The 197,830-nt window shown below is 34.7% G+C and carries 176 protein-coding genes, 1 tRNA gene, 1 other RNA gene and 1 riboswitch; of the genes, 89 read left to right on the top strand and 89 right to left on the bottom strand.

All coding sequences use genetic code 11. The annotated features are described in order from the left end of the window. Positions 1 to 524 (top strand): group II intron maturase-specific domain-containing protein (locus EZJ43_RS17365; RefSeq protein WP_317126400.1); only part of this gene is annotated, 524 nt, incomplete at its 5' end. A gap of 84 nt (positions 525 to 608) precedes the next feature. Here EZJ43_RS17365 and EZJ43_RS12385 read toward each other — a convergent pair. The 3 genes from EZJ43_RS12385 to EZJ43_RS12375 form a co-directional block, all read right to left on the bottom strand. Further along, positions 609 to 2,165 (bottom strand): rhomboid family intramembrane serine protease, encoded by a 1,557-nt coding sequence (locus EZJ43_RS12385; RefSeq protein ID WP_133263031.1) that lies wholly within the window; start codon positions 2,163 to 2,165, stop codon positions 609 to 611. Between the two features lie 407 nt (positions 2,166 to 2,572). Beyond that, on the bottom strand, positions 2,573 to 4,483 hold the full coding sequence (locus EZJ43_RS12380) for a DUF294 nucleotidyltransferase-like domain-containing protein (protein ID WP_133263030.1): 1,911 nt from the start codon (positions 4,481 to 4,483) through the stop codon (positions 2,573 to 2,575). Next, on the bottom strand, positions 4,468 to 5,169 hold the full coding sequence (locus tag EZJ43_RS12375; RefSeq protein WP_133263029.1) for a 3'-5' exonuclease: 702 nt from the start codon (positions 5,167 to 5,169) through the stop codon (positions 4,468 to 4,470). The genes EZJ43_RS12380 and EZJ43_RS12375 overlap by 16 nt, the downstream gene beginning before the upstream one ends. A 161-nt stretch (positions 5,170 to 5,330) precedes the next feature. On the opposite strand from EZJ43_RS12375, the gene EZJ43_RS12370 reads away from it, so the two are divergent. The 3 genes from EZJ43_RS12370 to EZJ43_RS12360 all read left to right on the top strand — a co-directional run bounded on the left by EZJ43_RS12370 (position 5,331) and on the right by EZJ43_RS12360 (position 8,476). Next, entirely contained in the window at positions 5,331 to 6,701 is a 1,371-nt protein-coding gene (locus EZJ43_RS12370) for a M16 family metallopeptidase (RefSeq protein WP_133263028.1), read from the top strand. A 9-nt stretch (positions 6,702 to 6,710) separates the two neighbouring features. Beyond that, positions 6,711 to 7,997 carry a M16 family metallopeptidase gene (locus EZJ43_RS12365; RefSeq protein ID WP_165953159.1) on the top strand — a complete coding sequence of 429 codons (1,287 nt, stop codon included), beginning with the start codon at positions 6,711 to 6,713 and terminating at the stop codon, positions 7,995 to 7,997. Positions 7,998 to 8,083: 86 nt separating this feature from the next. Then, entirely contained in the window at positions 8,084 to 8,476 is a 393-nt protein-coding gene (locus tag EZJ43_RS12360; protein WP_133263026.1) for a response regulator transcription factor, read from the top strand. Positions 8,477 to 8,543: 67 nt separating this feature from the next. Here the strand turns inward: EZJ43_RS12360 and cysM are convergent, their stop codons facing one another. Further along, positions 8,544 to 9,416, bottom strand: a complete 873-nt coding sequence (gene cysM / locus EZJ43_RS12355; RefSeq protein ID WP_133263025.1) for a cysteine synthase CysM — start codon at positions 9,414 to 9,416, stop codon at positions 8,544 to 8,546. A 3-nt stretch (positions 9,417 to 9,419) separates the two neighbouring features. Further along, on the bottom strand, positions 9,420 to 10,232 hold the full coding sequence (locus tag EZJ43_RS12350; protein WP_133263024.1) for a serine O-acetyltransferase: 813 nt from the start codon (positions 10,230 to 10,232) through the stop codon (positions 9,420 to 9,422). Positions 10,233 to 10,609: 377 nt separating this feature from the next. Here EZJ43_RS12350 and EZJ43_RS12345 point away from each other — a divergent pair, with 377 nt between their 5' ends. From EZJ43_RS12345 to EZJ43_RS12335, 3 genes are all read left to right on the top strand, one after another. After that, positions 10,610 to 11,029, top strand: coding sequence for a MarR family winged helix-turn-helix transcriptional regulator (locus EZJ43_RS12345; RefSeq protein WP_133263023.1), 420 nt, complete (start codon positions 10,610 to 10,612; stop codon positions 11,027 to 11,029). Between the two features lie 54 nt (positions 11,030 to 11,083). Then, the gene (locus tag EZJ43_RS12340; RefSeq protein ID WP_133263022.1) at positions 11,084 to 11,506 is read left to right on the top strand and encodes an organic hydroperoxide resistance protein; all 423 of its coding nucleotides are present in this window, start codon (positions 11,084 to 11,086) and stop codon (positions 11,504 to 11,506) included. Positions 11,507 to 12,003: 497 nt separating this feature from the next. Further along, entirely contained in the window at positions 12,004 to 15,648 is a 3,645-nt protein-coding gene (locus EZJ43_RS12335) for an Eco57I restriction-modification methylase domain-containing protein (RefSeq protein WP_133263021.1), read from the top strand. Positions 15,649 to 15,716: 68 nt separating this feature from the next. Here the strand turns inward: EZJ43_RS12335 and EZJ43_RS12330 are convergent. From EZJ43_RS12330 to EZJ43_RS12310, 5 genes are all read right to left on the bottom strand, one after another. After that, positions 15,717 to 15,806: transfer RNA gene (locus EZJ43_RS12330), tRNA-Ser, on the bottom strand. 94 nt (positions 15,807 to 15,900) lie between these two features. Next, a complete protein-coding gene (locus tag EZJ43_RS12325; RefSeq protein ID WP_133263020.1) occupies positions 15,901 to 16,878 on the bottom strand; it encodes a YihY/virulence factor BrkB family protein in 978 nt (325 codons plus the stop codon). Between the two features lie 2 nt (positions 16,879 to 16,880). Continuing rightward, entirely contained in the window at positions 16,881 to 17,291 is a 411-nt protein-coding gene (locus EZJ43_RS12320) for an acyl-CoA thioesterase (protein WP_133263019.1), read from the bottom strand. Further along, on the bottom strand, positions 17,291 to 18,346 hold the full coding sequence (mltG, locus tag EZJ43_RS12315; protein ID WP_133263018.1) for an endolytic transglycosylase MltG: 1,056 nt from the start codon (positions 18,344 to 18,346) through the stop codon (positions 17,291 to 17,293). Before mltG ends, EZJ43_RS12320 begins: the two co-directional genes overlap by 1 nt. A gap of 1 nt (position 18,347) precedes the next feature. Beyond that, positions 18,348 to 19,124 carry a PASTA domain-containing protein gene (locus EZJ43_RS12310; RefSeq protein WP_133263017.1) on the bottom strand — a complete coding sequence of 259 codons (777 nt, stop codon included), beginning with the start codon at positions 19,122 to 19,124 and terminating at the stop codon, positions 18,348 to 18,350. Positions 19,125 to 19,304: 180 nt separating this feature from the next. On the opposite strand from EZJ43_RS12310, the gene EZJ43_RS12305 reads away from it, so the two are divergent. Both EZJ43_RS12305 and EZJ43_RS12300 read left to right on the top strand, forming a co-directional pair. Continuing rightward, positions 19,305 to 20,291, top strand: coding sequence for a D-alanine--D-alanine ligase (locus EZJ43_RS12305; protein ID WP_133263016.1), 987 nt, complete (start codon positions 19,305 to 19,307; stop codon positions 20,289 to 20,291). A 209-nt stretch (positions 20,292 to 20,500) separates the two neighbouring features. Then, positions 20,501 to 20,896 (top strand): DUF983 domain-containing protein, encoded by a 396-nt coding sequence (locus tag EZJ43_RS12300; RefSeq protein ID WP_133263015.1) that lies wholly within the window; start codon positions 20,501 to 20,503, stop codon positions 20,894 to 20,896. A 35-nt stretch (positions 20,897 to 20,931) separates the two neighbouring features. Here the strand turns inward: EZJ43_RS12300 and EZJ43_RS12295 are convergent, their stop codons facing one another. The 3 genes from EZJ43_RS12295 to EZJ43_RS12285 all read right to left on the bottom strand — a co-directional run bounded on the left by EZJ43_RS12295 (position 20,932) and on the right by EZJ43_RS12285 (position 24,262). After that, positions 20,932 to 21,738, bottom strand: a complete 807-nt coding sequence (locus EZJ43_RS12295; protein ID WP_207924623.1) for a nitrilase family protein — start codon at positions 21,736 to 21,738, stop codon at positions 20,932 to 20,934. 18 nt (positions 21,739 to 21,756) lie between these two features. Continuing rightward, positions 21,757 to 22,902 carry a methionine aminotransferase gene (locus EZJ43_RS12290; RefSeq protein WP_133263014.1) on the bottom strand — a complete coding sequence of 382 codons (1,146 nt, stop codon included), beginning with the start codon at positions 22,900 to 22,902 and terminating at the stop codon, positions 21,757 to 21,759. Between the two features lie 139 nt (positions 22,903 to 23,041). Then, a complete protein-coding gene (locus EZJ43_RS12285; protein ID WP_133263013.1) occupies positions 23,042 to 24,262 on the bottom strand; it encodes a multidrug effflux MFS transporter in 1,221 nt (406 codons plus the stop codon). A gap of 234 nt (positions 24,263 to 24,496) precedes the next feature. Between EZJ43_RS12285 and EZJ43_RS12280 the strand changes: the two genes are divergently transcribed. Further along, positions 24,497 to 24,907 carry a Panacea domain-containing protein gene (locus EZJ43_RS12280; RefSeq protein WP_133263012.1) on the top strand — a complete coding sequence of 137 codons (411 nt, stop codon included), beginning with the start codon at positions 24,497 to 24,499 and terminating at the stop codon, positions 24,905 to 24,907. A gap of 415 nt (positions 24,908 to 25,322) precedes the next feature. On the opposite strand, the gene EZJ43_RS12270 is transcribed toward EZJ43_RS12280, so the two are convergent. The 3 genes from EZJ43_RS12270 to EZJ43_RS12260 all read right to left on the bottom strand — a co-directional run bounded on the left by EZJ43_RS12270 (position 25,323) and on the right by EZJ43_RS12260 (position 29,088). After that, positions 25,323 to 26,567, bottom strand: a complete 1,245-nt coding sequence (locus tag EZJ43_RS12270) for a homoserine dehydrogenase (RefSeq protein ID WP_133263011.1) — start codon at positions 26,565 to 26,567, stop codon at positions 25,323 to 25,325. A 66-nt stretch (positions 26,568 to 26,633) separates the two neighbouring features. Next, the gene (locus EZJ43_RS12265; RefSeq protein WP_133263010.1) at positions 26,634 to 27,677 is read right to left on the bottom strand and encodes a homoserine O-acetyltransferase family protein; all 1,044 of its coding nucleotides are present in this window, start codon (positions 27,675 to 27,677) and stop codon (positions 26,634 to 26,636) included. Positions 27,678 to 27,786: 109 nt separating this feature from the next. After that, entirely contained in the window at positions 27,787 to 29,088 is a 1,302-nt protein-coding gene (locus tag EZJ43_RS12260) for an O-acetylhomoserine aminocarboxypropyltransferase/cysteine synthase family protein (protein WP_133263009.1), read from the bottom strand. 250 nt (positions 29,089 to 29,338) lie between these two features. Next, a riboswitch (SAM riboswitch) is annotated at positions 29,339 to 29,449 on the bottom strand. Positions 29,450 to 29,655: 206 nt separating this feature from the next. Between EZJ43_RS12260 and EZJ43_RS12255 the strand changes: the two genes are divergently transcribed. Next, positions 29,656 to 30,663 (top strand): hypothetical protein, encoded by a 1,008-nt coding sequence (locus EZJ43_RS12255; protein WP_133263008.1) that lies wholly within the window; start codon positions 29,656 to 29,658, stop codon positions 30,661 to 30,663. Positions 30,664 to 30,966: 303 nt separating this feature from the next. Here the strand turns inward: EZJ43_RS12255 and EZJ43_RS12250 are convergent, their stop codons facing one another. Beyond that, positions 30,967 to 32,082 carry a trans-sulfuration enzyme family protein gene (locus EZJ43_RS12250; RefSeq protein ID WP_133263007.1) on the bottom strand — a complete coding sequence of 372 codons (1,116 nt, stop codon included), beginning with the start codon at positions 32,080 to 32,082 and terminating at the stop codon, positions 30,967 to 30,969. Positions 32,083 to 32,203: 121 nt separating this feature from the next. Here EZJ43_RS12250 and EZJ43_RS12245 point away from each other — a divergent pair, with 121 nt between their 5' ends. From EZJ43_RS12245 to EZJ43_RS12225, 5 genes are all read left to right on the top strand, one after another. After that, positions 32,204 to 32,695, top strand: coding sequence for a hypothetical protein (locus EZJ43_RS12245; protein WP_243718085.1), 492 nt, complete (start codon positions 32,204 to 32,206; stop codon positions 32,693 to 32,695). 256 nt (positions 32,696 to 32,951) lie between these two features. Then, positions 32,952 to 34,145 (top strand): aminofutalosine synthase MqnE, encoded by a 1,194-nt coding sequence (mqnE, locus tag EZJ43_RS12240; protein WP_133263006.1) that lies wholly within the window; start codon positions 32,952 to 32,954, stop codon positions 34,143 to 34,145. A gap of 91 nt (positions 34,146 to 34,236) precedes the next feature. After that, positions 34,237 to 34,863 carry a histidine phosphatase family protein gene (locus EZJ43_RS12235; RefSeq protein ID WP_133263005.1) on the top strand — a complete coding sequence of 209 codons (627 nt, stop codon included), beginning with the start codon at positions 34,237 to 34,239 and terminating at the stop codon, positions 34,861 to 34,863. Positions 34,864 to 34,944: 81 nt separating this feature from the next. After that, the gene (locus tag EZJ43_RS12230) at positions 34,945 to 35,670 is read left to right on the top strand and encodes a menaquinone biosynthetic enzyme MqnA/MqnD family protein (protein ID WP_133263004.1); all 726 of its coding nucleotides are present in this window, start codon (positions 34,945 to 34,947) and stop codon (positions 35,668 to 35,670) included. A 58-nt stretch (positions 35,671 to 35,728) separates the two neighbouring features. Then, positions 35,729 to 36,508, top strand: a complete 780-nt coding sequence (locus tag EZJ43_RS12225) for a Fic family protein (RefSeq protein WP_133263003.1) — start codon at positions 35,729 to 35,731, stop codon at positions 36,506 to 36,508. A 33-nt stretch (positions 36,509 to 36,541) separates the two neighbouring features. Here the strand turns inward: EZJ43_RS12225 and EZJ43_RS12220 are convergent, their stop codons facing one another. The 4 genes from EZJ43_RS12220 to EZJ43_RS12205 form a co-directional block, all read right to left on the bottom strand. Continuing rightward, the gene (locus EZJ43_RS12220) at positions 36,542 to 38,704 is read right to left on the bottom strand and encodes a S9 family peptidase (protein WP_133263002.1); all 2,163 of its coding nucleotides are present in this window, start codon (positions 38,702 to 38,704) and stop codon (positions 36,542 to 36,544) included. Positions 38,705 to 38,800: 96 nt separating this feature from the next. Next, positions 38,801 to 39,442, bottom strand: coding sequence for a hypothetical protein (locus EZJ43_RS12215; RefSeq protein ID WP_133263001.1), 642 nt, complete (start codon positions 39,440 to 39,442; stop codon positions 38,801 to 38,803). 18 nt (positions 39,443 to 39,460) lie between these two features. Continuing rightward, positions 39,461 to 40,237: an enoyl-CoA hydratase/isomerase family protein gene (locus tag EZJ43_RS12210; protein ID WP_133263000.1), complete on the bottom strand. Its 777-nt coding sequence runs from the start codon at positions 40,235 to 40,237 to the stop codon at positions 39,461 to 39,463. 1 nt (position 40,238) lies between these two features. Next, positions 40,239 to 41,882 carry a ComEC/Rec2 family competence protein gene (locus EZJ43_RS12205; protein ID WP_262708863.1) on the bottom strand — a complete coding sequence of 548 codons (1,644 nt, stop codon included), beginning with the start codon at positions 41,880 to 41,882 and terminating at the stop codon, positions 40,239 to 40,241. A gap of 116 nt (positions 41,883 to 41,998) precedes the next feature. Here EZJ43_RS12205 and EZJ43_RS12200 point away from each other — a divergent pair, with 116 nt between their 5' ends. Continuing rightward, a complete protein-coding gene (locus EZJ43_RS12200; protein WP_133262998.1) occupies positions 41,999 to 42,643 on the top strand; it encodes a phosphoribosyltransferase in 645 nt (214 codons plus the stop codon). 3 nt (positions 42,644 to 42,646) lie between these two features. Next, the gene (locus EZJ43_RS12195) at positions 42,647 to 43,618 is read left to right on the top strand and encodes a DNA-processing protein DprA (protein WP_133262997.1); all 972 of its coding nucleotides are present in this window, start codon (positions 42,647 to 42,649) and stop codon (positions 43,616 to 43,618) included. Here EZJ43_RS12195 and EZJ43_RS12190 read toward each other — a convergent pair. The 3 genes from EZJ43_RS12190 to EZJ43_RS12180 all read right to left on the bottom strand — a co-directional run bounded on the left by EZJ43_RS12190 (position 43,615) and on the right by EZJ43_RS12180 (position 45,528). Further along, entirely contained in the window at positions 43,615 to 44,121 is a 507-nt protein-coding gene (locus EZJ43_RS12190; protein WP_133262996.1) for an HAD family hydrolase, read from the bottom strand. The genes EZJ43_RS12195 and EZJ43_RS12190 overlap by 4 nt on opposite strands. Before the next feature lie 145 nt (positions 44,122 to 44,266). Next, positions 44,267 to 45,067: a PorV/PorQ family protein gene (locus tag EZJ43_RS12185; protein WP_133262995.1), complete on the bottom strand. Its 801-nt coding sequence runs from the start codon at positions 45,065 to 45,067 to the stop codon at positions 44,267 to 44,269. 125 nt (positions 45,068 to 45,192) lie between these two features. Beyond that, positions 45,193 to 45,528, bottom strand: a complete 336-nt coding sequence (locus EZJ43_RS12180) for a MerR family transcriptional regulator (RefSeq protein WP_133262994.1) — start codon at positions 45,526 to 45,528, stop codon at positions 45,193 to 45,195. Between the two features lie 116 nt (positions 45,529 to 45,644). Here EZJ43_RS12180 and alaS point away from each other — a divergent pair, with 116 nt between their 5' ends. From alaS to EZJ43_RS17190, 3 genes are all read left to right on the top strand, one after another. Next, entirely contained in the window at positions 45,645 to 48,368 is a 2,724-nt protein-coding gene (alaS, locus tag EZJ43_RS12175) for an alanine--tRNA ligase (RefSeq protein WP_133262993.1), read from the top strand. A 629-nt stretch (positions 48,369 to 48,997) separates the two neighbouring features. Beyond that, the gene (locus EZJ43_RS12170) at positions 48,998 to 49,414 is read left to right on the top strand and encodes a hypothetical protein (RefSeq protein WP_133262992.1); all 417 of its coding nucleotides are present in this window, start codon (positions 48,998 to 49,000) and stop codon (positions 49,412 to 49,414) included. A 90-nt stretch (positions 49,415 to 49,504) separates the two neighbouring features. Beyond that, on the top strand, positions 49,505 to 49,666 hold the full coding sequence (locus EZJ43_RS17190; protein ID WP_165953158.1) for a hypothetical protein: 162 nt from the start codon (positions 49,505 to 49,507) through the stop codon (positions 49,664 to 49,666). Positions 49,667 to 49,705: 39 nt separating this feature from the next. On the opposite strand, the gene EZJ43_RS12165 is transcribed toward EZJ43_RS17190, so the two are convergent. Further along, positions 49,706 to 50,197: a hypothetical protein gene (locus tag EZJ43_RS12165; RefSeq protein ID WP_133262991.1), complete on the bottom strand. Its 492-nt coding sequence runs from the start codon at positions 50,195 to 50,197 to the stop codon at positions 49,706 to 49,708. Between the two features lie 202 nt (positions 50,198 to 50,399). On the opposite strand from EZJ43_RS12165, the gene gatB reads away from it, so the two are divergent. From gatB to EZJ43_RS12140, 5 genes are all read left to right on the top strand, one after another. Continuing rightward, positions 50,400 to 51,851 carry an Asp-tRNA(Asn)/Glu-tRNA(Gln) amidotransferase subunit GatB gene (gene gatB, locus EZJ43_RS12160; protein ID WP_133262990.1) on the top strand — a complete coding sequence of 484 codons (1,452 nt, stop codon included), beginning with the start codon at positions 50,400 to 50,402 and terminating at the stop codon, positions 51,849 to 51,851. After that, positions 51,851 to 52,963: a TlpA disulfide reductase family protein gene (locus EZJ43_RS12155; protein WP_133262989.1), complete on the top strand. Its 1,113-nt coding sequence runs from the start codon at positions 51,851 to 51,853 to the stop codon at positions 52,961 to 52,963. The genes gatB and EZJ43_RS12155 overlap by 1 nt, the downstream gene beginning before the upstream one ends. 97 nt (positions 52,964 to 53,060) lie before the next feature. Then, on the top strand, positions 53,061 to 53,753 hold the full coding sequence (locus EZJ43_RS12150; RefSeq protein ID WP_133262988.1) for a response regulator transcription factor: 693 nt from the start codon (positions 53,061 to 53,063) through the stop codon (positions 53,751 to 53,753). Between the two features lie 187 nt (positions 53,754 to 53,940). Then, positions 53,941 to 54,663: an RluA family pseudouridine synthase gene (locus EZJ43_RS12145; protein ID WP_133262987.1), complete on the top strand. Its 723-nt coding sequence runs from the start codon at positions 53,941 to 53,943 to the stop codon at positions 54,661 to 54,663. A 24-nt stretch (positions 54,664 to 54,687) separates the two neighbouring features. Beyond that, complete coding sequence (locus tag EZJ43_RS12140) at positions 54,688 to 56,478, top strand: chloride channel protein (protein WP_133262986.1); 1,791 nt, start codon at positions 54,688 to 54,690, stop codon at positions 56,476 to 56,478. A gap of 77 nt (positions 56,479 to 56,555) precedes the next feature. Here EZJ43_RS12140 and EZJ43_RS12135 read toward each other — a convergent pair whose 3' ends face one another. From EZJ43_RS12135 to EZJ43_RS12090, 10 genes are all read right to left on the bottom strand, one after another. Next, entirely contained in the window at positions 56,556 to 57,962 is a 1,407-nt protein-coding gene (locus EZJ43_RS12135) for a sigma-54-dependent transcriptional regulator (RefSeq protein WP_133262985.1), read from the bottom strand. Positions 57,963 to 58,256: 294 nt separating this feature from the next. Beyond that, positions 58,257 to 58,650, bottom strand: an RNA gene (rnpB, locus tag EZJ43_RS12130) — RNase P RNA component class A. Between the two features lie 50 nt (positions 58,651 to 58,700). Then, entirely contained in the window at positions 58,701 to 59,126 is a 426-nt protein-coding gene (locus EZJ43_RS12125; protein ID WP_133262984.1) for a c-type cytochrome, read from the bottom strand. Between the two features lie 118 nt (positions 59,127 to 59,244). Then, on the bottom strand, positions 59,245 to 59,892 hold the full coding sequence (locus tag EZJ43_RS12120; protein WP_133262983.1) for an SCO family protein: 648 nt from the start codon (positions 59,890 to 59,892) through the stop codon (positions 59,245 to 59,247). Positions 59,893 to 60,054: 162 nt separating this feature from the next. After that, the gene (locus tag EZJ43_RS12115) at positions 60,055 to 60,315 is read right to left on the bottom strand and encodes a YHS domain-containing protein (protein ID WP_207924622.1); all 261 of its coding nucleotides are present in this window, start codon (positions 60,313 to 60,315) and stop codon (positions 60,055 to 60,057) included. Positions 60,316 to 60,319: 4 nt separating this feature from the next. Beyond that, positions 60,320 to 60,784, bottom strand: a complete 465-nt coding sequence (locus tag EZJ43_RS12110) for a hypothetical protein (protein ID WP_133262982.1) — start codon at positions 60,782 to 60,784, stop codon at positions 60,320 to 60,322. Positions 60,785 to 60,787: 3 nt separating this feature from the next. Further along, positions 60,788 to 61,765 carry a transporter gene (locus tag EZJ43_RS12105; protein ID WP_133262981.1) on the bottom strand — a complete coding sequence of 326 codons (978 nt, stop codon included), beginning with the start codon at positions 61,763 to 61,765 and terminating at the stop codon, positions 60,788 to 60,790. Next, on the bottom strand, positions 61,728 to 62,765 hold the full coding sequence (locus tag EZJ43_RS12100) for a cytochrome-c peroxidase (RefSeq protein WP_243718084.1): 1,038 nt from the start codon (positions 62,763 to 62,765) through the stop codon (positions 61,728 to 61,730). The genes EZJ43_RS12105 and EZJ43_RS12100 overlap by 38 nt, the downstream gene beginning before the upstream one ends. A 2-nt stretch (positions 62,766 to 62,767) precedes the next feature. After that, positions 62,768 to 63,538: an MbnP family protein gene (locus EZJ43_RS12095; protein ID WP_133262980.1), complete on the bottom strand. Its 771-nt coding sequence runs from the start codon at positions 63,536 to 63,538 to the stop codon at positions 62,768 to 62,770. 153 nt (positions 63,539 to 63,691) lie between these two features. After that, a complete protein-coding gene (locus EZJ43_RS12090) occupies positions 63,692 to 63,976 on the bottom strand; it encodes a hypothetical protein (protein WP_133262979.1) in 285 nt (94 codons plus the stop codon). A gap of 298 nt (positions 63,977 to 64,274) precedes the next feature. Here EZJ43_RS12090 and EZJ43_RS12085 point away from each other — a divergent pair, with 298 nt between their 5' ends. Continuing rightward, positions 64,275 to 64,685 (top strand): hypothetical protein, encoded by a 411-nt coding sequence (locus tag EZJ43_RS12085; RefSeq protein WP_133262978.1) that lies wholly within the window; start codon positions 64,275 to 64,277, stop codon positions 64,683 to 64,685. A gap of 347 nt (positions 64,686 to 65,032) precedes the next feature. Continuing rightward, positions 65,033 to 65,857 carry a hypothetical protein gene (locus EZJ43_RS12080; RefSeq protein WP_133262977.1) on the top strand — a complete coding sequence of 275 codons (825 nt, stop codon included), beginning with the start codon at positions 65,033 to 65,035 and terminating at the stop codon, positions 65,855 to 65,857. Positions 65,858 to 65,946: 89 nt separating this feature from the next. On the opposite strand, the gene EZJ43_RS12075 is transcribed toward EZJ43_RS12080, so the two are convergent. Beyond that, a complete protein-coding gene (locus EZJ43_RS12075; RefSeq protein WP_133262976.1) occupies positions 65,947 to 67,683 on the bottom strand; it encodes a phospho-sugar mutase in 1,737 nt (578 codons plus the stop codon). 265 nt (positions 67,684 to 67,948) lie between these two features. Between EZJ43_RS12075 and EZJ43_RS12070 the strand changes: the two genes are divergently transcribed. Continuing rightward, on the top strand, positions 67,949 to 69,262 hold the full coding sequence (locus EZJ43_RS12070) for an aspartate kinase (protein WP_133262975.1): 1,314 nt from the start codon (positions 67,949 to 67,951) through the stop codon (positions 69,260 to 69,262). Positions 69,263 to 69,661: 399 nt separating this feature from the next. Beyond that, positions 69,662 to 70,831, top strand: coding sequence for a diaminopimelate decarboxylase (gene lysA / locus EZJ43_RS12065; protein WP_133262974.1), 1,170 nt, complete (start codon positions 69,662 to 69,664; stop codon positions 70,829 to 70,831). Between the two features lie 71 nt (positions 70,832 to 70,902). Here lysA and EZJ43_RS12060 read toward each other — a convergent pair whose 3' ends face one another. Genes EZJ43_RS12060 through EZJ43_RS12045 form a run of 4 tightly spaced genes read right to left on the bottom strand, consistent with a single transcriptional unit; the run spans position 70,903 to position 73,617 of the window. Continuing rightward, positions 70,903 to 71,115 carry a hypothetical protein gene (locus tag EZJ43_RS12060; protein WP_133262973.1) on the bottom strand — a complete coding sequence of 71 codons (213 nt, stop codon included), beginning with the start codon at positions 71,113 to 71,115 and terminating at the stop codon, positions 70,903 to 70,905. A gap of 52 nt (positions 71,116 to 71,167) precedes the next feature. Further along, complete coding sequence (locus EZJ43_RS12055) at positions 71,168 to 71,983, bottom strand: hypothetical protein (protein WP_133262972.1); 816 nt, start codon at positions 71,981 to 71,983, stop codon at positions 71,168 to 71,170. A 27-nt stretch (positions 71,984 to 72,010) separates the two neighbouring features. After that, on the bottom strand, positions 72,011 to 72,391 hold the full coding sequence (locus EZJ43_RS12050) for an SRPBCC domain-containing protein (RefSeq protein WP_133262971.1): 381 nt from the start codon (positions 72,389 to 72,391) through the stop codon (positions 72,011 to 72,013). Positions 72,392 to 72,426: 35 nt separating this feature from the next. Beyond that, positions 72,427 to 73,617, bottom strand: a complete 1,191-nt coding sequence (locus EZJ43_RS12045) for an acyl-CoA dehydrogenase family protein (protein WP_133262970.1) — start codon at positions 73,615 to 73,617, stop codon at positions 72,427 to 72,429. Between the two features lie 112 nt (positions 73,618 to 73,729). Here EZJ43_RS12045 and EZJ43_RS12040 point away from each other — a divergent pair, with 112 nt between their 5' ends. Next, on the top strand, positions 73,730 to 74,092 hold the full coding sequence (locus EZJ43_RS12040; protein WP_133262969.1) for a dihydroneopterin aldolase: 363 nt from the start codon (positions 73,730 to 73,732) through the stop codon (positions 74,090 to 74,092). Between the two features lie 172 nt (positions 74,093 to 74,264). Here the strand turns inward: EZJ43_RS12040 and EZJ43_RS12035 are convergent, their stop codons facing one another. Next, positions 74,265 to 74,753, bottom strand: coding sequence for an acyl-CoA thioesterase (locus tag EZJ43_RS12035; protein WP_133262968.1), 489 nt, complete (start codon positions 74,751 to 74,753; stop codon positions 74,265 to 74,267). A gap of 164 nt (positions 74,754 to 74,917) precedes the next feature. On the opposite strand from EZJ43_RS12035, the gene EZJ43_RS12030 reads away from it, so the two are divergent. The 4 genes from EZJ43_RS12030 to EZJ43_RS12015 all read left to right on the top strand — a co-directional run bounded on the left by EZJ43_RS12030 (position 74,918) and on the right by EZJ43_RS12015 (position 80,027). Then, a complete protein-coding gene (locus EZJ43_RS12030) occupies positions 74,918 to 75,244 on the top strand; it encodes an Hsp20/alpha crystallin family protein (protein ID WP_243718083.1) in 327 nt (108 codons plus the stop codon). A gap of 160 nt (positions 75,245 to 75,404) precedes the next feature. Next, positions 75,405 to 76,721, top strand: coding sequence for a nicotinamide mononucleotide adenylyltransferase (locus EZJ43_RS12025; RefSeq protein WP_133262967.1), 1,317 nt, complete (start codon positions 75,405 to 75,407; stop codon positions 76,719 to 76,721). 153 nt (positions 76,722 to 76,874) lie between these two features. Then, positions 76,875 to 79,574, top strand: coding sequence for a DNA ligase D (ligD, locus tag EZJ43_RS12020; protein WP_133263034.1), 2,700 nt, complete (start codon positions 76,875 to 76,877; stop codon positions 79,572 to 79,574). A gap of 132 nt (positions 79,575 to 79,706) precedes the next feature. Next, on the top strand, positions 79,707 to 80,027 hold the full coding sequence (locus EZJ43_RS12015) for a hypothetical protein (RefSeq protein ID WP_133262966.1): 321 nt from the start codon (positions 79,707 to 79,709) through the stop codon (positions 80,025 to 80,027). Positions 80,028 to 80,196: 169 nt separating this feature from the next. Here EZJ43_RS12015 and EZJ43_RS12010 read toward each other — a convergent pair whose 3' ends face one another. Continuing rightward, positions 80,197 to 80,616 carry an acyl-CoA thioesterase gene (locus EZJ43_RS12010; RefSeq protein WP_133262965.1) on the bottom strand — a complete coding sequence of 140 codons (420 nt, stop codon included), beginning with the start codon at positions 80,614 to 80,616 and terminating at the stop codon, positions 80,197 to 80,199. Positions 80,617 to 80,708: 92 nt separating this feature from the next. Here EZJ43_RS12010 and EZJ43_RS12005 point away from each other — a divergent pair, with 92 nt between their 5' ends. From EZJ43_RS12005 to EZJ43_RS11970, 8 genes are all read left to right on the top strand, one after another. Next, positions 80,709 to 80,912, top strand: coding sequence for a hypothetical protein (locus EZJ43_RS12005; protein ID WP_133262964.1), 204 nt, complete (start codon positions 80,709 to 80,711; stop codon positions 80,910 to 80,912). Positions 80,913 to 80,916: 4 nt separating this feature from the next. Further along, positions 80,917 to 81,393, top strand: a complete 477-nt coding sequence (locus EZJ43_RS12000) for a hypothetical protein (protein ID WP_133262963.1) — start codon at positions 80,917 to 80,919, stop codon at positions 81,391 to 81,393. 239 nt (positions 81,394 to 81,632) lie between these two features. After that, positions 81,633 to 81,917 (top strand): 30S ribosomal protein S15, encoded by a 285-nt coding sequence (gene rpsO / locus EZJ43_RS11995; protein WP_133262962.1) that lies wholly within the window; start codon positions 81,633 to 81,635, stop codon positions 81,915 to 81,917. A gap of 117 nt (positions 81,918 to 82,034) precedes the next feature. Beyond that, the gene (pnp, locus tag EZJ43_RS11990; protein ID WP_133262961.1) at positions 82,035 to 84,167 is read left to right on the top strand and encodes a polyribonucleotide nucleotidyltransferase; all 2,133 of its coding nucleotides are present in this window, start codon (positions 82,035 to 82,037) and stop codon (positions 84,165 to 84,167) included. Between the two features lie 239 nt (positions 84,168 to 84,406). Then, positions 84,407 to 85,078 carry a ribulose-phosphate 3-epimerase gene (rpe, locus tag EZJ43_RS11985; RefSeq protein WP_133262960.1) on the top strand — a complete coding sequence of 224 codons (672 nt, stop codon included), beginning with the start codon at positions 84,407 to 84,409 and terminating at the stop codon, positions 85,076 to 85,078. 99 nt (positions 85,079 to 85,177) lie between these two features. After that, a complete protein-coding gene (locus tag EZJ43_RS11980; RefSeq protein WP_133262959.1) occupies positions 85,178 to 87,586 on the top strand; it encodes a TonB-dependent receptor in 2,409 nt (802 codons plus the stop codon). Positions 87,587 to 87,791: 205 nt separating this feature from the next. After that, positions 87,792 to 88,865: a 3-phosphoserine/phosphohydroxythreonine transaminase gene (gene serC / locus EZJ43_RS11975; protein ID WP_133262958.1), complete on the top strand. Its 1,074-nt coding sequence runs from the start codon at positions 87,792 to 87,794 to the stop codon at positions 88,863 to 88,865. Between the two features lie 45 nt (positions 88,866 to 88,910). Next, positions 88,911 to 89,861 carry a D-2-hydroxyacid dehydrogenase gene (locus tag EZJ43_RS11970; RefSeq protein WP_133262957.1) on the top strand — a complete coding sequence of 317 codons (951 nt, stop codon included), beginning with the start codon at positions 88,911 to 88,913 and terminating at the stop codon, positions 89,859 to 89,861. 113 nt (positions 89,862 to 89,974) lie between these two features. On the opposite strand, the gene EZJ43_RS17185 is transcribed toward EZJ43_RS11970, so the two are convergent. The 3 genes from EZJ43_RS17185 to EZJ43_RS11960 form a co-directional block, all read right to left on the bottom strand. Beyond that, entirely contained in the window at positions 89,975 to 90,121 is a 147-nt protein-coding gene (locus EZJ43_RS17185; protein WP_165953157.1) for a hypothetical protein, read from the bottom strand. Next, positions 90,102 to 90,623, bottom strand: coding sequence for a hypothetical protein (locus tag EZJ43_RS11965; protein WP_133262956.1), 522 nt, complete (start codon positions 90,621 to 90,623; stop codon positions 90,102 to 90,104). The genes EZJ43_RS17185 and EZJ43_RS11965 overlap by 20 nt, the downstream gene beginning before the upstream one ends. 159 nt (positions 90,624 to 90,782) lie before the next feature. Beyond that, positions 90,783 to 91,562 carry an SAM hydrolase/SAM-dependent halogenase family protein gene (locus EZJ43_RS11960; protein ID WP_133262955.1) on the bottom strand — a complete coding sequence of 260 codons (780 nt, stop codon included), beginning with the start codon at positions 91,560 to 91,562 and terminating at the stop codon, positions 90,783 to 90,785. A 103-nt stretch (positions 91,563 to 91,665) separates the two neighbouring features. Here EZJ43_RS11960 and EZJ43_RS11955 point away from each other — a divergent pair, with 103 nt between their 5' ends. The 4 genes from EZJ43_RS11955 to EZJ43_RS11940 all read left to right on the top strand — a co-directional run bounded on the left by EZJ43_RS11955 (position 91,666) and on the right by EZJ43_RS11940 (position 95,115). After that, positions 91,666 to 92,625, top strand: coding sequence for a PhoH family protein (locus EZJ43_RS11955; RefSeq protein ID WP_133262954.1), 960 nt, complete (start codon positions 91,666 to 91,668; stop codon positions 92,623 to 92,625). A gap of 151 nt (positions 92,626 to 92,776) precedes the next feature. Then, on the top strand, positions 92,777 to 93,721 hold the full coding sequence (locus EZJ43_RS11950) for a phosphoribosylaminoimidazolesuccinocarboxamide synthase (protein ID WP_133262953.1): 945 nt from the start codon (positions 92,777 to 92,779) through the stop codon (positions 93,719 to 93,721). A 42-nt stretch (positions 93,722 to 93,763) separates the two neighbouring features. Beyond that, positions 93,764 to 94,141 (top strand): STAS domain-containing protein, encoded by a 378-nt coding sequence (locus EZJ43_RS11945; RefSeq protein WP_133262952.1) that lies wholly within the window; start codon positions 93,764 to 93,766, stop codon positions 94,139 to 94,141. A 68-nt stretch (positions 94,142 to 94,209) separates the two neighbouring features. Further along, positions 94,210 to 95,115: a ribonuclease Z gene (locus tag EZJ43_RS11940; RefSeq protein ID WP_133262951.1), complete on the top strand. Its 906-nt coding sequence runs from the start codon at positions 94,210 to 94,212 to the stop codon at positions 95,113 to 95,115. Positions 95,116 to 95,184: 69 nt separating this feature from the next. Here the strand turns inward: EZJ43_RS11940 and EZJ43_RS11935 are convergent, their stop codons facing one another. The 3 genes from EZJ43_RS11935 to EZJ43_RS11925 form a co-directional block, all read right to left on the bottom strand. Next, a complete protein-coding gene (locus EZJ43_RS11935) occupies positions 95,185 to 96,138 on the bottom strand; it encodes an MlaD family protein (protein WP_133262950.1) in 954 nt (317 codons plus the stop codon). A gap of 166 nt (positions 96,139 to 96,304) precedes the next feature. Continuing rightward, positions 96,305 to 97,087 (bottom strand): N-acetylmuramoyl-L-alanine amidase family protein, encoded by a 783-nt coding sequence (locus EZJ43_RS11930; RefSeq protein WP_133262949.1) that lies wholly within the window; start codon positions 97,085 to 97,087, stop codon positions 96,305 to 96,307. Between the two features lie 15 nt (positions 97,088 to 97,102). Further along, positions 97,103 to 98,011: an N-acetylmuramoyl-L-alanine amidase family protein gene (locus tag EZJ43_RS11925; RefSeq protein ID WP_133262948.1), complete on the bottom strand. Its 909-nt coding sequence runs from the start codon at positions 98,009 to 98,011 to the stop codon at positions 97,103 to 97,105. Positions 98,012 to 98,041: 30 nt separating this feature from the next. On the opposite strand from EZJ43_RS11925, the gene EZJ43_RS11920 reads away from it, so the two are divergent. From EZJ43_RS11920 to EZJ43_RS11905, 4 genes are all read left to right on the top strand, one after another. Then, positions 98,042 to 100,687, top strand: coding sequence for a putative LPS assembly protein LptD (locus EZJ43_RS11920; protein WP_133262947.1), 2,646 nt, complete (start codon positions 98,042 to 98,044; stop codon positions 100,685 to 100,687). 3 nt (positions 100,688 to 100,690) lie between these two features. Continuing rightward, positions 100,691 to 101,935, top strand: a complete 1,245-nt coding sequence (locus EZJ43_RS11915; protein WP_133262946.1) for a competence/damage-inducible protein A — start codon at positions 100,691 to 100,693, stop codon at positions 101,933 to 101,935. 55 nt (positions 101,936 to 101,990) lie between these two features. Then, a complete protein-coding gene (locus EZJ43_RS11910; RefSeq protein WP_133262945.1) occupies positions 101,991 to 103,334 on the top strand; it encodes a dihydrolipoamide acetyltransferase family protein in 1,344 nt (447 codons plus the stop codon). Positions 103,335 to 103,450: 116 nt separating this feature from the next. Beyond that, positions 103,451 to 104,065: a hypothetical protein gene (locus EZJ43_RS11905; protein WP_133262944.1), complete on the top strand. Its 615-nt coding sequence runs from the start codon at positions 103,451 to 103,453 to the stop codon at positions 104,063 to 104,065. Between the two features lie 113 nt (positions 104,066 to 104,178). Here EZJ43_RS11905 and pdeM read toward each other — a convergent pair whose 3' ends face one another. The 4 genes from pdeM to EZJ43_RS11885 all read right to left on the bottom strand — a co-directional run bounded on the left by pdeM (position 104,179) and on the right by EZJ43_RS11885 (position 110,170). Beyond that, positions 104,179 to 104,817, bottom strand: coding sequence for a ligase-associated DNA damage response endonuclease PdeM (gene pdeM / locus EZJ43_RS11900; RefSeq protein ID WP_133262943.1), 639 nt, complete (start codon positions 104,815 to 104,817; stop codon positions 104,179 to 104,181). 17 nt (positions 104,818 to 104,834) lie between these two features. Next, complete coding sequence (locus EZJ43_RS11895) at positions 104,835 to 107,315, bottom strand: ligase-associated DNA damage response DEXH box helicase (protein WP_133262942.1); 2,481 nt, start codon at positions 107,313 to 107,315, stop codon at positions 104,835 to 104,837. 216 nt (positions 107,316 to 107,531) lie between these two features. Next, positions 107,532 to 109,121 (bottom strand): ATP-dependent DNA ligase, encoded by a 1,590-nt coding sequence (locus tag EZJ43_RS11890; protein WP_133262941.1) that lies wholly within the window; start codon positions 109,119 to 109,121, stop codon positions 107,532 to 107,534. Then, positions 109,118 to 110,170, bottom strand: coding sequence for a ligase-associated DNA damage response exonuclease (locus EZJ43_RS11885; RefSeq protein WP_133262940.1), 1,053 nt, complete (start codon positions 110,168 to 110,170; stop codon positions 109,118 to 109,120). The genes EZJ43_RS11890 and EZJ43_RS11885 overlap by 4 nt, the downstream gene beginning before the upstream one ends. 154 nt (positions 110,171 to 110,324) lie before the next feature. On the opposite strand from EZJ43_RS11885, the gene EZJ43_RS11880 reads away from it, so the two are divergent. The 6 genes from EZJ43_RS11880 to EZJ43_RS17180 all read left to right on the top strand — a co-directional run bounded on the left by EZJ43_RS11880 (position 110,325) and on the right by EZJ43_RS17180 (position 115,487). Beyond that, a complete protein-coding gene (locus tag EZJ43_RS11880; RefSeq protein WP_133262939.1) occupies positions 110,325 to 110,936 on the top strand; it encodes a SatD family protein in 612 nt (203 codons plus the stop codon). Continuing rightward, positions 110,936 to 111,643, top strand: coding sequence for a DUF3307 domain-containing protein (locus EZJ43_RS11875; protein ID WP_133262938.1), 708 nt, complete (start codon positions 110,936 to 110,938; stop codon positions 111,641 to 111,643). The genes EZJ43_RS11880 and EZJ43_RS11875 overlap by 1 nt, the downstream gene beginning before the upstream one ends. A gap of 108 nt (positions 111,644 to 111,751) precedes the next feature. Beyond that, the gene (gene mutS, locus EZJ43_RS11870; RefSeq protein ID WP_133262937.1) at positions 111,752 to 114,364 is read left to right on the top strand and encodes a DNA mismatch repair protein MutS; all 2,613 of its coding nucleotides are present in this window, start codon (positions 111,752 to 111,754) and stop codon (positions 114,362 to 114,364) included. Between the two features lie 46 nt (positions 114,365 to 114,410). Further along, complete coding sequence (locus EZJ43_RS11865) at positions 114,411 to 114,917, top strand: C40 family peptidase (RefSeq protein ID WP_133262936.1); 507 nt, start codon at positions 114,411 to 114,413, stop codon at positions 114,915 to 114,917. A gap of 21 nt (positions 114,918 to 114,938) precedes the next feature. Continuing rightward, positions 114,939 to 115,268, top strand: a complete 330-nt coding sequence (locus EZJ43_RS11860; protein ID WP_133262935.1) for a redoxin domain-containing protein — start codon at positions 114,939 to 114,941, stop codon at positions 115,266 to 115,268. Positions 115,269 to 115,325: 57 nt separating this feature from the next. After that, positions 115,326 to 115,487 (top strand): hypothetical protein, encoded by a 162-nt coding sequence (locus EZJ43_RS17180; RefSeq protein WP_165953156.1) that lies wholly within the window; start codon positions 115,326 to 115,328, stop codon positions 115,485 to 115,487. Between the two features lie 146 nt (positions 115,488 to 115,633). On the opposite strand, the gene EZJ43_RS11855 is transcribed toward EZJ43_RS17180, so the two are convergent. Continuing rightward, positions 115,634 to 116,281: a YceH family protein gene (locus EZJ43_RS11855; protein WP_133262934.1), complete on the bottom strand. Its 648-nt coding sequence runs from the start codon at positions 116,279 to 116,281 to the stop codon at positions 115,634 to 115,636. 155 nt (positions 116,282 to 116,436) lie between these two features. Between EZJ43_RS11855 and EZJ43_RS11850 the strand changes: the two genes are divergently transcribed. Beyond that, complete coding sequence (locus EZJ43_RS11850) at positions 116,437 to 117,483, top strand: NAD(P)-dependent alcohol dehydrogenase (protein WP_133262933.1); 1,047 nt, start codon at positions 116,437 to 116,439, stop codon at positions 117,481 to 117,483. Between the two features lie 69 nt (positions 117,484 to 117,552). On the opposite strand, the gene EZJ43_RS11845 is transcribed toward EZJ43_RS11850, so the two are convergent. The 3 genes from EZJ43_RS11845 to EZJ43_RS11835 all read right to left on the bottom strand — a co-directional run bounded on the left by EZJ43_RS11845 (position 117,553) and on the right by EZJ43_RS11835 (position 121,042). Beyond that, positions 117,553 to 118,830, bottom strand: a complete 1,278-nt coding sequence (locus tag EZJ43_RS11845) for an OmpA family protein (RefSeq protein WP_133262932.1) — start codon at positions 118,828 to 118,830, stop codon at positions 117,553 to 117,555. A gap of 499 nt (positions 118,831 to 119,329) precedes the next feature. Continuing rightward, positions 119,330 to 119,860 carry an RNA methyltransferase gene (locus EZJ43_RS11840; RefSeq protein ID WP_133262931.1) on the bottom strand — a complete coding sequence of 177 codons (531 nt, stop codon included), beginning with the start codon at positions 119,858 to 119,860 and terminating at the stop codon, positions 119,330 to 119,332. Positions 119,861 to 119,890: 30 nt separating this feature from the next. Then, positions 119,891 to 121,042, bottom strand: coding sequence for a galactokinase (locus EZJ43_RS11835; RefSeq protein ID WP_133262930.1), 1,152 nt, complete (start codon positions 121,040 to 121,042; stop codon positions 119,891 to 119,893). A gap of 75 nt (positions 121,043 to 121,117) precedes the next feature. Between EZJ43_RS11835 and EZJ43_RS11830 the strand changes: the two genes are divergently transcribed. Beyond that, positions 121,118 to 122,167, top strand: a complete 1,050-nt coding sequence (locus tag EZJ43_RS11830; RefSeq protein ID WP_133262929.1) for an aldose epimerase family protein — start codon at positions 121,118 to 121,120, stop codon at positions 122,165 to 122,167. A gap of 10 nt (positions 122,168 to 122,177) precedes the next feature. Here the strand turns inward: EZJ43_RS11830 and coaD are convergent, their stop codons facing one another. From coaD to EZJ43_RS11810, 4 genes are all read right to left on the bottom strand, one after another. Next, the gene (gene coaD / locus EZJ43_RS11825) at positions 122,178 to 122,639 is read right to left on the bottom strand and encodes a pantetheine-phosphate adenylyltransferase (protein ID WP_133262928.1); all 462 of its coding nucleotides are present in this window, start codon (positions 122,637 to 122,639) and stop codon (positions 122,178 to 122,180) included. A gap of 161 nt (positions 122,640 to 122,800) precedes the next feature. Next, the gene (gene araA / locus EZJ43_RS11820; protein WP_133262927.1) at positions 122,801 to 124,291 is read right to left on the bottom strand and encodes an L-arabinose isomerase; all 1,491 of its coding nucleotides are present in this window, start codon (positions 124,289 to 124,291) and stop codon (positions 122,801 to 122,803) included. 827 nt (positions 124,292 to 125,118) lie between these two features. Continuing rightward, the gene (araD, locus tag EZJ43_RS11815; RefSeq protein WP_133262926.1) at positions 125,119 to 125,820 is read right to left on the bottom strand and encodes an L-ribulose-5-phosphate 4-epimerase AraD; all 702 of its coding nucleotides are present in this window, start codon (positions 125,818 to 125,820) and stop codon (positions 125,119 to 125,121) included. Next, positions 125,817 to 127,517 (bottom strand): ribulokinase, encoded by a 1,701-nt coding sequence (locus EZJ43_RS11810; protein ID WP_133262925.1) that lies wholly within the window; start codon positions 127,515 to 127,517, stop codon positions 125,817 to 125,819. Before EZJ43_RS11810 ends, araD begins: the two co-directional genes overlap by 4 nt. A gap of 176 nt (positions 127,518 to 127,693) precedes the next feature. Here EZJ43_RS11810 and EZJ43_RS11805 point away from each other — a divergent pair, with 176 nt between their 5' ends. The 4 genes from EZJ43_RS11805 (at position 127,694) to EZJ43_RS11790 (ending at position 132,198) form a co-directional block, all read left to right on the top strand. Then, positions 127,694 to 128,257, top strand: a complete 564-nt coding sequence (locus EZJ43_RS11805; RefSeq protein WP_133262924.1) for a UbiX family flavin prenyltransferase — start codon at positions 127,694 to 127,696, stop codon at positions 128,255 to 128,257. A 65-nt stretch (positions 128,258 to 128,322) separates the two neighbouring features. After that, the gene (gene mtaB, locus EZJ43_RS11800) at positions 128,323 to 129,642 is read left to right on the top strand and encodes a tRNA (N(6)-L-threonylcarbamoyladenosine(37)-C(2))-methylthiotransferase MtaB (protein ID WP_133262923.1); all 1,320 of its coding nucleotides are present in this window, start codon (positions 128,323 to 128,325) and stop codon (positions 129,640 to 129,642) included. A 208-nt stretch (positions 129,643 to 129,850) separates the two neighbouring features. Then, positions 129,851 to 131,764, top strand: coding sequence for a beta-N-acetylhexosaminidase (locus EZJ43_RS11795; RefSeq protein WP_133262922.1), 1,914 nt, complete (start codon positions 129,851 to 129,853; stop codon positions 131,762 to 131,764). Positions 131,765 to 131,817: 53 nt separating this feature from the next. Then, positions 131,818 to 132,198 (top strand): diacylglycerol kinase family protein, encoded by a 381-nt coding sequence (locus tag EZJ43_RS11790; protein WP_133262921.1) that lies wholly within the window; start codon positions 131,818 to 131,820, stop codon positions 132,196 to 132,198. On the opposite strand, the gene EZJ43_RS11785 is transcribed toward EZJ43_RS11790, so the two are convergent. The 3 genes from EZJ43_RS11785 to EZJ43_RS11775 are packed head-to-tail and all read right to left on the bottom strand — an operon-like array spanning position 132,190 to position 133,860. Continuing rightward, on the bottom strand, positions 132,190 to 132,738 hold the full coding sequence (locus EZJ43_RS11785; RefSeq protein WP_165953155.1) for a DUF922 domain-containing protein: 549 nt from the start codon (positions 132,736 to 132,738) through the stop codon (positions 132,190 to 132,192). The two genes, EZJ43_RS11790 and EZJ43_RS11785, sit on opposite strands and share 9 nt — an antisense overlap. A 38-nt stretch (positions 132,739 to 132,776) precedes the next feature. Further along, a complete protein-coding gene (locus EZJ43_RS11780; RefSeq protein ID WP_133262919.1) occupies positions 132,777 to 133,376 on the bottom strand; it encodes a hypothetical protein in 600 nt (199 codons plus the stop codon). Beyond that, positions 133,363 to 133,860, bottom strand: a complete 498-nt coding sequence (locus EZJ43_RS11775) for an RNA polymerase sigma factor (RefSeq protein ID WP_133262918.1) — start codon at positions 133,858 to 133,860, stop codon at positions 133,363 to 133,365. Before EZJ43_RS11775 ends, EZJ43_RS11780 begins: the two co-directional genes overlap by 14 nt. A gap of 321 nt (positions 133,861 to 134,181) precedes the next feature. Between EZJ43_RS11775 and EZJ43_RS11770 the strand changes: the two genes are divergently transcribed. From EZJ43_RS11770 to rpmA, 4 genes are all read left to right on the top strand, one after another. Continuing rightward, positions 134,182 to 135,603, top strand: a complete 1,422-nt coding sequence (locus EZJ43_RS11770; protein WP_133262917.1) for a dicarboxylate/amino acid:cation symporter — start codon at positions 134,182 to 134,184, stop codon at positions 135,601 to 135,603. Between the two features lie 168 nt (positions 135,604 to 135,771). Further along, positions 135,772 to 136,269, top strand: a complete 498-nt coding sequence (locus tag EZJ43_RS11765) for a hypothetical protein (protein ID WP_133262916.1) — start codon at positions 135,772 to 135,774, stop codon at positions 136,267 to 136,269. A gap of 143 nt (positions 136,270 to 136,412) precedes the next feature. After that, the gene (rplU, locus tag EZJ43_RS11760) at positions 136,413 to 136,724 is read left to right on the top strand and encodes a 50S ribosomal protein L21 (RefSeq protein ID WP_133262915.1); all 312 of its coding nucleotides are present in this window, start codon (positions 136,413 to 136,415) and stop codon (positions 136,722 to 136,724) included. Between the two features lie 51 nt (positions 136,725 to 136,775). Further along, the gene (gene rpmA, locus EZJ43_RS11755; protein WP_133262914.1) at positions 136,776 to 137,204 is read left to right on the top strand and encodes a 50S ribosomal protein L27; all 429 of its coding nucleotides are present in this window, start codon (positions 136,776 to 136,778) and stop codon (positions 137,202 to 137,204) included. A 96-nt stretch (positions 137,205 to 137,300) separates the two neighbouring features. On the opposite strand, the gene EZJ43_RS11750 is transcribed toward rpmA, so the two are convergent. The 9 genes from EZJ43_RS11750 to topA all read right to left on the bottom strand — a co-directional run bounded on the left by EZJ43_RS11750 (position 137,301) and on the right by topA (position 152,466). Next, entirely contained in the window at positions 137,301 to 138,275 is a 975-nt protein-coding gene (locus EZJ43_RS11750) for a polyprenyl synthetase family protein (RefSeq protein ID WP_133262913.1), read from the bottom strand. A gap of 125 nt (positions 138,276 to 138,400) precedes the next feature. Then, positions 138,401 to 140,530: a ribonuclease R gene (rnr, locus tag EZJ43_RS11745; RefSeq protein ID WP_133262912.1), complete on the bottom strand. Its 2,130-nt coding sequence runs from the start codon at positions 140,528 to 140,530 to the stop codon at positions 138,401 to 138,403. Between the two features lie 176 nt (positions 140,531 to 140,706). Beyond that, positions 140,707 to 141,420 (bottom strand): 3'-5' exonuclease, encoded by a 714-nt coding sequence (locus EZJ43_RS11740; protein WP_133262911.1) that lies wholly within the window; start codon positions 141,418 to 141,420, stop codon positions 140,707 to 140,709. Positions 141,421 to 141,869: 449 nt separating this feature from the next. After that, positions 141,870 to 142,769, bottom strand: a complete 900-nt coding sequence (locus tag EZJ43_RS11735; RefSeq protein WP_133262910.1) for a DUF72 domain-containing protein — start codon at positions 142,767 to 142,769, stop codon at positions 141,870 to 141,872. A 154-nt stretch (positions 142,770 to 142,923) separates the two neighbouring features. Beyond that, complete coding sequence (locus EZJ43_RS11730) at positions 142,924 to 143,184, bottom strand: Txe/YoeB family addiction module toxin (protein WP_133262909.1); 261 nt, start codon at positions 143,182 to 143,184, stop codon at positions 142,924 to 142,926. Beyond that, positions 143,175 to 143,390, bottom strand: a complete 216-nt coding sequence (locus tag EZJ43_RS11725; RefSeq protein WP_133262908.1) for a DUF2683 family protein — start codon at positions 143,388 to 143,390, stop codon at positions 143,175 to 143,177. Before EZJ43_RS11725 ends, EZJ43_RS11730 begins: the two co-directional genes overlap by 10 nt. A gap of 40 nt (positions 143,391 to 143,430) precedes the next feature. Then, positions 143,431 to 149,019, bottom strand: a complete 5,589-nt coding sequence (locus EZJ43_RS11720; protein WP_133262907.1) for an alpha-2-macroglobulin family protein — start codon at positions 149,017 to 149,019, stop codon at positions 143,431 to 143,433. A 290-nt stretch (positions 149,020 to 149,309) separates the two neighbouring features. Next, the gene (locus tag EZJ43_RS11715; protein ID WP_133262906.1) at positions 149,310 to 149,714 is read right to left on the bottom strand and encodes a hypothetical protein; all 405 of its coding nucleotides are present in this window, start codon (positions 149,712 to 149,714) and stop codon (positions 149,310 to 149,312) included. 190 nt (positions 149,715 to 149,904) lie between these two features. After that, the gene (gene topA / locus EZJ43_RS11710; RefSeq protein ID WP_133262905.1) at positions 149,905 to 152,466 is read right to left on the bottom strand and encodes a type I DNA topoisomerase; all 2,562 of its coding nucleotides are present in this window, start codon (positions 152,464 to 152,466) and stop codon (positions 149,905 to 149,907) included. 1,251 nt (positions 152,467 to 153,717) lie between these two features. Here topA and EZJ43_RS11705 point away from each other — a divergent pair. After that, on the top strand, positions 153,718 to 154,233 hold the full coding sequence (locus tag EZJ43_RS11705) for a glutathione peroxidase (RefSeq protein ID WP_133262904.1): 516 nt from the start codon (positions 153,718 to 153,720) through the stop codon (positions 154,231 to 154,233). A 62-nt stretch (positions 154,234 to 154,295) separates the two neighbouring features. On the opposite strand, the gene aqpZ is transcribed toward EZJ43_RS11705, so the two are convergent. Together aqpZ and mnmA are read right to left on the bottom strand one after the other, a co-directional pair. After that, positions 154,296 to 155,003: an aquaporin Z gene (gene aqpZ, locus EZJ43_RS11700; RefSeq protein WP_207924621.1), complete on the bottom strand. Its 708-nt coding sequence runs from the start codon at positions 155,001 to 155,003 to the stop codon at positions 154,296 to 154,298. A gap of 209 nt (positions 155,004 to 155,212) precedes the next feature. Further along, complete coding sequence (mnmA, locus tag EZJ43_RS11695) at positions 155,213 to 156,304, bottom strand: tRNA 2-thiouridine(34) synthase MnmA (protein WP_133262903.1); 1,092 nt, start codon at positions 156,302 to 156,304, stop codon at positions 155,213 to 155,215. Positions 156,305 to 156,554: 250 nt separating this feature from the next. On the opposite strand from mnmA, the gene EZJ43_RS11690 reads away from it, so the two are divergent. The 4 genes from EZJ43_RS11690 to EZJ43_RS11675 all read left to right on the top strand — a co-directional run bounded on the left by EZJ43_RS11690 (position 156,555) and on the right by EZJ43_RS11675 (position 159,469). After that, entirely contained in the window at positions 156,555 to 156,914 is a 360-nt protein-coding gene (locus tag EZJ43_RS11690) for a hypothetical protein (RefSeq protein WP_133262902.1), read from the top strand. Continuing rightward, positions 156,901 to 157,668 (top strand): HNH endonuclease, encoded by a 768-nt coding sequence (locus EZJ43_RS11685; protein WP_133262901.1) that lies wholly within the window; start codon positions 156,901 to 156,903, stop codon positions 157,666 to 157,668. Before EZJ43_RS11690 ends, EZJ43_RS11685 begins: the two co-directional genes overlap by 14 nt. Positions 157,669 to 157,822: 154 nt before the next feature. Next, positions 157,823 to 158,017: a hypothetical protein gene (locus EZJ43_RS11680; RefSeq protein WP_133262900.1), complete on the top strand. Its 195-nt coding sequence runs from the start codon at positions 157,823 to 157,825 to the stop codon at positions 158,015 to 158,017. 156 nt (positions 158,018 to 158,173) lie between these two features. Beyond that, positions 158,174 to 159,469: a DEAD/DEAH box helicase gene (locus EZJ43_RS11675; RefSeq protein WP_133262899.1), complete on the top strand. Its 1,296-nt coding sequence runs from the start codon at positions 158,174 to 158,176 to the stop codon at positions 159,467 to 159,469. Between the two features lie 69 nt (positions 159,470 to 159,538). On the opposite strand, the gene xerD is transcribed toward EZJ43_RS11675, so the two are convergent. Beyond that, positions 159,539 to 160,438, bottom strand: a complete 900-nt coding sequence (gene xerD, locus EZJ43_RS11670; protein ID WP_133262898.1) for a site-specific tyrosine recombinase XerD — start codon at positions 160,436 to 160,438, stop codon at positions 159,539 to 159,541. 92 nt (positions 160,439 to 160,530) lie between these two features. Here xerD and aroQ point away from each other — a divergent pair, with 92 nt between their 5' ends. Beyond that, entirely contained in the window at positions 160,531 to 160,950 is a 420-nt protein-coding gene (gene aroQ / locus EZJ43_RS11665) for a type II 3-dehydroquinate dehydratase (protein ID WP_133262897.1), read from the top strand. A 197-nt stretch (positions 160,951 to 161,147) separates the two neighbouring features. Here the strand turns inward: aroQ and EZJ43_RS11660 are convergent, their stop codons facing one another. Continuing rightward, positions 161,148 to 162,167, bottom strand: coding sequence for a glycosyltransferase family 2 protein (locus EZJ43_RS11660; protein WP_133262896.1), 1,020 nt, complete (start codon positions 162,165 to 162,167; stop codon positions 161,148 to 161,150). After that, complete coding sequence (locus tag EZJ43_RS11655) at positions 162,164 to 163,042, bottom strand: lysophospholipid acyltransferase family protein (RefSeq protein ID WP_133262895.1); 879 nt, start codon at positions 163,040 to 163,042, stop codon at positions 162,164 to 162,166. The genes EZJ43_RS11660 and EZJ43_RS11655 overlap by 4 nt, the downstream gene beginning before the upstream one ends. 40 nt (positions 163,043 to 163,082) lie before the next feature. Here EZJ43_RS11655 and EZJ43_RS11650 point away from each other — a divergent pair, with 40 nt between their 5' ends. From EZJ43_RS11650 to bioB, 6 genes are all read left to right on the top strand, one after another. Then, the gene (locus EZJ43_RS11650) at positions 163,083 to 163,694 is read left to right on the top strand and encodes a WbqC family protein (protein ID WP_133262894.1); all 612 of its coding nucleotides are present in this window, start codon (positions 163,083 to 163,085) and stop codon (positions 163,692 to 163,694) included. A gap of 7 nt (positions 163,695 to 163,701) precedes the next feature. Next, a complete protein-coding gene (gene corA / locus EZJ43_RS11645) occupies positions 163,702 to 164,820 on the top strand; it encodes a magnesium/cobalt transporter CorA (RefSeq protein WP_133262893.1) in 1,119 nt (372 codons plus the stop codon). Between the two features lie 1,527 nt (positions 164,821 to 166,347). Continuing rightward, on the top strand, positions 166,348 to 166,809 hold the full coding sequence (tnpA, locus tag EZJ43_RS11640; protein ID WP_133262892.1) for an IS200/IS605 family transposase: 462 nt from the start codon (positions 166,348 to 166,350) through the stop codon (positions 166,807 to 166,809). Positions 166,810 to 168,119: 1,310 nt separating this feature from the next. Further along, a complete protein-coding gene (locus EZJ43_RS11635) occupies positions 168,120 to 168,356 on the top strand; it encodes a 4a-hydroxytetrahydrobiopterin dehydratase (RefSeq protein ID WP_133262891.1) in 237 nt (78 codons plus the stop codon). A 161-nt stretch (positions 168,357 to 168,517) separates the two neighbouring features. Further along, positions 168,518 to 169,867, top strand: a complete 1,350-nt coding sequence (gene mgtE / locus EZJ43_RS11630) for a magnesium transporter (protein WP_133262890.1) — start codon at positions 168,518 to 168,520, stop codon at positions 169,865 to 169,867. A gap of 31 nt (positions 169,868 to 169,898) precedes the next feature. Next, complete coding sequence (gene bioB, locus EZJ43_RS11625; RefSeq protein WP_133262889.1) at positions 169,899 to 170,894, top strand: biotin synthase BioB; 996 nt, start codon at positions 169,899 to 169,901, stop codon at positions 170,892 to 170,894. A gap of 82 nt (positions 170,895 to 170,976) precedes the next feature. Here bioB and EZJ43_RS11620 read toward each other — a convergent pair whose 3' ends face one another. After that, a complete protein-coding gene (locus EZJ43_RS11620) occupies positions 170,977 to 171,387 on the bottom strand; it encodes an organic hydroperoxide resistance protein (RefSeq protein WP_133262888.1) in 411 nt (136 codons plus the stop codon). 334 nt (positions 171,388 to 171,721) lie between these two features. On the opposite strand from EZJ43_RS11620, the gene EZJ43_RS11615 reads away from it, so the two are divergent. From EZJ43_RS11615 to EZJ43_RS11605, 3 genes are read left to right on the top strand one after another with little or no spacing between them, the layout of a single operon-like run. Then, positions 171,722 to 174,136 (top strand): gliding motility-associated C-terminal domain-containing protein, encoded by a 2,415-nt coding sequence (locus tag EZJ43_RS11615; RefSeq protein ID WP_133262887.1) that lies wholly within the window; start codon positions 171,722 to 171,724, stop codon positions 174,134 to 174,136. A gap of 2 nt (positions 174,137 to 174,138) precedes the next feature. Continuing rightward, positions 174,139 to 175,134 (top strand): PorP/SprF family type IX secretion system membrane protein, encoded by a 996-nt coding sequence (locus EZJ43_RS11610; protein ID WP_133262886.1) that lies wholly within the window; start codon positions 174,139 to 174,141, stop codon positions 175,132 to 175,134. A gap of 3 nt (positions 175,135 to 175,137) precedes the next feature. Continuing rightward, positions 175,138 to 175,566 (top strand): hypothetical protein, encoded by a 429-nt coding sequence (locus EZJ43_RS11605; protein ID WP_133262885.1) that lies wholly within the window; start codon positions 175,138 to 175,140, stop codon positions 175,564 to 175,566. A gap of 4 nt (positions 175,567 to 175,570) precedes the next feature. Here EZJ43_RS11605 and EZJ43_RS11600 read toward each other — a convergent pair whose 3' ends face one another. Beyond that, entirely contained in the window at positions 175,571 to 177,730 is a 2,160-nt protein-coding gene (locus tag EZJ43_RS11600) for an FUSC family protein (protein WP_133262884.1), read from the bottom strand. A gap of 150 nt (positions 177,731 to 177,880) precedes the next feature. Here EZJ43_RS11600 and EZJ43_RS11595 point away from each other — a divergent pair, with 150 nt between their 5' ends. Beyond that, entirely contained in the window at positions 177,881 to 178,645 is a 765-nt protein-coding gene (locus EZJ43_RS11595; protein WP_133262883.1) for a hypothetical protein, read from the top strand. Positions 178,646 to 178,657: 12 nt separating this feature from the next. Here EZJ43_RS11595 and EZJ43_RS11590 read toward each other — a convergent pair whose 3' ends face one another. Then, positions 178,658 to 179,869 carry a TCR/Tet family MFS transporter gene (locus EZJ43_RS11590; RefSeq protein WP_133262882.1) on the bottom strand — a complete coding sequence of 404 codons (1,212 nt, stop codon included), beginning with the start codon at positions 179,867 to 179,869 and terminating at the stop codon, positions 178,658 to 178,660. A gap of 316 nt (positions 179,870 to 180,185) precedes the next feature. Here EZJ43_RS11590 and gyrA point away from each other — a divergent pair, with 316 nt between their 5' ends. The 3 genes from gyrA (at position 180,186) to EZJ43_RS11575 (ending at position 185,116) form a co-directional block, all read left to right on the top strand. Then, positions 180,186 to 182,780: a DNA gyrase subunit A gene (gyrA, locus tag EZJ43_RS11585; RefSeq protein ID WP_133262881.1), complete on the top strand. Its 2,595-nt coding sequence runs from the start codon at positions 180,186 to 180,188 to the stop codon at positions 182,778 to 182,780. Positions 182,781 to 182,810: 30 nt separating this feature from the next. Continuing rightward, positions 182,811 to 183,893 carry a tetratricopeptide repeat protein gene (locus EZJ43_RS11580; RefSeq protein WP_133262880.1) on the top strand — a complete coding sequence of 361 codons (1,083 nt, stop codon included), beginning with the start codon at positions 182,811 to 182,813 and terminating at the stop codon, positions 183,891 to 183,893. Positions 183,894 to 183,976: 83 nt separating this feature from the next. Then, the gene (locus EZJ43_RS11575) at positions 183,977 to 185,116 is read left to right on the top strand and encodes a tetratricopeptide repeat protein (protein WP_133262879.1); all 1,140 of its coding nucleotides are present in this window, start codon (positions 183,977 to 183,979) and stop codon (positions 185,114 to 185,116) included. 70 nt (positions 185,117 to 185,186) lie between these two features. On the opposite strand, the gene EZJ43_RS11570 is transcribed toward EZJ43_RS11575, so the two are convergent. From EZJ43_RS11570 to EZJ43_RS11535, 9 genes are all read right to left on the bottom strand, one after another. After that, on the bottom strand, positions 185,187 to 185,411 hold the full coding sequence (locus EZJ43_RS11570; protein ID WP_133262878.1) for a hypothetical protein: 225 nt from the start codon (positions 185,409 to 185,411) through the stop codon (positions 185,187 to 185,189). Positions 185,412 to 185,606: 195 nt separating this feature from the next. Beyond that, a complete protein-coding gene (locus tag EZJ43_RS11565) occupies positions 185,607 to 186,911 on the bottom strand; it encodes an HlyD family secretion protein (protein WP_133262877.1) in 1,305 nt (434 codons plus the stop codon). Beyond that, positions 186,901 to 189,093: a peptidase domain-containing ABC transporter gene (locus EZJ43_RS11560; protein WP_133262876.1), complete on the bottom strand. Its 2,193-nt coding sequence runs from the start codon at positions 189,091 to 189,093 to the stop codon at positions 186,901 to 186,903. Before EZJ43_RS11560 ends, EZJ43_RS11565 begins: the two co-directional genes overlap by 11 nt. Before the next feature lies 1 nt (position 189,094). Next, a complete protein-coding gene (locus tag EZJ43_RS11555; RefSeq protein WP_133262875.1) occupies positions 189,095 to 190,174 on the bottom strand; it encodes a hypothetical protein in 1,080 nt (359 codons plus the stop codon). Continuing rightward, entirely contained in the window at positions 190,171 to 190,332 is a 162-nt protein-coding gene (locus EZJ43_RS17175; protein WP_165953154.1) for a hypothetical protein, read from the bottom strand. Before EZJ43_RS17175 ends, EZJ43_RS11555 begins: the two co-directional genes overlap by 4 nt. Position 190,333: 1 nt before the next feature. Then, positions 190,334 to 191,266: a grasp-with-spasm system ATP-grasp peptide maturase gene (gene gwsG / locus EZJ43_RS11550; protein ID WP_133262874.1), complete on the bottom strand. Its 933-nt coding sequence runs from the start codon at positions 191,264 to 191,266 to the stop codon at positions 190,334 to 190,336. Between the two features lie 118 nt (positions 191,267 to 191,384). Beyond that, on the bottom strand, positions 191,385 to 191,567 hold the full coding sequence (locus EZJ43_RS11545) for a hypothetical protein (protein ID WP_133262873.1): 183 nt from the start codon (positions 191,565 to 191,567) through the stop codon (positions 191,385 to 191,387). 961 nt (positions 191,568 to 192,528) lie between these two features. Continuing rightward, the gene (gene hemF, locus EZJ43_RS11540; protein ID WP_133262872.1) at positions 192,529 to 193,422 is read right to left on the bottom strand and encodes an oxygen-dependent coproporphyrinogen oxidase; all 894 of its coding nucleotides are present in this window, start codon (positions 193,420 to 193,422) and stop codon (positions 192,529 to 192,531) included. Positions 193,423 to 193,509: 87 nt separating this feature from the next. Then, entirely contained in the window at positions 193,510 to 194,739 is a 1,230-nt protein-coding gene (locus EZJ43_RS11535) for an MFS transporter (protein ID WP_133262871.1), read from the bottom strand. A 212-nt stretch (positions 194,740 to 194,951) separates the two neighbouring features. Between EZJ43_RS11535 and EZJ43_RS11530 the strand changes: the two genes are divergently transcribed. From EZJ43_RS11530 to EZJ43_RS11520, 3 genes are all read left to right on the top strand, one after another. Beyond that, positions 194,952 to 195,437: a PaaI family thioesterase gene (locus EZJ43_RS11530; RefSeq protein WP_133262870.1), complete on the top strand. Its 486-nt coding sequence runs from the start codon at positions 194,952 to 194,954 to the stop codon at positions 195,435 to 195,437. A 6-nt stretch (positions 195,438 to 195,443) separates the two neighbouring features. Beyond that, a complete protein-coding gene (locus EZJ43_RS11525) occupies positions 195,444 to 196,067 on the top strand; it encodes an AlbA family DNA-binding domain-containing protein (protein WP_133262869.1) in 624 nt (207 codons plus the stop codon). A gap of 162 nt (positions 196,068 to 196,229) precedes the next feature. Then, the gene (locus EZJ43_RS11520) at positions 196,230 to 197,585 is read left to right on the top strand and encodes an MATE family efflux transporter (protein ID WP_133262868.1); all 1,356 of its coding nucleotides are present in this window, start codon (positions 196,230 to 196,232) and stop codon (positions 197,583 to 197,585) included. Positions 197,586 to 197,830: the final 245 nt, after the last annotated feature.

Raw genomic sequence — 197,830 nt, 5'->3', positions numbered from 1 at the left:
TAGAAAAGATAAAACAACGATTGAGAGACTGTAAATTGGAATTAAACCAAGAGAAGTCGAAAATCGTTTATTGTCGCAATAATCAAAAACGTCAACCCCCCTTCAAAGTAAGGTATCAAAAGTTCGATTTTTTGGGCTACACCTTTAAGCCAAGAATTATCAAAGAGCGAGGGAAAATCAGATTAGGTTTTTCACCCGCCATGAGCCAAAAGAGTAGGAGTAGGATAGCCAAAGAACTAAATAAGATGAATTTTCATCGTTGGGTTCAATTCCCGTTAAGTAAAATTGCGGAACTGTTGAAGCTCAAAATCCGAGGTTGGATAAATTACTATGGCAAATTCCGAATGAGCGAAATGCGCAAACTTTTTCGAGTTCTGCATACACGCTTAACCAAATGGATACGCAATAAATACCGTCGATTTAGGAAGAAACCTTGGTATGTAGGTTATAAATACCTACAAAAATTATCAAAAGACTATCCAAATCTCTTCGAACATTGGCATTACGAAGGCTTCAGACCTTAAAAGACTTGAATTATGAAGAGCCGTATGATGCGAGAGTATCACGTACGGTTCTGTGAGAGGTTTAGGGGTGAAATTCCCCTTTACCTACTCGATTTTCTTTCCATCGTCAAGTTTGTATAAAATTATTCCGATTAATGCTCCGCTCAGAAGTCCACCAATATGTGCTGCATTGTCAATTCCACCTGTCAAGCCCCAAAGTAAATTTATACCAACATAAATACCTATCATAATTAGTATTCCTTTCTTACCACCTTCGGGAAATGCTTTTGTTAAAAGCAGTCCAAGTATTGCACCGTAAAGTCCGAATATTGCACCTGATGCACCAACACTTATTGTGTTAGGATACCACCAAATGCTTGCAAGACTTCCGCAAAGTCCAGATAAAATATATAAGATGAAATACTTTTTCCGTCCGATTAGTGGCTCTACAAAGATTGCCGCAATGACAAGTCCTGAAATGTTTAAAATCAAGTGCATTATACCACCGTGTAAAAACATACTTGTAAATAGTCGCCACCATTCTCCACCAGTTGTTTCAAATCTTCTATTTGCACCCCATTGAAGCAACTCCATCCCATTTGGTGATATTATATGAATACCAGAGAAAACCATTAATAAAAAGACAAGAATATTTAAGTCTAAAATTATTGAAGTTGCAAAATGGTCGCCTTTTGGAACAAGATAGTTTAGCATATCTACAAGGTCATCTTGTTTTGGTTTCTTTCCTGACAAAAATCGCTTGCGTTCGCTATCGCTAAATCCTGGGAATAATAGAGAGAATAGTAAAACACCAAACCCAATTCCAAACGAACCGAAAATCCAAGCCAACTTATTTCCGTTTCTGCTTTCATAAGTTTCTTGAATAGGTTCAAGAACTATAAAACTTTCGTCTGTCTGTTGCTTTGTTCTTGCTTCAATTGCTTTCAAAAAATTTATTCTGTCGTCTGATTTTGGTTTTCGTTCAAAGTGGTCTAAAGAATAAAAGTTATAGTTGTTCATCTTTTGAATACACTCGTCATAAAACTCTTTATACTTTCTGTCCTTTTCCTCGTTGCTGATTTTATTACTGATTTGCTCTTTGTATTTTACACCATACCAATGCTTCGGAATGTCAGTAATGTGTTCTGATGTGTCGGCAATAATTGGTGTTACAAAGAAGATGTCAAAATTTAGATATTGATTATATTTTCCACTTGTCCTAAAGTCAGTGTATGTTCCACCAAAGTATGTAGCAACTGAAAAATTTGTTAGTCTGTAGTAACGGGCTTTCTCAACTTTGTCAATTTCTTTTATGCTTGAAAGGGTTTCAAGTTTTCCTGTTGCAGTTGTTAGGTAAGCTTGTGAAACAAAAAGCATTGCGGTCATAACTCCCCAAGAAATAATTTGAAAGAAAAATCTTGCCTTGTCAGTATCGCCCTTTTTAACTGTTAATACTCGAAAACGCTGTCTAAGCCATAGTGTAATTGGAATCCAAGGAAAGATTAGCGGTAACCATAAAACCCAAATTTCTTCTTTGATGTCAAGCAGAGAAAACTGAATACAAAGCAACCACCTTAAAAATGCAAGTCCGAAAACTGTCCCAAATGTAACAGCTAAAAATGTCGGAAGAATGTGTTTTAGTTTTGAAATATATGTTTCCAATGTCCTGTCGTTGTTGTTTTTTGGGTCGTCCTAAAATGGCATATAACTTGTATATAGGTATGATCTTATCATACTTATACAACCAAATTTGGGTGTATTGGTCTAACAATCATCATACAATATTATTTAAAAATATCAAAAAATCGTTATAAATAATTAGATATTTTTTTTGTATATAGAATGTTTTTGGTTGTTACGCTACATATACATTGCAATAGTAAAAAGCAAAAAAAGCTTTCATTTTTTTGTCGAAATACTTAACTAATTCTAACATAAGCAGTTTATTTAGTTTTTCTAAAGCGAGCGTTCAGTTTGTAATATATTTAAAATTTAAGAAGGTATAATTTTACTGTTTTTTTATTAGTCACAAGCGAGACGCTTGCGCCAGATTTAGTATTACGCTCAACTTAAACAAAACTATTGGTAAATTTAATTTTTATGCCCAACTGAAAATTTTGTATCGTTTTAAAAATCTCAATTAACGTAACTTTTTCTATCTTAGTTAGCGATCCTATTTCAATCAAATTATTTGCTTCTACATGGTTTTTTATAATTAGTTGCGCTTGCCATTTTAATCTTAAAGCCATTAAATAATAGTAAGATTGCATCAGTTCGGTAAATTGCTGTTCGGTAAAAATACCCAAATCTCTAAGCGCTTTTAAGCGCTCGCCAGTATTTTCTTTCTGAAAAATTCTATTCTGCAAAGCATAAACACGAACCAAATCTACAATAGGCGTCATAGCTTTTTTTATGTCGAAAACCTCTTTACTATTTACGGTTTGGGTTTTAATATTTTTGAAATAGGTTAATGGCATTTCATACTGAAGTGCATTTTTTGCTAAATAAGTATAAAATTTTTCTGCTGGTTTTTTAAGTTCATCATCTACAAAGCCTCTCAAGTTATCCATAATACTCAAATCGCCGTAAATAGCTCTACAATCGAAAAAGGCTGCAAATTTTATGGCTGCTTCGGGCAACGATTCCTCGATCCATTTTTTGTAATTATATTTCCAATGTGCTAAAGAGTGTGTCCAATTTGGGTTAGAAGCCATATAATCGCCCAAACAATAAACAAAACCCACCGTATTTAATTTATCAGAAACTTGCGCCGCAAAATCTAAGAAGTAAGTTCTAACCAAGGCCCTGTTCTCGGCTGGCGTATCTTCGTAAATAATGGCGTTATCTTGATCGGTTTTTAAACTCAACTCTTTCCTACCTTCGCTACCCAACACCATAAAAACAAATTTTGCAGGTGGCGGACCCATCTTTTCAATTACTTCTTCTATAATTTTGTTAGAAATAGTATCTGCAATTGCGGTAACAATTTCATTTACAATTTCGGCATTAATGCCTCGATCGAGTAACTGGGCGACAATATTAGGAACTTTTTGCCACTTAGATTTCAAATCGGCAGTGTTCACAGCAGATTTTACCGATTGTATAAACACCAAAGGCGACTGCGCTTGCTCACTCAGCAATCTATTTCTACTTAAAAAACCGACATATTCACCTGCTTCATCTTGTATGAGTAAATACCTCGATTTACGGCTAAACATCATTAGAATGGCTTCGTACGCGTACGCATTGGTAGAAATAAATACAATATCTTCATCCATTACCTTTTTTATTGGTAATTGATTATTAAACTGTTGGGCGATAACTTTATCTCTTAAAGTAATATCAGTTACAAAACCAGTAAATTTATCTTTATCATTTTTAATAAAAATACAACTGGTTTTATGGTTCGCCATTTTAATTGCCACTTCATAAATGGGCGTATCTTCACTAGTAGAAACAACCGCTTTGTAGGCAATATCTTTAATTTTAGAAGAGTAAATTTGATCGAAGTTTAGGTAATTATCTTCGTTTGATGTTGTTTTACTATAAAGATGTGCGTAATCTTCATCGAGCATTTTTTTTCCAAAATCGGCGGTGTAGAAATTAAAAAAGTCTTCAAAATCTTCGCAAAGCTTTTTGAAATCTCGTCTATGCAGAAAGTAAGTTTTTGTTCCCTTTTTAGCAACAACGGTTTCCAAAGGTTTGCGTTTATTAAAAAGAATTTGAATGCCTCCGTAAGCAGTGCCAGGTTCGTATTGGCTAATATTTTCTTCTTGTGATAAGCCGCTTAAAAAAGCTGTTTCCAAACAACCCTCTGCAACAATTTCTATTCCTTTGAGTTTTTGTCCGCCCAATTCATAAATTACGGTATCTCGCTTGTAAACTACACTTTCTAATAGTCGTGCTAAGTGTGCTAATGTTTCTACAGGTAAATATTTAAAGGGGATATTTGACGAAAGTAATTTTAGTTTATCTTCCATAATAATGAAAATAATGATTTAAAAGTTGAGGGGAAGTGCTTAAAATTAGGCGCTTTAACTTGAGGTGTTGTAAAATCAGGCCGAAATTCATTTTTTGCTAAATATTCATCAACCATCGAGTGATTAAGCGTAATCAAATGAAAGAATATTTTCGCGGTATTTATGGTATCATCCAAAGCATTGTGAAAACCTTTAGGCTCCTCATTAAATAATGATTCGTAAAACTGGTTTAACTTTAATTGATTAATGCTTGGATTTTTAACGTACGGGGTGCTGGCCTTCATGGTGCAAAAAAATGATGAATTTTGCAAAACATCTTTTCTTCCGATTCTAAAAAATTCTGCGTTTAGGATATGAAAATCGAACTCAATAAAATGGCCGATAATAAGGGGTTGGAATTTAGAAAGATCTGCTATAAATTTTAAAAGCACATCTTGTTTATCTTCACCGTTAACTTGAAGAAATTCGTGTGTTATTTTATGAATTTCGATTGATGTTTTCGAAATAGAAAAATTGTCATCCTTTAAATAATGATTTTCCCTTTTAACCTCTGTAAAGTTTTCATCATAAACAATCCATGCAATTTGAACAATATGAGGCCAATTTTTATCGTCTGAATAAGGAAGCCTCCAATTTTTAGGGATGCCAGAAGTTTCTGTATCTATAACGAGGAAAAATTTTGGCAAGTTGAGTTTTTTTGGTTAAATCAATTTTAAGTTTTAGAAAATATCTAATATCCAAATGTAGTTATTTTTGATAGCGCATTAAATTGTATTTGAAAGATTTTTTTTGCTTGCATAAACCAAAGTTTTAAAGATATTTGTTTGGAAAATTATAATTGCTCTATATGCGCCTTAAATTTATTTGTACATCCCTTGCCGTTTTATTGTTTCATGTAGCCTTTTCTCAGCAGAAATTGCTAGATAACTTGTATTTTAAAAAGTTGCCCAATGGCTTAGAAGTGCTTGTAGTGGTTGATAATACTGTGCCAATGGTTACCGTAGAAATGGCTTGTAGAAACGGTTCTTTTACCGAGAATGACGAGTATAATGGATTGAGCCACTTGTATGAGCATTTATTTTTTAAGGCCAATAAAGATTATCCTGATTTTGAAAGTTTTAATACGAGGATGAATGAATTGGATATTAACGCAAACGCCACCACCAGAGAGGAAGTTGTAAATTACTTTTTTACAATGCCTGCAGCTAATTTAAAACCTGGCTTAAGTTTAATGAATTCGGCCATAAGGTTTCCAATATTTAAAGCATCGGATATGGCTTTAGAAAACGAAGTTGTAAACGCAGAATTTACAAGGCACGAATCAGGTGCAGTTTTTGCGCTAATAGAAGCCAATGCCCACCACATGTGGGGTTCAAATTACTCCAGAAAAAATGTGATCGGGAACCATGAAGTTATTTTATCGGCAACGCCAGAAAAGATGGACATCATTAAAAATAAATATTACTGGCCAAATAATTCGGTAATTGTGGTAGCAGGTGATGTTAAACCGGATGAGGCTTTTAATTATGTAGAAAAAACCTTTAGCAGTTGGAAACCTTCAGGTTTTGATCCTTTTGAAAAATGGCCGATACCAGAATTTAAACCTTTAGTTAAAAACGATTATTATTTTGTAGAATCTAATAAAAGTCCGGTGCCGTTTATGCTTTTTAGCTGGCACGGACCTGATACCAGAAACGATGTAAAAGCCACTTATGTTGCCGATGTTTTTTCGTTCATTGTAAATCAAAATGGCTCTAAACTAAGCCAAGCATTGGTTAATAGTGGCTTGGCGCAAAAAGTAAGTTTAAATTATTATACCCAAAAATATACCGGGCCAATCAGTTTAATGGTAAACCCTAATCCGAGTAAAATTAAAGCGTGCTACGAAGAGGTAATGAAGCAGATTTCGCTTTTTGCAACAAAAGATTACGTATCGGATTTGCAGATTGAGCGCGCAAAAAGACTTTTATCTGTTAGTCAGGTAGAGAGCAGAGAAGAAACTGCAGATTATGCGCATTTATTGTCTTTTTGGTGGGCATCTGCCTCAGTAGATTATTACATCCATTACGAAGAAAATTTAAACAAAGTTACCCGCCAAGATTTGTTAGATTACGTTAAAAAATACATTCAAAATAAACCCTATACTGCTGGTTTAATGATGGATAAAAGCGGATTTAACACGGTAAAACCGCAAACTTTTTTCAAATCACTTAATTAAATGCGCTACATGAAACGTTATTTATTGCTCATCAATTTTATATTATTATTTGCAACTGCGCAAGCACAAATTAAAGCCATATCTTTTAATGTAAACGGACTTAAAGTTATTTTGAAACCCACGCAAAAAGAAACAGTGAGTATGTGCATGTTTTTTAGGGGCGGGGTGATGAACTACGAGCCAGAACAGGCAGGGATAGAGCATTTAGCTTTAACGGCAGCCGGTGTTTGTGGTACAAAAAACTATACCGTTACCGATTATCAAGAGCTTGCTGATGAATATGGGATTAGAATAAATGGAGGCGCTACAACCGACTTTGGTTTGCTGAGTATGAACTGCATATCGAAATACTTAGATCAGGGTTGGAAATTATTTTCGGATGCTGTTGCTAATCCTATTTTTGATGAAAATGAATTTGCCACAACTAAAGAGAAATTGTTAACGGGTATTTCACACAGTAAATCAGATCCCGAAACAAGGTTGGATCAACTTACCATGGAAACGCTTTTTAAGGGCACGCAGTACGGAGTTAACCCACTTGGCGATATAATTACAGTAAGTGGTTTCACTGCCGATAGTGTAAAAAAGTATTACCACAACCAATTATTAAACAAAAATAGAATGTTTTTGGTGGTTGCGGGGAAAATTACAAAAGAAGAATTAGAAAAAAAGATAGTAGAATCTTTTAAGAATTTGCCCAAGAAGCCTTACACCGCGCCGGTTTATGAGCAAAATGAAATTGTAGGACAAACTGTTTTTTCAGAGCCTCGAAATATTGCAACCAATTATATCAGTGTTGTTTTTAATGCACCAGTAATGAGCAGTGCTGATTATCACTCTTTTGTGTTATTGGTTAATGTGTTGAGCGGAAGTTTGAGTTATGAATTGAGAACAAAGCAGGGTTTATCTTATGATCCCGGTGCAAAAGTAATCGACATACAAAAACCTTACACATCATTATTTGTAAGTTCTACACAGCCTGGAAAAGCATTAAAAGCAATGTTTGGTGTGTTTGATGATGTTGGTAAAGCACATTACAACCAAAAATATTTAGATGCGCTTAAAAAAGATCATCGAGATAAATCCTATCGCAACCAGGAAAGTGCAAATGCTATTGTAGCAAATTTAGGTAAAGCCGAAATTTTAGGCGATTACAAAATGGAAGAGAATATGGTAGAAAATTTTAATAAAGTTACTTTAAAGGATATGAATGATGTTTATACAAAGTACTTTAAAGGTTCTGATTTATTTTATATAGGTGATGAAGATTTGTTAAACAGCATTTTTAAAAAATAAATCCTAAAACATTTAGTCAGTTTTAATGTTTGACTAAAATTGTATAATTTTATTACGTCTATCCATATAATTTTTTAAATTTGAACATGAGAAAAACTAGAATCCATATATTAGAAGATGATCAGGAGATTAGGAATGTTATCGAAATACTTTTAAAAGAAGAAGGTTTTGAATTACAACTTTCATCGTCCTTCTCAGAACTTAAAAAAAATATCCAGAATGCAATGCCCGATCTTTTTTTATTAGATGTAATGTTACCTGATGGTAACGGTGCTGAAATTTGTAAAGATTTAAAAACTGATTTATTTACCAAGCACATTCCAATTATTGTAATGTCGGCACAAAATAATAGCGAACAAAAAGCAATTGATGCTTTTGCTGATGATTATATTAGCAAGCCGTTTGATATTGATGATGTTTTGGAAAGAATTAAGAAACAGATTAATAGGAGTGAAGAGACTAAATCGGCTCAAGCTTAGGTTTTACTAAACGTTAACCAAAAAAGGAGGCAATTGCCTCCTTTTTTGGTTTAACAAATCAATTCTCTTATCCGAATAAATCGCTGCTTAAATATCTGTCGCCACGATCGCAAGCGATAAAAACAATTACACCTTCTTTTAATTCTTCTGCCAGCTTTATTGCAGCTGCACAAGCCCCGCCCGAACTCATTCCGGCAAAAATGCCTTCTTGTTTAGCTAATCTTCTTGCCATTTGCGTTGCTTCGTTTTGCGTAACATCCATCACCCGATCAACACGCTCTGGTTCATAAATTTTAGGTAGGTATTCAATTGGCCAACGGCGAATGCCCGGAATAGAAGCGCCTTCGGTCGGCTGACAGCCTACAATTTGAATGGATTTATTTTTCTCTTTTAAATACCTTGAGCAACCCATTATTGTGCCTGTTGTACCCATAGAACTTACAAAATGGGTAATCTTATTTTGCGTATCATTCCACAATTCGGGTCCAGTTGTTTTATAATGCGCCATGTAGTTATCGCTATTGGCAAATTGGTTTAGTAGGTAATATCCTTCAGTAGCACCTTTTTCTTCCGCATAATCTCTACAAATTTCAATACTATCTAAAAGGGTAACCTTTGCGCCAAACGCTTGCATGGTTAAAGTACGTTCGCGTGTGGAGCTCGATGGCATTACCAGTTCAATATCTAAGTTATACAAACTCGCAATCATGGCTAAAGCAATGCCAGTATTGCCACTGGTTGCTTCCACAAGCTTCGTTCCAGACTTAATTTCGCCACGTTCCATTGCGCTTCTAATCATATTTAAAGCTGCGCGGTCTTTAACACTCCCACCGGGATTATTTCCTTCTAGCTTAGCGAAAATTTTAACATTTGGATTGGGGTTAAGTTTTGTCAACTCCACCATTGGTGTATTTCCTATTAAATCTATTATTCCGGCCATACTTTATTTTGAGCTTCTTATTTCGTTAATAATTTTAATTACTGGTGAGTGGTAAACGGTAGAGAAAGGCGCAATGCTTTCTGTTAACCAAACATTCCCTCCAATTACGCTGTGGTTGCCAATTACAGTTTCGCCACCTAAAATGGTTGCACCCGAATAAATAACCACATGGTCTTCTACCGTTGGGTGACGTTTACTGCCTGCTAAACTTTTGCGCACACTTAAAGCGCCTAAAGTAACGCCTTGGAATATTTTTACGTGCTTACCTAATGTACTTGTTTCGCCAATTACAATGCCCGTACCATGATCGATGTTAAAATATTCGCCTATTATTGCCGATGGATGAATATCGATGCCTGTTTTAGAGTGCGCATACTCTGTTAAAATGCGGGGGATAAGCGCAATATCGAACGAGGAAAGTAAATGGGCAATTCTATAAAAACAGATGGCATAAAAACCCGGATAAGTTCTTACTACTTCAAATTCACTATTTGCGGCAGGATCGCCATCGTAAATGGCTTGTATATCGGTATTTAAAACGCGGTAAAGTTCTGGTAAACCATCAAAAAATAAGTTGGCAACTACCTTAAATTTTTCATTTTCTTCTTCACAAGAGCTCAATATTTTAACCAAATCTTCTTGTAAGGATAAAGCTTGTTTCTTAATGCTTTCTAAATCTTTAAAAGTTTTGGTGCAGTTTTCGGGAAACATTAAATGTATAATCCCCTCCGCCCATTTTGCAATTATTTTGTTTGAAGGAATACTTTGGTTGTATGCGGGTTTTTCTAATAGAAGTTTGTAGAAATCTTCGTTCATTGTTTGATGTACCTTAATTTAAAATTTATAAAACCTGGTACGCAAAGTTAAAATTTTTGAGATAATTTGATGGGGTAAACTACCGCAGGATTATAGTTTTACAAAAGATAGATTTATGGGCTTTTGAGTTTAAAAAATTTATCGTTATTAATCATTTCGCAAAACAGAAAAAGTGCTTAGTGATTATCCTACCTGGGGATTGGAAGCAATTTCTGCAATTTTTTTGATCACATTCTACAAGATGGCTACAATTGTTTAGTTAAAATTGCAAATTACTAGCTGATTATTTTTACATATTTAAGTATTGTGTCATTTTATATTGTGTAAAATTTAATTTAGCAAAATTTAGTTATGTTTGTATCAGTAAATAACAAATCATGGAAGATTTATTAAAATTGGAGAATCAAATTTGTTTTCCTGCGTACGCTTTCTCCAGACAGATTACTAATTTATACAGGCCTTTGCTGGATAAGTTATCCATCACCTATCCGCAATATTTGGTAATGTTGGTTTTGTGGGAAGAAAAGGAGAAGACCGTCAACCAGTTGGGAGAAAGGCTCCGTTTGGATAGTGGAACATTAACGCCTTTACTTAAAAGATTGGCCCAAAAAGGCTTTGTGAACAGAATCAGAAGTAAAGAAGATGAGCGAATAGTTCTTATTTCCTTAACTGAAGAGGGAAGCAATTTGCGAGAACAAGCAAAAGACATTCCTACACAGATTGTGTCATGTTTGGGTGTTTCCATCGAAGAGCTTATTCACCTCAAGACTATATTGAATAAAATTTTAATCAATTGATCAGTGTTTTGTAGAAACTTTATAAATTAAATAGTAAAAATTAAATCTTAAAAAATGAAAGCATTGTACACAGCAGAAGCAACTGCTAAAGGAGGTCGTAACGGCCACGTAAAAACTGACAACGGTATTTTAGAAGTAGAAGTTAGAATGCCAAAAGCATTGGGCGGTGCAAATGATGATTACACCAATCCCGAACAATTATTCGCAGCCGGATATTCGGCCTGTTTTGACAGTGCTTTAAATTTGGTGATCAAGCAAGAAAAACTTGAAACTGGCGAAACTAGTGTGAAGGCAAAAGTAAGTATTGGAAAAAATGATACGGGTGGTTTTGGTTTAGCGGTAGAGCTAGACGTAAATGTTCCAAGCGTAAGCCAAGAAAAGGCTCAGGAATTGGTAGAAAAAGCGCACCATATTTGCCCTTATTCTAATGCAACTCGTGGTAACATAACAGTAGATTTAAAAGTTACAAACCTTTAAATTTAATAAGAGGCTGTCTCATTAGTTGAGGTAGCCTCTTTTTTTATGATTTTGAGTTTTTACATGATCCTCCTCACAAACGCTCCATATTTTAACTAAATCTTCTCGTAACAACAACGCTCAACTCTTTCTTAATCTTTAAATTTTTTGTGCATTTTCCTGGAAAGATTAAATGTATAATGCCCTTACGCCCATTTTGCAATTATTTTGTTTGAAGGAAGGCTTAGTTTTATGCCGGTTTTTCTACTAAGAGTTTATAGAAATCTCCATTTATTTTGTGATGTACCTTAATTTAAAATTGGTAAAACCTGACAAGCAAATTTAGAATTTTTACACAAAGTTGGGCCGTAAACCGTTGTATAATTGGTTTTTTACAAAGACAGAAATTTTAGGATTAAAGATTCTTTTTCATCCTGAATTTTTGTCGAAATTCCTTGTTTTTAATTAATCTTGCTTAATTTGGGAAACTAAAATTTATGTTAGAATAACGCTTTTATATGCCTTTATTTCAAAAATCAGTAGTTACAAAACAATTATTAAGTCAAGATCAATCGAAATTGGCTTTGAAATGGAATATTTTTAAAAATCACTTTCAAAATTCCGCCATTCAAGATAACATTCGTAACAGCAAAGAAGAACAATACCAAGGCGAGTTTTTGATTGATTTATTTGTAAATGTACTGGATTACGTTAAAAATCCGACACCAAACTTTTCGTTAACAACAGAGTATAAGAATGTAAAAGACAGTAAAAAAGCAGATGGTGCGGTACTAATAAATGATAAAGTTAAAGCTGTTATTGAGTTAAAAGGTACTAATACCACCGATTTAGGTAAAATCGAAGTTCAAGCTTTTGGCTATAAAAACAATCAACCAGACTGTGTTTATGTGATAACTTCAAACTTTGAAAAATTGAGGTTTTACATTGATAACGCAACAGAATTTTTGGAATTTAACCTATTTCAATTAACCGAAAAAGAATTTGAATTACTTTACTTATGCCTAGCTCACGATAATATTGCAAACGATGTTCCGAAGAAATTAAAAGAGCAATCGTTAAGTAAAGAAAAAGATATTACAAAAGCGTTATACAGCGATTATTCACAGTTTAAAAGAGAATTACACCAAGATTTAGTCAAACAAAATCCTGTTTTTGATGCGTTAGAATTATTTAAAAAATCGCAAAAGTTATTAGATCGCTTTCTGTTTCTGTTCTTTGCAGAAGACCGCCAATTGTTACCGCCAAACTCGGTTCGCCTAATTTTGAAACAATGGGAAAAATTGAAAGAATTAGATGAATATGTGCCATTGTATATGCGTTTTAAAAAATATTTTGGATATCTAAACACCGGTTTCAAAGGGAAACAACATGATGTATTTGCATATAACGGCGGTTTGTTTAAGCCTGATGAAGTTTTAGATTGCATTAAAATTGATGATGAACTTTTGTATAAACACACTTTGAGGCTTTCGGAATATGATTTTGCGAGTGAAGTTGATGTAAATATTCTCGGCCATATTTTCGAAAATTCGTTAAATGAATTGGATGAAATAAAAGCACAATTAGAAGGTACAGTTATTGAGAAATCGACCACTAAACGTAAAAAGGACGGGGTTTTTTATACACCTAAATACATTACCAAATACATTGTTGATAATACCATTGGCAAACGCTGCACAGATAAAAAATTGGAGTTTAAAATAGTTGAAGAAGATTATTTTACTGATAAAAAAAGAACCAAGGCTATTAAACAATCGTTGCTAGAAAAACTGAACGGTTACCGCAATTGGCTCTTACAAATTACCATCTGCGATCCAGCCTGTGGAAGTGGTGCTTTTTTAAACCAAGCCTTAGATTTTCTAATTGCCGAACATAAATATTTAGATGAATTGCAAGCTAAACTTTTTGGCGATGCCTTGGTATTGAGCGATATTGAAAAAAGTATTTTGGAGAACAATCTTTTTGGTGTCGATTTAAATGAGGAAAGTGTAGAAATTGCTAAACTATCTTTATGGTTACGTACCGCACAACCTAACCGAAAATTAAACGATTTAAACAACAATATTAAATGTGGTAATTCATTAATTGATGATGTTGCAATTGCTGGTGAAAAAGCTTTTAATTGGCAAAAATCGTTTCCTAAAATATTTATAGAGAAAGATAAAAAAGCTTGGCATATCACCACTGCTATCCACGATAGTCGTACATCGCAACGGATGATCGATTATAAGGTGAGAGAGAAACGGGCAATGGGCACCATGCTAAAGCCGAATATTATTCCACTAACCGCCGAAGAAGAAACTATTATCGTAAAAATTGTTTCTGAAATAGTTATTGAGGATAAACTTGCCGTTATGGCGTTTAATGTATGTAGGGATCACATACATTTGGTTTTAGTTTGCGAAGAGGAGGTGCTGACTAAAGTTGTACAAAAAATAAAATCTAAAACTGCTAGAGCCGTAAATATAGATAGGGGTTCTACTGTTATAGTAACAATGGAGCATGCTCCATTGTCGGAGGATGTTCGCTTGTCGGAGCATGCTCCATTGGCTGATGCTAGGGGCGAAAAACAAAATAGTTTATGGACACAAAAATTTGGATGCAAAGAAATTACCGATGATAAACAATTGTGGAATACGGTAGAATATGTAAGAAATAATCGTAGTAAGCATAATTTACCGGCGCTTGATATATTGCAACAACCGAATATTAAAAAGTGCTTTTACCAGGATTATGAGGATGTTTTTAAAACCGAATATAAAGGTGGTTTTGATGTTGTTATAGGGAATCCGCCTTATGTTTTTGCAAGAGACAACTTCAAACAACATGAAAAAGATTTTTTCGTAAGAGAATTTGTTTCCGCAAAATATCAAATAAATACCTATCTTTTATTTATAGAGAAAAGTGTTCATATTTTAAAAGTACAGGGGATTTACGGTTTGATTATCCCAAATTCTTGGTTAATGATGTATTCTGGAGAAGGATTGAGGAAATTTTTGTTAGAAAACAACAAATTAAACCAAATAATAAATTTGGCAGGATATTCGTTCGAAAGTGCGAATGTAGAAACAGTTATTTTATTGGCTGAAAAAGAAAAAATAATTGAAAATTCTGTTGAAATTTTTTTAAATAATGGAGATGAATTTTACTTTTCACATTCTAAACAACAAAAGGAATTTAGCAACAATGAAGGTTTTGAGTTTAAAGTATTTTTAGATAATGATAATGATGAATTGAACTTAAAGATAACTAATAACTCGAAGGAACTAGACAATTTAGTAGAAATTAAAGCGGGTTTGCAAGCGTACGAAACTGATAAAGGAGAACCGAAACAAACCGCTGAAGATGTAAAGAACAGACCTTATGATTATAATTATCAATTTGATGAACACACATTCAAATATTTAGATGGTAAAGATGTTGCAAGATATTATACTAACTGGTCAGGGTCGTATTTACGATATGGGAAACATTTAGCAGCACCAAGAACATTCAACCTTTTTAGCGGAAAAAAAATTATAGTGAGAGAAATTACTGGAAATTTTCCAAAATGTTTGATTGCTACATATTCCGAGGAGATTTATTTATATAACAGAAGCAATATTGCTATAGTTGAAAAGTTAAATTCTAAGATTTCATTGAGATATATTACTGTAATTTTAAATAGTAAATTGCTTTCATACTATTTTTTAAAAAACACTGCAAAATCAGTTAGAAAATTATTTCCAAAAATTATCTTGAATGATTTAAGAAAGTTTCCAATCAAGGATATTTCTTTAGAAACACAACAACCATTCATAGACAAAGCAGACGCAATGCTTTCGCTCAACAAAGATCTACAAGACCAATCACAAAAATTCCAAAGAACGCTACAACGAAAATTTGAGTTATCAATTTTGCCTAAAAAGCTTCAAGATTGGTATTTGTTAACGTATTCAGAATTTATAAAAGAGTTAACCAAACAAAAAATAAAACTTTCACTTTCGCAAGAAGCGGAGTGGGAAGACTATTTTACCACCGAAGCAAAAAAAGTTCTACAGTTAAAAAACGAAATCGATACTACCGATAAAGAAATTGATGCTATGGTTTATAAACTTTACGATTTAACCGCAGAGGAAATAGCGATTGTTGAGAATAGTTGAGGTTTTAGACAATTTTTCACGGTAAACAAAAAATGCCTTCTGACTAAAAAGTCAGAGGGCATTTTGATTGGCGGAGAGTGGGGGATTCGAACCCGCGGACCCTTTAACAAGTCAACAGTTTTCAAGACTGCCGCAATCGACCACTCTGCCAACTCTCCGCGACAAAAGTACGAACTTCGCTTAATTTTGCAAACCCTAAAAGCATTTTTTTTTAGTTATTTAGATAACCACTTAACAATGAGTAAGAAAAATTTACTTTTTCTGTAAATTGCCGTCGATAGGTGCGGTTTTTTTAAATAAATTGAAGGCTGGCTTAACGATTTTCACACTTCGTTTGCTCACATCAACGCTCGCGTTCAGCTCAAACCCTATCAGTAAGATTAAAGAATTTAGATAAAGCCAAATCATTACTACAATTAAAGTACCTATTGAGCCATAAACCTTGTTGTAAGATCCAAAATTGTTTATGTAGAAGGAAAATCCCCAGATGGTTAAAAAAGCCAAAATAGTAGCCAACCAAGAGCCCGCGCTAAAAAGTTTCCATTTTTTAGTGTGAGATGGCCCGTAACGATATAAAATGGAAATAGTTATAAAGTATAAAAATGCCAATAAAGCCCATCGCGTTAGCTGAATGGCATAAACTGCCAAACTTCCTTTAATGTGTAAATAATTAAGCAATATTTCGCCCATGGCCATTGCACTTATGCAAGTAATAATGGATAAACAGATCACCATAGTTAAAACCAGTGCAATTAAACGCTGTTTAAGCCAACTTCTGGTTTCTACAATTAGCGATGATTTATTGAAAGCTTTCATTAAATTTTTAACGCCGTTTGTAGCAAAGAAAAGTGCTGAGATAAACCCGAAAGATAGTAAGCCTGTATTTTGGTTTTTAATAATGTCTTTTAACGTCGCTTCAAAAGCATCAAAAGCATTATCTGGTAAAATAAGAACAATTAAGTTTAGCAATTGATCTTGGAAACCCTTAACCGGTATAAACGGAATTAGGGTAAATAAAAAGATCAATCCGGGGAAAATAGCGAGCAAAAAACTATAAGCTAATGATGATGCTTTGTTAACTAAAGTATCTTTTTGTATCTCTTTTAAAAAAAAAGCAGATATGGTGTACAATGGCAACGGACTGAAACCTGGCAGAATACAGCTTTTTGTCCACTCGATAAACATCGAATAAAATTTTAATTTTAACAATTGCCGATGAAACCACTCCATCCCTAAATAAAATATTGCCTAATGTTGCTCATAAATAATTCTGGCGGTTGGCATGGTCTTTTAGTAGTTTTATTAACGAAAACCAATGTAGTATGGGCAATATTTATGAGTTCATTCAACTCGTTATAAATTTCGTAATCTACCCTTAAACGCACGGTAGGCAATTCTTTTACAATCGATTTAACTGTTAAAACCTGATTGTACAATGCGGGTTTTAAAAATTTAGATTGCATTTCTAAAATAGGCAACATAATGCCCTCTTTCTCCATCGTTTCGTAACTAATGCCCGACGAAGCTTCGAAACATTCTGTGCGTGCTATTTCATAATACAGCGCATAATTGCCATGATGAACAATGCCCATTTGGTCAGTTTCGGCGTAACGCACCCTAACTTTGGTTTCGTGAGAAAACATTATTTAAAAATATTGCGTTTGTTTAAAGCTTCGCGATATTTTTTCGCATTGATAGAATGTTGTTCTTTTGTGGATGCGAAATTATGGTAACCGGAAAAATCATCCTTCGCGCACATATAAATGTAATCGTTTTGCTCACGGTTTAAAACAGCATCAATTGCATTAATACTTGGCATCATTATAGGTCCTGGCGGTAAACCCGCATATTTGTATGTGTTGTATAACGATTGTATCTGGAGCAATTTACCGGTAACGCGTTTAACGGTAAAATCATCGTTGGCAAAAATTACCGTTGGATCTGCCTGCAATAAAATGCCTTTATTCAACCGGTTTAAGTATAATCCGGCTATAATAGGCATTTCTTTATCGTACAAGGCTTCTGCATCAACAATCGAAGCTAAAATATCAACCTGTATTGGCGTAAGGTTTAAGCTTGCAGCCTTTTGTTTGCGTTCTGCATTCCAAAACTTTTCATATTCCTTGTGCATCCTATCCATAAAAACAACTGGTTGTGTATTCCAATTTACTTCGTAAGTATTGGGAATAAACATGGCGTAAATATTATCTTGGTTAAAACCATATTTACTAATCAATTGCAATGAATCAATTGCGGTAATAAAGCTTAAAGAATCAACCTCCAAATTTTGTGCTAAATAGGCCGCAAAATTTTCTTTCTTACGGATGTTATGAATTTTTAGTTTAACTGCCTCTTGGTTGCCACTCTTAATCATGTTAATTAAAACACGGTTGCCATAGCTGGTTTTTAAAGCATACCTGCCGGGTTTTAAGCTAGATGCTAACTTCATTTTTGAAGCTGCAGTTTTAAACGATTCTACATCTTTTAGCAAGTTCTTTTTTTCTAAACTTGCAAATAAATCATTTATACTGCTGCCTGTTTTTATGTACAAATATTTTTCACTGCCCGATACATTGGGCGATAAATAGGTATTGTAGGTTCTATATCCAAAATATCCTATCACTAATAAACCAATTGCAACAACTGCTAAAACAGTTTTTTTGCCACTGCTCATTTTTGTTTTTTCTTGCTCAATCATACTATTGTTGTGGCGTTTTATTAGATAATGTAACGTTAATTCTGGTGCCGATAGAAACTTTCGAAACGGAATCGACTAGCATTGGATCTTGTTTCACAATTACGGCATTTGTACTGTCGGTAATAGCGCCTTCGTACATCACTTGGCCTAAAGTTAGCATCGATCCTTTTAAGCTAAATTTAGCTTCATCAATTGTTAAACCAACCAATTGTGGTATGTCAACTTCGCCACTGCCTCGTCCATCACCTAAAACCAAGTCAATTCTCGATCCCACTGGCAACGATTGGCCCATTGCGATAGGTTGACCACCAAATGATGCCTGCAAAACTACATCTTTAGCTACATCGGGTTTATAAGTGGTATCGCCCACTTTAAGGCGCGAACTTTCTAAAATTGCTTGTGCTTCTCGTAGCGATTTTGTTTCAATATCAGGAAATTTGGTATTGGGTGTTTTCGAAGAATTTATGGTAAGATAAATTGTTCTGTTGTCTTTCACAAAGGTAGTTGCATCAGGGTCTTGATCAATTACTATACCCGGAGGTTTATCCATAATGTAAACCGAATCTACCTCGTACTTTAAGCCCGCATCTTCCAGTTTTTTAACTGCATCGGCAAAATTTAGTCCCTTTACCATGGGTACGTTTAAACCTTCGCCATGTTTGGTGTAATAACGTAAACTAAAAAACGCAATCCCTAGCAAAGCAACTACCGTAATAATAGCACCTAATAAAGTATTTCGAAAGGATGGGGTTTTTATATAATCTATAAATTTAGACATGAATTAATTTTGCTGTGGATTAATTATAAACCCAAATGTAATTATTTTAATGGTTGAATGAATAATTTTGACGCTGGTGTTATGTTAATTGTTTCTATCAAAACTAAATATTAAACAAAGATATTTATATTTTTGGGGATATAATTTACAATCGATCAATTTCTCGTTTAGATTAATAGTATGAAAAAAATAATAGCTTTATTAGCTGGCGGTACAACAGGCGAGTGGGTCGTATCTGTAAGGAGTGCTTTAACAATTGCACAAAATATTGATACAGAATTATACGAAGTATATAAAATTATGATGAACGATTCGGGGTGGTTTTACGAGCCTTCAGATTCGGTTAAGATAGACATTGATAAAAATGATTTTTCTTTAATGATTGAAGGAAGGAAAATAAAATTTGACGGCGTGTTTATCGCAATTCATGGCTCGCCGGGAGAGGATGGCAAGTTGCAAGGGTATTTTGATATGCTGAACATTCCTTACACTGCTTGTAATACTTTAACATCATCTATTACCATGAATAAGCATTATACAAAAGTGATTGTTGATGGAATATTGAATTTACATAACGCAAAATCGGTTCATGTTTTTAAAGGTGGCAGTTACAGCATCGATAAAATTAATACGGATTTGAAATTGCCCTATTTTGTAAAACCAAATAACGGTGGCAGCAGTATTGGCATGAGTAAAGTTAAACATGCTGATGATTTATCGATGGCTTTAGAAAAGGCTTTTAACGAAGATACGCAAGTTTTAATTGAAGAGTTTGTAAATGGAAGGGAGTTTTCTGTCGGTGTTTTTAAAGCCAATGGTAAAATTAAAGTGCTACCTGCCACGGAAGTGATTCCCGCTAACGAATTTTTCGATTTTGATGCAAAATACACGCCCGGTGCTACCGAAGAAATTACCCCAGGAAGAATGAGTGCACCTGAGTTAGAAATGGTGGCGCAAATTGTGACAGATGTTTACGAAAAGCTAGGCTGTAGGGGTGTAGTTAGGGTAGATTATTTTTTAGAACGCGAAACCGGAAAGTTCTTTTTTATAGAAATTAATACCATTCCGGGGCAAACGGCAACTAGTTTTATTCCGCAACAAGTGGCAGCTATGGGCATTACTTTAAAAGAATTTTATACGCAATTGATGAAAGAAACTTTAGGTTAGTTAAGAGGATTTTCATGAGTATAGCTGACAACTATTACGCTTTTTTGACTAAAAGGAGATAACTAATCTATAAAAAAAGATACTTTATGCAAGCATAAACTTAATAATTACACGTTGCTGTAAAATAATAGTCAATCTCAGTTTTAAGTGATTTTTGTCACAATTTATAGTTTAATAAGACTTAATTTTGATTTCAAGAAAAACACAACATGCCCGAGTTATCAAAATTTCAAGCTGTACTTCAATCTAAATGTCCACGTTGCCGCAAAGGCGATATTTTTACAGGTGCAACTTATGGTTTTAAATTGCAAAAAATGAACGATCATTGTGCGCATTGCAACTTAAAATATGAACGTGAACCCGGCTATTTTTATGTAGCCATGTTTGTAAGTTACGGCATGACCTGTGCAGAAATTATTGCTTTGGCTGTTGGTGCACATATTTTCGGTTTACAGCTAACGTTCGAAAATTTGTGGAATTTTGTCGCCGTTATTTTTACAGGGTTGTTATTGCTATCTCCAATAAATTTTAGGTATTCGAGAGTAATTTTATTGCATTGGTTAACACCCGGTTTAGGTTATATACCCGAAAAGGAGAAGGTTTAATCGGTTTATTTACAGTGTATTATTGATTTTTTGATTTAGCTCAGTATTTTAAATTGGTCGGCATCTTTTAAAAAAGGAAATTGTCTTCTATTTAGAATTAGCTCTTCGTAATTGATGCTAAAAGTGTATAAATCTTCATCTTCTGGTTTATAATAAACAGTTTTTCCATAAGGATCAATACACATTGAATGCCCACTATGGTAAATTTGATTGCCATCATGGCCAACTCTATTTACACCGATAACGAAGCATTGGTTTTCGATTGCACGTGCAGGAATTAAAGCGCGCCAATGCGAAGAACGCTTATCAGGCCAACTGGCTACCAACAATAAAATATCATATTCTTGATCAACATTTCTTAGCCAAACCGGAAAACGCAAATCGTAGCAAATGGCCAATCTAATTTTCCAGCCTTTTAGTTCTACAATAAGTTTATCTTTTCCTTGGTCATAATTTTTGTCTTCATCGCCTAAGCCAAAAAGGTGTCTTTTGTCATAATGTTTATACTCGCCGTTTTTATCCATCCAAATTAAACGGTTGTAATATTTATCTCCGTCTTTTATAATTAAGCTGCCGGTCACCACACAATCATACAATCTAGCCATTTTCTCCATCCACTGCATTGTTTTTCCATCCATTTCTTCGGCCAATGCCGCCGCATTCATACTAAAGCCACTGTTAAACATTTCGGGCAGTACAATTAAATCCGTTTTCTCTCTAACGCCCATAGAAAGCCTTAACGTTAAATTTTTGAGATTTTTTTCTATGTTTTCCCAAAAAACATAAGCTTGAAATACTGTAACTTTTAAGTTTTCTATTTTAGTGTATGCGGGAGCTTCCATATATTTTATATCGTGTTTTTAAACTAAATTAATTTTTTGCGCAGCAGCCAAAAGCGTCTCATCTTTTTTAGCGAAACAAAATCTAATTATTTTATAATCTGTACCTTTTTGGTAAAATGATGAAACAGGAATGGTAGCAACACCAAAATCTTTTATCAACCTAATGCAAAAATCCTTATCACTTTCATCGCTAATATCTTGATAACTTGCGCATTGAAAGTAAGAACCATTACAAGGTAATAAATTTAAACGACTATCTTTCAGCAACGATGTGAAGTAATCTCGTTTTTTTTGAAAAAATGAAGCCAAACTTAAATAATGTTCTGGGTTACTCAAATAAGTTGCAATTGCTTGTTGCATCGCGCTATTAACACTAAAAACGTTAAATTGATGGACCTTTCTAAATTCAGTGGTTAATTTTTCTGGAGCCAAACAATAGCCAAGTTTCCATCCCGTAGTGTGTAAAAGCTTCCCAAATGATGCAACAACAAAACTCCTTTCCTTCAATTCAGGATAGCGCATTACACTTTCATGTTTTTGTCCGTCAAATATCAAATGCTCGTAAACTTCATCACTTAAAATAAGAATATCAGTACCTTCTGTAATTTTAATAAGTTCTTCTAAATCAGATTTTTTTAAAATACTTCCTGTTGGGTTTTGGGGCGAGTTGATGATAATCATTCTCGTTTGGGCGCTAAAAAGCTTTTTAACCATATCCCAATCGATTGAATATTCGGGCGGAGCCAGTTCATAAGTTTTAACTAAACCACCTAATAGTTTTATAGTGGGTGCATAACTGTCATACGCGGGTTCAAAAATGATAACTTCATCGCCATGATTAATAATTGCAGTTAATGCAGTAAATATGGCTTGCGTGCCTCCGGCTGTTACCGTTATTTCTGTGTCGGCGTTGTATTTTACTTGATATAGGTTTTCGATTTTTTGCGCAATTGTTTCTTTTAAAAACATGGAACCGGGCATTGGCGCATATTGATTATAGCCATCTTGCATTGCTTTACTAACTAAGTCAGTCAATAACGGATCGCACGGATAATCAGGGAAACCTTGAGATAAATTTATAGCATTATTTTCAGTAGCAAGCTTAGACATTACAGAGAAAATTGTTGTGCCTACGCCGGGTAATTTAGACTGGATGTTTAACATATTGGAAATGAAGTATTGAAAGAAAACAATTTTAAAAGTAAGTTAAAAGATAATTATTGATGAATCTTTTGAGCGACAATTTAATTAAGTATTAAAAATAGCATTGCCTGTTGTATATTTATAAACGGATTACTACACACTAAATTGCTTGTGTATTATAAGCTAGGTTTAATTTTTTAGCAATCATTTTTCTGCCAATAAAAAGGCAAAATAGCGATGTTAATGTTGCAATTGCCATTACCAACGGCATTGGGATGGTCGAATTTTCGACTTTAATACTCACCATTACTGATGCGAAGGCACCAAGCCCCATTTGTAATGCACCCATTAATGCAGAGGCACTGCCGGCATTTTTGCTAAACGGTGCCAATGCTAGCGCCGCTGCATTTGGGTTTATTAAACCCAAACAAGCCAAATATGAAGCGATAAAAATAATTGTAGTATATAAACTTAGCCAATTATTTAAAGCAAAAATTAAAAAAAGTAAACTTACAACACACTGCGCCATTAAAGCCCAAGTAATAATTTTATTGCTGGTAAACCATTTTAAAATAATACTGTTTATTTGACTAGAACCTATAAATGCAACGGAAAGTAGGGCGAAAATCCATCCGTAGCCTGTTTTGCTTACCTCATAAATTTTCATAAAAACAGTGGGCGATGAAGATACATAAGCAAATAAACCCGAAAAAGTTACCGAACTAATTAACGCATACGTTAAAAATTGAGGTTCTTTTAATACCAATAAAAAGTTATTTAAAATGGGTTTCGGTTTTAACGAATAGGATGGATCTGGCTTGTAACTTTCTGGTAACTTGTAAATGGTAGCTAAAAGCATTAATATGGCCATAAAACCCAAAAATACAAATACATATTTCCAGCCGAACGAAGCGATTAAATAACCTCCAGCTGTTGGTGCGAGCATGGGCGATACTGCAATAACCAGCATTAACGAGGCAAACACTTTCGGACTTTCTTCAACAGAAAATAAATCCCTAACCATCGCAATTGAAGCTACTGCAGTTGCACAACTTCCAATGGCTTGTATAAAACGTAAAACAATTAGTTGATCTACATTTGTTACAGCTAAGCAACCAAAAGATGCCATAATGTAAAGTGCGAGTCCAAAATACAAAGGCTTTTTTCGGCCAAATTTATCTAAAAGTGGTCCGTAAAGTAGCTGACCAATAGAAATACCTATAAAAAACGACGACAATGAAAGGGAAACTAAAGCTTCGGTTGTTTTTAAATCGTTGGCAATATCGATAAAACCCGGCAAGTACATATCGATAGAAAAAGGGCCTAATGCAGCTAACGATCCGAGAATGAGAATTAAATAAAAGTGCTGTTTTTTTGGCATTTGTTTTTAAATTTTTTGAAGGCGCAAAGATTGAGAGATTAAATTGCTAAACCTAATTTTTGAGTGGGTAAAAACTTAATAGGACAGCACCAACCGTATCGAGAAAAACCACATAATTTTTAAAAACTATTTTTGAAATCCAGCTAGAACCATTGTGATTCATATTTTAACATTTAATTGTTTTATATTTAAACATTTAAGCCAAACGTTGGTGAAACCGTACTTAATAAACTTTTGTATTTTTCTGATTTTAATTATTATGAACTCTATGAAGAACATTTAACAGGAGCCGAATATAGAAAATTACCTTACGGGCCCGTTCCGCAAAAACTCGACTCGATATTAAATCAGATGATTGAGAATGCTCAAATTCAAAAAATAAAAACTGAATTTAGAGGCTTTTCTCAAAAACGATATTTGCCTTTGGAAAAAGCCGATTTAACAAAGCTTAAGGCTAGTGAGAAAGATGTGATTGATAAGGTTATAGCACAAATGAGCGATTGGTCTGCCAATACAATAAGTGATTATTCGCACAAAGATTTACCTTGGAACGTTACAGAAGATGGCAAAAACATAGGTTATGAATTTGCATTTTACAGGGAGTTACCTTATTCTGTAAGAGTGTATGATGAAGATGACAATTAATGGATTTCGATTCACTTACCGAGTTTAATAGAGATTTAAAATTTTTATTAAAAAAGTATAGGACTTTGGAGGGTGACCTACAGATTTTAACAAAAATTTGAAAAGTTAGACCAAATCAACAGCCTCCATTTATTTTTGTTATTGATAATTTAGGTTTGAAGACTTGTGTTATTAGCGTGAAGAAAATAGCTTGCAAGTCATTAAAAGGTAGAGGTACAAACTCCGGCTTGAGATTAATTTATGCCTACTTTGAACAAGAATCCAAAATTATTTTCATCGAGCTTTACCACAAAAATGATAAGGAGAATGAAGATAGACAACGCATTTTAGACAATTTTAAGTAACTGCAAGAGGCCAGATTGCGCTGGCCTTTTTACAAATAATAAATTAAATAAAAGTTAGCTTTAAATAAATGTTAAAGCGCAACTAATTCTTCAGCATGAATGGTTTTTGCGATTTCTTCTTTGTTAGCAACTTCTTTGCCTGTATAAGCAATAAATACATTTTCATCGATTAACAAATCTCTGTTTTTAATTAAATTTTCTAATTTAACTGTACCAATTACATATTTGAAAGCGTTGGCCGCGAAACGCTCACTAATCGTGTCAAACGCTAAAGTATTGATTAAGCCTTCGTCTGAATACCTCAAGTACACTTCTAACAATATATCTTCTGTATGTTTTACATCATTTTCGGAGTGGTATTTTTTGTATTCATAACGGTAATCGTATCGTAAAGCTGCAATGTCCGAAAGTACTGCAGAACCAGTTGGATGGCCACCGGCGCCCTTTCCAAAAAAGAATTGTTTATCAGCAAAAGCACCTTGAACAGTTACCGCGTTATATTCGTTCTCCACGTTAAATAAGAAGTCATCTTTAGTAACCAACTTTGGTAAAACATAAGCAACAATATCATTTTTGTTCACTTTAAATGCGGTTGGTACCAATTTTATTTTGTAATTTTTTTCACGGGCAAACTTAATATCATGTGCAGATAAATTTTGGATACCAATGTTTAAAATAGAATCTGGATTGATGAATAAACCATAAGCGTGCGTTGTAGCAATGGCCAGTTTATATTTAGGGTCGTAACCTCCAACATCTAAAATCGGATCAGTTTCTGCAAAGCCCAAATCTTGTGCTTCTTTTAAAGCCGATTCATAGCTTTGATCGTTGTTAAATATTTTTGAAAGGATGTAATTTGATGATCCATTAAAAATACCGCTCAAAGCGTGGAAAAGTTCATTGTCGTAATATTCTTCTAAGTTTCTAATAATGGGGATACTACCGCAAACCGCACCTTCATATAGTAAAGAGGTACCATGTTTTTGTTGTAAATCTACCAATTCTTTCAAATGGGTAGCAATCATTTTTTTATTCGCAGAAACTACATTTTTACCTTTTTTAAGCGCATCAGTTACAATTTCGTAAGCTGCCTCCGCATCGTTTATAAGTTCAACAATGGTATTTATTTCTGGATTGTTTAAAATTTCATCGCGATCTGTCGTAAACAGTTCTTGTTGTAAAGTACGCGCTTTACGCGGGTCTTTTATTGCAATTTTTACAATTTCCAAGTTAAGATTTTGACTTTGGAGAATATCCAATAATCCTTGTCCTACAACTCCAAAACCAAATAACCCAATTTTTAAATTTTTGCTCATTTCAATTCTATTTTTATGCCAGTTTGTTTAACTGGGTTTATCATCTTTGCTTTTTTATAGATGATTTTATGCTGTTTTGTTAAATTTTATAATTTTTTTATTGGTTGAATCTTTAATAAAGTTTCCAATTACATGCGTAAGTGCATCTGTTTCAATTAAAAACCCATCGTGGCCATAATCGGATTTTAGTGCACAAAATTGAGCATCCTCAATATGATCTGCTAAAAATTTTTGTTCAGTTAACGGAAATAACACATCATTTTCAATACCAATAACCAACGTATTTGCTTTAATCTCTTTTAAAGCATCAATAATGCTTTTTCTGTTTCTACCCACATTATGGCTGTCCATCGCTTTAGTTAAATAATAGTAACTGTATGCATTAAAGCGGTTAATTAATTTTTCGCCTTGATAATTTTGATAAGACGAAGCCCTGAAATTATCTGTTTTCTCATTAACACTTTCCAGCTGGGTATTGCCGTAAGCGCTATACGTTCGGTAACTTAAAAGTGCGATGCTTCTTGCAGTTTTTAAGCCTTTAGCACCTCCGTTAGGTTTATTTGCAAAAAAAGTTCTGTCGGTTGTAATGGCTAAACGCTGACTTTCGTTAAAGGCAATTCCCCATGGAGAATGTACTGCATTGGTAGCCATAATTACCAAATTCTCAATTTTATTAGGTTCGGCAATACTCCATTCTAAAGCTTGTTGGCCGCCTAAAGATCCACCAATAAGTACTTTAATATGGTTAATTTCTAAATGAGAAGCCAGTATTTGATGTGCGGAAACTAAATCTCTAATGGTAAACTGTGGGAAAGACAAATAATAAGGTAAACCATTTACAGTATTGGTGCTTAATGGGTTTGTAGAGCCGTAATGAGAACCTAAAACATTTGCACAAATAATATAATGATCGTTTGGGTTGAATAGAGAATTCTCGCCAAATAAACCTTTCCACCAATCTAAAACATCAGCGTTAGCAGTTAGAGCATGGCATACCCAAATTACATTGTTTTTTTGCTCGTTTAATGTACCATAAGTATGATAAGCAATTTGCAAATTTTCCAACTGCTCACCATTCTCCAACTGAAATGATTTTGTATGTTGATGCATGAAATTTGAGTTTTCTAGCTGCTTAAACTCGATGTTATTACTTGTGCTTTGCATTTTATTAGTCCAAATCGGATGTTAAAAATTACCTTAAATTATTGTTAACTTAAATCTAAAGTCCAATTATTTTAAACGCTTGCTCAAAATCAGCTTTGATATCATCTATATGCTCAATTCCAACTGAAACTCTTAATCCATTTGGTTTTACACCGGCTGCAAGTTGTTCATCGGCACTTAATTGCTGATGGGTAGTGGCAGAAGGTTGAATAATTAACGTTTTTGCATCACCAAGATTTGCTAGGTGCGAAATCAATTTCAGGTTATCAATCAATTTTGTAGCATGTTCTTTAGTTCCATTTAGCTCGAAAGAGAGCACAGCACCAAAACCATTGCTTAAATATTTTTTCGCCAAGCTATTGTATTTACTGCTTGCCAAACCCGGGTAAGAAACTTCTTTAACTGCAGGATGATTTTCCAACCAAGTTGCCAATTCTAAAGTATTATCAACATGGCGTTGCACACGGAGTGATAACGTTTCTAAACCTTGTAATAATTGGAACGAATTGAATGGTGAAATAGCAGGACCTAAATCTCTCAATCCTTCTACACGGGCACGGATAATGAACTGGATATTGCCAAACGGGCCACCAATACCAAAAACATCATTAAAAACTAAGCCATGGTAACCATCCGAAGGTTGAGAAAATTGTGGAAATTTTCCATTTCCCCAATTGTAGTTTCCACCATCAACAATTACACCACCAATGCTTGTTCCATGTCCGCCAATCCACTTTGTTGCAGATTCTACAACGATATTTGCGCCATGCGCTAAGGGTTTAAACAAGTAACCTGCAGCGCCAAAAGTATTGTCAACTATAAAAGGAATATCATATTTTTTTGCAATGGCTGCTATTTTATCAAAATCAGGAATACTGAATGATGGATTGCCGATTGTTTCTAAATAAATAGCTTTGGTTTTATCCGTAATTTTTCTTTCAAAATCTTCGGGTTCGTCAGGGTTTGCAAAATCAACCTGTATGCCCATTCTTTTAAAAGCAACTTTAAACTGGTTGTAAGTACCACCATAAACATGGGATGAAGATACGATTTGATCTCCAGCCTCTAAAAAGTTATGTAACGCAATAAACTGCGCTGCTTGGCCAGATGCAACAGCTAAAGCAGCAACACCACCTTCTAAAGCAGCAACTCGCTTTTCAAAAACATCCGTAGTTGGGTTCATTAAGCGGGTATAAATATTACCAAACTCCTTTAAAGCAAATAAATTTGCCCCATGCTCGGCACTTTTAAACCCGTATGATGTTGTTTGGTAAATTGGAACGGCTCTAGAACCTGTTGTTGGATCTATTTCTTGTCCGGCGTGTACTTGTAGTGTTTCAAATTTATGTGTTGACATACTGTTAAATTTTAAAATTAATTATGTTGAAAAGATTGGATTTATTATTTTAAGCATCTCTTTTTCAGGCTTTCTCCATAATTGGAGCATTAAAAAAAAGAAGATTTTTTATTAGGCTACTTGCCGAAACACATGCAAAAATTTGCACAATTATTAATGCAAGCACTAGAAATAGAATTGGTTTTCTGTTTCTTTAAATTTACGTTAGGAATATCGCAAAGCGATTGAAGTTTTAACATTTTCATCAGTTAATTTATATTTCCAAAAAAGCACCATGCTTTTTGGTCAGGATTTGGCACCTTCTCATTTGAGGGTTGCCAGTGGGTCATTGAGCCTGTCTCTTACCACTTCTTTATAAATCAATCCGTGAAGATTGACTTTTATTTAGCTTTCGCCAAATAATATTCCAAATGTGAGAATTATTTTTTAATTAACAAAATATAATTCTGAAATTAATTTAATTCGATAGAAATTTAGGTGTTGATTTTAGTTTGAGATGGAAAACAATTGTGTTTAATGCTAAAAATTCTCTCAAAATTGTAAATTTGTAAATCTAAATTATTCATAATGAAAAATACAAAAATCGTTTACTTAGTATTATGCTTGCTTTTTGGAAGTTCAATTTGCGTGCACGCACAATTTCAAGGTTTAAAGGACAAGTTGAAAAGTGTTGGTATTGCACAGGGTGCAAAAGCTTTGGGTGTAGATAAATTATTGAAACAACCTGAAGCCATAACCACTAATTTTACTGATGTAGATAGAAATGGAGCAATGATGCCTGATTTTAAATCTACACTTAAAGCTCAACCAATATATTTATTGCCAAAAAATGCAACTGGTGGTTTTGTGCTTTGCGAAGGTTTATTTGAAATGACAAATAAAAGCTATTGCTTACACGCGGGGACTTTCGCACCTTCGAAGGGGGATGGTTATATGTATGCCCCAACTGCCGGACCTAAAGAAGCGATTGTAGTAGCTATTTTAAAAAATGCAGAAACGCATCCAGAAGTACAGCAACACGATATACAGGTATTATTGTGGACAATAATTGCTAGAACCAAATTTGCAGATTATGCTGGTCAGGTAAAAGTAACAGCAATGAAATTATTAACATTAAAGCAACTTACGCAATTGGAGGGTAGTGCTTTGGGTGTATTGCCTTTCAACGTAATGGAGAAGGCAAAAGATCAACTTCCAAATGGTGTGAAAGCAGTTTTTGAAGCCGAGAACAATATTCGCCAGTTGGTGGCATCGGGTAATTATACTTTTGCTGATATGGAAAAATATGCAATAGTTGCAGGGATGGCGCCAGCTAGAAGTGATGTGCCGAGTGGCATTTGGACAAAACATCCCGATGGATATTATGTGCGTTATTTTCCTTCTGGTTATTCTATTACAAAGGTGCAGGTTTATGTGCCGAAAGAATTACTGGCGAATGGAAATCGTGTTGTTTACGATGCAACAAATGATATTGCTTGCCCCGCTAATACTGGCTCGCAACGTTTGGCGCAAACAAATGAGCCATTAAATCCAAATTATAAATTGAAATTAACTACAATTTGTAATAGTAAGTAGTAAAATTTGAATATCGTTAGGAAGGAAATTTTTTCCTGACTTATTGAACTGAGGATTTTAAATCCTCTGCTTTGGGGTTTGGATTGCAAATACAGACCAACATTGGGATAATGTCGCGATACATTTATTAGCGAGAAAGATTGCTTCGTCGTGCCTCCTCGCAAGGACGCCTAATGGAAATATCGTTGGTCAGGAAATGTTTTCCTGACTTATCGAACTGAGGATTTTAAATTCTCTGCTTGTGGGTGTGGATTGTAAATCAAAATCAGCAACGATTGTAAATCCACACCAATAGTATAGAAACTACGCTAAAGCCTGTTCTAAATCAGCAATAATATCATCTATATGTTCTAGCCCTACAGAAATTCGCAGTAAATTTTTTGGAGTTTTGCTGTCTGGCCCCTCAATAGAATAACGGTGCTCTATTAAACTTTCTACGCCACCTAAACTTGTAGCTTGCGCAAACAGTTTTACCTTGTTTACAACTTTATTTGTTACTTCAGCATCGCCTTTAACCAAAAAAGACATCATTCCTCCAAAATCTTTCATTTGCTTCTTAGCAATTTTATGTTGTGGATGATCTTCTAAACCTGGGAAAAATACAGCTTCAACTCTTGGATGATTGACTAAATATTCAGCAACTTTTTTGGCGTTTTCGCAATGGCCTTTCATTCTATACGCCAGCGTTTTAATACTTCTACAAAGCAAATAACAATCGAATGGAGAAGGAACAGCACCACCAGTTTGTTGTATATTTTTGATTTTTTCCCACAGTTTGTCCTGTTTAGCGGTTACTAAAATTCCACCCAAAACATCACTATGTCCGCCTAAATATTTTGTGCTGCTGTGCAAAACAATATCTGCACCTAATAGAATTGGATTTTGCAGAATTGGCGATGCAAAAGTACTGTCGCATACCAAAGTGATATTTAAAGGTTTAGCAATTTTGCTTATTTCTTCAATATCTGTAACTTTTAAAAGTGGATTTGATGGTGTCTCAATCCAAATCATTTTGGTGTTTGGTTTGATTGATGATTTTATCAGTTCCAAATCCGTTTGGTCAACAAAATCAAATTCCAACGTATCGTTAAAAATAGTGAGCAACTGTTTTTTTATTCCCCAATACATATCATCGGGTGCAATAATATGACTGCCAGGTTTTAATGCCTGAAATAAAACCAACCCGCAAGTATTACCAGAAGATAAGGCTGCTGCATCTTCTCCAAACTCTAATTTTGCAATAGTGTTTTCTAAAGCAGACCGATTTGGGTTGCTAACACGGCTGTACATGTGCCCTCCTGGATACCCGCCATTTTCATCGCGAAAGAAAGTGGTAGATAAATTTATGGGAGGTGTAACATCTCCCGTTGTAGATTTAACTAGATTTGAAGCATGTATAGCAAGGGTTTCGGGTTTCATTTTATTTACAATTAAGGAATATTTACGATGTGCAATTTAATAAATTGTTGTTAATTTATCGTTGCGAAATGTTTTGGCAGGATTTATGTGTTTGTTATGACGAAAATAAAATTATATGAAAATGAAAAGATTATTTATAGCGCTTGCAATAACATGTTCGGCATTTGTAATGTTACAGAGTTGTTCATCAACCAAAAATGCTACAACAGGTATTAATGGTGGTAGAGGAATGGTTTCGGGTACTTGGATATTAAATAACGTTGCTTTAGAGGGTTTACCAGATGCGGCTGTTCAAGGTTTATTTGGAGAAAAATCTTACAAATGTTTTGAAGGCAGTACTTGGAAATTGACAAATAGTGGTAACGGATCTTATGCTTTGCCAGCAACTAGTAGCTGTGGCGCAGTAATGCAGACTATTTTTTGGTCGGCAACACCATCAGAAGAAACTTTTCAGTTTAAAAAGATTTATGAAGGTGATAAAGCTAAAAACGTTACAGAAGGATATCGTTTGGTGTTAACTCAACTTTCTAGAGAAAGTATGGTGTTAAAATCGCCAATTCAATTTGGAGATAAGACAGCTAACATCGTGTTAACTTTCTCGCCTGCGAAATAAATATTAATAGATAGATTTTATAAAAGCACTTCTTTTTAGAGGTGCTTTTTTTTTGCCAATTTAAAAATAGATGTCAATAATTTTACATGCTTTTCTACGATGAAGATTGAGTAGCACTTTTTAAGCTTTGGCAAATGCACGCATTTTTATACATGGTCGATACATCGTTTTCATAAATTTTAACTTAACAGTTTCTTACAACAAAATGATTTTCAAATCGTGTGATTATCGTATTTTTGTATAAAATATAACAAGAATGAATACAACTGAACAAGTTGAAAAAATATTAGCCAATACATCGTTATCGGCTGAATTACATACCATTGCGCATAAAGTATTACATAAAAAACGCATCACTTTTGATGAAGGTGTTTATCTTTACGAAAATGCAGAATTGGCCTATTTGGGCGTTTTAGCTAATCATATACGAGAAGAAAAGCATGGTGATAAAACTTATTTTAATCGAAATTTTCATTTAGAACCAACAAACCTTTGCGTTTACGATTGCAAATTTTGTTCGTATTCTCGCTTAATTAAGCAAAAAGAAGAAGGCTGGGCTTTAACGCTTGACGAAATGCTTAATGTGGTAAAAAAATACGATGGCGAACCTGTAACTGAAGTACACATTGTGGGCGGCGTTTTGCCGCAGTATGATGTTGCATTTTATTCTTCGCTTTTTAGTGAGATCAAAAAACACCGCCCTGAGTTGCACGTTAAAGCTTTAACACCTGTAGAATATCATTATATTTTTAAAAAGGATAAAATCGATTACGCTACCGGCATGCGGTTGATGAAAGAAGCTGGTTTGGAATCTATCCCTGGTGGTGGGGCAGAAATATTCCATCCAGAGGTGAGAGAGAAAATAGCAAAAGATAAATGTACTGGTCAGCAGTGGCTTGATATACATGAAGAATGGCATAAATTGGGTATGCGCAGCAATGCGACTATGTTGTATGGCCACATTGAAGAATTTTGGCACCGCGTAGATCACATGGAAAAACTGCGCAATTTGCAGGATAGGACAGGTGGTTTTCAAACATTTATTCCGCTTAAATTTAGAAACCAGAACAACCAAATGAGCAATGTTCCGGAGGTTTCGGTAATTGAAGATTTAAGAAATTATGCCATTTCTCGTATTTATTTAGATAATTTCGACCATATTAAAGCCTATTGGGCAATGATTAGTAGAGAAACGGCTCAACTTTCGTTAAACTTTGGCGTTGATGATATCGATGGTACTTTGGATGACACTACAAAAATTTATTCTATGGCGGGCGCTGAAGAGCAAAATCCGGCAATGAGTACTAAAGAATTGGTTAATTTAATTAAGCACGTTGGTAGAAAACCAATAGAAAGAGATACACTTTACAATGTTGTAACCGATTATGAAAATGTAGTTTTCGAAGAGGAGAAAAAACCACAATATTATAAATTGCCAGTGGTAAATTAACCCATATATCCTAAAAGGAACTTTAGCATAAGCGCAAAAAAAAAACATATTAAGTATTGAAAATTATAAAACCCCTTTACGGGTTTGGGCCATGAAAAATATATACATCATCCGCCACGGCGAAACAGAATTAAATAAGCAGGGAATAGTACAAGGTAGAGGTGTAGATTCTGATTTGAATGATACAGGCAGGGCACAGGCCGGAGCTTTTTATCAATATTATAAAAATGTACCGTTCGATAAGATTTATACTTCGGAATTAAAACGTACTTGGCAAACTGTAAATAAATTTATTGAGAAAGGCTTGCCTTGGGAAAAACTTTCGGGCTTGGATGAATTGGCTTGGGGTATTTGGGAAGGTAAATCGAACTCCGAAGAATCAAGAGAGGCATTTAGAAACATGTTGCAATCGTGGGAAGATGGTGATTATAAAACTCATTTTGAAGGTGGAGAGAGTGTTGAAATGGTTTATGATCGTTTAAAAAAACCAATGGATTATTTAATGACTAGGCCAGAAGAAAATAATGTTTTGCTTTGTATGCATGGAAGAGCAATGCGTGTATTTTTGTGTTTGTTGATGAATAAGCCACTGAGTGAAATGATTGATTTTCCGCACCAAAATACTGTCTTATATAAAATGGGCTTTGAAGATGGAAAATTTTCGGTGCTGGAATTTAGTAGTGTAGCACATTTGGATGCGCTACTGCTAAATAATTAGTAACTCATAAAATTTGAATAAATTGCAATGCAATTAAGCTTAATTTAACTGATTTCTGCATGTACGATAAAAAGAATTATCTTGAATAAAATAAAAATATCGGCTGTTGCCTACACAAATACCAAAGCATTTATTTACGGTTTAGAACATTCTAAAATCATCAATAAAATAGATTTAAGTTTAGATATTCCTTCAGATTGCGCAGCTAAAGTAATTAAAGGGCAAGTAGATATTGGTTTAATTCCCGTTGCAGCAATACCTTTAGTGCCAAATGCTACCATCGTAGCTAACTATTGTATCGGTAGTGATGGTGCTGTAAATTCTGTTTTTATTTTTAGCAGCGTGCCTGTTAATGAAATTAAAACTTTAAAATTAGATGCGCATTCTAACACATCTAATAACCTAGCTAAGGTTTTGTTAAAGTTTTTTTGGAAAGTAGATGTTCAGTTTACTACAGATTTAAGTGCCGAGACAGATGCAATTGTGCTGATTGGCGATCGTACTTTCGGTAAAAAAAATGAATACAATTATGCTTATGATTTAGGTGAACAATGGAAAAATTTTACAGATTTACCTTTTATTTACGCCGCTTGGGTGGCAAATAAAGAAATTTCTAAAGATTTTATTGAGGAGTTTAACATGGCGTTACAATTTGGGTTAAACCACAGAAAAGAAGTTTTGAAAACTTTAACGCCTACCGAAAATTTTGATTTAACGGATTATTTGTACCACAAACTCCAGTTTGATGTTACGGAAGACGGTAGAAAAGCGATGGATTTATTTTTAAGCTATATTGGGAAGTTGTAGAAATTAGTAGCTTTTTAATAAATCAAATCTTAATTTAGTGTAAAATTTATATTTTGTAATGCTTGATCAACTTAAGATTATACCTGTTGAGTTATTGGATAGTTATTGTGCTAAGGTGGATTATGACTTGAAATTAAAATTCGAGAATTTACATGATGCAGAAATTTCAACAAGTGAATTCAGTTTTTATACTTCCGTTGCTTCGGTTTATTCTAGTAAAATTGAAGGTGAAGATATTGAATTAGATTCTTACATTAAACATAAAAAGTTTGGTATTGATTTTTTACCTGATTATACTAAGAAAATCGACGATTTGTATTCAGCTTATAATTTCGCTAAGTTAAATACACCTAATTCTGATAACCTAAATAATTGCCATAAATTATTAACTCGGCATATTCTTTCTCAATCATTCCAAGGTAAATTACGAAATAGCAACATGTATGTTTCCACTCCAAATGGGCGTATTGAATACGTAGCTATTTCTCCTTTTAAATTATCTGATGAAATACAGAATTTATATGGTGATTTAGAAATATTGCTAAAAGTTGAACTTACCACCCAACAAGCTTTCTTTTTTGCCTCGATGATTCATTTAGTGTTTGTTAAAATACATCCGTTTAACGATGGAAATGGGCGAATGGCAAGATTAATAGAGAAATGGTTTTTAGCACAAAAGCTTGGAGAAAAGGCATGGTTTTTACAGTCTGAAAAAATGTATTACGAAAACCACCAAATATACTATAGAAATTTAAGGGCTCTGGGATTAGAATATGAGGAACTCGATTATAAAAATGCGATGGATTTTTTATTGATGTTGCCAAAGTCTATCGCATAAAAAAAGCAACCCGAAAGTTGCTTTTTTATTTTATTATTTCTCTCCCGGAGGACAATTCTCTCGTAAAAACTTTGTGAAAGTTAAAGCCAAATGTTCTGATGTTCCTTCGCCTTCACTAATAGAATGTGAACGATTTGGATAGCTCATCAATTGAAAAACTTTTTTATTTTTTACCAGCTCGTTAATCAACATTTCTGCATTTTGATAATGTACGTTATCATCGCCAGTGCCGTGAATGTACAATAAATTGCCTTGCAAATTTTTAGCATACGTAATTGGCGAACCTTTCACATACGCCTCGGTAGTTGGGAAAGGTGTGCCCATGTAACGTTCTTGGTAAATATTATCGTACGTTAACTGATTGCCAACTGCAGCAATAGCAATGCCTGTTTTATAAATTTCTGGGTATTGAAACAATAAATTTAAGGTACTAGAACCACCACCGCTCCAACCCCAAACCGCTACACGATTTTTATCCATAAAAGGGTAGGTGGCTAAAAGTTTCTTAGTTGCCATCGCTTGGTCGCGGATATTTAGGATGCCAATATTTTTGTAGATACTTTTCCTCCAGGTTGCTCCTTTAGGAACTGGCGCACCTCGATTATCCATAGAAATATAAATGTATCCATCTTTTGCCAAATTTGGATAAAGTCTGTTTTTACCTGCGCTAAATACGTCACCGGCTGTTTGCGATGCAGGCTCTCCATACACATAAAATAAAACCGGGTATTTTTTATTTGGATTAAAATTATCTGGTTTTTTCATCCATCCATCCATCACCACGCCATCTTCGGTGGTTACTTTAAAAAACTCAACTTTATTTTTAACAATAGGTTGTTTGGCCATTTGGTTAGTTACACTACCATCCATAGTAATAGGATTGCCCGAAACGAAATTCATCCATTCAGAAATTGGCGATACAACTGCACTATTGTATTTATGCAACGCAAAAGCACCAGTGGGCGAAATATCATAATCGTGCGTTCCGGGTAGGATAGAAGGCGTTACCATTTCTAGCTTTCCTTTACCATCTAACTTTGTTTTGTATAAATATTTCTGAGTTGCATTAGTTGGAGATCCTAAAAAGTAGGCATAATTATTTTTCTCATCAATCAATTTTAAATCGATCAAATCATAATCGCCTTTAGTTACTAAAGTTTGTTTTTTGCCATCTACTGCTATCCTATACAAGTGTCTCCAGCCATCTTTATCCGAGGTAATAGTAAATTCCTTATTATCATTTAAAAAAGTCCAATCCTTGTTAACATCAATCCACGAATTGTTTTTTTCGGTGTAAATTTCCTTCGCAATTCCGTTGCTGGCATTGCAAATAAAAATTTTACTTTCATTTTGCTCACGGTTTAGTTGTTGTAAAATAACTTCGTTGGTATTTGGTACCCATTGCATACGCGGAATGTAGTGCTGTATATTATCGCCCGGAACATCTAGCCAATTTGTTTTAGCCGATGCAACATCAACAATGCCAATTTTGCAAGCCGATGGGTCTTGTCCAACTTTTGGATATTCGATTGGGATGGTGAATGAATAAATAGAATCGGTATTATTGATCATTAAAAAGTTTTTAATTTTTCGAGCATCTAATTGCCAATAAGCGATAGATTTACCATCCGGACTCCATCTAAAACCATCTTGAGCATGAAATTCCTCTTCATAAGCCCAATCAAATGTTCCATTTATAATTCTGTCGGTACCATCTATTGTTAACGCCCTTTCGCCTGTTCCATCAATATTTTCTACATATAAATTATGTTTACTTACATAAGCAACTTTACTTCCATCTGGAGATATTTTAGCAAACATTAACGAAGCCGAAGGTTTATTTTTCCCTATTTGAACCAACGTATTTGTTGTTAAATCTGCTAGCCAGTAATCGCCTCTTGTACGGTCGCGCCAAACTTTTTTACTGTTTGTATAAATTAATGCCTTAGTCAAATCATTCGAAAGCTGAAATTTCTCGATATTTAATGGCTGAAAAGATCCGTTAGGTGTAAATAATGCTACTGGGAAAATTACTTTACGTTCGTTTTTTGGTAAAGTAATTAACACAATTTGACCGTGTAACGATTCATAATAAGAATTGCCATCTTTCGCCCAATTTATGTTCTGGGCGTTTACAGATGATGATACAATAAAAAATATCGAAAAGAATATAATGTATAATGCGTTTTTTTTCATGGCGAAATATTGAAAATAAAAAAAGCTTTTTAACTTTTGGCTAATGTAAAAAAAAGCCAGCGGTTAAAAAGCTACAAAATGAATTAGGAGTTAAAATTAGCCACCTTGCATCGCTTTCAATTCATCCATTGTTGTAATATCATATCCATCAGGAACATCTAACGAAATGGCTCCAACTTTATCGGTTGACATAGATTTAAGTGTCATGTTAGATTCTACGCCATTAATGGTAGCAGTATATTTTACAGGCACAGCATCAAGCGTTTTAAAAAATCCTTTACCTTTTAAAGCTGGAATTGTGATGTCTTTAGTTGCCCAAAGTTCATGACTTGCACCTTTATCATCTTTATAAGTGTATTTCTCGGCATTTAACGTTGCAAACATTTGCTTTTCTCCGGTTGCTTTAAAATCAGAAAAAACTGGCATAGCTGCTTCTTGTTTCTCTGTTTCTTCTTTAGAAATTTTTACAGCAAATTGCTTTTGCGCAATAGGAACATCAATTAATAACAAACCAGTTTTTGTTGCAGTATTTGAAATAACATTAATTAAAGCAGGCCCGGCTTGCATTTCTATTCTAGTTAAATCGCCATTAAATTTATTTTTAATTTCAGTTGTAGCACCATTTGCCACCACGTTAAAGGTCATTGTACCTTCGTTAACTGTTTTTTGCGCATGCGCAATAACTGCTGTAGCTACTAAAATTAGTGCTAAAACGCTTGTTTTGATAGATTTGAACATATAATTTATTTTATTTATTTACCAGTTAATTTTTTCTTTGTTTAAAAAAGAAGCGATTCCTTTTTTAAAATCCTCACTTTCTCTTACGCGTGCATTTATTTGAACCGCCGCATCTAAAGTTTTTTCGAACAATGGATTATTGGTTTGCCCAATAAGCTGTTTAGTTACCATTAACGAATTTTCTGAAGATTGATTGCACAAAGTTAAAGCAAATTTTGAAACAGTTTGATGAATATCGGATGAGTTTGTTACAAAGTTGATCAATTTATAAGCTAATGCTGTTTCTGCATTAAATATGTTCCCTGTAAAAAGCAATTCTTTAGCTACGGTTTCATTTACTTTCTTTAATAAAAAGCAAGATACAATGGCAGGTACAAAACCGATTTTTACTTCCGAATATCCAAAATTGCTTTCGGGTGTGGCAAAAATAAAATCGCAAATTGTTGCTAAACCACAGCCACCAGCAATAGCATGCCCTTCTACTTGTGCAATAACTATTTTTGGTAAATAGTAAATAGTGGTATATAATTTCCTTAATAAATTAGAATCTGCAACGTTCTCTTCAAAAGTGTTTTTCTGTAATTGCTGTAAATACGCTAAATCGGCTCCAGCGCTAAAACTAGTTCCATTTGCCTTTAAAATAATAACTTTAATTTCATCATCTTCAGATGCTTGTGTAAATACATTGGTTAAAGCAACAATCAAATCTGGATTTAAAGCATTTCGCTTTTCAGGTCTGTTAATGGTTACGGTTGCAATTCTATCGGCTACATCATATAAAACCAGTTCGTCCATGTTAAGGGTTTAAGTCGATCAAATATGATGGATTTTTCTTTAAAACATGTAAGTTTTTATGATTATTTTCGGCGAATGTTTTAAACAGTTTTATTTTGTAATCCTTATTGGTTGCATCCACAACAATCTCATTATACTTTAACTCGGTGTTTATTTTTGTTAAATCAAATTTCGTGTTTCCAGTAATCCATAATGAACTGAACTTCCCAATAGCATTTAATGTTTTGTAATTGAAGGTTTCATCAACAATTAAAAACGAGTGGTTGTAAAATAGAATCTGATTATCTTTTTTCGTAAAAACTGGTGAAATCGTGTCCTTTTTTAAATTTAAAATTTTAATTTCTTTTATCTGTGCTTGTTCTAAACTGGGTTTTATAAAAAATAAATAAGCATTTTCTTTAGGATTCAAATTTGTTTCGATAATTGCTTTATTGCCACTAATAAATGCGACGGCATAATTTTTTCTGAGTGAATAAAAGATAATTTTTTTCTGTTGAGATAAATTTATTGACTCCTGCACAACCAAAATTTGGTAAATCATGAATAATCCTCCAGCGATAAAAAGCATTTTTTTCTGTCGCCTTTCTAACGCAAAAATGATGAAACCCAATGCTAAGCTCAGTAAAATAAATTGAGGCATAGTTAACCAAATAGATGAAAATGTGGAGGCAGGTAAATTTGAAATCCACCTTAATACATCGTTGGTACAGCTAATAATCCACTCAAATATTGGCGACAAAAATTCAAATATTGGGATTAAGACTGCTATACCTAAATACATCATAAATACTAGCGGTATCATAATAAATAGGTTACCCAATAAAAAGTAAACCGGAAATTGATGGAAATAATATATGCTAAGCGGAAAAGTTACAATTTGAGCGGCCAAAGAAAGTGCAATAAAATTCCAAAGTTTATCCAACCATTTATTTTTTATATAGATAGATTTATAGATAATTGGTTGAAGATATATTAAGCCAAATACGGCAATGTAGGAAAGCTGAAAACCTACGTTCCAAATTAAAAATGGGTTATAAAGCAACTGACAAAAGGCCGAAAACGCTAAAATGTTATAGCCATTTTTATTTTTAGAAAAGGTTGTTGCCACCATAAATATAGTAATCATTATCGCAGCGCGTACAACTGAAGGCGATAATCCGGTAATAAGTGCGTAGCCCCAAACAAGCGTACAAATTATTACGAACTTAAGCAGTTGCAAACTTCGTTTTCGATTTAGAAATACCAAAAGAAAATTTAGCACCAAGTATATGATGCCCACATGAGCGCCAGAAACAGATAATGCATGTATGGTGCCAGTTTTAGAGTAAGCCGTTAAAATTTCTTTACTTAAATCTGCTCTATAACCTAAAATTAAGGTTGATGCAACTGCAAAAGCTTCATCATTTTTAATTAACCTGCGGTATTTGGCAATCTGCTTTTCTCGCAAATTTAGGGCGAGTTTAAGGATAGGATTTCCACCACTTCTATTTGTTTTATAAACGCTTTTTTGGTTGATAAATGCCTGTTCATAAATATTTTGGTTGGCCAACCAATTTTTGAAATTAAATTCCGCCGGGTTGTAAGGCGGTTCTACTTCAGTATAATCGGCGCCTATAATTAATTCATCGCCGTATTTTAAATGAATTGGTTGAGAAATGACTGAATTTACTTTGCAGAACTCATGTTTTTGGAGCGGTTATAATTAGTTGCAGTTGTTTTTAAGAAATATATTTTCTATTTTCATCAAATATTTAAGCTCTTATGACACAACTAAATTACTCTCCATCAATACGAAAATTTCGAATTGAAGAAACTTTAACAGTAAACACAGTAGAATGTAGATGTTTTGCAGTACATGATTATTACCCTACGAATAGGTACAATGACGTCGACGAAAATGTATGGAATGTAAGGCGACTTACATGGGACTTTAAGGACGGAAAAAATACAACGCAAATATCCACGGTAATTTCTGCTGCGTTAATAGAAAAAAACATATCATTTTTTAATACAATTCTGGTTGTAATACCTGCTTCCACACCGGAGAAAACAAATACTCGTTTCAGTAGATTCTGTCAACAAGTTTGTGCTACGACATCTATTGCTAATGGGTTTACTGCAATCACGACAGAGCCACATGAAGCAACAAAAGGAACTTCTGGCGGTAATAAAATTAAGGATTTTACATTTAATAATGCAATTTATAAGGGAAAAGACGTTATTCTATTTGATGATGTTAAAACTAGTGGAACATCATTTAGACAAGTTGCAGGCGAGTTATTACGGACAGGTGCACTGAGCGTTAAAGGTGTATTTTTGTCAAAGACAGTTCCATTTGAGAATAATTTTATTGAACTCGAAGCTCCCGATGCGGATCTAGATGATGAAAATTTTTGGTTATTTTAAAAGATGAATATAGAAAATATTATTAGGCTTACTCAGCTTAGGGGAATGGGGAGAAAAACTTCATTTAAGGTGCTTGAAACATTAACATTCAAACCATCAAAAGAAGAATTAGTGGATTTTATCTTGGATTTTTCAAATGAAAACAAATTTACAAGGTTGCCGATATATTCGAAGGACGACGTGCAGTTAGCTTTTGATAAAGCGGAGCAGATAATGGATAAATCTGAAAAAAACAACGTTAAAATTATTTCTTATTATGACAACAATTACCCTAAAAGTCTCAAAGAAATACCTGACCCGCCGTTGATTTTAAATTTGAAAGGCGATATTTCAATATTAAATGAAATGACAGGCATTGCGATAATCGGAACAAGGCAACCAACTGGGGCTGGGGTTAAGGCAGGAAAATATTTTGCGTCATTGCTTGGTAAAAGAGGATATAATATTGTCAGTGGGCTTGCCATTGGCTGTGATGCATCTGCCCATATTGGATGTCTTGAGGCTAAAGGGAAAACAACTGCGATACTAGCTCATGGATTCCAAACTATTTATCCTAAAGAAAATAAAGAACTAGCTACACAGATAGTTGATGAAGGTGGTGTTTTATTATCAGAATATTTAATAGGTACAGGTGCACTACCAAATTATTTTATAGAGCGAGATCGTTTACAATCTGGTTTGTCTAATGCTACAATAGTTATACAGACAGCAGAAAAGGGCGGGACCATGCATGCTGTTAATGCAACGATAAAAAGCGGGAAAAAGTTAGCAGCGGTTAAATATAATAGCCCAGAGCTTATTAACGATAAAACACAAGGAAATGAAAGTTTAATTAGAGCAGGAAAAGCCTTTAGTTTAACTTCCTTAAATATTGAGGAGTTTTTGGCTTCTGTTCCGTTGATCAATAATGATCATGAAAATCATGAAAAACTACCTACTTCGAATCTTGACGATTATCAATATAAAATCTTTTAACTATAAAATTTCTTTATAATTTCTAATAAATCATTTGGAGTTCGTGCTACATAATGTGGGTTCGCTGCTAGCAAAGATTCTTTGTCAGTGGCGCCCCAAAGGCATGCTACGGTTTTTGCACCAGCTTTGTTTGATGCGATAATGTCGATATCTCTATCTCCTACGGACAGTGTTTTATTCGGCTCTGAATCAAATTTGCTTATAGCTAATAAAATTGGCTCAGGATCGGGCTTTCGTTTTTTAGTATCGTGGTAGCATATGTGAAAATCACAAACAATATTATGATGTTTTGCTACTTTCGTACAGTAAGTACTAGGACTGTTAGTGACAATACAGGTCGGAATCTTTTTTTCTTTTATAAATTCAAATATTTTTGCAAAACCTTCATAATATTTAAAACCAGGAATTAAGCTATACACAGTAGCCCATGAACGGTTCGTTCTATGTTGTTCTGCTGAAGATGAATCAACAAGGGTTTGGTCTAAATCAAATATTATAGCCATATTCTTTAATTTATAATTTATATTAATGATGTTTTTTCTGATTCGATGTCTACTATCTTTTATTTTTAATATTACTAAAATTATTTGAGCTTTTCATTAAAATTAGTAATTCAACAACTATTGGTGTTTGATGTGTGCATGGCTCTCAAAAAAAGACGTCTTCGTAGAACTTTCTGGCATAACCCAAGTTTGCTTCATATATCGTTGCAAAATCCAAAAAGAATTTCTGATAATTTACTCCAAATCCAACGTATTGTTTAAAAGGATTGGCGCTTAAACCACCTCGTAAGCAAAAAAACTCGACGATTTTATAATCTATGCCAACTTTAACATCAATTGATTCTTTCAAAATTTTGCTTATTGTGGTGGCAATTAGTACTTTATCCGATGCTAAGTAACTTGCGCCAATATTTAATGACGTAGGGATTTTAGCTAAAATTTCGGAGGTATCGAAGCTTTGTTGAGATGGATTAGCCACGAACGCACCTAAAATAAGCTGCTTATTTAATTGAAATAATAAACCTACATCAACAGAAAAACCTTTTGAAGAACCATAATTTGATATTTTTAATTGATGGTAATTTAGATTAATTGCCGTAGTAAATTTATCGCCGAACTTTTTAGCATAAGCAAAGCCAACTTTGTTTTCGTTATAGGCCGAAAAGCCATAACGCTGAAAGCTGATTCCTGCAAAATTATTTTTAAAAGGCACAACAAAAGCAAAACTTTGATTACTTACTTCGTTGCTGAACAGGTATTTAGCGTAATTAATTGAAGCGGTAATTTCTTTTATAGATGATATGCCCGAAGGATTTCCTTGGAGTGACCAAACATCGGTTACGGCAGCGCTATTGTTGCCCATAGCCGTTAATCGGGCTCCTAAATTATTTTGAGCAAATAGCGTAGAAGCTGAAAAAAAAATCAACAAAAAACTAAATATTTTCATGAGTCGGGCGTTAACCGGGATGCAAAAAATATAGAGAGATTTTTTTGTGAATTAAATGTAAGAAATAAAATCTGAAAAAGAACAATTCAAATTTTTTATATTTTGGATATTCTATAGTGCTGAACTTAAAGCTCTTCTGCTAATTTCACTAAAAATCCTTTTAGGTTTTCTAATGAATCGATAATTTTTTGACTCTCTTTAACATCACTTTTATTATTCTTGAGGTAATCTTTTGCGCCTTTTAAAGTAAAGCCTTTTTCGTTAACCAAATTAAAAATTATTTTTAAATTCTCTATGTCTTCTGGCGTAAAAAGACGGTTTCCTTTTTTATTTTTTTTTGGTTGAAGAATATCAAATTCCTTTTCGTAAAAACGGATTTGAGAAGCGTTCACTTCAAACATTTCAGTCACTTCGCCCATGGTATAATACATTTTATTAATGTCTCTTTCTTTATAAGGCATAATTTGTGCTTGATTATAAGGGTTTTACAGCGATTATTTAAAGTATTCAAATGTAGTGTGATTTTTCCTTATTAACGCAATAAAGTTATAATTTTGTTGCTCCAATTTAAAACGTAATGACAGCAAAAGAGATAAGACAGGCATTTTTCAATTTTTTCGAATCTAAACAACATCACATTGTTCCGTCCGCGCCAATTGTGGTTAAAAATGACCCGACGTTAATGTTTACCAATGCGGGAATGAATCAGTTTAAAGATTTGTTTTTAGGCGAAGCGACCATTAAATATTCTCGTGTTGCGGATACGCAACGTTGCTTACGCGTTTCGGGCAAACACAACGATTTGGAAGAAGTAGGTATTGATACCTACCACCACACCATGTTCGAAATGCTGGGCAATTGGAGTTTTGGCGATCCTGCCAATCCGGAAAGTGGGTATTTTAAAAAAGAAGCCATTGCTTGGAGTTGGGAATTGCTTACCGAAGTTTACAAAATACCAAAGGATAAAATATATGTTACTTATTTTGAGGGCGACGAAAAGGAAGGTTTAGAAAAAGACCAAGAAGCGTTTGATTTTTGGAAACAGTATGTTGATGAAAGTCATATTTTACCTGGAAATAAAAAAGATAATTTTTGGGAAATGGGCGAAACTGGTCCATGTGGTCCATGTTCTGAAATTCATGTAGATTGTCGTACGGATGAAGAAAAAACTTTGGTTAGTGGCGCAACTCTAGTTAATGCAGATCATCCGCAAGTTATAGAAGTTTGGAACAATGTTTTTATGCAATTTAATCGCCTAAAAGATGGTTCATTAAAAAGTTTACCAGCAAAACACGTAGATACCGGAATGGGTTTTGAGCGTTTAGTGCGTGTTTTACAAGGGAAATCTTCTAATTACGATACAGATATTTTCCAACCGATGATTCAGTTCATTGCTGAAAAATCTGGTATAAAATATGGTGCTGACGAGAAAACGGACATCGCAATGCGCGTTATGGCCGATCATATTCGGGCGATTTCTTTCGTAATTGCCGATGGACAATTGCCTTCAAATAACAAGGCTGGTTATGTTATCCGTAGGATTTTACGTCGTGCAGTACGTTACGCCTATACTTTCTTAAACTTTAAAGAACCATTTTTAAATGAATTGGTGCCAAAATTAGCTGAGCAATTTAAGGATGTTTTTGATGAATTGAGTGCACAGCAGGATTTTGTACAGAAAGTAGTGTTAGAAGAGGAGGTTTCGTTTTTAAAGACTTTGAGGTTAGGAATTAGTAGGTTTAATACTTATATGGATTTGTCAAATGATCAAAGACTTACTATTAATGATGAAGATAATACACTTGAACATTTTGGCATTAAAGACATTTATCAAAAAGAAAGATTTAATAATATCATAAATGGAAACTTTGCGTTCGAGTTATCAGATACTTTCGGATTTCCAATTGATTTGACTGAGCTAATGGCTCGAGAAAAAGGTTGGTCGGTTGATTTGGTGGCTTACGAACAAGCACTTAAAAAGCAAAAAGACGATAGTCGCGCTGCTACTGCAATTGATACGGGGGATTGGGTAATTGTAAATGCCGATGAGCAAAGCGAGTTTGTTGGTTACGATGATTTAGAAATCGAAACTGAAATTATAAAATTTCGCCAAGTAAAAGCCAAAGGAAAAGAACAATATCAAATCGTTTTACGCCAAACGCCTTTTTATGCAGAAAGTGGTGGTCAGGTAGGAGATACGGGAAGATTAGAAGACCATAGTCGCCAGTTTTGGGTTGATATTACCGATACTAAAAAAGAGAACGGTTTAACGGTACATTTTTCAGATACACTTCCTGATAATTTGGAAAGCAAGTTTTGGGCAGTTGTAGATGAAGATAAACGTATTTTAACCGAGGATAATCATTCGGCTACACACTTGTTGCATGCTGCCATGAAGCAGGTTTTGGGTAAACATGTAAACCAAAAAGGATCATTGGTTAATGCCGATTATTTACGTTTCGATTTTTCTCACTTTGCTAAAGTTACGGATGAAGAATTGGCTCAGATTGAAGTAATTGTGAACCAGAAAATTAGGGAAAACATCAAGTTAAAAGAACAAAGAAATGTTCCCTATCAGGATGCAATTGAAAGTGGCGTAACGGCACTGTTTGGTGAAAAATATGGAGATTTTGTTCGGATGATTACTTTTGACGACCATTTCTCGAAAGAACTTTGCGGTGGTACACACGTAAAAGCAACTGGACAAATCGGATCTTTTAAAATAATCGCCGAAAGTGCAGTTGCAGCAGGCGTGCGAAGGGTTGAAGCAATAACAGCCGATAAAGCCGAGCAATATTTCTTGGATCAAAGAAAACAACTCGGGCATTTAAAATCGTTATTAAACGGAAGTAAAGATTTATTAGCTTCTGTTCAAGCTTTGCTTGATGAAAATGCGAAACTGAAAAAAGAAATAGAAAAATCTACTTTAGAACGGGTAGATGTTTTAAAGCACGAAATTGTTCATCATGTTCGTGGCATAAATGGTGTAAACTTAATTGCTAAACACATCGATTTGCAGAGTGCAGATGCAGTTAAAAATCTTGCTTTTTCATTAAAAGATATGGTTGATAATTTGTTTCTTGTTTTTACCACAGAAATTGATGCGAAGCCAGGTATTACGGTAATGTTATCAGAAAGCTTAGTTAAAAATGGGATGAATGCTTCAAATATTGTCCGCGAACTGGGTAAAGAAATTCAAGGTGGTGGCGGTGGTCAGCCGTTTTATGCTACTGCAGGCGGTAAAAACTCAGCAGGTTTAAAGGTTGTATTAGAAAAAGCAGAAGGATTTATTTCACAGTAAATCGTCATCCGATAGCTATCGGATTCGACCGTAGGGGAGAAATCTTTAAAATGATATTTAAAGATCTCTCCATTTTTTTGCATTATTTCTGCACGATCTATTTTCTAAAATAGAACTACTGTCTTGCCAGCTAAACCCGATTAAACGGAAATACTTTTTTGTCATTTCTAAAAGTTACTAACGCTAATAGAACAATCGCTAGTAGAGTTAGTAACTTTATAGCAATAAAGATTGGAGTGAAAGCGGGGACTGGTTTTACCTAAGAGATTCCTTTGGTTGGTGTTATCACCAACCACTAAAGATTGGAGTGAAAGCGGGAACTGGTTTTACTTAAGAGATTCCTTTGGTTGGTGTTATCACCAACCACTAAAATTCTAACATAGATTTTTTTACGACGATCTAATTGCCAAAACCATTATTGAGGGTTGGTGATAACACCAACCACTAAAATTCTAACATAGATTTTTTTACGGCGATCTATTTGCCAAAACCATTATTGAGGGTTGGTGATAACACCAACCACTAAAATTCTAACATAGATTTTTTTACGGCGATCTATTTGCCAAAACCATTATTGAGGGTTGGTGATAACACCAACCAAAAGGGAAATTAATCTATTAACCTCTATTTTGGCATTACCTGAGTTAAGCTATGAACGTATTTTGGAGGACAATATGAGTGTTGGTTTATCACTTGCTGCAGGTATTGGTAATGAAGATGATTTCTCACAATATAAGTTTTTAGCGATACCACATTACAGATTGTATTTTGGAAAACGAAGAGCTGCTGGCTTTTTTATAGAGGGCAATGTAGCAGTTGCTTCTGTTCGAGAACGTGATTTACGTTATGAAGCGACAAATGGAAACTATCAAGTCAGCGACGAGTCTACAGTTAATTTTGGTGTGGGCGCAGCTGTTGGCGCAAAGTTTTTAACTAAGAATGGCTTTACAGGTGAAGTTTTTGGTGGCTTAGGTCGCTTTTTAGGCGACAGTCGTTCTATAGAGGCATACCCTCGAATTGGTATTACTTTAGGAAAAAGATTTTAGTATTAACAAGGCTGATTAATTTTACAATCAGCCTTTGGTGTTATCACCAACCACTAAAATTCTAACATAGATTTTTTTACGACGATCTAATTGCCAAAACCTTTATTGAGGGTTGGTGATAACACCAACCAGAAGGGAAATAGCAATAAAGATTGGAGTGAAAGCGCGAACTGGTTTTACCTAAGAGATTCTGGTATTGCTTTCCCAATAATCAAAAAATTACTGATGATTATGGATTTGAATATAAATTAAAGAGGAGGCTTTTAAAATGCCTCCTCTTTAATTATTCGCTTAATGTCTGCCTCGGTTATGACCTTTATTATTGTGATCATTTCTTTTATAATCATCATGACCCTTATATTTTACCTTTGTAGGCTTATAATAATTTTGTTGCGAATAGCGATCGTGCCCACCACCGTATGATGAACGTACATAATTTACGCGGTTTGCATATTGTACTCTATGCATGTTGTAATTACGATAAGGTGAGTTTCCATAAACTACAATCTTTCTACTATTATTTAAATTGTAACCACGATACTGGCTTGGTAAATTTTTAGATCTTACCCAGCGGTTACCACTTAAATAAACAAATTGCCTTTGAGGAACATAGTAATACGATTGTACCTCGGGCATGTAATAGTAATTAACATTTTGATTGCCAACGGGAACCCATGCAGGTTGACTGCCAATGTTTACATTTAAACTGACTTGAGCGTTAGATTGATTCGAACTTGCGGCCACGATACCTACGATCGCAGCGGTGATTAATAGCTTTTTCATAATAATCTAAATTTAATTTGTGTGTGTACTGATGTAAATTCAAACGCTGTGCCAAAACTTGCATTGTAACAAAAACGAAATTATCATTTTAAGCTGCCTCACAGAAATTAGATTTTATAATTAATGGATGTCAAGCCTTTTTTAAGGTTAGATTAAATATTAACTATATTTGCCAATTAAAAATTAAAAACGTTAAGCTTTAATGCCGTTACAAAATAACAACTTCGAACTTGTTTCAGGACTGGAAATTCACGTACAGTTAAATACAAATACTAAAATATTCTCTGCCGATAGCGCTTCTTTCGGTGCTTTGCCCAATCAAAATATCTCAACCGTATCGTTGGCATTGCCCGGCGCTTTACCAAAGTTAAATAAAGAGGTTGTGGCAAAAGCAATACGCATTGGTTTGGCTTTAAATTGTACTATAAACCAATTAAATCATTTCGATAGAAAAAATTATTTTTATGCCGATTTGCCAAAAGGCTACCAAATTACGCAAGATAATAGACCTATTTGCATAAACGGAAGTATCGAAATCGAATTATCCGATGGTTCGAAAAAAACGATTGGCATCAACCGTATTCATTTAGAAGAAGATGCAGGCAAGAGTATTCACGATCAGGATGAAAAATATTCATTAGTAGATTTGAATAGAGCAGGTGTTCCGTTAATTGAAATTGTAACCGAGCCAGACATTCGCAGTGCTGAAGAAGCATCAGTTTTGCTTAACGAAATTAGAAAGCTGGTTCGCCATTTAAATGTGAGTGATGGTAATATGGAAGAGGGAAGTTTGCGTTGCGATGCAAATATTTCTATACGCAAAATTGGTGCAACCGAATTTGGAACTCGCTGCGAAGTAAAAAACCTAAACTCTATGCGCAACGTACGTAGAGCTATGGATTTTGAATTTGGAAGGCAGGTTGAAGTAATCTCAAACGGGGGATCAATTATTCAAAGTACTTTAAATTTTGATGCCGACGCTGGTACAACATCGCCAATGCGTACTAAAGAAGAAGCGAATGATTATCGTTATTTTGCCGACCCAGATTTAGTGCCGATTGCTATTTCTGATGCATGGTTATCGGAAATAATTTCTGAAATGCCCGAATTACCAAATGTAATTTCTAAAAAGTTAATGGATGAATTTGGTATTAATAAATCAGACGCTGCATTGTTTGCAGAAGACTTAGATTTATTAAATTACTTTAATGAGGCACTTGCACATGTTAATGTAAAGAAGACGCTAATAAATTGGTTAGTTGGTCCAATTCGTGCAATTTTGAACGAAAATGAAATTACAATTTCGAATTATAAAGTTAAACCAGTACAGCTTGCAGTAGCTATTAATTTAGTTGACGATAAAAAGTTGACGCAGCAAATTGCCATACAGCAGTTATTGCCAGCAGTTGAGTTACAAGAAAATGCAAACGTTGCTGATTTAGCAAAGTCGTTAAATTTGTTGATTACCGAAAACACTGATGAATTAAGTGTTTATATTGATGAAGTGTTGAGCAAATATCCACAACAAGTTGATGCATATAAAAAAGGAAAAAAAGGCGTTTTAGGTTTGTTTGTGGGCGATGTAATGAAATTGGCAAAGGGCAAAGCCGATGCTAAAAAATTAAGTGAATTAATATTAGAAAAACTAAAATAATGAGATTAAAAAATTTAAGCCTGATTGCATTGATTGCAATTGCTTTTACAGCTTGTAAATCGAAGGAAGATTTTACCATTGATGGAACTTTTAAAAATCCTGGTACAGAGAAAAAGGTTTTTCTATTTGGCATGCAGAATAGCAACATGATTGCTTTAGATTCTACAAATCTATCTGCAAATGGCGAATTTAAGTTTATCAGGAAAACACCTTCAGTTGATTTTTTTAGGGTAACGATGGGTAACCACGAATTTATGCTGATTGCCGAAAATGGCGATAAAATTAAACTTGAAGCCGATTTAAGCGACAAAAATTTAGCCTATAAAATTTCGGGTGCAAAAGAGGTTGAGAAACTTTCTGAACTTAATACCATCCGCGGTAAATTTTCTCAAGAGGTTGACGGTGTGCAAAAGGCTTTCGAAGCTAAAGTTGCTAAAGCGCCTCAAAACAGAGCCGCAATTTTAGAAGAAATGCGCCCGCAGTATGAAGGTTATGTGAAAACATTGAATGAAAATATTTTGAAATTTGCTACTGATAATAAAGGCACGTTAGCTGGTTTTTACGCTATGAATACCTTAAGTCCGCAACAATTTGAAGGCGAACTTGTAAAATATAGTGAAGAAATTAAAGAGAAATTGAAAGGAAATGCAACTGTAGATTCTTTCGTAAAGCAAATGGCTAAACTTAAAGCCGTACAAGTAGGAGAACCAGCACCGGCATTTACAATCAACACTGCAGATGACAAACCTATCAGTTTATCCGATTTTAAAGGGAAGTATGTACTGTTGGATTTTTGGGCTTCGTGGTGTCAACCATGTAGGTTAGAAAACCCAAATGTGGTTAAGGTTTACAATAAATTTAAAGATAAAAACTTCACCATTTTAGGTATTTCTTTAGATAAGGATAAAGCAGCCTGGTTGCAGGCGATAAAAGCTGATAATTTAACATGGCAACACGTTAGCGAACTTAAAGATTTTGAAGGAACCGCTGTTAAAGCTTATCAAGTGCAGGCAATTCCATCATCTTTTTTAATTGATCCATCAGGAAAAATTATTGCTAAAAATTTAAGAGGCGAGGAGTTAGATTCGTTTTTAACTAAAACTTTGCGTTAATTTAACGATCTATATATTTTGTGACTTAACAATTTCTTAACTTAAGGTTAATCGAAAATTACTTTTTAGATGGTATTTTCGTAACAAATATTTAACTATGAATAATTTAGGTCACAAAATTTTAATTGTTGATGATGAGCCAGATATTCTGGAGTTAATCGAATATAATTTAAAAAAAGACGGTTATCAGGTTTTTACCGCATCCAACGGACAAGAAGGTATTACAGTTGCCAAAAAAGTGCAGCCCGACCTAATCATTTTAGATATTATGATGCCTAAAATGGATGGGATTGAAGCTTGCAGAATTATGCGGACGATTCCTGAATTTAAAAATACTTTTATGGTGTTTTTAACCGCCAGGAATGAGGAGTATTCGGAAATTGCAGGTTTTAACGTTGGCGCTGATGATTATATTGCAAAACCAATTAAACCGCGTGCCCTTATTAGCAGAATAAATGCAATTTTACGAAGAACATCGGCAATTGAGGAAATATCAGAAAGCAAATTAGAAATAGGCGATTTGGTAATTGATAGGGAAGCATTCTTAGTTTTTCAAGCAGGAAATAAAGTTGTATTGGCCAAAAAAGAATTTGAATTACTGTATTTATTGGCTTCAAAACCCGGAAAAGTTTATACTCGAGAATCAATTTTAAAAAATATTTGGGAAGATTCTGTAGTGGTTACCAATAGAACAATTGATGTTCATATCAGAAAACTAAGAGAAAAATTAGGCGAGACTTATGTGTCAACCGTAAAAGGTGTTGGTTATAAATTTGAATTATCGTTGTAACCATAATTGCTAAAATTTTTTGAGTGAAGTTTTCTTTCGCAAATTTGCCTTTTTTGTTGATTAGTGTTGTTCACAGTTTTCGGTATTTTTCGATTCACATTCATTAAATACCCATTTTATATTAAGTAAATCTTTAACCTATAAAAATAAAAACCGTATTTTTGCATCTTATCAATTATGCAGTAGTTTGAAATATCCTAATTTTAAAGATCTTATAATTTTCGAAGACGACGATTTTATTGTCATAAACAAACCACCATTTTTAGCCTCGCTTGATGAAAGAGGAGGTTCTGGAGAGACAAATGTACTGCGTTTAGCAAAACAATATAGCGATGATGCACAGGTTTGCCACCGTTTGGATAAAGAAACCTCTGGAGCTTTAATTATCGCAAAAAATCCCGAAGCGTATAGACATGCATCTATGCAATTTGAACGTAGAAAAGTTAATAAAACCTATCATGCCGTTGTAGATGGACATGTAATTTTTGATGAATTATTAGTTGATTTACCCATCTTAAACGATGGAAATAAAAATGTGACTATCGATCGTAAAGAAGGTAAAAGAGCAGAAACAATTTTCGACTCCTTAAAATACTACAAACATTATACCTTGGTAGAATGTAAACCGATTACGGGTAGAATGCACCAAATTCGAATACATTTGGCCACACAAAGAGCAGCAATTGTTGGTGATGAAATGTATAAGGGCAAATCTGTTTTTCTCTCATCAATTAAACGTGGCTATAAATTAACTAAAGGTGAAGAAGAGCAACCAATTATGAAGCGCTTTGCTTTGCATGCCCGCCATTTGGTTTTTAAAGGTTTAGATGATAAAGATATTGTAATCGAAGCGCCTTATCCTAAAGACTTCGCTACATTAATTAAACTTTTAGATAAATTTGACGCCTAATAGAAAATCTTAATAAAAAAATAGATGCAAATCCGCTTTATAAATTACCTTGATAAAATTAATCTTTACAGAAAGTCGAAAATATCAAACCGTAATTTTTTAATTGTACTGGCGGTAATTGTTGGTATTTTAGCTGGTGTTGCGGCAGCCATTTTAAAAAGCTTAACACATAATATAGAAGAATTTTTACAATCTGATTGGCACTGGAAGTATAAATATTACTTATACTTTATATTTCCTTTGATAGGGATTTTTCTTTCTGTTGCTTATGTCAAATACTTCATCCGCAAAAGTAAATTCGAAACTGGTTTAACACCGTTATTATACGCCATTTCCAAAAAATCGAGCAAGGTAGAAACCCACAATATTTATTCGCAAGTAATTACCTCGGCAATTACCGTTGGTTTTGGTGGCTCAGTAGGTTTAGAATCTCCAATTGTAACCAGTGGCGCTGCTATTGGTTCAAGTCTTGGTCGGTTTTTAGGTTTATCCTACAAAGAAATAACCATGCTACTTGCTTGTGGCGCAGCTGCGGGAATTGCGGGAGCTTTTAATAGTCCAATTGCAGGTATTGTATTTGCAATAGAGGTATTATTACCAGAATTTACCATTCCTGCATTTATTCCATTATTGTTAGCCGCCGCAACATCTGCAGTTGTGGCTCGATTGTTTTATACACAACAATTATTCTTTTTAGTTACAGAGGGATGGAAAATGGATGCGCTATTTTACTATGTAATTTTAGCCTGTGTAATAGGATTGTTTTCTATCTATTTTGGTAAAGCAAATTACGCAATTAAAGCATTTTTTTACAAATTTAAAGATCCTTATACCAAGGTAATTATTGGTGGTTTGGCATTGGGGGCTTTGGTATTTCTTTTTCCTACACTTTATGGTGAGGGTTACATTACCATAAAAAAATTATTAGGTGGCGATTATATGGCCATTATAAATAATAGTATTTTTCAAGACTATAATACCATCCCTGCAGTGGTGGTTTTGTTTACAATAGTTACTATTTTTATGAAATCCATTGCTACTTTGGTAACGCTCGGTGCTGGTGGTAACGGAGGAATGTTTGCACCTAGTTTAATTATGGGCGGTTTAATAGGTTTTATTTTTGCTTATACCATCAATTTATCCGGTATTGCGCACTTAAATGTAGCTAATTTTACAGTTGCAGGTATGGCAGCAGCATTAGGTGCAATAATGCATGCGCCACTTACGGGTATTTTTCTTATTGCCGAAATAACGGGAGGCTATATTTTAATGGTTCCTTTAATGATTACCACCGCTATTTCGTATGGTATTAACCGTAAATCTCAAAAACATTCTATCTACACAAAAGGACTTGCAGAAAAAGGCGAACTCATGTCGTACGAGGACAAGGATACCACCGTTTTAAGTCAAATGAAGTTGAGATACCTCATTGAAAAAACTTACCCTCAGCTTCATTTAAATGATTTAATCTCAGTAAAAATGAACGAGATTGTTCAATCGCACAAAAATATTTGCGCTGTAACGGATGAGTTGGGAGATTTTAAAGGGATTATTTATATTGAAGAATTGTTTAGTGAGATGATTAATAACCCAAATAAAGATACTTTAACCGTATCGCATTTGGTTAGAGAAGCACCCAACACACTTTTAGATAAAGATGATTTAAAAACTGTTTTACGCAAAATGGAGCAGGGAAATGTTTGGCTATTACCTGTAATTGATGAGAATAATATTTACAAGGGTTTTGTTTCTAAAACTTCGATATTTAATAAATATAGGGCACTTTTGATGAGGCAAAATGATAATATGGTTTAGGATTTAAACCTTAAAATCTGTAAAAATGAAATTTTCGGATTTGATGAACATTTCATTTTTTTATGTTTGCACTAATTTTACTCAGCCCTTTTTAGGCTAAACTTCTCAATTTTACTATATAAATGACTTCTCTGAATGTCAATTTCATCGGCCGTTTTAGATACGTTCCAATTGTTTTTCTCTAGCTTAAACTTAATAAACTCTTTCTCGGCATTGTCTTTATAATCTTGAAAATTATTAAAGCTATCGAAAGAAGAAGATAATCCAGAACCGTTTGTAGAATTTGCAATTTGTACACTGCTGCTCGCACCGATATTTGTGCCACCTCCAGGGTTTGCAAATGCACGTACATCGTGTTCGGTAATTACTTTCTCGCTTAAGATTATCAAGCGCTCAATCATATTATGTAATTCGCGCACATTACCTGTCCAAGGTAAAGCTTTCAGGGCACTCATGGCGGCGTCATTAATTTTCTTTATTGGCATACCATAATCATTACAAATGTTTTCTAAAAAATTTTGCGCAATAACAGGAATATCATCAGTCCGCTCTGTTAAATGTGGTACATGAATATTGATCACATTTAAACGGTGGTATAAATCCATACGGAAGTTACCGGCCTCAATTTCTTTTAATAAATCTTTATTTGTAGCGGCTAAAACCCGAACATTTACTTCGATTTCTTTCTCGCCACCAACCCTCGATATTTTATGTTCTTGCAAAGCACGAAGCACTTTTGCTTGCGCTGAAAGGCTCATGTCGCCAATTTCATCCAAAAATAAAGTTCCACCATTGGCCAACTCAAATTTACCTATACGTTGCTTAACTGCTGATGTAAACGACCCTTTTTCGTGCCCAAAAAGTTCACTTTCAATCAACTCAGATGGAATTGCTGCACAGTTAACCTCAATTAATGGACTATCTGCGCGGTTAGATTTTTCGTGTAACCAACGGGCAACCAGTTCTTTACCGCTGCCATTTGCGCCAGTTATTAAAACCCTGGCTTCTGTTGGTGCAACGCGTTCAATCGTTTCTTTAATTTTCGAAATGCTTTCAGAATTACCTAATATTTCTCGTGTTTTACTTACTTTGCGTTTTAAAACTTTGGTTTCGGTAACTAAATTTCCACGGTCTAAACCATTTCTTACCGTAATTAATAGGCGATTTAAATCTGGTGGTTTAGAAATAAAGTCGAAAGCGCCCTTTTTACTGGCTTCTATAGCAGTTTCAACTGTTCCGTGACCGGAAATCATAATAAAAGGAAGATCTGGTTTGATAATTTGTGCTTGTTCAAGCACTTCCATACCATCCATTTTATTCATCTTGATATCACATAAAACCAGATCAAAATTTGTTTTTTTGATCATTTCTAGTCCATCAATACCATTATCGATATCTTCAACTTCGTAATTTTCGTACTCCAGAATCTCTCTTAAAGTGCTTCTTATTGCCCGCTCGTCGTCGATTATTAATAGTTTTGCCATTCGATATTTTAGTTTTTGCTTTCTATGATTATGCGAATATATTGTTTTTTAATTAATGTATAGTTTTTAATACAATAATTTGCGTGTTAAGCGTTGTAAAAACAAAAAATTTTTATCGTTAGGGTTGAAGGATTGAATGGTTGCAAATTTCTTAAATATGCATTTGGCTTAGTGAATCATTTTTGATGATTTTAATTGATTTAACGGCACATTAGCAAGATTTAGCCAATTTTATTAGGGTGTTCTATGCAATTAAGATGCTGAAAAAATTGCAGCATGACGATTGGATTTTTTAAAAAATGCAGGTCTATAAGCCGGGTTCTGTTTTCTAATTGCTTAGAATTTCTATCATTAATCCACTATAAACGTTGCCGTCTATCTCTAACGACCTACCCACTAACATCGGACGGGCAGCCCTTTATCCTAATTAAAACTAGGATGTTAGCCTATTTGGTCTTTCAACTCTCGGGGTTTACAATCAACTGCAGTCGCCTACAATTGTCGGGCGCTCTTACCGCACGTTTTCACCCTTATCTCGATAAATCAAGACGGTATATTTTCTGTTGCACTTTCCGTAATTCAGGTTTTCAATCCTAAATTCCTTTCCGTTAGAAAGCGAGATGCCCTACGTTGCCCGGACTTTCCTCTCTCCCAACTAAATTGGAACAGCGATAGAACAACCTGCATTTTTTACAAATATGAATGATTTAGATTAAAAACCGATACAAAGCTTCAAAATTATTTCCTGCAATCTATTAAATCTGCACTTACTTGGTCGTAACTGTAAAAACCTTCCTTATTGCCAAAAGAGTTTGTAATAAATACCAAAACTTGCGCAACTTCTATATTTGTGAGTTCGGGGAATGCTGGCATTTTCTCCTTATATTCTTTTCCGTGCACTACCAATGGTTCATTAACACCATTTTTTACAAAACACGCCAACCTACTTTTGTTTGCTTTTATGAACAAACTATCAGTTAATGGAGGCGCCAACTCACCTAAACCTTCTCCTTTTTCGCCATGGCAATTTTGGCATTTTGCAATGTAAATATCTCTTCCGCTAGCTATATAGTTTTGCAAATCCATTTTTTCTTGGCTTTGGCAAGAATATATTATGGAAGTTATTGCCAACAGGAAAACGGAAGAAATTAAATATTTGCGCATGGTATTTTTTAAATCATAATCATTTTGATACAGACTGTACTTTTCGTATAAATTTATGAAGTAATTATAAATAAATGAATTTGTAAAATTTGCACCAAAAAGTTAGTTAAAATTAAGCTTACTTTTTCTCAGCCAATAAAATTGAAATATCTTTCTTTAATTGATCCACTTGCTCCACTTTTGTGCCGTCATAAGCACCTCGAATGTGTCGGTCTTTATCCACTAAAACTAAATAACCTTGGTGAATGTAGCCATCTTTAGCCTTATTATCCTCGCCAACAGCAACTAAGTAACTTTTTTCGGCGATGGTGTAAATACTATCTTTACTGCCATATAAAAAAGTCCATCTTGGACCTTCGACGCCTAATTTTTTAGCGTATTTTTTTAAGGCAGATGGTTTATCATACTTAAAATCAATAGTATGCGAAACGAACATCACATCGGGATTATTTTGAAAATCGTTATAAACCGTTAATAAATTACGGTGCATTGTAGGGCAAATGGTTGTGCAAGAGGTGAAGAAAAAATCTGCAATATAAACTTTGCCATCGGTTAATTTGTTGGTGGTAACTACACTATCTTGATTTAAAAAAGACCAATTTGGAATGGTTTGATAAACGGTATCAATTTTCTCTATACCTGCGGCATCCCGAACGGTTTCTGCATGTCGCTCGCCATAAAATGGCAATTTTTTATCTTGTTGGCAAGAGGATAGTGAGATGATTAGCGTTAAACATATCGAAGTTGTAATGATAATTTTGTTCATGGTGTAAATATAAATGTTAAGTCTGAAAGTTATTGTTTGAATTTTCTCATAACTTAAATTTTAGCGTTTAAACTTTATACCGCCGATGCTAACCGACGACTATTAATAAAAAATGTAGCCAAAACGTTTGGGCTACATTCAACCTATACAAAAATTCGCTAATTATTTTTTAATGTATTTTGTTGGTGCAGCTACAAATTTATTTTTACAACTTTCGCTACAAAAATGGTAAGTAACCTTTTTATAAACAGTTGATTTTTCAGAATTTGCTTTAACCTTCATTTTACAAACAGGATCTACCAAGGTACTTTGTACAGAATCCTGAACTGTTTCTTTTGTTATATTAACGGATTGTTTGGCGTTTACATTAAACGCTAACATTGTAAGCCCAATTAGGATTGTAGTGATATTTATTTTTTTCATGTTTTTAGTGTTTATGAGTAGAATGGATTACGTCTTTAGCGTCAGTAATATTATAAATTTTAAGCAACGAATCAGATGATTTTGTGACTTTAATGTATCCATCTTCAACATCACGAATTTTTATCATTTGCGATTTAAAATATGCTAAATCCTCCTGTTCATTTTTTCCTTTAAAATCATCTTTAAAAAAGTGCATCCAATCCATCATATTTTCATCGGCCTTATTCAGTTTTTTAATTAAATTGCTAATGGTTTGTTTTTTTACGGCCGAATCTGGCAAAGATTTAATAGCATCAGATGCGAGTAATGCATCTAAAGTCATTTTATTTTTAATTACTTTCTCGCCATCAACCATCAACTTATCGTGGATGTTTAGCACTTCTTTACGCACTGCTTTTGCATCCGGCTGGGTTTTACATCCGCCAAATGCCATCAGTAGCACAAAAAATGTTACGTTTCTTATTTTCATATTTTAAAAATTATAGCTCAAGCCAACGTATGCTTTTCCAGCACTCATTGGATGATCTGTTTCTGCTCCCCAAATATTTTTTTGTACACCAACATTTAACGATACATTTTTATAAAAAATATCGGCACCAATTCCACCCATTAAATTATTCATAACATGTTCGCCAGTTTTTACACCTTGGTACTTTTCTCCGCCAGAATATTCGTAAAAAAACTGTAATGAAGGCATCACTTGAACATCTTTACCAATTGCTTGTTTGTAAAAGATGTTAAGAAAACTCGTTGTGCTATTTGCAATGCTTTCATCTCGAGAATTTTTACCGTTTGCTTTGTAAGATGTGTTTAAACTTGCACCAAATTTACCTAAGCCTACTAAGTAGTTTAAGTAAATAAATCCATCGGTACTACCCGTTCCTGCTTGTGTTAATGATGAATACCGGATGCCTTCACTATTTTTTAAATTGTTATTCCCAGTAGGAAATTTAACGCCGATGCCTGCAATAAGTTGTTGCTTAAAATTATTTTCTAATTTCTGAAATATGTGGTAGCCGGCGTAAACATTTATATCGCCCAAACCGCCAATTGTAGAAGTATATCCATTGTAATTTTCGCTGTTTGATACATAAGGCAATATCGCATTAATTTCTAAGCGAGAATTTATGAAATATTTCCCACGCACTTCTAACGAGCGATAAACTTCGTAATCTTGAGGATTGCCATTATGGCCAGTAATTGGTGCGTCTTGGCTGCGTGCTGGAATAAAAAAATTGCTCCCATTTGGAAAAAGTGAATGAGATTGCCCTTCGTAGCCATTAAATGAACGGTAACGATACAATAAACTAATGCTGTTGCGATTGTAGTAGGGTGTTATACCCATGTAGCAACCACAAATATCGCAAGCAAAAACATTGCTGCAAATTAAAACTAAAATTATAGTGAGCAATTTACTGTTCACTGTATAGCGTGTTTTTGATGAAATCATGATCTGTTAAGGTTATTAAAAATAATTTAATTTGTTTTTGTTCTGTTGCACTCAATGCGATGCCGTTTTTTAATAAAGGATCTAAATTTTCTGCAGGTTCTACGCCAGAGTTGTAATGTTCTAAAACCTCATCTAAACTGTAAAATCGGCCATCGTGCATATAGGGGCCTGTATATTCGATATTGCGTAAAGTAGGTACTCGAAATGTGCCCATATCCGTTTCAACACCAGTAATGTGCGCTCTGCCTTCATCGGTGCTTGTTAAATCCAAACCATTACTCCGATAAGAGAAATCGGTAAAGAATGGTTCTTTGTGGCAAGAACTACATTTTTCTTTAAAAAGTAAATATCCAGCTTGCTCACCAGGCGTAAATGTTGCGCCGTTTTCTTTACGGCTAACCTGATCGTACTTAGCATTGCCAGAAACTAAAACGGCAGTAAATTGCGCAAATGATTTTAATACCAACTGAGAATTTATTTCCGTAGCGCCAAAAGCCTGCTTAAACAAATTAGGGTATGGTGGTGTATTTTTTAAAAATGTAATAATGGATTGTATATCGGTACTCATTTCGCAAACATCGCCTATTGCATTTAGAGGTACTGTTTCGATGTTTTTAACGCCTCCATCCCAAAAATAACCTTTCTGCCATGCCAAATTAAAAAGTGGTGGCGAATTCCGTTTTCCCTGGCAATTGTTTACACCGTGGCTTACTTTATGATCTAAATTGGCAAATGCAGCAAATTGCTGGTGACAACTGCCACAAGAAATGCTTTTATCAGCGGATAAGCGAGCTTCATAGAATAGTTTTCTGCCCAAAGCAAAACCAGCATTTGTTAGCTTATTGTTTTCGAAATTATATGTAGGTGCAGGGAAATTTGCCGGCACTGTAAAAGTTATATCTACCTGTGTTGGCAATAATTCGGTTTCATTTTTACTACACGCATACATCAACGCAATGCTTAAAAAAAGCATTGCGAAGACAATTAATTTCCTCAACATAATTAGTTGTGAATGTGATCTAAACGGAACATTCCTTTTGCATAATTATCGGCTACAATAACCGATTTATCGCCACCCATTGTAAAATTTGTAGTGGCAAAACTAACGTCGGTTGTGCCCGTAAATAGGTTGGCTGCGTTAACGATAAAGTGCATTTTTGGTTTCGAATCTGCTCTTACCCTTAACGGATTTGCAGTATTTATATCGGCAGAAAATTTTCTAATTGTATTATTTGGATCTGTAACGCCACCAATATGAAACGTTAAGGCGTGATCTACAGCTGTAGATAGGGGCGAACTTCCTTCAATTTTAACAAAGATGTATCCGCTATTCCATGTCCAAAACATGCCATTAATTGGATCTAACGCACCAGTTTGTGCACCAGCAAAATTACGTGCATAATCTACACCTATTGTATATTCAATTTTGGTGTAATCTCCCGTCGGAACATCTTGTAAAGTAATTAATTTAGAGTCCGATTTAGACTCGTCAATTAAAAAGTAACTTTCTGGTAGTAAAACGCTTGTTCCATCAGCTTTGCTTAATTTAATATTGCTTACATAGTATTTAAAAACGCTAATTTTAAAGTCTTCGTTTTTTGCATTCTTATAAGTTGTTGTGTTTAAAGCTAGCGCCGTGCCGTTAACTTGGTGTTCAAATTCTATGCTAAATTGCCCTTTGGTATCTGTGGCAATTGCATCCTCATTTTTTTTACAGGATGATATAAATATAATTGAACAAAAAATAGCGATTAAGTAATGTGATTTTTTCATTTTTTTAAAATTGGAAAAGTAAAAGATTATTATTGGCCATCTATTTACATCGATGCCAAAAAAATGGATATAGTCGCAACTATTCTTTAAGCATGTTATTGGCTTAAAAAAAATATAATCTAACAGATAAAAATTGCGATAAATGAACTTTACTTATGCCAATTTAGGCGGATGAAAAATAGAGATGGATGAATTTTTGGTAGGCTTTTCTAGATAGCCGACATTTGTATTTATAATGAAATACGGAAGATTAACGTTAATATTTAATACTTGAAATTGCGGTTGAGCCTCGGTTATTCTTTTTAGATTATCTTGTACCTGTTTGTTTTTTCCCTCTAAATCTTTAAGTTTTTTAGCTAAAAAACACTGCCCATCACAATGTACTTCAGGATGATCTTTGTTGATACAAAATACTGATGTGATATATTCCTTATTCATTGTGTAGCTAGAATACACAAGTAATTGCATAAAACAATTAGAAATTGTTGAAACAATGATGAGAAATATGACTGCTCGCTTTAACATAGTTATTACGTAGCAAATGTACAAAGCGAAAGGCTACAAAAAATAATAAATGTCACTTTTATAAGATTCATATTAAAATATTGAAAGTACTTTGACAAAATTAATCTTTAAATAAAAATTCTCCATAAGTGTGGTTTACACAAATGTTTTTGTAATTTTAAATTCAGGATAGCCAAGATTAAATAGATCAGTTAATAATATGAGGAGAAATATGAAATCAATATTCATTAGCATGCTTACTTGTTTATGTTTTACAGGATATGGTCAAACAAAGCTCATATCCTATAAAAGCCACAGTGGGAATATATCAAATTTTAGAAAAGCAATAGTAAATAATCTGTTCGATCTACATCAGTCTAATTTCGGTTTGGTTACGAGTTATAATACTAAAGTAGATACAGTTTTTAAAGTTAATGGCCATTTAGTGGTTTGTAAAATCACCGAGCATCAGGTTGATGGGAAAATAAGTAAGGTGGTTTATAGAAAAGATACTTTAAGTTTAGCATCATCCAAACCATACATTAAGTTGAAAGATGAAAAATCAATGAAAAAAGCATTACTTAAGAATTACCGAGGTGTGAATTTCAACAAATTAACAATAATAGATAAAAACGCACATTAAAGTTTAAAATGCATCGGCTCAAAATATTTTCTTTCGATGTAATATACCTTTTCTGCATAGTTTCATTTGTTTTTATTCCTTTAACGCTAAATGGTAAGGATCTCCAATTTCAATTTTCATTAATACTTTTCGAAAAACTGGTTTACATTATTCAACAGCAGTTTTTCCCAAACGCCATTTCTAACATAGATTTCTCCTCAGATACTGTTGCACTTAATATATTGCTGCTCATTCTTTTCTTAAGTTCGATTGTTCTGATTTCAGTTTTACATCTATTTAAAATTAAGTTAACGATCTTAAGGAAGCTGTTTTTTAATATATCACCGTATTATATCGGTTTAATTTTATTGAAATATGGACTTGATAAAATAGCTCTACAGCAATTTTCTTCGCCAGAAGCTAACATTCTGTATACGCCTTTTGGTTATTTAGAGAAAGATATTCTGTTTTGGAGTACAGTGGGCACATCTAAATTTTACAACATCGCACTTGGAACTATAGAGATTATTGCATCCGCATTTCTATTTTTTAGGAAAACTCGTTTATTAGGATTTTGCTTTGCAATAGGCATAGTTTTAAATATTTTGATCATCAATTTAGGTTTCGATATTTCAGTTAAAACACTATCTGCCTTCTTATTGGTGGTTATCTTATTTAATTTATATCCATTTATAAAACCACTATATTCTTTGTTTATCCAAAATAAATTAGTGCAACTGGGTTATAATACAAATAAGTTGCCTTTGCTGTATCATAACGTTATAAAAATTTGTGTTTTAGTATTGATTATTGGATTTGTTAGTTATCCATATCTGATGGGCATCTTTAAGAATGATGAATACTCGATGCCAATTTTTAACAACGCCTATAAAGTTGAAGGTGATTCTAAAAATTACAAAAGAATATTCTTTCATAAAAATAACTACATTATATTTCAGACGGATAAGGATGAAATGATTGATTACCATTATGAACTAGACACCTTAAAAAAGCGATTGATATTACAAGATTATCAAAGGCATCAGTTTGAGGTTACGTATGAAATTGGAACAACAGGAAAGATAAAATTACTAATGAATAAGAATTTGATTCTTAATTTGATGCCTATAGTTTGGCAAAACCTACCTGCCTTGAAGGATGGTTTGCATTATACGATTGATGAAATTAAATAGTATTTAACTTTAACAATATCAGAATAGATATTAAAAAACACAGATGAATAATTTTCACCTGTGTCCATTTTATCTGTGTTTTTTTAAAATTACGCCTGCAAATCGGCCATTACAGCTGTAATTTTTTCATTTAATTTTTTATTAACCTCTGCAAAATCTTTTCTATCTGCCAAAGGTGCATTTACGCTGCAATAAAATTTGATTTTAGGTTCGGTACCACTTGGGCGCGCAGAAACAATGCTGCCGTCTGCGGTAATAAATTGTAAAACATCCGATGCTGGATAATCCAATTTGGTTACTTTTCCAGATGTTAAATCAGTTTCTTGACTTAATTCGTAATCTTTTAAAATGGCCACTTTCGATCCTCCTAAAGAAGCTGGTGGATTGTTTCTAAACTTCTCCATCATGGCTTTAATTTCTTCGGCCCCGGTTTTACCTTTTTTGGTAAGCGAAACTAAATCTTCTTTATAAAACCCAAATTCTACGTAAGTATCTAAAAGCGCATCATACAAACTATTGCCTTTATCTTTGTAATAAGCAGTCATTTCGGCAATAAATGCAGCCGAAACAACTGCATCTTTATCGCGTACCAAATCGCCAATTAAGTAACCATAGCTTTCTTCGCCACCTGCAATAAAGGTTTTTTTACCTTTTAACTGGGTAATAATTTGGCCAATCCATTTAAAACCTGTTAAAGTATTAAAGTATTCTACGTTTTTAGCATCGCATATTGCTTTAATTAAACTAGTAGTTACAATTGTAGATACCACATATTCGTTACCTGTAAGCTTTCCTTTTTCCTGCCAAGCCGATAAAATATAATTAATTAATAAACTGCCGGTTTGGTTGCCGTTTAACAGAAGCCATTCGCCATCATTATCTTTTACGGCAATACCAACTCGGTCTGCATCCGGATCGGTTGCCATAACTAAATCGGCATCAATTTCTTTTGCCTTTTTCATTGCTAAAGTTAAAGCCTCTTTTTCCTCAGGATTAGGATAAACAACTGTGGGGAAATTACCATCGGGCTCACTTTGTTCTTCAACAACGGTTACATTGGTAAACCCAAATTGTGCTAATGCCTTTGGTACTAAAGTAATGCCCGTACCGTGGATAGGAGAGTACACGATTTTTAAATCATGCTGTCTTTTAATGGCATCTGGCGACATAGAAAGTGCCGTAATTCCATCCAAATAAAGTTTGTCTATTTCTTCGCCAATTAACTCAACATTGCTATCTATTCTATTAAACTTAACCTCATCGATGCTTTTAATTTTATTTACTTCATCAATTACCAATTTATCATCGGGTGAAGTAAACTGGCCACCATCATCGCCGTAGGCTTTATAACCGTTATATTCTTTAGGATTGTGTGATGCAGTTAGCATAACACCACTTTTGCAACCGAAATGCCTAACCGCAAACGAAAGTTCTGGTGTTGGCCTAAGTGCCTTAAAGAAATATACATGTATGCCATTTGCAGAGAAAACATCGGCAGTAATATTAGCAAATACATCAGAATTGTTTCTGCTATCGTGCGCAATGGCTACACTAATTTTCTCGCCCTTATATTTTTGATTTAAAAAGTTGGCTAAACCTTGGGTGGCGGTGCCGATGGTGTATTTGTTTATGCGGTTTGAACCTGCGCCCATAATGCCACGCAAACCGCCCGTGCCAAACTCTAAACTCTTATAAAAAGAATCTGTTAAATCACTAATGGAATTGATATCTATAAGATTTTGAATCTCCGCTTTTGTTTTTTCGTCGTAATTTCCATTTAACCATTGGTTAACGGCTACTTGAATTGATTGATCTATTGCTTGCATTATTTATATTTTAAAATTTATTAGCTCCTTTTATCATCTCCTCACTCTAATAATATTTGGTCAAATTCAATTTTGATTACATTGTTCCAAATTTTATTTTGTTACGTGTGTTGCTTTTAACAGCATTTTGATTAATTTCACGCCAGATTACAAGTATAAAGAAAATTACATATTTCGGTATAAAAAAGTAAATCATAATAATTTTTCTATTCTTAAAAGTTAATAAGTTGTGATACTTCGCTTACCAATAAAACATAGCTATTAAATGAAGATATTAAAATTTGGGGGTACTTCTGTAGGTAGTCCTGAGCGGATGACGAAATTGTTGGATATCATTAATCCAAACGAGGCGCAGATTGTAGTTTTATCAGCAGTTTCTGGTACAACAAACAGCTTGTTAGAAATTTCAAATTATTTTTTAGCGGGTGATAAGAAAAAGGGTAGCCAGTGCGTTGAAAATCTCTATGCGAAATATAAGGATTTTGTAATTGAACTTTTGCCGGCAAGCGAGTTTAGGGCACAGGGGAATGAAGTGATTGATTATCATTTTGGATTTTTAGCTACTTTTGCTAACGATATTTTCACTTCTATTGAAGATAAAATTGTTGTAGCACAGGGCGAACTACTTTCCACAACCTTGTATCATATCTATTTAAAATCAATCGGTGTGCCTTCGGTGTTGCTACCTGCTTTAGATTTTATGAAGATTGATGAGGATAACGAGCCTGATGTGCCATTTATAACGAAGCATTTAACACCGTTATTAGCGCAGAGTAAAGACAACAAGTTGTTCATTACGCAGGGATACATCTGTCGGAATAGTTTTGGCGAGGTTGATAATCTTCGTCGTGGCGGAAGTGATTATACAGCATCTTTATTGGGCGCTGCAATTTTGGCAGAAGAAGTTCAAATTTGGACAGATATTGACGGAATGCATAACAACGATCCGCGTATTGTGAAAGGTACAAAACCAATTGCGCAACTTTCGTTTGATGAAGCTGCTGAATTAGCTTATTTCGGGGCGAAAATTTTGCATCCACAATCAGTTTTTCCGGCTCAAAAATATAAAATCCCTGTTCGTTTATTAAATACTATGGAGCCCAGCGCTTCCGGCACGTTGATTAGTCATGCTAGCGAAAAAGGAAAAATAAAATCGATTGCTGCGAAAGATGGTATCACGGCAATCCGTATTCAATCGAGCAGAATGTTATTGGCTTATGGATTTTTACGAAGAGTTTTTGAGGTTTTTGAACGCTATAAAACACCGATAGATATGATAACGACTTCGGAAGTTGCGGTGTCTTTAACGATCGATGATACCAAAAATCTAGATAAAATTATTGAAGAGTTAGAAAGTTTTGGAACAGTGGAAGTTGATACCGATCATAGCATTGTGTGCGTTGTGGGCGATTTTGGTTCAGAAAAACACGGTTTTGCGAGTCGTGTGTTAGATGGCTTAAAGCATATTCCAATCCGTATGATTTCTTATGGAGGGAGTAACTATAATGTTTCGTTACTAATATTAAGCGAATACAAAACTGAGGCTTTGCGAAGTTTACACAATCGATTATTCGAATAGTAGAAAGAAAGAAGCAATAATTACCAGCACACCTATAAAGCAATGAAATGCTAAAAAATTTATTGGCAACAGATTGTTTTTGTATTTGCGATAAGAATTATATAAACCCAGCGAAATAATTGTGAAGATAAATATGAAGGCGGCTATTTTCATTATAGATACGTTTTTGTAAGTGATGAATTGATCTTAACTTTTATTTGATAATTATTTTTCTGAAAATTGAAAAGCTACAGTTTTCTTGCAAATATTAGAAATAGTACAATAAATAGTAACACGAGAAAAAATCGAATTTTTCCATTATACTGTTTATGGGTAATTCTTCCATGCTTAAGATCGAGGTAGTTGCCTACATAAATTAGTGCAAAGAATAAAATTAAAATTATAATAAGGAATTTGAACATGTTCGCCGATAAAGATATATCAAAGTTTAACAATATAGAAACACCATTTTATTATTATGATACCGATTTGTTGCAAAAAACGTTGCGCAGTTGCGCAGATGCTGCAAAACCTTATCATTTTCATATTCATTATGCTTTAAAAGCAAATTTTAATTCGGTTTTACTAGCGCACATTAAAACCATTGGCTTTGGCGCCGATTGTGTAAGCGCGGGTGAAGTTCGAAGAGCCGTTGAAGTAGGTTTTGACCATAAAAAGATTGTTTTTGCAGGTGTTGGTAAATCCGATAAGGAAATAAATGAAGCTTTAGACTTAGATATTTTTTGCTTCAATGTAGAATCTATTCAAGAATTGGAAGTGCTGAACGACCTCGCCCGTGCGAAAGGAAAAACTGCGCAGGTAGCCATTCGTATTAATCCAAATGTTGATGCACATACGCACCATAACATTACTACGGGTTTAGATGAAAATAAGTTTGGTATTAATTCTTGGGATTTGCCAGAGTGTGCCGAAATGCTTAGAATTTGTTCAAATCTCGAATTTATCGGTATTCACTTTCACATCGGTTCGCAAATTACCAACTTGGATGTATATAAAAATCTTTGCATTCGCGTAAACGAATTTTCAGCTTGGTTTGAGGATAGAGGATTTAATGTAAAAGTTTTAAACGTAGGTGGCGGTTTAGGTATTGATTACTACAATCCAGATCATCAAATTCCTGATTTTGAAGCTTATTTTGAAATATTTAACAATTTTTTAGAGGTAAAGCCGAATCAAGAAGTTCATTTTGAGTTAGGAAGGGCATTGGTTGGACAATCTGCTTCGCTTATAACAAAGGCACTTTATATTAAAAAAGGTAAGAAGAAAAATTTTGTTGTTTTAGATGCAGGAATGACCGAATTAATGCGTCCGGCTTTATATCAGGCTTATCATAAAATTGAAAATCTAAGTCAATCTAAAATCGTCAATCCAAAATCGTCAATTGTTAAGTATGATATCGTTGGACCAATTTGCGAAAGCACCGATTGTTTTGGAAAAGAAGTTGAACAACCAGAAACTTTTAGAGGTGATATTTTTGCCATACGCAGTACAGGAGCTTATGGCGAAGTTATGGCTTCAAAATATAATTTAAGGGATGAGATAAGAGCTGTTTATAGTACCGAGATGTAAAAAATCTCGTCACATTGAGCTTGTCGTATTTTTTTTAAAAGTTATTCGACAAGCTCACCATGACAGCTATTTTATTTCTTCTTCGAAGTTACAAGAACGATTACGCCCGCAACTGCAATAAGTCCGCCAATATATGGAGGCCAGTTTACCGATTTTTGTTTATCAGCTGAAATTTGAATCGGACCAACATCAACAATTTTTTCTCTTTTTGTATAATTAAAGCCAGTCCAAACCAACATCGCAATCCCGATTACAATTAGTATTAATCCTAACGTTTTATTCATGGTTTTAAGGTTTTGATTTAGAGTTTAAACACAACCGCTGGGAATATGTTTTTTAAAAAGCATATCCAACACTAATCTTTTGGGCATAATTTACGTTATTAGCAGTTTCAATACTAAGCGTAAATTTTTTCACGGATAAAAAATAGTTGAAAGTCCAGCCGATGGAGCTAGCGCCTATGGTATGTGAATCAACATCTTTATCATACTTAAAGCTACTGGCCAATCCAGGATTTCCACCAACAAATAATCTAAATGCATGTTTAATATCATGGTTTCGTCTTGCCCTCCAGATTATTTCACTTGATAGTCCAGTGGTCCAAATTATATTTTTGTTAGTTACATTGGTATATTTATAAATATTATTATCATAAATAGCACTTCTTAAATCAGCATATTCTCCGCTTTCATTGCTAATCGCATTTTCCCAGTTAATAAATCTGAAATCAGTATTTCCGTTTGTTGAAGTAGTATGAAAACCAGCCGATGTTCTTAACCCAAGTCCGTTTATGTTTTTTTTAAAAGATTGTAAATAATCAGATGATCCAGATGTAAAATTATCATCTCTAACCAATTCTGCTTTACCTAAGTATCCAAAAACACCGTATGAAATGTTAAATTTTTTAAAAGTATGTGATCTATTGATGCTCAACATGCCCATTTCAAAGGCAACTGATCCCAATACAGGCGATGCTGCGCCCGCAAAACTGCCCGATACACTTGTTAGCACTTTCAAACTGTCTGCAACCATTGCTTTCGGCAAATAACCCATATTGTTTCCGAGTATTGCAGGAGTAAGGTAGGTACTGCACGAGCTTAACATGAATAATGCTGATGCAAAAAGAGCTAAGGAGATCATTTTTTTTCTCATACTTCAGCTTTTTTCTAACGTATAGGATTATTCTTCAAAAAAATCAACCAAACCACCTAAAAAGAATTCTTCTATTCCCTCAGTAAAATCTTTGTAGTCGGCTTCTGGAATATTGGTTTGTCTAAATTCTAAAGAGGTTTCATCTTTATCTGGATGAAGTTTTATCGTTACAATTGAAGGTTCTCCATTTTCTCCGAAATACCATTGTTGCACAATTTTTTTGTTGGTTTCAAATTCGAGGTTTTTACCCACAATGTCGCCATCCCAAAAAGAAAATTCGGTATCAGGTTTTTCTTCAAACTCAACTTCTGCACCAGTCCATAGTTTTATACTAATGTCTTTTGTTAAAGCTAAATAAACTTCTTCTGGCGAAGCTGGTATTGAAATGTATTTTTTGTAATCTTTCATCAACTATTAATCCTTAAATCATTCTAATCCTGATCTTACTTAAATGCGTTTAACCCTGTAACATCCATACCTGTAATTAATAAATGAATATCGTGTGTTCCTTCATAAGTCACTACCGATTCGAGATTCATCATGTGGCGCATAATTGAGTATTCGCCTGTAATGCCCATCCCTCCTAGCATTTGTCTAGCGTTTCTAGCAATATCCAATGCAATTTCTACACTATTTCTTTTTGCCATCGAAATTTGTTCGGCAGTTGCACGGTTCTCACTTTTTAAAGTGCCCAATCTCCATACTAAAAGCTGACCTTTAGTAATTTCAGTAATCATTTCGGCCAATTTTTTTTGTTGCAGTTGAAATCCTCCGATGGGTTTGCCAAATTGAATTCTCTCTTTAGAATAGCGTAACGCAGTATCGTAACAATCCATCGCTGCGCCAATTGCACCCCAAGCAATACCATAACGAGCTTGGTTTAAACAACCTAACGGCCCTTTTAATCCAATAATTTCTGGAAAAATATTTTCTTTTGGAATTTTAACGTTGTCGAAAACTAATTCGCCAGTAGCCGAAGCTCTTAAACTCCATTTATTGTGCGTTTCGGGTGTAGAAAACCCTTCCATTCCTCGCTCAACTACTAAACCTCTAATTTTTCCCGATTCATCTTTGGCCCAAACAACTGCAATATCTGCAAAAGGCGCATTACTGATCCACATTTTAGCACCGTTTAAGATATAGTGGCTCCCTGCATCCTTTATATTGGTAACCATACCACTCGGGTTCGAACCATGATCAGGCTCGGTTAAACCGAAACAGCCCATCATTTCGCCCGTGGCTAGTTTTGGTAAATATTTTTTACGTTGTTCTTCGGTACCATAAGCATAAATAGGGTACATTACTAAAGAGCCTTGAACGGATGCCGTTGAACGAATTCCAGAATCTCCTCGCTCAATTTCCTGCATTAAAATACCGTAGGCAGTGTAATCTAAACCTGCGCCACCATATTCTACCGGAATTGTTGGGCCAAAAGCACCAATTTCTCCTAATCCTTTAATTAAATGTTTAGGAAATTCTCCTCGTTGTGCGTAATCTTCGATGATCGGACTAACTTCTTTTTTAACCCAATCTCTTGCTGTAGAGCGTATTAGTTTGTGTTCGTCGGTTAGTAATTCATCCAATAAATAATAATCTGGTGCTTCGTAAAGGTCTTTTTTTTCTGATCTACTCATTTTTGATAGTTGTCGTAATTGAAGATATTATCTACTCCAAAGATAACAATTTACCTTTATTGGCCTTAATTTCGCCAATAAAAATTAATTTTGGAACAGATAAAATATGCTAATGACTAAATTAAAACAAACTGTTGCATTAAAGGAAGTAAAATGTTTTGCGTTTCATGGTTTTTACCCTGAGGAACAGTTAATAGGGAGCAATTTTATAGTAGATATAGAAACCGAATTTATACCTATTGGTTTTGACGATGAATTGAGCCAAACTGTAAATTATGAAGAATTAAATGCGATCATTTTAGAAGAAATGAAAAATACGCAGAAGCTATTAGAAACTGTTCTACACAATATTGTAACTAAAATTAAAGTATTTTATCCTTTTATTGATACAATTAATGTTAGCATTAAAAAATTGAACCCTATAATGTTGGGCGAGGTTGGGTATTCGTTTGTTAAGTTAAATTATACTCGATAAGTATCTTACCTCGCTTTAAGTTTAACGTTCATCTCTGTAATTTGAACATTAATAAATTAAGGTGATTTTACAAACCTCGCTTTAACTTTCATCTTCGTAATTTGAGCCTTAATACGTTAAGGTGGTTTTACAAACCTTAATTTCCACCATGCCGATTTCCCCCTTCAGGGGGCTAGGGGGCTATTTGCTCAAAGTTAATCATCCTTTGTTTTTCGGCTTCGGGTATGGCCGTAGGTCTTTTTGAGGAATAATTAATGGCAATGCAAACAGTTTTTCCTCTACTGCAAACCACTTCTTCATTATCTTTTATTTTAATTACCTCATATTCTAAATCGAAGCTGGTGGTGCCAATTCTTGATGTTTTTACGTGCACAGCAATTTTATCTTCCATTAAAATAGGGAAAATGTAATCTAATTCTGCGTGCGCAATTACTACACCCGTCTTTTTCCAGTCCCACTTTATTATTTCTTCCCAATATTTACTTCTCGCGACTTCTAGGTAAGTAAAATAAACAGAGTTGTTCACATGGCCGAACATATCAAAATCTATAAATCGAGTCGCAACATTTGTTTTGTAATTGAATGTGCTCGAAAAAACGATATTATCGGTCAGTTTGTCTGTTGATATGTTTTTATTTTGCCAAAATGTCTTGAAAATCATAATTTATCGGATTGGTATGTAAGTTGAATAGGATGAATTATCAAATAAAATAAAATTAGAGATATGACACTTGTAAATTTTAACAACAGAACCCGCAACACAGCTCCATACTTTAACAATGTTTTTGATTCATTGTTTAGCGATGCTTTAACAAAAAATAAATTGTGGATAAATCACCTAATTTTAATATTAGTGAAAATGAAACTGCCTTCTTAATTGACATTGCAGCCCCGGGATTGAAGAAAGAAGATTTTCAAATTAATTTGAAAAAAGATACACTATCGGTTTGGGCAGAGGTTAAAAGAGACGAGGTAGCAAAAGATTTTACGCGTAAAGAATTTGATTACAGCTCATTTGCCAGGTCGTTTAATTTGCCTGATACCGCCGATGGGGATAAAATAATTGCTGAATATAAAGATGGTATTTTGAACATCAATATAGGTAAAAAAGACAATTTGAAATTACAACATAAAGAAATTGTAGTTTCATAATTAAAGTATTCTCGAAAGAGGGTTTTTCATAGTGGTTTAGGTTTTTATAAGGTTAGCGCCAAGTTGGTGTTAACCTTATTTTTTTCAGGCCCTAGGCTGAGCATTAATAAATATTGTGAACTTCAAATTTCGTTAGCATCATTTTTTGTACTTTTGCGGCATGGAAAGAGAAATTCTAGATACGAAGCGTAAGGCATTAAATATAAATCTCGATGCTCAAATTTATGGCACTTTTGCAGAGATTGGTGCGGGGCAGGAAGTTTCGAGAAACTTTTTTAACGCTGGTGCAGCATCTGGAACTGTAGCAAAAACGATGTCGGCTTATGATATGACTTTTAGTGATGCCATTTACGGTGCCGAAGCTTCTGGTCGATACGTTAGTCAAAACCGACTTTTGCAAATGCTCGATCACGAGTTTGGTTTGCTTAATGAACGTTTAATGGGCGAGAAGTATGAAAAGCGTACTTTTTTTGCTTTTGCCGATACCGTAACTACGCTAAACTTTAAACGCAACAACGAGCCGCATGGTTGGGTTGGGTTGCGCTTTCAAAGTGAACCAGGTGGTTTACCAAATGAAATATTTTTCCATGTTCGCCTGTTGGACACTGATGTTAACATGCAACAAAGAGTTTTGGGGATTATTGGTGTAAACCTACTTTACGCTGCGTTTTATCTCCATCACGATCCAAAAATTATGGTAGAGTCCTTAGCTGATAATTTAACCATCGGTTCGGTAGAAATTGATCTAATCTCCGTAAAAGGTCCTGCTTTTCCTGAGGTGAACAATATTCTACTTAATCTATACATGATTATGAAAGATTTCTCGGCCGCTGCAATTTTCGATGCTGATGCGCATCCCCGCCAGGCTAAAGATTTGTTGTACAAAAAGGATATTATGATTTTAAGAACTAAATATGGTCAAAAATCATTACCAAACTTTAATTTGTTTAATAAAGCTACCGATCAATTTAAACGCACCAACCAGGTAGAAGAGGGTAATTTGGCGATGATGATTGAGGTTTTATTAACCAATGTATTAACTGATGGCGAACAAACCCCCGATGATATTGATTTAGAAATTGTTGCCAAGCGTGCTCAAGAAATGTGTGATACAGGTAACATTGTTATTGTTTCTAATTTTACTCGCCACAATCGTTTAGCAAAATATTTAGGTAGGTGCAAACCAAAAAGCGTGGGTATGGCTACAAATATTAACAACTTAAAATTTGTGTTTAATTCTACAAACTTTACTGGCGATAACTATTCTGGACAGTTGTTAAGTTACGTAAACGATATGTTTAACACTAACGTGAGGCTGTTTGCTTACCCATTTTTAGATAAAAAAACCAACCAAGTAATTACCACCAAGAATATGCCCATTACGCCAGAAGCGAAACCATTGTTCGATTTTTTGTTAGTGAATGGTTACATAACCGATATAAAAGATTACGACGAAGATGAGGTAAATACGGCGTAGTTTATATTACGCGATAAATGGTATAACTATATATATCAACTTTCAATTCGTATTTTATGCTATTTTGTTAAATCTTCGATATCAATCCGAAAAACAATTCATTTCTAAAATTGGTTATATTTTCACTGCTTTTGAAAATAAATACAATGGATGATGAGTTTAAAAAAATACGAATCAAAAAGAGATTTTAATAAAACTAAAGAGCCAAAATCGGGCACGAGTAAAGATAGCGAAAAGCTAATTTTCGTAATTCAAAAGCACGCCGCTTCCCATTTACATTACGATTTCCGTTTAGAAATGGAAGGCGTACTTAAAAGCTGGGCAGTTCCAAAAGGTCCATCAACCGATCCGAAAATAAAGCGATTAGCCATGATGGTGGAAGATCATCCTTATGATTATCGAGAATTTGAAGGCTCAATTCCTAAAGGCGAATATGGTGGCGGAACGGTAATTGTTTGGGATGAAGGCACTTATGAGACGATCGAGCCAATCAAGGGTAAAAAAGCGCAACAAAAATATTTACTAGAAGAACTCAATAAAGGATCGGTAAAAATTAAACTCCACGGCCAAAAGTTACAGGGAGAATATGCGTTGGTTAAAACCCATGGCATGGGCAAAAACGGTTGGTTGTTAATTAAGCATAAAGATGATTTTGCTTCTATAAAAGATATTACCAAACTAGATAAATCTGTACGGTCTGGCAAAACAATCGCAGAAATGGAAAAAATTGCTGATGCAGTTTGGCAGGATGGTATGGAAGAAACAGTTGCGACGAAGAAATCAAGTTCCAAAAATAAAAAGGAAGTAGTAGCGCCTAAACTAAAATCGCCCATCACAAAAGTTGATGTTGATTCTTTACTTAAGCAAGCGAGTAAATCATCCATCCCAAAAAGTATTAAACCCATGCTGGCTACTTTGGTTGATGAACCTTTTGATGATGAAAACTGGCAATACGAGGTAAAATGGGATGGTTACAGAGCAATGGCTTTCGTAAATAAAGGAGAGGTTGAGCTAAACTCAAGAAACAATAAATCTTTTAACGAAAAATTCTATCCTATTTATGAACTTTTGCAAAGCTGTAAGATAAATGCGGTGTTGGATGGAGAAATCCTCGTTCTAAATGATAAAGGAATAAGCAACTTTGGCGCTTTGCAAAATTGGAGGAGCGAGGCCGACGGGGAATTAATTTTTTATGTGTTCGATCTACTTTGGTACGATGGGAAAAATTTAATGGATTTGCCTTTATATCAGCGTCAAGCGATTTTAAAGGAAATTTTGCCTGTAGATGACGATCGCATTAGAATGAGTAAAGTTTTTAATACCAGTGGAATCGATTTTTTTGATGCAGCATCGAGAATGGGATTAGAAGGAATAATGGCCAAAAAAACTGATTCGCTTTACCATCCAGATAAAAGATCTAAAGAATGGCTTAAAATAAAAGTACACAAAAGGCAAGAAGTAGTTATTGCGGGTTTCACTAAAAATGAGGCAACCGCAAAGCAATTTAGTTCGCTTTTGCTTGGTGTGTATGAAAAGGGTAGGTTACAATACGTGGGTAAAGTTGGAACGGGATTTTCAGAGAAAGTGCAAAAAGAAATGATGGATTTATTTAAACCTTTGATTGTTGCCGAAACACCATTTGATTCGCTTCCTGATGTAAACAAACCATCTCGATTTAGGCCTAAGCCGCCGAATGCTAAAGCAACTTGGCTTAAACCCAAGCTCGTTTGCGAAGTTGCATTTACCGAGATTACCGATGATGGCGTTTTCAGACATCCATCTTTCCAAGGAATGAGAGAAGATAAAAATGCTAAAAATGTAGTGAGAGAAGTAGAATTGCCAATAGAAAGCGTTAAAGAAAATGAAGGTAAAGTTGAGAAACATGCTGAAGCCATTAAACCACCTAAAAAGAAAGAACCTAAAACGCTGCTAAACCCGAAGGATGAAACGCAAATCCGCAAAATAAATGGTCGAGAATTAAAGTTTACGAATTTAAGTAAGGTTTATTGGCCAGAAAATAAAGTGACAAAACGTGATATGTTTAATTATTACCATCAAGTTGCAGATTATATTTTGCCCTATTTAAAAGATCGTCCACAATCCCTAAATCGTTTCCCGAGTGGGATAAATGGCAAAAGTTTTTACCAAAAGGATATTAAAGGGAAAGCGCCAGATTGGGTAAAGCGATTTGCTTATCAAACTGGTGATGGTGAAGCTAAAGAATATGCCGTTGGAGATGATGAGGCTACTTTACTATGGATAGCATCGTTAGGCTGTATAGAGATAAATCCTTGGTTTAGCCGGGTTCAAAGTCCCGATAATCCTGATTATTGTGTAATTGACTTAGATCCTGATAAACAAACTTTCGATCAGGTTATTGAAGCTGCTTTAGCAGTTAAGAAAGTTTTGGATGCCATTGATGTTCCTTCATTTCCTAAAACGTCTGGCTCAACAGGAATCCATATTTATATTCCGCTAGGTGCAAAATATACTTACGATCAGAGCCAAATGTTTGCAAAAATTATTGTGACTTTGGTGCAAAAACAAATCCCTGAATTTACCTCTCTTGAAAGGATGATTGCCAACAGAAAAGGCAAAATGTATTTAGATTTTATGCAAAATAGGCCGGGTGCTACCATTGCTGGTCCGTATTCGTTGCGGCCAAAAGTTGGCGCAACGGTTTCTATGCCGTTAAATTGGGATGAAGTTAAGCCCGGTTTAAAGATGCAAGATTTTAATATTTTTAATGCTATTAGCCGTTTAAAAGAAAAAGGCGATTTATTTAAAGGCGTGCTCGGAAAAGGGATCGATTTGAAAAAAGCTATCGAAAAAGCGAAAAGTATTTTCGGTTAATTAACTTATTTTTATCTGTTATTGATAAGTTTCTACGAAAATAACATTGCGCAAATAATAAATGTTAACTTAGGCGTTATTACTTCTTATTAAACTATACTCTTCACTAGCTTTTTTGCTATAAATACAATTATGGATAAAGATAAAATTGCACTACAGGCTAAAATTTACCTGTATCATTTAAATAATTCTACTAAAGAAAACGGAATTAAACCGACTGAAAATTGGATAGTTAGTCAAGTTACGGATGCGGAACGTATAGAAATTGAGCGCAACTTTTATCCAACAGTTTCCACCCAAGTAGTGCCGAAAACCATGTTGGATTTCTCTGATCATGTACTTTTTCTTTTAAGTTCGAGCTACACGAATATTCCTGTAAAGGAGCGTTCTATAGAATATAATAAAGATGCAACTTATGTTATTGCATATTCGGCTGATCGGCCTAGAAGGTAAAAAAGTATAAAATTTTAGAAACAGAATCAGTATTTAATTAGCTGATTTTGTTTTTTTTTGATAAGTAAATGCTGCTCTTCGTTGTTTAATTAAATGCCATCTCTCGTTGTGCCAAAGGAATTTCTTCTTTAACAATTCTTATTTATTAGCTATAATCGATGTCTAACAATTAAATACTATAAGCCTCAATCATCTCTTCTGTAACTTTTGTACCACGGCTGGTATTTAAATCAATCAATACATATTCAAATATACCATCAGAAGCAATTTTATTCGTTTTTTTATTGATGATTTCAAATTGAACAGTAGATCCTTTATCGTGCATGGTTAAAATCCCTGTTCTAATCAACATCAAATCGTTCATTAATAAAGGGCGTTTAAAGTTAATTTCTACGCGACTAACAACCCAACCCAAACCGAGCTTGGTAAAATGTTCCCAAGGCATATTATAAAATTTCTCCATTTGCTCGTAACGGGCAGCCAACACATAGTCTAAATATTTGCTGTTGTGCACGTGGTTAAACATGTCTATATCATCAGGGCGAACACGTAATTCGCTTTCGAAAATGCTGTATTGGTTGGTCATCATAGTTTTGCAAAAGTAGAATTTTTGCACAACAGAATAGAATGCGGCGTTTCTTTATTTTTTATTCGATGTAATTTTTGTATTTTTGATACGTAATGGGCAGTTTAAAATTATATAGTTCGGATATTCCTCGCGACAGCATAGTTGCAGAACGCGAGGCTATTTATTTAAATCGTTCTGCCGAACAAAAATTTTATGCGTTGTTAAATCTTAATCGCATATCTGTGCAAATGAATGGTGGTAATCCCTTAAAAACACCTCAAGGTAAAGGTATAATTATTCGTAAATCGAACATCTAATTTTATGTCTTTTGATAAGGAAAGCCCAGAGATGCTATTGCTTTTGCAAACTTTTCAAAAACATAATGTAGATTACCTAATTGTTGGAGGTTTTGCAGTAAATAGATATGGTTACAATCGCACTACCGGAGATTTGGATATTTATTTGAGAGATACTGTTCAAAATCGTAAAAACTTGATAGAATCTATTGATGAAATGGGTTATGGTAGATATGATATGCTGATTGATGTTCCTATTATTGCTGGTTATTGTGAAATAATGATGGATGATGGAATGTATGCAGATTTAATGACGGATATACCTGGTTTAGATAAGCGAAAATTTGATGAATATTTCCAAATGGCTACTGTTGATAAAATAAATGGTATCAAAGCAAGATTTCTTCATTATAACCATCTTCTTGATAATAAACGTGCAACAAATCGACCTAAAGATCAATTAGATGTTTTAGAGTTGGAGCGGATTAATAATAAGGTTTAATTTTCCCTATTGGCTTAAAGTTCTTAAACCCAACTTAGCGGAAATATTTTTATTGTGCAGGCTTTAAATTATACTGTCATGCTGAGGTAGTAAAAACCCACTCCAATCGTTTAGCGAACGCTCATTTTCTTGGCAATTTAACCGTTTAGCAATTAATCAATTATCCTCTTTCTAAAATCAGAAAAAATACCTTATCTTTGCATCAAATTAATTAATTTTAACTTTAATATTATTCAAGAATGTATTTAAGTACAGAAAAGAAAGCCGAAATTTTTAAAACACACGGCGAAGTAGAAACCAACACGGGTTCTGCAGAAGGTCAAGTAGCGTTATTTACATACCGTATTGCGCATTTGACAGAACACTTAAAGAAAAATCGTAAAGATTTTTCTACGCAGTTGTCACTTCAAAAATTGGTAGGTAAACGCCGCGGTATTTTGGCATACTTATTCAAAAAAGATATTGAGCGCTATCGTGCTATCATCAAAGCTTTATCGCTTCGTGATATCATTAAACAAAAATAAGCGCAATGTTATCAATAAAAGCCATTCTTTACAGAATGGCTTTTTAAATTTGCAAACACAAAATATAAATAAACAACGGTGTGTAGAAAGAGGAAAACACACTATAATTCTAATTAAATGAATGTAATAAAAAAATCGCTTGATTTAGGCGATGGCAGAACAATCGAAATTGAAACTGGTAAATTGGCTAAACAAGCCGATGGTTCGGTTGTAGTTAAAATGGGCGATACGATGTTGTTAGCAACAGTTGTATCTACCGTAGGTGCTAAACCAGGTACCGATTTCTTACCATTATCGGTAGATTATCAAGAAAAATACGCGGCAACAGGCCGTATTCCAGGTGGATTTTTACGTCGTGAGGCTAGATTATCAGATTATGAGGTTTTAATCTCTCGTTTGGTAGATAGAGCTTTGCGCCCAATGTTCCCGTCAGATTATCACTCTGATACACAAGTGATGATTTCATTAATTTCTGCTGATAAAGACATCATGCCTGATTGTTTAGCTGGTTTAGCTGCATCGGCTGCTTTAGCTGTTTCAGATATCCCTTTTAACGGTCCAATTTCTGAAGTACGTGTTGCTAAGGTTGATGGAAAATTGGTAATCAATCCAAAAGCTAGTGAGTTACAGCGTGCAACTTTAGAATTTATGGTTGCTGGTTCGGCACATGATATAGGCATGGTTGAGGGCGAGTGTGATGAAATTCAGGAAGATGAAATGGTTGAGGCATTGAAATTTGCACATGATGCAATTAAAAAACAATGTGCTTTACAAGTTGAGTTAACAATCGCAACTGGTAAAACAGTTAAACGCGAGTACAACCACGAAGATCACGATGCTGATTTAAGAGCACAAGTTTTTGCTGCTACTTACGATAAAGTTTATGCGGTAGCGAAATCTGGTTCTAATAAAGATGAACGTAAAGTTGGTTTTACTGCAATTATTAATGATTTCTTCGCAGCAATGCCAGAAGATACTGCAGATTTAACTAAAGCAATGGCTAAACATTATTACCATGATGTGCAGTACGATGCAATTAGAAATTTGTTGTTAGATGAAGGTATTCGTTTAGATGGACGTAAAACAACTGAAATTCGTCCAATTTGGAGTGAAGTAGGTTATTTACCTGCAGCACACGGTTCGGCCGTATTTACACGTGGCGAAACACAATCGCTTACATCGGTTACTTTAGGTAGCAAAGATGATGAGCAAATGATTGATGGTGCGTTTGTTAACGGTTATAACAAATTCTTATTACACTATAATTTCCCTGGTTTCTCCACTGGAGAGGTTAGGCCAAACAGAGGCGCTGGTCGTAGAGAAATTGGCCACGGTGCTTTAGCGCAACGTTCGTTAAAAAAGGTTTTACCAGAAGGTGAAGCCAATCCATATACAATCCGTATTGTTTCTGATATTTTAGAATCAAATGGTTCATCATCAATGGCAACCGTTTGTGCGGCTACTTTAGCGTTGATGGATGCTGGTATTAAAATTAAATCTCCAGTTTCTGGTATTGCAATGGGTTTAATCAGCGATGAGAAAACTGGCAAATATGCAATCCTTTCTGATATTTTAGGAGATGAAGATCATTTAGGTGATATGGACTTTAAAGTTACAGGTACTGAAAACGGTATTGTTGCTTGCCAAATGGACTTAAAAGTTAACGGTTTATCTTATGAAGTGTTAACTAAAGCTTTGTTACAAGCTAAGGATGGTCGTTTACACATCTTAAATGAGATGAAGAAGACGATTAGTTCTCCTAATGAAGATATGAAACCGCATGCTCCGCGTATTGTTTCTTTAACTATTGAGAAAGAATTTATCGGTGCTATTATCGGCCCAGGTGGTAAAATCATTCAAGAAATGCAACGCGAAACTGGTGCTTCAATCTCAATCGAAGAAGTTGATGGTAAAGGTATTGTAGAAATTTTTGCAGATAATAAAGCTGCAATTGATGCTGCGGTTGGTCGTATCCGTAATATTATAGCTAAGCCAGAAATTGGCGAAATTTACCAAGGTAAAGTAAAATCTATTATGCCGTTTGGTGCATTTGTTGAGGTTATGCCAGGTAAAGATGGTTTATTACACATTTCTGAAATTTCTTGGGAACGTTTAGAAACTATGGATGGTGTGTTGAAAGAAGGTGATAAAATCGAGGTTAAATTATTAGACATCGATAAGCAAGGTAAAATGAAACTTTCTCGTAAAGTTTTATTGCCTAGACCAGAAAAACCAGCTCCACAGGCTTAGACCCCTAAATCCCAGCCTGTCCGGCAGGCAGGCCGTAAAGGGGACTTTTAGCAAAGCTTATTAAACCCTTTCAGTTTTTACTGGAAGGGTTTTTTGTTGGTTGCTATTTTGTTTAATAATCATTTTGTAACTTGCAGTATTACTTCTTACATAATTACATCGTCATTGCGAGGCACGAAGCAATCTATTTTACTACAAAGATTGCTTCGTGCCTCGCAATGACGAAAACTCTATAATAAATGAAACACATAATTGCTCCATCCATACTATCTGCCGATTTCGGCAACTTGCAACGCGATATTGAAATGATTAACCAAAGTGAAGCCGATTGGTTTCATTTCGATGTAATGGACGGTGTTTTCGTCCCAAATATCTCATTTGGTTTCCCGATAATGAAAGCGGTTAAAAAGCACGCAACTAAACCAATTGATGTTCATTTAATGATTGTTGAGCCTGATAAATATATCGAAGAATTTGCTGATGCAGGTGCTGATAGTATAACAGTACATTACGAGGCTTGTACGCACTTACACAGAACTATTCAATTAATAAAAGCATCAGGTTGTAAAGCTGGAGTGGCTTTAAATCCACATACGCCTGTAATTTTATTGCAAGATGTAATAGCAGATTTAGATTTGGTGCTGATTATGTCGGTAAATCCTGGCTTTGGCGGACAAATTTTTATTCAGAACACCTACAAAAAAATTGAAGATTTAAAGCGTTTGATTCAAGGTGTAAATGAAGATTTAATTATCCAGGTAGATGGCGGAATTGGTTTACAAAATATTACTAAATTGGCAAATGCTGGGGTAAATTCGTTTGTTGCAGGTAACGCAGTTTTTTCTGCTGATAATCCAACAGAAACCATAGCAGATATGAAAAGTTTGACGAATTCGAGTTTTAGTATTTAAGTGTTGAATTTTAAAATATCAATATGCTAGTCTCAAATACGCTTTATGAGCTGTCTTGATACTTGATACTAAATACTTGATACTAATATCTTAAAAATAATGCTCCACCTTCGTTTACTTTTTTTTCTTCTGTTTGCGGGTAGCAGTTTTGCTTTAGCGCAACCATTGGTAAGAATATCCGGCGTTGTGTCGAACGAAAATAATCAACCATTACCGCAGGTTACCATTAGTATTATCGGTCAGGCGCAAAAAACCTTGACCGATGAAAAAGGAGCCTATACTATTTATTCGAAAACTAGAAATTGCGATATTAAATTTTTTCTGTTGGGTTATCAAAGTCGAGCCGTTAAGCTAGTTTCTTTTCCTGGTGCGCGGATTAACCAAAATATAGTGTTGACGGTCAATCCAAATGAACTGGAACAAATTAATATCACCGATAAAAAAAATCAGCTCAGTAATGCTACAACCTTAAATATTGCTGACATTTCTTCGATGCCCATGGTTTCTGGCAATTTCGAAACGATGTTAAAAACGTTGCCCGGCGTATCAACAAACAACGAATTAAGTGCACAATACAATGTTAGAGGTGGTAATTTCGACGAAAATTTGGTTTACATCAATGATATAGAGGTTAATCGGCCGATTTTAATTAGAAGCGGACAGCAAGAAGGATTGAGTTTTATTAATAGTGACTTGATGAGTAAAGCAAAATTCTCTGCTGGAGGTTTTGAAGCTAAATACGGCGATAAGCTTTCCTCTGTTTTAGATGTTAGGTACGAAAGGCCTGCGAGCGATGAACTTTCTTTGAGTACTGGCTTATTAAATTCTTCACTAACGCTAAAACAGAATTTTAAAAATAGCTTTTTGCTTACCGGTATTCGGTATAAAAATAATGCTAATGTGCTCATTAAACAAGATGAGAAAGGAAGTTATAGTCCTAATTTTGCCGATGCGCAAGTGATTTATCAATATGATTTCTCATCTAAGTTAAATATAAATGTATTCAGTATTTTTAACTTCGGGCAATTTAAACTGGTTCCAACCAGTAGAGAAACAGAATTTGGTACCATAAATAACACTTTACGGTTGGATGTAGATTATACTGGAAAGGAAGTTGATGATTATCAGTTTTTAGGTACAGCCATTACTGCTACCTACGTACCAGTAGCAAATATGGTAGTTAAGTTTATAAATAGCTATTTCAACACTTTTGAGCGCGAAAACTATGATATTGAAGGGAGTTACCTTTTTGGTAATTTAGACCCAACAATGGGTGTGGGAAGTGGTATGAATTTCTCTAATAAAAGTTTAGGTAATTATTATAGCTATGGATTAAATAATTTAAATACCCAAACCTACTCTTCCGCAGTTAAAGTGGATCAAAACTTCGAAAATCATGTTTTTTCTTGGGGCGTAAAGTTCGACAGGGCGAAATATCAAGATAAAATAAATGAGTACAACTATTCAGACTCTTCGGGAGTTATTGGCCTTAATAGCGGTAAAGACCGAGTTTTATCGAATAATAACATCGATATAAAAAACTACAGTGCGTATATTCAAGATAGTTATTCTTTATCATCCCATACAGAATTGCAATTGGGTGTGCGCACAAATTATAATTCGTTAAGTCATCAATTGCTTGTTAGTCCGAGGTTATTGTTAGCGTATAGGCCAAGTTCAAATAATAAAATTGTCCGCTTTTCTGCAGGCGTGTACCAACAACCGCCATCGTACCGAACAATTAGAGATTTAAATGGTGTATTGAACATTAACCAAAAAGCACAAAGATCTTTTAACAGTTCAATTGGTTACGATTATGCTTTTGATGGTTTGGGAACTCGACTTAAATTTACATCAGAATTGTATTTTAAGTACGCCGATCGCTTAATTCCCTATAAAATTGATAATCTTAAGATAAAATATTTGGCAAATGAAATTTCGAAAGGATTTACTTATGGAGCAGATTTTAGCATAGGCGGAGAATTTGTAAAAGACTTAGTTTCTTATTTTAGGTTATCATTAATGCATGCCAACGAAGATATTGTAAATGATGATTATGTTAAAAACGGTGTGCTAGTTAAACCTGGCTTTTTAAAACGACCATCCGATCAACTGATCAATTTTTCGATGTTTTTTCAAGATCGTTTGTTAAATAGTCCAACTTACAAAGTTCATTTAAATGCCGTTTATGGTTCCAAAATGCCAATCGGACCTACAAATAGTCCGCGATATTTAGATAAATATTATATTCCATCTTACAAACGGGTAGATATTGGTTTTTCGAAAGATTTTTTGGATGATGAAGCGTTGCATAAACCAAAATTTTTAGATAGGAATTTTAGTTCTGTGGTTTTTTTTGTAGAAATCTTTAACCTGTTAAATATCAATAATACAGTTTCTTACTTGTTTCTAAAAGATGTTAATAATATTCAATACGCCATTCCAAATTACTTAACAGGCAGACAGTTAAATTTAAAATTGATTGTAAAATTCAAGATTGGAAAATAACAATTTCTAGCGCGCGATTTATTGAATGATATATTTCTGCAAGTTTGGAGGTTAAAATTCTATCATGTACTCAAATATTGCGAAAATTGCAATAAATATTACTTTTTGATTAAAACTTTTATGAAATATTGATTTTTTATGATAAATATTAGTAGGTACGGCGAATGAAAACTTTTACATTTACAGCATAAATTTTATAAACAAAATGAAACATAATTTTGGCGCAGGGCCTTGTATTTTACCTCAAGAAGTGTTTAAACAAGCCGCACAGGCTGTTCTAGATTTTAACGATGGATTATCAATATTAGAAATTTCGCACAGAACTACGGAGTTTGAAAATGTAGTGGCAGAAGCTGAGAAATTGGTAAAGGAATTGTTAAATGTACCTTCGGGATATTCCGTTTTATTTTTACAGGGTGGAGCTAGTTTACAGTTTGCAATGGTTCCAATGAATTTGTTGGGCGAGGGGCAAACCGCATGTTATTTAGATTCGGGTGTTTGGTCTTCCAAAGCATTAAAGGAAGCAAAAATTATTGGTAATGTTAACGTTATAGCTTCATCCAAAGATGCAAATTATACATTCATACCTAAAGATTTTGAAATTCCGGCTGATAGTGCTTATTTCCATTACACATCAAATAACACGATTTATGGTACGGAAAAGTTCGATTTGCCCGTTACCAAAGTTCCAATCGTTTGCGATATGTCATCGGATATAATGAGCCGTGTAATCGATGTTTCGAAATTTGATTTAATTTATGCAGGTGCACAAAAAAATGTAGGTCCAGCGGGTTTAACAATCGTTATTGTAAAAGATGAAATTTTGGGCAAAATTGATCGCAAAATTCCTTCAATGTTAAATTATCAATCGCATATTGATGGCGGTTCGATGTATAATACGCCTCCTGTTTTCTCAATTTATGTAGCGCTTTTAAATTTACGCTGGTTAAATTCTAAAGGTGGTGTTGCCGAAATTGAAAAAGAAAATAAGCAAAAAGCTGAAGCACTTTACAGGGAGATTGACCGTAATCCATTATTTAAAGGCACATGTGCAATAGAAGATCGCTCTAAAATGAACGTTTGTTTTGTAATGGAAAATGCAGAATTGGAAAAGCCATTTTTAAAATTTGCCGAGGCTGAGGGTATAATTGGTATTAAAGGTCATAGAAGTGTTGGCGGTTTCCGCGCCTCGATGTACAATGCTTTGCCAATTACGAGCGTGCATGCGCTAATTGATGCAATGCAGACTTTTGAAGAGCAACAAGCAAAAACAAAGTAAAAATTATTAAAATTTGGATACTTATCCAATCAATCGTAATAACAAATGTTTAAAATATTAGCAAACGATGGCATCGATCCCATCGGAAAAGAATTATTGGAAAAAGCTGGTTTTCAAGTTGATACAGAGACTGTTCCACAAGATCAATTGGCAGAGGCTTTGAAAAATTACGATGGTATTACCGTTCGTAGTGCAACAAAACTTAGAAAGGATTTAATTGATGCTGTACCCAATATCAAGTTAATTGGTAGGGGCGGAGTAGGAATGGATAATATTGATGTTGATTATGCCAGAAGCAAAGGTATTGCTGTAGTTAATACGCCAGCTGCATCATCATTATCTGTTGCAGAGCTTGTTTTCGCTCATTTATTTACAGGCATTAGATTTTTACAAGATGCCAATCGTAAAATGCCGGTAGAAGGATCAACTCAATTTAATAACCTTAAAAAAGCTTACGCAAAAGGTACCGAATTAAGCGGTAAAACAATTGGTATTATTGGTTTCGGTCGTATTGGTCGCGCTACAGCAAAAGTGGCGCTAGGTTTAGGAATGAATGTTTTGGCTTATGATCTATATCCTACGGAAACTGAAATTACTTTAGATTTTCAAGGTGGAAAATCAGTTAGCATTCCAATTAAAACGGTTTCTTTAGATGAAGTATTTGCCAATAGCGATTTCTTCAGTTTACACACTCCATTTGCAGATAAACCTATTTTAGGTGCAGAAGAGTTTGCTAAAATGAAAAATGGTGTGGGTATTGTGAACTGTTCCCGTGGTGGAACTATTGATGAATCAGCTTTAATAGAAGCCTTAAATTCTGGTAAAGTAGCGTTTGCAGGGTTAGATGTTTTTGATAATGAGCCTACGCCTTTAGCAGCAATTTTAACGCATCCTAAAATCTCGTTAACACCTCATATTGGTGCTGCAACAAATGAAGCACAAGAGCGAATTGGTACTGAATTAGCTACGTTAATTATTGAGCATTTTAATAAATAAAAACAAGCATTCCGTCACTCTGAACTTGTTTCAGAGTCTCATTCACTAAGATGCTGAAATAAATTCAGCATGACTAATATTAAAAAGAGGCCAACTTTTCAGTTGGCCTCTTTTTAATCCAAAGCCTTTGTTAAAACCCAGTAACGATAGCCTAATATCCCTTTTTGCAAAGTTGTAAGCTTATTTGGGTCTATCTTATACAAACTCGGCAAAACGATTTTATTAATTTTTGCTAAAACCCTAAACAGTTCTTTTTTCATAACTCTTTATTTTATTGCTGAATAAATAAAAACCGACACCCGTAACTAAAACTAAAAAGATAATGATGTAAGTATAAATATTTTTCCCTTTTTCGATTTTGCTAGACTCAGCTTTTAGCTTAACATTTCGATCTTGCAACTTTTTTATGCTGCGCATATAATTATCTGTGCGTTCTTCAGACTGATCTGCAACTACAATTTTTTGCTCATTTTGCAAATCTTTATAATCCATTAACACTTTCAGTTCTTTAAAAATGTTGTTATCTGTTAAAACAACCTGACGGAGAATTTCATTAGAATTTTTAATGTCTTTTTTTGTTTGCCAACCAAAAATACCACTTCGCTGATTTAAACTCTCGTCATACTTCCCAAACCTCATACTTCTCTCTTTTAAAAGCTGATTTACTTTTACACGTTGCGCGCTGTAAGAGTTACTATCTTGCTGAGCGAATGCATTGAAACTTGTAAAAAAGATTGTAATTAATAAAACATATTTAGTCATACTGTTATAAACGAAATAGGATGGAAGTTGTTTTTTATTGGTTAATAGCCAAATAGTAAGATATATTTAGCGACTAAACTATTTTGCTTTCAGGTTTAATCTTTTCGCTTTGTACTTTCAGCTTTTCGCTTTTCGCTTTAAGCTTTGTGCTTTAAGCTTTTACGAATGAAACTCCACCCTAATAATATCACCCAAATGTAGGCCAAGTAATCCGCTTGCTTTACCTTTATTAATCGCAATTTCTAAATGGTTGCTAATTCCAAATAAACAGAGTTTTTCACCTTCGGGTACTTCGTTGTAGTGCCAACTTAGCTGGGTAATCGTTTCACTTTTTCTAAAATATAAGGTAAAATCTCTATTGCGCTGTATTTTGGTAAAAAGATCTTTGGTGATGTTTGTAATTACGTTGCAAAAAGTATCTATATAAATTACGCTACCGCGGATGATATCGCGCTCAATAACGGGATGTAAAAGCATTTTCTGTTCAATTTCTACAATTGGCAATCCAATGTCTTTTAATTTGCCACCTTTAGCCAAATGTGTAGCTGCTTTTACAAAAATATCTACCAACGGAAAATGCAGGTATTTAAGATCTTGCATAATATTAAGTTCTACAACTTCTTCAGGTACCTCATCAAAAAGTAACGAAAATATTCCGTTATCTGCCCCAACAAAATAGTGATCTCGATGTTTAATAGCTATATATTTTGTGTTTTCGCTATAAACGGAATCAATGCCAATTAAGTGAACGGTATTTTTAGGGAAATATGGGTAGGCATTTTTTAAAACAAATGCTGCATAAGAAATATCAAATGATGGAACTTCATGCGTAATATCTACCAAATTAACGCCAGGCAAAATAGTTAGCAAACTGCCTTTTAAAGCCGCTTGGTAAAAATCTTTCGAACCTAAATCTGTTGTTAAAGTGATAATCGCCATTAAAATTAAATTATTTATGCTTATTCTTGTGTATAGGCCTCATTGCTTACAAATATTCAAATTTTAATTAATATACACCCCAAAAGTTTAAAAATACTACAATTTGAACGAAATAAAATTAACCCTAGAAACCGTAAATCCTGCTCTGTTTTGGGGTATGGGAAACGAGAATTATGAAATGATCAAAGCTGCTTTCCCGAAGTTGAAACTTGTGGCAAGGGGTAATGAAATAAAGGCACTCGGTGATGAACAGGAACTTAAAGTATTTGAAGATAAGTTTAACCAACTTGTTGCCCACCTAGAAAAATATAGTTCGCTCAGCAATAACGATGTGGAAGCACTTTTAGGCGAAAAAGCAAATCCAGTTGAGAAAAAGGACTTAGAAGTACCAACAGGCGGGGGCGGAGAAGTAATTGTATTTGGCACCAACGGATTATTAGTAAAAGCGAGAACGGCAAATCAGCGTAAAATGGTTACCAGTATTGCTAAAAACGATATTCTGTTTGCAATCGGTCCGGCCGGAACTGGTAAAACCTATACAGCGGTTGCATTGGCCGTTAGAGCCCTAAAAAACAAAGAAATTAAACGCATTATTTTAACGCGACCAGCAGTTGAAGCTGGTGAAAATCTTGGTTTTTTACCGGGCGATTTAAAAGAAAAAATTGATCCTTACTTGCGTCCGCTTTATGACGCACTTGATGATATGATTCCTGCTGAAAAACTGAAATTTTATTTAGAAAATCGTACGATCGAAATTGCACCTTTGGCTTTTATGCGTGGCCGTACGTTAGATAATTGCTTCGTAATTTTAGATGAAGCACAAAATGCGACCGATATGCAGTTGAAAATGTTTTTAACACGTATGGGTCCAACAGCTAAATTTATTGTAACCGGCGACGTTACCCAAATCGATTTACCTAAAAAAACAATGTCGGGTTTGTTTACCGGTTTACGTATTTTAGAAGGTATAAAAGGTATTGATATTGTTTACTTAAGTGGCGAAGATGTGGTGAGGCATAAGTTGGTTAAAGATATTTTAAAAGCCTACGGCGATATTCAGTAAAAGGCTGAAAGTTTTCAGTCCGAAAGTCGGGAAGTTATAGGCGTATAAAATGTGGGGGTATCTTCTTTTCGCTAGAAACCCTGACTTTTCCCAACTTTCGGTCTTTCCGGACTTTCCGACTTTCAGCTTTTTTTCCTATTTTTATACCCTCATGAAAGCACTAAAAGAAACCCATTTTAATTTCCCAAATCAAAGCAATTTTTACAAAGGTAAAGTGCGTGATGTTTATACAATAGCCGATAAATTTATGGTTATGGTAGTCTCTGATCGTATTTCGGCATTCGACGTAGTATTGCCAGAAGCTATTCCTTTTAAGGGGCAGGTTTTAAACCAAATTGCAGCTAAATTTTTAACTGCTACGCAGGATATTGTTCCAAATTGGGTGCTTAATGTTGCAGATCCGATGGTTACAATTGGTCGCATTTGCGAACCCTTTAAAGTAGAAATGGTAATTAGGGGTTACCTTGCTGGGCATGCTTGGCGCGAATATAGTGCCGGTAAACGTTCGGTGTGTGGCGTTGCGTTGCCTGATGGTTTAAAAGAGAACGATAAGTTGCCTCAGCCAATTATTACCCCCACCACAAAAGCATCAGTAGGGCATGATGAAGATATTTCTAAGGAAGATATTTTAGCTAAAGGTATTGTATCTATTACCGATTACGAAAAATTGGAACAATATACTTTTGCTTTATACCAACGTGGAACCGAAATTGCAGCTAAAAGCGGATTGATTTTGGTAGATACTAAATATGAATTTGGAATGGCTGATGGTGTGATTTATTTGATTGATGAAATTCATACGCCAGACTCGTCTCGTTATTTTTATGCTGATGGTTATCAAGACCGTCAAGATGCTGATGAACCACAGAAACAACTTTCTAAAGAGTTTGTACGGAAATGGCTAATTGAGAATGGTTTCCAGGGTAAAGATGGCCAAGTTGTACCAGAAATGACGCCCGAAATTGTAGATTCTATTTCTGAAAGATATATCGAGCTTTACGAAAAAATTGTGGGCGAAAAGTTTGTTAAAGCAGATGCTAATGCAATTTCTGATCGTATTCAATCCAATGTACTTAAAGCAATTGAAACACTATAATTAGCTAGAAATTGATACATTAGTAACCTTATATTTAGAACCATGAAATTTTCATTAGATAAACACGATAAATACGTAACCTTAAAACTAGAAGAAACTAAGTTTACAAACGATAATGCACCAGGTTTAAAATCTGAATTGTATCTACTAAATGCAGCAGGATTTAAGAACATTATTGTTGATTTAAGTCACGTTAAAGAATGTAACGACGCGCAAGATTTAAGTTGCTTATTGGTGGGCGATAGACTATGCAAAACCGCTAAAGGCTTATTCATTGTAACAGGCATAAATGATGAAATTGCGCCGATTATAGAATTATCAAACATATTTCAATCGGTAACGTTTGTTAATACATTAGAAGAAGCAACTGATTTTATTTTTATGGATGAGTTGGAAAAAGAGTTTAGAGGCGATAAATAAAAGACTTATATGTATCAAATAAAGCCTCGTAGTTTTCATATCTACGGGGCTTTTTATATCTTAGGAAAATGAAGTTCGAGGTAACGATTTTAGGGAGTAGTTCTGCAACGCCGGTTTTTAACCGTAATCCAACTGCGCAGTTGTTAAATTGTAACGAAAAATGTTATTTAATAGATTGTGGCGAAGGTACGCAACAGCAACTTATTAAATTTAACCTTAAGGCCGCCCGTATCGATTATATTTTCATCAGCCATTTACATGGCGATCATTATTTTGGATTAATTGGATTGCTATCCAGCATGCACCTTAATGGGCGTACCAAGCCTATGCAAATTTTTGGTCCACCACAACTTTTAGAAATTTTAGAAATCCAATTCAAATACTCAGACACAAACCTAAGATACCAGTTGGATTTTTTTCCCACCAACACCAGCGCCTCTGAGGTCATTTTTGAAAATAGTGACCTAAGTGTAAAAACAATCATTTTAAATCACCGCATACCTTGTACAGGCTTTATTTTCGAACAGAAACAACGCCAGCATAAACTTATCAAAGATAAAGCCGACACTATTTCTATGGCTTATTATACTTTGCTTAAAAAGGGAATGGATGTAGAATTGCCAGATGGTAAAATGCTTTTGAGTAACGATTATACTACACCTGCAGAAGCACCACGGAGTTACGCATATTGTTCGGATACGTTATTTGATGAACGTTATTTTCCTACAATAAAGAATTGCGATACGCTGTACCACGAGGCTACTTTTATGAATGATTTATTAGATCGCGCGAACGAAACGCACCATACAACTGCACTTCAGGCTGGAGAAATTGCAAAAATTAATCATGTTCATAAATTACTGATTGGTCATTTCTCATCGAGATATAAAACCCTCCAAATGCTTTTAGAAGAGGCGCAGTCTGTTTTCGAAAATACCGAATTGGCTATCGAAGGAAGAACATTTCAGCTGTAAAGCTTTTTATTAAGACACAAAAAAAGTCGTTCGGTTTGCACTGAACGACTTTTTTTATGATTAGTAATTTTATTTATCCGTTTTGTTGCCACCTCCAAATACAGAGAAGTGTACGTACCGTTTCGGATTAGCCTTTAAATCAATCATTAAATTATCCAGGTTTTTTGAAGCGCTATTCAAATTATCATATAACTTGGTATCGTTAAGTAACAAACCCAAACTCCCTTTACCATCTTTCATATTGGTAATTACACCCTGCAAATCTGCAATGGCTTGGTTTGCATTGGTAAGCGTTTGTTTAAAGTTTGCCGCTGCAATTTGATCTGTAACAGAGTTAATGTTGGTTAATATATCGGTAATTTTCTGACTGTTGTTATTTAAGTTGGCAGTAATACCTTCAACGTTTGAAAAAATTGCTGAAATCCTTTTACTTTCAGAACCTACCATTGCATCTACCTTTTTCGAAGTTGTTTCCAATGAACCTAAAGTTTCGGCAATACTGTTAAAACTTCTATCTACATTTTTCTGTAAGTTAGGATTTAGAATAGTATTCACACTGCTTAAAACCGAGTCCATTTTTGTAATAATCATTTCAGCTTTCTTTTGGATAGGTTCAACCTGCTCCATTAAGCCTTTTTCTACATTGGCATTTAATACAAAACCTTCCTCCGCCATCTTTTTCGAATTTCCCAATTCCATAATAATCGCCTTGCTACCAAGTAAATCTGTCCCTTCTAAGCGTGCAATACTATTTTCTGGAATAGGATATTTACTTTTAATGCTCAAAGTTGCCATAATCGTTCCGTCATTCTGCAACTCCAGTTTAGCTACTCTACCAATTTGATAGCCATTAATTAAAATGGGTTTAGAAACCGTTAATCCATCTACGCGAGAATATTTTGCAAGCAAGTTGGTTTCGCTAGAAAATATTGAATTTCCTTTTAAAAAATTATATCCAATAATTAATAGCGCAATTGCAAATGCTGCTAAAATACCTACTTTGGTTTCGTTCTTAATTTTCATGTTGTTTATTTTATAGCATGTAACCGACAATGAAGTGGATTACATGCTAAGCATTTTAATTGTTGATTAAATTAATCGTAAATTAATTTCAACTACAATATCAATAAGCTTTATTTTGTTTGTTTATAAATGTATTTTTTTAAAAAATTTACACAACGTGTAAAAACTATTTTACTTCTATTTGTTTTTTATAGGTTTTAATAGACTTTAAAATAGCATTTGCAATTTCGTTTTGGCCCTTTTCTGAGTTTATGTATTTTTCTTCCAGTGTGTTTGATATAAATCCAACCTCAGTTAAAACGGCAGGCATTCCACACCTTTGCAAAACCAAAACCCCTTGTTCCTTTACGCCTCTACTAAATCTTTTACCATCGGCAACGTAATTAGTTTGTATAAGTTTTGCAAACTTAATGCTTTTATCTCTAAAGGTGTTTTTTAATAGTGATAAAAATATAAAAGTCGCCGGATCGTTCGGGTCGTAACCATCATATTTTGTCTTATAATTCTTCTCTAGCTTTATATCTGCATTTTCGCGTATCGCAGCATCTTGCTCTTTAAGTCTATGAGAGCCTGCTACCAAGGTTTCCGTTCCTTTGGTAGTTTTGTTATGCCCAGGCATAGAATTACAGTGAATCGAAATAAATAAATCTGCATCTGCATTGTTTGCAATTTCTGCTCTGCGGTACAAATCTACGTCAATATCTTTTTTTCTCGTAAAAATAACTTTTATACTGGGTAAATCAGTTTTTAGCTTTTCGCCCAATTTTAAAGCAATTTTTAGCGCAACATCCTTTTCTTTTGAATAACTACCCGAAGCGCCCGGTTTATTTCCACCATGCCCAGGATCTATAACAATTGTTTTAATTTTATAACCTTGTGCATTTACAGTTGGTAGGGCAGAAAAAATAGCAAGTACGCAAAAGAATATTCTTAGAAGGTTAAGCTTCATTTTTAATAGGTTTTTTTAAAAAGAGGTTTCAGCTAATTTTTTGTAATTTTTTATAGCCCTTACAAAACCATCTACAATTTGTTTTTGTCCTTCTTCAGAATTCATGTAATCTTCTTCCTCAGGATTACAAAGAAAACCGATTTCGGTAAGTATAGCAGGCATTGATGCTCTTGCCAAAACGGCTAAACTTTTCTCTTGTACACCACGATTTACGCGTCCATCTCTTACATATTCTTGTTGCAACATTAAAGCAAGCTTACTACTTCTATCTCTATTAGTTTGTTTCATCAGCGAAGTAAAAATGTCGCTTTCTGGCGTGTTCGCAATAAAACCTTCGTAGTTTTTCTGGTAATTATCCTCCAAAAAGATAGCCGCATTTTCTCTTTTAATCACTTCATCTTGTTCATCAACTCGTCCAGAGCCTGATATGAAAGTTTCAGTACCACGAGTGGAAGTACTTTTAGACGTTACTGTTCTGTAAACCGCAACTTTTTTACCTCTAACTTTTTTATAGTAATCAAACACTCTCGATACACGAACAGGCATATCATTAAGGTGAATACAGAAAAATAAATCTGCCTTTGCGTTGTTAGCAATATTTATCCGTTCGTATAAAGGAACAAAAACATCGGTTGTGCGGGTGTAAATTATTTTTACATCTTTCAAACTATCTTGTAAAGCCTTACCCAAATTAAGGGCGGTTCTTAATGCAACGTCTTTTTCTTTCGAGTAAAGTCCACGGGTAGAGCCATCTTTACCTCCATGGCCCGCATCGATAACAATTGTTTTAATTTTATAATTTTGCGCAAATGCCTGATTATTAATGCAATTAACTACGGTAATGCAAATAATAATGGCTAATATTTTTTTTAGGTCTATCAATGGTATATTTTTCACTAATTTTGAACGTTTTTGATTAAACATTTATTGCAAAAATAACATTCAAATACGAATTTGAAACTTCTAAGCAACTCTATTTTACTATTTTTTGTCATTTTATTAACACTGTGTGTTGGTAAAGCTAACGCTTTTTCTCCATTTTATCGTCAACAGATAATTAAGCAAGACACAAATAAAACCGACACTACTAAACTTAATGGAAAGAAAGCCAGTGGTTTAGATCATAAAATTGAGTATAAAGCTAGAGATTCTGTGCGTTTAAGTAAAGACAATAATATTGTTTATTTGTACGGTGAAGCCCGGGTAATTTATGATGCTTTTGAATTGGATGCAGAATACATCCGTTACGATAAGAAAAACAATATCATTTTCGCTAGCGGGATAATTGATCCAAAATCTAAAAAATACATTGGTCGCCCTATTTTTAAATCGGGTACTGAAGGGTCTGCAATTGCCGATTCGCTTTATTATAATGCAAATACTACCCGAGCAAAAGTTTTTAGTGTATTTTCTGAGCAAGAAGGTGGCTTTTTCTCTGGCGGACAAAGTAAAAAGCAAGTTGACGACGAACTACATATAAAAAATGTAATGTATAGTACTTGTAATTTGCCCCATCCGCATTTCGGGTTAATGATTAGTAAAGGTATTGTAACCGAAAAACAGATTATTACTGGGCCAACTTATTTAATTATCGAAGATGTACCCACACCGTTCGGTTTACCTTTCGCTTTCTTCCCAAAAACGAATAAACGCACATCAGGTTTTATTTTGCCCACACCGGGCGAAGATGCTACAAGAGGGTTCTTTTTGCAGAATGCTGGTTATTATTTGGGTTTAAACGATTATTGGGATGCTAGATTTATGGGGAGTATTTACACCAATGGATCTTATGAAACCAATTTAATTTCTAACTATATTAAAAGGTATAAATATACAGGTAACGTAAATTTTAATTACAGCAGTGCAAAAAATGGTTTAGAGGGGATTCAGGATGTGGTTAAAACGTTTCACTTAACGTGGTCGCACCAACAAAATGCCAATGCCAGACCCGGTACAACTTTTGGCGCCAGCGTAAACCTAGGTTCGAGCAATTACTTTAGAAACACAGCTGCAAATACCAGCTACGATCAACGTGCAATTGCAACAAATACGATGTCGAGTAGTATAAGTTATGCAAAATCTTTTACTAATGGAATGAACTTAACCACGGCTTTTAGTAGTGAGCAAACATTAAGCACAAAAGATGTTTCTGTTAGGTTACCTACAGCATCTTTTAACGTGCCAACGTTTAGCCCATTCGATTCTAAAAATAGGGTTGGTACGCAGAAATGGTATCAAAAAATAACGCTCGGTTATTCTAATCAAGCCATCAATAGTATTAGTACAAAAGATAGTTTGCTGTTTCAGCCAGATGGTTTAAAAAGATTAAAAACAGGATTTGCACATACTATTCCGGTAAGTATGTCTTTTACTGCGCTAAAATATTTAAACTTTAGTATGGGCGGTACTTATAACGAAGTTTGGAATTTTCAAACCATCGATAAACGATACACTCGTTTTGACGATGGCACTTATACCTTTAGAACTGATACCCTAAGTGGATTTAAAAGAGGTGGTAGCTATAATATTTCGACCAGTATGAGTACGAAAGTTTATGGTAAGAGAGAATTTAAACATTTAGGTAATATAAAGGCGTTGCGCCACGTGATGACGCCCACAGTTTCCATATCGTACAATCCTGATTTTACTTCAACTGCAGGCGGTATTTATAAAGAACCAGTCGATCAATTTGGAAATCGAATTAATGATGGTTTTGGTAAATTTGTTAAATATTCTATTTTCGAACAGAGTGCTTTTGGTGGGTCATTTAACTCAAAATCGGCATCTATTGGTTTTGGTTTAGATAATACGGTAGAATTAAAAGTAAAAGATAAAAAAGATACCACGGGTACTGGCGATCGAAAAATACCCATTATTCAAGGGTTAAGCTTTAGCGGTTCGTACAATTTTGTTGCGCCAACCTATAAATTATCAACAATTGGTTTTAGCGGGCGTTCGCAGTTTACCGATAAATTGGGCATTAATTACAATGGTACTTTAGATCCTTATGTACTTCGAGATTCACTAAATAACGGTGTTTTTGTTCGGAAAAATAGAGTAGATCGGTATGCATGGCAAGATAAAAAATTACCTCGATTAAGTAATTTTGGTTTCTCTTTTGATTACAGTTTTAACGCAGAAGCATTAAAAAAGAAAAATGAAAATTACGATAAATTAAAAGATCAGACCGAAAAAAGTGGCATGACGCCATTACAATCTGAACAGTTAGCCTCAATAAATAGAGATCCAAACGCTTTTGTCGATTTTAATATTCCTTGGAATTTTAGTTTTTCCTATTCCTTTAATTATGCCAATGATGGAAACATTTCGACGGTTTCGAATACATTAAATTTTAATGGTGATTTTAATTTAACACCCAAGTGGAAGTTTACTTTTAACTCGGGCTACGATTTTAAAAATAACGGCTTAACGCCAATGAACATTGCCATATACCGCGATTTACACTGTTGGGATATGAGCATAAATTGGGTGCCTTACGGTGCTTACAAAAGTTATTCGGTTACATTGAAAGTTAAAGCCTCTATTCTACAGGATTTAAAATTGAGTAAAAGACAAGGTTACTACAATACTTACAGATAAATTATGTTTGCAGAGATTATAACCATTGGTGATGAAATTTTAATTGGCCAAATTGTTGATACCAATTCTGCTTGGATGGCGCAACAATTGAATTTAATTGGTGTTTCCGTAAAACAGATTACTTCAGTTTCTGACGATGAAAATCATATTATAGAAGCCTTAACCAGTGCAAAAAAACGTGCCGATTTAATTTTAATTACCGGAGGCTTAGGGCCAACAAAGGATGATATTACCAAGAAAACCTTGGCTAAATATTTTGAAATGGGTTTTAGAAGAGATGAAGGCGCGTTGGAAATGGTTCGACAAATCTTCCAAAAATACAACCGCCCTTTGCTCGACATTAATATGCAACAAGCAGATGTGCCCGATGGATGCGAAGTAATTGTAAATAAAAATGGAACAGCGCCATGCATGTGGTTTGAGCAAAGTGAGAAGATTTTTGTTTCGATGCCGGGTGTGCCTTTTGAGATGAAATATTTAATGAGCGATGAAATTTTGCCGAGAATAAAATCTCGATTTAAATTGCCATTTATTATTCACAAAACCATTTTAACGGCAAATATTGGCGAGTCTTTTTTAGCGCAAGAAATTGAGGTCATTGAGGATAGTTTGCCAGCTCATATAAAATTGGCTTATCTGCCTAAATTGGGTCAGGTTCGTTTGCGTTTATCCGCCAAAGGCGATGATGAAAAAAGTTTAAAAACTGAGGTAGAGATGTTTGCCAGTCAAATTATAAGCAAGGTTAATCGCTTTGTTGTAGTTGATGATGACATTCCTTTAGAAAAGGCGATTTTAAACATGATGCAAGCGCGTGGCTTAACTTTATCTACCGCAGAAAGTTGCACGGGTGGATATATCGCTCATTTAATTACCCAACATCCCGGTTGTTCATCGGTATATTGGGGTGGCGCCGTGGCGTACGCTTACGAATTAAAAGAATCTATTTTAGGTGTGAAAGAAAATACCTTAACCACCTTTGGTGCTGTTAGTGAAGAAACCGTTACCGAAATGGCTCAAGGCGCTATTAAACACTTTAAAACCAATTACGCAATTGCGGTAAGTGGTGTAGCTGGGCCAGATGGAGGCATGCCAGATAAGCCAGTTGGTACCGTGTGGATTGCGGTTTCAAATAAACACAAAACAATTGCTAAAGTGTTTAATTTCAGCAACAAGCGCATTCAAAACATAGAAAGATCGGCAGTTGCTGCTTTAGTGATGCTATTAAATCTATTAAAAGAAGACTTGTAGAAGGAATAAAAACTGTATTTTTGTAGCATTACCAAATAAAATACTGTAATTTAATATGGCTCAATACGAATTATTGTTACCAAAAATGGGAGAGAGCGTTGCCGAAGCAACGGTTATTAAGTGGGTAAAGCAAATTGGCGATTCTATAGATTTAGATGATACCATTTTAGAAATCGCAACCGATAAGGTCGATTCTGAAGTTCCATCGCCAGTGGCCGGGAAACTGCTTAAACAGTTATTTGCCGAAGATACTGTTGCACAGGTTGGTGATGTGATTGCCATTATAGAAATTGAGGGTGGCAATAATGATAAACCAAGTGAGACCGCCTCTCCAATTGCAACCATAGTTGAAGAAAAATCGGAAACTATTCCCGGTGTAGAACAGTTACAAGAAAAGCAAGTTCCAATCGAAAACGATTTTACCAATTCTGATCGTTTTTATTCTCCTTTGGTAAAAAGTATTGCGGCTCAAGAGCACGTTTCGATCGCAGAATTAGATACTATTAAAGGTTCTGGTACTGATGGACGTTTAAATAAAGATGATCTGCTAAATTATATAGCTAAAAAAGGTGGCGGTATTGATGTTCCTACAAAAACAGTCGCTCAGGTTCAAAATGTAGAAAATAAAACTCAAAGTCTTCCGATAGCAGCGCCAACTGTCAATAAAACTTCTACAACATCAGTTTCTGGTGGCGATGAAATTATTGAAATGGATAGAATGCGCAAACTTATTGCCGACCACATGGTAATGAGTAAAACTACTTCGCCACATGTAACCTCATTTGTAGAGGCTGATGTAACCAACCTAGTTTTATGGCGTAATAAAGTTAAAAATAGTTTTGAAAAACGCGAAAACGAAAAAATAACTTTCACACCAATTTTTATTGAAGCCGTTGCGAAAGCGATTAAAGATTTTCCGATGATTAATATTTCGGTAAATGGTACACAAATTATAAAAAAGCGCGATATAAATATCGGTATGGCGGCGGCATTACCAAGTGGTAATTTAATTGTGCCTGTAATAAAAAATGCCGATCAATTAAATTTAGTTGGCCTAACCAAAGCAGTTAATGATTTGGCTACGAGAGCGAAAAGCTCAAAATTAAAACCCGATGAAACCCAAGGCGGAACATTTACACTAACAAATGTTGGTTCTTTCGGCAATGTAATGGGCACACCGATCATTAATCAACCTCAGGTTGCAATTTTAGCTGTTGGTGCAATTAAAAAGAAACCTGCAGTTTTAGAAACAGAACATGGCGATGTAATTGCAATCAGACACATGATGTTTCTTTCTTTATCTTACGATCATAGGGTAGTAGATGGTTCACTTGGCGGCATGTTTGTACGTAGAGTTGCAGATTATTTAGAAAATTGGGATTATAATAGAGAAATTTAATCGGTTATCGGTTGCCGGTTCTCAGTTTCCAATTCACAGTTCTTCCACAGTGATGTAATTGGTACGGTTTCACTCACTGCTAACAATTAAACAATTTATCAATTTAACAATCTAAAATGTTAGATATAGTTTTAAAATCAATAGTTGAAGATAATGATCTCCATGCAAAGTGGTTAAATACATTATCTTATATGGAAAATGCTGGTGCAAAAAAGATTTCTGCCTCAGAGCATAAGGAAAATGTTAACCTCATTATCTTAAAGCACGCAGCAGAAGAACATCGCCATGCGTACTATTTAAAAAAGCAAATTTCTAAAATAGACGAATCGCTTTGTAAAACTTATAAAAACGCTGAGTTACTTTCGCCAAATCAAACTAAGTATTATTTGCATGCATTAGATATTGCGGTTTGTAGATACTTGAAAGCTAAGTTTAATCTTTCGGGTTACGATTTGAAGTTTGGGGCGTATTTGTTTGTTACTTATGCAATCGAAGTGCGTGCCGATGAATTATATCCAATTTATCAATCTATTTTGGATGATGCAAAGAGTAAGGTAAATGTTAAATCTATTATTTTAGAGGAGGAAGGTCATTTAGCGGAAATGATTAATCAATTGGTTCAATTTTCACCAGATTGGGAAAAGTACGCTGGTGAAGTGATTAGAATTGAAAATGATTTATTCGAAGATTGGGTGGAAGCATTGAAAGCGGAGTTACCTGTTTATAAATAATAAAATCTACACATTATAAAGAAGTCAAGTTTTAAAAACTTGACTTCTTTTGGAACAAATTGAATCAAATTTCGATAGCATTTGGGATATCAAATTTTCCAATTTTAACTAATTTAAACTTCTACCACTCTATTTGGCGTAACTGCAAATATTCTTTCATCTGTTTTCGGGTAAATATTGTACAAGCCAGTAAACGTACTAAATGCAGGCAAAACAGCATAATCTCTACCGAAATAAAAGCAAGGAAATTTTAGGCGTTGCTTTGCTTTTCCTTTTATAGAAACGCCGGGGTGAATGTGGCCACTGATCGGATAAAGTTCTGCTCGCGTATTTTGTGGGGCATCATGGATAAAGCAAAAAGGCGCTAAGCAATAACTAGGTTCGTGAATATCTATGTTCATTTTAGCGTAATCGGTGTTTTCCAAACGATCATGATTTCCTTTAACCAATAAAAACTTCACCTTGCTAAATTGTTTTCTCCAAGTGGTAAATTCTACTATGTCAGAATTTAATCCATGATGAAACATGTCGCCATTAATTAACAAGGTTTGAGGATTGTATTTTTGTAGAAGGAGACTAAGTCTTTCTAAATCACTTTGTGCAATGGTAGCAGGCACTTGAACACCTGCTTTACGAAAATGTGCTGATTTGCCTAAGTGTAAATCACTTATGGCCAAAAGACTGTATTTTGGTAGGTATAAAGCCCTTTCTTCATCTAAAATCAACTCTTCTCCGTGGCTTGTTATGGTCATGTATTTTTTTCCTATTCTTACCTAATTTTCTCTACTTCTGCTTTCATCCTTGCTATTCGGTGCTCTAATTCTTCAGAGCTCATATTTTCTCGTAAACTATCAACCTTAATGGGGAACGATAGTGGCGTAAAACTTTTTGGATTGGTTATTACAATTGCGCCATTTTGAATCCGCTCCAAAGCAGCCGCCAATCTGGGTTCTTCCAATTGCTGATAAAACACTTCATCGTACGCTTGGCGCAAAAGTAAATTATGTTTATCGTAATCGCTAAAAACATTAAAAAACAAACCCGCCGATGACTGCAAATGCTTATTTGCAACATATTTGCCAGGATAACCTTGAAATACCAATCCAGAAATACAAGCAATATCTCTAAATTTTCTTCTTGCCATTTCTGTAGAGTTGATACTCAGAGTAATATCTTCCGTCAAATTTTTTGGAGAGAAAACTTCGTAAGCAATAGATTCATCCATCGGAATTTCAGTTTCGCTCAGCAATTCAAACCCATAATCATTCATAGCAATAGAGAAACTAATCGGCAATAATTTACTTAAACGATACGCAACTAACGCGGCCAAAACCTCGTGTACCAATCTGCCTTCAAAAGGATAGGCGAATAAGTGAAAGCCCTCTTTATTATTGATTAACTCAATTAGTAACTCATCATTTCTGGGTACATGAGAGCGTTTTTCTTGTAATAGAAATAGCGGATAAACGCAATCCAGTTCTTCGTCCTGATGTGTTTTATCTAAAGCTTCGTTGTATTTTTTTCTCAAAACTGAACCGAGGTTTGAGGAAAGCGGCAATCGTCCACCGTTCCAACTTGGCGAAACTGCATTTTTCTGCTTGCTATTGCGTACAATGACCGTCATATCTTTAACGTGCACAAATTCTAAAACCCGTCCAGCCAAACGGAAATTATCGCCAGCTTTTAAACGGGTTACAAAATACTCTTCAACCATGCCAATATATCCGCCCGAAAGAAACTTAACTTTAAGCATGGCATCGCTAACAATAGTGCCAATATGCAAACGGTGTCGCATGGCAAGCTGTCGGCTTTTTACTTTCCAAAGTCCATCATCTTCATCTTTTGTTACCTTTTTAAACTCATTATAAGCACCTAAGCTATCTCCACCTGAAGTGATAAATTGCATAACCCAAGCCCATTCTTCGGGTAAAATCATCTTAAATGCGTGGGTATTTCTAATCTCTTCATAAATAATTTTATCGTCAAATCCATCGCCGATGGCAAGCGTAACTAAGTATTGAATGAGTGTATCAAAAACCATAATAAATGGTTCTCTACTTTCTATATTGTTATTTCTAGCAGCTTCTTTAATGGCTGCAGCCTCTACTAATTCTAAAGCGTGAGTTGGTAAAAAGTAAATTTTAGAGGTTTCATTTGGCGAGTGGCCTGAGCGACCAGCACGTTGTAAAAAACGGGCAACACCTTTTGGCGAACCAACCTGTACCACCGTATCTACGGGTTTAAAATCTACACCCAAATCTAACGATGAAGTGGCGATAACGGCTTTTAATTGTCCGGTATGCAATGCATCTTCAATCCAGTTTCGGAGTTCGAAATCTATCGATCCATGGTGAATTGCAATTCTTCCGGCCAATTCTGGCTGTAAATTTAGCAAATGCTGGTACCACATTTCTGATTGGCCACGCGTATTGATAAAGATTAAAGTTGTTTTGCTCTTCTCAATAATTGGTAGCAGTTTATAAGCTAACTTTAATCCCAAATGCCCAGCCCAAGGTAGCGTTTCAATATCATCTGGTAATATAGATTTGATGATGATTTTCTTTTCTAGATCGGCTTTAATGATAATTCTTTTAGCACTTTCATCAGGTTCTAGCACATCTAAAGCTTCTTCTATGTTGCCAATGGTGGCCGAAATGCCCCAAACGCGTAAAAATTCGTTTTTCTCTTGCCGTTGTAAACCTTTTATTCTTGATACGGCAAGCTCTACTAAAACACCACGCTTACTTCCTAGTAGTTCGTGCCACTCATCAGCAACAATACATTTTAAATTTTTGAATAGGATAGAAGAACCTTTCTGTGCCAAAAGCAGGTGTAAGCTTTCAGGAGTAATTAATAAAATCTCGGGCATCGATTTTTTCTGTTGCAGTTTTTCAGCCTGAGAAGTATCGCCGTTGCGCACACCGACAATCCAATCTAATTCGAGTTCCAATAAGGTTTCTCGCATTGCCCTAGCTAAATCTTTCGCTAACGAACGCAATGGCGTAATCCAAATAAGTTGTAAACGGTCTTTTGCTTTTTTATTATTTATGTCTGATGCATTTAAAGCCTCAATTAGCACCGCCAGAAATAAAGAGTATGTTTTGCCGAAACCAGTAGGCGCATTAACCAAACCGCTGTAACCGTTTAAATAATTCTGCCAAGCGTCTTCTTGAAATTTAAACGGCTTGCGCTTATTTGCTTTAAGCCAAGCTTTTATTTTTTTATAACCCTTTGTTTTGGTTTGATCCATATTTTGGTGTCCTTTTTCTTATTTGACATCTTATTGTCTAAATCTATTTTTTTTTGAAAACGAACTGCAGTAATCCTTCGGTTAAATCAGTCCCGCCATTCGTTACAATTCCCGATGAAAATCCGATAGCTATCGGATCGGGAGATTTACACTGCTGTCGGGTTTAAAATATTTAGGTAAACCTAAGTAACTTAAATATTTCAAAGCTGTCGTGATTTACATTGTCGATGCTAGCAATTCCCTCAAGTCTTCCAATGTATTAATATCATCTGCTTTTTTATCCTTTCGCCAACGTAAAATTCTTGGAAAGCGCAATGCTAAGCCTGCTTTGTGCCGTTTACTTTCTGCTATACCTTCAAAAGCAATTTCGAAAACCAATTCGGGTTTTACTGTTCGCACTGGTCCGAATTTTTCTATCGAGTTTTTATTTACAAATGAGTTTACCTCTTTTATTTCTTTATCGGTTAATCCAGAATAGGCTTTTGCAATGGTTACTAATTTTTCCCCATCACGCACTGCAAAAGTGTAATCGGTAAAGAAATTTGCTCGTCTTCCACTGCCTTTTTGTGCGTAAATCATCACTGCATCAACCGTATATGGATTTATTTTCCACTTCCACCAATCGCCGCGCTTGCGTCCACTATGATAATGAGAACTTAATTTTTTAAGCATAATACCTTCACTATTGAGTTCGCGGGCAGTTTGTCTTAATTCGGCCAATTCCTCCCAGCTTTTACAATTGATAACTGGCGAAAGTATTACAACACTTTCATCCAAATCCCCGATTAATTTTTCTAAAATTTTGCGTCTTTCAGCAAGTGAATATGCTCTATAATCTTTAGTTTCAAATTCTAAAATATCGTAAACAAAAAATCCAATTGGTGCATCTTCTAACTGCTTTTTAGTTATAGTTTTACGGTTTAAGCGTTGTTGTAAAGTGCTGAAAGACAATACTTTTTTATCTTTAATTGCAAGTATTTCTCCATCTATAACAACGCCATCAGGCAGTACATCAACTAAAAAATGTAATTCGGGAAACTGCTCCGTTACCAATTCTTCACCACGACTCCAAATAAAAAGCTCGCCATTACGTTTCACAATTTGTCCGCGAATACCATCCCATTTCCACTCTGCTTGCCAATCAGAAATATCGCCCAGCTTTTCGGTTTCTTGCTCTAATGGATAAGCCAGGCAAAACGGATAAGGCCAAGAATTATCGGTATTTACGTGATTTCCATTAATTAGTTCTCCAAAAGTAATTTCATAAGGATCCCATTTACCCATAATGCTGTGCATAACCTGTGCACTATCTAAACTACTTTGTTTAGCCAAAGCATTAACAAGCATTTTGTTGGAAACACCAATTCTAAAATTGCCAGAGATGAGTTTGTTAAAAATAAATCGTTCTTGAGTTTCTAATTTATTCCACGCATTTAGGATGAATTCTTTTTTGGTTTCATCGTCTTTTCCTTGTAAGTCATGCAAATCTTCAATCCATTTATGCAATCGAAAATCTGATGTATTTTCGGCAGGAGGAAGGAGCAGGGCGATGGTTTCGCTCAAATCGCCAACGTTAGCATAGCTTTCAGAAAATAACCATTCTGGCGTTTGGGTAATATCTATAGCCCAATATTTTAACAAAGTTGATTTTATTGGTCGCTTAGGTTTTTTACCCGTAAAAAGTGCAATTACCCAAATTTTATCTCTATCATCGGCACAATTAAAATAATCTACCAATGCAGTAATCTTATCATTTGTTTTATTGCTCAGCTCTAATTGCTGTATCAGTTTTGCGAAAAGTTTCATACTGATTGATTTATAGTTTCAACATTTCGATCTTCAGTAGCATCCATATCTACTTTATTCTCTTCATCATCTTCTTGTCCAAACTTCGTCATTACCTCTTCAGCCTCGATTCCACTATCATTTAAAAACCGACTAAACGCTGCTGTAAAACCATGGGTTACATACACTTTTTCTGCCTCTGTTGCCTTTATAGCCTCCATTAAACCCGGCCAGTCGGCATGGTCGCTCAATGCAAAACCTGCATCTGCACTTTGCCAGCGGCGGTGTGCACGAACTTGCATCCATCCAGAGCAAATACCCGTTACCGGATGAGATAAGGTTTTAATCCAACGGCTATCTCTCATGGCAGGCGGAACAATCACAATGCCTTTCTGTAATTCATCCTTTGTAATATCTGGTGTAATTCTGATAGTTTCTGGAAGATTAACGCCCGATTTTATAATTACCTCATTTAAATTTGCAATGCTGTTGTGTACGTATATTGGAACATCACCAGCAAGGTTTTTAATTAAGCGTTGTGCTTTGCCTAAACTGTATGCAATTAATATGCTTGTTTTCTGCTGATTGATGTTATCGCCAACCCAATTTTTAATTTTATCAAACACTACATCTTGCTTTTGCCATTTGTAAACTGGCAAACCGAAAGTGCTCTCCGAAACAAATGAATGGCATTTTACAGGCTCAAACACATCGCTAATGCCATCATCTTCTATTTTGTAATCGCCCGAAATAACACATATTTCTCCTTTATATTCTAAGCGGACCTGTGCAGAACCAATAATATGACCCGCAGGATAAAATGAAATATTTACACCATTTCTAACAATACTTTCGCCGTAATTGAGCGTTTCTACATTTAAATCTTCGCTAATTCTACGTTTAATTATGGGTTTTGTTAAGGTGTGACACAAATAGTGCTTATTCCCAAAGCGCACATGGTCGCTATGTCCATGTGTCGTTACCGCATAATCTACCGGCCACCAAGGATCTACATAAAAATCGCCCTGCTTGCAATATATTCCTCTTTTAGTAAATGTGATTAACGCCATGATTAATAAACAAAAAAAATATATTTAAGTTTTACAGTATTATCGGCTAAATACCCGATAATCGAAAATATCGGCTAATTACCCGATAAATAGGATTATCGGCTAAATACCCGATAATTTTTGAAAGTTTGAATTTTTATAGATATATTAGTACATGATTTGTATTGTAACAGGTGATATTGTAGGCTCCAGAAAAATTAAAGACAGTTGGCTACTAAGCTTAAAAAGTGCGCTTAAATTGGTATCTGAACCGAATAATAAGTGGGAAATTTATCGGGGAGATAGTTTTCAGATACAAATTGAGCCAGAAAAGGCGATAATAAATGTAGCCTATTTAAAAGCTTGCATTAGGATAAACAAGCCTGCAGATGTTAGGATGGGTATAGGCATTGGCGAGGTTAAAACTAAGCGTAAAAAGCTGTCAGAATCTAATGGAGATGCATTTACCTACTCAGGATTAGCATTTGATAGCCTAAAACAATCGAAAGTTAACTTAGCCATTAAAACGTCTTTTTCTGAATTTGATGAAGAAATAAATGTAATGCTTAAGCTTGCACTAATTGCAATGGACAGCTGGGGAATTGTGGCAGCAGAAATGGTAAAACTGGCCTTAGAAAATGAAAACGCTGTACAAAGTGAGTTGGCCATGATTTCTGGGCGAACCCAATCATCAGTAAGTGAAGCATTAAAGCGTGCACACTTTTCGGAGATTATGGAGATGGATAAGCTTTATCGTAAAAAAATAAACCTACTAATGGCTAAATAATGGATATATACCTAATTAAACTCCTGCTCGCACATTTAATTGGCGATTTCTTTTTACAACCTAATGCTTGGGTTAAGGATAAAGAAAGTAAAAAGCTTAGGTCAAAGTGGTTATATTTACATGTTCTAATCCACATTATTTTAATATTTCTAATTTTTTGGAGCGTAGGTGTCTGGAAAGTAGCACTTTCAATTGGTATAATTCACTTTATTATTGATGCATTTAAAATCTCATTTCAAACTAAAAAAAATGCAAGGGTATTGTTCTTTATCGATCAATTTTTTCATTGTTGTTCAATTGTTTTAATTTGGAATATTTATTACAACGGCCAGATTAATATTAGTTACTTTAACGAAGTTAAGACATGGATTTTGATTTCTGGGTTGCTTTTTTTAACGATGCCTACATCCATAATTATGAAAGTAATTATTGCGAAATGGTTGCCAGCAGATGATCAGAATAAAACTAATTCGCTACAAAACGCAGGTAAGTATATTGGTATTTTAGAAAGATTACTGATTTTTCTATTTTTAATTACCCAGCACTTCGAAGCTGTAGGTTTTTTACTTGCTGCAAAATCTATATTCCGGTTTGGCGATTTAAAAGAAGCGCACGACATTAAACTAACTGAATACGTGCTCATCGGCACGCTTTTAAGTTTCGGTATTGCAATTGTTATTGGCATGTTGGTTACGCAATATTTATAAGTTGGCTACCGTTTAATTTTGCAAAAAATCTTTTTTAAATTTTCAATAAAACAGCCATAGAATGTTTAATCGTGTTATCTTTATGGCTTTTGTAAATTAATATCAATTTTGGCTAAAGAGAAGAATAAAGAAACCCCGTTAATGCAACAGTACAACGCTATTAAAGCGAAATATCCTGGTGCACTTTTATTATTTAGGGTTGGCGATTTTTACGAAACCTTTGGCGAAGATGCCATTAAAACTTCGCAAATTTTAGGTATTGTTTTAACAAGAAGAGGTACAGGACCTAACGGAGGCGCTTTGGAGCTGGCGGGTTTTCCGCACCATTCTTTAGATAATTATTTATCAAAATTGGTTAGGGCAGGGCAACGTGTTGCCATTTGCGATCAGCTCGAAGATCCTAAAACAACTAAAACAATTGTAAAAAGAGGTGTTACAGAATTAATAACGCCCGGTGTTGCTTATGGTGATAATATTGTAAATCAAAAAACAAACAATTATTTAGCTTCAGTTTTTTTTGATAAAACTCAAATTGGCATCTCATTTTTAGATATATCTACCGGCGAATTTATGATTGCGCAGGGAAATAGCGATTATATTGATAAGCTTTTACAGGGTTTTAAACCCAGTGAGGTTATTTTTCAGAAATCGAAACGCCAAATCTTTATGGAGCAATTTGGCGATCGCTTCTATACATTTGGTTTAGATGAATGGCCATACACCGCTGATTATGCAGAAGAAACGTTAACCAAGCATTTTGATGTTGTATCACTCAAAGGTTTTGGAATAGAGCGTTTGCAAAGTGGAATTATCGCCGCTGGCGTAATATTACATTATTTGGGTGAAACCGAACACCGTAATTTACAACACATCACTTCCATTAGCAGAATTGAAGAAGATAAATACATGTGGTTAGATCGGTTTACCATTCGGAATTTGGAATTGGTAAATTCACCTAACGATCACGCTGTTACATTATTCGATATTTTGGATCATACCTGTACGCCAATGGGGGCACGTTTGCTTCAAAAGTGGATTATTATGCCATTGAAAGAGCTTAAGCCCATAGAAGAGCGTTTAGGAATGGTCGATTTTTTTGTTCGAAATATAGATTTACAACAAGAGTTTTTAACACATATTAAACAAATTGGCGATATTGAAAGACTCATTTCTAAGGTGGGTTTGCAACGTGTTGGTCCGCGAGAGCTAATTGCGCTTAAAAGAGCCTTAACACATATCGAAGCCGTAAAAAATCTCGCTGCAAGCTCTAAAAATCAATTTCTAATCAAAATTGCCGATCAGTTAAATCCATGTGTAACCATCAGAGAACGGATTGAAAAGGAATTACAGCCCGATCCTCCTGCGTTGCTGATTAAAGGAAATGTAATTGCCGATGGTATTGATGATGAATTAGACCGTCTTCGTAAAATTGCGTTTGGTGGTAAAGATTACTTAGTTCAAATACAAAAACGCGAAGCGGAAGCAACGGGTATCCCATCTTTAAAAATAGCTTTTAATAATGTTTTTGGGTACTATTTGGAAGTTACCCACACCCATAAAGATAAAGTACCAACGGAATGGATTCGTAAACAAACTTTGGTTAACGCAGAGCGATATATTACGCCCGAATTAAAGGAATATGAAGATCAAATTTTAGGTGCAGAAGAAAAGATTCAAGTCATAGAAATACGCTTGTATAACGAATTGATGTACGATACGGCAAGTTACATCAAACCAATTCAACTCGATTCGTATTTAATAGCGCAGTTGGATTGTTTATTGTGTTTTGCGCAACTGGCCGAAAAAAATCATTATACAAAGCCAAAGGTTAACAATACTAAAGAACTCGATATTAAGGGTGGAAGACATCCAGTAATCGAAAAGCAATTGCCTGCCGGACAAGAATACATTACCAACGATGTGTATTTAGATACGGAAAATCAGCAGATTATAATGATTACAGGCCCCAACATGGCCGGTAAATCGGCCATACTAAGGCAAACGGCATTAATCGTTTTAATGGCCCAAATGGGGTGTTTTGTGCCTGCAAAGGCTGCTGATATTGGTTTGGTTGATAAGATATTTACCCGTGTTGGTGCTTCTGATAACATCTCATCTGGAGAAAGTACTTTCATGGTAGAAATGAATGAAACGGCCAGTATTTTAAATAACATTTCTGATAACAGTTTAATTCTTCTGGATGAAATTGGTCGAGGAACGAGTACTTATGATGGAATTTCTATCGCATGGGCCATAGCCGAGTTTTTGCATCAGCACCCAACATCGAGACCGAAAACGTTGTTTGCCACGCATTACCACGAGTTAAACGAATTGGCCAACACTATGCCTCGCATCAAAAATTTTAATGTTTCTGTTAAAGAGATGACTAATAAAGTTATTTTTTTAAGAAAGCTAGTGCCTGGTGGAAGTGAGCATAGTTTTGGTATTCATGTTGCTAAAATGGCCGGCATGCCTCCTAAATTAATATCTCGTGCAAATGAAATATTGAAAAAATTGGAGATAGATAGGACGGAGGGACAGAGTATAAAAGACAGTATTAAAAAGGTACAAAATCAGGCCTATCAATTGCAAATGTTCGCCATTGATGATCCAGTTTTGGTAAAAATTAGAGATAATTTAAATAATCTCGATGTAAATGCGTTAACTCCGGTAGAGGCTTTGCTGAAACTTGATGAAATACAAAGATTGATTAAGAATTAAATGATTTAAAGGTTGGCATAGTATTGCTTCTAAAAATTGTAGTGCAATGAATAAAAATTTATCCAATAACACCTACTTATTTTATTTAATAGCAATTTTGTTATGCTTATCATCTTGTGGTGCTAGAAAATATACCGTTAAAAGTGATACAAAGGCAGCAAAAGCGGCTGATGCAATGTCGGCATTAAAAAGCAAGCAACTTTATCGTTTTATTACAGATTGGACTGGAGTAAAATACCGCTTTGGCGGGATGGACAAAAGCGGAATCGACTGTTCGGGTTTCGTGTATTTATTGGAAAAGGAAATTTATGGTAAAACTTTACCTCGAATATCTCGCGACCAAGCAAATGCCATCCGAACCAAAAATTTAGCAAATTTAAATGAAGGTGATTTAATATTTTTCTCGTTCGGAGGTAAAGATGTAGATCATGTTGGGGTTTATTTAAACGATGGTTTTTTTGTTCATGCAAGTACAACCCGTGGCGTGATTGTTGATGATTTGACTTTGCCAGCCTATCAAAAAGTTATGGTTAAATCAGGGTCAATTAATTAAGATAATTAGTAGAAAAATTAAATGAAAAAGCAAATTTTAATAATCGTTTTGTTGTTTACATTTACTTTAACGCATGCACAGAAAGTTTTAATGGTTGGAGATACAACAAACAATATCGTGTTAACCAATGTGAATGACCGCGCGTATAGTCTCGATGCGCAAAATGATATAAAAGGTTTTATACTCGCTTTTATAGCTCCGAACTGTGAATATTGTATGCTATACGAAAATAGGATTATTGCATTAGACGATAAGTATAAAACTTTAGGATATCCTGTAATAGGTATTTCGCCTTACGGTGATGATTCAGTGAAGTATCCTTTAGATGCCATGCCGGCAATGAAAAAGTAGGTTGCCGAAAAGCATATCAAATTTCCATATCTGGCGGATACTCAGTTTAAATATTCAATGCTTTTCGGTATTAAAGATACACCAAGGGTAGTAATTTTGCAAAAAGTTAAAAGCGGATACGTGATAAAATATATAGGCAAAATTGATAATGATCCAACATTAAAGAAAGCTAAAATCGATAAAATTGCAGCAAATAAATTAGACAGTTTAATTAAATAGGGTTTAAATAATATTTATCTGTATTTTATAAAAAACTCATATTCAGTTTTATAACAATCAATATCTCAATTAAAACTATTGCTAACTTACCGAATAGCGCTTTCAAATCTTTTAATCAAAATTTATTTGTACACTACCGGTAGAACTTAATTGTTCATCAATAAGTTTACCATTTCTTTTAATTCTTCAACCTCTTTCTCTAAAGTTGCAACCCGATTTGCTAATTCTTCATCAACTGGAGCGGCGCTTAATGTTTGAACGATCTCTGGTTCCTCAACCTCCAACTGCTCTCCCAATAAGTGAACAAATCTCGCTTCCTTTTGTCCGGTCTTTTTTGGTAATTGTTTTACAAATGCTGGTTGCTCTTCTGCTAGTTTTCTTAACAGTTCTACAATCTCTTCAATGGTTTCAAAGTCGTAGAGTCTTGCAGCATTACTATTAATTTCGCCTGGCGTTAAGGGGCCGCGCAATAAAAGCAAACAGATAATAGTTAGTTCTGATGGGAGTAGAGGATAAACGATGGCTAAATTATGTTTGTATTTAGTTGCCCTGCTCGAACCTCCCGTTGCTGTGGAGATTAAACCTTTAATTTTTAGAGAATTTAAAGTAAGTATTACCGTTTCATCATCATAATTAACAACCGGGTTTCTTGAACTTTTTTGATTGCAAGCCGTTGTTAAACTATTTAATGTCATTGGGTAATAATCAGGTGTGGTTCTGCTTTTTTCAATCAGCGAACCCAAAACTCTTTGTTCTGTTGCAGATAAATCTGGTAGTGGTTTAACATCGTCCATTTTATAAAAATAGAAATAGATCGCTAATTAAAAAAACTTAATGGCGATTATCAGATGGTTTTCGATTTTTATTTTACAATCTGTTAACGCTTAAACATTTTGAGGTGACTAAATATGGTGTTCCAATTCCTTAAATTTGAAAAAAATATATAATAATGATAGCAACAAAAGGGTACGCAGTTCACAATAAGGCGGATAAATTAGCGCCATGGAATTTTGAGAGAAGAGAGTTAGGGCCTAAAGATGTATTAATTGATATTTTGTTCAGTGGCGTTTGCCATTCTGATATTCATCAAGTTAGAAGCGAATGGGGGCCAGCTATTTACCCGATGGTGCCCGGACATGAAATTGTTGGGCGCATTGCCGAAATAGGATCAGAAGTAGCTAACTTTAAAATCGGCGATTTAGCAGGGATTGGCTGTATGGTTGATAGCTGTAAAGAATGCCCAACCTGTAAAGGCGGTCAGGAGCAATTTTGCGAACGTGGCGAAACCGTTATGACTTACAACGGATTAGAACGCGATAAGAAAACGCCAACTTATGGTGGCTACGCTACTAAAATAGTTTGTACAGAAGAATTTGTTGTACACGTTTCTGAAAAATTACCAATAGAGGGTGTAGCGCCATTGCTTTGCGCAGGTATTACCACTTACTCGCCACTAAAACGTTGGGGAATTGGCAAAGGGCACAAAGTTGCTGTTTTAGGTTTAGGTGGTTTGGGGCACATGGCCGTAAAATTCGCAGTTTCTTTTGGTGCTGAAGTTACTGTTTTAAGTACATCTCCATCAAAAAAAGAAGATGCTAAAAAATTAGGCGCACATAAATTTGTGGTTACAAAAGATGCAGAAGAGGTTAAAAATTACAAAGGTTACTTCGATTTTATTATTGATACTGTTTCTGCACCGCACGATTATGATATGTATTTGAATATGCTGAACATAAACGGCGTGCAAATTTGTGTTGGTATTCCGCCAGAACCTATTAAGTTAACTGGTTTTTTACTTTTAGGTGGCAACAAAACCATTACCGGATCGAGCATTGGCGGAATTGATGAAACACAAGAAATGTTGGATTACTGTGCTGAACATAACATTGTATCTGATGTAGAAGTGATTAACATCAATTACGTTAATGAAGCTTATGAGCGTGTGCTTAACAGCGATGTTAAATATCGTTTCGTTATCGATGTTAGCACAATTTAAAATATTTATTATACAAAAAAAGCCTTCCCGAATTTCGGGAAGGCTTTTTTTATGTGCTTTAATTTACGCTTAGTAAATTGTGAATTCTACACGACGGTTTTCTTGACGACCAGCTGCTGTTTTGTTTGTAGCAATTGGTTGATCAGGTCCGTAACCTGTAGCTTCGATTCTTGATGCATTAGCACCTTGAGAAACTAAGTAAGCTTTGATTGATTCAGCTCTATCTTTAGATAAACGTAAGTTCAATTCTCTTGATCCAGTGATATCTGTGTGACCAGCTAATTTTAAGCTAAAGTTTTTCTCTACTAATAACGCAGCTACTCTATTTAAAGTTGAATAAGATTTGCTACGGATTGTAGATTTACCTAAGTCAAATTCTAAATTCGCGATTGCATCTTTCAATACTTTGCGATCTTCTTCAGTTACAATAACTTTAGTTTCTTTAATGATTTGTGGTTTTGGAGTTACTAAAGGACAACCAGATCCATCAACAACAGTTCCTGCTGCAGTACCTGCACATTTGTCAAATTTATTTGCAACACCATCATTATCATCATCAGCCATATCTTTAGCATACTGTGCTCTATCTCTAGCAGCATTTTGTTCAGCAGTAGATAAAGCATTTCTCAAATAAGCGCTTTCTGCAGCACTTTGCTTACGTAAATCAGCAATTGCACTGTAGTTTTGTAATTGAGATTTGTTTTTGTCACCAATAGCAAACTCGATACCTGCGTGAGAATAAGAATATCTTGCTCCGTTGAAATCGCCTTTCACAGCTGAAGGAGATTTAATGAAGTTGATATCATAACCGAAATCTAAATTGATTCCTTTACTAACACCTAATTTAAATCCAACACCTGTAGGAATGTACCATCCTTCTTTATTAGAATAAACTCGTGTACCTGCTAAATCTGAATTTGACCTCATATAACCAGCACCTGCTTTTACGTAAGGAATTAAAACTGCATTTTCAGTATTAAAACTAAAGTTTGCAATGTTTAATACTGCAGTTAACGATCCCGCATAGTTAATTTGATTAACTTTTTCACCAAGACCAGTAGAAGTTTTAACATCTCCACGAAGGAAATCAGCTTGTAAACCTAATGCTGGTAAAACTTGTAATTTCATAAATGCACCGTAACCGATACTTTTAAATTCTTTAGCAGTAACGCTTGTTCCACCTAAAAAAGTGTTTTGGCTTAAAATACCACCGTGAGCACCAACACTAAAAGTTCTAAAGTCTTTCTTTTCGAATTTAGAATTCATTGGTGCGTCTTGTGCAAATAATTGTGAGGATAAGCCTAGTAAGGCAACCAACATTGTTGATTTTGTAATGTTTAATTTCATTTCTTTCTTTTTTCGTTAAGTATAAGCAGCTTGTTAAACTGCGTAATTACTAAACCTTAAGAAAAAACCTTGCCAAAAACACAATTTAATATTAACTTACAATAAATCAGTATATTATAAATTACATCGATTAAAATATATAGCTACTTGCCACAAATTTTATGAAAATTGACTGTACAGAATTGTGTACACATTTACTAAAGTAAGCAATTTATTTGCAATAGTCATAAATTTCACATTTTTTAACATAAATTTTTAAAACTATTTTCACTTTAAGTAATTATTCTTGGTTCGGAGTTTTTAATTTCAACTTAAACGCATTTCTTAGTTCTAAGCAAGTTTTCGCATCAAGATTTGTTTAAAATACCCCCATTAAGCGGTTTTAAAATTGATTTTTCAATAAAATTGGTCGTGTTGGTGTAATTTCGCAACAGACACTGCGAAATAACAACTTTCTACAATTTATAACGCTGTGTTATTTAATATGGACTTTTACCTATCACAATCGTAATTTCGCAAAGAAATCCCACAATACAATGCCTGCCGATATTACTATATTGAATGAATGTTTGGTGCCGAATTGTGGAATCTCTATGCACTCATCTATATTTTGCATCACATCGTCGTCAACGCCATCCACTTCGTTTCCAAATATAAGTGCATACTTTTTACTCGAATCTGGTTTAAACTTATTAAGCATTGTACTATTTTCTGCTTGCTCAATGGCCACAATTTCGTAACCATCAATCCTTAATTGTTTTATAGCATCAATAGTATTGGCATAATGAATCCAGTTTACAGATTGTGTTGCGCCCAATGCCGTTTTTTCTATTTCTCTGTGTGGTGGTTGTGCAGTAATGCCACAAAGTATAACTTTTTCTAGCGCAAATCCGTCTGCAGTTCTAAAAACCGAGCCTACATTGTGCATGCTCCTTACATTATCTAACACAACTACAACTGGCAATTTCTCTTGTAATTTAAACGTTTCTATGTCTGGGCGATTTAAATCCTCTAATTTTAGCTTTTTCATCAATGCTTTAACTTAAATAGATTTAAAATATTAAAGCATAGTAGGACCATCGCCAATTTTACTAATGTAAACCGCAGCCGGATAACCAATCTTGTCCACATAAAAATCGGTTAAATGCTTCGCAAAATCTTCTTCATAGCCTTTTTCTAAAAGTGCAATTGCGCAACCGCCAAATCCGGCACCCGTCATTCTTGCGCCAATTACGTGGTCGTATCCTGCGCAGAAATCAACAACTGCATCTAACTCTTTACCGCTAACTTCATATAAATCTTTAAGTGATTGATGCGAAGCGTACATTAATCTTCCAAATTCTGTTAAATCGCCGGCGTTTAATGCTTTCGCTGCCAAATGTACCCGATCATTTTCTTTAACAACATGCGTAGCTCTGTTCATCAAAATCTGATCTGTAATTACATGACTGTGGAGCGCAAATTTTTCTGCAGTTAATTCACAAAGATTGTTTAATGTTACTTCTGTATTTAAAGCTGCTAATGCTTGGGCACATTCTTCAACACGTTCATTATATTTAGAATCTGCCAGCTCTCTTGGTTTATTTGTATTGATAATGGCCAAAACGTAATTGCCTAATTTAACATCAACCAACTTGTTTTTTAAAGTGTCGCAATCCAATACAATTGCTTTATCTTTTTCGCCAAAAGTAACCGCAAATTGATCCATAATACCAGAATTTACACCGATAAATTCGTTTTCAACGCGTTTTGCAAATTTAACCAAGTCTAACTTTTCATATCCTAAATTAAAATGATCATTTAATGCGAAAGCAGTTGCAATCTCGATAGAAGCGGATGATGATAAACCAGAACCGATGGGAATGTTGCCAACGAATAAAAAATCTAAACCTGTAAACTGCTTGCCGTCTTTAATAAATTGATTAATCATCCCGATAGGATAATTAAACCAAAAACCTTCATTTTTTTCATGCTCATGGCTTGCACTTATTTCAGCTACGGCTTCAAAATTTAAACTTTTAAATCTAAATACATTTTCGTTATTAGGAGAAATGGCAAGCCATGTGCCTAAAGTTATTGCGCAAGGCATCACAAGGCCACCATTATAATCTATATGTTCACCAATTAAATTTACTCTACCTGGGGTAAAATATACAGCATCCGCATTTTTGTTGTACTGCTCTACAAACTTTTCTTCAAGTTGAACTTTCATCAGATTTAAAAAATTTTAATAAAAAATTATATAGTGGTATGTTTGTTTATAAATAAAACCCCTAAGTTACAATTTATGCAAGTAAAGCAAATACCAACAGGAATAATAATTAACGATAATGAAGTTATTGCGATAGAATTAACAAATAATAAGGGAACTTATGTTCAAATTTTTAATTATGGTGCAATTATAAATAAGTTTATTGTTAAAAATATTAAAAACGAGAGGCAAGACATTGTTTTGGGGTTCGATACTTTTGAGCAATATTTGAATGCTGATTATTTAGCAAATTATCCTTACTTAAATACCGTAATTGGTAGATATGCAAACCGTATTAAGGGTGGTGAATTTAGTATTGCCGATCAGGATTACGAACTGGAAAGAAATTCTGGGAATTGTACTTTACACGGTGGGGCTGAGGGTTTTGATCGTAAACTCTGGGATATTGTAGAAACGGATAACGAAGTAAATGCTTCGGTTACACTGCAATATGAGAGTGTTGATGGCGAAGAAGGTTTTCCAGGGGATTTATTGGTTGAACTTACTTTTGAACTGACGGATAACGATGAACTGATTTTAAGTTACGAAGCAGAAACTGATGAAGATACACCGATTAATTTAACGCATCATATTTATTTTAATTTATCGCCTAACGGAGCCAGTGTTAACCAGCATCATTTACAGGTGTTTGCACCAGCATATTTAGAGCAAGATGAAGATTTTGCCGTTACAGGTAAAGTTTTGCCTGTGGCAAATACAGAATTTGATTTTAGAACTGCGAAAGAAATTGGCAAAGATTGTAATCCGATGGAGGGTTATGATAAAAGTTTTGTATTAAATAAAGCTTATGGCGATTTAACACTTGCAAGTAAAACTTCAGAAGTAGAAAGTGGTTTAATGTTATCGGTTTATACTACAGAACCTGTTGCACATATTTATACAGGTAAGTATTTGGATGTTAAAAATGCCAAAGGTGGAAAAAATTATGAGGCTTTTGATGGTTTTTGCATTGAAACACAGCACCATCCAAATGCGGTAAATATTCCAGAGTTTCCTAACACGGTTTTACAGCCTGAAGATTTGTACACGCAGACAACCATTTTTAAAGTAAGTTTAATTGAATAACAACTAAAGGCTATAAAAATGCTAAAGCTTCTTTCGGCACAAACGGACTAACATCGCCATGATTTCGTAAAATATCGCGCACAATTGTAGAGCTTATTGCAGAATATTCTGGCTTGCTTAACAATAGAATTGTTTCTACTTCTGGCATCATAGTTTGATTAATTTGGGCAATTGCTCTTTCATACTCAAAGTCAGATGCTGAACGGATTCCTCGTACCATGTAAGTAGCGTTAATTTTCCTGCAGAAATCAACCGTTAAACCTTCATACGTGCTAATTTCTATATTTTTATAACCAGCGAAAACTTTGTTTAAAATCTGCAAACGTTGTTCTGCGGTTAAAAAGTTTTGTTTAGCACTGTTTAAGCCGATGCCGATCACAATTTTATCAAAAAGCGTAGTTGCACGTTGTAATATATCTACATGGGCAATTGTAATCGGATCGAAAGATCCCGGAAAAAGTGCTATTTTCATATTTCAAATATAAAGGTTTATCAGTGAAGGAAAAAGTAGCGCATTATTTAAACATAACCGATAAAAATTAATCCTTCAAAAATTATTAACGTATCAGCATTAAAAAAATCCAATAGTTTTTTAAGCTATTGGATTTTAACTTCAATCATTAGCTTTAAACGCTATTTGTAAAAAACATCGTTCCAATGCAATTCATTTCTAAATTGGTTAATTTTTGTATCTGCACCAATATTAATGTACTCAATACCTGCAATATTTGCAAAATCTAATAAATGTTCGGTTGTTAAATTTTGACTGTAAACGGTATGATGTGCACCGCCTGCATAAATCCAAGCTGCGCAGCCTGTTTTCATATCAGGTAATGGCTTCCATAAAACACGTGCAACAGGTAAATTAGGCAAATCGTTTTCTACTTCTACCGCTTCTACCTCATTAACTAATAAGCGGAAACGGTTGCCCATATCAATTAAAGATGCGTTTAATGCATCGCCACCGGCAACATTAAACACCAAACGTGCAGGATCTGCTTTACCACCAATGCCCAAAGGGTGAACTTCTAAACTCGCTTTTCCATCGGCTAAAGAGGCATCAATTTCCAACATGTGCGAACCTAAAACCATCGAATTTGATGGATCGAAATGGTACGTGTAATCTTCCATAAAAGCATTTCCACCAGCTAAACCAGCGCCCATAACTTTACAAGCACGCACCAAAGCAGCCGTTTTCCAGTCACCTTCACCAGCAAAACCATAACCATCGGCCATTAAACGTTGTGCAGCAATTCCAGGTAGTTGAATCATGCCGTGTAAATCTTCAAACGTGTCAGAAAATCCTTTGAAATTGCCATCGGCCAAAAATTTCCTTAAGCCTAATTCTATTTTTGCGGCATCAAATACCGATTGATATTTTGCACCACCGGCCTTTAAATTATCAGCCATTTTATAAGTATTTTCATACTCATCGGTTAATTTTTTTACATCTTCGTCACTTACATTATTAATTACAGCAACTAAATCGCCAATACCATACGTATTTACCGAGAAACCAAATTTCATCTCAGCCTCAACTTTATCGCCATCTGTTACCGCAACATAACGCATATTATCGCCAAAACGGGCAAATTTTGCACCTTGCCAATCGTTCCAACCTGCAGCTGCTCTGCACCAAGTATCAACCTGCTTAATTACTTCTTCATCCTGCCAATGGCCCACAACAACTTTGCGGTCTTTACGCATTCTAGTAACCATAAATCCAAATTCTCGATCGCCGTGCGCGCTTTGGTTCAAATTCATAAAGTCCATATCAATTGTTTTCCAAGGTATGTCTCTATTAAATTGAGTATGTAAGTGTAAAAGAGGTTTTTGCAATGCATTTAAGCCTCTAATCCACATTTTTGCAGGCGAAAAAGTATGCATCCAAGTCATTACACCAATACAATTTTCATCGCTATTGGCCTGTAAAAGTGTTTCGTAAATTTCTTCGGGTGTTTTTACTATTGGTTTAAAAACTACTGAAACTGAAATGCTAGCATTCGAATTAATCGATCTTGCAACCTCTTCGGCATGTATAGCAACTTGCTTTAACGTTTCCTCGCCGTATAAATTCTGTGTTCCGGTAATAAACCAAACCTGTAATTTTTTTAAATCAATCATTTTATATGGGTGTTAAGTTGTATTATTTTTGTTTTCCAGTTATGGGTTATCATTTTAGAATTATACCTTGGATCTTTATTCTTTAATCCTTGCTCTTTGTTCCATTTTCGGCTTCTTTTTGTTTGAAAACCAAGGTTCTGTCTTTTATCGGTTACGATAGTCCCGCTTTCCGTTTTACTCACCCGAGAAAAACGGGTTTCGTGCTCACTCCAATCAGGTTTAAATAATTCGGGTAAACCTATATAACTCAGGCAGGCGCTTTTCAAATTCTGTTATTGTAATTTGTTCAATTTTTGGCTAAAGCCTATTTCAAATTCCATATTATCCCTTGGCTGAAGCCAAGGGCTATGAATTTACCACCGCTGTACGTTTAAAACCCTTCTAAATAATCTCTCTGTTGAGACCAAAAACTATGCATTTTATCATTGCCATCGGTTTTAACCCTTCTAAATAATCCCTTTATTGAAGCCAAGAACTATGCAATTTACCATCGCCGTCGGTTTAAAATCCTTTTTATAATCCCTTTGATTAAACCAAGGACTATGTATTTTATCATTGCCGTCGGTTTTAACCGACGGATTATTGTTAAAGTCATTATTGGCTTTAGCCAAAATGTTTAAAAGCATTTGCCCCGCTATATAATTTAAACGCTTCGACAGCCAAATATCTCCCGTGTAAAAATCATTTTTAGCATTATAAAAGCAACAAACGGAATGGTTTTTTTAAGCTTAAAAAGTTTGTGTTCACAATATCATAACTATGCAACCTCTCATTTATTTTAATACGCTTTGCCATTTTTCCTTGCTCTTGATTCTTTGATCTTCAACCTATTTCTGGCCATAATAAGCGCCATCGCCATGTTTCCGCTGAAAATGCTTTTGAATTAGCGAGTCTTTAAGTTTCGGTGCAGATGGATTTATTTGTCTGGTAAGCAAAGCCATTTGCGCCACAGCCTCTAAAACAGCACTGTTGTAAACGGCTTTTTCGGCAGTTTTGCCCCACGTAAAAGGCGCGTGGTTACCAACTAAAATCATTTCTACTTCTTTATAACTTAAACCCAATTTTTTAAAATGATTGATGATTTGGAAACCAGTTTCGTACTCATAATTCCCGCTTATCATATCGTCATCCATTGGCGGTGCACAGGGAATATCTACAGTTAAATGATCTGCGTGGGTAGTTCCAAAAATCGGAATTGCAGTTTGCGCTTGTGCCCAAGCTGTTGCGAAAGTAGAGTGTGTGTGTACAATTCCACTAATATCCGACCAGTTTTTGTACAAAACAGCATGCGTCTGCGTATCAGATGATGGTCTTAAATTACCTTCAATGGTTTTGCCATCAAAATTAACTATAACCATTTTATCAGCCGTTAACTCCTCATAAGGTACACCGCTTGGTTTAATAGCAAACACACCTTTTGATTGATCTGCAGCACTAACATTACCGAAGGTAAACAATACCAAATTTAATTTTGGTAGTTGCATATTGGCTTCATAAGCCTGTTCTTGTATATCTTGGTAAATGCTCACAGTGTAAATTGTTTTAAATCTTTATTGTTATACCTTTCAATATACCTACCTAATCCTAAATATTTTTGGTAATGTTGGCGGTACATATTTTGCTTCTGCAGGTTTGGCTGGTATTCTTTTTCAAATCCCGCGCCCATGGCCGTTATTGCATCCTGTATAGTTGGATGAATACCCGATGCCACGGCAGCAAACATTGCCGCGCCTAATGCGCAGGTATGTTCTGTTTTGTGTACTCTAATCGGCATTTCTAAAATATCCGACATCATTTGCATAATGTATGGCGATTTTTTGGCGACACCGCCAATTGCAATAATTCCTTCAACAGCAACACCTTCATCACGAAAACGATCTACAATACTTTTAGAGCCAAAACAGGTAGCTTCTGCCAATGCCCTAAAAAATTTCGGTGCATCGGTTCCTAATGATAATCCAGTTATAGCAGCCTTTAGTTCTTGGTTGGCGTCTGGCGTTCTTCTTCCGTTTAGCCAATCAATTGCCAACTCGGCATAATCTCCATCGCCCAATTCTTCGGCTTGTTTGCTCAGTTTGGCAATTATTTTCGATTCTACTTCTTCTTTTAAAGCTATTGCTGTTTGTTTGTCAATTACAGCTGATTCGGTAAGTAAATGATTTAATGGCCAGCTAATTAAATTTTTAAACCATGCGTAAACATCTCCAAAAGCCGATTGACCTGCTTCTAATCCTGCCATGTCCGGTAAAACGGAACCATCTACTTGTCCACAAATTCCGCCCACCAATTTCCCTTCCATATCTTTATTGGGTGCAACTAAAATATCGCAGGTACTTGTGCCCATTACTTTACTTAAATAATAGGGTTCAATTTGAGCACCCACTGCACCCATGTGCGCGTCAAATGCACCAATGCCAATTATTACATCAGTGGTTAAACCAAGCTTGTCTGCCCAAAATGCACTTAAATTTCCTACTGAAGTGTCGGCTGTATATGTTTTCTCAAAAGAATCATCTCTAAATCCATTTAATAGTGGATCTAAACTTGTAAAAAAATCTTCTGGTGGTAAACCGCCAAATTCTGCCGCCCATAAAGCTTTATGACCCGCAGCGCAACGACTGCGTTTGAGGTTTTTTACATCACTACCGCCACATAAATAAAATGGCAACCAATCACATTGTTCCACAAAAGAAATCATCTCAGCTTTTACAACTTTATCTGTTCTAACAACATGTAAAAGTTTTGCCCAAAACCATTCCGACGAATAAATTCCACCACAAAATTTTAAATAGTTTATTTCGAATTTCTTCGCGTGGTCGTTAATTTCTCTTGCTTCGGCAACAGCTGTATGGTCTTTCCACAACACAAACATTGCATTTGGATTCTCCTCAAATTCTGGCTTTAAAGCTAAGGGCAAACCTGCGCCATCTACGGCTATAGGAGTAGAGCCTGTTGTATCAATTGTAATGCCTTTAACTTCTTTGGCAACTGCTCCGCCACCAGCTTTCAATAAACAGTCTTTAATGGTATGTTCTATCCCTTCTATATAATCTAATGGGTGTTGCCTAAACTGATTTTTTGCAGGGTTGCAATATAATCCTTTTTTCCATCTAGGATAGAAAAACACCGATGTCGAAATCTCTTTACCGTCTTTAGTATCTACCAAAACTGATCGTACAGAATCTGTACCATAATCAACACCAATTACATATTTTGTTGTATCCATATTTTTTAATAAATGTTAAATTAACGTTTATTATTTTATTAAACAAAATTTATTTTTTCACATTTTAATTTAGCTTATTTAATGATGGTTTTAAAATTTAATTCTAGTTTAATTTTTACCAAGAGATGTTTAATCAAATTTTTAAACAGATTGTACTAACGTTACTTTTGTATCAGATGAAGAGAAAAATTATAATTGCTGTTACAGGCGCAAGCGGGTCTGTTTATGCGAAAGTTTTATTTGATCAAATTGCAAAAATTGAAGATCAAATAGATGCCGTTGGCGTAGTGATGAGCGATAATGCCAAAGACGTTTGGAAATATGAACTCGGCAATGAGGCTTACAATAATTATAATTTCAATTTTTACAGCAAAAATGATTTCAACGCACCTTTTGCATCAGGTTCTGCAAAATACGACACCATGATAATTGTACCATGCTCTATGGGTACTTTAGGCAGGATTGCGCATGGCATATCCAATGATTTAATATCAAGAGCCGCTGATGTTATTTTAAAAGAACGGAGAAAGTTAATTGCCGTGGTTAGAGATACGCCATTTAGTTTAATCCATATCAATAATATGAAAACGGTTACGGAGGCCGGTGGGATTATTTGCCCCGCAAATCCATCATTTTATAGCTTGCCAAAAAGTATTGAAGAAGTTGCAGGAACAGTTGTGAGCAGGGTTTTAGATTTAGCTGGTTTTGAGGTTGATAGCTATAGGTGGAATGAGGCATAATTAATCAAATTTTCATTTTATCTCACTTCTCAATAATCATATCTAATTCCTATCTTTGCGCATCAATGAAAAAAGTAGCTTTTTATACGTTAGGTTGTAAATTAAATTTCTCAGAAACATCAAGTATTGGTCGTTTATTTGCCGATGCGGGTTATGCTGTTGTAGATTTTCAGGATAAGGCAGATGTATATGTGATTAATACCTGTTCGGTAACTGATCATGCTGATAAGAAATGTAGAAAAGTAGTTAAAGAAGCTTTAAAGTATTCTCCAAATGCTTTTGTTACCATTGTAGGTTGCTATGCGCAGCTAAAACCACAAGAAATTGCCGAAATTGAAGGTGTAGATATGGTTTTGGGTGCTGCAGAAAAATTCAGAATTGTAGAATATATAACCGATTTAACTAAAAAGCCTAAAACAGTTGTTCATCAACAAAGTATAGAAAAAGTAAATCACAACTTCATTGCTTCATATTCTATAGGTGATAGAACGCGTACATTTTTAAAAGTACAGGATGGTTGCGATTATCCTTGTACCTACTGTACCATTCCGCTTGCTCGTGGCGCCAGCCGAAGTGATACCATTGAAAATGTCGTTAATCGCGCCAAAATGATTGCTGAAAGTGGCGTAAAAGAAATTGTTTTAACAGGCGTAAACCTAGGCGATTTCGGTATTAGAAACGGTGAGCGTGAAGATAAATTTTTCGATTTGGTGAAAGCACTCGATGAAGTTAACGGCATTGAGAGAATCAGGATTTCTTCGATAGAACCAAACCTTTTGAGCAACGAAATTATCGAATTTGTTGCCACATCGAAAAGTTTTGTGCCGCACTTCCATATTCCATTACAATCGGGTTCGGATAAAATTTTGGGTTTAATGCGCAGGCGTTACCGCACCGATTTGTACGTAGAACGCGTTGCAAAAATAAAGGAAGTAATGCCAAACTGTTGTATTGGTGTTGATGTTATTGTAGGCTTTCCTGGCGAAACCAAAGCCGATTTTTTAGAAACTTATAAGTTTTTGAATGAGTTGGATATTTCTTATTTGCATGTTTTTAGCTATTCTGAACGCGAACAAACGGAAGCAGCTGCAATGAAGGGCGTAGTTGCTGGAAGCGAAAGAAATGAACGTAGCAAAATGCTTCATATTTTATCTGATAAGAAAAGAAGAGCGTTTTATGAATCTCAAATTGGTAACCATGCAGAAGTGCTTTTCGAAGCCGATCAAAAAATGGGTTACATGCACGGTTTTACGAAGAACTATGTAAAAGTTAGGGCCAAATATGATCCGCTTATGGTTAATGAACTAAAAGGAGTAAAACTTTCGGCGCTAAACGCGGATGGAGAAGTGGATGTGACCGAACTCGAAACTGTTTACAGCCATTAATACTTCGATATTTTAGTACTTTAAATTTTTTTAGGATTTAGTTCATCAACCGGTTTTTAAAGAATAGAAACTGTGTTGGGAGCATCTCTATATCCAATAGTGCGCTCGTTCGCTTTTTTATTGTAACGAAAATTGGATTTCTTTTCCTCCGATTATTCCTATATTAGGCTAATTTATTTCGTTAATAAACCAAAATATTCGAAAACAAATGAAGAAAATTTTAATGGTGGCCAGTATTATTTTGCTTTGCAGTAAGAGTTTTGCTCAAAATGACCCTAATTTAGGCATTATTCCTGTTCCCGTTTCTATAACAAAGGGGAATGGCAACTTCACTTTAGATAAAACTGTTGTAATGGTTTCAGAAGGAGCGGAGGGTGCGAAAATGGCCGATTTGTTAAATGCATTTATTGTTACGAAAGGTGGTTTCGCACTTCGTGAGGTTAAAAATCCCTTGTTAAAGCAAAAATCTATAGTGCTTACTTCATTAGGGGCCGAAAAATTACCTAATGAAGGTTATACAATAAACATAACACCAACTCAAATTACCTTAATAGGAAAAGGTGCAGGTTTATTTTATGCGGTACAAACCGTTATGCAAATGTTGCCCGACAAAACGAACGATAAAATTATTGTTCCAACGGTAATTATAAATGATTATCCTCGTTTTAGTTATCGTGGAAGTATGTTGGATGTTGGGAGGCATTTTTTCCCAGTTGCGTTTATTAAGCAATTTATTGATCGATTGGCTTTCTATAAAATCAACAATTTTCATTGGCATTTAACCGAAGATCAGGGGTGGAGAATAGAAATTAAGAAATACCCGAAGCTTACTTCTGTAGGTTCGGCACGTAATGGCACAATAATAGGTCACCACCCGGGAATTGGGAATACATCTACAGCGTATAAGGGATTCTACACGCAAGAAGAAGCTAAAGAAATTGTAAAATATGCTACGGATAGATATATAAACGTTATTCCTGAAATTGAAATGCCCGGACACAGTTCGGCTGCAATTGCTGCATATCCAGAATTAAGTTGTTTTCCTGACAGTAGCACTTATATTGATCCAAAAACGCCGTGGTGGGGTAGTAGAAAGGGCAAACAAGTACAACAAACTTGGGGTGTTTTTGATGATGTTTACACACCTACAGAAAATACCTTTATTTTTTTGCAAAATGTTTTAGATGAAGTTATGGCTATTTTTCCATCGAAATACATCCACATTGGCGGCGATGAAAGTCCAAAGAAATATTGGAAAGAATCTCGTTTTTGCCAAGCTTTAATGAAAGAGAAAGGATTTAAAGATGAGCATGAATTACAGAGCTATTTTATTCAACGGATGGAAAAATACCTGAACAGTAAAGGGAGAATGATTATTGGTTGGGATGAAATTTTAGAGGGCGGTTTGGCGCCAAATGCCACTGTAATGAGCTGGCGAGGTGAAAGCGGTGGCATCGCAGCAGCACAGCAAAATCACAATGTAATTATGACACCTGGTTCGATGGGTTTGTATATTGACCACAACCAATCTAACTCAAACGATGAGCCGGTTTTAATTGGAGGTTTAGCACCATATACAAAAAGTTATATGTACGATCCGGTACCTAAAGTGTTAACAGCAGATCAACAGAAATATATTTTAGGCGTGCAAGCCAACTTATGGACAGAATATATCACAAGTCCGGCAAAGGCCGAATATCAAGCTTATCCACGGTTATTGGCTTTATCGGAAATTGCTTGGAGTCCGGTTGCGAGGAAAGACCTACAGAATTTTGCTGAACAAAGATTACCAAAGCATTTGGCTAGAATGGATAAAGAGGGGGTAAATTTTTGGGTACCAACGCCGATAGGGCAAAGTGATGAGACATTAACAGGCGAAAGTTTTACTTTTGCATTCAAAGTTCCGGTTGAGGGGGGGGAAATTTACTATTCTTTAGATGAATCTCGTCCTTCGGAAAATGCTACTTTATATACTTCGGCATTTAAAATAGTTGTGCCAAAGGGCGAAAAAAGAACTTTAAAAACAATTGTAATTGCGCCAAGCGGAAGAAGAAGTGTGATGAAGGAAACGATTTTAAATAACGGTTACATCGATCCAAATGCGCCTAAAAAAACGAAATAATTAACCGTTTTGGTTTCGAAGCTAATTTGTTTATCAATATTAAGCTGTAAATTTTGGGAAGAAAAAAGTTCTCCATTTTGGATAGGATAAGAAGTTTTAGGTTCGCTATTAACGGATTAAAAATATTCTTTTTAACGGAACATAATGGTCGTATCCATTTAGTTGCAGCATTGCTGGCGATTTTTTTAGGGATTTTTCTTAAAATTTCGAATGTAGAATGGGTTATAGTTTGTTTAATTATAGGTGCTGTTTTTGTTGCAGAAATTTTAAATACGGCAATAGAAAAATTAGCAGATTTGGTAACTGAAGAAATTAATCCCAAAATAAAAATAGTTAAAGATATTGCTGCAGGGGCAGTATTGGTAATTGCAATTGTTGCGCTTATTGTGGGTTTATTAGTCTTTTTGCCAAAGTTAATCGCTCTTTTATTGTAAGGCCATAACTTCTCTCGTTTTATCGGCAATAATTACATCCCAACGTGCTTGCATTTTATGGTTACTACCGTGTTCGGTTTCCTCATCGTAATTTAGTTGCATGGTATTGAAATATGTGCTCAGCTGGTTGGCGAGGTTGGCAATTTCAGTTTTGTAATTTCTAACAGAATATTCGTTGTTTTTTAAAACCCGATCAGCTTCTTTAAGCAAAATATATTCGATATTTACATGCCCCTGTTCGTGATGCAATAAGCTTTCTCTTATTTTCGGTTCAGTTATTTTATCCCATTTTACCCATGATCGGTTTACATCAATCGAAAGCGTATTGGTCAAGTCGATTTTAACTTTCGTTTTACTAGCGGTAGAATTGTAGCTGTACTTCCAAGTCATCGCTGTTAAAGCAAAAAATGGCGAGTTTTTATCGGCTTTGCCTTTATAATGTGTTGCCCAATCCAATTGTGGAGGCGTGTAATTGTCTTGTTTAAAACTTATGAAAGACAATGTTATAATAAAAGATATAAGCGCGAACAGTTTTTTCATCATTTAATGATCCCCAAAATAGATGTGGAATGGTTAAATTACTCATTAGCAAAAAACTGGCCATTAATGCGTTCAAACTTTTCTATCAGTAAATCTATCCGTTGTTTTTCGCGTTTCATTACTTTTTTTCTAACCAATGTAGAGCAAAATAATATCCATAAAAAAGTTAATCCAATGGCGATTGATTTTTGAATTATCGTAAACGAAGAGAGTACTTCTATAAAATAAAATATCAGTCCTAAAGATAGCGCAATGGTGTAAAACCAATACAATTTGTTGTACAAAGAATATCGGTTTAGTTGATAAGTTTTTAAGCCGTTTAAAAACTTTTGAGGATGGTCTGTGATATCATTATTGGCAATAAGCTTGTAATCTCGATAAAGTATTAAGGTATAGATTAAAACTGCAATAGCTGTTATTCCAAGTCCGACGTGTGTGGTCCACGATTCAAAATGGAAAAATACCCAAACCGATAAAATAGCCACTAACGAAACGAGCATGCCTATTATATTTAAGGCCGACTTAAATTTAATTCCACCAACTTCTTTTTTTACTTGTTGCAACATTTCGTCGGCAGAAACCTTAACTTCTACCTCATGCTTTTGCCACAGTTCTTGTATTTGATCAAATGCTTGCATATTGGTTGTATAGTTCGGTTAATTTTTGTTTAATACGGTGGATTTTTACTCTCAGATTGCCTTCGCTAATGCCAGAAATATCTGCTATTTCATTATATGGCAGTTCATCTAGTACCATTGTTATAATTAAGCGGTCGTTTTCTTCTAATTTTGAAATACATTTATAAAGCAATGCAACCTGTTCATTTTTTTCTGAGAACTCCTCAACTTTGTTTTCAATAATGTTATCTGTGAGTTCGTCTTTTGCCTGCCTTTTTTCTGAGCGTAAGTAAGTTAAGCAGGTGTTTACGGCAATTCGGTATATCCATGTAGAGATGAGCGATTTATTTCTGAATTTATCTAAATTTTGCCAAACCTTTAAAAAGGTTTCTTGTAGCAAATCATTGGCAGCATCTGCATCTCCAGCATATCCCAAACATAAATGAAAGATTTTCTTAGAATTAGAATCAAATATCTCTTTAAATAATTTGTCTTTATGCTCCATTTAGGTGTTATGAACTGTATGTTAGAATGCACAAACTTAGAATTGTTACAGACAAACTTAGAACAAAAATAAAAAATACTTGCTTCCTGAGTGCAAATTTTTAATTTTGTTAATTAAGTGGTGGCTTTTTTTCGGAAGTATTAAAAATAAAATGGGCATTATTCATTTTGTTTATTTGCTTTCTGTACCAAAATGATCACTATGGACTAACTTTTTTTATTCATGAAATAATAATTTAGTCTCAAATAAACCCCAACACAAACTAACTAATCAGGTATTCATATCATTATTGAGGTAAATCGCCTCTACAAAACAACCTAAATGAAAAAAAATAAAATCGGCTTTATCTCTTTGATACTCATTTCTATTGCAATCATTCTTACTATTTTAAAAGAGTTCAACTATATTGAATTATCTCCAGATATAATGATGGCGATGCGTTGGATTGTTGCAGTTATATTAATTACACACGCACTCCTTAAAAAAAACTTAACAACATGGATTTTAGTCGCCATGATGCTGGGCGTATTTATAGGTGTAGATTTTCCTAACGTAGCCACAGCGTTGCACCCTTTAAGCAAGGGTTTTATTAAATTGGTTAAAACTATTGTTGGTCCAATTCTTTTCGGAACGTTGGTTTACGGTATTGCAGGACATTCAGATTTAAAACAAGTAGGCAGAATGGCTTGGAAATCAATGCTTTATTTCTTCTGTGCAACTTCATGTGCCATCTTTATCGGCTTAGCCGTTATTAATATTACGCATGCCGGTATTGGAGTAGATATTTCAAAAATGCCTAAACAGCAACTGCCTACTGCCCAAGTTGTGGATGCTGATTTACAAAATCTACCCGAAAACGTGCATGGTGTTTATAAATTTTCGCATTTTATATACGAATTGTTTCCAGAGAACGTGGTGAAATCCATGTACGAGAATAAGGTTTTGCAGATTGTGGTATTCTCCGTTTTATTTGGTGTGGGATTGGCATTAGTGGAAGAGAAAAAGAGGAAGCCTTTGGTTGATTTAGCCGAAAGTTTATCAGAAACGATGTTTAAATTCACGAACATCATTATGTATTTTGCGCCAATTGGAGTGGGTGCAGCGATGGCTTATACGGTGGGGCATTTGGGTGTGGATATTCTCAAGAATTTATTTATGTTGCTTGGTTCGCTCTATATCGCTTTAATACTGTTTTTATTGTTGGTGTTTCTTCCAATTATGTTGTTCTTAAAAATACCGATTAAAAAATTTATACAAGCTGTGAAAGAACCTGTTTCAATTGCGTTTGCTACCACGAGTTCTGATGCGGCATTACCTGCAGCAATGAGCAATATGGAAAGGTTTGGCGTGCCACGTAAAATTGTTTCGTTCGTAATTCCTACGGGCTATAGTTTTAACTTAGATGGTACATCGCTGTATTTATCATTAGCGGCTATTTTTGTTGCGCAAGCAGCTGGGATGCACTTAAGCTTTGGTCATCAATTGGCAATTGCTTTTACACTTATGATCACTAGTAAAGGTGTTGCCGCTGTACCAAGGGCATCGTTAATTGTACTTATTGCAACAGCAGAACAGTTTGGTTTACCGGTATTTATTATTGCAGCAATTTTGGGTATTGATGAACTGATGGACATGGCGAGAACATCGGTAAACGTAATTGGTAATTGTTTAGCTACCGTTGTAATTTCTAAATGGGAGGGCGAGTTTGATGAAAATGCTGCGCACAATTTTGTTGAGGATTAAATATTTGGAAATGAAAGTAAAGAAAAACTACATTTGCATAAATTTGGAGTTTAACACTATTTGATATTATGATTTTAGTATGTTATCAATTAGAATTAAAATTTTAAAATTTGTGCGGATTTTAAGCGTCTTGCATTTTAATAATACATTTATTCAAAATTAATAAAAGTGTCTAACAGAGGAAAAAAAATATTTTTAGCTTGTAGTGTAATTTTACCTATGTTGCTATATTGTTATATTTATTACAAGCCGATTTTGCAAAATGCACCATTTAGGGCTAAAGATTTTGTATCGATGGAATATAGCTGGGGAAGAAAAGACACATTAGAGAATAGATACAGTTCGGTTACGGGCGTTTATGAATATTTAAACAGTCAGGATTCGTTAATTAAACGAAAAATGTTTTTAAAAAGTGACGATATTTTGTACATGCACACTAAAGCTAATGAAATTGGACTTTGGAATTTTCCGGATACGATAGGCTACAAATCTAACAAACACGCCAATACGCGTTACGATATGGTTTTTAGATACAAGGAAAAGACCAAACATGTAGTGCTTTATTCAAACTTCGATGGAAACCCAAAGTTGCTTGATGCAGCGGTGCAGATGCGGAAAGTAATCGAAGAAACTTTAAATCTTGTAGAGAAACGAACAGGGTATTAAATGTAAATTGATAGATCGAAAACAGATCGTTTTGAGGCGAATTAAAAGCGCAAAAATTATTTTTGATATCTGTTTGTGTGTTAATCTAATTTATTCTATATTTGCACCTCGTTAAATAAAATTATAAAACTAATATTTAAACAATGTACGCAATAGTAAATATAGCAGGGCAGCAATTTAAGGTTGCTAAAGACCAGCACCTTTTTGTACACAGGTTACAAGGAGATGAAGGCGCTAGTATTGAATTTGACAATGTATTGTTGGTTGATAATGGTGGTACAATCACTGTAGGTACGCCTGCAGTTAAAGGTGCTAAAATTTCAGCTAAAATCGTGTCTCATTTAAAAGGTGATAAAGTAATTATTTTCCACAAGAAACGTAGAAAAGGTTACAAAAAGAAAAACGGTCACCGCCAGTATTTTACCAAGATTCAGATTTCTGATATCACTCTATAATTAATTGTTAACCCAATAATTCGCTTTTAGCGAGTTACAAAATATAAAAAAATGGCACACAAAAAAGGAGCCGGTAGTTCGAGAAACGGACGTGAATCGCATTCAAAACGTTTAGGTATTAAAGTTTTCGGTGGTCAATTAGCGATTGCAGGAAACATTATAGTACGTCAACGCGGTACAAAACATCACCCAGATAAAGGTGTTGGTATTGGAAAAGACCATACATTATTTGCTTTAGTAGATGGAACTGTTGTTTTCAGAAAGAAAGCGGATAACAAATCTTACGTTTCTATTCTTCCAATTACTGATGTAGAAATTGAAGAAGCATTGGCTAAGAAACCAGTCGCTAAAAAAGCAGTTGTTGCTAAAGAAGTTGTTGCTAAAGAAGTTGTTGCTGAAGAAGCTCCAGCTAAGAAAGCACCAGTTAAAAAACAAGTTAAAAAAGAAGAAACTACTGAAGAAGCTGCGCCAGCAGAATAATTAGTGTAAACTTATATGCAAAAAGTCCTTATGAAAGTAAGGACTTTTTTTTATGCATATTTTTTAAAGTAAGGGAATATTAAATTTAAAGTTTAATTAATATTCTCTATCCATCAACTGGTGTGTTAAAACTAATAAATTAGCCTTCGCTTCGTCATCTACATTTATTTTGGAGAAAACATTTAACGCCTTGTTTTTATAGTATTCCATGCTTTTTCTGGCAATGTTTTGGATACCTAAATTATCGTAAATTGATTTTACAACAGCTACTTTTTCCTTATTATCGAATTGTTGTAGCTGTGTCCAATGTTTGAGTGCTGTCTTATCATTTCCTTCGGCCAATTCGAAAGCTTTGAGCAGTAGAAAAGTTTTTTTATTGGCAATAATATCTCCACCAACTTGTTTGCCAAACTTTTCTGGATCAGCATAGACATCTAAAATATCATCGTGAAGTTGAAAGGCAATTCCAATATTTTCTCCAAATTGATATATTAATTCAGCATCCTCTGGCTTTGCATCAGCGATTATTGCACCCAATTTTAATGCTCCACCAAGTAAAACGGCAGTTTTCAATCTAATCATATTGATGTATTCTTCAATACTTACATCATCTCTAGATTCGAAATCCATATCCAATTGCTGGCCTTCGCAAACACCTTGGGCAGTTGCATTAAAAGTGAAAAGCGAATCTTTCAAAAATTTAGCATCAATTTTAGCTAGGTTTTTATTCGCTTCCACCATCATTACATCGCCACTTAAAATTGCAGTGTTGGTACTCCATTTTTCATGTACAGTTTGCTGTCCTCTGCGTAAGGGAGCGTTGTCCATAATATCATCATGCACCAATGTAAAGTTATGAAAAACCTCTATTGCCATGGCAGCATCAATGGCTTCGTAAGGATTTTTTCCAAAAAGTTCTGCAGCCATTAAAACCAATACAGGCCTAATTCGTTTGCCACCTAAACTCATAATATAGCTTATGGGTTCGTATAAATCTTTCGGCTTTGGCGGATAACTTATTTTAGCAATCGCATCTTCAATAATTTTTTGGTGCTGGGTAATGGTTAACATTTTTTATTCATTTTTTGGCAGTCAGTTATACTAATTGGCCGATTTAATAACTGGTTTAAATCGTTTTTTACTGATTGTTGTAGGCTAATTTTATTAATTCGATGTTTTTAATTAGGCAAATAATTTTAAACCATCAATGAAAAATCGATCTGTCTTTTAGCAAGATCTACTTTTTTTACACGAATCATTACTTCATCTCCAAGTTGATATTTTTTCTTTTTACGTTGACCAACGATACAGTAATTTTTTTCATCCAATACATAGAAATCATCAGAAATATCTCTCAAACGGATCATGCCTTCACATTTGTTTTCTTCAATCTCTACGTACATGCCCCATTCGGTAACCCCAGAAATGATTCCTTTATATTCAGTGCCAATATTATTTTCAAGATATTCGGCTTGTTTATATTTTATAGATGCTCTTTCTGCTTCTGCAGCTCTTTTTTCCATTGCCGACGAATGCACGCAGGCTACTTCGTAAAACTCTGCATCGGCACTTTTACCACCATCTAAATACGTTTGTAAAAGTCGGTGCGCCATTATATCTGGGTATCTTCGAATAGGAGAGGTAAAGTGAGTGTAATAATCGAAAGCCAGACCATAATGACTTGTTTTTTTGGTCGAGTAAATGGCTTTCGCCATAGATCGTATTGCCAACGATGTTAAAATATTTTGCTCTTTTTTACCTTCAACATCTGCCATTAAATGGTTTAGTGATTTCGCAATCTCCTTATCAGATTTTGTATTAATTTTATAACCAAACCTCGAAGCAAAATTCGCAAAAGTGTTTAAGCTCTCCATATTTGGCGAGTCGTGAACACGATAAACAAAAGTTAATTTCTTTTCACCTTTTACTTTTTTAGCAATAAACTCGGCTACTTTCCTATTGGCTAAAAGCATGTAATCTTCAATAAGCTTATGCGCATCTTTACGTTCTTTAACATAAACGCCAATTGGCTTTCCAGCCTCATCAAGTTGGAATTTAACCTCAGTACTTTCAAAACTAATGGCTCCAGCTTTAAATTTACGATCGCGTAAAATGTAGGCAAGCTCATTCAGTTTTTCAATTTCTTTAGCATAATCGCCCTGCTTGGTTTCTATAACCTCTTGCGCTTCTTCATAACTAAATCTCCTGTCAGAGTGGATAACGGTTCTACCATACCATGCTGATTCTATATTTGCATCTTTATCCAATTCAAAAACAGCGGCAAAACATAGTTTATCTTCATTTGGGCGTAAAGAACAAACGCCATTACTTAATCTCTCGGGCAACATCGGGATTACTCTATCTACTAAATAAACAGAAGTTGCTCTACTGTAAGCCTCTTTATCCAGCTCCGTTCCTTGTATTACATAATGAGAAACATCAGCAATATGAACACCAATTTCATAGTTTCCGTTCGGAAGAACCTGATAAGAAATGGCATCATCGAAATCTTTTGCATCCGCAGGATCGATTGTAAACGTTAGTATATTTCTAAAATCTCTTCTTTTCTCTAATTCTGAAGGATGAATTTCTTCTGGAATGGCGTTTGCCTCTTTCTCAACTTGAGATGGAAACGCTAGTGGAAAACCATACTGCGCCAAAATAGCATTCATCTCTGTATTGTTTTCGCCTTGATTTCCGAGAACGTGCTTAACAATACCGATGGGATTTTTTGCACTTTCTGGCCAATCTGATAAGGTTACTAAAACCCTTTGCCCATCTTTAGCGCCATGAATATCAGATAATGGCACAAAAATATCATGTATCATTTTTTTATCATCGGCAATTACAAACGCAAAGCGATCAGAAATTTTTATAATACCCGTGAAATCAGATTTAGCTCGTTTAATAATTTCTATTACTTCACCATCGTTCTTCCTACCACTTTTTTTGGCAAAAACGTAGGCTTTAACCGTATCGCCATGCAAAGCATTTCTTAGTCTCCTAGGTGAAACAAAAACGTCTTTCTCAAATTCATCATCAGTTACAATATATGCCGAACCATCAGCAGTCATATCTACTTTGCCAATTATAAAATTTTGAAGTTCTTTAAGCTTAAATTTTCCTTTTTCTGGTTCTAAGTAAATACCTGAGTTTTTTCCTTCTTTTAAAATTTCAAGAATGGTTTCTCTAGATTCTAAATCATCGAGGTTTAACTTGGCAGAAACTTGTTTATAATTAAGAAGCTGATTATCATTTTTTTCAAAAACATCACTAACCAATTGATTTAGAACCAATTTTATATTTGCTGATTTTTTTTTTGCCATGTGTTATATTGAATTTATCCGAAGATACAGAAAAGATAGAAAGATAGGGAAATGTAGCGGGAGATTACTTGAGTTTTGCCACCAATTTTAATGCCGTAATCTGTGGTTAAACTCTTTGCTTTTAATTGGTTACGTCATTTTTGAGAAATTAGTTTAAAAAAGTAGATTGTTAAATTTTACGCTACAATTGTAATGTTTTCTGTCGGGATGATTTCCAATCCTTTAAATTTTAGCAATACTTGTGCCGTTGTAATTACATCTTTTTGGCAATACGTAATAATTCTTTCTAAGTTTTGCTCCTCGTAATATACTTGCCTCACTTGGCTTCCATCAATATCATCTTTAGGGGTTGGAATGTTTAATATTGTTGCCAACAAATTTAATGACGTGTAGTGCTTATAATCGCCAAATTTCCAAAGCTCCATCGTATCTAAATGGCGTACTTCCCAAGGTTTTTTTCCACTAATTTCTAACTGTGTTGGTATCGAAATTCCATTTACCAAAAATCGTCTGCATAAATACGGATAATCGAACTCTTTACCATTGTGCGCACAAAACACTAATGAAGGCGCTTGTTTATCTAATAATTTATAAAATTTCTGCAAGAGATCTTTTTCATCATCACCAGAAATAGATTTTAACCTTAATGAATATTTTTTATTTTGATAACTGAAAATCCCCATACTGATGCAAATGATCTTACCGAACTCAGCCATAATGCCAGCTTTTTCGTAAAATTCTTCGGCGGATTGGTCTGCACTTCGTTGATAATGTGTTTTTTGCTCCCATAAGTCTTGGAGGTTAGCAGGAACATCATGGTAAGAAGGATATTGTGGCACAGTTTCTATATCAATAACCATTACCTGACTGAGATCGATAGATTTTAGCATTTTCTAAAATTTGTAATAGATAAACAAACTGACTTTCAATTCATATAACCAATTTACAACTTACATTTTATAAATCATCATGCTTTAGGAGGAAAAAATATTTAGATATTAAAGTACTCGGGAATTGGAAAGAGCACGCGTGTTTGAGGGACTGATCTTTTGATTGGTGGAACTTGGAATCCATGCTGATTGCTTATGAAAATTTGTAAATATCCGTTTTTGCAGGAGAGAAATATTTCATTTCTATTGTTGATCAATCGTGAAGAGCGGTTCTATGAGGATAAAATCTTGCCGTTATCGGCAAGATTCGCTTAATTTAAGGTTCTACTTTCAAATTTACTTGCCGTTAGGAACTGGTATGTTTTACGTAATGCGAAAGAAAAGATACGAAATTAGTCGTTACTAAAACCATTAAAGTGCCCAGGAAAGCTGAGCATGACGATAAAACATTAAAATAAACTTTGCGGTGAATTTCCATTCGCCATAACCGGAATTGTTAAATCGGTGCCTATGGCTTCATTTAATTTTTCAATAAAATATGCTGAAAATAATGGCGAAGAAAGCTCAATGTTTTGATGCACAAAAAAGAAGAGATTTTCTAAACCTTCCTTTTTCCACTTAACTATTCGTTCAATCCAATCATCTAAACGTTTTTTGTCGATCAAATCATCATTGGCACCAACAAAACGTATAAAAGCAGTAGGCGTGGTTAAATGCATGTGCAACATATCTCGTCTGCCTGATGTATCTACAAGGATATTGGTAATTCCATTTTCTTTAAAGAGCTGACAAAATTCTGCCTGAATAGTTGGATTGGAAAACCACTCTTCGTTTCTAACTTCAACGCCCAATGGGATTACTTTTGGAAATTCATTTGCAACCACTTTTAACCGATCGAAATCTTTTGGCTTAAAATTATCGTGTAACTGGAGAAAGGCCATTCCAAGTTTATCTTCAAAATTACTGATGGCATCACAATATTTTTCTACAGGTTCTTTAACGTTAATCAACCTTTTAAAATGACTAACGGTGTTGGTTAATTTTGGAAAAAATTTGAAATCTTCTGGTGTTTTTTCACGCCAGGTGATCACTTGCTCGCTCGTTGGCATGCCATAAAAAGTTGCATTTAGCTCTATAGAATTAAATTGCGCGGCATAATAGGTAAGTTCATCTTTTGTCCCTTTCGGATAAAAGCCTTTTAAATCGGCTTTGTTCCATTTTGCACAGCCAACGTAAGCTTTAAAATCCTGTTTAGCTTTGTTGGCTTTTAAAATTTCTGATGTTTCCGGAGCATCTGCCGGAAGTGTGTAATCTATTTTAGATGGATCTTCTACTTTACCGAATTGCATAGTTTATTTGTTATATTAATCGTATTAATGTTTTGAGACATTAAAACAGAACGCTACTGTTTATAATAGAAAGTTTTTTATTATAAAAGTTATTGCGGTATTGTTTTTCATTAGAGAAAGATAAATAACAATAGGTCGTTTTATGAAACTAGATTTAATTATAATGAAATTTTAACTGAATGATAATTATTTTGTTGTGTTCCACTTTGTAAACAAGGCGATGCTCATCCGTTATACGCCTTGACCAATAACCTGCTCTATTATGCTTTAGCTGTTCGGGTTTGCCTATGCCAGTAAAAGGAGTTTCAAGAATAGACTGAATTAATGCTATAATTTTTTTCCTAATCTGTTTATTGCCGGAGTTAACCCATTCTTTCAATTCTTGTTCAGCCCTATCAGTATATACTACTTCCAAAGGTCAGCAATATCAATTTTTTTATACTGCCCATTTTCAGCTTGCTTGCTACTGTCATCAAGAGCCTTTCTATTAGCTTCCGTGCTATTCAAATAATCCGTCTCATCCAATTCTTTTTTCGAAATGCGAAGTTTAAAAAGCTTTGCAAACGCTTTCAGAGCAACTGTTTGCTCTTTATTTTCTGTGTGTAATGTAAACGCTTCCATAGTTCAAAGATAAGAAGTTTTTAAAAATTTACTTAATTTTTTATTTGACAACCTGTACCCATTTTCCGCCTTCGGTTGCAGAAATATTATTGTTGTACATCGCTTCGCACTGCACAGCAGACAAATAATACCTACCGATGTAAGATGCATTTAATAATACTTTATAAACTACGCGTTCATTTTCGCGCAAATTAAAATACGTAAATACACGATCATCTCTAATATCCTGATAAGTAAAAGGGGAGGATGCCAAAATACTTTGGTTATCATTTAAGCGCGTGTTTATAATTTCCCAACCCGAAGGGAAAATCTGTGTTAAGGCCATTTGTTCATAATATCCCATTCTGCCCGGATTGTTAATTGTCACTTCTGCATAAAAATCAGTGCCTTGCTTTAACGTTGTAGGATCAATTGTGGTACCATTTAAACGTTTGTAAATAACACTCATTCCTAAAACATCGGGCTTGTTTGGTAAGAAATTATTTTGCCCCGCCAAAGGCTGACCTTGCAAAACCAAGCGTGCAAATAATACATTATTGCCATTATTTATTACGGTAGCCACATTTCCTTTAAAATTAGTAGTTAAACTGTTAATGTATTGGCTAGAATTTATAGTGCTCGATTTGCCATCTAAACTATACTGAAACTGCAATTTATTAGCAGACTGGTTGGTGCCACAAAATTTCGCAACAGCCAATAAACTGTAGGCAGTAGTTTGCGTGCTGTACCAAGTATCTTCACCTAATTTACTTGCTAAAGGTTGCAATAAACTTGCTGCTTTAGCTTTTTGTCCTAGTAATGTTAGGGTTTCCAAAATCATGGCTTCATCTCTAATATCCGAACCGTAAGTGCCACCAAGTTGGTTATAGGGTTTGACACTCAACTCTAAATTAGCAATCATATTTTGCGCAATAGAATTTTGACCCGCTAATTTATAAGCAGCAGCTAATCGCCATTTGGCAGCAACAGATAAATATTCAAAAGCTTTTAACCTGTTCATAGCAGCCATTTCTGGTTTCTTAGCTAAGGCTAAAACATATAACCTATACGCCTGACTTAAATCTCCACCGTAAAAATTATTGCTATTTGGTGCCCAATTTGTAGCTTTTACTTTCTCAAAACGCAACAATTCGTCCATCAAACCAACTGGTAAAGTATAGCCAGCATTTTGTGCTTCCACTAAAAAGTGGCCACCATAATTACTTCCCCACTCATCAGAACTTCCTTCTCCGGGCCAATAAGATAAGCCACCATCGGTAGTTTGGAAACCTTTTAAACGGGTAATGCCGGCTTTAATATTTCTTTCTGTCGATGCTTTTTGCTGATCATTTAATGGTGTTAATCGATCTAAAAACAATTGAGGGAAAACACCAGAAGTAATCTGTTCCACACATCCGTGAGGATATTGGATTAAATAATTTAATCTTTTGGACAAATTAATTGCAGGAATAGATGAAATTTCCAACACGCCCGAATTTGTGCCACTCATACCAATGGGCTGATAATTCATACTCCATTTTTGTTGAGGTTCTATCGTAGTCGAAATTACGTTGGTAATGTAAGGATTTGGATTTCTAATGTCCATTTCTACATCGTATTCGGTTTTTTCGCCACCACTCTGGGCAATTACTTTAACTTTTGCAATGCCTACATTGTTAGGCGCTTTAACTTCAAAATAAGCCATTTGTTCGCCAGTTTGTTTATAGTAAAGCTGTTGCTTATTACTATTTAAAACAATTAAGTTTGTTGCATTTACCTGCACAGAAACATTTTTCAAGTTGCTTTCTGTCGCGAAAACCGTAACCGGTAGGGTAAAAGTTTCGCCTGGACCAATAACTCTTGGTAAAGTTGCCAAAACCATTAAAGGTTTTTTAACCTCCACCGATTTCTCAGCCATTCCGTAAGCACCATCCTGTCCGGCAATAACCATCGCCCGCACGGCGCCAATATATTGTGGCAATTTAAACTTATGCGTTTTACTTTCGCCTTTGCCTATAGAAAATGGACCCATATATTGCACCACCGCTTTAAAACGGTTTGCCTTTGCGGGGTTTAGGTTCTTATTAACGCTTCCATCTCCACCAATACTTAAAATTCGGTCTAAATTTCCGCCCCAAGCGCCTAAAACATAATCGTATAAATCCCAAGTTTTAACACCCAAACCTTCTCTAGCATAAAATGCTGCATGCGGATTTGGCGTTTTAAAACGTGTTAAATCCAGTAAACCTTCATCCACTAAAGCGATGGTATAAGTCATGGCTTTACCGTTTTGTTCGCTTACGGTAATGGTATTTTCAGTTTCGGGTTTAATTTTACTCGCCATTTTAATAATAGGTTTTAAAATGGTTTCTGGGTCTTCAATAGAAATTGGTACTGCCCCATACATTCTAATTGGCAAATCGTTAACAGTTTGCGCATGCGGTTGCAATAAGGTAATGTTTGCAAAAACATTCGGCGTCATATTCTTTTCGGCTTTAAACGTAAATTGCGTTTGGCCCGATTTAGTATCTATCCAAAAAGTTTTTAAAACTCTGCTTCCATTTTCGATTGAAATTAAGGCTCTTCCATCTTTTCCCGTAGGGATGGTTAAGGTAATATCATCACCAACATTATATTTCTCTTTATTGGCTGTAAATGAAAGCATTGAAGCCTCTGTTGGGTTACTGCCTTGTTCGCGCTGTGCCCAACCTGGCCAATCTACATAAACGGATTTTCCGGTTACGTGACCGCCATTTAAATCTCTAACTAAAATTAAATAACGTCCCCATTCTGGTTCTTCAACTCTTAAATTCCAACTTCCTTTGCCATTGTTAAGGTTAACCTGTGCAGTTTGAACGAGCTTATTGTATTTATTTTGCGTGAAATTTGCGTAAGTATCCTGATTGTCTTGTTCCCACCACCATCTCCATTGCGTTTTATAAAGTTCTACTTGTACCGTTTTACTTCCGCTCAACAATTTTCCATCGGTATTTACGTCAACAATTTCCACTTTGTGGTCTTTACCGGTAACCAACATGCCACTCATTTTGTCTCCCTTATCTGGCCGAACGCCTAAATAACTTTTGTAAACATGGTAAGGAATACTAAAATTATCAATACTGAAATTACCGCCTGGTTCGAAAACTTTTGTTGTGAAATTCGCTCTAAGTACGCCTGGGGCAGTATTGCTTTCGTTTAAATTGGTATTGATTTGAGCCGTACCATTTTGATTCAAATTTCCTTCGAAAATCGTTTTAATTTGAGATTGAAAAGTAACCGTCGGATTATCAAAACTGAAACCTTCGAAACCTTTAAATTTAGTTTCGGTGGTGTTTAAATTTACATCTACTTTTGCTTTTAAATTCTGCGCTACCGCACCAAAAAGCCATTTAGCCGATAGGGTAGAGGCCGATGTTCCTGATGTTAAATACGTTTTATTGCCAATATTAAAATCGATTTTTAAACGATTTGGCATAATGGTTTCTACCTTAAAAGTTTTGGTAAATGTTGCGCCACCAGCCTTAACTTTTGCTAGCCAATTACCCGTTGGCGCGGTATTTTCTGTAGCTGTTTTAAAGGTGTAAAAATTATTTAAAGGTTTTGCATTAATCAAACGTTTGTAAAGTTGGCCTTTTGGATTGTAAAACTCCATCGTAACCGGATAATTTGCTGGCAGTTTCTTCAATTTGTCTTCCAAAATAAACGAAACAAATAAGCTATCTCCCGGTCTCCAAACGCCACGTTCGCCATAAATAAAACCTTTAACACCGTGCTGAACAACATCTCCGCCCACATCAAAACGACTTAACGGCAACGAACTGCCATCATCTAATTTCAAATAACCTCTTTCCGATCCATTTTTCGCAATTAATAAAAAGGGTTGTCTTTTTAAATCAAAAGATGCTAAACCATCACCATCAGTTTTACCTGAATAGATGATTTGTTTTTGATAATCCATCAACTCTAAATTAACGCCACTTAAAGGTTTTGCGGTCAATAAATCGGTTGCAACAACAAGCATGCTGTTATCGTTACCTCGTTTGGCAACTAAACCAATATTCGATGCAATTAAGTTTCTACTTACAAAACGCTCATTCGTGTAAAAAGAAGGCGTACATGGATTGTCTTTATCATCCCAACGGTAATTTTGTGGATAGTAATTATTGTATCGCTGCCAAAATTCATCATCTTCGTCAATTTTTTCGCCATACCCATCTTCATCATCGCTATAGTTGCTTTTATCACTTGCAGTTTCTGCATTTGCCTTACAATCGAACACGTTATATTCTTGCCTAAAAGCGATGGTAATTCTATACATCGCGCCAGGTTCTGTGCGTATCATTTTATCTAAATCGAGCGTAAAACGATTCTTTTTATGCAAGTTTAATGCTTTATCTTCATCTAAACGGATGGTTTTTTGTAAAATTGGCTTTGCAACACGACGCAGTTCATTACCATCTTTATAACTGTTGGTCTGAAAAAATTGTGGAATATTATTTTCATAAATTTTAATCACAGTAATATCAACAGCCTTTAAATTAATGGCCTCGAAAGGCAAAACAAGTTTGCCCGTATTTGGTAAAATTGTGCCGTTACCTGCAATTGTTACCGATGGCATTTTATCTTCGAAATGCAGATTAGCCGTTTTCCCATCTTTTAAAGCCTTTTGATTGATATTTTCAACACCAGAATTTACGGTTATCGTGTAATCTCCCTTCAATTCTTCTGGCGCATAAACTTTAACCTGACTTGCATCTATGGTGTATCGTAAATCGCTAAGGCCACCTAAACTAATTAAACCTGTTAAATCCTGCCCCACTCCAATAGGTTCCGAAAACTGTACCAAGGCATAATCTTCTTCGCCTTGAATAGGCTTCATGTCTAAAATTTCAAATTTATTTAAAGCAGGTACGCGTATTTCTTCAGTTCCTTTTTGGTCGGCATCAATGGCGTCTCCATCCCAATCAATTTTTAAAGTTTGATCTGCATTTGTCTTCTTTATACTATCTATGGTAAATTTAGAAGTGTTTTTGGCAGGATTATGTTGCCACTTGACACGTAATTTTTGGTCGAAATCTAATTCAATGCTTTTTTCTATCGCTTGCGGTTCTTCAGTATCAGCTGTGGCAACTTCTCCAGTTAACTTCATATAATCTAACGAAGTATTGTTTTGAGATACCAATCCGTTTTGCTTAAGCATTAAACCAGGTTTAATCACTTTAAACTCGAAGTCAAAATCTTCTAATCCTTTTTCTGTTGAAGAAACTTTTGACAATTTAAAAGTCGCATCGTAAGTTTTTCCCGGTTTTAGTGGTTTATCGGGTCTAAATTCTATCGTTTGAGGGTCGATCCAAAAAGTTTTACCTTTAATAGATGGCGAAAAATCAAATAAATCTCTAGTATCAGGTTTACCTAAATCTTGCATGCCCTCAGCAGCGTTGGCCAAATGCACCCGAATAAAACTCTTTTTGGATATAGTACCCGAAGTGTAAGCTTCTATATACTTTGCATAAGCTTGATTCTGTTCAAGTGTTTTACCATTGTGTTTTTTGATGTAGATAATTGCAAACGCAGCTATAGAAATTAATAACACACCAATAAAGATTGCTTTCTTTTTCCACGATGATGAATATTTTGAGGGGGTATTCATAGATTTGGTTTTAATAAAACTTTAGGAAAATTAGGTAAAAAAATACTGTTAGCGAAATAAACTTAGTTTAGTTTCATCGCATTTTATTATTCGTGCCACAAACGCTGTTTTTCGTCAGCAAATGGCTTCTTTTCGATTGGTAAACATCAACTCTACCTCAGAAGTAAATTACGGGAGATGACACTGGTAGATTAATACGCCGATAGAATTATATTCGGAGATGGTGTGGAGAGAAGGATTGTTTGTTAGCAGGAATTACGACTGCCTCGTATTCTTTTTAAATTAAAACCTTACTTAATCATCACACCCGGCTTATTTACCAGCGGAATTTTTATAAAATTGGAATCGATTATACTTTCTGGGAGGAAGATGAATTTTTTATCGTAGATAGTTGAGCCAACATAATAACTTAACCAATACTCGTTTGTTAGCCCGAAAACTTCGGGATCTATTGCTTCTACACCTTTAAAACTATTAGCTTCCATATCACCAATTGAATGTCTTAACACTGAAGTTTTAACCTGTTTGCCATCTTTTTCACCGTAACCTTTAGAGCTAATTAAAACGTTTGTAATCGGTTCGTCTTTCAAATTAACGATGTAAACCGTCCAGCTTGTTACCTCTGGCGTTTCGCCAATCAGCACAACAGCCATTGCAATATCTTCAACTGTGTTTTCTGGTAAATCTGCTTTCATGTTGAATTAAGGATCAAGGAACAAAGAATAAAGATGTCAGTTATTAAAGATTTTGTCTTTAATCTTTGATACCTGTTCGTTGCTCTTATTTTATTTCCCAGGTTGAATAAAGATCAATGAACAAAGAATAAAAACCTTATTTATTTAAGATTTTGTCTTTAATCTTTGTTCCTTGTTCTTTGCTCTTATTTTATTTCTTTTTCGCTACGGCTTTCTTCGCTACTGCCTTTTTCTTTGCTGGGGCTTTTTTCTTCGTTTCAAAGGCTTTTGGCACTTGTTCTACAATCATCTTTTTAATCAGTTCCAAATCTACATCCACCAATTCTTCTGGTGTATATTTTTGTTTGGTTACTTCGTTGTATCTAAGTTTAAGCATTAATTTACCAAAACGGATAAACGGTCCCCAACGACCATTTTCGATTGAGATTTTTTCCTCATCCCAAGTTTTGATGAATCTATTGGCCTCTTTCTCAACTTTTTTGCCAATTAAAGTGTCAATATCTTCTTGCGATAAATTATCGAAATCGTACCCCTTTGCCGGAATATTGATAAAAAGATCATTCCATTTTATAAACGGTCCAAACCTTCCTTTGCCTTTTGTAACGCCTAAACCTTCGTAATGGGCAATTGGCGCATCAGCTTCCATTTTTTCTTTAATAATTTCAACTGCTCTATCGTAAGTAACCGAAAGTGGTTCTTCGCTTTTTGGTAAAGAGATAAACGCTTCGCCCCATTTAACATAAGGCCCAAACCTACCAACGCCAATTAAAACTTCCTTGCCGTCAAAATCAGGCAACGAGAAAGGTAATTTAAAAAGCTCTAAAGCATCTTCTAAAGCGATTGTAGCAACTGATTGTGTGCGCATTAAACTCGCATAGCGCGGTTTTTCTTCCTCATCAAGCTCACCAATTTGAACCAACGGCCCAAACTTACCAACCTTAGTATATACGTTTTTGCCTGTTGCAGGGTCTAAACCCAATAAACGTTCGCCTGTGGCACGCTCTGCATTTTCTAAAGTCGTTTCTACTTCGGCGTGGAAAGGCTTGTAGAAAGAGTGCAACATTTTTGTCCACTCTTGCAAACCTTGCGCAATCTCATCAAACTCTTTTTCAACTTTTGCCGTGAAGTTAAAATCAACAATTCCTTTAAAATGTTCTACCAAGAAATCGTTTACCACTTCGCCAATATCAGTAGGAAAGAGCTTCGATTTTTCAGCACCTGTGATCTCCGATTTTGCCTCTTTTTTCACGATGCCATCAGCCAAAACAAAAGCCGTAAATTGGCGCTGTTTTCCATCTCTATCTTCTTTAACCACGTAACCGCGATTTTGTACCGTAGAAATTGTTGGTGCATAAGTAGAAGGTCGGCCAATGCCTAATTCCTCTAACTTTTTAACCAAACTGGCTTCAGTATATCTTGCCGGCGGACGAGAATAACGTTCCGTTGCCTGCATTTCTTTTAAATTTAAATCTTGCCCTTTTTCCAAAGGAGGTAAAATATAACCACCTTCTTTTTCTTCGCCTTCCTCATCATCGGTAGATTCTAAGTAAACCTTCAAAAAGCCATCAAATTTTAAAACCTCACCTTCGGCAACTAAATGCTCTTTTCTGGTCGAAGCTGTAATTTGAGCAGTTGTTTTTTCGAACAACGCTTCACTCATTTGTGATGCAATTGCACGTTTCCAAATCAAATCATACAAACGTTTTTCAGAAATATCTCCATCAACACTGTGTTTGTCAAAATAAGTTGGACGTATGGCTTCATGCGCTTCTTGAGCACCTGCCGATTTTGTTTTATAAATTCTTTGGTGGTGGTATTTATTGCCGTAGGCCGAATTAATTTCGGCTGCTGCAGCGTTTAAAGCAGTGTCTGATAAATTAACAGAATCTGTTCTCATGTATGTAATCTTACCCGCTTCGTAAAGTTTCTGTGCAACCTGCATGGTTCTAGCTACCGAAAAACCTAACTTTCTTGATGCTTCTTGTTGTAATGTTGAAGTTGTAAAAGGCGCTGCAGGATTTCTTTTTGCAGGCTTTGTTTCTAAACTTGTAACGCTAAATTTAGCCGCCGCACAATCTTGTAAATATTTTTCGGCATCTGCTTGGTTTTCAAAACGCTGTGGCAATTCGGCTTTTACCAATTCTTTGCCTTTCCCTGTATTAAATTGAGCGGTAATTTTATAGGCTGCAGTTGTATTAAATTTTTGTACTTCGCGTTCTCTATCTACAATTAACCGTACGGTAACAGATTGTACGCGACCTGCAGATAGCGATGGTTTAACTTTCTTCCATAAAACTGGCGAGAGTTCGAAGCCAACTAAACGATCTAAAACACGTCGCGCTTGTTGCGCATTTACCAAATTGTAATTAATATCTCGCGGACTATCAATTGCTTTTAAAATAGCGGGTTTAGTAATTTCGTGGAAAACAATTCTTTTTGTTTTATCAGCCTTTAACCCTAAAGTTTCGTATAAATGCCAAGAAATGGCTTCTCCCTCACGGTCTTCATCGGATGCTAACCATACCATTTCGGCATCTTTAGCAAGTTTTTTCAATTCGGCAACCAGTGCTTTCTTTTCAGGTGGCACTTCGTACGTTTGCGCAAAATCCTTGTCAATATCTATGGCCATGTCGCCCTTTGCCAAATCTCGGATGTGGCCATAGCTCGATTTTACAAGAAAATCTTTTCCTAAATAGCCTTCTATAGTTTTGGCTTTTGCGGGTGATTCGACGATGAGTAAATTTTTTGCCATAAATACGTATTTGTGCAAATAAAGCTATAATTAAAGGATAAAACCAAACGCAAGTAAAATTTAATACATTTTTTTTATTAAATTTCTTTATTATTTTGGGTTGATAACAAGAAAAAGCAACCATTAAAGGCTTAATTGCACTATGATTTTTGAAAAGGTACTGCAGCAATTAATAAAATAATTTGTTCCTACTTTCCGTTTCAAATCCTCAACCTCGTACCTCGGTTTCCGGGTTTCCCACTTCAATTTCCTGCCTTCCTCAGGCGGGGGTTTATGTGGCGAGGGCAGTAAATACTATTTGCGGGTTTTTGAGTTGGTCTGGATTTGAAATCCAGATTTTTGAGTAGAGGATTTTAAATCCTCAGTTCAGTAAGTCAGGAAAACATTTTCTAACCAGCAAATAATTGAAGATGCTATTTTTAGTTAATTTGTTTGGGCGATCATCATTCCCGCGAAAGTGGGAATCCTAATGCGGAAGAAAAACATATTTATTGCTTTAAGATTTCCGCCTACGCCTGCCTGCCGGACAGGCAAGCGGGAAAGGCGTTAAGTGTGTGAAGATAACCTCAACGTTCGATACTTGCATTTTTTAAGTTTTTAAACCCCAGCTCGAGGCAGGCGGGCGATTTGTACGAAAAGCCACAATTTTTCATTGTGCTTGTAGGGAAAGCGGGGCTGGTGTAACCGAAATGCCCTACACTTTCATTTTCAAACTTAAAGAGAACCTTGAGTTGGTCTGGATTTGAAATCCAGATTTTTGAGTAGAGGATTTTAAATCCTCAGTTCGGAAAGTCAGGAAAACATTTCCTAACCAGCAAATAATTGAAGATGCTATTTCTAGTGAATTTGTATGGGGCGATCGTCGTTCCCGCGAAAGTGGGAATCCTAATGCGGAAGAAAAACATATTTATTGCTTTAAGATTCCCACCTACGCCTGCGTGCCGGACAGGCAAGCGGGAAAAACGCAAAGTGTGTGAAAGTGTGCTCACATAACCTTGCCATTCAATATTTGCAGTTTCCAATGTTTTTAAACCCCAGCTCGAGGCAGGCGGGCGATTTGTACGAAAAGCCACAATTTTTCATTGTGCTTGTAGGGAAAGCTGGACTGGTGTTTTTGAAAAGCTTCAAACGTCCATTTCCAAAACCTTAATCCTTTCTAAAATCCACCATTTTACAACATTTTACAATTACCTTACTAAACAAAAACCCCTTTGTATATATATTCGTATATTATTAAAAAAAACAAGAACTATGATTAACACAATTTTAATTCTACTAAGCTTTTTGGCGCCAAACCCACCAAAAAATGTTTACGATTTCAGTTTCAAAACCATCGATGGTAAAGAAGTTAAACTATCGCAATTTAAAGGCAAAAAAATTCTTATTGTAAATACAGCATCAATGTGTGGTTATACACCGCAATATGAAGATTTAGAGAAATTACATAAACAATATGGTAAAAAGTTAGTTGTAATTGGTTTCCCCGAAGGTAATTTTGGCGGACAAGAATTTTCTACCGATGCCGAAATTAAAAAGTTTTGTACAGGAAAATATAATGTTACTTTTATGTTGGCACAAAAAAGCAGTGTAATGGGGAGTGATATTAGTCCGCTGTTTAAATATTTAACTACACAAACCAATACCGAAGAGCAAGGTGATATTAAGTGGAATTTTGAGAAATTCTTAATTAATGAAAAAGGAGAGTTGGTACATCGTTTCCGTTCGAAAACTAAACCGATGGATGAGGCAATTTTAAAAAACCTTTAGAAGGGTAGAAGGTTTAAGGTAAAAAGGTGTAGGGTTTTAGGCTCTACACCTTTTTTTTTGACTTAGTTTTTTTCTAAAACTGTTCTCCAAACTATGGCACTTAATATAGCGCCAACTATTGGTGCAACAATAAACATCCACACTTGGCTCAGTGCTTGGCCGCCTACCAATAAAGCAGGACCGATACTTCTAGCTGGATTTACTGAAACGCCTGTTACCGGAATACCAACAATGTGAATAAGCACTAAACTTAAACCAATTGCCAAACCTGCAAAACCACCATTAATGTTTTTGGTAGATGTGGAACCGAAAATTACCAACAAGAAGATAAATGTTAATACCACTTCGGCAATGATACCCGCTTGCAGGCTGTAATGCTGTGGAGAAAGTGCATCGAAACCATTTTGGCCCAACCCATTTGTAGCCAAAGAGTATTCGGGTTTGCCCGATGCAATTTGTAGCAATATAAAAGCACCAGCTATTGCACCTAAAATTTGTGCAACAATATAATACGCTGCTTCTGAAGCTTTCATTCGGCCAGCCACAACCATACCAATAGATATTGCAGGATTAATGTGGCAACCTGAAATGTGTCCGATTGCATAAGCCATGGCAATAACCGATAGCCCAAACGCAAAAGCGATACCTAAAATACCTACGCCTGTTGTACCATTTGCACCAGCAATTACAGCACTACCGCAACCCATTAGCACCAATACGAGTGTGCCGATAAACTCAGCACTGAATTTTGAAATTTTTGAGGTTTCCATATAATTAAATTTAGTTTGTTGGCAGTTTTAACTATAGGAATGATTAACGAAGATAAAGAAAGAAATTTAAAATAAAAAAAATGACATTATTTTGATTTTAAAGCTTTAAGTATGAGGCAAAAAAAATTGCCGAAGTAAAAAATCGATCGCATAAAAAAACCTTTGCCGAAAAATCAACAAAGGTTTTTAATATAAATTAAGGTATTTATTTAAACTAAAAATCCACCGCCCAACAAGTCATTTCCCTCGTAAAATACAGCAGATTGACCTGGCGCAATTGCAGATACGTTATGATCGAAAACCACCCGCATTCTATCTTTCTCCTGTGCAATTGTACTTAACATGCCTGCATCTTTATAACGGATTTTGGTAATTACATCACCCATTGGCTCGTTAATATTGGCGTATTTTACCAAATTAATGTTTCGCACCATTGCTTCTTTACGTTCCAATTCATCGGCTTTACCTAAAACAACAGTATTACTTTCGGGCAAAATTTGGGTTACAAACATAGGCTCGCCAAAAGCAATGCCCAAACCTTTACGCTGACCAATGGTGTAAAATGGATAACCTTTATGTTGACCAACCACCATGCCGTTGCTTAAAATGAAATTTCCACCAGCAACGCGGTCTTCTAAATCTTCTACTTTGTGTTTTAAAAATGCTCTATAATCATTATCAGGAACGAAGCAAATCTCGTAGCTTTCAGATTTTTTAGCCAATTCTTCTTGACCCATATCTAAAGCCATTTGTCTTATATCGGCTTTTGCGAAACTCCCTAATGGGAATTTCGTTCTCGATAAATTCTCTTGCGAAACACCCCAAAGCACGTACGATTGATCTTTATTTTCGTCTTTCCCTTTCGAAATTACATATCTACCGCTGTCTTGCGCACGAATATTTGCATAATGCCCAGTAGCGATAAACTCACAATCTAATTTGTTGGCTCGTTTTAATAAAGCTTCCCATTTAATGTGTGTATTACATAAAACACATGGGTTTGGTGTTCTACCAGCAAGATATTCATCAACAAAATTATCGATTACATAGTCGCCAAATTCATCGCGGATATCTAAAATATAATGTGGAAAACCATAGTTTACGGCAAGTGTACGGGCATCATTAATACTATCGAGCGAGCAACAGCCAGTTTCCTTACTGCTTCCGCCAGAAGTGGCATAATCCCAAGTTTTCATGGTTAAACCAATAACCTCATAACCCTGCTCGTGCAACATCACCGCTGCTACCGAACTATCAACCCCGCCACTCATGGCTACCAGAATTCTACCGTGTTTACTCATTTTTATGCTATTGTTTGCAAAAGTAGGGTTTATTTGGGAGAGATTTGTTTTTGGAGGTCAAGTTGGTGTAAAAAGGGGGGGAGGATTTAATTGATTTCTTACCAACATATAATACCAGCTATGAAAGAGGTTAAAACCTTCTCTCTAAAAATAATGTTAATATCTATTCAAATAAGAAGCAATCTAATTCTAATATTTTTAGTATTTTAGTACACGATTCAAAACAAATCCAAACCAACAAAATCGTGTAATGAAGAAAATTTATTTTAGATATCGGGAGCATCCTGGAGGTTTTTTAAGAAATACTGATATTACCGAACTTCCTAATATCGATAATGATCTTGAAGATTTTCTAGTATGGTTTTTAAAAAATTATCAGTCTGATGATAGAGTAACCCAATTGGATGATTTGTACAAGCTTTTAGACGATGAATTTACAAATGAAAATGATAAAGCAGATTTTACTGAATCTTTGGGCGCATTGTCAGATAGAGAAATAGTAGAATTAATAAAGATAAAAGAAAAGGAACTCAAGGATGAAGCTTTTCAGAATTTTTACTCCCTTATTCTAAATGATAAAATTATAATAACTGAACATGTCGAAAATTAGTGATTGGACTAGAGAGCAAACAATTGTTGCTTTTAATGTTTATTGTAAAATTCCATTCAAAAGTAGTAGTAAAACTAATTCGACAATCATCAAATATGCAAACATAATTGGTCGAAGTCCATCTGCGTTGAATATGAAAGTTGGTAATTTCGGTCGTCTAGATCCAGAATTAAAAAAACAAGGTATAGTCGGCTTAGGTAATGGAAGCAAACTTGATGAAACAATTTGGAACGAGTTTAATGGAAACTGGGAAAAATTGGCTTATGAGAGTGAATTACTTATTGCGCAATTTCAAAATAAAGCCATCGAAGAAATAGTTGACTTCGATGTAGAATATTTTCCACAAGGAACGGAAAGAGAAACACTAATTAGAGTTAGAGTTAATCAATCTTTTTTCAGAAGCACAATTCTTGCTTCGTATAATCAAAAATGTTGTATTACGGGCTTATCTATCCCTGACTTCTTAGTAGCAAGTCACATTGTCCCTTGGAAAAAAGACAAGGCAAATAGGTTAAATCCTCATAATGGACTATGCTTGAACTCTATTCACGATAAGGCATTTGATAGAGGTTTTATAACTATTACACCAGACTTTAAAATCAAAATATCTGATTATTTTAAAGATTATTCTAAAGAAAATGCTGTTTCAGATTTATTTCTTAAATATGAAAACCAAACTATCACTCTACCAGATAAATTTCTACCATCTCAACATTTTCTAGATTTTCACTATCAAAATATCTTTCGTAAGTAATTTACGTAAAGGATTAAAGCGAAAATCCCAGGCCGCTTATGCCCACACAAATGTTGATTATTCATTCAGATTTAATGGTATATAAGCAAGCTTCCAGAATATTGTTTGTCAGCCCCATATCTTTTGAGAAAACTAAATATTAATCCATACCGAAATGAAAAAGTTTACTATCGCTTTAACAAGGGAATACATTGTTGAAATAGAAGCAATAAACGAAGATGATGCTAAACATTTCGTAGAATACTACGTTTCTGGTGGCAAAGATGATTCTATTGCAAGAACTCGTAAAAAGGAGAATTTCCGAATTATCGAAATTAAACCAGTATTGAATGAAACTTTAGTTATTTAAGAAACCGAATAGGATACATTTTGGCCTACACTACTCAGGTTTCGTTTCATGAAGCAAAATCGTTTCACGCCACCCTCAAACCCCAAATAAAACATAACATTCTCACAACCCAATTATTTTAAAGATATTTGCAAAATAATTTTTAAAGCAGAAAACGTGTCATTAGATAAATTAAAACTGAGTAAACCACTTGTCGCTTCCATGACGGATGCAGGTTTTTTAACACCAAAGGAAGTTCAAACCCGATCAATGTCTAGAATTTTAGGCGGACAAGATTTGCTAGTAGTAGGGCCAGAAGGCGTTGGAAAAACCACCACTTACGTGCTTGCTACGCTAATGAAACTAAAATATGCGTTTGAAGAAGCACCTCGTGCATTAATTTTAGTGCCCGATGCCGAGCATGTGGATCTTGTTTTAGCGCAATTTGAATTATTAAACAAAAATAAAACTTTTCGTATTCTAGGCATCGATAGTCGTGGTGCGGTTGATACGCAAATGAACGAAATTACCGACGGTTGCGATGTAATTGTCGCCGTACCCGATCGGGCGCGGGCATTGTATTTAAAACTCGCGTTAAATACCAATAAAATTCAACTTTTTATTGTAGATAATGCCGAACTAATTATTAAAAAAGGACTCCAGTTGCCCGTTGTAGAATTGGCAAATAGCGCATATAAAGCGCAACACCTTGTTTTTACGGAGTTGGTGCATGAGAAATTAACACTCATGATTTCGCCTTTTATGAAAGAATCTGCAACCACTATTGAGGTAGATGAGATTGGCGAAAAGGAAGCCGAAGTGTATCAACAAATGCTTTACATGGTGCCAAATTTTCGAACCAAGCTTAACCTTTTAACGCTGTTATTAAACGATGAAGAGGTTTTTGATAAAGTTGTTATTTTTGTAAATACCCGCTTAACGGCGCAAACGGTTTATAAAAACTTTAATCATACAAAAGAAGGAGAAATCAGCATTTACCGTTCTTTATTTTTCGATGATGCTGGCTACGATGATATTGAAGATTTTAAAGACAACCCAGATGCTAGGGTTTTAATTGTGGCTAACGAAAACTTGGGTGATTTAGATATTCAGGGTATTCCGATTGTGTTGCACTTAGAATTGCCCGATCAAAAAGAGACACTAATTCAGCGTATTGTTAAACGAGAGGCCGAAGAAGTGGTTTCTATAGTGTTTTCAACAGATATTGAATTAATTGAGGTTAAGAAAATTGAGCAAGCCGTTGGCGAGCGGATGGAAGTGATTGAGCTGCCCGAAGATTTAAAAATTGTGGATCCAGCGCCTAAAACCAAGAAGAAAAAGGGAGAGGAAGAAGATGCATCAGAACGTGGTCCTGCATTTCACGATAAAAAAGCCAGCAACCTTAAAAACTACAATTACAGTGCGGGCACGAAGGCGAAAATGACCTATAAAAATAAGAAGGGGTTATCGTAATTTACAATTCTATTGTTGGTGGATGATAGAAATGCATCTCTGATAAAAAATATTGAAATAAATCTCATTTTACGATCGTGGATGGTACTGCGTAATTACACCCCTTAAATAATCGCGGTCTATATGGGTATAAATTTCGGTTGTGGTAATACTCGAATGGCCCAGCATTTCTTGTACCGCTCTTAAATCTGCACCACCTTCAATCAGGTGCGTAGCAAAAGAATGGCGCAATGTATGCGGACTAATCGTTTTCTTCAAGCCCGTTACAACCGCTAAAGTTTTGATCAAATTAAAAATGGTAATGCGCGAAAGTTTAGCGCCAAAACGGTTTAGAAAAACAAAATCTTCATTTCCTTTTTTAATGTTGGCATGAACCCTAACTTTGTTTAAGTAAATATTAATAAGCTTTAAAGCCGTGGTTCCGATGGGTATTAATCGCTCTTTATTACCTTTACCAATTACTTTTATAAATTCTATTTGGGTATAAATATTCGAAATTTTAAGTTCGCATAACTCGCTAACCCTTAATCCACAACCGTATAAAACTTCAATAATTGCTTTATTGCGCATACCCTCTGGTTTCGAAGCATCAACAGCATCAATAATGCTATTAATTTCGTTAATATTTAGTGTATCTGGCAGTTTTCTGCCAAGTTTGGGCGCTTCAATTAATTCGGCTGGATTAACAATAATCACTTCTTCCAAAAGTAAATAATTAAAAAATGCTTTGAGGCCAGAAATTACTCTCGCTTGGGTGCTTGGTAACATACCAAGCTCGTTTAACCAAGAAATAAATTGTTTTAAATCGCTTATGCCAATGTCTTCAAGTTTAGCTTGTTTCTGTATCGAAATGAAATATTGCGCCAACTTATCAATATCGCTTAAATATGCGTAAACAGAATTTGCAGAAAGCGAGCGCTCTAATTTTAAATAACTCTTAAATCCGTTAATATATGATTGCCAAAGCATGATTTTATTTAAGATTTTTTATAACATTGCAACGTTACAATTTTTTAAGCTGATAACATCAATATTAAAACCAATGAAAATAATTTAGAAAGATGAAAATACAAATTATAAACGGTCCGAATTTAAATCTTTTAGGCGTTCGTGAACCATCAATTTATGGCAATACAAGCATAGAAGACTATATAAAGGAACTAAAAGAAGTGTATGCCATTATTGAAATTGATTATTACCAAAGCAACGTAGAAGGCGAAATTATAAACAAGTTACATGAGGTTGGCTTTAGTTATGATGGAATTATTTTAAATGCAGGTGGTTACACACATACTTCGGTTGCCATTGCCGATGCTATTGCGGCTATAAAAACGCCGGTAGTCGAAGTTCATATTTCTAATATTTACGCCCGCGAAGAATTTAGGCATGTATCGTTAACGGGTAAAAACTGCCAAGGTGTTTTAACAGGTTTCGGAATGAAAGGGTATAGGTTGGCGATTGAGAGTTTGTTAATTAAATAAATAACCCACATACAAGGTTCGAGGTATTGAATATATTTTAATAGGAGTAGTAATAGAAATATTTAACCTAACGAAATACATGAAGTTATACAGCGCAAAAGAAGTAAGACTTCCGTGTAAATCTGTATTTCTGTGGTAAAAAGTTAAATCTGTAAAATGAGAACGATTCGTTTTAAAACGTTTCCTTGTAGCAAATATTAAATACCAAGTCCTGAAAAATATTTGATTTTTCTTACAAAAAATGCCCAAACCACGCTGTTAGCATAAGTTCCTGTATGTTGTAAATAAGGTTTTTGATATAAAGTTCGTTTGTTGCCAGTTTTAAATAGTGCTTTTAAGAAATGATAATGACCTTTAGTTACTGCAACCGTAAATTTTGGTTTGCCGGTTAACAAAAAGTGCCACCAGGCCACAAAATCTATACACATTCTAATCGCAATGCGAAAATAAGCATCATTGGCAGGCAAATTTTTCTGCATAATCATCAGGTTATTCCTGAAATTAAGATAGGTTTTAAAGGGATTTTCAGTTTGTAAAGTGCCACCACCAACGTGAAATACTTCGGAATCGGCACAATACATAATTTTATAATTCAGGTTTTTTAAACGCCAGCACAAGTCGATTTCCTCCATGTGGGCAAACAAATCGGCATCTAAACCGCCTGCTTCTTTCCAACATTTGCTTTTAATAAAAAGCGCTGCACCGCTTGCCCAAAATACTTCTGTGGTATCGTGATATTGATTGCGGTCTTCCTCGTAAACATTAAATAATCGCCCACGGCAGAAAGGGAAGGCGTAAAGATCTAAAAATCCTCCAGCTGCCCCAGCATATTCAAATTGGCTTTTCTGATTGAAAGATTTTATTTTCGGCTGTGCTGCCGCAATCTGTTCATCGCTTTCCATTAAATTAATTACTGGTTTGATCCAATTGGGCGTAACTTCTACGTCCGAATTTAAAAGCACGTAATAATCTGCCTCAACCCGGGCTAAAATTTGGTTGTAGCCACCTGCAAAACCGTAATTAGTTGTATTACAAAGTATTTGTACAGTAGGGAAATTTTCCGTAATAAAAGCAACAGAATCATCGGTTGACGCGTTATCGCCAACAATTATTTGTAAATTATCGTACTCGCTAAGCAAAATGCTTGGCAAAAATTGTTGTAAAAAAGATTTACCGTTCCAGTTTAAAATTACAACAGCTACAGAAGGATTCGTCAAATTAATTCGGGTTTAAATTTCCAACGCTTATGGCTCCAAAGCCAATATTGTGGTTTTTCTTTAATAATATTTTCTAAAAATTTAAAGTGCAGGTTGGTTATTTCAAATTCTGCACTTTCTGCTGGCGCTAAACAAAGTGGAAATACTTCTACATTGTAATAACCTCTTTTAACAACGCTTACTTTAAAATAATAAACCGGGCGTTTAGTTTGCTTGGCTATTTTTTCTACACCCAAAAGCGCTGCAGTAGGCTGGTTTAAGAAGTCCAAAAAATATTTAGATTCTTCGCGGACAGGCGATTGATCGCTTGCAAAACACAGTAAAGTAGGTTCATTTTTATAGGTTGTAATGGCTCTTAAAGTTTGCCGCATGGCAATAAAAAGGTTGCCATATCGAGTTCTAAATTTATCAAACCAAGTTTCGAAAATTTTATTCTTTATTGGCTTGTAAATAACCATGGTTTTGCCCGTTAAACTTAATCCGAGCGCTAAGGTGCCAAGTTCCCAATTTCCATAATGCCCGGTACAAGCCAAAACACTTTCTCCTTTATCAAAATGATATTGAACTTGCTCCAATCCATTAAACTTCACTCTTTCAAGAATCTCTTTTTTCGAAATTGTGGTGAGTTGAATGACTTCAAATATTAAATCAGCCAAAAATTTGAAAAATTCTTTTTCTAATTTAATAATTTCCGATTTACTTTTTTGAGGAAAGGCATTGGTTAAATTCTCTCTAACTACTTTTTTTCTGTAGCCGATTAGGTAATAAAGGATATAATATAGTAATCTTGCAAAAAATAATAATACAGATAGGGGCAAAAGCGATAAAACGAAGAAAAAAAATACTCCAATATGCGCAATCCCTCTATTTATCATTATTTTTAGGTTTCTTAAGGTTACAAACATAAATCTTCAAATGCAAAATACCGCTATACTTCCATTATTTTATCTTGCACCGATAAATTATTTTAGCTTACTGAACAAAGTTAGTGATGATTTTTTAATAGAAAAATATGAACATTTCCCTAAGCAAACTTATCGTAATAGGATGAGTATTTTATCGCCGAATGGCAGGTTAGATTTAACTGTGCCTATTTTAAAGGGATCTAAAATGCGTACTAAAGCCCTTGATGTGCGAATAAGTAACGATTTTAAGTGGCAAAGGATGCACTGGATGAGTTTAGAAAGCTGTTATAGAAGTTCTGCTTATTTTGAGTTTTATGAGGATGATTTGGTTCCATTTTACACTAAAAAATTCGATTTTCTTTTCGATTATAATTTACAGATGACCGAATGGTTGGTTAAAAAACTGAAATTTAAGATGGATTTGAATTTTACGACTTCTTATAGCGACGAAGTATTGCCAGATTTAGATTTTAGAAATAAAATGAGCCCCAAAACAATGGATGAGCAACCAAACAACAAACCCTATTATCAAGTATTTGAAGATAGATTTGACTTTATGCCGAATTTGAGTATTGTCGATTTACTATTTAATCAAGGTCCGCACGCAAAAAATTATCTATAAAATTACGATGGCTAAAACTGCTAAACACAGACATAAAAATAAAAAGTACACACTTCCAAAACCTGGTGCTAGTCCGGGTTTGGTGTACACCGATGAGCACTCGTTAGAATCTGTAATTAAGTTGCACACCTATCACGCCGATTATTATAAAGAAGAGGCCCTGCCAGATTTAAATAATCTGAAGGAGGCTATTAATGATAAAAAATATACTTATTGGGTTGATATAAAGGGTTTTAAAACAGTTGAGTTGTTTGAAAGGTTGAGCGTTGATTTTAATATAAACAAACTTGTATTGGAAGATATTACAATGACTTACCAAAGGCCAAAATACGAAGAATACGATGGTTACGATTTTGCGGTAAGCCGAATGCTTTATATGGATAGCGAGCAAAATCTAATTAATGAACAATTATCTTTCATACTTACCGAAAACGTTTTATTTACGTTTCAAGATCGTTATGAAGACTGTTTGATACCTATTAGAAAGCGTTTAGAAATTGGTAAAGGAAATATTAGGATAGGTGGAAGTAGTTATTTAATGTATGCTTTAATGGATATTGTGGTTGATGAATATTTTGCCATTTTAGGTTTTTGGAGTGAAAACTTAGACGCCATTGAAGATCGTTTACTTGATAAACCCGACAAAACAATCATGTTTGATACGCAAACGATTAAACGTAATTTAATTACGCTAAGGCGTGTTGCATGGCCAGAAAGAGATAAAATGAACGATATTTTACGCTCAGAAAGTGAGTTGATTGATGTGAAAACGAAACTTTATTTACGAGATGCATACGATCATTGTATTCAAGTAATTGATATGGTAGAATCATTGAAAGAGATTTCGGCAAGTATTATTGATATGTATTTGTCGATTATCAGTAATCGGATGAACGAGATTATGAAGGTGTTAACGATCATATCTTCCATTTTTATACCACTAACCTTTATTGCCGGCATTTATGGAATGAATTTTAGTAGGGAAGACCCAGTTACCGGCAAGGTTCTACCACAAAATATGCCCGAGCTTTATGCCGCACATGGCTATTTGTACACCATGATTGGGATGTCTATTATTGCAGTATTGCAGGTGATCTACTTTTGGCGCAAAGGCTGGTTTAAATAATTTTTTTGGTCTATTTGCATGTAAATTTAAAGCTACTGGGATATGCAAGAAGATGAAGTTGTTGCTTTTCGTTCAGTTGAATAATGCCACCCCGTTGGGGTTTATTGGCGGAGCGCAGTTTTTGTTATAATAATATCAGCCCTACGGGCTTAAAATATCGTTTAATAAGTTTTGTGTATCAAAATAAAGCTACGCTGTGTTTAATTGGTAAGGAGTAACTATAGATTTACACGTAAGTATTTTTTGTGACTTTCCATTTTTATGAGCTAGTTTTAGGTCTAAGTGATGCACCAATCCCGAAGGGATGTAATTATCATAAAATTGGTTACATGCAACCAAAACCCCGAAGGTGGTGACATACGGAGGGATTTGATGAATGCGGCCATGATTAGTTAAGATATTACCCCCGTTGGGATTTATTGGCGGAGCGCAGTTTTTGTTATAATAATATCAGCCCTACGGGCTTAAAATATCGTTTAATAAGTTTTGTGTATCAACATAAAGCTACGTTGTGTTTTGTTGGTAAGGAGTAACTACAGATTTACACACAAATATTTTTTGTGACTTTCCATTTTATGAGCTAGTTTTAGGTCTAAGTGATGCACTAATCCCGAAGGGATGTAATTATTATAAAATTGGTTACATGCAACCAAAACTCCGAAGGTGGTGACATATGGAGGGATTTGATGAATACCACCATGATTAGTTACGATATTGCCACCCCGTTGGGGTTTATTGGCGGAGCGCAGTTTTTGTTATAATAATATCAGCCTTACGGGCTTAAAATATCGTTTTATCAGTTTTGTGTATCAAAATAAAGCTACGCTGTGTTTAATTGGTAAGGAGTAACTATAGATTTACACGTAAGTATTTTTTGTGACTTTCCATTTTTATGAGCTAGTTTTAGGTCTAAGTGATGCACTAATCCCGAAGGGATGTAATTATTATAAAATGGTTACATGCAACCAAAACTCCGAAGGTGGTGACATATGGAGGGATTTGATGAATACCACCATGATTAGTTACGATATTGCCATCCCCGTTGGGGTTTATTGGCGGAGCGCAGTTTTTGTTATAATAATATCAGCCTTACGGGCTTAAAATATCGTTTTATCAGTTTTGTGTATCAAAATAAAGCTACGTTGTGTTTTGTTGAAAAGGAGTAACTATCGATTTACACGTAAGTATTTTTTCTGACTTTCCATTTTTATGAGCTAGTTTTAGGTCTAAGTGATGCACCAATCCCGAAGGGATGTAATTATTATAAAATTGGTTACATGCAACCAAAACCCCGAAGGTGGTGACAAATAAAAACACCATTACAAAATTTTGTTCAATTAGTAGTGGCCGTTAACAAATACAAAAAAAGTTGTTGGCCGAAAATCTAAAAATTAATTAGATGAAAATATGTCTGATATTATCACTAATTTTAAGTTTAGTGTAAATTCTAAATCCCGAAGGGATGGAATTTTATGAAATAAAACGGATAAAGTCAAAACCCAAAGTATCGACATTAAATGAACAAGTATGCCAGGAACGTTTTCACAAATTTATATTCAAGTAGTATTCGCCGTCAAAGGCCGCGAAAATCTTATTGATCGGAGATGGAAAGATGAATTACATAAATATATCTCTGGTATTATCACTAACAAAGGGCAAAAATCAATTATTGTGAATGGAGTTTCAGATCACATTCACGTATTTGTTGGTTTAAAGCCTTCGATGGCAATTTCAGATTTGGTTAGAGACATTAAAAATAATTCGACTAATTTTATTAATGATAAAAAACTTATTAAAGGTAAATTTTCATGGCAAGAAGGCTATGGTGCATTTTCGTATGCGCATTCGCAAATAGATCAGGTTTACAATTACATTCTGAATCAAGAGCAGCACCATCGCGGAAAAACATTTAAAGAAGAATATTTGGAGTTTTTGACGAAATTTGATATTGAGTTTAATGAGGAATATTTATTTGATTGGATCGAATAATGCCACCCCGTTGGGGTTTATTGGTGGAGCGCAGTCCTCTTTATAATAATATCAGCCCTACGGGCTTAAAATATTGTTAAATATGTTTGGTGTATCAAGGTAAAGCTACTTTGTGTTTAGTTGGTAACGAGTAACTATAGATTTACACGTAAGTATTTTTTGTGACTTTCCATTTTTATGAGCTAGTTTTAGGTCTAAGTGATGCACCAATCCCGAAGGGATGTAATTATTATAAAATTGGTTACATGCAACCAAAACCCCGAAGGTGGTGACATACGGAGGGATTTGATGAATACGACCATGATTGGATCGAATAATGCCACCCCGTTGGGATTTATTGGTGGAGCGCAGTCCTCTTTATAATAATATCAGCCCTACGGGCTTAAAATATTGTTAAATAAGTTTTGTGTATCAAAATAAAGCTACGTTGTGTTTTGTTGGTAAGGAGTAACTATAGATTTGCACCCAAATATTTTCTGTGATTTTCAATTTTTATGAGCTAGTTTTAGGTCTAAGTGATGCACTAATCCCGAAGGGATGTAATTATTATAAAATTGGTTACATGCAACCAAAACCCCGAAGGTGGTGACATACAGAGGGATTTGATGAATGCGACCATGATTGGATCGAATAATGCCAGCCCGTTGGGATTTATTGGTGGAGCGCAGTCCTCTTTATAATAATTTCAGCCCTACGGGCTTAAAATATTGTTAAATAAGTTTTGTGTATCAAAATAAAGCTACGTTGTGTTTTGTTGGTAAGGAGTAACTATAGATTTGCACCCAAATATTTTCTGTGATTTTCAATTTTTATGAGCTAGTTTTAGGTCTAAGTGATGCACTAATCCCGAAGGGATGTAATTATTATAAAATTGACCACATACAACCAAAACCCCGAAGGTGGTGACATACTCCTCTTTATAATAATTTCAGCCCTACGGGCTTAAAATATGTTAAATGTGTTTCTTGTATAAAGATAAAGCTACTTTGTGTTTATTTGGTAACGAGTAACTAAAGAATTACACCCAAATATTTTTTGTGACTTTCTATTTTTATGAGCCAATGTTAGGTCTAAGTGATGCACTAATCCCGAAGGGATGTAAATATTATAAAATTGGTTACATGCAACCAAAACCCCGAAGGTGGTGACAAATAAAAACACCATTACAAAATTATATGTAAGTTAGCGGTTTATCAACCAATAATAAATTTGTAAAAAAAATCAATTAATGCGCTCAGTAAAATAAGCAACTAATTATCAATGCTATTTAAAAAATTTCAATTACCTTTTGCATTATAAAAAAATAAATTATGAGCTGGAAAGAAGAAAATAACACTTTAAAAAGAAGTTTCAAATTTAAAAATTTTGTCGAAGCTTGGGCTTTTATGACTAAAGTGGCAATGATTGCCGAGAAAATGGATCACCATCCAGATTGGAGTAATGTTTACAACATGGTACATATTACCCTAACCACTCACGATAAGGAAAATACCATTACAGAGAAAGATAAAGCCTTGGCTAAAAAAATTGATGAACTGCTAGGATAAAATTGTTGGTTTTGGCTTAGTACTTTTTTTGCTTAAAACTCAAAAAACTTTTTAAAAAAATTCCACGAGCCAAATTCTAAATCTCCAAAAAGCTTTTTTGATAGGTATAAATGGTTACTTTTTGCCTTTACAAAAATAAATTTTTTATACCTTAGTGCCCTATGCAGTCATTCGACTTAGACAAAACAGACGTATCAAAACTAAAATTTGCAATAAGTGGTGATAATGAACTCCTTAAGTCAACTTTAGCTGAATACCACGCATCTGAAATTGCTATTTTATTTGAGAGCATCACAAAAGAAGACCGCGAGCGGATTATTAATTTGCTCGATATCGAAACGGCTTCTGAGGTAATTTCTGAAATGCACGAAGAGGCACATCCCGAGGAATTACTGCTGCAACTTCACCCAGATAAACGTACAGAAATTGTAGAGGAGCTTGATTATGACGATGCTACCGACATTATTTCTCAGTTAGAAGAGCACGAACAAAAAGAAATATTAGGCGATTTAAGTGAAAACGATGCATCAAGTATCCGTAACCTGCTAAGTTACGATGAGGAAACTGCTGGTGGTTTAATGAATACCGATGTTATTCGGATTAATTTAAACCTAACTAAAAAAGATGCTATCGATGAAATTATCCGCCAAAGCGAAGAAATAGAAGAGTTTTATACCATTAACGTAATTGATGATGATAATATTTTTAAAGGTATTGTTTCGTTAAAAGATATTATAAAGGCCAAAGGCAATCCCAAAATAGCAGATATGGTAAATACCTCTGCAGTTTATGTAAATGCAAATACCGATCAAGAGGAAGTTGCAAAGCTTATCTCACAGTACAATTTAACCAGCATTCCGGTTGTTGATGATAAAATGCACTTATTGGGCAGGGTAACATTTGATGATGTAATTGATGTTTTGGAGGATGAAAATACCGAAGATTTTTTAAAAATATCAGGGGTTTCTGAGGATGAAGAGTTAAGTGGCAATTGGATTGATGCAGTAAAATCTCGTTTGCCTTGGCTAATAATCAACTTGGGTACTGCTTTTTTAGCATCTGCGGTTATTCGCCATTATGATGATGTACTTAAACAATTAGCCGTTTTATCTGCCTACATGGTTATCATTGCGGGTATGGGTGGTAACGCTGCAACACAAGCTTTAGCAGTAACAGTTAGGCGTATTTCATTATATGATTTAACTGATAATCAAGCTTATAGAACGGTTTTGAAAGAATTCTCGGTGGGTTTAATTAATGGAGCAGTAACGGGGCTCATTGTATTCCTTTTCGCTTATTTTTTCGATGCAAACCCGATGCTAGGCGTAGTTATTTTCTTGGCGATGACAGGAAATTTAGTGATTGCTGGGATAACTGGATCTAGCATTCCGTTGGTATTGAAAAGGTTTGGTATTGATCCGGCCATTGCTTCATCTATAATTATTACGACCTTTACCGATGTGTTCGGGTTTTTACTATTGTTAGGCTTGGCAAGTAAATTATTATTATAAAATTAACAACTTATAACGTATAAATAAAATTATGCAAACACTTAGGCACGATTGGAAAAAAGAAGAAATACAAGCAATTTATGATAAGCCATTTTTAGATTTGGTTTATGAAGCGGCTAGTATTCATCGTGAACAAAAAGACTACAATGAGGTGCAAATCAGCTCATTAATTTCTATAAAGACAGGTGGCTGTGCCGAAGACTGTTCTTATTGCCCGCAGGCGGCACGGTATAATACAGATTTAGAGGTAAAACCATTAATGCAAATTGGTGAAGTTATCACTGCAGCCGTTAAAGCAAAAGCGGGCGGTTCATCTCGATTATGTATGGGTGCTGCATGGCGCGAAGTTAGAGACAATAGAGATTTTGACCGCGTTATTGAGATGGTTAAAGCCGTAAACGATATGGATATGGAGGTTTGTTGTACACTAGGAATGCTTACCGAAAATCAAGCACAACGTTTGGCTGATGCAGGCTTATATGCCTATAACCATAACATTGATACTTCTGAAGAAAATTATGAAGAAATAATCTCAACACGCACTTTTGATGACCGTTTAAATACGATTAAAAATGTACGTAAAGCTAACTTAACGGTTTGTAGTGGCGGCATTATTGGGTTAGGAGAAACCAAGGAAGATAGGGTGGGCATGTTGCAAACTTTAGCCAATTTACCGCAACATCCAGAATCGGTACCTGTAAATGCGCTAGTACCTGTTAAAGGAACTCCGCTAGAAAATGAACCACGTATTCCTATTTGGGATATGGTAAGGATGATCGCAACCGCCAGAATTGTGATGCCACAATCAGTTGTACGATTATCTGCAGGTAGGAATGAAATGAGTACTTTGGAGCAAGCGTTTTGCTTTATGGCTGGAGCAAGTTCTATTTTCGCAGGCGATAAATTATTAACTACGCCAAATCCAGCATTTGCTGATGATATGATTATGTTTGAACTACTTGGATTAAAAACTAGAGATGCTTTTAAAAACGGCAGACCTGCAAATACGATAAAAGAAACGGTTTAGTATAAGCTTTTACAAGCAAAAAAGGTTGCAGAGTTGAATTAAATCAACTTTGCAACCTTAATTTTTTTTTCTACGATAGTCTCTAAACGGCCGTAACCCTAACTTCTATATTACCTCTTACGGCTTTCGAATACGGACAAGCACGATGTGCCTTTTCTGCTAATTGTTGTGCTTCTTCTTGCGAAATATTTGGAATATGAACATCCAAATCTGCTGATAATACAAAAGCATTTCTGTCTTTATTAAATGATACCAACACGTTAACAGTGGCTTCTGTAACATCTACGCCAGCATTTGCAGCTACAGAACCCAATGCACCCAGATAACAAGGTCCCCAAGCAGCGGCAAAAAGTTGCTCTGGATTTGTAGCACCACCTTGCCCATCTAATTCTTTAGGTTTTTTAACTTCAAAATCTAAAATTCCATCGCTAGATTTTACGTGCCCATCTCTTCCACCTACGGCTTTAACTTCTCCTGTATATAACTTTTCCATTGTTTTTTTTATTTTTAATTACAATTATAACAGCTTTATCAAAGAAATTGTTTGATGAAGAAAGCTGATAACTGCATATTACGATGTTTTTAAGTCAAAAAAGATTCGGTTTCATGTAAAAAACCAAATATCGATTTAAAATGAGTAAATCTTGTAAAGTATTGAATTGCAGTATATTATTCCGTTAAAAACACCTCTTATTTTATGTAATTCTATTCTATATAATCGCATCAAAACCTTGTTTCGTGTAAAAAAAGTAGTTATATGATTTTTCTCAAACTTTATGATATACTAAAGTCATAAGTTTATATCATACTATTAAATCATCCCTGATATGATACGTAAACTTATTGTAATTGCACTGGTAATATCAAATATTACGGTGAAGAATGCGTATTCTCAAAATTGTCCTGATAACATTGGATTTGAGAACGGAAATTTCCAAAACTGGAAAATGTCCACTGGTTACACAGAAATTGTGAACGGTAAAAACACCGTTGACTTGGCTGAGATAAGCTATGCTGTGACCGACCGCCACACAATTTTGAAAGACAGCAAGGTACTGGATCCCTACGGTAAGTTTGCTGTCGTTCCAAAAGATGGTGGCCATGTTGCGGTAAAACTTGGAAACGATGGTACTGGCGCTCAGGCAGAAGGAATTTCCTATCTACTTAACGTACCCTTAAATAAGCCAGAGTTTACTTTAACCTACCAGTATGCCGTGGTATTAGAGGATCCTAACCATGCGCCAGAAGAACAACCGCGATTTGTTGCCAGGGTAAAAGATTTATCTACTGGCCAATATATCCCTTGCGCATCGTTTGAATACATTGCAACTTCAAATTTGCCAGGTTTTAAAAAATCTACTGTTGATAGCACCGTTATTTATAAGGATTGGAGTGCGGTTACGATTAATTTATCTGGTTATCAGGGTAAACAACTTTTGTTGGAGTTTATAACTGCAGATTGTACTTTAAACGGTCATTTTGGCTATGCTTACGTTGATGTTAACAATACTTGTGGCGAATTAATTACAGGCAATAAATACTGTAAAGGTCTTAATGAAATGAACATCAGCGGACCAAGCGGTTATAAAGAATACAATTGGTATAACCAAGATCGTACTGTAAAGTATGGCACAGGGCAGGACCTCAAAATAAAACCTGCACCGGCCGAAGGCGCTTTAATATATTTAGATTTGGTTCCTTTTGATGGGTTTGGCTGTCCTAATACCATTACAGCCGTTGCTTCAAGTTTAGATTATCAAGTTCAAACCTTACAAAGAGACACGGTTTGTAGCGGTTCAATGGTAGATTTATTATCGAGCAAGTATATTTTGAACAAAACCGATGATTTTGATTACATGGTTTATGATGACAAAGACCTCACAGAGCTTGTAAATAAGCCAACCATTACACAAAGTAAAACTTATTATGTAAAAGCGACTAGTAAAAGTGGTTGCGAAACGATATCAACAATAGAAATCGCTATTTATGAATTAGAAAAAACAAGAATTATAAACCCTAGTATGGTTCGTTATAGTGAAAGTGTTGACATCACGAAAGACGAAATTTACGACACTAAATTGGTTGGCATTACCCGCACTTATTATACTGATAAAGACGCGCAAAGTATTTTAGACCATCCAGAGCACATTACAACCGCAGGTACTTATTATGCCAAATTAACGAGCAAATCAGGTTGCACCAAAATGGTATCTATAGAGGCAAAATTTATGGCAAAGCCGATGCTTATCGTTCAAAATCCAGCATCAGTTTGTGTACCAAATGAGGTTAATATCGCCGATCCTAATAATTTTAAAGCAAGCGACGAAGGTTTTAGCTTCAGTTTTTACGCGGATAAAGACTGCAAATTACAAATTAGCAACTCAGAAAAAATAGATAAATCTGGCACTTATTATTTAAAAGCCACACATACTAATGGTAGTATTGTTTTTGGTGAAATTACAGCTACAATAAATAGTTTGCCTACTATATCGGTTAAAAAGCCAATTGAAGTTTGTTATCCCCAAACTGTTAATTTAACAGATAAAACCATTTACAATGGCAGTACAGAGAATTGTGTTTATGCTTATTTTACTGATGCAGCGCTTACAAACAAGTTGAGCAGACCAAGTAGTGTAGATAAAACAGGTACTTTTTATGTTAAAATAACCAATTCTAGCGGTTGCGAAAGCTCGAGTAAAGTTGATGTTGTAATTAACGAACTGCCAACAATTATTGTTAACAAAACAGAATCAATATTTGATGATGAGTATATAGATTTAACAGCACCAAAAATTATTGCTGGCAGTAAAAACTATGTTTCGGAAGGTTATTTTTTAGATTCTGACTTAAGAACTGCAATTGCCGATCCATCAAAAGTTAACAAGGGTGGCGTATATTATATTTCTCTTACAAATAAAACTGGCTGTTCCGTATCTGCACCAATTCAAATTAACATTATACCTACACCCAAAATTTTGGTTCCAACTGCATTTACGCCACAAGGACAAAACAACAATCGGCTATATCCATTTTTAATCGGCATACAAAGGTTGGTAAGCTTTAAGGTTTTTAACAAATGGGGCATTTTGGTTTACGAAACTAATACGTTGCAAAACTCGGGCTGGGATGGACAGTTCAAAAATAAATTACAACCTTTCGAAACGTTTTCATGGTTTGCTGAAGCAGTAGATTTAAAGGGAAGTATTTGTCAATCAAAAGGTAAAACAGTGATGATTTTATAATTATGAAAAAGACAATATTTTTAATATCATTCTCGGTGTTGTGGATAACAGCATTTGCACAAGACCCAAAGTTTTCGCAGTATTTTGCATCGCCACTATCGCTAAATCCAGCAAATACAGGCTTTTTTGATGGTGAGTATCGCTTTGCGTTAAATACCAGGCAACAATGGGGCAATTTGGGCGATCCATACAATACCTACAGCGCTTCTGCAGACGTGAAACTAGTTCAAGATGAGAACTTTACCAACAGTGTTTTTAGTGTTGGTTTAAGTGGCTTGTTTGATGAATCGTTTAACAAAGCATTAAAGTCTCAATACTTAAGTGCGAGTGTTTCGTACTATCAATATTTAGATGGAAATCACCAATTCAAATTTGGAATAGCGCCACAAATTTCTTACGTATCTAAATACCTCGATTACAATAAGCTTACGTTCGCATCGCAATATAGCGACGGTGATTTTAACATGGCACTGCCAAATTATCTAGATCTAAAAAATGATAAAACAAGGTATTTTGATTTAAACTTCGGAGCTAACTTTTCGGCTACATTCGATCAGGCAAGTTTCGTAGTTGGTGTTTCCCTTTATCACATCACAAAACCTTCAGAAAGCTTGTTTAAAAACTCATCTGAGATTGTTCCTTATCGCAAAACAGTAAATTTTGGTATGTTCTACAACATTAACAACAATTTAGATATGAATGTATCTGGGATATATACAAAACAAAAAGTAAATACCGATACCATGTTGGGTACCGTTTTAGGTTTTAGAATGAACGATGACAACAGGGTAAAATTAAATGCAGGACTTTGGTATAAGTTTAACGAATCATCGGTTTTTCCATATTTGGGCGTAACGATGGGTAATTTAACAGCAGGCGTAAACTATACGGTTTATTCTAATCGAGAAAATAATGCCACGCCTCGCACTTACGAAATTTCATTAATATACAGACAAAATAATTTTAAAGGTTACAAAGTATCATGCCCTAAATTTTAAATTATGAAAAAATACTTGATTTTACTCGCATTAACAATGATCACCACAGTATTATTTGCGCAACAATCTAATAAAGTGATTGATTATCAATATTTAAGAGATGGTAAATCATATTGTGCGTTTGAAATTTACAAATCCAATGCGGATACAAATTCAGATCGAGTTAACTTAAGTTTTACAGCCAATGCCGAATACAGTAAGGTAGAGAAAATATCAATTAAAACTGGCGACCAGCAAATTAAAATAAGCTTTAAAGTTAACGATCAAACAAACTCGTCTGATAAAAAAGATCTAAAAAGCTACCAAATAACTATCGATAAAAAAGACTTATTAAAAATAGAAGATTGCGATGCGAAAATAGTTTTTAAATTAGATAATGGACAAACCTATTCATTACCTTTTTATGCATGCAAATATAAAAGCGCTTTATAACAAGTTAAATTTTAATTACAAAAGATAGTTTGTAAATATCGTAAGCTACTTTTTGGATTAAGTCAAACTGCTCTGGAACCATTTCTTCGCCTGTTTTAACAACTGAAGCGTTGGTAGGGAGCCTTATTAATGGTACATTTTCAATCGCTGCTTTTCCCGTTAGGAAATTATTAACCGATGTATCTAAAAGGTAAATGGTGTTTTTCGCCATTGGCAATAAACCATCATAGTTATCTAAATTAGAAGCACTTTCGCGGTTGTAAAGTGATAATGATGCCACGTAAGAAGATAAAAGATGACTGAGTGCTGTAAACTGATGTACTTCTTTAATAAACATTTGTTTGCTTTTTGGTTCTGAAAACATCCGTTGGAAAAGTGATGCCAAATTAGCGGTATTTACATAAACCTCTTTTCGGGCAACTTTATAATTTGTTCTATCATAATCCTTTTCAAAATAGAGTTTGATTACTTGTTCGTAATAGGCCTTGTTTGCATTTAACATGTCGACCATGGCCGATTTTAACTTCTCGTGTTCCCAAGTTGGGAACAGCAAGTAGCTTCCGATTAATGCAATACCAGAACCTATAAAAGTATCATATATCCGTTCTTGCGCCAGCGCCATGGTTCCAATACCTAAAAAATCGAATAATATTAAAATATAGGGCGTCATAAATAACACACTTATTACATAGTTTTTCCGCTGAAAACTGTAGCAACCAATCATGCAAACCAACAAAATAGCGAACAGTGTATTTCTATCGGTAATGTAGTTTATTACTGCTGCACCAACGAGTGCGCCAATTACCGTACCGATTAAACGCTGATAATTTCTTTGTTTAGTAAGCGTATATCCCGGCTTGGAAATGACAAGGATGGTTAACAAAATCCAATAACTGTGCGACAAGGTTAAAAGTTGGGCGATAATAAAGCCAACCATCATCACTACAGAAACCCTTAAAGAATGCCTAAATGTAGAAGAGCTGTAAGTTAAATTTTCTGTAAAAAGTTCAAAATCTATTTTTTGGCGGGTGATAAATTTTTCCGAATCAATCTTTTCATGTCTAATTTCTTTACTTTCTCTAACTCTAAAATAACTATGAATCGTTTTTACACGCGATAGAATATTCTCAATATTAACTTCAATATTTTTTAAAGCAATAATGCCTAATGTGTTGTATTTGTTATCGATGTTGTTTTCTTCTAATTCGTTTATTCGCTTTCTCAATCGTTCAATCTCAATTAGCAACCGCTTAGAAATTACAGGTTTTCGGCCACTTTTAAGCGCAAAAGCAATATCATCCAAGGCATACGAAACGCGCTTAATGGCCATTTCATAATCAGCTAATATTCCCGAAGAATCAAACTGCTCGTGCAATTGGTTGTAATTGTAATAGGTGGACATTACCTGTTCAAACAAATCTACCATATCTATAAAAACCAACAGTAAAAATCTTCCTTCAGGGGTAGAGTCTCTAATAATTTCGCGGGTTTTAAAAAGCAGTTCTCTAACGGCATCCTGTTTCTCGTGCACTAAAACCTGTAGTTGCAATAAATCTGCATAGGTTTTTTCGTAGTTGTTGTTGCGGTGATAGAACTTGGCTTTTTCTCGTAAGAAATCGGCCACTTCGCTAACCGATTCACTTAATGATTGCTGTACCATCCGGTAAGGCCGAATTCTGTACACCATGTAACTCAGCACAGTGTACCAAATGCCACCAATAAATATAAATAGAGAATACAGCAATACATCTTGCCAAGGCCTAATGTCATCAATACTTAATACAATTATTAAAAGCGTTGCCGTACCAATTGATGCTGCTCTAAGTCCATATATATAAAACATAGAAAATACAAAACTCGAAGCCATCAATACAAAGCCGATAAAAAAGTGGTTTTTATTGGTCAGCCCTGTTAATATAGAAAACACGGTAATTAAAACGGTGGTAATTAACATGGCATTTCTCCGGTGAAACATTGGCCCCGGACTATCAACAATACTTACACATAATGCACCTAATGATAATGTTAAGCCAATTTTGAGCATGCCAAACTGCGCTAAAATTAGAGAGGGCAGGAGTACACCAATCGTAATGCGAATCCCATCGGCAAAATAAGTGCTGAGTAGAAAATCTTGAATGGTGCGTATAGGTTGCCTGATTTGCATAATTACAAAATTAACATAATAACAAAATATTTCTATTTAATTTATGTTATTGCTTCAATTATTCTTCTTTTTGGTTGATTTTGAAACCCCAATTTAAAAATTTGCCATTAGTTTGTTATTTTGCCACAAAATAAAATTACAATTTAAGTAATGGGCTCCTTCCTTTCTCTATATCTCGTTTACATTTTAATCAGAATCGGCAACAAATTTCTCGATAAAGATCATACCAAAGATTTAAAAGATGAAAGTCTTTATGATGGACAAAAAAATCTGCTAAACTTTTATCCATTAGTTTTTCACATCGTAATTACTTTTTTAATAATCTTCTCCAGTTTTTCGCCAAGTTTATTAAATGGAGAAAAAATTCATGCGCTAGTAGCTGATGGAATTTTCCAATTTGTAAGCACTGCATTAATTTTTCTAATTAGCTTAATCAATCCATTTCAATCTTTTTCGCCAGAAACGCGCACTAAGTTAGAAGCTTGGGATGTTAAGGATAAGGCATTTGTAGAATGGCTTTTAAAAGGAAGAAATTGGCAGTTGGTAAAATTAGCACTCTGTTTATTGTTGATTACCTATTTTATATATAGTGGCTATTTAGTTCTTCCTAAACTCAATAATGGTCTCGTATCTGATGTCGCGATTGTATTGATTTCCATATTCATATTTGGAAATGTTTTACAACTGATCCGCAACCCCGTAAATTTTAAACATGCTACATTATTTCGTTTATCGATGTTATATCGATCTATAAAAAAATCATTGATTATCTCCGGTGCTATTATTCTTGCCGTATTGTTATTTACTACCTTATTAAAAATAGACACCGAAAAATTAGTTAATTTAGAAGGCATCGCACTTCTGGTTTATAACGTTGTAATGGTTTATAATGAATATAAAGTACTCGAGGCCTAATCAAATACTAAATTAATGGTATTTTCTTAATGTTTTTACAGCGATAATTAAGCCTATAAATGTTAAAATAGCACTTAAAATAAATGGTGCTCCAGGGAAATAGAAGGGTGTTCCATCTTGAATGAAGTAAACAAAAATATGGCTTGCAACAAAAGGACCAATAATGGCCGCTAAACTCTGCAAACTTGTGGTAATACCTTGAATTTCACCTTGTGCATTTTCAGGCACTTGGTTAGAAATTATACTCTGCATTGCTGGTCCGCCAATGCCTGCTAAACAATATGGAACGATGAAAAGCATCATCATTAACCCGCTAGAAGCGAATGCAAAGCATACAAAACCAATAATATATAAAGTTAGGCCAATATAAATTGCTTTTCTATTTCCGATTTTCGGGATGATTACCCGAATTAAGCCGCCTTGAACGATGCCCATTACCAAACCAACAACACCTAAAGAATAGCCAATCATGGTAGAATCCCATTGGAATTTTTCGATTACGTAATATGACCAGTTTGATTGTACCGAATGACTTGCAATATATAATAATAGGAGGGTGGCCAATAAACCTATAATTGCCGGATATTTTGATGCATTAGCGATGGAACCAATCGGATTGGCTCTTTTCCAAGAAAATTTTCTTCTGTTTGCTTTTGATAGAGACTCTGGCAGGATGAAATAGCCATAAATCCAATTTACCAAAGCCAGTCCTGCAGAAATCATAAAAGGCACGCGGAGGCCATAAGTACTAAATAATCCACCTATTACAGGGCCAAGAATAAAGCCAACGCCAAAAGCTGCGCCAACCATACCGAAGTTTTGTGCCTTCTTTTCAGGTGGAGATATATCTGCAATATAGGCCATTGCAGTAGTAAAACTCGCACCAGTTACGCCAGCGATGATCCTACCGATAAACAGCCAGAAAATTGTTGGCGCAAAAGATAGGAAAATATAATCGATACCTAAGCCAAATAGAGAAAAAAGCAAAACAGGTCGGCGCCCGTATTGATCGCTCAAACCGCCCATTATTGGCGAAAATATAAATTGTGCAAGCGCGAAGGCCACCATTAAATAGCCACCGTAATCTGCAGCTGCACTTACACTTCCCCCGGTAAATTCTTGAATTAATTTGGGTAAAACGGGTATAATAATTCCAAATCCCGTAAAGTCAATCAACAATGTAATCATAATGAAAACCATTGCCGACTGTTTCTTTTTTTCCATTTACTTTTTAGTTAATGCACAAAAATATAATTTTATTCTTGTCATTATATACAATTCATCAACTTTGCAAAAGCTAATACTTAAATATTTATGCTTGCTGGTGTGCGAATACAATTAGCAACAATTAAAAAAATAATGAAATTAAAACCACATCTAATACTCCTCTTAGTTATCCAAAAAGATTTGGCATAAAAAAACATCTAATGTGGTTCAAAACTTTTCCACAATGCCTTATTTCGCTATATTTTTGTTAAATTCGCAAGGTTATAATAATACCTTTTTTAAATATCGTTTTTGATAACGAGAATAATAATTTATGGCAGAAGATTTAGAAAATCAGCAGAACGACAAGATTATCCAAATTAATATAGAGGAGCAAATGAAATCAGCCTACATTGATTATTCAATGTCGGTAATTGTTTCAAGGGCTTTACCTGATGTACGTGATGGATTAAAACCGGTTCATCGCCGTGTTTTATTCGGCATGCTCGATCTTGGTGTAACTAGTAATAAACCACATAAAAAATCAGCCCGTATTGTGGGCGAGGTTTTAGGTAAATATCACCCACATGGTGATGCATCTGTTTATTTCACGATGGTTCGTATGGCTCAAGATTGGAGTTTACGTTACCCAATGGTAGATGGACAGGGAAACTTTGGTCACATTGATGGAGATTCGCCTGCAGCAATGCGTTATACTGAGGCTCGTTTCTCAAAAATGGCCGAAGAAATGCTTGCTGATATTAATAAAGATACGGTTGATTTTCAGCTAAACTTTGATGATACGTTGCAAGAACCAACGGTTTTACCAGCTAAAATTCCAAACCTTTTGGTTAATGGATCTAGCGGAATTGCCGTAGGTATGGCCACTAATATGGCACCACATAATTTAACCGAATGTATTGATGGTATTGTAAACTATATTGATAATAGAGACATTACCATTGAGGAATTAATGAAGTTTGTAAAAGCGCCAGATTTTCCAACAGGTGGAATTATTTATGGTTACACAGGCGTTAAAGATGCTTTTGAAACTGGTAGAGGACGTATTGTTATGCGTGCAAAGGCAGAAATCGAAAATATTAAAGACCGTGAGGTAATCATTGTTACAGAAATTCCTTACCAGGTTAACAAAGCCATGATGATTGAGCGAACTGCTGAATTGGTAGGCGAAAAGAAATTGGAAGGTATTTCTAACATTAAGGATGAATCAAATAAAGACGGAATACGCATTGTTTATGAAATAAAGCGCGATGCAAATGCATCAGTAGTTTTAAACAATCTATACAAGTACACTGCTTTACAAACTTCTTTTAGTGTAAACAATATTGCATTGGTTAAAGGCCGTCCGCAAATGTTAAATTTAAAAGATTTAATTGTACATTTTGTTGATCACCGCCATGATGTTGTTGTTCGCCGTACCAAGTATGAATTAGCAGAAGCGGAAAAAAGAGCACATATTTTAGAAGGTTATTTAATTGCTTTAGATCATTTAGATGAAGTTATTAAATTAATTCGCGCCTCTCAAACGCCAGACGAAGCCCGCGTAGGTTTAATAGAAAAATTCGGTTTAAGCGATATTCAAGCTCGAGCAATTTTGGATATGACTTTACGCCGTTTAACTGGACTTGAACGCGATAAAATAAAAGAAGAATATGCTGAATTGATGAAAACCATCGAATACTTGCAATCTATTTTAGCAGATGAAGGTTTGCGTATGCAGATTATTAAAGATGAATTGGCAGAAATACGTTTGAAATTTGGTGATGAGCGTAGAACAACCATTATTCATTCTGCTGAAGATATGAGTATGGAAGATTTTATCGATGATGAAGAAGTTGTCATCACAATCTCTCATGAAGGTTATGTTAAGCGTACGCCAGCAACAGAATTTAGAGCGCAGGGTAGAGGTGGAAAAGGTTCGAAAGGAAGCAACTCAAGAAATGAAGATTTTATTGAACACATGCTTGTTGCAACCAACCATAATTACATGTTATTCTTTACAGAAGCCGGCAGGTGTTTCTGGTTAAGGGTTTACGAAATTCCTGAAGGCTCAAGAACGAGTAAAGGTAGAGCGATTCAAAATATCATCAATATACCAAAAGACGAAAAAATTAAGGCTTATATAAAAGTTAAAAACCTTAAAGATCAAGAGTATTTAGAGAATAATTTTATCATTATGTGTACTAAAAAAGGTACCATAAAGAAAACATCTTTAGAATCTTATTCTCGTCCGCGTGTTAACGGTATTAACGCAATTAACATTAACGAAGGTGATGTTTTATTAGAGGCATGTTTAACCAACGGACAAAGTGAAATTGTAATGGCACTGCGTTCTGGCAGGGCAATACGTTTTAATGAAAGTACGGTACGCCCGATGGGTAGAACAGCTACAGGCGTTCGTGGTGTTAGATTAGCACATGATAAAGATGAGGTTGTGGGTATGATTGCCATTAACAATCCTGAAGTTACGGTGTTGGTTGTTTCAGAAAAAGGTTACGGTAAAAGAACAGACATTGAAGATTATCGTGTAACAAATAGAGGTGGTAAAGGTGTAAAAACCATTAACGTAACTGAAAAAACCGGGCAATTAGTTTCTATAAAAGACGTTACCGATAACGAAGATTTAATGATTATCAACCGTTCGGGTATTGTAATCAGAATTCCGGTTGCTGCTTTAAGGGTAATGGGTCGTGCAACTCAGGGCGTTAAATTAATCTCGTTAAAAGGCGATGATGAAATTGCATCTGTAACCAAAATCGATCACGAAGAGGATGAAGAAGAAGCAGTTGATTTGGCAGATGTATTAGTGGTTGATGGTGAGGAATTGGAAGTAGATAACACTGCAGAAGCCGAAGAACCGGGAGACGACGAAAGTGAAGCAGATGACGAAACAAAAGAAGAAAACTAATCATTTAAATAATAAAAATTAATAAGAGTTATGAAAAAAATAGTTCTAAGTATGTTTTTAGCAAGTGCAATCAGTTTTGCATTTGCACAGAAAAGTGAAGTTAAAGAGGCCCAAAAAACTTGGGAATTTTATTATAGTTTGGGCAGAGCTAAAACTCCAGAGAAAAAGCTTGAAGACCTAAAAAATGTGATTGCCCACACTGATAAGGCGATAGCTGATGAAAAATCGAAAGTTATGCCCGAAGCTTGGATTTATAGAGCCTTAGCATCAGCGGAGATTGCAGTAAGTGATACTAGTAATTTAGCAAACATTAATGCAAATTTAGCTATTGCCGAAGAAGCTTTAGCTAAAGTAAAAGCATTAGATACTAAAGACGAACAAAAAGATTACGTAAAGGCAGTTAAAGCAACTATTGAGGTTGCAGTTAGAAATGCCGGAATTATCGCTTATCAAAAAAAGGAATATAAAATTGCTTACGATAAATTTGTTGAATCTACCGTAATAAACCCGTTGGATACAGCAATGTATCTGAATGCGGGTATTGCTGCAAATGGCCTTAAAGACTACCCGAATACAGTAAAATATTTTAAAAAAGCAATTGATTTAGGTAGTCCACAATCTAAAGAGTTGTACAACCAAATTATTCAAATTAACCTTGCTGAGCAAAAGGATACAACTGCTGCATTAGCAACTTTAGAAACAGCTATTGCAAAGTATCCAGAAAATGGTGATTTTTTGAAAACACAAACACAAATTTATTTAAACAGGGGAGATGCTGAAAAATCTTTAGCAATGCTAACCGCGTTGGCTGTAAAAGAACCGAATAATGCAACCTATCAGATTTTATTAGGTAACATTAGCTTTTCTCAAGCGTTAAAATTGCAAGAAGAACGCAACAAGTTAGATATTAAAAAAGTTAAAGAGTTTCAGGCGGCAACCGCCAAAATGAAAGGTTTATTGGAAACAGCTTTGCCATTTTACAAAAAAGCGTTGGAAATTGACCCAGTTAACCGCCCAGCGTTAGAAACGTTAAAAACCATTTATGCTTTTAAAAATGATACTAAAAGCTACGACGAAATAAAAAAACGATTTGATGCCTTACCCAAAGAGTAATAATTGATCAACTAAAAAGAGCTTCGATTTTTTGGAGCTCTTTTTTTTATGCTTAATTTTACAGAAATTAATCTACACCAACTATGCAAAAATGTTTTGTGGTACTATTATTTACATTTATTTCGGCAAATGCCTTCGCTCAAAAAAGCCAAGTGCTTATTGCTAGAAACGCTATCGGCAAACTCCAATCGGCTATAGAAAATAAACAAGATGTAAAAAAACAAATAGCCACCATTACCGAAGGCCTAAAAGCTACAGATGCAGCTGAAAAAGACAATAGAACAAAAAATTGGGCAGAAGTATGGGCAATAAAGGCGTATTTAACATCTTATTACGCAATTATAGAAACAGATAATGTAAGCTCGGATCGGTACTTCGACTTATCAAATGAAGCGCTAAAGCAGGCGAAAACTTTAGATAAATATGAGAACAATGCGGTTTTAATCCAATCTGCATATCAGAATATTTTAATTAAAAAACAGGATAGGGGCAACGCTGCATTTTTTAATAATGATTTTGCCAATGCGATAGAAGATTTGAAAGAAGTTAGTGATTTTTATCCAAAAGATACAACATTATCATTAAATATTGGTATTTGCGCTTTGAATATAAGTAATTATGATCTGGCTTTAAAGTACTTGAAACGCGCGAAAGATAATGGGATTCAAAATCCTGCAGTTTTTCAAAAGTTATCACAATTGTACTTTTCAAAATTTGATAATGATAATGCAATCAAAGTTTTAGAAGAAGGATTGGTTTTAAATCCTTACCGCAAAGCATTGGCAAACGATTTAATTAATCTGTTGCTTGATACCGAAAATTATACGCAAGCAGAAAGTTTGATTGAGAAAGATTTAAAAATTGAGAAAGGCAGTAAGTTGTTAAACTTTCTTTATGGATATTTAAATCAACAAAGGGGAAATTCTGAAACCGCTGTATTGGCGTATAACAAATCTTTAGATATGGATCAGAATTATTTCGATTCATTATATCAACTCAGCTTAGCTTATATTAATGAAGCAGATAAAGTACTTGAAAAAGCATTACCCAACAACGAACAACAATATTCGGCCTTAATTAATAGGGCACAGTTGGCTTTAAAGCGTGCCAACGAATTAAATCCAAACGATAGAAATACAATTGACTTATTGGTGAATATTTATACTAAAAAGAAAGATTTAGAAAAAGCACAGGAATTGAAAAGCAGATCGAGAGATTTTTAAGGATCTGATTTGTGTAATGATATTAATTTCTAAAAAAAATCCCTTCAGTTTTTGAAGGGATTTTTTAATTTTAATTGGCTTGTTTTTGATAAATAGTTCCGTTAACGAAATCTAAAATCAGTGCCGGTGGAAAAATAAGAATATCTGCAATAAAAGCACCCGCTTTTAATTGGCGTTTAGCCGGAGGAGTAGGTTTTGTTTGCTGGTGAGCAGTAGGTTTGCCACCATTAAATAATGTGCCACAACTAGAAAGTAATAATGTAGAAACTGTTAACGTAAGAAGGATTTTTTTCATAAAATTATTATCGTTATTAAGATATTCGCCAAAGATATAATAATACATTTCATTTTAATGTAGAAGAGGTTCTTATTAGAAGAAACGTATAAAACAAATATCAACTTAACATAATATTAATTATAGGACAAAAGTAATTAGTTTTGTTGGCTCAAATTAAAATTAGCTTTCATTAACACTGATGTGTAAATTTGATTAGCTTTGATACTTTAAAAGCTTTTTAGTCTGAAAAAAGATTCTTTCGATTAACCTCAACTCTTCAGTTACAATTTCTGCACTTCCGCTCAATTCCTTATCAAATTTCAATTTTTTATTATAGGAAGTTTTTAAGCCTTTTGGAAGAATAACCTCTACATAATAATTTCCTTTTTCATCTGGGTTAAAAGATATATTTTGTACCCTACCTTCAATAATTCCATATTCTTGATAGCGGAAATTATTTAGCTTTATTAATACTTTTTCGCCCTTAGAAATTTTACCAGAATTGGTTGCTGAAATGGTCATCTTGCCAATTAGTGCTTTCTTATCATTCGGTAAAATAGATAATATCGCATCTCCCCTTTTCACAAACTGGTTTTCTCCCCAAAACTGCTGAAAACTTACCATTCCATTTATAGAAGAAATAATTAAATAGTTCTGTTCCCATTCTCTCAACGATTTTCGTAATTGTTCAAATAATTGATTAGTTTGAGAAGCATAATTGATTCTATCTTTCTCGGCACTTATTGATGTACCACTTTTAGTTTTTTTAAGATTTGCAATACCCTCTTGAGTTTGCGACAAGGAGATATTAATGTTTTCTAAGCTTTGTAGTGCTTGTAAATATTTCATTTTCTCAGTTTCGAACTCTACTGCAGAAATTACCTTTGACCCAAAAAGTTGTTGAGCGCGCTTATAATTTTTCTTTACTAATTCGTATTTCTCTACTTCTATATTTTGTTGCTGTTTTAAATTGATTATTCTGCTTTTATATGCTTCAATATTTTGGTTTGTAGCCATATTTTCAGGGGCGTATGGTTGCAGTCTTTTAAACAATCTTTCATCTTGAAAAGCTTTTGCAAAATTATTATAATCACTTTGAAGTTCGCCAAGTTTAAACAGTGCAATTTTTTCTATCGGGAATGTAGATAACTTATTTGAGGAAGTAGAATCTATTAGCTTTTTAAGTTCAAACACGTCGTTATAGTTTGCTGTAGATTGTAATACCATTAAAGCATCTCCTCGTTCTACGTTTTGTTGATCTTTGATAAATATCTTTTCAATTTTAGAATCAACTCTTGCCTGTAGTTTTTCTGGAGGATTTTGTGAAGTTATTACAATCGTAGCGGGTAAAAATTCTGGATATTTGATAAAATAACTCATCAGTAATATCATCAAAATAATGCATAAAATAATAATATTACCCCAACGTAACATCCAATGAGGTGGTTGCGATAGCACCTCTTGAACATTTTCAGAGCGTAATGCTATATCATCTAATATATTTTTCTTAGTTTCCAAGTTCTAGCTGGTTTTTAATTAATCTATAATATTCACCTTTTTTTGCTACTAATTGATTGTGGCTTCCTTCCTCAACAACTATTCCTTTATCGAGCACAATAATTTTATCAGCATGTTTTACTGTCGATAACCTATGGGCAATCACAACTGCTGTTTTTCCTTTAAAAAACTCATCTAAATTTTCAATTATTATCTTTTCATTATTGGCATCTAATGCACTCGTTGCCTCATCAAAAAAGATATATTCAGGAGATTTATACACTGCCCTAGCAATAAATAGGCGTTGTTTTTGTCCACCGCTAACACCAATACCCTCGCTTCCAATCATAGTGTTGTAACTTAGTGGCAAACTTTCGATAAATTCTTTAATGTTGGCAATTTCAATAGCCTTTCTTAATTTATGTTTATCAACACCATCATTACCGATGGCAATATTATTGGCAATTGTATCATTAAAAACGTAACTTTCTTGCATAACCACGCCACAATGACTACGCCAGAACCTTGGAGAAACATTTTTTAATTTGGTATGACCAATTTTTATTTCTCCCTTAAGTGGATCATAAAATTTAGTCAATAACTTTAATAACGTAGTTTTTCCGCTACCACTTGCACCAACTATTGCGGTAGTTTTTTGGTAAGGTATTGTTAAATTTAAGTTTTCAAAAACAAACGAATCCGAACCTGTGTACCTAAAAGAAACATCATTTAAAGTGATATCTTTCTCGGGTATTTCTGCAGTATATTGTTCATTACTATTTTCTTCATCTTCCTTAGCATGAATCTCTCCTAATCTTTCTAAAGAGATTTTGGCATCTTGTGTTTGCTTTATAAAATCAATTAACTGCATTAATGGGCTATTTAACTGCCCAATAATATACTGAACAGAAAGCATCATACCCAACGTTAGGTTGCCTGTTAAAACTAATTTAGCAGCAAGAAAACTTACGAGGATATCCTTCATCTGATTAATAAAATTACCGCCGACGGATTGCCATTGTTCTAATGAAAGTGATTTTATTCTAATTTTGAAAAGCTTTACTTGCAAAAATTCCCAATCCCAACGTTTTTGTTTTTCTGCGTTATGCATTTTTATTTCCTGCATACCGTTAATTAATTCTATAACCTTACTTTGTTCTTGAGATGCTTGCGAGAACATTTTATAATCCAACTCTTTTCTCTTTTTTAGAAAAAAGGTAATCCAAGAAACATATAAAATTGATCCAATTAAATAAACCAAAAAAAGTTTATAGTCATAAAATAATAATACAATACTAAAAGTGATCAAATTGACCATTGAGAAAAGCGTATTTAGCGAAGAATTTGTTAATAGTTGTTCAATTCTATGGTGGTCGTTAATCCGCTGTAAAATATCTCCAGTCATCCTTGTATCAAAAAAACTGATAGGGAGTTTCATTAATTTTATAAAAAAATCGGAGATAATTGATATGTTAATTCTTGTTGATAGATGTAGTAAAATCCAACTACGTATCATCTCTATCCCCATTTTCCCTGCGAAAAGCATTACCTGAGCCAATAATATTAAATAAATAAAATTAATATCTTGGTTTTGTATTCCAACATCAACTATACTTTGAGTAAGAAATGGGAAAATGAGTGTTAATAAACTGCCTGCTAAAAGTCCGACAGCTAATTGAATTATAAGCGATTTATATTTAAGCAAATATTTGAACATAAATGAAAAACTAGTGGTTTTCTCATCATCGTCAAATTCACTTTTGTAAAAATTAGGAGTAGTTTCTAAAATAAGTGCAATGCCTTCTTCTGTATATTCATCAGCATTTGCACCAATCCAGTGTTTAATGAATTCATCTTTATTATATGTGATTAATCCATAACTCGGATCTGACACATAAACGTTTTTATTTTTATCTATTTTATATACTACAACATAATGATTTTTATTCCAATGCAATATGGATGGAAAAGGCACATCACTAAATAAAGTTTCAAAATCTATTTTAACACCTAATGTTCTAAATCCTAAGCTTTCTGCCGCATTACTAAGTCCCAGCAAACCGCTGCCTTCTCTGTTGGTTTCAGAGAGGTCTCTAATTTGTTGTAGTGGAATACTTTTTTTGTAATGTTTAGCGATAATACGCAAACAAGTAGGACCACAGTCTTTACTATCGGGTTGCTTAAAAAATGGAAATTTTTTCATATTAAACACCCCAAAGTTTTTTAAACTGATGTGCTAATTTCTTTTTATCTATCGTAACTCCCGAAGCTGAAACATTAACTCCCGAATCGTTTAAATTGACATAACCTTCTTCATTTTCCCATACTGATAAATACGGATTGTAAGTGCATTCTACATCGTGATACCATTTGTCCTTGCCCTTTAAAGGAACACGGCTATCGATACACATATATCTAAATTCGCAATCACAACAAACAAGCGTTCCGGTCTTTTTCACCTCTCCAAGTTCTCGAAATTCAGATGAAGAAATCGTTTCCAAGAAAACGTCACTCTTCATCTCATTAATGTTTCCAAAACTTTTAAAGTTGGTTAACCCATTTTTTATGTAACCATCTTTATCCATATATAATTTCCCATTATAGTATGAGTGGAAATTGTAAGCTTCTAAGAAATGTTCATTATTAATATTCAATTTGTCTGATGTTAATCTTCTTATGTACGATGGAAAATCTTGCTCGTAAAAATTATAGTAGATATTTTGGTGTAATTCTGTTTTTGGTTTAGTATTAAAAAAGTTGACGGAAAAAACTAAGTTATACTGAGCTAGCAATTTTCTTTTTTCTTCGAATGTTTCGGAATCAAAATTTTCTATGTATAAGTATATACAATCTATTTCTAGACCGTTTATTTGATTTAAAACCCTAAACAGATCGTCGTCTATCTCTGGAGCTACAATGGATAAATTTAAAAGATATTCACCTTTAATAAAATCAAAAAAAATAGCGTTAATGTTTGAATGAATTACAATATTAGTGGTAAGATTTGGTGCTTCAAAATTTCTATCCAAAGACTTAAATCGGTTTTTTTGATTACGATCATAAACCTCAAATATAATTTCTTCCTTAATCAGAAAATTAATCAACTCTTTCCTCTCGTTGTTATCATTAATTTTATCAAATTTTATAAAACCATTAGTGTTTAAAATATCATAATGTTTTTTGGGAATAAAAAAGTAGTCTTTTCTGCCAATATCGTAAATGATTGACCGGTTGTAACCCTTTATAGGTATGCATAGTTGATTTCTCAAAAATAAATTGTTCATAATGGTGATTTATAAAATAAGTCTAACTGTAATCTTTCGGTAGAAAATAATTTCGATTCTCTAGTTTTAACCAAAAATTTTGGTTTTTCCTTCTTAACCAACGATTTTAGATGCAAAGGCACATTTCCGCTTTGTATTTCTCGTATTAATTTCTTCATATTATAAGTGTAAAGCAATTTCCTTTTCTAAATTGTAGTTGCAGGGATCAGAAACCATTCCGAATTGACCAATGGGGTTTAAGTCCAAAAAATAATATTGCCGATCTTCTTTTGAAACAACAACATCGAACGAAGCACAATTTAAACCAATTTTGTCCAGAAGATTTTTGATCTTTTTCTCATACGATTTTGGAAATTGGTACGGAGTCACCCTATTAGGTTTTAAGTTGTCGTAATTTCTAAAATCTACGTTTGTATTTTTATTTTTTTGAGAAAAAATAGCCATTGCATAAAATTTGCCATTTAAATAGAAACACCTTATTTCATATTCTTTTATAATATTTTTTTGAAAAAAAGTAGGAATGAATTTATCTGGCAGTTGATTAATATCATTAATTAGTATTTCTGCAGTGTAGGCTTGGTGGATTGAGTGGCTAGCATCTATAATAGAGAATGGCATATTTAATGGTTTTGAGATAATATTATTTTCCTCATTATAAAAGCCAAATAATATTTCTTTTTCACTTGTGACAATAAATCTAGGAACGAGAATATTATTTTTTTTGCATAAGTCTAGCAAATACAGCTTATTAATATCTCTTGTTTCAAAATTATTTATTGACTCTATTTTATCAAAACTGTATCGCATGTATTCGCTTAAACTTGCACTTTCTATTGAAAGATACTTCTTGATAAGTTGACTAGTATGTTGTTTGAACAAATTTATGTCACCTCGTCTATACCATATTTTCGTTATTTTGTCGCTGTAAAATGTTATTCCATCAATACTGATAATAAAATTCTTTTCAGTGAGTGATATTATGTTAATATCGGTATTTTCATTTATTCTAATAAATTCTTTTTTTAAATGGATTAACCAATTTATAACTCTACTAGTAGAATAGTCATCGTTAATAGAAAAAATTAATATCATAAGTTTACAGTTAGCTAATGTTAGCGATGATTATATTTACAAAATGGAGGGTTATGCCCTCCATTTTTAATTAGTCCATATTAATTTTACAATAAATTGTATTATTATGGCTGGATTTTTAAATTTGAGTTACTCCACCTCCTGTTACATTACCGTGGTCATCATACGTAGTTGTCCTAACATCAGACCTATTACCCGTAATTGATGAACATGCGCTTGCAGTATAAGCTAATCGTCCACCATTTATTTGGCAGTTCTTCAAATCAATTCGTTTTCCGAATAAATCGTTGCTATTTTTCATTTCTATTAAATTTTAGTACATTTTGTATGAGATATAATTTCACAAAATGTATGATTTACAACCTTGTTTCTATGATTGAGTTTTGCATTGTATTTAAACATACTCAGGTTATGTTTAAAACTTTAATTGCAGTTATAGTCTATACATGAACTTAACCACCTTCCCTTATCGTCACGATCTGTTATCTGGGTATCACTGCAACCCCCATTACAGGTTGTGCTTTGGATTGACCTCGTTGATTCAGCCAATTTTCCACCATTAATTTGGCAGTTTTTTAACTCGATTTTTTTTTCGAATAACCTTTTTGAATTTTTCATTTTTTTTTTAATTTTTAAATTAGTCACCAATTTACCCTGGCGTTTAGGTTTTGCTGATCAGCTTATGACATTGAAATTCGGAACATTAGACGTGCTTTACAACCTGTAGTTAATATTCGATTGGTTTGAATAAATATTCGTATTAGTCTAAAGTATATTCGTTTTTGATCCTAATTGAAAAGTTTATGACTGACTTGTACATTATTAGTGATTTCGAGAAGCCATTATTGCTTTCGATAATGAATAAGATTTGTTTGATAATTCCTTTTATAAATCACTATCAACTTCACACGTAATCACTACAGTAAAGACGCTTTTTTAATCAGAAAGAATTTAAATCGTTTGCAGAATGGAAACAATCGTTTTGATAAATGTTTTTTTGGTGGAGATACGCTACTCTTTATAGATGGTTATAAATTAACAACCTGTGCATAAACTGAAATTAGCGCTGCTTGTTCTGTAGGTTATTTAAGGAATGACTACGCCCATATGCTTTATTTTAAGCAGGTCAACCGGATTGTAAGCGAACGGTAGTGAATTTATTACATTTAATTGGTTAATATGAGCAATGTAAAACGCAATGAAGAGGTAAGTTTTGAAATCCTAAAAGAGATAATTAATTATTAATTTATTAGCACGTTATTTTATACCCAATCTATTCCTTTACGCAACAACTGCATCGTTTTATATTCGTCGCTATCTGGTTTTGGCTGTAAATTATAATCCCAGTTTGCCTGCGGAGGCAAACTCATTAAAATAGATTCAATCCGACCGTTGGTTTCTAAACCGAATTTCGTTCCAGAATCGTACACTAAATTAAATTCTACATAACGGCTTCTGCGTTGATATTGCCAAGTTTTGTTTTGCTCATTATAATGCTTATCCTGATTCCGCTCCATCAACTCACTGTATATCGGCACAAAAGATTCACCAACACTTAATGAAAAATCTAAAATCTGTTGCCAACTTAGTTCGGTATTTTCTGGTTTTAAACGATCGTAAAAAATACCACCAATGCCACGGGTTTCATTTCTATGTTTTATAAAAAAGTAATCGTCGGCGTGCGTTTTAAATTTTTTGTAAAAATCTGGGTGATGTTCATCGCAGGCTTGCTTCAATTTATGGTGAAAAAAGCGCGCATCATTTTCAAAGACATAATGTGGTGTTAAGTCGATTCCACCTCCAAACCAGCGGGTTTCCTCGTTTAATTCGAAATATCTGATATTCATGTGAATAATCGGAACCATTGGGTGGCTTGGATGAATTACAATAGAAACTCCTGTTGCGAAAAATTCATCCTCATCAACTTTAAATGCCTTTTTAATAGCATCGGGCAATTTACCATGCACTGCAGAAAAGTTAACGCCACCTTTTTCGATGATGTTTCCATTTTGCATAATCCGCGTGCGTCCTCCGCCTCCACCTTCTCGGCTCCAAATCTCTTCTTCAAACACACCTTTTCCATCGGCTATTTCTAAGCCTTTACAAATTTCATCTTGAATTTTTTGGTACTTTTCTGCTACTTCATCTTTAAACATCGCATCCTAATTTAAATACAAACTTATGGCTATTTGTGCATGAAAATTGATTTAAGTTTAGATAGTACAATTTTTTGACATTATAGTTTAAACCTCGATATAATCTAAATCCTTGTTAAAACTTTCTTTTAAATAAATTACCGAAACCATCGCAATTAAGGATACAATGCCCATTAAAATAAATGCAGCGTTAACAATTCCAAACCGATGTACAAAAAATTCGAAGGTAAAAGTTATCGGAATTAATGCGCCTCTAACAAAGTTCGGTACGGTGGTAGTAACCGTAGACCTGATGTTTGTGCCAAATTGTTCGGCTGCAATGGTTACAAATGTCGCCCAATAACCCACACCAAAACCCATTGCTAAGCAAATGTAAATGAAACTCGTCTCCGTTAAATTTGTATTTTTTAAATACCATATTACTGTAAATACAGATATGATTTGAAAGATTAAAACCGTTTTTTTTCTCGATTTTAAAACTTGCGCTAAAAAGCCGCATATTACATCGCCAATAGCAATACCAAAGTAGGTGTACATAATGCCCGTGCCAGCATTTAAAACATCTTTTGCACCAATTGCTTTACCAATTTCTGGCGATTGTGTAACCAAAATACCCACAATAAACCATAAAGGGAGTCCCAAGCAAATGCATGCTAAGTATTTTAAAAATCGTTTTCGATTAGAAAACAGCATAAAAAAATTTCCTTTTGAAATTTCATCTGACTTTTCTACATCCTTAAACATACCAGATTCAAATGTGCCAACTCTAAGTAAAAGCAATAACAAACCCATTCCGCCACCAACAAAGTAGGCCGTTTGCCATTCGAAATGTTTGCCAATAGTTGCTGCAACTGTGGCACCGAACAGCCCCACTCCTGCCACAATCATTGTTCCGTAGCCACGCTTATTTTTATCCATTGTTTCGGTAACCAATGTAATGCCGGCACCAAGTTCTCCAGCTAAACCAATCCCTGCAATAAACCTTATAATTGCGTAACTGTGTACATCGGTTACGAAGCCATTTGCAATATTGGCCAACGAGTACATCAAAATTGAACCGAACAAAACTTTAATTCTCCCATATTTATCGCCGATAATGCCCCATAAAATGCCACCAAGTAATAAACCAAACATTTGCATGTTGATTACATACTCACCATCTTTACGCATGTTTTCGGCCGAAATTCCGATATCGGCGAAGCTCTTTAAACGCACTACAGAGAATAGAACCAAATCATAAATATCTACGAAGTAGCCTAACGCAGCTACAATTACTAAGAATATAACACCTTTATTAATCGATTTTTGAGAATCCATTTATCTGTTTAGTTTGTGGGCATGAAAATACAAAAACAGACAAATAAAATACTATGCTAACTAAAAAAGATGGTGCTTTGTGGAATTAATATTTTTTTGACCTTATAAAATTCGATTAAATAATTATTCATGCTTGTAAAACAAAACCCTATTTTTACTTTGAGGTAACGCATCAAAATTTTTAAATTGATAAATCTTTCTCATATTTATACATGATAATTTCCCATAATACCCTTAAATGGGCCATGCGCTTCTATCCCCCATTATTTTTTCAGCGCATTTGGGTAAAACAATTTGATAAAGAATTTAAAAGTTGTACGGTTAAAATTGCTAAAAGCATTTTTAATAAAAATTACAACGGATCTATTTTTGGTGGAACAATTTACACCGCAACTGATCCATTTTATGCGATATTATTTGATCAGCTTATGCAAAGGCGTGGTTTTAAAGTTCGAGTGTGGTTAAAAAGTGCATCTATTCAATATTTAAAACCCGGCCGTTCTCATTTATATTTTACGATAAATATAACCGATGGGATGATTTTGGATGCAGAAAATGCTTTAAAAATGGGTGGCAAATTTATTAAAGCCTATCCTATGGAAATTAAAAATGCCGATGGCGAAATTTGTGCAACTGTAATTAATGAAGTGTATATGCGCAATTTACATACAGGCGAAACATCTAACGTAGCTTATTAACAATTTATGGGGATAAAAAACTTGATTTTACAGGGTGAAGGCGTTTGTTTAGACTTTAAAAAAACGATTACCAGTGCAGAAAAAATTGCTAAAAGTTTAGTTGCCTTTGCCAATAATAAGGGCGGGAAATTACTTATTGGCGTAGCCGACGATAAAAGTATTGTTGGTGTAAAGGCAGAAGATGAAGAACGTTACATGATTTTAAAAGCTGCACATCAATTTTGCAAACCCGCAATTGAACCAATTTTTGATGAAATTTACGTTGATAATAAGTTAGTTTTGGTGGTAAATATTCTAGAAAGTGATACCAAACCACATTATGCGTTAGACGATCAAAAAAAATGGTGGGCTTATATCCGCATTCAGGATAAAAGTGTTTTAGCGAGCCGAATTATATTGGAAGTTTTAAAACAAGATCAAAAAGACACCGGCGTGCTCATCTCCTATTCTGAAAGTGAAAAAAAGCTGTTGCAGTATTTAGATTTGAATGGCAAAATAACTTTGAAGCAATTGAGTAAGTTGCTACGCTGCTCGTATAAAAAAGGACAACAAATATTAGTTAACTTAATTTTAACAGATGTAATAAAATCGCACACGAGCGAAAAAGAAGAATATTTTATAGCCGTTTAAATTTTCGGGTTGTAAAATAAGCATTTGAAGCTCAAAATTCGATCGGTGCAACCAATGTCGTTTTTATCATCCCAAAAAAATTACACGTTTGTATGTGTTTCACCGTTTTTTATCCGTTTTATTTCTGCTTTTAATATTTAAAAACGCCACCTTTGCAAACTCATGTTTTTCAAAATATACCAAAAATATAAACCTTACTATAAAGAAAACCTGCATTTAGCCTTGCCAATTGTTGGTTCTCAGCTTGGCCATACTTTGGTTCAAATAGCTGATAGTGTAATTGTTGGCCACTTTACCGATACTGTACAGTTAGCAGCTGTATCTTTAGTAAACAGTATATTTATTTTAGTATTGGTAATTGGTTTGGGTATATCTTACGGCATTACGCCCTTAATTGCGCAAGAAAACGGCAGAAGAAATTACGATGAATGCGGTAAATTGCTGTCTAACAGTTTAATTATAAACCTAATTATTGGCATTGTAATTTACGTTATTGTACACTTTGGCGTTTTACTGGTTATCGATCATTTGGATCAAACCCCTGCGGTGGTTAGCTACGCAAAGCCTTATTTAAGTTTATTATCGCTATCCATTATTCCCTTACTTATTTTCCAAACCTTTAGGCAATTTGCCGAGGGTTTAGGTTTTACCAAGCAAGCCATGTACATCTCCATTTGGGGGAATTTAATAAACATTGTTTTAGGTATAATTTTCGTTAAGGGAATGTTTGGCATAAAACCTATGGGTGTGAGTGGCGTGGGTTTAAGTACATTAATCGATCGTATTTTAATGGCAATCGTGATGTGTGCGTACGTGCTGCGATCAGCAAATTTTAGAAAATACTTGGTAAGCTTCAAAGCCACTTTTATAGATAAAGTAAGGGCTATGAAAATCATGAAAATCGGCGCACCAGTTGCCATGCAATATTCGTTCGAAATTAGCGCTTTTAGTGGCGCAGCCGTTTTGATAGGCACAATTGGCGCTGTAGAACAAGCAGCGCACCAAATTGCCATAAGTTTGGCAGCAATGACTTATATGATTGCAGGTGGTGTGGCTTCTGCAGCAACCATAAAAACAGGAAATAATTTTGGAAAAAGTAATTTTAATGATTTGCGTAAATCGGCAATTGCGAGTTACCATGTAATTATCTGTTTTATGGCCGTTACTGCGGTTGTATTTATCCTTGCAAATCAATTACTGCCATACATCATTACCAATGATGTAGCTGTAATAAAAATTGCAGCACAGTTGCTGATTATTGCCGGCTTCTTTCAACTTTTTGATGGTACTCAAGTTATCGGCTTAGGTGTATTAAGGGGAATTGGCGATGTTAATATTCCAACCTTTATTACGTTTTTAGCGTATTGGGTAATTGGTATCCCGATCGGATATCTGTTGTGTTTTAAGTTCGAATTAGGCGTAAACGGCATTTGGTATGGTTTAACACTTGGTTTATTAACAGCCTCTATCCTACTGTTTTTGCGCTTTCAGAATAAAACCAGAAAGTTAAATGCTTAAACAGCAGTGTTAGGCGCGCTTTTTTTTTTTTTTGAAAACCAAAGTCCTGTTTTTTATCGGTTACGATAGTCCTGCTTTCCGTTTTACTCATCCGAAAAAACGGGTTTCGTGCGCACTACAATCCCTTAGGTTTGAAAAAGATTATCAAAGGCTTAAATTTGATAAGGAAACCTTAAAAGCAGAGGTGAACTATGCTGCAATCCAGACTTAAGATCTAGAACCTGTAACAGACCTCTGCTTTCTAG

This window comes from Pedobacter changchengzhani (assembly GCF_004354365.1).
Taxonomy (GTDB): domain Bacteria; phylum Bacteroidota; class Bacteroidia; order Sphingobacteriales; family Sphingobacteriaceae; genus Pedobacter; species Pedobacter changchengzhani.
This window is presented reverse-complemented; position numbering and strand designations above follow the sequence as displayed.

Coding starts and splice junctions, on each gene's coding strand:
- EZJ43_RS12380 (WP_133263030.1), bottom strand. CDS start 4,483: ATGGAAGATAAACTAAAATTACTTTCGTCAAATATCCCCTTTAAATAT.
- EZJ43_RS12370 (WP_133263028.1), top strand. CDS start 5,331: ATGCGCCTTAAATTTATTTGTACATCCCTTGCCGTTTTATTGTTTCAT.
- EZJ43_RS12365 (WP_165953159.1), top strand. CDS start 6,711: ATGAAACGTTATTTATTGCTCATCAATTTTATATTATTATTTGCAACT.
- EZJ43_RS12360 (WP_133263026.1), top strand. CDS start 8,084: ATGAGAAAAACTAGAATCCATATATTAGAAGATGATCAGGAGATTAGG.
- cysM (WP_133263025.1), bottom strand. CDS start 9,416: ATGGCCGGAATAATAGATTTAATAGGAAATACACCAATGGTGGAGTTG.
- EZJ43_RS12350 (WP_133263024.1), bottom strand. CDS start 10,232: ATGAACGAAGATTTCTACAAACTTCTATTAGAAAAACCCGCATACAAC.
- EZJ43_RS12345 (WP_133263023.1), top strand. CDS start 10,610: ATGGAAGATTTATTAAAATTGGAGAATCAAATTTGTTTTCCTGCGTAC.
- EZJ43_RS12340 (WP_133263022.1), top strand. CDS start 11,084: ATGAAAGCATTGTACACAGCAGAAGCAACTGCTAAAGGAGGTCGTAAC.
- EZJ43_RS12335 (WP_133263021.1), top strand. CDS start 12,004: ATGCCTTTATTTCAAAAATCAGTAGTTACAAAACAATTATTAAGTCAA.
- EZJ43_RS12325 (WP_133263020.1), bottom strand. CDS start 16,878: ATGGAGTGGTTTCATCGGCAATTGTTAAAATTAAAATTTTATTCGATG.
- EZJ43_RS12320 (WP_133263019.1), bottom strand. CDS start 17,291: ATGTTTTCTCACGAAACCAAAGTTAGGGTGCGTTACGCCGAAACTGAC.
- mltG (WP_133263018.1), bottom strand. CDS start 18,346: ATGATTGAGCAAGAAAAAACAAAAATGAGCAGTGGCAAAAAAACTGTT.
- EZJ43_RS12310 (WP_133263017.1), bottom strand. CDS start 19,124: ATGTCTAAATTTATAGATTATATAAAAACCCCATCCTTTCGAAATACT.
- EZJ43_RS12305 (WP_133263016.1), top strand. CDS start 19,305: ATGAAAAAAATAATAGCTTTATTAGCTGGCGGTACAACAGGCGAGTGG.
- EZJ43_RS12300 (WP_133263015.1), top strand. CDS start 20,501: ATGCCCGAGTTATCAAAATTTCAAGCTGTACTTCAATCTAAATGTCCA.
- EZJ43_RS12295 (WP_207924623.1), bottom strand. CDS start 21,738: ATGGAAGCTCCCGCATACACTAAAATAGAAAACTTAAAAGTTACAGTA.
- EZJ43_RS12290 (WP_133263014.1), bottom strand. CDS start 22,902: ATGTTAAACATCCAGTCTAAATTACCCGGCGTAGGCACAACAATTTTC.
- EZJ43_RS12285 (WP_133263013.1), bottom strand. CDS start 24,262: ATGCCAAAAAAACAGCACTTTTATTTAATTCTCATTCTCGGATCGTTA.
- EZJ43_RS12270 (WP_133263011.1), bottom strand. CDS start 26,567: ATGAGCAAAAATTTAAAAATTGGGTTATTTGGTTTTGGAGTTGTAGGA.
- EZJ43_RS12265 (WP_133263010.1), bottom strand. CDS start 27,677: ATGCATCAACATACAAAATCATTTCAGTTGGAGAATGGTGAGCAGTTG.
- EZJ43_RS12260 (WP_133263009.1), bottom strand. CDS start 29,088: ATGTCAACACATAAATTTGAAACACTACAAGTACACGCCGGACAAGAA.
- EZJ43_RS12255 (WP_133263008.1), top strand. CDS start 29,656: ATGAAAAATACAAAAATCGTTTACTTAGTATTATGCTTGCTTTTTGGA.
- EZJ43_RS12250 (WP_133263007.1), bottom strand. CDS start 32,082: ATGAAACCCGAAACCCTTGCTATACATGCTTCAAATCTAGTTAAATCT.
- EZJ43_RS12245 (WP_243718085.1), top strand. CDS start 32,204: ATGAAAAGATTATTTATAGCGCTTGCAATAACATGTTCGGCATTTGTA.
- mqnE (WP_133263006.1), top strand. CDS start 32,952: ATGAATACAACTGAACAAGTTGAAAAAATATTAGCCAATACATCGTTA.
- EZJ43_RS12235 (WP_133263005.1), top strand. CDS start 34,237: ATGAAAAATATATACATCATCCGCCACGGCGAAACAGAATTAAATAAG.
- EZJ43_RS12225 (WP_133263003.1), top strand. CDS start 35,729: ATGCTTGATCAACTTAAGATTATACCTGTTGAGTTATTGGATAGTTAT.
- EZJ43_RS12220 (WP_133263002.1), bottom strand. CDS start 38,704: ATGAAAAAAAACGCATTATACATTATATTCTTTTCGATATTTTTTATT.
- EZJ43_RS12215 (WP_133263001.1), bottom strand. CDS start 39,442: ATGTTCAAATCTATCAAAACAAGCGTTTTAGCACTAATTTTAGTAGCT.
- EZJ43_RS12210 (WP_133263000.1), bottom strand. CDS start 40,237: ATGGACGAACTGGTTTTATATGATGTAGCCGATAGAATTGCAACCGTA.
- EZJ43_RS12200 (WP_133262998.1), top strand. CDS start 41,999: ATGACACAACTAAATTACTCTCCATCAATACGAAAATTTCGAATTGAA.
- EZJ43_RS12195 (WP_133262997.1), top strand. CDS start 42,647: ATGAATATAGAAAATATTATTAGGCTTACTCAGCTTAGGGGAATGGGG.
- EZJ43_RS12190 (WP_133262996.1), bottom strand. CDS start 44,121: ATGGCTATAATATTTGATTTAGACCAAACCCTTGTTGATTCATCTTCA.
- EZJ43_RS12185 (WP_133262995.1), bottom strand. CDS start 45,067: ATGAAAATATTTAGTTTTTTGTTGATTTTTTTTTCAGCTTCTACGCTA.
- EZJ43_RS12180 (WP_133262994.1), bottom strand. CDS start 45,528: ATGCCTTATAAAGAAAGAGACATTAATAAAATGTATTATACCATGGGC.
- alaS (WP_133262993.1), top strand. CDS start 45,645: ATGACAGCAAAAGAGATAAGACAGGCATTTTTCAATTTTTTCGAATCT.
- EZJ43_RS12165 (WP_133262991.1), bottom strand. CDS start 50,197: ATGAAAAAGCTATTAATCACCGCTGCGATCGTAGGTATCGTGGCCGCA.
- gatB (WP_133262990.1), top strand. CDS start 50,400: ATGCCGTTACAAAATAACAACTTCGAACTTGTTTCAGGACTGGAAATT.
- EZJ43_RS12155 (WP_133262989.1), top strand. CDS start 51,851: ATGAGATTAAAAAATTTAAGCCTGATTGCATTGATTGCAATTGCTTTT.
- EZJ43_RS12150 (WP_133262988.1), top strand. CDS start 53,061: ATGAATAATTTAGGTCACAAAATTTTAATTGTTGATGATGAGCCAGAT.
- EZJ43_RS12140 (WP_133262986.1), top strand. CDS start 54,688: ATGCAAATCCGCTTTATAAATTACCTTGATAAAATTAATCTTTACAGA.
- EZJ43_RS12135 (WP_133262985.1), bottom strand. CDS start 57,962: ATGGCAAAACTATTAATAATCGACGACGAGCGGGCAATAAGAAGCACT.
- EZJ43_RS12125 (WP_133262984.1), bottom strand. CDS start 59,126: ATGCGCAAATATTTAATTTCTTCCGTTTTCCTGTTGGCAATAACTTCC.
- EZJ43_RS12120 (WP_133262983.1), bottom strand. CDS start 59,892: ATGAACAAAATTATCATTACAACTTCGATATGTTTAACGCTAATCATC.
- EZJ43_RS12115 (WP_207924622.1), bottom strand. CDS start 60,315: ATGAAAAAAATAAATATCACTACAATCCTAATTGGGCTTACAATGTTA.
- EZJ43_RS12110 (WP_133262982.1), bottom strand. CDS start 60,784: ATGAAAATAAGAAACGTAACATTTTTTGTGCTACTGATGGCATTTGGC.
- EZJ43_RS12105 (WP_133262981.1), bottom strand. CDS start 61,765: ATGATTTCATCAAAAACACGCTATACAGTGAACAGTAAATTGCTCACT.
- EZJ43_RS12100 (WP_243718084.1), bottom strand. CDS start 62,765: ATGTTGAGGAAATTAATTGTCTTCGCAATGCTTTTTTTAAGCATTGCG.
- EZJ43_RS12095 (WP_133262980.1), bottom strand. CDS start 63,538: ATGAAAAAATCACATTACTTAATCGCTATTTTTTGTTCAATTATATTT.
- EZJ43_RS12090 (WP_133262979.1), bottom strand. CDS start 63,976: ATGAATAAGGAATATATCACATCAGTATTTTGTATCAACAAAGATCAT.
- EZJ43_RS12085 (WP_133262978.1), top strand. CDS start 64,275: ATGAAATCAATATTCATTAGCATGCTTACTTGTTTATGTTTTACAGGA.
- EZJ43_RS12075 (WP_133262976.1), bottom strand. CDS start 67,683: ATGCAAGCAATAGATCAATCAATTCAAGTAGCCGTTAACCAATGGTTA.
- EZJ43_RS12070 (WP_133262975.1), top strand. CDS start 67,949: ATGAAGATATTAAAATTTGGGGGTACTTCTGTAGGTAGTCCTGAGCGG.
- lysA (WP_133262974.1), top strand. CDS start 69,662: ATGTTCGCCGATAAAGATATATCAAAGTTTAACAATATAGAAACACCA.
- EZJ43_RS12060 (WP_133262973.1), bottom strand. CDS start 71,115: ATGAATAAAACGTTAGGATTAATACTAATTGTAATCGGGATTGCGATG.
- EZJ43_RS12055 (WP_133262972.1), bottom strand. CDS start 71,983: ATGAGAAAAAAAATGATCTCCTTAGCTCTTTTTGCATCAGCATTATTC.
- EZJ43_RS12050 (WP_133262971.1), bottom strand. CDS start 72,391: ATGAAAGATTACAAAAAATACATTTCAATACCAGCTTCGCCAGAAGAA.
- EZJ43_RS12045 (WP_133262970.1), bottom strand. CDS start 73,617: ATGAGTAGATCAGAAAAAAAAGACCTTTACGAAGCACCAGATTATTAT.
- EZJ43_RS12040 (WP_133262969.1), top strand. CDS start 73,730: ATGACTAAATTAAAACAAACTGTTGCATTAAAGGAAGTAAAATGTTTT.
- EZJ43_RS12035 (WP_133262968.1), bottom strand. CDS start 74,753: ATGATTTTCAAGACATTTTGGCAAAATAAAAACATATCAACAGACAAA.
- EZJ43_RS12025 (WP_133262967.1), top strand. CDS start 75,405: ATGGAAAGAGAAATTCTAGATACGAAGCGTAAGGCATTAAATATAAAT.
- ligD (WP_133263034.1), top strand. CDS start 76,875: ATGAGTTTAAAAAAATACGAATCAAAAAGAGATTTTAATAAAACTAAA.
- EZJ43_RS12015 (WP_133262966.1), top strand. CDS start 79,707: ATGGATAAAGATAAAATTGCACTACAGGCTAAAATTTACCTGTATCAT.
- EZJ43_RS12010 (WP_133262965.1), bottom strand. CDS start 80,616: ATGATGACCAACCAATACAGCATTTTCGAAAGCGAATTACGTGTTCGC.
- EZJ43_RS12005 (WP_133262964.1), top strand. CDS start 80,709: ATGGGCAGTTTAAAATTATATAGTTCGGATATTCCTCGCGACAGCATA.
- EZJ43_RS12000 (WP_133262963.1), top strand. CDS start 80,917: ATGTCTTTTGATAAGGAAAGCCCAGAGATGCTATTGCTTTTGCAAACT.
- rpsO (WP_133262962.1), top strand. CDS start 81,633: ATGTATTTAAGTACAGAAAAGAAAGCCGAAATTTTTAAAACACACGGC.
- pnp (WP_133262961.1), top strand. CDS start 82,035: ATGAATGTAATAAAAAAATCGCTTGATTTAGGCGATGGCAGAACAATC.
- rpe (WP_133262960.1), top strand. CDS start 84,407: ATGAAACACATAATTGCTCCATCCATACTATCTGCCGATTTCGGCAAC.
- EZJ43_RS11980 (WP_133262959.1), top strand. CDS start 85,178: ATGCTCCACCTTCGTTTACTTTTTTTTCTTCTGTTTGCGGGTAGCAGT.
- serC (WP_133262958.1), top strand. CDS start 87,792: ATGAAACATAATTTTGGCGCAGGGCCTTGTATTTTACCTCAAGAAGTG.
- EZJ43_RS11970 (WP_133262957.1), top strand. CDS start 88,911: ATGTTTAAAATATTAGCAAACGATGGCATCGATCCCATCGGAAAAGAA.
- EZJ43_RS17185 (WP_165953157.1), bottom strand. CDS start 90,121: ATGAAAAAAGAACTGTTTAGGGTTTTAGCAAAAATTAATAAAATCGTT.
- EZJ43_RS11965 (WP_133262956.1), bottom strand. CDS start 90,623: ATGACTAAATATGTTTTATTAATTACAATCTTTTTTACAAGTTTCAAT.
- EZJ43_RS11960 (WP_133262955.1), bottom strand. CDS start 91,562: ATGGCGATTATCACTTTAACAACAGATTTAGGTTCGAAAGATTTTTAC.
- EZJ43_RS11950 (WP_133262953.1), top strand. CDS start 92,777: ATGAAAGCACTAAAAGAAACCCATTTTAATTTCCCAAATCAAAGCAAT.
- EZJ43_RS11945 (WP_133262952.1), top strand. CDS start 93,764: ATGAAATTTTCATTAGATAAACACGATAAATACGTAACCTTAAAACTA.
- EZJ43_RS11940 (WP_133262951.1), top strand. CDS start 94,210: ATGAAGTTCGAGGTAACGATTTTAGGGAGTAGTTCTGCAACGCCGGTT.
- EZJ43_RS11935 (WP_133262950.1), bottom strand. CDS start 96,138: ATGAAAATTAAGAACGAAACCAAAGTAGGTATTTTAGCAGCATTTGCA.
- EZJ43_RS11930 (WP_133262949.1), bottom strand. CDS start 97,087: ATGAAGCTTAACCTTCTAAGAATATTCTTTTGCGTACTTGCTATTTTT.
- EZJ43_RS11925 (WP_133262948.1), bottom strand. CDS start 98,011: ATGTTTAATCAAAAACGTTCAAAATTAGTGAAAAATATACCATTGATA.
- EZJ43_RS11915 (WP_133262946.1), top strand. CDS start 100,691: ATGTTTGCAGAGATTATAACCATTGGTGATGAAATTTTAATTGGCCAA.
- EZJ43_RS11910 (WP_133262945.1), top strand. CDS start 101,991: ATGGCTCAATACGAATTATTGTTACCAAAAATGGGAGAGAGCGTTGCC.
- EZJ43_RS11905 (WP_133262944.1), top strand. CDS start 103,451: ATGTTAGATATAGTTTTAAAATCAATAGTTGAAGATAATGATCTCCAT.
- pdeM (WP_133262943.1), bottom strand. CDS start 104,817: ATGACCATAACAAGCCACGGAGAAGAGTTGATTTTAGATGAAGAAAGG.
- EZJ43_RS11895 (WP_133262942.1), bottom strand. CDS start 107,315: ATGGATCAAACCAAAACAAAGGGTTATAAAAAAATAAAAGCTTGGCTT.
- EZJ43_RS11890 (WP_133262941.1), bottom strand. CDS start 109,121: ATGAAACTTTTCGCAAAACTGATACAGCAATTAGAGCTGAGCAATAAA.
- EZJ43_RS11885 (WP_133262940.1), bottom strand. CDS start 110,170: ATGGCGTTAATCACATTTACTAAAAGAGGAATATATTGCAAGCAGGGC.
- EZJ43_RS11880 (WP_133262939.1), top strand. CDS start 110,325: ATGATTTGTATTGTAACAGGTGATATTGTAGGCTCCAGAAAAATTAAA.
- EZJ43_RS11875 (WP_133262938.1), top strand. CDS start 110,936: ATGGATATATACCTAATTAAACTCCTGCTCGCACATTTAATTGGCGAT.
- EZJ43_RS11865 (WP_133262936.1), top strand. CDS start 114,411: ATGAATAAAAATTTATCCAATAACACCTACTTATTTTATTTAATAGCA.
- EZJ43_RS11860 (WP_133262935.1), top strand. CDS start 114,939: ATGAAAAAGCAAATTTTAATAATCGTTTTGTTGTTTACATTTACTTTA.
- EZJ43_RS17180 (WP_165953156.1), top strand. CDS start 115,326: ATGCTTTTCGGTATTAAAGATACACCAAGGGTAGTAATTTTGCAAAAA.
- EZJ43_RS11855 (WP_133262934.1), bottom strand. CDS start 116,281: ATGGACGATGTTAAACCACTACCAGATTTATCTGCAACAGAACAAAGA.
- EZJ43_RS11850 (WP_133262933.1), top strand. CDS start 116,437: ATGATAGCAACAAAAGGGTACGCAGTTCACAATAAGGCGGATAAATTA.
- EZJ43_RS11845 (WP_133262932.1), bottom strand. CDS start 118,830: ATGAAATTAAACATTACAAAATCAACAATGTTGGTTGCCTTACTAGGC.
- EZJ43_RS11840 (WP_133262931.1), bottom strand. CDS start 119,860: ATGAAAAAGCTAAAATTAGAGGATTTAAATCGCCCAGACATAGAAACG.
- EZJ43_RS11835 (WP_133262930.1), bottom strand. CDS start 121,042: ATGAAAGTTCAACTTGAAGAAAAGTTTGTAGAGCAGTACAACAAAAAT.
- EZJ43_RS11830 (WP_133262929.1), top strand. CDS start 121,118: ATGCAAGTAAAGCAAATACCAACAGGAATAATAATTAACGATAATGAA.
- coaD (WP_133262928.1), bottom strand. CDS start 122,639: ATGAAAATAGCACTTTTTCCGGGATCTTTCGATCCGATTACAATTGCC.
- araA (WP_133262927.1), bottom strand. CDS start 124,291: ATGATTGATTTAAAAAAATTACAGGTTTGGTTTATTACCGGAACACAG.
- EZJ43_RS11810 (WP_133262925.1), bottom strand. CDS start 127,517: ATGGATACAACAAAATATGTAATTGGTGTTGATTATGGTACAGATTCT.
- EZJ43_RS11805 (WP_133262924.1), top strand. CDS start 127,694: ATGAAGAGAAAAATTATAATTGCTGTTACAGGCGCAAGCGGGTCTGTT.
- mtaB (WP_133262923.1), top strand. CDS start 128,323: ATGAAAAAAGTAGCTTTTTATACGTTAGGTTGTAAATTAAATTTCTCA.
- EZJ43_RS11795 (WP_133262922.1), top strand. CDS start 129,851: ATGAAGAAAATTTTAATGGTGGCCAGTATTATTTTGCTTTGCAGTAAG.
- EZJ43_RS11785 (WP_165953155.1), bottom strand. CDS start 132,738: ATGAAAAAACTGTTCGCGCTTATATCTTTTATTATAACATTGTCTTTC.
- EZJ43_RS11780 (WP_133262919.1), bottom strand. CDS start 133,376: ATGCAAGCATTTGATCAAATACAAGAACTGTGGCAAAAGCATGAGGTA.
- EZJ43_RS11775 (WP_133262918.1), bottom strand. CDS start 133,860: ATGGAGCATAAAGACAAATTATTTAAAGAGATATTTGATTCTAATTCT.
- EZJ43_RS11770 (WP_133262917.1), top strand. CDS start 134,182: ATGAAAAAAAATAAAATCGGCTTTATCTCTTTGATACTCATTTCTATT.
- rplU (WP_133262915.1), top strand. CDS start 136,413: ATGTACGCAATAGTAAATATAGCAGGGCAGCAATTTAAGGTTGCTAAA.
- rpmA (WP_133262914.1), top strand. CDS start 136,776: ATGGCACACAAAAAAGGAGCCGGTAGTTCGAGAAACGGACGTGAATCG.
- EZJ43_RS11750 (WP_133262913.1), bottom strand. CDS start 138,275: ATGTTAACCATTACCCAGCACCAAAAAATTATTGAAGATGCGATTGCT.
- rnr (WP_133262912.1), bottom strand. CDS start 140,530: ATGGCAAAAAAAAAATCAGCAAATATAAAATTGGTTCTAAATCAATTG.
- EZJ43_RS11740 (WP_133262911.1), bottom strand. CDS start 141,420: ATGCTAAAATCTATCGATCTCAGTCAGGTAATGGTTATTGATATAGAA.
- EZJ43_RS11735 (WP_133262910.1), bottom strand. CDS start 142,769: ATGCAATTCGGTAAAGTAGAAGATCCATCTAAAATAGATTACACACTT.
- EZJ43_RS11725 (WP_133262908.1), bottom strand. CDS start 143,390: ATGGAAGCGTTTACATTACACACAGAAAATAAAGAGCAAACAGTTGCT.
- EZJ43_RS11720 (WP_133262907.1), bottom strand. CDS start 149,019: ATGAATACCCCCTCAAAATATTCATCATCGTGGAAAAAGAAAGCAATC.
- EZJ43_RS11715 (WP_133262906.1), bottom strand. CDS start 149,714: ATGAAAGCAGATTTACCAGAAAACACAGTTGAAGATATTGCAATGGCT.
- topA (WP_133262905.1), bottom strand. CDS start 152,466: ATGGCAAAAAATTTACTCATCGTCGAATCACCCGCAAAAGCCAAAACT.
- EZJ43_RS11705 (WP_133262904.1), top strand. CDS start 153,718: ATGATTAACACAATTTTAATTCTACTAAGCTTTTTGGCGCCAAACCCA.
- aqpZ (WP_207924621.1), bottom strand. CDS start 155,003: ATGGAAACCTCAAAAATTTCAAAATTCAGTGCTGAGTTTATCGGCACA.
- mnmA (WP_133262903.1), bottom strand. CDS start 156,304: ATGAGTAAACACGGTAGAATTCTGGTAGCCATGAGTGGCGGGGTTGAT.
- EZJ43_RS11690 (WP_133262902.1), top strand. CDS start 156,555: ATGAAGAAAATTTATTTTAGATATCGGGAGCATCCTGGAGGTTTTTTA.
- EZJ43_RS11685 (WP_133262901.1), top strand. CDS start 156,901: ATGTCGAAAATTAGTGATTGGACTAGAGAGCAAACAATTGTTGCTTTT.
- EZJ43_RS11680 (WP_133262900.1), top strand. CDS start 157,823: ATGAAAAAGTTTACTATCGCTTTAACAAGGGAATACATTGTTGAAATA.
- xerD (WP_133262898.1), bottom strand. CDS start 160,438: ATGCTTTGGCAATCATATATTAACGGATTTAAGAGTTATTTAAAATTA.
- aroQ (WP_133262897.1), top strand. CDS start 160,531: ATGAAAATACAAATTATAAACGGTCCGAATTTAAATCTTTTAGGCGTT.
- EZJ43_RS11655 (WP_133262895.1), bottom strand. CDS start 163,042: ATGATAAATAGAGGGATTGCGCATATTGGAGTATTTTTTTTCTTCGTT.
- EZJ43_RS11650 (WP_133262894.1), top strand. CDS start 163,083: ATGCAAAATACCGCTATACTTCCATTATTTTATCTTGCACCGATAAAT.
- corA (WP_133262893.1), top strand. CDS start 163,702: ATGGCTAAAACTGCTAAACACAGACATAAAAATAAAAAGTACACACTT.
- tnpA (WP_133262892.1), top strand. CDS start 166,348: ATGCCAGGAACGTTTTCACAAATTTATATTCAAGTAGTATTCGCCGTC.
- EZJ43_RS11635 (WP_133262891.1), top strand. CDS start 168,120: ATGAGCTGGAAAGAAGAAAATAACACTTTAAAAAGAAGTTTCAAATTT.
- mgtE (WP_133262890.1), top strand. CDS start 168,518: ATGCAGTCATTCGACTTAGACAAAACAGACGTATCAAAACTAAAATTT.
- bioB (WP_133262889.1), top strand. CDS start 169,899: ATGCAAACACTTAGGCACGATTGGAAAAAAGAAGAAATACAAGCAATT.
- EZJ43_RS11620 (WP_133262888.1), bottom strand. CDS start 171,387: ATGGAAAAGTTATATACAGGAGAAGTTAAAGCCGTAGGTGGAAGAGAT.
- EZJ43_RS11615 (WP_133262887.1), top strand. CDS start 171,722: ATGATACGTAAACTTATTGTAATTGCACTGGTAATATCAAATATTACG.
- EZJ43_RS11610 (WP_133262886.1), top strand. CDS start 174,139: ATGAAAAAGACAATATTTTTAATATCATTCTCGGTGTTGTGGATAACA.
- EZJ43_RS11605 (WP_133262885.1), top strand. CDS start 175,138: ATGAAAAAATACTTGATTTTACTCGCATTAACAATGATCACCACAGTA.
- EZJ43_RS11600 (WP_133262884.1), bottom strand. CDS start 177,730: ATGCAAATCAGGCAACCTATACGCACCATTCAAGATTTTCTACTCAGC.
- EZJ43_RS11595 (WP_133262883.1), top strand. CDS start 177,881: ATGGGCTCCTTCCTTTCTCTATATCTCGTTTACATTTTAATCAGAATC.
- EZJ43_RS11590 (WP_133262882.1), bottom strand. CDS start 179,869: ATGGAAAAAAAGAAACAGTCGGCAATGGTTTTCATTATGATTACATTG.
- gyrA (WP_133262881.1), top strand. CDS start 180,186: ATGGCAGAAGATTTAGAAAATCAGCAGAACGACAAGATTATCCAAATT.
- EZJ43_RS11580 (WP_133262880.1), top strand. CDS start 182,811: ATGAAAAAAATAGTTCTAAGTATGTTTTTAGCAAGTGCAATCAGTTTT.
- EZJ43_RS11575 (WP_133262879.1), top strand. CDS start 183,977: ATGCAAAAATGTTTTGTGGTACTATTATTTACATTTATTTCGGCAAAT.
- EZJ43_RS11570 (WP_133262878.1), bottom strand. CDS start 185,411: ATGAAAAAAATCCTTCTTACGTTAACAGTTTCTACATTATTACTTTCT.
- EZJ43_RS11560 (WP_133262876.1), bottom strand. CDS start 189,093: ATGAAAAAATTTCCATTTTTTAAGCAACCCGATAGTAAAGACTGTGGT.
- EZJ43_RS11555 (WP_133262875.1), bottom strand. CDS start 190,174: ATGAACAATTTATTTTTGAGAAATCAACTATGCATACCTATAAAGGGT.
- EZJ43_RS17175 (WP_165953154.1), bottom strand. CDS start 190,332: ATGAAGAAATTAATACGAGAAATACAAAGCGGAAATGTGCCTTTGCAT.
- gwsG (WP_133262874.1), bottom strand. CDS start 191,266: ATGATATTAATTTTTTCTATTAACGATGACTATTCTACTAGTAGAGTT.
- EZJ43_RS11545 (WP_133262873.1), bottom strand. CDS start 191,567: ATGAAAAATAGCAACGATTTATTCGGAAAACGAATTGATTTGAAGAAC.
- hemF (WP_133262872.1), bottom strand. CDS start 193,422: ATGTTTAAAGATGAAGTAGCAGAAAAGTACCAAAAAATTCAAGATGAA.
- EZJ43_RS11535 (WP_133262871.1), bottom strand. CDS start 194,739: ATGGATTCTCAAAAATCGATTAATAAAGGTGTTATATTCTTAGTAATT.
- EZJ43_RS11530 (WP_133262870.1), top strand. CDS start 194,952: ATGATAATTTCCCATAATACCCTTAAATGGGCCATGCGCTTCTATCCC.
- EZJ43_RS11525 (WP_133262869.1), top strand. CDS start 195,444: ATGGGGATAAAAAACTTGATTTTACAGGGTGAAGGCGTTTGTTTAGAC.
- EZJ43_RS11520 (WP_133262868.1), top strand. CDS start 196,230: ATGTTTTTCAAAATATACCAAAAATATAAACCTTACTATAAAGAAAAC.